Here is a 230,686-nt window from a genome sequence, read left to right as displayed (position 1 = left end):
ACAAAACATGCGCTTTATCGTCCTTCCACAGGCATTTCGCCGCATGCTTCCAGCAATTACAAACCAAGCCATCATCAGCTTGAAGGACACGTCTCTCTTATCAATTATCGGAATTGCCGATATTATGCAGCGGGGACAAGTACAGGCATCGGCAACATTTGATCCTTTGAATGTCTGGCTCATTGTCGGTATCATTTATTTCGTGATCATTTATTTACTTTCTCTACTGGCTAGCTACGCAGAAAGGAGATTTGATATCAAATGAGTATGATTACGGTGAAGAATTTAAAGAAATCCTTTGGCGATCACGAAGTGTTAAAGGATATTAATGCAGTCATCGAAGAAAAGGAAGTAGTGTGTGTGATTGGTCCTTCTGGATCAGGCAAAAGCACGTTTCTAAGATGTCTCAATAAATTAGAAGATATTACGGCTGGTGAAGTCGTTGTCCACGGACATACGATTACAGATCCAAAGGTGAATATTAATAAAGTACGACAAGAAGTGGGGATGGTGTTTCAGCACTTTAATTTATTTCCTCATAAAACCGTTTTAGAAAACATCACGATCGCACCGATGAAGGTAAAAGGTACCGACAAGAAGGCGGCAGTCGATAAAGCGATGGACCTGCTTGAAAAGGTCGGCTTAAAAGACAAAGCCAAAAGCTACCCTAACCAATTATCTGGTGGACAAAAACAGCGTGTCGCCATCGCAAGAGCCTTGGCAATGGACCCGAAAGTGTTATTATTCGATGAACCGACATCTGCTCTTGACCCTGAAGTCGTCGGGGATGTATTAGCAGTTATGAAACAATTAGCCGTCGAAGGCATGACAATGATTGTGGTCACACATGAAATGGGCTTTGCGAGAGAGGTAGGAGACCGCGTGATCTTTATGGATGGCGGATATATTGTCGAGGAAGACAAACCGGAGGCTCTCTTTGGAAATCCGCAGCATGAGCGTACAAAATCATTTCTTAGTAAGGTGTTATAAAAAAAGAGTAAGGGCATATGGATGCTCTTACTCTTTTTCTTTTATGGAGCCTAAAGGGAACTGGCCCTATTTCCTAGGAAATATTAGCGCTGGAAGAATTCGATCCATTCTTGGTCTGGCCCTCTGAAAAAGAAGTAGCAGTATCCATTTGGTAGCGTCGTAATTTCTTCATCAATTAATTCGATTTGCAGCTTTTGAATACGATTGAATTCAGCATGAATATTGTCAGTTGTAAAGGCAAGATGGTGAACCTTTCCTTCAGATGGCAGATCGCTGCTGTACCCTTGGATGAGCTCAATTTCCGTTTCTGCCTCATCTTTAAAGCCGAGAAATGCAAGCTCAATGATTCCGTTTGTATGAGTGATGCGATCCTTTAATTTCATGCCCACGACTTTTTCATAAAAATCAATGGACGTATCAATATTTGAAACCATAATACCTGTATGATCTAATCGTAATGTCGTCAAAAAAAGAGCCTCCTCTATGGTGTGTTGATATTTTTCTCCTCATCTTATCATAATAGAAGTAACGTATACATTCATATGATAGGATAGAGAGAGTCAATTTAGGATAAGGATGACACGAATGAAAAAAATCTCATTAAAACAAACATTTGCAGAACAAGTGAAAAAGGGATATCCGCTCATTTCTAAAGATGCTGTATCGCATGTAAACGGTATGAAAGAAGGCGAGCTGATTGAATGGGTGGATGAGCGAGGCACCTTTTTAGGAAAAGGATATTATGGTGTGCAAAATAAAGGGATCGGCTGGGTACTCACCTTTGATGCCAACGAAAAAATAGACCATGCCTTTTTTGTCTCCAAGCTTGAGCAGGCAGCGAAAAGCAGAACGCATTTATTTCATGATGCACAGACGACTGCTTTCCGTGTGTTCAACGGAGAGGGAGATGGCATTGGCGGGCTCACGATTGATCATTATGACGGCTTCTATCTCATCCAGTGGTATAGCGAAGGAGTTTATACATTCAAGGCGGAAGTATTGGCTGCACTTGAGCATGTATATCCAGACTATAAAGGCATTTATGAAAAGAAACGATTTGATACGTCGGGACAGTATATAGAAGATGATGATTTTGTAAAAGGGGAGAAAGGTCAATTTCCTCTCATCGTGAAAGAAAATGGCATGAACGTAGCGGTTTACTTAAATGATGGTGCGATGACAGGCATTTTTCTTGATCAACGTCATGTGAGAAAAGCAATTCGAGATCGTTATGCAAAAGGAAAGACCGTGCTCAATACATTTTCTTACACAGGTGCTTTCTCCGTGGCAGCAGCGCTTGGCGGAGCGAGCAGGACGACAAGTGTAGATGTCGCAAACCGCAGTTTGAAAAAAACATCTGAACAGTTTGAAGTCAACGATATAGTTGTGGACGGGCAGGATATTAAAGTCATGGACGTCTTTAAGTACTTTCCGTTTGCTGCGAAAAAAGGATGGACCTATGATCTTGTCATCTTAGATCCGCCATCCTTTGCACGCACGAAAAAGCACACATTCAGTGCGGCGAAGGATTATAAGAAGCTATTAAAAGAAGCTATCCAAATCACAGCTGAGAACGGCGTCATTGTGGCATCAACGAATAGCAGTGCATTTGGTATGAAGAAATTCAAAGGATTTATTGCGCAGGCCTTTAAAGAATCAGGACAAACCTATCGTATCCTTGAAGAATATACACTTCCTGAGGATTTCCGTACGACGAAGAATTATCCAGAAGGAAATTATTTAAAGGTTGTCTTCATACAAGCATAAGAAAAAAGCCATTTTCCGATAAAGGAAATGGCTTTTTTTATAAGGCAAACGACATGAGGAGAGGTGCTGCACATAATGTAATGATGGCTGAAAGAATCATCGACACACTTGAGATCGTCCCTGAGACGGAGCTCATTTCAAATGCCTTCGATGTTCCTGCCCCGTGTGCCCCAGTACCAAGCAGGACGCCCATGGCAATGTCATTATCAATACGGAAATAACGAATGATCATTGGACCGATGATTGACCCAAACAGTGCGGTTAAAATGACGAATACTGCCGTAACGGACGGCATCCCGCCAATCATTTCTGACACACTCATCGCCACTGGTGTTGTGACCGACCTTGGAACAAGACTTTCAATAAGGCCTGTATCCAAATGAAACAACTTCGCGATAAATGCCGTAGATAGAATCGCAATGACAGAACCGCAAGCCACATTCAAAATAATTTCCACTGCATGCTTCTTCAGAATGTGAAAATACTTATATAAAGGAATGGCAAAAGCAACAGTCGCAGGCTGAAGCATATTCGTGAGCCATTTCCCGCCTTGATTGTATGCATCGTAAGGAATGTTGACGATTAACAGAAAGACGACAAGGACAAGCGGTGTCACAAGTAATGGTGAGACATAGACCTTCGGATGCCGTTTATACACCGCTTTTGATCCGAGATATAAAAGAACCGTTAAGATCAGAAATAGTGCGCCAACTAACATAGCTTTTTCCGCCCCTTTCTTTTCGCAATCATTTGCGTCATGATACCAGTCGAGAGCATGACGACAAAGGTACTCAGTAAGACGACAAGGACAATACTTGTACCAGATTGAGAAATCAATGTTCCATAATCAATGACACCAACGGCTGATGGGATAAAGAATAGCAGCAGTTCTCCGAGCAGCCATACGGCACCAAGTTCAATCCATTTTAATTGAATGATTTTAAAATGAAGTAATAAGAAAATGACCAGAATGCCTAAAATCGTACCCGGTATTCTTAAATGCAAAAAGGCCGCGAGCACATTCATCAATTTCGCAAAAACAAACAAAGCCATAATCTGAAGGACAGCAATCAGCGGCGTTTTGAGCAATTTCACTTTCTGTTCACTCCTTTTTCTATATAAATTGTTCACTGTTTCACAAAAACATGACAACGTTCCAATTGATTAGCTTACTTTAAAGTGTACAGCACGTTCAGTTATAGGTAAAATACATATATCGAATAATTAGTATTCCTTTTGTCTATAGGAAGGGTGAGTCATGTGGACATTAGACATTTAACATATTTCTTAGAAGTGGCGAGGTTAAAAAGCTTCACAAAAGCATCACAATCTCTTTATGTGTCGCAGCCTACCATTTCCAAGATGGTCAAAAATCTCGAGGATGAGCTGGGGGTGCAGTTGTTTTATCGGAATGGCCGGCAGGTTGAAATGACAGATGCTGGACAAACGATGTATACCCAGGCGAGTGAAATCACACAATCATTTCAAAATTTAACGAGCGAGCTAAATGATCTAATGAATGTCAAAAAAGGGCATATTCGCATCGGGCTGCCGCCGATGATTGGATCGAGTTTTTTCCCGAATGTCATGGGGGAATTTCGTCAGCAGTATCCTGATGTCACATTTCAATTAGTGGAGCACGGCTCTATTAAAGTAGAGGAAGGGGTCGAAGATGGTTCGTTAGATATTGGTGTCATTGTTCTGCCTGCAAATGATAAAATCTTTCATACGTACACCATTATTAAAGAGGACATGAAGCTCGTGACGCATCCATCACATCCGATGGCAGGTCGAGATAAGGTTGATTTAGCTGATTTAAAGGAAGAGTCCTTTATTTTCTTTCGAGAAGACTTTGTTCTGCATAGCCGGATATTGAATGAATGTATGAATGCGGGCTTCCGGCCCAATGTCATTTATGAAACGTCTCAATGGGATTTCATTAGTGAGATGGTAGCCGAGAACTTGGGAATTGGCCTTCTGCCTGAGCGGATCTGCCGTGATCTTGATCCTGAAAAGGTGAAAGTCATTTCCTTAAATACGTCGATCCCATGGCATTTAGGAGTCATTTGGCGAAAGGATCGCTATTTGTCGTTTGCGGCAAGAGAATGGTTAAAGCATACGAAATCCTATGTATGGGGAGCAGAGTAAAAGGGAGGACGATACGGATGAAAACAAGCATCGCATCTCATTTATTGGAAAAGGTTCGAGCGGAAAATCCACTTGTTCATAATATCACCAATCAAGTCGTGACGAACTTTACAGCAAATGGTCTGCTTGCTTTAGGCGCTTCGCCGGTCATGGCAAATGCCAAAGAAGAAGTGGCTGAAATGGCGCAATTAGCCGATGCGCTTGTGCTGAACATTGGCACACTGACCAAGGAGACGGTGGAGGCCATGATTCTGGCTGGACAATCTGCCAATAAAAAGGGGATACCTGTTCTATTAGATCCTGTCGGCGTTGGTGCGACGGCGTTTCGAATGAAAGCGGCAAAACAGCTGTTAGAGCAAGTGAACATGACAGTTGTCAGAGGGAACGCTGCAGAAATTGCTCATTTACTTGAAGTGGATGGCTGGGAGTCAAAAGGCGTGGATGCGAAAGCAGCGAACGGAGATGTATCGGCACTAGTCAAACAAGCAGCGAGGACACTTCAGACAGTTGTGGTGATCACAGGGGAAGTCGATGTAGTTTCAAATGGAGAGGACGTGTTGTCTATTCATAATGGACATGAATGGCTCACCAAGGTGACGGGAACCGGCTGTTTACTGACGTCTGTCATCGGGGCATTTTGTGCAGTAGGTGAAAGGCCGCTTCACGCGTCGGCAGCTGCTCTATTATTTTATGGTGTCGCAGCTGAAAAGGCAGCTCAGTACACCCAGAATAAAGGGCCAGGTACGTTTCAAATGGAATTGCTCAATGCACTCTCACACACAACTGGCGATGATGTGTTGTCGATAGGGAAAATAGGGGGAATGTCACATGACAAAGGCTGATCAACAGCAAATCAAACAGCAATTATCGGTTTATTTTATTATGGGAACAGCGAATACAAGCCGGCAACCGCTTGATGTTTTGAAAGAGGCGATTCAAGGCGGGATCACCATGTTTCAATTTCGAGAAAAGGGCGAGGGGGCCTTGCAAGGAGAAGAGAAAAAACAATTGGCTCGCCAACTTCAAGTACTTTGCCAAGAAGCGAATGTTCCTTTTATTGTAAATGATGATGTGCAGCTAGCGATAGATCTTGATGCAGATGGCGTACATGTTGGCCAGGAAGATACAAATGCAGAAGACGTTAGACAAAAAATCGGGAATAAAATATTAGGCGTGTCTACGCATAACCTAGATGAAGTGAAACAAGCCATGAAGGACGGCGCAGATTATGTCGGCATGGGTCCAGTTTATCCAACAGAAACGAAAAAGGATACACGCAGTGTCCAGGGAGTATCATTGATCACTGAAGTGCGTCATCATGGTCTTCATATTCCGATTGTTGGCATTGGGGGTATCACATATGGCAATGCAGCACCAGTCATACAAGCAGGGGCAGATGGTATTAGCATCATCAGCGCCATTAGCCAGAGCGCTGATCCTAAAAAAGCAGCAGAAGAATTGAAAGCACTTGTTGCATCAGAAAAAGTATCACTTTAATCTGGAGGAGACATGGATTGACTCAATTCATGTCTTTTCTGATTTCGGGGAAAATAGACAGGTGAGAAACAATTGTGTACAATCAAATTGTTCGATTATTGTCGAAATGACAGGTAAATAAAGGAGAATGAACAATGGAAGTGCTCGATACGTATTTTCGCCGCTACGATGAAGCTGGAAAAGGGCAGGAGCAAATGGATGAATTGCTCGCATTGTTTTCTGACGATGTCATGATTGTCTTAAATGGTGCAGAGAAGCCTGGGATCCAAGCGTTTACACAGTTTTTAAACACATTTTTCCACGTGCATGAAGACATCAAGCATATGTGGGATGGATGGAAAAAAAGAGAAGACGGAAAGTATGAAACCAACTGGGCCGTTTGTGGAAAACTTTCGGATGGCCGTGTTTATACAGCAGAAGGAATTGATATTGCAGAACTGGACGACAAAGGAAAAATCGTTTATTTAGAAAACGTTCCGAAAAATCCAGAGTTATTTCAGCGCTATTAAATAAAAAGCCGGCTCATCAGCTGGCTTTTTTATTTGTCTAAAGAATATGCCTCAATGGCTTCTTTCGCCGATGTTTCTTTATCAAAAATAAGGTGGCGGCTGTACACCTCACTTAAATGCAGTGGTTCTTGATCTAAGTCATCTACAAGCTCAAAGACATCTAATATGGCTGCTAATTTTATGGTCGTTTGTCCGCCTTCAGCATTATCAAAGGTTTCTTCTGGAAAGCTTTTTTGGATGATATCCTTTACTTTACAATGGTTTTTTGCTCGCACCAAAATGATTCGTTCTTCAAATATTTTATCGGGCATACTGCTTGGTGATGAGATGGATTCGAATAATAACTTGGCAGCATATATTTGACGCATAAGTAATGTCACTTCTTTCTTGCAGTTTTTTTTGTTCAAATGAGAGTTTCTCAACATGTGAAATGATTTCCAGTATGTGTATAAAATGATAACATATGAATGATGTTGTGTAGGAGGATGTTTGAACACACATAAAAAGGAGGTGATAGGGATGAAAAGTGTGATTGATAATAGAGGGGAAGAGCATGAAATTTTGTTGATCCTCGTCACATGCTGCTCTTTGATCACACGTAGAAGGTTTGCCAGATTAGAGAAGTATAAAAATAAGTTAAAAGGTCAATTTATACCTTACTGAAACTTGTTTTTGAGAAGAACACAAAAAGCCGGCTCATCAGCCGGCTCTTCCTTATGAATCAGTATCCATATGCATCCCTGTATGTGCCTTTACTTGTATTTCCGTAAAGGTGTCTTCATCTGCTTTTTCAGAGGAGAAGATCGTGCCTAAGTAAGCGGCAAGGAATCCAAGCGGGATCGAGATAATTCCAGGGTTCGACAGCGGGATGAGTGGGTCTCCTGTAAAGATGGCTGCTCCCGATGGGTCCCAGACGCTTGGGCTGAGCGAGACGATAATCAGTGCGCTCAGCAGTCCTACTAAGCTCCCTGCAATGGCACCCGTAGAATTAAATCGTTTCCAAAAAACAGTGAAGATAATCAATGGTAAATTTGCACTTGCTGCCACTGCGAAGGCAAGTGACACAAGGAAAGCAACGTTTAACGATTGGGCAAATAATGCGAGAATGATAGAAAGAATGGCCACGCCGATGGAAGCAAAGCGTGCCGCTTTTACCTGTTCACGTTCACTCGCTTTCCCTTTGCGGATGATCTGACTATAAAAGTCATGCGCAAAGGCAGACGCGGCGGATAGGACGAGACCAGTTACGACCGCCAAAATGGTCGCAAAGGCTATAGCGGAAACAAAGGCAAATAGCAAATCTCCTCCAAGGGCTTGGGCGAGCAGTGGAGCGGCCATATTTCCGGCTGCATCTGCTGCTGTGATCGCTTCTGTTCCAACAAAGGCAGCAGCACCGAAGCCAAGGAAAACTGTCATTAGATAAAAAATACCGATGATCCACGTAGCGGATAGAACAGATTTACGCGCAGAAATGGCATCCTTCACCGTATAAAACCGGATCAAAATGTGCGGCAAACCTGCTGTCCCAAGCACTAGAGCAAGGTTCAAAGACAGGGTCTCTAAAGGCACATCATATTTATTTCCCGGGTGAAGAAATGCCCCACCGAGCGGGGTCGCTGTTTTCATCTCCTCAAACATCTTCAGCAGGCTAAAATCAAACTTTGCAAATACAAGCAGTGAAATAATCAGTGTCCCAAGCATGAGAAGCACAGCCTTTGTGATCTGTACCCAACTGGTTGCAATCATGCCACCAAACACGACATAAATGGTCATCAAGACACCTACGATCAGCACCGCAATCCAGTAATCAATGCCAAGAAGCAGCTTGATTAATGCACCTGCCCCAACAAGCTGTGCAATCATATAAAAAGTAGAGACTGTGATTGTGTTAAACGCAGCAACTCCTCGAATGGCAGGACGCTTAAATCGTGCAGCAATCATATCGGCCATCGTATATTTTCCTAGATTTCGAAGCGGTTCGGCCACAACGTAAAGAACGACAAGATACGCCACTAGAAAGCCAATGCTATAGAAAAAGCCGTCAAATCCATTTAAAGCGATCATTCCAGCGATCCCTAAAAATGAAGCGGCAGACATATAGTCCCCGGCGATGGCAAGTCCGTTTTGAAATCCAGTCAGACCTCCACCTGCTGTGTAAAAATCGCTCGCATTGCTCGTTTTTTTCGCAGCAAAATATGTGATGACCAATGTGAGCCCTACGATCGCTATGAATAAAATAAAAGCGGTCATGCTCATTCGTCATCACCTCTCGATTCAATTTTTAAAGCGCTTACATATTTGTCGAACTGAGCTGCTTTCCTCGCATAAAGTCCACATAATACCCAGGTCATCACAAATTGTGTGAGGGCGAATAACCACGCCCATGAAATCGCACCAATTGCCGGCGTGTTCAAAAAGGTGAAGTAGGATGTAGCAACCGGAAGTGAAAAGTAAAAGAGAAAAAAGAAAATCGTCATCGGTACGATAAATCTGCGTTTTTCCTCGAGAAGTTTTCGAAAATCCTCTGAAGCGGCAACCTTCTTATAATGAACTTTTTTGTCTGCCATTGTTTCCTCCTTTGTACGAATTAGGGACAAGGTACTCCAATGCATATGAGACGATCTGGCTGTTTATGACAGTATATCATAAAAAAAGCACCCGAAAAGGGTGCTTTCTATCGATAATTTGCAAGAAATGTTTGTCTCGCTTTTTCATATGCTTCCGCATCAAAATGATCTCCGCATTTGTGGATGCACCAAGGCTCTTCTTGTTTCGCAATGCCAACCTCATAGCCCTGTTGCATGAATTCAAAGGATTGCGAAACATCATAAAAATGAAAGCCATCAAAGAGGTCCTCACGCCACTTCACATCATATTGCGTCGCCATGAAAAGACCATCAATCGCCGAAGCGTTCATATAATCTTGCGTTTCTGCCTGTTGACGACCACTTTCAAACGAAAGCAGCTGATAGGTGTCGTGACGATATTCAATGACTTTCCCCCTGCAATCAGAACTTTCCCACCAGATCCCATTGTCAGGCACGCTTTCTGCACCTATGACCCCAATCATCCCAAGTGATGGATGCTGTAAAAAAAGCGGGATCAACTCAAGCAGCATATGCTGTTTGACAATCAAGGTATCTTGATGAAGATAAATTTTAAACTGAGCTGGATGAGTGATGGCTTCATTATAAGCAGAGGTCATACTGGATGCATGTCTAATCGGCAAAACCTCCACATGATATCCATGGGGAGCAGGAAGTGAAGCGAGCTGCCGAAAGCAAGCCTGAAACATAGACTCATCATTTACACATAAAACAAACAGGATGGTGGGGTTACTCATGAAGCTGAACCGCCTCAACCACATACTGATAGGCGGTAGCGGCCTCATGAAAATCTGAACGAATGCCATGCTTCATGAGTAATTCATGTAAATCATTCATCACGCTCGCGTAGGAAGGATGCTGTACGCGAATGGTTTCGAGTTCGCGAATACGAAAGCCTGCTGAATGAAACAGTGCATGAATTTCATGAAGAGTGAAGAAACGTAAATGAGTTTGATCCATTAATCCTGCATCTGTATAAGTGAATCTGCCGGCTAATAATTCTAAAACGGTTGATATGTGACCGATATTTGGAATGGATGACAGGATGGCTCCTTCTTTTTTAAGGAAAGGTTTGACCTTCTTTAAAACGGCCCACGGGTCCAATAAATGTTCAAGGACATCTCCGAATATAATGCAGTCAAATTGTTCCTGTTCGTAAGGGAGCGTCATCTGTTCAATATTTCCGCATAGCACATGATCTAGCTCTTGCTCAGCCTCTTTTGCTGCATTCTCAAACGATTCAATTCCATAAATGGTCCGGCCCTTTTGTTTCAGGACTTTTCCAAGCTTGCCTGTGCCGCATCCGATATCCAATAAAGACGTCCATTCCTCACGAATACGGCTGACAATGACCGGGTTCACGCCATGATAATACTGATCCTTTTTTTGGTGATAATAGGAAAGGGAATCTGAACTCACGCTCTACCCACCTTTCTGCTTTCTCATTGTTTTCATGCTTAATATATGGGTGGGGAGCTTGGTTTTATAACGAGAGAAGAACAATTTTTATGAATGGTGGCTAAAAAGGGATCATATAAAGAACGGGAAACGGACTGTCCTCCTAATATAGAAAGACAGAACCCCATGAGTGGAAGGGATTGGTATGAAGGGGTGTTCTACTGTAGCGTATCGTCATGAAAGGATTTTTAAAAGGTCAATTGACAAGTCAGAACTTTTAGCCAAAGCAGTCTGAAAGACAAAGGATAACGGCGTTGATTTACGGTTTGTTTATCATCTTCTGATCACCGTTGGATGTTAAAAAAGCTTGTATTTCTTCGATGGCTAGTCCAATTTTTTTCGCTTCCTGAATCAAATAAACCCACTCTTCGTCAACTCTTCTTTTCACTTGCGTATCCATAATATCCTCCAGTTCAATAAGACATATTCATCTGCAACCAATGACTTGAACAAACCGTCTAGTAACTGTACGTGTGGATGAAAACAGCGCAAAATAGATTTTGTCGAAAAATGATGACATTTAACCTATTTTGTAAAATCTATCACCTACCACGTTCCTAAAAAAATGACTAAAAAACCCATAAATATTGATTTCTTACTTCTAATAATAAACAATTGTAAAGTCAGTTAAAAGATTATAAATTAAAATAATGAAAAAGACCTAAAACATTTGGCTTATATAAACCAATTAGGTGACATATGCCATCGAGTAGAACAAATTTCATCTGTGCAGGACGTACATATTGTTCGTTTGGGAAGTTCTTCTCAAGATGGTATTCTAAAAGAAACAGAAACCACCAAGAAGGAATGAAGAAAGACATGTATAGCCTTTTTCAAAAGTATCAAGAAGTTGTCATGTATCTTGTGATGGGTGTGTGTACAACCATCGTCAACATAGTCAGCTTCTACTTATTCGTTGAGATGTTTTCCATGGATTATAAAACAGCTACAGTTGTTTCATGGGTATTTGCTGTTCTCTTTGCTTATATCACCAATAAGAAGTATGTCTTCAAGCAAAAGGCCCGTGATACGAAAAGCCTTATGCGTGAGCTTTCTTCATTTTTTAGTGTTCGTCTCATGTCTCTAGGTGTAGATCTAGGGCTGATGATTTTATTTGTGACCCAAATGGCGCTCAATGAAACTGTCGCAAAAATTCTTGTCAACTTTGTGATTGTGGTCGTGAATTATGTCGCCAGTAAATGGTTCGTCTTCAAGAAAACAAAAGAAGATGCGATTTAACACATGAAAAAAGATAGGTGATATGAAATGAGCAGCAGGCCAGACGAATTATATGATGTCATATATCAGCAAACAGAAAAGCAGCATGAACAAGTGCTGAGGCTAGTCAAAGAAATGACCGCACATCCAGAAGCGTTTTCGGAACAAGAAAAGGAAAAGATCAACCGAATGGACATTGCGCTTCAAACAGCAACGGACATTTTGGAAAACTTAATGACACCTGACACGCAAATGACCATTGTTTTAAGACAAGGGAGAATTCATGTTGACCTGACGAAAGCGTAAAAGAAGCAGCCAATTGTGAAAACGGCTGCTTTTTATTATGCATCGCTTGTTTCCCGCAGTTGCTTTGGAGACATGCCGATTTTCTTTCGAAAGACTTTATTCAAGTAATTCGCATTTCTGTAGCCGCACTGTATGGCGATTTCTTCAATCGAGTATTTTGTTGTTTTCAATAACGTTTCCGCCTTTTCTAACCGAATATTGGTTAGATAGTGAATAGGTGTGAAGCCAGTGGCCTTTTTGAATTCCCTCGTAAAATGACTTTTGGATAAACGTGCCGCAGCTGCCATATCGTCCGGGCCAATTTCCTCGTGAAAATGATGGCTGGCAAACAATGCCGCTTGAACGATAGGCTCGGGCCATTTCTCCATTTGTCCCTCAAGCTTTGGCAAATATGAATACAGTTCCATGACAAATTGATAAGCAAGGCTAGACCCCTCAAATGGATTGGTAATCCGTCTTTCACTGGCTTCATCATAAATGGTCTTGAGCAGGCGGATCGGTCTGGAATTCGGATGAAAACGCATGACCTGCTTTCCTTGGTCAATAAATTGGTCAAAGCAAAGATCGCAGGCTTCCCCGTAAAGCGTTAAATAAAGAAATTCCCAATGCTCACTGTCTTCTGGAAAATAATATTGGTAGGCACTTGGGCTTTTCACGAGAAAGGCCTGACCCGGCAATACTTTGAAACGTTTCTCTCCGATTTCAATCATGCCATGTCCAGACAGTGTGAGCTGAAAGATGCACTTGCCCTGATCCTTCCGCTCCACGCCATTCCAGCTATATAACGAAGAAGATTGAACTTCCCAGCCAACAGACCAGATTTGTGCTGGCAATGTCACATCAGAATGGTGAAAACGAAATGCAAATGCTTCTTTCTTCAAATTGGAAACCCTCCTTCACAGCAAAAAACAACCTTTTTCTATTTAGAATCATGTTACACCTCATATCACATCGTACCATTCACAGCAAAAAAAGGGTATTTTTTAACGATTTTTTTACCATTGAACTGATGCTGCTGGGACAACTAAAATAAAAAGTATCAGAAGAGAAAAGGGGAATGGATATGATCGATACGTTACGCGCGGCATTTCACCAGCAATTTGGAGATAGAGAAGAACTTCGCTACTTTTTTGCCCCAGGAAGAGTGAACTTGATTGGTGAACATACAGATTACAATGGAGGACATGTATTTCCATGCGCGCTTACTCTCGGGACGTATGCTGCTTGTGCGAAGCGGTCAGATGGCCGCGTGAGAATGTATTCCTTGAACTTTGATCGCGATGGTGTGAAAGAATTCAATCTTTTTGAAATCGCTTACGTAGAATCGGACGGCTGGGCAAATTATCCGAAGGGTGTGTTCAAACAGTTTATCGAAGCAGGAATGAAGATAGAAGAAGGCTTTGACATTGTGTACAGTGGCAATATTCCAAATGGTGCAGGCCTGTCTTCCTCTGCCTCCATTGAGCTTGTTACCGCTGTTCTCATCAATGAATGGCATTCATTCAGCGTTTCAAATGTCCAACTTGCCCTCCTTTCACAGCGTGCAGAGAATGAATTTATTGGTGTCAATTGCGGGATCATGGATCAGTTTTCGATTGCCCTTGGAAAAGAAGATCACGCCATTTTGCTCAATTGTGACACCCTTGCCTTTGAATATAGTCCGTTTCGGCAAGAGGGACTTGCGCTTGTCATCGCCAATACAAACAAAAAACGGACACTGGCTGATTCCAAATACAATGAGCGCCGGGCAGAGTGTCAATCCGTTTTAAATGATCTTCAGAAAGAAATCGACATTGCCCACTTATGTGAGCTCACTGCGGATGAATTTGCGAGGGTTGCCCACTTGATTGAAGATGACGTCTGCCGCAAACGAGCAAGACATGTCGTGACGGAAAACGAGCGGACGATGAAAGCAGTAAATTTTCTGAAAGATGATAAAATGGAAGAACTAGGTGGGCTCATGAAGGCTTCTCATCTTTCTTTAAAGAATGATTATGAAGTAACAGGACTTGAACTAGATGCACTGGCTGAAGCAGCTTGGCGGCACCCGGGGACGATTGGCTCCCGTATGACAGGTGCAGGCTTTGGCGGATGTACGATCAGCATCGTGAAAGAAGAGCTGCTAGATTCATTTATAGAAGAAACTGGTGCGATATATCAAGAGAAAACAGGGATTCAAGCCTCTTTTTACACAGCTGGAATTGGAGGCGGCGCAAGAGAACTCACAAAGGGGGAAGTGTGATGACAATTTTAGTTTGTGGAGGAGCAGGGTACATAGGCAGTCATGCGGTGGCGGCTCTTTTAGCGAAAGGCGAACGAGTAGTGGTAGTGGATAATTTGCAGACAGGCCACAAAGAAGCTGTTTTGGAAGGAGCTGTCTTAGAGGAGGGTGATTTACGAGATCACGCCTTTTTAAGACAGGTGTTCAAAAGGCATCAAATAGAAGCGGTCATGCACTTTGCGGCAGATTCACTTGTTGGGGAGAGTGTAACAGACCCGCTTAAGTACTATAACAACAACGTCGGCGGAGCAACTGCTTTACTACAAGTCATGAATGAATTTGATGTGAAACACATCGTCTTTTCTTCCACTGCTGCTGCATACGGTGAACCGAAGCGGGTGCCGATCGATGAAACGGATGAAACGAACCCAACGAATCCTTATGGAGAAACGAAACTAGCCATTGAAAAAATGCTGAAGTGGTCTGAGCAAGCGTATGGAATAGAATACGTAGTACTTCGCTACTTTAATGTAGCTGGTGCCCATACAGAAGGACTTGTCGGAGAGGATCATCAGCCTGAGACGCATCTCATTCCAATTATTCTGCAAGTTGCTTTAGGAAAACGGGATCAAATCATGATTTACGGTGATGATTATGAGACAGAGGATGGCACGTGTATTAGAGATTACATTCATGTGATGGATTTAGTAGAGGCACACATCTTAGCTGTTGACCGGCTGCGTGCTGGAAAAGGCAGTGCGACCTACAATTTAGGGAATGGAACAGGGTTCTCTGTGAAGCAGGTCGTAGAAGCCGTCAGAAAAGTCACCGGGCATGCCATCCCTGCACAAGTGGCAAAAAGGCGCGCGGGAGATCCAGCAAAGCTGATTGCTTCTTCTGAAAAAGCACTGCAAGAATTGGGATGGACACCTCAATATGCTGACCTTCACACGATCATTCAGAGTGCGTGGGATTGGTTTCAGAAGCATCCAGATGGCTACCAAAGTGAATAAAACGTAAAGGCAGGCAAGAGAGGGGACAGAGGGAATGGCGATTGATATTTTTGAAAAGCTGGAACAGCTGATTCAATACGGGATGAATAAAGAGCTGATAACATCACTAGATATCGAATATACGAGAAATCGACTGCTTGAGGTGCTCAGACTCGATGAAGCGGAAGCAAGAACAGTCTCAGGAGAAGAAGACCTTGAAGACATCTTAATGCCGATGCTCGATTGGGCAGTAGAAACAGAACTTATTCCTGAGGGGACGGATACGTATCGTGATTTACTAGATGCGAAAATCATGGGCTGCTTGGTGGCACCTCCAAGTGTCATCTATGCGAAGTTTGAGGAAAAACGTCAGCAGGGAGGACCGAAGGCAGCTACGAGCTGGTTCTATGAGATGCAGCAGCATGCACACTACATTCATACAGGCAGGATCGCCAAAAATGTACAGTGGTTTACACGAACAGAAGATGGTGTGCTAGAGATCACCATTAATCTATCGAAGCCGGAAAAGGACCCCAAAGCCATCGCTGAAGCCAAGAAGCTCAGCCAAAAGCAATATCCTCTTTGTCTCCTTTGTAAAGAAAACGTTGGGTTCGAGGGACGGATTAACCATCCAGCGAGACAGAATCATCGGATTATTCCTGTGTCACTCTCAGGTGAATCGTGGTTTCTGCAATTTTCACCTTATGTGTATTACAACGAGCACTGTATAGTGTTCAAAGGCAAACATGAGCCAATGAGCATCACCAAAAAGACCTTTGAACGACTGCTTTCCTTCATATCTATATACCCGCACTATTTCATCGGGTCGAACGCCGACCTTCCGATTGTCGGAGGCAGTATATTAAGTCATGACCATTTTCAGGGCGGTGCACATGAATTTCCGATGGCAAAAGCAGAGATGGAAGAGGTCTTTTCTCTCAATGCCTTTCCAGGTGTGCGAGCTGGTATTGTGAAATGGCCGATGTCTGTGATCCGCCTTCGAAGCAGTGAGCGGCAGTCGCTCGCAGACGCAGCAGACTTTATCTTACATGAGTGGAAACTGTATTCAGATGAAGAGGTGGGGGTCATCGCTCATACAGGAGAGACACCTCACAACACCATTACACCTATTGCGAGGCGCCACGGGGATGACTATGAATTAGATTTAGTGCTTCGTAATAACCGTACAAACAAGCAGCACCCGGACGGCATTTTCCATCCGCACGAAGAAGTCCACCATATTAAAAAAGAGAATATCGGATTAATTGAAGTCATGGGCCTTGCTGTGCTTCCTGGTAGATTAGCAGAGGAAATAAGCCAATTAAAAGAGGCTTTGCTATCCGAAAATCCACTTGAAGAAATCAAAGCCCGTCCTGCTATCATGAAGCACGAGGCTTGGGCGAAGCGGCTGCTTGAAGAGAATTTCTTTACAGAGAACAATACCGAAACCATTTTACAAAAAGAAATTGGCTTTATTTTTTCTCGAATTCTCTCGCAGGCAGGTGTGTTTAAAAGAACTGAGCAAGGGAAAATAGCTTTTAACCGTTTCATTCAAACACTTCAAACAGGCAGGTGATTAGATGATTGAACAAGTAAGAGAACTAATGGAAGTAAAGCAGCTTGAGGGTGTTTTGATTCAAAAGCGAAATAACTTCTCCTGGCTGACAGGCGGAAGAAGGAATCATATTGTGTTAAATACGCCAGAGGGCGTGTGCCAGCTGCTCGTCTTAAAAGACGACCTCGTTCTCATTGTGAATCAAATGGAAGAAAAGCGGATTATTGAAGAGGAAATGGCGTACGTCGATCATCCGTTTCAAGTGGTCACAATGGATTGGTATGAGGATGAGACCCCATACATTCAAGAACTCACAAAAGGTAAACGAATTGGGACGGACATTCAAATGGATGGATTCGAATGGATCGAACCGGATTTGTCGAATATTCGCTCGATCCTAACTGCCTCACAGCTCAGACAATATGAAACGCTCTGTCATGAAACAGCGGTCATTGTAGAAAGTGTCTGTCAAGAAATCGTTCCAGGGCAGACCGAGCACGAGATTGCTTCGCTTGTTGCTCAAAGAGCCATTGCGCAAGGGATGACGATAGAAGTCCTGCTTGTGGCCACGGATGACCGGATCCATCAATACCGTCACCCGATTCCAACAGATAAAGCTCTTCAAAAGCACGCGCTTGTTGTTCTCTGCGCGGAGCGGCACGGGCTCGTTGCAAATGTTACAAGGTCTGTTTACTTTGGTCAGCTTCCGAAGGAGCTTGAAGAGAACAAAGAGCGGCTAGCAAGAATTGACACGGTCATGAATGCCGCCACACGTCCTGGGGAAACATTAGGAGATGTTCTGAAAGCAGGTATTGCTCAGTACGAAAAAGAGGGCTTCCCTGATAGCTGGAAAAAGCTTCATCAAGGGGGAAAGACGGGATTTGTATCTAGGGAAATCATTGCTGTTCCCTCATCGAAGGAAGAAATTCAGCTTCATCAAGTGTTTACATGGAACCCTTCATTGCCTGGACTGAAATCAGAGGATACGATTGTTGTAGAAAAAGAGGGCAACCGCTTTTTAACGTATACAGGCAAGTGGACGTACATGGACATTGAACATGAAGGGAAGATCTATAGACGACCTGACATCTTAGTGAGAGATGAATAAATGCAGAGTGCCGGCGCTGAGCCGGTTTTTTGTTGGAAGTCTTTAGCGAGATTCCACTAATTCAGCATCATTACCAATTCTTACAGCGTATACACAGAGGATCGATACTTTCTTTTCTTGTGAACTTGCGTTAAAATGAGTAAGGTTTTTGTTAAATGTGGGGATACCTATTTTGAAATTGTTTACCTAGATAAAATTTCATTAAGTTAAATTGAAATTTGACCAAACTTTTTTATTGTGGTAAACCTAAATTTGACAAAGTTCTTGATTGTTTGTCCTTTGCCTTCAACTCTCAACTTTTCAAAATCCTAGAAATTTATTGTGTGTGCAATAATATAAATTTATGTCGAATTTATGACATTTTAATAGAAATCTGTTGAAAAATAAATGAACTTTTGAAAAAAGGGAAGCTAACTCTAACAGATTTTGATAGCATTACAAAGGGAAGAAAAGTTTTCGAAGGCAGATGGCTTTTCACAATTATTCAGCAATATATACATTATCTAAGGAAGGATGGTGATCTTCTTGTTCAGAGCCATTAAACCTATGCTTTTATTAGCGATGCTCGTGAGTGTTTTTTTATTAGGAGGTTGCAGCAATATCGCTGTTTTAGATCCTAAAGGACCTGTCGCAGCACAACAAAAAGACTTAATCCTTTTATCCATCGGATTCATGCTCTTTATCGTTGGTGCGGTATTTGTACTGTTTACCATCATTTTGGTAAAATACCGTGAGCGTAAGGACGTTGGAAACGCCTCTTATAATCCAGAACTACACGGGAATACGCTTCTAGAAGTTATCTGGACAGTGATCCCAATATTAATCGTTGCTGCCCTTTCAGTTCCAACTGTAAAAACAATTTACTCTTTGGAAGAGGCACCTCAAGCAACAAGCCATAAAGATCCTCTTGTCGTTTATGCTACAGCTGTTGATTGGAAATGGATCTTTAGCTATCCAGAGGAAAATATTGAGACAGTGAACTACTTAAACATTCCAAAAGATCAGCCGGTTTTATTCAAAATCACTTCTGCTGATACAATGGCATCACTATGGATTCCTCAGCTAGGCGGGGAGAAGTATGCGATGGCTGGAATGGAGATGGAACAATATCTTCAAGCTGATCAAGTTGGCACATATGAAGGAAGAAACGCCAACTTCACAGGCGAGGGCTTTGCTCAGCAAAAATTCAAAGTCAATGCGATGAAGCAGTCTGACTATGATAAATGGGTAAGCAAAACGAAAAAAGAAGCACCAAAGTTAACGAAGAAAACGTATGACTACTTGATGCTTCCTGATGCTGCAGATGTGCAGACATTCTCATCAACACATTTATCCTTTGCGAAGCATGGAGAGGATTCTGAATACGCACTCCAAGCACGCAAACGTTTAGGTTACCAATCAGTTTCTCCGCATTCCAAAACAGATCCTTTCGAGAATGTGAAGAACTATAAAAGAAAACTAGATAATGAATAAACTGACTAAGGAAAGGAGGAGGCCGTTATGCATTTGAAATGGGATGAGTTTTTTGTAACTGGAGACCCATTAATTCTTGGTGCGCAAATTTCTATCGCTCTTACTTCCATTGCTATCGTGTTTGTTTTAACCTACTTTAAAAAGTGGAAATGGCTTTGGAAAGAATGGCTAACATCAGTTGATCATAAAAAGCTTGGGATCATGTATATCCTTGCTGCTGTGATTATGTTCTTCCGCGGTGGGGTAGACGGACTGATGATGCGCGCACAGCTGGCGCTTCCTAATAATACGTTTTTAGATTCCAACCACTATAATGAAATTTTCACAACGCATGGTACGATCATGATTCTATTCATGGCGATGCCATTTTTAATTGGTTTAATCAACGTCGTTGTACCTCTTCAAATTGGTGCACGTGACGTTGCATTCCCTTATTTGAACAACCTGAGCTTCTGGACATTTATGGTCGGAGCGATGCTGTTCAACATTTCCTTCGTCATTGGAGGATCACCAAGTGCAGGCTGGACGAGTTACATGCCGCTCGCCGGAAATGATTTCTCACCAGGACCTGGACAGAACTATTACTTGCTCGGGCTCCAAATTGCAGGTATTGGTACACTTATGACTGGTATTAACTTCATGGTGACCATTTTAAAAATGCGTACAAAAGGTATGACGCTTATGCGTATGCCAATGTTTACATGGACAACATTGATCACGTCTGTCATCATCGTATTCGCATTCCCTGTACTAACAGTTGCTTTAGCACTTATGACATTTGATCGTTTATTCGGTTCTGCATTCTTTACACTCGAAGCAGGCGGTATGCCAATGCTTTGGGCGAACCTTTTCTGGATTTGGGGACATCCTGAGGTATATATCGTGATCCTGCCGGCTTTCGGTATTTTCTCAGAAATCTTTGCGACGTTCTCAAGAAAACAGTTGTTTGGTTACAAAGCGATGGTTGTATCGATTGTGGCAATCTCTGTGCTTAGTTTCCTTGTGTGGGTTCACCACTTCTTTACAATGGGGAACAGTGCAGCGGTTAACTCATTCTTCTCGATTACAACAATGGCAATTTCTGTACCAACAGGTGTGAAAATCTTTAACTGGCTCTTTACGATGTATCGAGGCCGTATCAGCTTTACTTCACCAATGCTTTGGGCACTTGGTTTCATCCCGAACTTCGTTATCGGTGGTGTCACTGGGGTTATGCTTGCGATGGCAGCTGCGGATTACCAGTACCATAACACGTACTTCCTTGTATCCCACTTCCACTATGTATTAATCGCAGGTACTGTGTTTGCTTGTTTTGCTGGTCTTGTTTTCTGGTATCCAAAAATGTTTGGTTACAAGTTAAACGAAAGAATCGGCAAATGGTTCTTCTGGGTATTCATGATCGGATTTAACATCTGTTTCTTCCCGCAGTACTTCTTAGGACTGCAAGGAATGCCAAGACGTATTTATACGTATGGACCAGAAGATGGCTGGACTGCACTAAACTTTATCTCAACAATTGGTGCATTTATGATGGGTGTCGGATTCATCATCCTTTGCTACAACATTTACTACAGCTGGAGACACGCGAAACGTGAAGTGTCTGGAGACAGCTGGGGAGAGGGACGTACTCTTGACTGGGCGACATCTTCTGCAATTCCGCCGCATTATAACTTTGCAGCACTTCCAGAAGTGACAACACCAGATGCATTCCATCACTGGAAGCAAAACAATGTAGACGTTCATCCTGAAAAAGAATTCAAGAAAATTCACATGCCGCACAATTCAGGCAGACCACTTATCATGTCTGCATTCTTCGGACTTGGTGCATTCGGTCTTGTATTTGAATGGTACTGGATTGGCGTTATTGGCTTAATCGGTGTATTCGCAACAATGATTTTACGCTCATTTGAATATGACGATGGCTACTATATTCCTGTTGAAGAAGTGATTGAAACAGAGAAAAAGAATAAGGAGGCGCAGAAGTAATGGGACATAATGATAGCAGCTATGCAAATGCACCGCTTGAATATCAGTCTGAAACGGGACGTTTAAACATCCTTGGTTTCTGGATATTCCTTGGCGCGGAAATCGTGTTATTCTCAACACTTTTTGCGACCTACTTTGTTCTTCATGGCAGAACAGCTGGCGGCGTTTTACCAGCTGAGCTGTTTGATATGAAGCTTGTATTGATCATGACATTCCTGCTATTGGTTAGTTCATTTACATGTGGGATTGCCGTTCATGAAATGCGCCGTGGAAGTACAAAAGGGGTTGTCATTTGGACGATTCTGACACTGCTTCTAGGTGCAGGCTTCGTTGGCTTTGAGATTTTCGAGTTCTTCCATTATGTACATGAGGGCGCGAGCATTCATACAAGTGCGTATTGGTCTGCATTCTTTGTACTCTTAGGAACTCACGGACTACACGTATCCATCGGTATCTTCTGGATTACCGGGGTCTTGTTCCAAATTAAAAAACGTGGATTAACTCCACAAACAGCATCGAAGATTTTTATCTCAAGTCTATACTGGCATTTCCTTGATGTAGTATGGATTTTCATCTTCACAGCTGTTTACTTGATCGGATTAGGGGGGCTTTTGTGATATGGCTGGAAAAACAAATTCCTCAGCAGAGCACGAACACTTCCCTTGGAAACACGTAGTTGGCTTCATCCTATCCATCGTGCTAACGATCTTAGCATTCTGGATTGCCATTGGAGCTGAAATTGGCAGTTCTGCAAAACTTTGGATTATCTTTGGTTTTGCCTTCATTCAAGCGTTCTTGCAGCTATTCATGTTTATGCACATGACAGAAAGCGAGAACGGAACTGTTCAAGTCGGAAATACATTGTTTGGTCTGTTTTGTGCGATTATCTTCGTTATCGGATCTGTTTGGATCTTTGCGGCTCACTACAGCCACGGAGAGAACAGCAAAGACGGTTATTCACCTTCTGCGCCAAAGCAATCTGAGCATTCAGAGAAATAATAAAAAACCACTCATCTCTCAAAGGTGAGTGGTTTTTATCATGATGTTGATAACGTCTCCAATAAGTGGTGCGTTATTTATCTGGTGCTACTGAATCTTTTGCGAATGAATGGAAGTCCATAAATGAGGAACGCTGCAATATGTGCCAAAATGACGTTAATGGCAAAGAATGCGATCATGAAGGTATGTCCTGCTGGAGATAAACTGCTTGTCATGTAAAGACCGAAGAAAATCCACATAATCATAATGGGTGGAATTGAAGCTAGCGCAATTTTTCTGTTTTCAAGCCATAAAAACAGGGGTGTAGCCGTTGCAATACATAGGTACGCAAAGAACATATCCATCGTATCCAACTCCTTTGTAAGTTGATGTTCAATTCAAATGAGAGGTCAGGATGCAATTGTGTCTGTTTTTAGGAGATATTGTGAACATTTTGTTACAAGTATTATACCACAATTGACTTTGAAGTAAACTCAATAATTGGAAAATGGGCCTTATTCCGTAGAAAGTGGCTTTTTCCTTTTCTCTTCATAAAACTTATGCTGACTTGATAATTGCTTGTCATATCGCCACATAGGTCATTGAATTTTCCCCTTAATATCTGTAAAATAATCTTTTTAAAGGACTCGTGATCGGTTGAATGGAAAGAGTATAGAGGAATTTTTTCCTATTATTAGGATGAAAAGTATTTCATTTTTTGAAAAATGATTGGAACCTTTCGGATGTATCTTCCGTCATATTTAAGGTGAGTTGCTTTTGTGAAAATTTCAATCTAATATAAATAAGGGCTTTTATGTTTTGTAATAAGGGTGGTTAGTTCATGAACAAGCAGAATACATCTCCGTACTATCAAGGGGATTTAATTTTTATATTTTTAGCCTTCTTTGCCATCAGTGTCATTGCGATTTATGCTGCGGGTCAATTTGGGCAGTATGGATCTAATGCATGGACCAGACAGATTATTTATTACATGGTCGGAGTTATATGTATCGTAGCCATAAATTACTTTGATTTGGAGCAATTAGAGAAGCTCAGTCTCTATATTTTTATAGGCGGCATCCTGTTGTTACTCTTTCTGAAAGTCGCTCCTGCACAAATCGGAGGTCATGATTTTGCTCCAATTAAAAATGGTGCAAAAAGCTGGTTTGTGATACCGGGGGTTGGAACACTTCAGCCCTCAGAGTTCATGAAAATTGGTTTGATTATGATGCTCGCATCTGTTATTGGCAAGTCAAGCCCTAGAGGAAAACGGACATTAGAAGATGATATCTTCCTTCTATTAAAAATTGCCGGGGTGGCAGCTGTTCCAGTTGGACTGATTTTCTTACAGGATGCAGGTACGGCAGCTGTCTGTATGTTTATTGTCGTTGTGATGGTGTTTTTATCAGGGGTCAATTGGAAGCTGATTTCTCTCATCGGTTCCGTTGTTGTGCTTTTAGTTGCCGCTGTGTTAGCCGTGATCATCCTTTTCCCTGATGTTGCGAAAACAATTGGTATTCAGCAGTATCAGATTAACCGGATTACCGCTTGGCTACCTGATAGTTCAACGTCAACCAACCAAGCGCAGACTCAGGATGCCTCGGGGTCTGATAAATATCAAGTAGACCAGGCTATCATGGCTATTGGTGCTGGACAGATTTTTGGGAATGGGGTTAAAAACTTAAAGGTCTATGTCCCAGAAGCACAAACAGATATGATTTTCTCCATTATAGGAGAAGCCTTTGGCTTTATCGGCTGTGCGTTTGTTGTGATCATGTTCTTCTTCTTGATCTACCGGCTTGTCGTGCTGATTGACCGTATCCATCCTTATAGCCGATTCGCGTCATTCTTCTGTGTGGGATATACAGCACTTATTGTGATCCATACGTTCCAGAACATTGGGATGAACATAGGTGTGATGCCTGTAACAGGAATTCCGCTCCTATTTATCAGCTTCGGAGGAAGCTCTGTTTTATCTGTTCTCATTGGATTCGGGATTGCTTATAATGCAAGTGTTCAATTAACGAAATACCAAAGTTATTTATTTAAATAAAACGGGTAAGGGCAGTCTAAGCATAGACTGTCTTTTTTCATTCGAGTTTTAATTTTTGAAAAGCCATATGTCTTTGCCTTATGATAGTAGAAGTGAAGGAGGTCTTCGAATTGAACAAAACGATAGAAACGATATTAAATCATCGGTCCATCCGTTCGTTTACAGACGAGCGTTTGTCCGAAGAAGAGGTGCTGACACTTATTAAAAGTGCACAGGCTGCTTCGACATCAAGCTATGTACAGGCGTATAGTATTATTGGGGTGACAGATCAGGAGAAGAAGGCCAAGCTTGCTGAACTGGCTGGGAATCAGCCATACGTTGAGAAGAATGGGCATTTCTTTGTCTTCTGTGCAGACTTGAAACGCCATGATGATATTGCAAAAAAGGCAGGGAAGAATCATCAGGAGGCGCTTGAGAATACAGAAGCCTTTCTCATTAGCGTCATTGATACGGCGCTCGCTGCGCAAAATATGAGTATAGCCGCAGAATCAATGGGACTTGGGATCTGCTATATAGGCGGTCTGCGTAATCAACTGAGAGAAGTCTCTGATTTGCTTGAAACGCCATCATATGTGCTGCCGTTATTTGGTCTGGTTGTCGGACATCCAGCGAATCAATCGTCACAAAAGGAACGACTGCCAGTTGAACTCATTTATCATGAAAATTCATATCAGCAAGATGAAGCGCATGTGGATCGTTATTTAAAAGAATACGATGATCGTATTTCATCATATTATGAAGAACGGACAAACGGAGAGAGAACAGATACTTGGTCTAAGCAGATGCTTCGCGGCTTTAGTCAGCCAAAGCGTGCCTTCCTTGGAGAATTTGTGAAAGAGAAGGGCTTTAATCGAAAATAAATAAGACATCCCCCCTTTCGATTGAGAGAGGGGGATTTCTGTAAGAGGTGCAGTAAGATGAAATTAAGTATACTGGATCAATCTCCTTTGATTGGAGATGCAACACCTGCTGAAGCCTTAAAGCAAACGGTTGAATTGGCAAAGCAGGCAGAGAAGTGGGGCTATCACCGTTTTTGGGTATCAGAGCATCATTTTTCAAACCGGCTTGCAGGATCAAGTCCAGAGGTGCTTCTTGGTCATTTATCAGCCGTTACGTCAAACATACGTATTGGCTCAGGCGGTGTGATGCTGCCCCACTACAGTGCCTATAAAGTAGCAGAGAACTTCAGGGTTCTTGAAGCCCTCGCTCCTGGCAGAATCGATCTTGGGATTGGACGTGCTCCTGGTGGTATGCCCATTTCCTCCATAGCTCTTCATCATGGTGAACGAAAACGTCTAGGTGATCAATATCCTGAGCAGGTAGAAGAGCTGAAGGTCTATTTACACGACCTAGCAGATGAATTTTATTCACTGCCTCATTTAATCGCTTCTCCGAAGGTAGAGACTGCACCAGAGGTATGGATGCTTGGTTCCTCTGGAGGAAGTGCAAGACTTGCGGCGAAAGCAGGTGCAGGCTATACGTTTGCGCTATTTATCAATGGCGAAGGCGGAGAAGATTCTGTGGAGCAATATATCAACCGGTTCGAACCTTCAGCATTCGGTGATGAGCCGCGCGTTAGTCTGGCGGTCTTCGTTTTATGTGCTGAAACAGAGGAACAGGCAGAAAAACTGGCAGTCAGCTTAGATTTATCCTTACTCGCCAATGAACAGGGGCAAAACCTCGGGGGCTTTCCTTCATATGAAGAGGCACAGGCTTATTCCTATAGTCCGTATGAACAAAAACGAGTGGCTGCCAATCGTCAAAGGATGGTGGTTGGGACGCCATCTTCTGTGAAAAAGCAGCTGACGGCACTAACGAAGGCTTATCGTACAAATGAAGTGATCGCCGTGACCATCACTCACCGCATGCAAGACCGGCTCACATCTTATCGTTTATTAAAGGAAGCCTTTGATGCATAACGTATGTATGTCTGTTTACCGTCCACGCAGCCGGTAGATAGGGAAGAGGAGCATCATGATGAAAATAAACGAGGCTGTCACCAGCAAACTAAGCGGGTAAATGAAGGACACATAGACCGTCAGCTCGCATGCTTGATGAAAAGGACGAGGATGGTTCGCATATTAAAGGGTGAAAAAATACACCAAGGTGATCGTTAGAAAAAAAGCAATAAAAAAAGAAACGATCCATAGCAATATCAACATCAATCTCTCTTTCCTCCATATATGATCGAAAAGCCTTGATGAGCGATCCACTCATACAAGGCTTTTCTTGTGATTCACATTTATTCAGGATAAATATCGAAAGGTTCCTTCGTTTGAACCGTGTCGGATTTCCCTTTCAAACTTGCATACGCAAGCATTGTATACTCACCAGGTTCGAGCTTTTGACCTTGATTAATTGTGCCATTCCATTTTACGCGGTGTTCTCCTTTATCAACATGTTGATAAACACCTGCTTCACCTAAATATTCTCCATCTGTCGAGTAGACGAGGAATGCAAGGTTTTCAGCTCCGCCAGGCAGATAGCTGCTAATGACATAGCTTCCAGCACGGTTATCCGGCTCTACAGAAACCGAAGTGACGCGAGGATAATCAGGCTCTTTTACAATCAATAAAGTCGGAATTTCTGTGACCTTTCTGCCATTTTCGCGAAGGGTAATGCTACCTTGGTACGTTCCTTTTTTCGTTTTACCGTATTTCACTTGTACCGCGGAAGTAAAGGACCCAGTGGAATTCCCTTTGACAGTGATTTTTTTCGTTCCATTTGTGCTGATGCCGCTGCCATCGAATTTGTAATCAATGGTATACGTTTTCGGTGCTTTTGAAAGGTTTTCTACCTTGAATTTCTTTGTTTTGATTTGAACGCCTTTTTCTTTCAAGAAAGTGCCGTAAGAATAACTCGCATCAGAAACGATAGATGACGCTTGGAGTGATTCAATGATTCGAACACTGCCTGTCCCTTGTGTGTTGTGAGGGAATGGGCTGCCGTTTGCGTCAAATAGTTTTTCTGCTGTATTCATGAGTAATGCTTTGATTTGTTCTGTTGAGTAAGATGGTTTTGCTTGCTTCATGATCGCTGCAACCCCTGCCACATGCGGTGAAGCCATGCTTGTCCCTTGCTTTGAGCCATATCCGTAAGGCTGAGAAGGATCATGCGTTGGGATTGTACTCACAATGCTGACGCCTGGCGCTGATAAATCAGGTTTAATCATCCACGTATCCACAACTGGTCCACGAGATGAGAAGTCAGCGACTTGCTCACTAAGTTCTTTGACAAATTGAATGGAGAAAGTCGTTGTATTGTTTCCAGCCTCAATGGCTTTGACAAGCGCCGTTCCTTCAGCTTTTGAAAGCTTAATCGTAGGAAGAGCAAGACCTGGTACATCGACTGGAATTTCTCCATCGGTGTTGTTATACATCACAACGCCGATTGCACCAGCAGCTTTTGCATTGTCGACTTTATCAACAAAGGCAATGGCTCCTCGTTCGATCACGGCAACCTTTCCTTTCACATCGATGTCTTCAAATGCTTTTTCGTCACCGATACCTGCATGGACGAGTGTGACTTGTTTTTGGTCAAGTGCTTTTAAATCACTCTCTTGGTAGTAGCCCATCACTTTTGCAGTAGAATAGTTCGGGAATTTCACATTGTAAAGGCTGTACGGAAGCTGAGTTGCTCCGACAGATATTGCATCTCTTGACGTGCCGGGAGATCCGACTGTCCAGCTGTTCGGACCGCTGTTTCCATTTGATGTGACAGCGACAACGCCTTCAGACATGGCCCAATCGAGTGCGATGCTTGTAGCATAATCAGGATTATTCACACTATTTCCGAGAGAGAGGTTCATGACATCTGCTCCATCAGTAACAGCACGGTCGATGCCTGCAAGGACGTTTTCAGTCGTCCCAGAACCGCCTGGTCCAAGTACACGGTACGCAAGAAGTGAGGCATCCTTTGCGACACCTTTAATTTGTCCATTGGCAGCAATTGTTCCTGCGACGTGTGTGCCATGGTCTGTCGATTCACCTCTAGGGTCTCCTTTAGGTGTCTCTTGCGGAGAATAATCATTATCAACAAAATCATAGCCTTTGTATAAACCGAAGTTTCCTTTTAAATCAGGGTGGGTATAGTCTACTCCAGTATCAATGACAGCGACTTTTACCCCTTTTCCAGAGTAGCCGGCATCCCAAGCTTTTGGGGCACCGATAAATGGAGCGCTTTTATCCATAAGGGGGGAGACATCTTCGTTTGGAAGCTGGATGCTTTCTTTTTTCACTTCATCTGTTTGATATGTAACATCCGGATAAACGGCTTTTACTCCGTCAACTGCGAGCAGCTTCGGAATTTCGTTTGCAGGAAGTTTCATCGAGAAACCAGAGAAGACTTTTTCGTATTCTTGACGAACACTCGCTTTATCAATTTCTTTGAGTGCTTCATTTTTTACTTTTGTTCGAGATTTTTTGAGGGAGGCCTTTGTTTGAGCTTTGCCTTCTTGCTTTGCTTCAACTAAGGATTTTTCCTTTAATTCAACAATGACAGTGGTGTGTTTTCTAGAATTGACATTGATTTCACCGAAGATTTCTGCTTTTTCCAGTTCCACCTGTTTGTTTGATGGAGCGGCACTAGCCTGTTGACCTGTAAAGAATGTGGATAAAATAAAAATAGTGGAGAACAATAGAACAGAAGAACGAGAGACGACCTTTTTCATTAATTTTCCCCTTTCTAGCTGTGTTTTTAGGGAGATAGCCTTTCTTTTTGTGAATAAATAGGAAAGATTCACTGCCCGTTATTAAGTATTCAATACGATGAAAACAATTCCTTTACTAAAATGGTCTTATTTTACATAGTTATAAAGAACTATTTTGTTTATAAAGTCTCACTTATACACAAACTTCTGTTGATAACTCAATTATTTAGATATATATATGGAAAACAAAAAAATCTCATACACAAAATCTAGTAATGGGGTGTTGATATGTGGATAAACCCTGTTGATAAGGTGTGCTTATCTTTTGGATATAGTGTGTATAAAATTTTTATTCAAACACCCTCGTACATGATGATTTTCTGCACTTTTCAACAAAACTTCTGAAAACTAGTTTGTTTTTTCACCCAGATTGTGACAAACCTCTCTTTTTTCTCGGGATATGATAGGAGCAGTTGTTTTGCTAGAACTGCTAGATTCTAAGAAAAGCGGAGGGATGTTCGGTGAGGAAATTCAGAAACTGGTTGAGTGTATGGTTTGGTTTCATGATGAATGTGCTTGTGAATCCTGGTGTGATGATGAAGCAGCAACGTTTTCAGGCGGCTGCGGTGGATGATCGTTTCTTTCAAGTCGTGAACGAGAGAGAGCTAGAGAAGCTGGCAGAAGAAAAGAACAAGAAGCGCAGGTCAGAGAAACCGTTTAAGCAAAGTCTGATGATGCTTGATGAGAAGACGACGAGAGAGGCGCGTGCTGGTCCACTCTTACCTTTACATGGGAGATGAAACAGGGTAAAATCCCACATAAGAAACGTTATCTAGTGGGAGAGGATACCCCTTGAAGATATATAAGATATTGAATAACAATGCGGTGATTGTAAAGGAGGGTGATCAGGAGAAAATTGTGATGGGGCCCGGAATTGCTTTTCAGAAGGGGAAAAATGACGTCATTCCCGTTCAAAAAATAGAGAAAATCTTTGTTGTGCGTGAAGAAAATGAGAAATTCAAACAAATTCTTGCGACATTGCCCGAAGCGCATATTGAGGTGGCAGAGCATATCATCAGTTATGCAGAGGGTGAACTGATGATGCCGCTTAGTGATCATATCCACATATCACTGACTGACCATTTATCCTTTGCCATTGAGCGCATTCAAAAGGGCATTGTGCTATATAATAAATTGCTTGGTGAGATCAAAGTCTTATATAAGCAGGAATATGAAATTGGAAAGTATGCCATTCGTTATGTAAAGGATCGGCTTGGGGTTGAACTGCCGGACGATGAGGCAGGGTATGTGGCACTCCATATTCATACGGCCAAAATGAATACGGAGTCTATGAAAAAAACCGTGAAATATACAACGATGATCAAAGAAATGATCGAGCATATAGAAAGCTATTTTCAGCATTCAATTGATGAGGATAGTATTTCCTATCAGCGACTTGTGACACATTTGAGGTATGCATTAGGCAGGTTGGAATCAAATGAGGCATTTCAAATCATGGACGATGACATGCTGAGTTTTATCCAAACAAAGTATGATTTGGCTTACCAGTGTGCACGTGGACTCGCTGAATTGTTAAAAAATGAATATGAACTTCATCTCCCTGAATCGGAGATCGGCTACATCACGCTGCATGTCCAGCGTCTGCAGGATGCCGAATTGGTTTAGTGGTTGTGCCTGCATGCAGGCTTTTTTTTATGCACACTACTTTAAATAGTGTATATGGGTCAATAGATTCGAAAAAAGAGGTTGACGCACGTGACGCTCTTATACTATGATGAAAGCGTAATCAAAACTTGATATCGCGGGATTGTGACTGTCAGGCAGGCAAGACCTAAAATTTGCGTAACGAGGGGACGTGTATGTCCTTTTATCGTTAGTGAATTTTAGGTCTTTTTTGTTTTAAAAAGGAGGAGACAACATGGATTATCAAAAAACAGCCAAAGAATTAACAGAACTATTAGGCGGCAAGAAAAATGTCATCAGTGCCACGCATTGTGCAACAAGACTCAGATTGGTGATGAAAGATGAGGAACTGATTGACAAAGATGCCATTGAGGAACTTGAAGGGGTAAAGGGGGCTTTCTCAAGCTCGGGGCAATTCCAAATCATTTTTGGAACGGGAGCGGTCAACAAAGTATATGAACCATTTGCTCGTGAGACCGGCCTTGAGACAGACGACGAGAAAGAAAAACCTGTCAGCCATGATGAAGCAGTGAAACAAAAAATGAATCCACTTGCACGTTTTGCAAAGACGTTGTCAAATATTTTTGTACCGATCATTCCAGCCATTGTTGCAAGCGGTTTATTAATGGGGCTTTTAGGCATGATGAAAGCCTTCAAATGGGCTGACCCAAGCTCCGCGATCTTCCAAATGCTTGATATGTTCTCAAGTGCAGCCTTTATCATTTTACCGATTTTAATTGGTGTCAGTGCAGCGAAAGAGTTTGGTGGAAATCCGTATTTAGGAGCCGTTATTGGGGGGATTATGATTCACCCGAACCTGCTCAACCCGTGGGGACTGACGGATGCGAAACCAGAGTATATGCATTTATTCAATTTTGATATTGCTCTTCTTGGTTACCAAGGAACAGTCATTCCAGTGTTATTGACTGTGTACATCATGTGCCTTGTTGAAAAGTATTTAAGAAAAGTGGTTCCGAACAGTATTGATTTACTTGTGACCCCATTTGTGACGGTGATTGTGACTGGATTTGTGACGTTTATTGCTGTTGGACCGCTTGGAAGAATGCTCGGTACAGGAATTTCGAATGCACTGACATTTATTTATGATCACGCAGGGTTCTTAGCAGGACTTATTTTCGGAGGAGCCTACTCTCTCATTGTGCTCACAGGGGTTCATCATAGCTTCCATGCGATTGAAGCAGGACTGCTGAATGATATTGGGCGGAACTATTTGCTGCCAATTTGGGCGATGTCCAACGTAGCGCAAGGCGGGGCAGGCTTGGCAGTCTTTTTCTTAGCGAAACGCGCGAAAACAAAAGAAATTGCACTTCCTGCAGCCTTCTCAGCTTTCCTAGGGATTACCGAGCCTGTTATATTCGGTGTCAACCTCCGCTATCGTAAACCGTTTATTGCCGCGATGATCGGAGGCGCATTAGGCGGGGCATTTGTTGTCTTCACAAAGGTAGCCGCCAACGCCTATGGTTTAACGGGGATTCCGATGATTGCGATTGCAGCGCCATTCGGTGTGCAAAATGTGGTGAATTATGTGATTGGTATGTTAATCGCTGTTGCTGTTTCATTTACTCTTACCATCATCTTTAAAGTAAAAGAAGTCGAAAAATAATCAAGGAGTGGTCACAGTCATGACAACAACTGACGCAGTACTTCGTCAAAAGGTAGCAGAACGTATTCGAAACTACGAGCATTTGGTGAAAAAAGATGTGTACCGCCAGCATTTTCATTTAATGCCGCCAGTAGGTCTTTTAAATGACCCGAATGGGTTGATTCAGTGGAAAGGCGTTTACCACGTTTTTTATCAGTGGCAGCCATTCGAAACGGGTCACGGCGCAAAATTTTGGGGCCATTACACATCGACAGATCTAGTAAATTGGCAGCACGAGGAAGCCGCCCTTTCGCCAAGTGATTGGTTTGATCAAAACGGCTGTTATTCTGGCAGTGCAGTCATTGACGATGGACATATTTATGTGATGTACACTGGCAACGTTCGCGATGAACAAGGGAACCGCGAGACGTATCAATGTTTAGCTGTTTCAGAGGATGGCATTCATTTTCAGAAAAAAGGTGTCGTGGCGACGCTGCCAGATGGATTCACCGCCCATTTTCGTGATCCGAAAGTATGGAAGCGAAATGGCCAGTGGTACATGGTTCTAGGTGCACAAAGCCTGAACCTGAAAGGGAATCTCGTCTTGTTTACCTCTGATACTTTAGACAATTGGACGTTTCAAGGCATCATTGCAGGCAGTGGGAAAAATGGATTAGAGGATTTCGGCTATATGTGGGAATGTCCAGATCTATTTGAATTAGATGGCCGGGATGTATTGATTGTGTCGCCGCAGGGGCTCAAGCCGGATGGCTTAAAATATCATAATACACATCAATCAGGCTATTTTGTTGGGAGATTGGATGACCATACTTATCAATATACGCACGGAGCATTTGAGGAGCTAGACCGAGGCTTTGACTTCTATGCGCAGCAAACCTTTCTAGACGAATCAGGCAGACGTCTTTTAATCGGATGGATGGGAGTGCCTGATCAAGGAGAAGAGCATCACCCAACGATTTCGTATCAATGGATACACTGCCTCACCATTCCGAGAGAGCTGCGTTTAGATGATGACGGACATCTGATTCAAAAGCCAGTCACTGAGCTTCAGGCGATGAGAACCAACGAACAAGAGCATATTTTCCATATCAAACGCTCCGTTCAATCGATTCCTGTAGATGATATTACGAGCGCAGAGTTATTCATTGATCAAATTGATACACAAAAAGGGTTTGAATGCTGTATTCGAGCGGCAGCCCGTATCATTTATGATAAAGATGAGGGCAAACTGACACTAGAGCGAGATCGATTTGAAGATCGATCAAAAGAAGTTCGAGAAGTAGCAATAGAGGAATTACAAGATCTTCACATCTTTATCGATGCATCGTCGATTGAGATTTTTGTAAACGGAGGCCGGGAAGTATTGACTGCTCGTTACTTTCCTTCCCCGGGAAATAAATCAATCTCGATCAGTGGTAGAAATGAAACAAATCTTAAACTAAAAACATGGCATTTACAAAGAGAAGCAGGTCGTTGATCTGCTCAACAAGTAGGGAAACGTCTACGTCTTCTACAACGATGATCAGTATGATGTGAAATTGAATTTTCCAGTTGATAAGTACCAAGAAACAGCGCAATGCTATAAATAAGGGAGCTCTTCAGCCGCCTTCACGATTGATAGAAAAGGTGCCGATCAAGGATAAGGAATGTCAAACAAGAAAAAAGAGATGAATCATGAGTTTGTATAGGTAGAAATCTACCTGTATGAAATATCACTACTAAAGCTAAAGAAGAGCGAAAAAGAAGCAGGAAGGGATAGCCTGCTTCTTTTTGTTTTGAGAAGAGACAAAGTAATTATTAAGAATCTCAATCTATAGGCAACATTTGAACCAATTTGAACTACGATAGATGATAGTTGAATACAATTGTTCTTAGTTACCTTGAACCTGACTTACTATAAATATCAAATAAATTGTATTATATCAGTTTGGACTAAGTATCCCCGAACTGTCCCCTAAAAAAGACTGATAACACATATCAGTCTTTTTTTCGCTTTTTATTATGATTTCTTTTTCAACTAAACATCTTTTGGTTTCCGAAAACACATTTTGATTCTTTCAGGTCTAAAATGTTACGTATTTTACTGAAATAAATCTTTTAAGATTAACTTGTGATATAAGGAATCTAGTTCTTTGGGCGTTAATCTCTTAGTTAGTGATTTATTCCAGTTGTCTAAAAAATTGATATTAGACAGAATATATTTACTAAGAAAAGAAGGTTCAAAACTAGTAGGGAGCATTTCTTCGAAATAATACTCCATTTCTATTTCAAGTAATTTTGATAGATATTCAGTTAAAAAAAGGTTGAACGGTTCATCATTTACATGATTACTGATCAGCTTTCTTGCTTTAGAAAATTTATAAAAAGCGTCAGCTGTTTGAAAAGGTTGATGTATTCTATCATGAATATTAATTTCAGTAAATTTGCTCCATAAAATGGAAGCTCCAAATTCTAATAGATTGTATTTATCATGAAAAAGTCTATAGAAAGTTGAACGATGAATCCCTGATTGTTCGCATATTGTATTTATAGGAATTTTAGAAAATGTCCATTCTTCATTTGTAAGGAGTGAATAAAATTGTTCCCATATATATTTCTTTTGATTAACTGCTTTCATCATAATCTCCCAAGAGTCATAATTAAAAAAGTTCTATTTTGAGACAAAATCTATTTTTGTATCTTTTTCTTCTTCACTTAACAGTATAATATAAAATTATGCTTAATAAAAGGAGGAGAATAAAATGACGAGAAAAGTAATACTTTACATTGCTACAAGTATTGATGGATATATCGCAGATTCTGCTGGAGGAATTGAATGGTTATCATTAGATGAAACTTCGGGATTAGAAAAAGATGAAACCTATAATAAATTTTACAAGGAGATAGATACTGTTATCATGGGAAGAACAACTTATGATCAAGTAGTAAATGAACTATCTCCAAACTTTTATCCATACGAGAATAAAGTTAATTACGTGTTAACTAATAGAGATGGTGACGATAGAGCGAACGTAAATTTCTCAAGTGAGAATGTAGTTGATCTTGTAGAGAGAGCGAAAAATGAAAATGGAAAAGCTATCTGGATTGTTGGCGGAAATAGTGTAATAATGCCGTTAGTTGAAAAGAATTTGATTGATGAATATCGTATTGCTACAGTTCCTGTTATACTTGGGAAAGGAATTCCATTATTTAATACATTTAATAAATCAATTTTTTTAAAACTGAAAGAGTCATATAGTATTAATAGTATTTGTTATCACACATTTACAAAGTAGAGAAAACTTAGCAGATGATTCAAGTAAAGGAACGCTGATTGAACTGTCTGGTTTGGCGAAAAACTAAATTCAGAAATTAAACTAAACCATACAAAAAGAATCCGTGTCGGTGGCGAAGCCAAACCGATGCGGATTCCTTTTTTAGTATGTGTTAACCCCATGTTCTAACAGGGGGCTAACAAGTAACAGGAAACTGTCTCAACTATTGACAGATCAACGTTCTTATTGTCACATTCCAGTAGGAAATGGTCAACATAAGAAATTGACAAAATCATTTGATAAAAAAAGTGAAGCAAAGCGTTGGGCTTTAGAAAATGAATTAGAAAAAGGAAATGGGAAACAATTAGCTGAGCGTTCTACCACTTTTGCTGTGTACTTTGAAAATTGGATTTATATTATCAAAAAAAATGATGTCAAAGAAACTACTTTTCAAATTACCAACGTACTTCGTCAAGTATTGTTAAACGACTTTTTGGTGACATTCAGTTAAAAGATTTGAATGACATCGTAGTTCAACGTAAAATCGACGAGTATGCTAAAACACATTCCCGTAAGACAGCACATGAAGTTCTCTTAAAAATCAAAACGGCTCTACGTGATGCGTATGCTAGAGGTTACCTAGTGAGTAATTTTGCTAGTTTGGTAAAAACTCGTGATGAGGAATTACCTAAGCGTAATAAAGCCCTATCAATTACCGATTTTAAAACATTACGCAGATACATTCTAGAAAATACCGATGACGAGTTTAATGTGTTGGTATTGCTTGCTTTAGAAACTGGATTGCGGCGTTGTGAACTTTTAGGTATTCGGCCAGAAGATGTATATGAGTACGGCATATAGGTTAGACGTTCCATATGTCCAACTTCTGATGACACTTCTTTAAAAATTAAAAATTCTAAACGTGATGTGCCCATCAATAAAGAAGTCTATCAAATACTCAAAAAACTCCCCATTAAAGCAGGTGGCTTTTATTTTGATTCTGACGGATTCCATCAATCAGCTAAATTACTCAAAAAGTTAGATATTCTCAAAACGACGTTTCATGGATTACGTGATACCCATGCATCATTTCTATTCTCTCAAGATATCGATATTGCCTATGTACCAAAACGCTAAAGTCATATCAATATTCAGACAACGCAGAACTATTATCTTGAATTGATGCCAGAAAAAAAGCACCAGCAAGATGCTGATGCTTTAAACCTTTTAAATTTTTTGTCAAATTGATATTTTGAACCAACTTGAACCAAAAAACTCTTGTAAACGTTGATACAACAAGGAGTTGATTAACGTTTTGCGCAGTGAGTAAACCTCTATTTTCCTGAAAAGCGCAGAGGAAGTGCTTGTACATGACCAATGAAAGAAATACAATTACAGCGTTCCATTGTTGGGCCGCTAAGACCCCTTTATCAAGGAACGATCTCCTCTAATTTCAATAGAGTGAATAGCTTGTTAAAGTAGGATGTTAGAGCATGTGATGTTTCATTCTTTTTATTTGAATTAACATAAACCTGCTAAGTTGATTTTTTAGCTCAGCTATTTATTGAATTCATTAACTTGAAGAAGTATTCAGGTTGATGAGTCTTATTTAGGTTATACCATGAATGTAATGTATCTGGTGCAAATACATCTAATTTTTTCAATACTTCCATCGCAAATTCCAGAGGGGCTATTCCTGAGGCAGTAACTAAATTCGCATCAGATATTGCAGATCCCGCCTCATAGAACTTTTCCCCTTTATAGTTAGGACATACCATTTTAGTGTATTCTAAATTATTACTTGTATGCTTTCTAGTATCTAAGTATCCCATGTTCGCAAGAGCCTCAGTGGCACCACAAATTGCAGCAACAATAGTGTCATTCTTTAAAGCCTTGCCAACTAATTCTAAGATGGGTTGATGAATTTCTTCATTCCAAGTAGTCCCTCCTGGTAAAATTAAAAGATCTTTACTCTCAAGAATACATTCATCGAGGGAAATATCTGGTTTTATGCTCAGTCCTCCCATAGTAGTAATCATTTCTTTATTAGCTCCTACTGTCATTACTTTTAAAGGTGCTAAACCTTTTTTGAAATATCTTCCTGAGTTTAGTTCAGCAATTAAATATCCATATTCCCAGTCCGACATTGTGTTAAATACATATAGAAATACTTTTTTTGTTTGCATCCAATAACACTCCAATCACAAGTGATATAGCTATTATAAAATAACTTCCCTGACAGTTAACGTCAGGGAAGTTATCATACTTGGTGAAATTTTATTAATTCCGACAGAACTTCAATAAGTCTTTTTTTAAGACTTATTGGCTCAATAACTTTAATAGATTTATTGTACGGTAAAAGTAAATAAGGTACATATGTATGTATCATGTCTTTTTCAAGAAGAAAAACTGCTTGATTTGAAGTCCGTTCTTGTAAATAATGTCCTAAAAACCAATGTTGGCAAATATCAGCCAATACACTTTTATCCCCATTAATAACCAATGAAATAATTTCTTCCTTATCTTCTATAGTTGGAAGGAGGTTTTTTATAAAAAAGTCACGTGCTGAAAAATTTTCTGGTCTGTTAAAATGATTTTCAGTTAGCATAAGACTTTCAATTCGATCTACTCTAAAACTGCGGATATCATTTCTTAGATGACAAAATCCAATCACATACCACTTATTATTCCAATAGATAATTCTGTACGGATCAATCAATCTATAATTTAATTGCTTTTCTCCAATTTTCTGGTAAAGAATTTTTACTGAATGCCTGTGCGCTAAGGCCTGCTCCAACTCTTTCAAAGAAGATTCCATAGAGAAAGAACTTACTCGACTTATTACTTCAAGACTAGTTACATGTTGGTTTATCTTTGATTCCTGCTCTTGATTTGAGTATTTACTTAGTTTTGAAATGGCCCTATTTAAGGCTTCACCTCCGTAATATCCGGCTTCTTCTGCAAAAACAGCAGCGTGAAATAGTGAAGTTTGTTCCTCAGAATCAAAAAAAAGAGGAGCCTCAATGAAATTGTTCATTAAAGTGTATCCACCGTTATGTCCTGGTTCTGAAATTATAGGTACGCCACTTGTTGAAATTGTATCAATATAACGATACACAGTCCTTATATTAATTTCTAACTTTTCTGAAATTTGTTTCGCAGTAATTTTCTCACCTGAATGAAGCATCCATAGAATTGCTAACATATTGTCAATTTTAGGCATGTGATTTCACCTCTATATGAAATTTATTTTCTGTTATACATTTCTGATTTTTTAGTATAACTCATCAACTGTTCCTTTCCGATAGCTTTCTATACAATGATGCCCTAGACATTGTGATTTCACAAATTTGATTTACAGTGTGATCTCACTCTTTATAAAGCTTTACTGCTTAATCCATTCTTACATCATATTTCTCCTTAGGATGGGAGCATATCACTAGGAGAATACCTAATTCTAAAAAATGGTTGCGTTCGATTCTCTAAGACCATTAAACCTTTCTTAACGTTGTTAAAACTGTGGTAATCGTTAATTATACTTTTTCTTACAGTTGATTGTAGAAAAACATGGGTGTCTCTACAATCTGAGCTGATCATTGATCTGCTTTTTCTAGTTAAATCAACCTGTATCTTATAGCCTATAACGTGTATATACAAGGCTGGCTGGAAGCGGTTTGATGACGTTTTACATATAGGATATCAAGTGGCATTATGGTATCATTTTAAAATATATACAGCTGAGGCTGACGTTTATCCAAATGCGGTAGGACAAAAAAGGGGTTGTTTATTTGAATTCAAAACAGCAGCCGACGACTAGAAAACGCTTGGAGACAATGGCAGATCATGTTGAAGATAAACGTGAAGAATATAAAGAATTGCTCATTCAAGTCCAATCTATTCTCGGTGAACCTTCTCTAGAGCAGGAAGAATTAAAAGAGAAGCTGTCAGATACGTATAAACAAATGAAAGAATATGCCTTATTTGTTGAATCCATTGAAGCCTTTATTCGAAAAATGGCGAAAGAATCTGATCAGCAAAAGTAGGTATTCATTTATGGATAAAAGAGTGTACTTGCGTGCGAGTGCACTCTTTTATTTCGGTCAGATGATTCAGAAATTAAAATGAAAGCGTTGACATTTCTATTGTCATGATAAATAATAAATAAAAATTCATCTGAGCATGTACAGGAGGAACGATATGAACCATACAACCAAGAAATGCCTGATCACCTTTATCATTGTCCTATTTTCTATGAGTTTTCTTTTTCCTTCCGTTTCTTCTGCCCGAAATCATACGTCGTATTTTGCATCAACTGCTTCAGTCCCATCTGGTCAATATTATCGTTCACAAGAGGTAGCTCTGCATTCTCACGTTCAAAAAGCTTCTCTTTATTACACAACAGATGGCAGCCAGCCGACAACCCAAAGTCAGTTATACAAAAAGCCCATTCATATAGAAACTGATACGACTTTAAAAGTAAGCGCTTACAAGAAAAACCACCGCCTTTCCACGTCTACGTACAATTATCGCTTTGTCACACGAGAGGACATTGCATCATCTTTTTTATCTTTCGAATACCAAGGAATGCCTTATCGGCTGTATATTCCAAAAAACCGTAAGAGGGGTAAAGCCTATCCTCTAGTCCTGTTCTTACATGGAGGCGGGGAGAGGGGAACAGACAATCAAAAGCAGTTACTTGCGAATGATGGTGCAGTTTTATGGGCTTCCCCTGAAGTCCAAAAGAAACATCCTTCGTACGTACTAGCACCTCAGGCGCGAAATGCTGTCGATGGAGGATTTGCATTAACAAGAAATTTGCAAAATGAAATCGATCTGACAAACGTGTTTCAATTTTCACCAGATTTACACAAAGCTTATGATGTCCTTCAGCATGTGTTAACTTCTTATCAGATTGATCAGAGAAGAATTTATGCGACGGGTTTATCACAAGGTGGATTTGGGACGTACCAGTTGAACATCACATATCCTCGTTTGTTTGCAGCGATGATTCCTATTGCGGGGGGTGCAGATCCAAGCAAGGTAGGAATTTTAGCGCACAAGCCGATATGGGCATTTCATGCAGAAGATGATTCCATTATCCCTATCAGCTATGCGAGAAATACAATTCAAGCTATTCAAAAAGCTGGCGGCCAGCCGCTTTATACGGAGTACGCAAGCAAGTATGGATATGACCATGCATCATGGACGCCTGCTTATGAGACACCAGGCTTAACAGATTGGCTGTTTGCACAGAGACGCAGCTATCGATAAACAAAACCCGATTCACCTTCTAACAAGGCGAATCGGGTTTTTTCTGTTTTATTTGTCAAAACGATGAGCAGAATGCTTTGTTGGTCCGATGTATTCATTTAGCTGGAAAGAGCCTTTGATGGCAGCTGTGATGAATTCTTTTGCTGCATAAATGGCTTCTTTCACGTCTGAGCCGTTTGCCAGTTCAGCTGTGACTGCTGCTGAGAATGTGCAGCCTGCGCCGTGTGTGTATTCTGTGTCGATCTTCTCTGTTTCAAGTCGTTCGAAGGTTTGTCCATCATAAAGCAAATCGATCGCTTTATCTGGGCTTAGCTTACCGCCTCCAGTGATGACCACATACTTGGCACCAAGTTCGTGAATGCGTTTTGCTGCTTCTTCCATTTGTTCGATCGTTTTGATCTCACCGATTCCGCTTAATTGACCTGCTTCGAAAAGGTTAGGCGTGATGACTGTTGCCAGTGGCGTAAGCTTTTCGCGCAGTGCTTCCGCGTGCTCTGGATAAAGGACTTCGTTCGCACCCTTACAAACCATAACAGGATCAATGACGACATTTTTCAGGTCATATGTTTTGATGGTGTCAGCCGCAAGTTCGATCACGTCGACTGTTGGGAGCATACCCGTTTTCAGCGCATCTACCCCAATACCTTCTACAATGGTAGAGAGCTGCGCACGAATCGTCGCCGTATCAATTGGAAACACCTGATGATCCCAATGGTTATGAGGGTCCATTGCAACGACAACGGTTAAAGCTGTCATCCCGTAGACGTTTTTTTCTTGAAACGTTTTTAAATCTGCTTGGATACCTGCACCGCCGCTTGAATCCGAGCCTGCGATGGTGAGTGCTTTATTCATAGACATAGTTGCTGAACCTCCAATGTGATGTGTAACAGTTACTGTTCTATCCTTATTATAATCAGCTTTTCCATTTATCACAATGAAACGACATAAAAAAGCGTTCTACCCTAGGAAGAACGCCTTACCCCTTACCTTTTAAAAATCACTAATTTCCCCTTTTTCAGTTCGTCTAAAAGAGTTAAAGCTAATTCCTGATCGGCGCCAACTGACATCATTTTGGCCATGAGCTCGTCATCCCGGGTGCGGATGACATTGGCAATTTGATCTAAAATCCCTTGATCGACCGCTGTCATGCTTTTGGCATTCGTATGCTCTGTGACGGTATCAGAGCGTTCTGGATCGTATGCAAAAACAAAAATATCATCCTTTGCTGAGCGTATTTGTTCAATGGTCTGCTTCGCTTCTTTGCTATTTTCTACTGTGAAATATTCCATCGTGATCACTCCTTTCCATCGAAAATTCCCATTTTCCCGTCACATCAAACCGCCTTTTATATCATGAGAAGAACGTCATTTTATGTTTTAATGGAAAAAGACGAATCTATTAAAGGAGTTAGCTGAATATGAAGATTTCCTTATTAATTGTGACACATAACCGGCTCAGCGCATTGTGTGAGCTGCTTGAATCTATTACGAGACAAACCGTACAGCCTTTTGAAATTGTGGTTGTGAATGATGCAGGAGAGCGCGTCGAGATCATTCAGGAACTCTACCCCGAACTTCCGATCCGCTTGATCCATTTAGATGAGAACGTCCAGCATGTGAATGCTAGAAACGTGGGGGTGCGGGAGCTGACTGGCGATGTCATCATGCTGAGTGACGACGATGATTACTTTACACCTTGTCATATTGAACGTATGAGTAAGGCGCTGGAGGACGCCGATTTTGTCTTTTCTGATGCAGAAATTGTGTCATTTGAAGAAAAAGGCGCGACCCGCTTCCCGGTGTCAAGACGTCTGTTCGCGTATACAGCTGCTATTGAGGATATGCGTGTCTTTTCTACATATGTTCCTTCCGGCAGTATGTATAAACGCTGTATACACGATGAGATTGGCTATTTTGATCCAGCGATGCATCATTATTGGGACTGGGACTTCTTTTTGCGTGTATCACAGCATGCCCGGATCAAACGAGTGCCAGCTGCCAGCGTGATCTATGCGTTTTTTGACGGCGGAGGGAATCAGTCTAGTGATCTTGGTGAGACAAGGAAGAACTACTTAGATGATCTAAGTGAAAAGCATGGGCTGGGTGACCTTCCGACAGCCAACTTTGCTGTCTTATTAGAAGAACCAGCAATGAAAAAACGAGAATCAGAGAGTGAGATTGTGTGGGATGGAAAACCGATGATCTCAAGACTAACGCAGCAGACACAAGGAGGAGAACCCCAATGAAGCCATTTTTAAATGATAGCTGGTGGGCTGTGATGAAAAGTGAATTTGAACAGCCATATTATCACGAATTACGTGAATGGATGAAGGAAGAATATCGCACGCAGACCGTTTTTCCGAAACCAGATGACGTTTATCGTGCGCTTCATTTGACGTCATATGAAGAGGTCAAAGTGGTGATTTTGGGACAAGACCCTTATCATGGCCCAGGTCAGGCACATGGATTAAGCTTTTCTGTTCAGCCTGGTGTGAAGCATCCGCCATCATTGAGAAATATTTTTCAGGAGCTAAAGGATGATCTTGGCTGTCCTGTTCCAAATCACGGCTCACTTGTGAGCTGGGCAGAGCAAGGTGTGCTGCTCTTAAACACTGTGCTAACCGTGAGAAAGGGCGAGGCGAACTCGCATAAAGGCAAGGGCTGGGAACGTGTGACAGACCGCGTGATTGATGTGCTGAATGAACGTGATCAGCCCGTCGTTTTTGTGCTGTGGGGAAGACATGCTCAAAATAAGAAAGAACGCATTGATCAAAACAAGCATTACATCATTGAGTCACCTCATCCAAGTCCTTTTTCTGCAAGAAACGGCTTTTTTGGCAGTCGTCCGTTTTCAAAGGTAAACGCGTATTTAAAGCAAATGGGGATTGAAGAAATCAACTGGTGTATCCAAGATATTGAGTAAAAAGAGGACGAGGGGAGAGACCCTTCGTCCTGTTTATTTTAAAAATTTACGAACCAAGTCGAGTCCGTTTTTCGCATTTGGATAACGGAAGGAAAAATCGAAGCGATTGGTTTGGCGCAGGACGCTTTTTTCATGCGTAAACGTAAAGAAGCTTTCTTTCCCGTGATATCGTCCCATGCCGCTTTCACCCACGCCTCCGAATGGCAGGTAAGGAGTAGCGACATGCATGAGCGTGTCATTGATACATCCTCCGCCAAATGAGAGATGGTCTAGAATATAGGCTTCTGTTTCTTTACTTGTTGTAAATAAGTAAAGCGCAAGCGGCTTCGGTCTTGTTTTGATCATATGAGCTGCCTCGTGCAGAGAATCGAAGGTCATGACAGGCAGAATCGGTCCGAAAATTTCCTCCTGCATGACAGGATCTTCCCATGTGATGTGGTCTAATATGGTTGGTGCAATTTTGAGCTCGTCTTCGTTGCGCTGTCCACCTGTAACGATCGTTCCATTTGAGAGAAATTGTGAGAGCCTGTCAAAATGACGCTGGCTGACATTTTTCCCAAAGTGCGGATTTGTTTCAGGCTGGTCGCCATAAAAGTCACGGATACAGGCTGTCATTTCCCGTAAAAGATCGTCTTTAATGGATTCATGAACAAGCAAATAGTCTGGTGCAATACACGTTTGGCCAGCATTGGTAAATTTGCCGAACGTGATTCGCTTTGCTGCTAATTTGATATCTGCATCAGGCGTGACGATGCAAGGGCTTTTTCCGCCAAGCTCAAGTGTGACAGGGGTCAAATGCTTTGCGGCGGCTTCCATGACGACTTTGCCAACTGCCACACTTCCTGTAAAGAAGATATAATCAAAGGGCAGTTTCAACAGCTCTGTACTCACATCTACACCGCCTTCTACGATAGCTGCATGGTCTTCTTGAAATACAGGTTCGACCATTGCACTGATTACTTCTGAGACTTGCGGCGTCAGCTCAGACGGTTTTAAAATAACGGCATTACCCGCAGCAATGGCACCAACTAATGGAGAAAGGGCCAATTGGAAAGGATAGTTCCAAGGGGCAATGATGAGCACATTGCCATAAGGTTCCTTCATAATCATGCTTTTCGACCCGATATGAGTGAGGGGCGTTCGCACGCGTGTTGGCTTTGCCCATTTGTGGAGGTGCTTGATGGTATGATTGATTTCCTCATACACCATCCCGATCTCTGTTGTGTAGGCCTCCTGTTCGGATTTATGTAAATCATGGGCCAAGGCTTGTAAAATATCCTTCTCATGCTGTTTGATGGCTGCTTTTAAGTCTTTAAGAAGACGGATGCGTTCTTCCACCGGAGGCTTTTGAAAGACTTTTTGTTTCTGAAAAAGAGTAGTGAGTTTGTCCATTATTCAATCCTTTCATAAACGATGTTGTTTCCTTTATTATGTGTGAAGGGCTATGTCGGGTCAAATAAGAGAGGCGGGAGCAGACTGCTTTGAAAAAATGAACCCATTTCGTTTGTTCATTTGGTAAAATAATGTTGAAAAGAGACTTTTTTAGATTGGAGGGTCTACCCTTGAATATTCATATATCAAGCCTGCTTCAAAAAATGGAGGAAGCGGTTCAAAAGGCGAAACAAAGTGGAAATGATGAAGAGGTGAAACGCCAAGTGGCGGCGATTTCTTCACTATGTGATGTCATTCTCGATGCACCATCACAGGTGCAAATGCCGCAAACGCCGGTTATCTCGCCACCTTCTTCGATACAGACACCGCCCGCGCCGCCCGTATCCTCAGATCAAGCCATGCTTGAGAAACTGATGGGTGCGAGTGGTGCGAAGAAATTTCAGCATCAAGAAGAGGGGCAAAAAGAGAAGGATGGGAACGGCGACTCTATCTTTGATTTTTAATGGTCTTGTCACGACAAAGGGAAGGTGATCGGTTTGAAACTATTTTTGGGCGCCATTCAGTGGATGGCATTTTTTATCGCAGCTTCTATTGCTGTACCAATTGCGATTGCACAAGCATTTGAATTGAACCAAGTGCAGTCAGCGGAGCTGATTCAAAGTACATTCTTTTCACTTGGTCTTGTGGCGATGGTTCAGTGTTTATGCGGCCATATGCTGCCGATCAATGAAAGTCCAGCGGGGCTTTGGTGGGGTGTGTATACCCTTTATGCAGGTATGACAGGAACCATCTTTGCGACGTATCCTGAAACTCTGCAAGCACTACAAGGGGCTTTAATTTTTAGTGCCGCTTTCTTTTTTATTTTTAGTTTATTTAAAATCATTAATTGGCTTGCGTCTTTATTTACGCCAGTCGTCACAGGCATTTACTTGCTATTATTAGTTGTCCAGTTAAGTCAGCCGATCATGAAAGGGCTGATGGGCATCGGCTATCGGGGAAATCAGGTGGATGGGCTTGTTTTTTGCTTATCAATCTTCATTATTATCCTGACCTTCATGATCAGCCGCTCAAAATGGCATTACTTGAGACAGTTTTCTGTGTTGTTTGCCCTTGCAGGAGGCTGGTTGTTATTCGCTCTACTCGGGTTGGCAAAGCCGGTTCGAATTCCAGAAAAAATCATCGAGTTTCCGAAGCTGTTCCCATTCGGCATGCCAGTCTTTGACAGTGGATTGCTTGTCACGTCCTTTTTCATTACGATATTACTCATTGTGAACATGCTGGCCAGTATTCGAATTGTGGAAAGTTCAGTGAAGGCATTTGGTGAACTGCGTGAGCGGAAGAGAGCCCGTCCGGCTGGTTTTGTCGCAGCATTTGGTCACCTACTGAGCGGATTGATCGGTGCAATTGCGCCTGTACCTATTTCCGGGGCAGCAGGGTTTATACAGACAACGAAAATTCCATCGAGAAAGCCATTTTTCATAGGAAGTCTGCTCATTGTACTCATTAGTTTATTCCCGCTGCTCATGAGCTTTTTCTCCGCATTGCCATCACCTGTGGGGCTTGCTGTAAACTTTGTGGTGTTCTCCTCGATGATTGGAATTGCGATGTCTGAGTTTGATCAGTATGAGAAAGAAGAAATTCCGCGGATTCGCTTTGTCCTAGGGATTGCCGTTTTAGCAGGTGTAGGGGCGATGTTTGTACCGCAGGAAGCCTTGAAAGGCATGCATCCTGTGCTCATTTCATTATTAAGCAATGGACTTGTTCTAGGTACACTCATTGCGATCGCGGTCGATCAAGTTCTGTTACGAAAGAAAAAGAAATCCGACAATCTCGTGTCAACGTAAAGGGAAAGTTGAATATCGTCTGTCACCCGCGCTATGATAAATATAATTGACGAGATAAGGAGAATGACGAATGAAACTATTTTTCATTTTAGGTGCGATTAATGCGATGCTAGCTGTTGGACTCGGAGCCTTCGGTGCGCACGGTCTTGAAGGGAAAATCCCTGAAAAGTATATAGAGATTTGGAACAAAGGGGTTCAATATCAGATGTTCCATGCGATTGGACTATTTATTGTCGCCTTTCTTGCAGATAAGCTGTCAGGTGTTTCTCTAGTCCCAACCGCTGGCTGGGTGATGCTTGCAGGTATCCTTTTCTTCTCAGGAAGCCTTTATGTCCTAGCATTGACTCAGGTGAAGATTCTAGGTGCCATTACCCCAATTGGCGGAGTGGCGTTTATTGCTTCTTGGATCATGCTTGTCATTGCAGCAGCAAAAAATTTATAAGCTAAAAAACCGATGCTCTGAGAGGGGCATCGGTTTTTTTCTTAATTCCAGTAAGGGGCGTAGTTTGGCGGTGCTTGATAATAAGGGATGTAGTGAGACGGAGGGACAGGGTTCGTTTGTGCTTCCTCTTCTCTGTGGCAAAATGGTCCGATAAACGCACTTGGCTTCACAGGCTGAGTCGCCTGTTTCCACTGTGTTTCGTTCATGCAATACGTATGTGCCATGATGTGAGCAGGGGTGAGGGTGAGAAGGTCTGAGCCTAGGATCACTTCTGGCGTAGATGCGTTAAAAATGGCTAACAAATGAGTTCTGTCTTGAAGGGCAACTTCATAGTGCCACCAGCCTTGAGGTACGTTTGCTACCTGTCCTGGGGTGATGGTATAGGTGTGAAGTTTTTTTGTAAATGGATTCAGCATCGAGACGGCAGCAGAACCGGCTATACAATAAACAAGCTCTGCGGCATTTTGATGATAATGAGGCTCTACGACTTTGCTTTTACTCAAATATATATCCAGCAGAGATACTTGATCCAACGAATTTAATTGTTTTTTTCCTAAAACGTTAATCAGGTTATGCTGATCGTATTTCACAAGGGGGCTTTGATTCAGATCGTATGAATATTTAACATTTGGGGAAGTATAATCCAGCTCAACAGTCATGAATGTCACCTCTAGGCGTTTGATAAAAACTACTAGGCATCTTATGACGAGCGCCCTAGAGTGTGACAAAAACCTAATCAAAAGAAAAAAGCAAGGGCGCCTGCTCCTTGCTTTTGCGATATGTGGCGTTATCTACCTCGGAGAATACGTGGACATGGAGTATGGATAGTCGTATTGAATTTCCCCATCAAACGTAATGTAATCAAGATAGATCGTTAATAGTAAGTATCGTGTTCCTGTCTTGTTATCACTAATGATAATGTGGTCACGTCCTGCAGCTTCAATGACGCCTCTGAAAATCTTCGAGTTCCATTCCTTACTTGCCTCAAACGTCATATAAATCGTGGCTACCTTGCCGCGGTTCAATCGTAAAATATTTTCAATATAGGACTGCTCGATTGGCAGCTGACCAGTGACATTCTGCTGATAAATCGGTCCAGAAGGAATTTGATAAGGCTGCCCGCCGCTCTGCGTGCCCTGCCCCCCTGGTGAAGAACCAGTAGACGGCATTGGTGAAAATCCCTGCTGCATTTGTCCTTGCATTTGACCCTGCGTTTGGGGAGGGACTGAATAACCCATCTGCTGCGCAGGATACGGATTTGCTCCATATTGTTGCTGGCGAAAATCTTGACCTTCGAAACCCGAACCTTGCCCAAATTGATTTTTCAATTTCATAACGTTCCTCCTCTTTCCTCATGGTGTTCTAAACAGAAGGCGCTTGAGCACCTGTTGTTTCCATAGCATTCTTTCTCTCTTTCACACTATGAGACAGGAGGGGAGAATATGTACATTGAACGAAAAAAAGGAACTGTGGTGCAGTTCCTTAGGCGCGGGCAAACCCTCGCATTCTTTGTCAGGCCTTACATCATCCAATTTACAGCGCGCTGGACACCAAATAAAAGAGTAATGATAAGAAAACATGCCGCAAGCGGTGTGATCACGATGAGGAAGGCTTGCCATAATTTCAGCTTCATCACAGCGACAATGCCTAAAACAGTCATTCCAAATATCCACGTCTTTGCATAAGCATCAATCAGTGTCAAAAGATCGAGATAATACCATACCTCAAAATGCTGATCTAAATAGGGTGAGATTTTGACAAACGTATACGGACCAAGCATTCCAATCGTGCAAATCCAACTGAGTGCAAATAAAGCGGAAGGGAAAAAGGTCGTCAGCGTGAAGGCTTTGAGTACATCTCGATATGCCGTTTGACTGCCGAAAAAAAGACGCCCTAACCACTTTAGGATGAGTACACCGAAAAATAGACCGAGATTGCCTGCGAGAATACCATATCCCGCACCTTGTAACAAAATAAAAGGAAATGGAATATGATTGCCCATATACTCGCTAAAATACCCTTCGTAGACCCAGCCTGTACCAGCGATACTTGCAAGGAGCATCATCAGCCAAATGGGAATATAGGAATGTTGATATGAGCGAATAATCGTTTTTGTTGCGACAAAAATTTTGAAAAATCGAAAAAAACCTTTTACTTCCTCTTGTTGGGAGTGATCATTCTTCATAGCTTCCAATGTTCTTTACTCCTTTAATACACATAAATGATTACTTATATTACCAAAAAGTTCGCGTTTTTCAAAGATAGATCATTAAAAAAATACAATTTTATAAAAAATAGGTCACTCTACAGTCTCTTTAAGAGGAGACACATATGATAAACATAGTTTGAAAGAGACCGAGGTGAAAACTTTGACAAAAGTAACTGTCATTATGACGAGCTACAACAAGGCGGCTTACGTCGGCAGATCGATTGAAGCGGTTTTGCAGCAGACGCTGTCAGACTTTGAACTATTTATCATGGACGATGGTTCAAATGAAAAAACCCTTGACGCGATTGAGCCCTTTCGCAAAGATCCCCGTGTTCATTTTATCCAAAGCGGTGTCAAATCGCTGGAGGAGAGAACAGCGAAAACCCGATACGCCGTCCTCATTAATCAAGCTTTAGAACTAGCAAAGGGCGAGTATATTTCCTATGCCACAGATGACAATGTCTATGCCCCGGACCGTTTAGAAAAGCTCACACATTATCTAGATGCTCGACCATGTGAAGATATTGTCTATTCTGCATCGAAAGTAATCTATTTAAATAGCAATAAAGAGCCAGTAAAGGAAACGATTCGACCTGCGCAAACGGTGCAATGGAATGCACCTTGTGCCATAGATCATTGCTCGGTCGTTCATCGTGCTTCTATTTTAACAAAAATTCATGCTGAATTTGGGTCTTACTGGGACGAGAGTCCGCATTTTTATCGAATAGGGGATGCCCGGTTCTTTTTTCGATTAAATCATTTTTATCCGTTCTATCCCTATGATGAAGTGTTAGATACAAATTACATCACAGAACAGTCGATTCACTATCAATTGGCGGAAGAAGAGAAAAGTGCCTTTATTCAAGCACTTCCTGAGCAGTCTACCTGCTGGGAGCTCCGCCATATATTAAAGCAAAGACATGGGAGGTGACCTGAAGTGTCGCACTATATTCATCATTATTGGCAGGTGTATTTTGAGTATGTGAATCTCATGAAGGATTTGTCCTATCAACAAATTCCTCTTGGGTTGATCAGCAATTTCTATCAATATATCAGTCCTGAAGTAAGGGAACGTATGGAGGATGAAGCATTCGGTCAAGAATTGACAACCGATTGTCCATTGCCGGAAGAGATTCAGCCATTTTTTGATCAACATAAGCAGCAGATCAAGCTTATTGCTTATCGTCCGGCGAATGGAAAGGTCTTGCTTCACTTTGAACATCTGCGTTTTACTGAACAAAATTACACGCGGTTCCATCCGAGTCAAACGGTGGTGCTTGCTCGCTGGAAGAAGGCAGACTATTTCGGTTTACCGGTCATCAGCAAGCCGGAATTAGCGGGAGAGGTTAATAAAGAAGCCCATGCTGAATATATTGAGAAAGCAAATGCTCTCCTTAAACCTTACGCAAAGCACCCCGTCTTTGGCAATGTCTTTTTTAGAGAAAAGCTTCGGAAGGACATTGTGCAATTTATTGATGTGATTGACCAGACAGAAGTGCTATTTCAGATGGAGCCAATTGCAGCCATTATTGTGGGGACAACGGAGGATGCTTACAGCCGCGTACTTGCACTGCAAACTGTGAAACGCCAGCTCACGAGTATCTGTCTTCAGCACGGCGCACTGATGGGAGACGAAGCCTTTTTGCCGATTTTCACGACGTGCCACGGGGTGTTTGGAAAGTATGAAAAAGACTGGTATGTACACAAAGGCTGTCAGCCGGAACAGGTGGAGATCACAGGTCATCCGAGGTTTGATTTGGTGAAGGATCGAACGCCGCTTCAACAGGAAATGGTCTTTCGAAAATTGAACTTCAATCCTGCCAAAAAGACCGTGCTTGTGGCAACGCAGCCGTTTTCAGAAGCCTTCTATGGTGATGTGCTTAAAACGATTGCAAAACGGAAAGACATTCAGTTGATCATGAAGCCGCATCCGTGGGAAATTGCCCGAAACCGATTAAATGAGTATGTGTCCATTGAACGAGCAGGAAATCATGTGAGATTGATTAAAAAAGAAATCGACTTGTATGACCTATTGCCTTATATGGATATGGTCATTACGCTCACATCAACCGTCGGCCTTGAAGCGATGCTCTTTGAAAAGAGTGTGCTGATCGGGAAAATGACAGAAGGCAGAAGATACCCTTATTACGAGTCGCTTGGCAGCTATCATATGGAAAACCCTGTTGAACTGGCTGAGAAAGCCATTCGTATTTTGTCGGATGATCAAGAAATGAAGCTGGCAAAGAGGCAAGGAGCTGAGTTCATTAAACAACATTATCCGCATGCGCGATCGACCGATGTTCTGCTTTCTCTGCTTCAAACAAAAACAGGTGTGGATTTTCAGAGATGAGGATAGGGGTGTGCAAGCGATATGGAAAAAAAGAGAGAACAATTTCTTCCTTATGCCCTGCCGTTGATTGAGCAGGAAGAAATTGACGAAGTCATTGGAACATTAAAATCCGGCTGGCTGTCAACCGGACCAAAAGTCAGACAGTTTGAAGAAGAGTTCCGGCAGCTGACCGGTGCAAAACATGCGATCGCTGTCAATTCATGTACAGCTGCTTTATTTTTAGCCTTAAAAGCAAGAGGGATTGGGAATGGGGATGAGGTGATTACAACGCCTCTGACATTCTGCGCAACAGCCAATACGATCATTCATACAGGGGCAGCACCTGTATTTGTCGATATTGACCCAGCGACACTCAACCTCGATGCAGAGAAACTAGAAGCGGCGATTACACCACACACAAAAGCGATTGTCCCTGTTCATTTTGCTGGTCAATCGTGCGATATGGACCGGATTTTAACCATTGCCAAAAAGTACGATCTATTTGTGCTTGAGGATGCCGCTCATGCTCTTTACACAACGTACCACGGTCAGCCCGTTGGTTCGATTGGTGATGCGACTGCCTTTAGTTTTTATGCGACGAAAAATATAGCGACCGGAGAAGGCGGCATGCTGACGACGAATGATGATGCGCTTGCCACTCGGATCAGAAGACTAGCACTCCATGGGATGAGCAAAGGAGCATGGAATCGTTATGGAGAAAAAGGAACGTGGTACTACGAGGTCGAGGAACCTGGCTATAAAATGAACATGTTTGATGTGCAGGCATCGTTAGGGCTTGTTCAGCTAAGCCGTTTAGATGATATGCAGGCACGGAGAGAACAAATTGCGAAAGCATACAATCAAGCATTTCAAAAGGAAGCAGGGCTGATCCTGCCGCCAGTCCATCATGAGGGAAGACATGCATGGCATTTATATGTACTGCAAGTGGACCCGAAAGAAGCATTCATCACACGCAATGAGCTGATTGATCAGCTGCAAAAGGACTATAAAATCGGCACGAGTGTTCACTTTATCCCTGTTCATTTGCATCCATACTATCAACAAACCTATCACTATTCACCAGAGGATTTCCCTGAGTCACTCGCGTACTACAAGCGGACTCTCTCACTGCCTCTTTATCCAAGTATGACAGATGAAGATGTGCAGGATGTCATCACTGCGGTGCTGTCTATTTTAAAAGAACAGAAGGCATCTTCATGAAGGCCGTTCATGCAATAGACGATCAGGTGCTGTCCGCTTGGATTGAGAAATACGGTCAACAAATTGAACAAATGAAAGGCTTCAAACAGTTTGGTCTTGTCAGTGGCGCCCAGCTGAAAGCAGTGCTGTTATACGACTGGTCAAAATGGGAAAGCGGCATATTTGATCAGCATATTTTTCATGTGAAGTTTGCGGAAGCTGAGTCAGCATCTGCTTTTCAGGAATTGATGGAGCGCTTCATCAATTGGATGAGAACAGAAAAATGCGATTTTTTCTTTTTACGTCTTGAAGCGGCGGATGTTGAAAAAAACCGCATCGTCCAAAGGCTGTCACATGTGTACTATGTGGGCGGTCTCACTCGTCTTGAAGCGCCACCTGTTCACATGGAAATGCCATCAACAGGTGAAGATGTAGTCATCAGTCTGCCGGATGAAAAGGAATACGATGAGGCGGTGTCACTCGCTTATCAGGCTTTTGTCAAAAGCCGGTATGCCCTCGATCCATTTTTAGACCAGAATGTCGTCCAGCATTTCTATCAAGAGTGGATGAGAAATAATGTGCTCGGACGTGCAGATATCAATATCGTAGCAAAGGTGAACGATGAAGTCGTGGGCTTGATACAAGGGATGACCAAGGGCGATGAGCTGGCGCTTGAGCTGTTTGCGATTAGACCGGATGTACAAGGAAAAGGGATCGGGAAAAAGCTGTTTATTGAGATGATGAAGGTCTCTTATGAGAGAGGGCATCGTTTTATTTCTGCCGGAACACAGCTGCATAACACAACCGCCATTCAGCTGTATGAAAAGATGGGATTTAGAACAACAAATGCCTTCTTGTATTACCATGTATGGCCGAAAAAAGGAGAGAGATAAGATGGCGCATTTCTACATTGGAGATCGCAAAGTGGGGGATGGCGCGCCTGTCTTTATCATTGCAGAGGCAGGCATTAACCATGATGGAAAGCTGGATCAGGCGCTTGCTTTAATTGATGTGGCAAAAGAAGCAGGTGCCGATGCAGTGAAGTTTCAAATGTTCCAAGCTGATCGGATGTATCAAAAGGAACCGGGTTTATACGAAACAGCCAAGGGAGAAGAGGTGTCCATTTTTTCCTTAGTCGAACAAATGGAGCTGCCGCCAGAATGGCTGCCGGTGTTATTAACCCGCTGTGAGGAAAAAGGGCTAATATTTTTAAGCACAGTGTGTGACGAAGAATCTGCGGATTTATTAAATCAAACCGATCCACCAGCTTTCAAACTCGCATCCTATGAAATCAATCATTTGCCTCTTTTGCGTCACACAGCTTCTTTTCAAAAGCCCATCATTTTCTCAACTGCCGGAGCCACTATTGCAGATGTTCATGAAGCATATGAGGCGGTTACAAGCGTGCAAAACGATCAGGTCGCCATCATGCATTGCGTCGCAAAGTATCCAGCACCTAGAGCTTATACGAATCTTCGTGTGCTCCAAACCTTAGCCGCCGCTTTTCCTGAGGCAGTCATCGGCTTTTCCGATCATAGTGAGCATCCTACTGAAGCCCCTGTTGCTGCTGTGAAGCTTGGGGCAGCCATGATTGAAAAGCATTTTACGATAGATAAGACGCTGCCTGGCGCCGATCATTCCTTTGCACTCGATCCCGAAGAATTAAAGGAAATGGTTCAGCATATTCGAGCGGCAGAAAAGGACCGAAATCAATCAGAAGCAGACGTTCATTCTGTGTCAGAGGAGCTCCTTGGCAGTTCTTTTAAAACGACAACAGCCATTGAAGGGCAGATTCGTGAATTTGCGTATCGAGGGATTTTTACGACAAAAGGGATTGCAAAGGGCGAGACATTGACCGAAGAAAATCTAGCCGTATTACGTCCAGGACAAAAAAGCCAAGGTCTGCATCCGCGGTACATGGAGATTTTACTTGGCGTCAAGGCTGTCAGAGACATTCCAGCCCATACAGGGGTTTCGTGGAAAGATGTGCTCATGCAGGAGTCTACAAATGATCAATGATGTGCTCTTTGTCATACAGGCTAGAATGGGCTCAACAAGACTGCCAAAAAAGGTGATGAAGCCGATCGGAGATATGGCATTGATCGATTTCATCGTTGAACGGGTAAAGCAATCAGATCATTACAATCACAAAACGCAGAACCTCATGATCGCCACAACAGTCGAAGCAGAAGATGATCTATTGGCTCATTATTGTTTATCAAAGGGCTATAAGGTATTTCGTGGCAGTGAGATGGATGTATTGCAGCGATTCGCAAAGATAGCTCAACATTTTGAACCACAAACCATTGTACGTTTAACGGGAGATAATCCATTTATAGATCCGGCGCTTTTGTCGAAAATGCTTGAAGAACATAGACGGAAGAAGGCTGATTATACGTATACGACTGGAACGCCACTCGGTATTTCCGGGGAAATGATCGACGCATCCATTTTACGTGAAATCGACAATTTTCCCCTTACGCAGCCGGAGCGTGAGCATGTCACGCTGTATATCCGAAAGCATCCTGATCGATTTCAACTGCAATTATTCACACCGCCCAAAGAACTCGCATATCCTGCTTATCGATTCACGATTGATACAGAAGAAGATTATGTATTTGCTACCCGTTTACTTGAGAAAGCCGGTGGATCTATTACTGTGCCTACGGCTGAGCTTATCGTCATTTGTGAACAAGACCCTAATATTGTTCGGTTGAATCAATTTGTGAGACAGAAGGATGCTGAATGAATAAAAAAATCATGATTGTTGTGTACGGTGGTTTTTTAAGAGGGATGGGGCATGTCGTTAGAATGAAACGGCTGGCAAAGGAACTGATTCAAGAAGGAAACGACTTATATTTTTATACAAATGAACAGATTTGTGTAGAAATGCTCTCGCATCCAGCATGGCACGTTCATTTGGTGCAGGAATCAAACGTATTCCTTCAAATGGAGCAGGACATAAAAGAGCTAAATCCTAATCTTCTGCTAATCGATGTCCTTGATTGTGACCTTCAGTTCCTTCGATCGATCAAAGCGTCCTCCAGAAATGCAAAACTGGTCTTATTTGAAGAAGAAAGAACAGAAGCTTGCCAGCTTGCTGATGCTGTCGTAAACGGCATTTATGGTGGACTGGATGAAAAGCACCTGCAAGTAAATGGAACGGACTACTTTTATGGAACACCTTATTTATTGTTAGATCACGAGATCAGCAAATTAAAAGACACATATGAGGTTCGCAAAGAATGTAAGAAGGTGGTGATCAGCCTTGGAGGCAGTGATCCAAGCGGATTATTAACAAAGGCTGTATCAGCACTTCTCGAAGCTTGCCATTTACACATTCTAGCGGTTACAGGAAAAGCCTCTCGCATCGAAGAAGAAATCGAGGCTACACATATTCAATTCATTCGTCATACGGATCAATTACCTGCCCGTCTTGCAGAAGCCGATCTAGCGATTGTTGCTGGCGGGATGACGTTATATGAGGCCGTTTGTATCGGAGTGCCCAGCATTGTCCTTTCGCAAGTAGACCACCAAGCAGTAACAGCGACTCGTTTTGCACAAAAGGGAGCCTGTCACCATCTTGGATTAGGTCGCCTTGTGGATGAAAAGGATATATGGCGTGCTACTCGCAGACTATCCGGCAGCTACTTTCTCCGCAGGAGCATCCATCTCAATGGACGGTCACTCGTTGATGGAAAAGGAACCGAACGAGTGAAAAACATTCTTATAAACCTCATGAATCATCACCAAAAAGAACATAAGGATGTGTAGATGTGAAGGGAGTTATTTTAGCAGGAGGAAAGGGATCACGACTGGCACCTTTAACAAAGATTTTCAATAAGCATTTATTGCCGGTTGGCCCATATCCGATGATTTATTGGTCATTGTTCAAATTGAAAGAAGCGGGAATATTGGATGTAATGGTCATATCACAAGCAGAACAAATCCCGCTGTTTCAAAAGCTACTTGAAGGCGATCAGGAACTAGGGATGAACATTGTGTATCAGGTCCAGCCTGAAGCTTCTGGAATTTCGGACGGCTTATCCTACGCAAAGCCCTTTGTAGAAGGGGAAAAGTTTGTGCTAATGCTTGGTGATAATGTATTTGAGGAATCGCTAACCCCTTTTGTTGAAGCCTTTCAGCAGCAAGAAAGCGGAGCGAAGGTTCTGTTGAAAGAAGTGGCAGATCCAAAGCGGTTTGGTATTGCAGAAATTGATGCCACCCACCACCGAATTTTATCAATTGAGGAAAAACCGGAGCATCCGCGTTCATCCTACTGCGTCACGGGTATCTATTTTTATGATCAAGAAGTCTTTCAATATATTGAGAAAATCTCGCCGTCAGATCGAGGCGAATTAGAGATTACAGATGTAAACAATCTCTATATCTCAAATAGCCAGCTGACCTATGATATGTTAAAAGGGTGGTGGATTGATGCAGGAACACATGAATCTCTCCACCAAGCATCGACGAAAATGTTTGAAACGATGAAGAAAAAAGAGGGATACGAATGACGAAGTCTTATTTAATTACAGGCGGAGCTGGATTTATTGGACTGAATTTTGTGAAGTTGTTGCTTCAGGAAACAGATGTCCGGCTCACTGTTTTTGACAAGTTAACATATGCCAGTCATCCAGAGGAGATGGAGGAATTATTAAAGCTGTCTCATTTTCGTTTTATTCAAGGGGATATCGCTCTTCAACATGAGCTAGATCAAGCGTTTGATGAAGTCTATGATGCCATCATTCATTTTGCAGCGGAATCCCATGTTGATCGCAGTATTGAATCGGCAGAGCCTTTTATTCAAACAAATGTCCTCGGTACCTATCGTATGCTTGAAGCGGTCTTAAAAGGAAAGGCGAAAAAACTTATTCATATTTCAACAGATGAAGTATATGGAGATTTGGAACTGAATGATCCGGCTTTCACAGAACAAACACCACTTTCACCGAATAATCCTTATTCAGCAAGCAAGGCAAGCTCAGACCTGCTTGTAAAATCTTATATCCACACTCACCAATTACCCGCAATGATCACAAGATGTAGCAACAACTATGGGCCGCATCAGCATGAAGAGAAATTAATACCGACGATTATTAGAAAAGCAATCAATGGAGAAAAGATCCCGATTTATGGAGACGGCAAGCAGATTCGCGATTGGCTGTATGTAGAGGATCATGCGAGAGCTGTAAAGCAGGTCCTTGAAAACGGAACAGCTGGGCAAGTGTACAATATTGGCGGCGGCAACGAGAAAACGAATCTCGATTTAACCAAAACCATTCTGACGCAGCTCGGGATCAGTCATGACCGTATTGCGTTTGTTGAAGACCGTAAAGGACATGACAGACGGTATGCGATTGACGCCAGTAAGCTAAAACGGGAGCTTGGCTGGACGCAGGAGACATCATTTGAAGCAGGTATTGAAAAAACGATCAATTGGTATCATGCCAAATATGATCAGAGCGAAGAAGGGTGACGGATGAAAGTTTTAATCACCGGTGCAGGCGGGCAACTAGGGAAAGAATTGAGCAGACAGCTCAAGGAGAAAGACATCACCATCATTGCCTTAACGAGGAGCATGCTCAATATCGCAGACCAGCAAGCAGTCAGACACGCGATGAGACACTTTCGCCCTAATATTGTTGTCAGTGCAGCAGCATATACCTCTGTAGATCAGTGTGAAACAGAAACGGAAAAGGCGTATCTTGTTAATGGCATTGGCGCCTACTATACAGCGCTGGAGGCTAAGAACATAGGGGCTGATGTGCTACATGTCAGTACAGATTATGTGTTTGACGGGCAAGCAGACACGCCTTACCAAGTCGATGCACAGCCAGATCCTCACACCATTTATGGAAAAAGTAAAAAGCTTGGTGAGGAATTGCTTCATCTTGTATCAGACGAAGTGAAAATTATCCGTACATCGTGGCTATACGGACATGAGGGACATAATTTTGTGAATACCATCCTTCGGCTCGCAGAAACAAAGGATCATTTGCGCATCGTGAATGACCAAATAGGCTCACCTACTTATACAAAAGATGTCGCAGAGGCCATCATTCATTTATTTGATCAACAGGCAGGAATTTATCATGTCAGTAACCGAGAAAGCTGTTCCTGGTTTGACTTTGCGTCAGAAATTGTGACAAAAAGCGGCCTGTCTACGACCATTGAGCCAATTTCCACAGAAGAGTACGGCTTCCAAACACCTCGTCCAGCCTATTCTGTGTTAGACCTTCAAGCGATTGAAGCCACAGGCTGGAAGCCGAGACATTGGAAGGATGCGCTTCACGAATTTTTGCAGAAAGAAGGGAGATGGCATCAGCATGATTGATGGTGTACAAACGAAAAAACTCATGAAACATTGTGATGATCGCGGCTTTTTTGCAGAGCTCATTCGAGATGATGAGCCGATGCTGCAACGTTTTGGGCAGGCATCGTGGTCGAAAAGCTTTCCAGGTGTGATCAAAGCCTTTCATTATCATGAAAAGCAAGATGACGTTTGGTTTTTCCCAGCAGGTCATGCTCAGGTCGTTTTATACGATTTGCGTGAGGACTCTCCTACAAAGGGTCAAACCGATGTGTATTATATGGGGGAAGACAATCCAATGCTCCTCCTCATCCCAAAGGGTGTCGCACATGGCTACCGGGTACTAGGCGAGACGCCGCTGCAAATTGTCTATTTCACGACAGAATCCTATGACCCGAAAAACCCAGATGAAAAGAGAATCGCTTGGAATGACGAGACAATCGGATTTGATTGGGAAACGACATTTAAATAAAGAACAAAGGCCTTTCGCAGGAGAAAGGTCTTTTTTTGTTGAAATATATTCTGTAAGTGTCATTTTATGTATTTTTCTAAGTTAAGCAGAAAAGGGATGTGGATGAGTTTGTCTAAAAGAATTGCATTTGTAACAGGGGCAAGTACAGGGATTGGGAAGGCAATCGCCATAAAGCTTGCCGCCCAGGACCATGTAAAGGTCATCATCAATTCTAGAAATCAATCCTTACTAGAAGATGCGCGGCAGCATATTGAGCGTATGGCAGAAACAAAGGAGCCGGTGTCTCTTTTCTGTGGTGATATGTCGCATGAAGGAGTGCGAGCTGAGGCCTTTGCGGCAATAGATCAAGAGTTTGGCAGACTGGATGTGTTGATTAATAACATTCCAGGAGGGAAGCCAGATACTTTTAATTCATGTGAAAGTGAGCAGATGCTGGCAGCATTTTCTCAGAAAGCCCTAGCGTACATTGATATGATGAAACGTGCGGCAGCGATGATGAAAAGACATGAATATGGCCGGATCATTCAAATTGTCGGGAACCTTTGGAAGGAACCTGGTGATCAAATGTTTACGAACAGTATGATGAATGCAGCGATTATCAATGCTAGTAAAAATGCAGCCACACAGCTTGCGCCTTCAGGGATCACAGTGAATTGTTTAAACCCAGGATTTATTGCTACAGATCGATATGAACAGTTTATCGAAAACATGATGCGTGAGCAGTCATTATCACGCGAAGAAGCTGTACAGGCTGTTGCGTCAGGAATCCCGATGCAAAGAGTAGGTTCAGCGAGTGAAATGGCTTCATTGGCGGCATTTATCGCATCAGAGGAAGCCTCCTATGTCACCGGACAGCAAATATCTGTCGATGGTGGTTCGATGAAAAGTATATAAATATGAAAAACCCGCTATATGCGGGTTTTTTGATGAAAACGAATCGGCAGTATATGCAGCCGATCGATAAAAAGGGCAAGCTGTTCAATTGGCGCCACCATTGAGATGCGGACATGATGTCTTCCATGTGTTCCAAACACACCCCCAGGCGTCACGACGACATTTGCATGCTCGAGTAAATAGTCGGCAAATGCATGAGAATCCTCGAAATCATCAGGAATCGGTGCCCACAAATAAAAGGCGCCGGCTGGACGTTCAATGGTCCAGCCAAGCTGCTTCTCCGCTTGACGGATGAAGAAAGCCATTCGTTCAATGTAGACTTCTTTCAATGATTGAATATGACAGTCATCACTTTGTAAAGCGACGGTGGCGGCATGCTGAAATCCACCATACATACTGACAAACACATGATCCTGGAAGGCGTTAATGGCATGAATGATGTCCTCATTGCCTACAGCAAAAGCGACTCTCCATCCTGCCATATTGAATGTTTTGGATAAAGAATATAATTCCACTCCTACGTTTTTCCCAAGAGGAGCCTTTAGAAAGCTCACTGGTTTTTGCTCATAATGAAAGGAACCATAAGCAAAATCATGAATCACATGCAGATCGTGAGCGGACGCAAATTCTGCAGCCTCTTCAAAAAAAGCTTCATTCGCCACAGCACCAGTTGGGTTATTCGGATAATTTAAGAAAAGCACCTTTGCCTTTTTTAACACGTCTGGATCAATTGAAGAGAAATTCGGCAAATAGCCATTTTTCTTTTCAAGCTGGATGCAATGTGGCTTTGCGTCCGCCATCAAGATACCTGAATGATATTCTGGGTATCCCGGATCGGGGACGAGGGCAATATTCCCTGGATCAAGCAGGCACTGACTCATCACATAAAGCCCTGTTTTTCCTCCATTGAAAAGGGCAATTTCCTTCTTCGGGTCAACCTCAATGCCGAATTCCTTTCTGTAGAAATCTGCAATGGCTTGCTTGAAAAAGTCAAAGCCTCTAAAAGGTGCATATTGCTGAAATTGCAAAGAGCCTGCTGCCTCTTGAAGGGCATTCACAATGTGCGCCGGAGTAGGAAGATCAGGATTTCCCTGACCAAGGTTCACAATGTTCGCTCCGTGTTGTGTTTTATGCGCAATTTTCTCAAATACGGTTCCAAATTTTTGTTCTGGCAGCCGTTCAATCATGTTAGATGGTAAGATCTTCACCACGACATCCTCTCTTTCTTATCCCTTCACTAATTCATCCATTAACTGAATGGCTGCCTGCTTTTGAATGTTACGGATGGAGGCGGCAACATCCTGAGAAGACGACCCTTTTAATTCAAGAGACACGATGCCATTAAATGCTTCAAATAAAGATAGATCTACAAAGGTTCCTTTAGGTGGGACAGATTCGCTGATGATGACAGTATCTCCAACTAAAGTGTCCTGCGGAATATGCACATGATCAATGGTGATGTGTGTGGCCTCAGGCGGAATGTGTCCGCTCTCTTTGAAATGCTGAGGGTATAAATGACAGTCTGCTACATAATGCGTATGTCCAGAAAGTAGTTCTTTTGGCAAATTAGCTTTTTTTCCATCGACTAATACATCAATCAGCAACTTAGCCATATCCACCCCAAAGACCTTTTTGATATTCGGAATCATATTCCAGCCAGCAAATCTAGCTGCTGATTCGATCAGTCCGGTTTCTCGATGTTTCATAAGCTTGATTTCTGTATGAGTGGCACAGTTTTCAAGACCTAATCCTTCATTTGCTTTCCTCGCTGCCTCAATGATGATTTGCTGGGCTTCATTGTCTAGGATCGACGGAGTGATATGAGCCGTTTCAGTAAAGCCGATTTGAGGGGTCTTATCATGAATGACAAAAGGGATATATTCACCCTCAACAACTAATCCTTCTACACTGACATAATCAGAATAGCCGTCGTCTTGATACCAATCCTCGTAAGCCCCCTCTAAGTACGTTTCAGCGACAAACGGTGCTTCATACGTCACAGCGTTTGGAACGGGAATGGTTTGCAAATAGGATTGTACGTTTAAAAAGAGATCATCACTGCCGGATCGGTCATGAAAAAGGGTCACGCCAATGGAGCTTGCTAAATATGTAGGCTTTAAAATAAGCGGTGTACCAATATGTTCAATGGCTTGCTGAAAATCAGCTAAAGTCGTGACAGGCTGAGTTTTTACTGCTTTGACCCCAGCTGCGTTGAATGCAGCCCTCATTTGGCTTTTATCACGCGCTAATTCAGCTGCCTTTACCCCAGCGCCGCGCAGCCCAAGTCGCTCAGCGGCTTTTGCCATTGGTGCAATGAATAATTCATTATTGGTGGTGATCGCATCCGCTTTGAAAAAGGAAGCGACGCGAACTAGGTCGTCCACCACCTCTTCCTCGGATTTTAGATAATCATCATGTGCCCAGTAAATCGAATCTGGGTGTTCAAAAGAAGGGTTTTTGTCAAAATAATCTCGATCTTTGATGACCGCAATAGAGTATTTTTCGATTAGCTCAGCGTGTCCCTTTGTAATAGCAAAAGGTCTCGGGATATAAGAAACGATATGATACGATGCAGCCACGCTTTCGTAAAACATATGGGGCGGGCATCCTCCTAGATCAGCAATGACAAGTACGGTTTTTTTACTCAATGAAAGCACTCCTTTTTATCTAGCGGTGTAACCGCCATCTGCTGTGACAACACTTCCAGTCATATAGCTGGATAGATCAGAGGCGAGAAACAGCATGACGCCCGCAATTTCTTCGGGTTTTCCGAGACGAAGTAATGGGTTCACCTTTGCTTTTTCCTTTTTAACAACCTCAAGGCTTTCTGAATGATTGTCTGAAAAGGATTTTTCATTTAATGGTGTATCAATAATGCCTGGGGCGATACAGTTCACTCTGATTTGATGGGCGGCATAGTCGACCGCCATCGATTTGGTCAGCTGGATGACACCGCCCTTTGTTGCGTTATAGGCAGGGATGTCAGGCCAGCCGACAAGACCCCCGACAGATCCGGTATTGATAATACTTCCGCTTTTTTTTTCAAGCATATGCGGCAAAGCATGCTTACTCATGAGAAATACACCCGTCAGGTTGACCTGTACAATGTGATTCCAATCCTCCAGTGTCATCTCGTGAATGGGAGAGACAATTTCAATGCCTGCATTGTTAATCAGCACATCGATTGTCCCAAACTGGGTCAGCACAGACTGAACGGTTTTTTGACAGTCAGACTCATTCGTAATATCTGTTTTGAAAAACGCAACATGCTCGTGCGCCAATGATTCGACGAGCTGTTTGCCGCTTTTTTCATTGATGTCAGCCACTGCGACTTTTGCTCCGTGCTCAAGGAAAAGCTTGACTGCAGCAAGCCCAATTCCCGATGCACCTCCTGTAATCAGGACGACTTTTCCATCGAGGTTCATTTCTTCACCTTAGACGCTTTTGGCTTCAACCGATTATAGCGGGGAGGGAAGAAGAGATTAATAGACTTTGATGCTTCCAGCTTTGGATTTATCGCACCGTGGTCTTCCCTAGGGTCACAAAAGTAGGTAGTACCAAATTCCATTTTCTCTGTAAAGCCTTCAATCGTCATATCATAACCTCCGCTAATGCAAATGCCGATTTGTTCATTCCGGTGTTTGTGAAAAGGCATTTCTCCGCCATTTCCAGGAATGTTGGCTATCATGAGCTCCATCCAATCCTCAACAAAAAAGGTCACTTCCATGCCAGGAAGTAAATCTCGTGTTTTGAAAATGTCTAAGAAATAAGTAGGAGGCGCCGTGTATTCCTCGCCATCTTTTAATCTCTTAATATCAATAGCAATCACTTCTTCATCTGTCAGGTTAGAAGCGCCGTGAGGGACAAAAGGTGGTGCGATATACGCTGATTCTAAAGGGGTAAGCAATTGGGTCGATGGGCCGACTGTCATTTGAAGCTCGCCTTTTAATACGATGCCGATTTGTGCTTCGGGATGCTCGTGAGGTTTAATGATCGTGTGAGGAGGGATGTATGAGATGAGCACTTCCGTATCACCTCTGACCGTGGAATATTGTGTGACACCATTCTCCCATTCTATTTTTTTGGCTTGTGGAAAATATCGTTCTTGCGTTTTTTGTTCAGTTTGCATATTATATCTCTCCTTTTCCGAATATGGACCAGCTCATAGGAATACTTTTAAACGTTCGAACGAAGGTGAGGCCATATGTGGCTCTGGCTACCTCATTGGTTAAAGCGAAATCAAATTCGCCGTCTCTTACTTTTTGTGCGGCAGTACTTGTCGAATTGACTAGCTCAAATTCAGCATTTTGGTGAATGAAATATTGAATCAAATTGACAGGTGCAGGGTGAGAGACAATTTTTAAATGGTGGAGCATTTGTTCTTGAAATGGAAAATCTGGTCTGACAGCCAAGCCATACATGGGTGTGTCACATCTGAAAATTTGTAAGAGCTGCAGGTCAGGTCTCATGTAGAAGTGTTTGATTCCTTCGTATGCGTGTGGAACGAGAGTGTATTGGAGTGCGTGAGAGAGAGTATGTTCAATGCAAGTTTCGAATGTGTCATAAAGGGATAGTTTCGTATGAGTGCCGAGAGTAGTGGTGGAATGAGAGATGAAGTGTTTTGCTGCGTATTCACTGCTTGTCCCCTTAGGGCCTAGTGTATTGACTGTAAACATCTTAGGTGAAACGATGGGCTCTTCTTTGAAATGAAAAACATCATTCTTTAAGATCATGTTTACCATCCAATCTTTTTCAAATTTTTACTAGATTATAAAAAATAAAATTGGCAATTGTCAACAAAATTTATAAAAAATGTATTTTATGATGATATTAAAAATTGATCTAAAAAACTGCACATACCTAGATGTGCAGTGAATTGAACTTACGTTTCAAATGTGTTTTTATGTTTCTGCTGTAAGGTTCGTTCACGTTTATAGCTGACGAAGCTAATAAGAAAACCAACAAGCGTAACGAGAGCACATACAAGCCCTACCGTATGATAGCCGAAATGGACATAGACAGGTCCCATAAGAGCGGAACCAAGCATAACGGCAAGATTGGACGCAAGGCTGTAAAAAGCCATCACTTTGCCTCGGTGGGTTTGGGAGCAGTCACTTAGAACAGTGCTCAAAAGCGTGACAGATAAACTTTGCATGGCACCCCAAATAAATAGGGCAAAAATCAGCAATGTCCATGAGAAAGGAGCATAAGGAAGTAAGGCGAGAACGAGCGTAATGCCGCCCAGCACAAAGAAAAGAGAACGAGTTTTGCCAAACCAGTCTGCTAATTTCCCTGTAAATACACTCATAGAAAAACCGACACCGTAAGCCATGATCAGAAGTCCTGCCGTCGATTGCCCTCCAGAAAACAAACTTTGCAGATACGCTCCTAAAAACGAGTACATGCCATAAAATCCAAGCATATTACAAAATGTCACGGTCAAATAGGCGGGGACACGATCAATTTTCAAAGCTCCCCATAAAGAGCCAGCTTTCTCCCTAGCTTGAGGTGTTCCTGTATTCGCTGTGGCGGTTTGTTTACGAGATTCAAGGATGACGAGCAGCAGGACAATGAGACTCATGATGGCGAAAATCCAAAAGGTCCATCGCCAGTTTAAACTCTGCCCGATGAAGGCGCCAATTGGTACACCAAGGACAAGAGAAAGAGACCAACTCGACACAATGAGCCCCATCACTTTGCCTCGATATTCATAAGGAACCCGGTCACCCACAAGCGCATAGGCTGTTGGCACAAATACACCGGTCGCCAGCCCAGAAATAGCACGGCCTGCAAAAAATACGGCCAGATTCGGGGCAGCCGCACACATTACGGTGCCAATCAAAAAGAAAGAAAGCCCGATAATCAGGCATAGCTCCCTTGAATACCGGTCCCCTAAAGGAACAAGCAGCGGGGCTCCAACCAGCACAGCTAACCCATAAATGCTGATGGAAAGGGCGAGAATATCAAGAGAGTGCTGAAAGGAGTTTGATAAATCAGGCAGCAGTGGTGAAATCACCAGTTCTTCCGATCCCGCCGCAAAGACGCCAAGTGTGAGCGCAATGGCAAGTGTGATGGGAAATGTTTTAGAAGCCTGGCTGTCTAAAGATTCTTTCATCAGGTGATCCCTCCAAACTTGCTTTTTCATTCAATTCCGTTAAAATAAATTCTACCATTATTTAGTTTTATTTTACATTTCGCATCATAAGTATTATCATAAAATACTTTTCAAATGGAACGATTTTTGGATAGGAGAGGTACGAATGAAAATCACCGATGTTGATGTGCATATTTTAAATGAATTGAAAGAAGATGCCCGCTTATCTATGAGGGAATTGTCCAAGCGGGTCAATTTATCCGCACCTGCGGTAGCAGAAAGAGTGCGTAAATTAGAGGATGCAGGGATTATCGAAGGGTATTCGGTTCAGGTTAACTATAAAAAATTAGGGCTTATGATTGACTGCCTGCTGGAAGTCACAGTGCTAAACGGGGAGTATCAACGTTTTGTGGCTTTTATGAATCAGCACCCACGCGCTTTTTTTGCTTATCGAGTGGCAGGGCAGTCATGCTTTTTCATTAAGCTGTCAGTCGTTTCCCTTGAAGAAATTGAAGCCTTTATTCAGGCAGTGTCTGGGTTTACAAAAACAGTATCTCATATCGTCTTATCAGGGCACTCTTTTTCTCATCCCATTCAGGAACGTGTGAAACCAATAGAAGAGCCAGAAATGACCGTGGTGAAGTAAAAAAGGACCTGACTCAGGCCCTTTTTGTTCGTTTATCTGACTGATAGCTCATGATCGTAATGATAAGTCCAATGAAGGTTACAGCTGCAGCAAATAACGGAACAAGCTGTAAATGTGTGATTTCGATGGCAAGACCGCCAAGCGCTGCACCGCCGGCATTCCCGATATTAAAGGCAGAATGACTAAGCGTTGATGCGAGTGTCGGTGCTTCATGTGCCATGTTCATCGTGCGGTATTGCAAGGTAGGAACAAGAATAAATGAAATGATTCCCCACACAAAAATGGTCAGCACAGCAGGCACTTTGAATTCGGAAGTGATTGTAAACAATAACAGGACAGCCATTAGCAGGATCAGGGACACGATAATACTCGGCATCAGCTTCCAGTCGGCAAGCTTTCCACCAACTAAATTTCCAATAGTGACCCCAAGTCCGAAGAGAACAAGGATAAGCGTCACTCCATTTTCCTGAAAACCAGTCACTTGGAGCAGGATTGGGCTGATATACGTAAAGGCTGTAAACACACCTGCAAAACCAAAGATCGTCATTGCAAAAGAGACGAGCACTTGTGGTTTTTTCAATACAGACACTTCATTTCGAATATCCAGTACTTCTTCCTTCGATTGATTGGGTACTAAGCTGATGATACCGATTAAGGAAATGAGCCCAATAACGGCAATGACGAGAAACGACATACGCCAGCCGAATTGATTTCCGATGAATGTACCGAACGGCACACCCAGCACATTGGCGACCGTCAGTCCTGTAAACATGAAGCTGATCGCACTTGCACTTTTCTCCTTAGGTACAAGCCGTGCAGCCATGATCGCCCCGACGCCAAAGAAGGTCCCGTGAGCAAATGATGTCAAAATACGTGCGGCCATTAATAGACCATAAGAGGTTGATACAGCAGCAACAGCATTTCCCGCCACGAACAGGATCATTAATAAAATGAGAAGACGTTTCCTCGACATTTTCCCAGTCGATAAAGTTAAAATAGGTCCGCCAACTGCCACACCAAGTGCATATCCAGTAATCAGCTGCCCTGAAGCAGAGATAGATACATGAAGGTCGTTTGCGACGTTTGGCAAAAGTCCCATAATGACAAATTCAGTCATGCCAATTGAAAACGCACCGAGCGTTAATGCAAAAATAGCGATGGGGAAGTTTTTCATGATGTGATCACCCTTCTAAAAAAATACATAAAAAGGCTTCGGAAAGATCCGAAGCCTTAAGAGTTTATCATACATGAAAATAAGATGCCAGCTGCTCGTTTGCTAATCGGTTTCCGACAAAGAAGGAACCAAATTCGCCGTAGCGTGCACTGACTTCATCAAAGCGCATTTCATAAACCAATTTTTTGAATTGAAGCACATCGTCAGAGAAAAGAGTGACGCCCCACTCATAATCATCAAAACCGACGGAGCCTGTAATGATCTGCTTTACTTTACCAGCATAGCTGCGGCCGATTAAGCCATGGCTTCTCATGAGTGATTTACGCTCATCCATAGAGAGCATGTACCAGTTGTCATTGCCGGAACGTCTTTTATCCATTGGATAGAAGCACACGTATTGAGAAGAAGGGAGCTCTGGGTATAGACGTGCACGTACATGCGGGTTTTCGTAAGGATCTCCGCCATCTCCGCCTCCTGCTAAGTAGTTGCTAAGTTCAACAACTGAAACGTACGAATAAGCTGGGATCGTAAACTCTGCTAGTCGTGTTTTGTTGAATTCAAGTTCAATTTCACCCAGTTCTTCCATGGTTGGACGCAAAATCATGAGCATAATATCTGCTTTTTGGCCGACAATACTATAGATTGTTTGGCTTCCAGCCTTATCGTGCTCAGCTGTTTTCCATTTTTCTAATAGACCTGTGAACTCATGAAGAATCGCTTGGCGCTCATCACTTGTCAGCAGCTTCCAAGCTGTCCAGTCAAAGGTTCTAAAATCATGCAGTGCATACCAGCCGTCTAGTGTCTGAGCTGCTTCATTGGTTGTATGTTGTTCGCTCATTTATTTCACTCCTATTTACAGTTTTCCATCTGTTCCAACTATAACATAGTTTGTCCAAATGGAGATGTGATCAAAACTTGAACGACGAAGTCAGCTTTTATGGAAATTGATTAAATTAGTTTGAAAAATAAGAATTTAATTTGTAAGCGCTATAATGTAAGTTGGTAGTTTGAATTTATGTAGAAGAAGAGTATGCTTGAAAGAGAACGCTTTTTTTGTAAAATCAAGGAGGGTATATAAGTGGCAGATATTTTTTCAACAGTTCAGGAAAAGGTTGCAGGTAAAGGAGTAAAGATCGTTTTTCCTGAGGGAATGGACGAACGCATTCTAACAGCCGTTCAAAAACTAGCAGATGGCAAAGTCTTGCAGCCAATTGTTGTAGGTAAAACACAAGAAGTTGAAGCAAAAGCAAAAGAATTAGGTCTTACACTTGATGGTGTTGACGTGTATGATCCTCATACATATGAAGGTTTTGAAGAGCTTGTACAAGCTTTCGTAGAAAGACGTAAAGGCAAAGCAACAGAAGAGCAAGCAAGAAAAGCATTACTAGATGAAAACTACTTCGGTACGATGCTTGTGTACAAAGGTCTTGCAGACGGACTTGTGAGCGGTGCAGCACACTCAACTGCTGACACAGTACGCCCAGCACTTCAAATCATTAAAACAAAAGAAGGCGTAAAGAAAACATCTGGCGTCTTCATCATGGCTCGTGGTGAAGAGCAATATGTGTTTGCTGATTGTGCAATCAACATTGCACCAGATAGCCAAGATCTAGCTGAAATTGCGATCGAAAGTGCAAACACAGCCAAAATGTTCGACATCGAACCACGTGTGGCAATGCTTAGCTTCTCTACTAAAGGCTCAGCAAAATCAGACGAAACAGAAAAAGTTTCTGAAGCAGTTCGCATTGCAAAAGAAAAGGCACCTGAGCTTGTACTTGATGGAGAATTCCAATTCGATGCAGCTTTCGTTCCTTCAGTAGCAGCGAAAAAAGCACCAGATTCCGTCATTAAAGGCGATGCTAGCGTATTTGTTTTCCCTAGTCTAGAAGCTGGAAACATCGGCTACAAAATTGCACAGCGCTTAGGTAACTTTGAAGCTGTAGGTCCAATCTTGCAAGGCTTAAACCAACCAGTAAACGACCTTTCAAGAGGCTGTAATGCTGAAGACGTTTACAATCTTGCACTTATCACAGCAGCTCAAGCACTATAAAATAGCATCTCGGCTAAAGCAGTCAGCGCGATAGATTCGTGCTGGCTGTTTTTTTATTTTGGACAAATGTGTACAATATAGAAAGAAAACAATCTGATCGTAGATAAAGCCGATAGGATGGGCAGGTGCTAAAATGGAGGATTTAATACATAAGCTTCAGCATAAGGTCGCTTTTTTAACCGATGCACAGAGGAGAATTGCAGATTATATCGTACAACATCCAATGGAGGTCGCTTTTTTAACTGTCGATAAATTGGCGTCAAAAGTCGGGACGAGTACAGCAACCATCATGCGCTTCTCTGCTGCTGTGGGGTATTCTGGTTTTTCTGAGTTTCAAAAAGAGCTCCAATCAGCGATGAAGCATAAAGCCGACCCTCAAACAAGACTTGAGGCGAATCTCAAGCATTCAAATAAGAGTAAGCTCCTGCATAACCATGTAGAATTGCAATTTCAAAATATCCAGTACGCATTGGACAATATCACGGAAGAAACCTTTCAGCAAATTGTTGGGAAAATAGCCAATGCGCGCCACGTTTTGTGTACAAGTGTCCGAAGTGGAAGACCTGTTGGCGAATACATGTCGTTAGGAATCAATCGGCTATTGGGGAATTGCCAGTATATTGATGCAGATCAAAGTGACTGGGTGGATGATTTGGTTCATTTCAACTCGAGTGATTTCATTATAGCGGTGAGCTATCCGCGTTATGCAAAGCGTATGAAGGATTTGATGGAAGCAGCAAAGTCTTATGGGGTGGAAGTCCTTTTAATTACAGACAGCTACAGCTCTCCACTAACTAAATATGCACAATATGTATTACCGTGTTCCTCAGCAAGTGTAGGCTCTCATAACTCTGTCGTATCTGCTATCTTTATCGTCGATTTCATCTTAAGTGCATTAGCGATGAATGATCCAGAAAGAACAAAACCACGTTTAGATCAAATCAATCATATGTTAACGAAAATGAGTTATCACACAACACAATAGTCGTGTGATAACTCATTTTTTATTTTTTTGAAAGCGCTTTACTAATTAAAAATGAGATGGTATGATCATATCACGAAAGTAATATATATTACTTTAAATGAATTAAATGTAATGAATATAACTCGAAGGGGATGATGGAAACAATGAGTACTGTTCATTTCGTGTCAAATGATCTTATAGCTAGGGCAAGAAAGCTTAACTCAACCTTGTTGTCAGACGTGATGGGATGCACCGGCGCGATGGATCATCAAATCAAACCAGTTGCGAGAGGCATGAATGTAGTCGGCACAGCTTTTACCGTGAGCTTACGGCCAGGAGATAATCTGTTTCTTCACCAAGCGATTTATTCTGCACAAGTAGGCGATGTACTCATCGTTGATGGGAAAGATCATAGGGGTCACGCATATTTAGGAGAATTGATGGCCGGTTCAGCAAAAGCTGTTGGAATAGAAGGAATCGTGATCGACGGTCTTGTCCGCGATAAAGTCGCTTTAGAGGAATTAGCTTTTCCAATCTATAGTAAGGGATTCACGCCGAATGGACCTTTTAAGGATGGGCCTGGTGAATTGAATGGAATCATCTCGTGTGGAGGGGTCAAAGTATCACCAGGTGACTTAGTCGTTGCAGATGATGATGGAGTGGTGATTGTTCCGAAGGAGAAAGCAGAAGAGATGCTGTCGTTGGCTGAAGAGAAACAAGCATATGAACATCAAAGATTAAAAACCATTCAACATTATATGAGCGAAGGAAAGCAGGATATCAGTCTCTTAGCGCCTGCATGGCTAGAGGGCAGAATGAAAAAATTCCAGAGATAGGGGAATCTGTGATGAAGATAGGCTTTATCGGTTATGGAGAAGCTGCATATGAGCTGTCAACGGGATTGAAAACAGAAGGATTAGATCATTTTTATGCGTATGATGTACTATTACAGAATGAGAAACTTGCTGGACCAATGAAAGAAAAAGCAGCCCGCACAGGCGTCGAATTAACAAGTAATGTGAGTGAAGTCATTGCAAAATCTGACATTGTCATTGCGGCTGTGCCAGCGAATAAAACCCTAGAAGTGGCTCAATCCGTATTAGGAAGTTTGAAAAAAAATCAAGTATATGTGGATGTGTCGGCATCAACTCCAGATATTAAAAAACAAGTGGCAGACGAAATTAAAAAGCAAGAAGCTCTATTTGTAGATGCCGCCATGCTAGGATCTCTTCCGGTTAACAAACACAAGGTTCCAATCACTGCTAGCGGAAGTGGAACAGATCGATTCATTGAATTAACGAAAGAATACGGTATGAATATTACAAAAATCAGTGATCAGCCTGGAGATGCTTCAGCCTTAAAGCTAATAAGAAGCATTTATATGAAAGGGATCGTCGGTTTACTTGTTGAATTTTTGGAAATTTCTAAAAAATATAATGTCGAAGATCAAGTGATTTCTTCACTAAGCGAAACGCTGGACAGCAAAAGTTTTGAAGAGACGATGAATCGTCTTGTGACAGGGAGTGCATTACATGCAAAAAGACGAGCGGTCGAATTACTTGGCTCTATTGAAATGCTGGATTCAGCTCATATTGATGCGAGCATGTCCCGGGCAGCACAACAGAAGCTAGAGAGATTAGCAGACTTTCAATTCGTTGAACGGTTTAATGGGAAAAAGCCGGTCAGCTGGAAAGAGGTCATTGACGTGATGCAGCAAGGGTGATTTTTGTAAGCGTTTTATTTAAGAAAGGGGAGGCGAAGAAACGACATGGGTTTTATTGCATTGATTGTATTCATAGCCGTCATCATTATATGGAATGTCGTCGTGAAACGAAATATGGGAGAAGCCATGCTGTTAGGCTTTATTGCAACCACTTTGTTTGGCGGAATGGATGCGCTTAGACTGTTCTGGGATGGTTTAAAATTTGCATCCACATATGAGGTGCTTTATGCAGCCGTTGCGTTTGTGTTCATGGCCTATTTAATCGAAAAGCTGGAATTAATTCACGCACTCTTGCGCATCCTGAATTCGGTTGTCGGCAAGCTTCCTGGGGGAGCGGCTTATATGAGTACGTTAGGTTCAGCAGTCTTAGGTGCTCTTTCAGGTTCAAATTCTGCAAACACAGCTGCCACTGGCTCTATTACGGCTTCTTGGATGATTAAATCAGGATGGAGCCGAACCCATACGGCCACGATTCTAGCTGGGAATGGCGGACTTGGAGCCGCGCTACCGCCAAACTCTTCCATGTTTATCATGCTGGGCTTTGCACCAGTTGCAGCCCTTGTCTCTGAAGGTGATTTATATATTGCTCTTTTAATAGGAGGACTGTATCAAGTCGTATACCGGTTTATTTTGGTGTATATTCTGGTGAAAAAGAATAAAATCCAAGCGATGCCGCCAGATGATATTGTTCCCTTTAGAGAAGCTGTGAAACAAGGGTGGAAATCGATTTTTATTTTTTTCGGTGCCTTGATCCCTATCATCATCACAATTGGTCCGCTAGCAAACTACTTAAAAAGTAATCCAAACATTGGACCAGAGGCAATGGATCAAATTTCTTTAATTACGTGGATTCCGATTCTCATGATGCTGATTAGCTTAACAATTGGAAGAAAAAAAGCGTCTGCGTTAGATTGGTCTCAGTTTTTCAAGTCGGCCATTCCTAAGTTTACAACGATCGGTGCCTTGATGCTGTTTGCTGTTGCTGCTAGTCAGGTGCTTGCTGAATTAGGACTCGCAGAAGATTTGACGCAAATCACGTCAGTACTTGCCATTCCGAAGTGGCTCATGGTGCTCATTGTTGGTGTTCTTGTCACGCTGGTGGCTGGACCATTATCTTCAACTGCCACATTAACAGCTGTTGGGCTTGTCTCATTTTCAGCTTTAATCTCAGTCGGAGTAGATCCTGTTGTCGCTGTTGTCGCCATTCTTGCTTTTTCATCAACAGAAGGCGCTTCCCCGCCGGCATCTGGGTCAATTTTCATCGCTTCTGGTCTTGCAGGAGCCCGGCCGGAGAAAACATTTATACCGCTCATTCTTTACTATATGCTGCCGATTGTAGGAATTGGCTGGCTCATCGGAATGGGCATACTTCCAGTATAGAAAGGAGAAACACATGAGAGCATTGATGGAATTTTTATTTAAAGTGCTGCTTGTCCTTTTCTTAACGTCAGGTACCCTGTTGGTATTCGGTCAAATACTAGGGATTCTCTTGCAGAATGGAGATTTGATCATAGCAAGTACGAACCTATTCAAAAATCCCACACTAGTGTTAAGCGCTTTTTTTAGTCTTGTTGGTTTCTCTCTTCATTATATTTCTGAAAAGAAAGACACGTCATTTAGCGATCAACCATCAGCATCAGCTGGTGATTCGATCAAATAAGCGTCAAAAGCTGGATTCAGTTGGTGAATTCAGCTTTTTTTGCGCGTGAGAAATAGGTATAAAAACCCAATACGTACGATTCATTTTTCGTTGAATTCGTTTTCAATCATATGCCTCTTGTGCTAGGAAATGGTAACATAACGGAGGACTATTTAAGGAATAGAGGTGTTTGACGATGTCTGGAGCTATCATCGGTTATACAACAGCCTTGTATTCGTTAAAGGCAGACATATCCATAAAAAAAGAACAAATCATAGAACTGAGCATGTGTCGAAAAGAAATAAAAGAAGCAAAATCGACTCTGGCAGATGCTGGTAAAAAAATCACTCATCCAGATCTGACATCACATACATGGTTTGGCCATCTTGCAGATACGTTTGATGACATTCGAGACGAGATGGCATCCGCCAGTCAAGAGATTAAAGGTGTACAGCTGACCAATCTAGTGAATCGAATTGATGAGAAAATCAGTGACCTAAAATCGGAAATCCATTCGTTAGAACATGAGATCCATTCCGTTGAAAGAAAAATAGAGAGAGAAAAGCAGAAACAATTGGAAGAAAAAAGAGGGAAGTCACATGAGTAGAGAAATCAAAATAGATGCCAGTGAAATCAAACGAGTTTTACAACATACCAAACAATCAGGCGCTCAAATGAATACAAAACTTCCAACAACCATCAAAGGGAGAAACCAGCTCCTAGCAGCAGATACATTAGAAAGAATCAATCAACAGTTGAACGAATTAAGTACATCCTACATAGGCATTCTTCAGAAACAGCTTGTACAAACAGAACAAGCGGTGAACACCATGATCGAAACGGACAAGGCGCTTGCCTCCAGCAATAAAAGAAAATAAAGGAGAACGCAATGAAAACCCTTGACGCCTTTGCGCTAATAAACGGAATTGACCAAACGCTGAATACATTAAAGCAGCAATCACAACAAATCAGCTCCATAGAAAAACAAATCCATCACATCATTTCACTTGATGGCGCACTAAAGGGAGAGGCGGGACAAGCCATCCGCTCCTTTTATACAGAATGTCATATTCCCTTCCTGCAATTCTTTCAGGTCGTCATTGAGGAATACAGCACTGCGCTGAAAAGCACAAAACAGGCGCTTCATGCACTTGAATCAAACGGGCATAGCTTTATATCACAAGCATTTATTGAACACGAACTTGATCAAGGTTTAAAAAAAGCTGAACGAATGATTTCTGAAATCGTATCAGAGGTGAACCAAGCCATTGGCAGAGTTGGTCATATTGTTAAATTACCAAATGTAGACGAATCAGCTTTTCAGCAGAACTATCAAAAGGCATGGCTTGAGACATCAAGAACCATTGGTCTGCTTCATGCATTTGACAGAGAGCAGACAAGCGCTTTACATGAAACCACAAGCTCCCTTCAAACAATGAAGCAATACATAAATACCTTAAGTACCATGTTCACCGGCCCAAAAATCGACATCACGAGCTATCAAAAGGGATCTATTTTCAAAGATGGAAAAGAAGAAAAAGTGAGCAGCACCATCAGTGGATTGAATGACAAAATAGACAACCCGAAAGACAACCCGATGATGATCATGCTGAAGAAGCTGAGAGAGAAAGAACAGACGAATGTGGAGACGGTTGTTCTGGATGACACACATAAACACATCAACAAACAAGTCACAGTCAACGACCCATCCCTTACGACATTGCAAAGGGAAGCCGTGAACGGGAAAAACAAGATTCATAGAGACATCAGGGTCATAAATGGTAAACTATACAACGTCAAAGGCATTAAAAAATTAAAAGAATTCGATATCGCAGATGAAGTCGTCACCGATTCATCCGATATTGATTTTATTGGCGGCCGATACACCGTTTACGCCAATAAACAAATCATCCGAACGTATATCGCGAACGGTGAAGTAAGAATAGAAGAAGTAGACAAAATCCCAGAAAGCCGCAGCCGAGGAAACGCGAAACGCATATTAGACGGTGAAGTCGTCTCAACAGCCGAAAACATCATCCTAGAATACAGCGGCATCTACGACGGATATCGAGCCGTTACTGGCAAAGACCCAGAAACCAGCCAAAACATCAGCAGAACAGACCAAGTTCTGTCCGTAGCTTCAATTATCCCAATCGCTAAAATAGTGAAGGTAGGGAAATATGTTTTTAAGATGGATCAAGGGAAGAATGCGGTGAAAAGGGTTACTATTAGTACAGGGAGCAAGATAGATTCTAACACAATAAGAAAATATGTTAGGGATATAGAAGGACGAACAGGAAGAGAGCTACCTAAAAACCAAATAGATAATTTGAAAGCAGCATTAAGAAATAAAGAGTATAACAAAATGTCACCCATAGAAACGGCTAAGCATCGGGCGAAATTTGACAGTTTGAAAAATAAAGTAATCAAAGATTGGGAAAGAAATACTGGACAAAAGTGGCCAGTGTATAATGAAAATATTATTTCGGAAAAAACCGGTAAAGTAATTAGAAAAAAAGGAGATAAGTATGATGCTCACCATATAATTGAAAATACTTTTGGAGGGGAGCATGAATGGTGGAATATGCATCCTGCAAAATTTCCAAATGAGCATCAAGCTGGTATACATGGTGCAGGTTCACCAGCAAATACATTATTTAAAGGAGTTAAAAAATAATGAGATATGAGTTTATTAAGAAAAACGAAGAAAATAGTTTTTTTTTAGTAACTGAAAAAGAAATAATAGATGTTGAAAAGGAACTTGATTTAAAGTTTCCCAAGGAGTTAATTAATTTTTATATAGAGGTAGGTTACGGTTTTATTAATGGGTCTGAGTTTAACATTAATCGTATTATGGACCCTTATTCTGTAAGAGACTTTCGATTAAGGGCTAATGATTTTGAATTCTATCCAGACATTGAAATCTATGATGAATTTGAGAATAACAAATTAATATTTTTTGAAGCAAATGAGACAGCTTTAATGTCAATTGAATTGAATGAAAAGGATAGAAGCGCAATATACTATTATGATATCCAAATCGCTAATTCTTTAGAGGAGTTTTTAACCAATATCCAAGAGGATGATAAATATTATCTAGATTTACTAGTAGACTATTAAAAGCCTTTCAAGATTTACTTTGCCATTGATCAATTAATATATGAGAATTGGACAAGGGGAAATTCATAAATTGGAATATAATTGTGGATTGAGTGACCTGTTAAGTAAATCTAAAGATAAAGCAAAACTTCATAAACATAGCACTTATCTAGGAGGATCCAAATGGTCGATTTATCCCAAATCCCAGGCCTAATCATCAACAATCCAGAAACTGATATAAACATCAAAAAGGCAGAATCCCAACTAAACATGGTGCTACCCGATGCTTATAAAAACTTGCTGAAACAGACAAATGGATGTTCCATTGGTGGCGATGTCCTACTATACGGCACTGAGGACATTACGGAACGAAATGCAACATGGGAGGTTCAGCAATATGCAAGCGGCTATGTGGCGATTGGCGACGATGGCGGCGGGCGAGTATTTCTCATGCGTCAGGCCGAAGAGGAGAAAAAGGTGTGGATTGTGGATGCTGGTGTAATGGACCCTCAGCATGCAGAGTTGATGACTGAAAACTTGCTGAAATGGGTGAGTGAGGGATGTATCGTTGAATGATTATATTGCCTAGAATGCATGAATCACTGAAAAGTAAAAACAAATCATCCAACTGAAACGCTCTGTGACGCAAATGTCATGGAGCTTTTTTGATAATATCACTCCGGATTCTCCCTCCATTCATCCCATGTTATAATAAACACAGTTTATGAACGAGAGGATATGCAGGACATGAAAAATGAACCTATTGAGTTACTGACACAGCCGAAATGGCGAATCATAGATCAATCGAGCCTAGGTCTCTATGTGGACCCGAAGCAATCCTTTGCGATGGATGATACGCTTTGTGCGTCGGTCGGGAAGGGGCTCTCACCAGCGACTGCGCGTTCTTGGGTGCATCACAATACGATTGTTCTTGGGATTCAAGATACAAGACTGCCATTTCTGCAAGATGGCGTGAAACTGCTTGAGGAAGAGGGGTATCGCGTTATTGTACGCAATTCAGGCGGCCTTGCTGTGGTGCTGGATGAAGGTGTCTTGAATGTATCGTTAATTTTTGCGGAACAAAAGAAGGGCATTGATATTGACCGCGGGTATGATGCGATGGTGGAATTGGTCTGCCGGATGCTGTCTAAGTATGAGGTGGACATTGAAGCCTATGAGATTGTCGGCTCTTATTGTCCGGGCAGCTATGATCTAAGCATCAATGGAAAGAAATTTGCAGGCATTTCTCAGCGTAGATTACGCGGTGGAGTTGCTGTGCAAATTTATTTGTGTGCAGATGGAAGCGGGCGGGAACGTGCCGACTTAATCCGCCGTTTTTATGATGCCGCTTTAAAGGACAAACGAGAAGAAGTGAAGGCTGTGTTTCCTGATATACAGCCAAATACGATGGCTTCTTTATCAGAATTAACTGGAGAACCAATTGATTGTGCACTTCTTATGCGTCTTTTACTAGAAGAGCTTCAAACGCTCAGTGATCAGCTGACAGCGTCAGGACTGAACGCAGAAGAACAGCTGGAGTTTGAAAAAAACATGACGCGGATGATTGAGCGGAATGAAAAGGTGTTTTCGTGAAGGGGAAGTAAATTTTTAAAATTATATTTTAGATCGACAAAACAATCAAGTCATTTTGTCGATCTATCTCTATTATTTTAATTCAGCTTTATAGCCAATATAAATGTTAGGATCAAAAGTGTATATTCCAGGTTGATTAAATGTTAATGCAGAGATTTGGAAAGCATACTTCTGTTTAACAGGATTCCATGATCCATTTGGATAATAAGCTGGGTAAACTTTGAAATTAGGGTACGTTGTGTTAATCCAGGTCATACTAGAATTTGGACGTATACTTCGTTTCAATGTATATAGGCTTAATGAATTTCGACCGCTGTCGGGACCATCAGTTCTAACTTCTGTTATGTAGCTATTATTCGGAATTGAACTGTCATTTGATAGGTCAAAGTATTGTAGCGAGCTAGTTTTATTAAATGACGTAATCGAAGTTTGATTAAGCGTAATCCTTTTTTCCATAACCGAGGAGATCGGAATAGGGTATAAAACAGGCACACCTACAGCAACATTTAATTCATAGGGAAATTGATTTTTTTTATCATCAGAAGGTTCAATGTAAATTAAATAATCTCCTACTGTATCCGTTGGGAATTCAACTTGAGCTGTTCCTTCTTCATTAATCGTGCTTCTTCCTATTCCTTTACTTTGTGAAATGATTTCACTATTAGGATTAGTAATTTTGACATCAAATGTTTTAGAAGAGCGAAGGGTTAGTTTTTCTGTCTTATTCATGCCAAGGGAGACTTTATACAGTCGTCGATCATCTGCATGTGTAATAGTTGTCTTAGCTTCATCTGGTGGATAAAAAGCATTATTTCTTTTTAATTCAATTGAATTACTTGGCTCATCTGCTGCTTGTGCGTTAAAGGAGATAGTGCTTAATAAAATAATGGTCACTAACCCAAATAATATTTTCCTCAATATTTAACAACTCCCTTTTATTTATTAATATATATCGGTATTTTTTATAATAAATTAACATTATATCAAATAAATTCCTTTTTAGTTTAATAATTATAGATAATTAAAAAGGAGAAGTTGTGATGAAATCCAAAACGGCAGTTACCTCTATTTACTATGACTCCCTGTCATCAAGGGAGCCGGCTAGGGCAAGTGCCATTTCTTCATCCTGACCTGACACTTGGCATCACGGTCTTTATATTTTTATGTCGTGTTTTTGGTCAATGTCCTTTTTAGTGTGATGCTATTTATGGACACATTCACCTGCAAATTTAAAGCTGTTTTCGAAAAAATTATCCGATATAATAGAAACACGTCTTAAAAAAAGAGGGACGAAACGATGGATAATCCTAAAATTTGAAATTATCTAAGGAAAAGGTATTTAAAGATCCAGTGCGCCGTTATGTTCATTTGCGAGACACATAAATATTGAGTTTAATAGGGTTTTAGCTTCTTCGACAAATTAAACAGAAGGAACCACTTTAGAAGAACTGGAAAAACGCTTTACTAGGATTAGGAAGTACATACAGAACCTTATGAGAATATGAAAAGTCCAAGCAGATATTCCTAAAAGGGATAGAAGCTTACCCGGATAACAAAGCCATTCAAACGTTCTATGCCATGACTTTGTATAATTTGAAGGAACATAAGAAAGCGATGGAAATATGACTGAATTGTTTAACTGAAACGACAACAGATCCTACTATTTTGAATTATCGAAAGTCTATTGATTTTTATTCAAATCAGTTAGATAAATTGTGGAAATAAACCATTTACGATAGTCAAATAGAAATGGAAGGGGCACTGTAATGAAAGAATCCCCTCCTTCGTTATGTAGTTTTATATGCGATAGTCATTTATGACATAAGAAAGAAGGAAAATGTATTGTCATTATTCACCACGTATTACCCGCTGTTTATGCTTTGTGTTTTATCTGTGCTGTATGTAATGTATCGTATTCAGCCGGTGGCCACTACTGTTAAAAAAATCATCATTGTGCTTTGTGTGTTAACAAATGCCGCCTATATTTGCTGGCGTCTTTTCTTTACACTGCCGCATGAAGGTATTTTTAATATTGTGATGGGTATTTTGCTTGTTGCCTGTGAATGCATTGGGTTTTTACAGCTGCTTGTGTTTTATACACTTGTTTGGAAGCCTTCCAATCGGAAACAAGTCATGATCAGTGATCTTGACAGGCTGCCAACAGTTGATATTTTCATAGCTACATATAATGAACCAATTGAAGTGCTGAAACGCACTGTTGCAGGTTGTGTGAATCTCTCTTATCCAAAGGACAAAGTCCACATTTATTTATGTGATGATGGCAAGCGGGCGTCTGTAGAGCAGCTTGCTTCTGAGTTTGGTGTTCATTATCTGACAAGAACAGATAACAAGTATGCGAAGGCGGGTAACTTAAACCATGCGATGTCTCAAACGAATGGGGAGCTGATTCTCACACTTGATGCGGATATGGTCCCCCTTCCTTCGTTTTTAGAAAAAACAGTGCCTTACTTTCATGATGGAGCGACGGCGTTTGTTCAAGTTCCACAGGCGTTTTATAACGAAGATCCTTTCCAATATAATATGTTCTCGAAGGATCGAATTCCAAATGAGCAGGACTTCTTCATGCAAACCCTCCAAGCTGGGAAGGATCGGTTTAATGCTGTGATGTATGTCGGTAGTAATACTGTCTTTAGAAGAATCGCCTTAGATGAAATTGGCGGATTTGCTACTGGGGTGATTACAGAAGACATGGCGACAGGAATGCTACTCCAAGGAAAGTTCAAATCTGTGTCTGTCGGAGAAGTATTAGCCGTCGGTCTGGCACCTGAAAGCTGGCTGGATCTGTTAAAGCAGAGAGATCGGTGGTCGAGAGGGAACATTCAGTGTGCCCGTAAGTTTAATCCTTTGAAGGTTCGTGGCTTAACGCTGATGCAGCGAGTTCTTTATTTAGATGGTATTGTGTATTGGTTTAACGGTTTGTTTAAAATGATTTACATTCTCACGCCGATTTTGTTTTTATTGTTTGGTATTCAAAGTTTCTGGGCAGATTTCCAGTCCATTTTCATGTTCTGGCTACCGGCGTTCTTTAGTTCCTATTTAGCATTTAAACTAGTGTCGAATCAAAAAAGAAGCATGTTTTGGAGTCATATTTATGAAAGCTCTATGGCATTCCACCTGGCTGGTGTGGCTTTAAGTGAGCTGTTTTTCAAAAAGAGAGTGGAATTTCTTGTCACACCAAAGGGAATTCAAACGGACAAAAGACACTTTCATTTGAAAACGATGATTCCCCATTTGATCTTTTTGCTGCTCTCATTGCTTGTCCTAGTGAAAATAGGATACGATGTGAAGGTAAATGGGACGATGAATGCTGATCTCATGTTGATTAATATATTTTGGGTGATGTATAACGGTGCAGGTCTATTCATGGCACTGCTTGTGGCGTTTGACCGTCCGCGTTATCGAAAATCAGAGCGGTTTGTCATTGAAAAAGAGGGACAGCTTCATTCTGATCATCAAGATGAGTCGATTGCTTGTTTTCTACTAGATATGAGTGATTCAGGTGCGCGTCTATCCATTCCATTGGATCAAGCTTCTTCTCTTTATCAAGGACAAACGCAATTGTTCTTTTCAGAGGATGAAAGTGTGGCGTGTGATGTGGTTTGGAGCCATCCAGAGGGAGACAAGCTGATGGTTGGTGTTGCTTTTACTGACACACAAAAATCAGAGTATCTATCACTGATCCGCTTCCTATTCACACGAGAGCATGTATCGATAACGGATCGTGAGAAAAAATCCTATGCTGTTCGGACATTTCTCCGCTTTGTAAGAGAAACGAGGAAGGTACCAAAGGCCTTGCAGCGCAAATGGATGAGAAGGCCTTTGCAAGGTGTGGCAGGCACGCTGTCCTATGAGGGCCGGTTAGAAGAGAAGGTGCCGGTGAACATACATGATATTAGTTTATCTGGATGCAAAATCGAGTCTGAAGCTTCAATTGAATTAAATGAGAAAGTGCTGATCACCATTGACGCAGAATCTCTGACAGATCAGCCGGCAATTGCCGTTTGGACTTCAAAAAGGCGCGGCCGCACAATTGTCGGACTCAAGTTTATTCAACCTGAAATCAAGCAGATAGAAGAAAGAGAGGGAGTGGTTTCTTGAAATCAAAAAACGGCGGTTACCTCTATTTACTATGGCTTCCTGTCCTCATGGGAGCCGGCTACGGCATTTCGCTTTTAGTGCCGTTTCTTCAGCCTGTACTGACACTTGGCATCGCAGGTCTTTATCTTTTTATGTTTGGTGATTTTCAGGTGAGACAAGTCAGGTATATTTTTATGTTCGTCTTTTTGATTAATGTTCTTTTTAGTGTGATGCTATTTTTAGGCATTTAAAAAAGTGCTTCCCGCAGATGGGGAGCACTTTTTGTTATTCTGCCATTTTTTCGAGGTTGCCGTTTCGGTCCATTTTAAAGGTTGGAGCGGCAGTGTCGTCCTCTTCAAACAAAACTAGTTTTCTTGCACGGTTCATGATTTTGACGAGTGTTTCATAATCTTCTTGAATCGTGAGCTGATCCTTTTCAAGCTTTTTCACTTCTGCTTCTAGCTGTGTGACTTTATGTGAAAGTTCGTTATTTTCTCGTTTTAACCGGCTGTTTTCCATGCGTAAGGCAGAGGATTGCTGTCCATCGCCTTCATAGCGGCGCAAGAAATCAATGACATCTTCGATGGTTAAATCCTGTTGCTGCCTAAAAGGATTGGCTTCTGGCTTTTTCTCTGCGACATGAGAAGCCTGTGACAATAAATGTGATAAACTAGCTAACTCTTCATTGTAGCTTTGGTCTACAAACTGGAGCTGCTCGGCTGTTTCAGATGCTGGTGCAAACGTTTCTTCCTGCGCTGGTTCCAGCTCCTGTGAGAATTCCTCTTGCATGACCGTTTCTTCTACTTGCGGCTGATAGAGTAATCGTTTCTTTGCAGGCTGACCATTGCCGAGTGCGCGCATCCGTTGTTTCCGCTGCTTTTTGGCAAGGGCTAAAGCTTTTTCATATTGATGCCTCACAACAGCATTCCATCTAAAACCGCATGCCGCTGAGGTGCGATTTAGCTTGTCTCCTACTTCTTCAAACGCATTCAGCTGTGTGCTGCCCTCTCTGACGTGACGTAAGACGGTTTCTGCCAAAAGGAGATCGTCTTCCTCTGACCAAGCATCTTGTCTTTGTTTTGACATGTTTAAACCCCCATATGATTTGATGGTATTAGATTAGCCAAGTTCAAGAAGGTTTATACAAGTTTGCTAAAAGGATAGTGGAAAATACTAGCTTTTTAATGAGCGCGTCTCAGCGTTTACAATGCGTCTTGCAAGTCCAGCCGCTTCGATGTACAATGTTGGGTGGTATATTATGACTCTTGGTTGTCCAACTGTTTCATATAAAATGAAGTTCATCATTGAAAGGAAGCGTAAGACCATGGCTAATGAGTTTCGCGTATGTGACGATTGCGATGCGACGAACCTAAAGACGTTGCTGCCTCGACTCAAATCGGTTGACCCTGATGCAAAAATTGAAATTGGCTGTCAATCCTATTGTGGTCCAGGACGAAAAAAGGCTTTTGCATTTGTGAACAATCGCCCATTATCCGCACCAACAGAAGATGAGTTACTCGAAAAGGTTCAAAAAAAAGTCAAATAAATGTCACTGAATGTGTTCAGTCGACCTAAAAAGAGGTCCGTCCCTGTCAGGTCGGGCTTTTTACGTCCATGCAATCGTTGAGAACACATTCACGAGCAAATTCAAGGATGTTTTCGGGAAAAGTTACCCGATATAATAGAAACACGTCTTAAAAAAAGAGGGACGAAACGATGGCGTATCCAAAAGGGAAATTATCTGAGGAAAAGGTATTTAAAGATCCTGTGCACCGTTATGTTCATGTACGGGACGCATTAATATGGGATTTAATAGGAACAAGAGAATTTCAGCGCCTGCGCCGAATTAAACAGCTAGGAACCACTTATTTGACGTTTCATGGTGCAGAACACAGCCGTTTCAATCATTCACTCGGTGTATATGAGATTGTGAGACGGATTGTGGATGATGTATTCAAAGGACGGCCGGAATGGGATGAGGGAGAACGCGAGCTTGTCCTGAGTGCGGCCTTGCTTCATGACCTCGGACATGGACCATTTTCTCATTCCTTTGAAAAGGTCTTCCACTTAGATCATGAATCGTTTACAAGAGATATTATTTTAGGGCAAACCGAAGTCAATGAAGTGCTTCGCCGGGTGAGTGATGATTTCCCGAAGCATGTGGCTGAAGTCATTGCCAAAACGTATCAAAACAAACAGGTGGTCAGTTTGATCTCAAGTCAAATTGATGCCGACCGTATGGACTATTTGCAGCGTGATGCCTACTATACAGGCGTCAGCTATGGCCATTTTGATATGGAGCGTATTTTGCGCGTGATGCGTCCGAGAGAAGATCAGATTGTGATGAAGCAGAGCGGGATGCATGCGGTCGAGGATTATATTATGAGCCGCTATCAAATGTATTGGCAAGTCTATTTCCACCCAGTGACACGCAGTGCAGAAGTCATCTTAACGAAAATTCTCCATCGTGCAAAAGAGCTGCATGAAACGGGCTATATTTTCACACATGCCCCTGTTCATTTTTATTCGATTTTTGAAGGGAATGTCACCACAGAGGACTATATTAAACTGGATGAATCCATTGTCTTATTTTATTTTCAGGCGTGGGAAGATGAAGAAGATCACGTGCTGGCTGATTTGTGCCGCCGTTTTATGAACCGCCGATTGTTCCAATATACAGAGTTTAATCCGAATGAAGAAATGACGAAATATTTCAAGCTGACCGCCTTGTTCAAGGAGGCAGGCATTGATCCTGACTATTATTTAGTCGTCGACTCTTCCTCTGACTTGCCATACGACTTCTACAGACCAGGGGAGGAAGAAGAGAGGCTGCCGATCCACCTTTTGACGCAAAGCGGTCATATTAAAGAGCTGTCGAGACAGTCAGATATTGTTGATGCCATTTCCGGTAAACGAAGAACCGATCATAAACTTTATTTCCCGATGGACTTAATTGTAGATATGTCGGAAAAAGCTGAAGAAAAGAAGGCGATCATGAAGCTGCTTGGATTGGGATAAGGAAGTACTGAAAAAGGAGATGTCGGGAATTTGTTGAAAGAGCATGCAAAGTTGATGAAGGTATTCTCTGAATCCGGGGAAATCGTTGGACGGAAGAAGCTGCAAAAGATGATTTACATAGCAAAAAAGCTAGATTTGCCTTTTTACGAGAAATACGATTTTCACTTTTATGGCCCCTATTCAGAGGAGTTGACGCTCAGAATTGAAGAGCTGTGCAACCTTGGATTCTTGGATGAAATGAAGGAAAAAAAAGGTGGATACTATCAATATCGCTATTCGCTGACGGACAATGGGAAAGAGTTTCTCGATCAGTGTGAAGTGGACATGCCTGACCTCAAAGTGCTGACGCAGCAGATGAACGAGCAGTCGTCTCGTTTCCTAGAGCTCGTCTCTACGATTTTATACTTTGATGATCTGCCACAAGATGAGGTAAAGGAAAAGGTCTTCACCATTAAAAGCAAGCAGCGCTATACGGACGAAGAATTTGAGGATGCTCTTGCTTATATTGATCAGTTGAAGGAATTGAACTAACGAGAAGAACCAGTGTGTGATGGCTAATGGCTAGAACAGACTGGTTTTTATTTTGCGCAGAAACAAGTCGACCGCATGGATCGACTTGTATTTTATGAATGGTGATAAGAGAATCTCGCTAAAAATTGTTTTGTACGTTCTTCTTTCGTCTGTTCAAAGACTGCTTCCGGCGTACCTGATTCGACGATGACCCCATCTTCCATGAAAATCACCTTGTCGGCAATATCATAGGCAAAGCTCATCTCGTGCGTGACGATGATCATGGTGACCCCGGTTTGCGCTACCTGTTTAATGACATCAAGCGTTTCTCCTACAAGCTCGGGATCTAATGCAGAGGTCGGTTCGTCGAACAAAATGACTTCTGGATTTAAAGCCAGTGCCCGTGCAATGCCAACTCGCTGCTGCTGTCCGCCAGATAATTGATGCGGATAAGCATCCTTTTTCTCTAGCAATCCAACCTTTGTAAGCAATTGAAGAGCTGTGTCATAGGCTTGATCTTTCGGATGTTTACGGGCAATGACTAAACCTTCCATGACGTTTTCAAGTGCTGTTTTATGAAGAAATAGATCGTATTGCTGAAAGACCATGGCGGTTTTTCTTCGAAGTGCGAGAATGGCTTTAGGCTTGGCTTGATTGAACTTGACAGTCGTGTCATCAATGCTAATTTCTCCTTGATCCGCACGCTCAAGAAAATTCAAGCAACGCAGAAAGGTTGATTTCCCAGAACCGCTCGGACCTAATATGACAACCACTTCGCCTTTTTCCACTGATAAATCAATTCCTTTTAGAATCTCGTTCTTGCCGAACGCTTTATGCACCTGTTTTATGTTAATCATGCCAATCGTCTCCTTTTGTTTTTGTGTCCATATTTCTCATATCCGGCTGTGATGGCTTCAATAGAGGCGCACAGTGCCCAGTAAATCAGGGCAATGGCGATGTATGCTTCAAGATAACGATAGTTCACATTGGCTTTGATTAAAGCGCCGTTTAAAATATCGACCACAGACACCATAGAGACGAGAGAAGAGGCTTTGATTAAACTGATCAGCATGTTGTTCAGAAGTGGAAGGGAGATGGGAAAGACTTGTGGAATGATGACCCTTCTTAAGACCTGTTTGCTGGTGAAACCAACGGATAATGCGGCATCGAATTGACCCTTTGGAATAGATGCAAGAGAGCTTCGAAATATTTCGGATAACCCGCTTACGGCATATAAAGTAAGGGCGAAAATGGCAATCCATCGTCTGTCCAAATCACTGAAACGAATCTGAAGAGAAAGAGATGCAGCCAAATGATCTAGCGAGTCTGAAAAAAGAAGATAAGATACGAGCAAAATTAGAACAACAGGAATTGCTTTAAAAATAGCCACAAACCATTTGAACAATTGAGATAATACAGGCACCTGATAAAAACGAATAAGGGCAATACCAAATCCAAAGACAGAGCCAAATATTAGCGGTAGAAAGCCTAACAGCAGAGTTGTTGGCAAATAATGAAGTGCAGCTAGAAAGGCCTGCAGCATAAAAGCAACATCAAAATCCACTCAGATCGCTCCTTTCTTATGATGTAGTAAAGTCTCCGCCCAATATTTTTTTAGACAATTCAGCGAGCTTGCCGTTATCGATCAGCTTTTGTAATGCTTGATCAATGTCTTTTTGAAGTTTTGTATTGTTTTTTTGATAAAGATAGTACGTTTTAGATACATTTACAGGCTTTCCAGATGTCACAAGATTGGCATTGAACTGTTTGTTTAGCTTATTGACGTCATACTTTGTGAGCAAGGCTGCATCGACTGTGCCATTCTGAAGGTTTTTGACTAGAATTTCATTCCCGCCATCTCCGTAGACAATGTCAATTTTCCGATCGTGCTTTTCGTTATATTGTTCTAGCAGATAAGCGAAATTACTCCCTGTAGAAGTATGTACCTTGTGTCCTGCCAAATCGTCCAGGCTTTGAAAATCATGACCGGATGCTTTATCAACAACCACATAGCTTGTATAGTCTGTGTAGCCAACTTTTCCAAATAGATATTTCTTCTGGCGCTCATCATTGATTTCATATTGATGGGCAGCGAGATCTACTTTACCAGCATCTAAAGCGGGCAGAATATTTTTAAATTCAAAGGATTCATATTTAAACTGATATTGTGGAAGCAGCTGATCGACTTCGTCTAATACAGCCTTCTCATAGCCTGTTAATTTGCCGTTTTCATCTAAGTAAACGAAAGGCTGGTAAGCGTTCCCTGTGCCAACGATGATTTCTTTCGCATCTGGATCATTATTCGTTGCTTCTGCTTTGACTTCATTCGATTGTTCCGTATTTCCGCAGGCAGCAAGCAGCAATGAGCCAAGTGTAAGCAGACCGATGATGGAATGTTTTTTGAATTGTTTGTTATTTTTCATGTGAAATCCTCCTCGTTTTACTTCGCACGCTTTTCGACTGTAAAGGCCGTTTCCGCTCTTTTTAAGGAAACGAACGTTGCTTGACGCTGTTTTCTTGTTTTCGGTGTATTGATCCACTTTTCCAATAGGTCAAACGCTTTTTCTAGCAGCAGACTTAACATTATAAAAATGACGGCAGCAATAAAGTATCCTTCTAATACGCGGTAGTATAATGCCCCTAATGTTTGAACCTTTCCGATAATATCCATTACGCCCAGTGTAAAGGCGAGAGAGGTATTTTGTAATAAGTTGACGATGGCCACACCAATATTCGGTAGTGCGATTTTTCCTGCTTGAGGAATGAGTGTCCTTCTATAAATCTGCCATTTTGTCAGCCCAATCGAGGCAGCCGCTTCATATTGAGATGCTGGGACACTTGATAAGGCTGATCGGAATATTTCTGAAAAGTAGGCAGCAGTATTGAGTCCATATGTAATATAAAGAAAGATCAATTTGTTCCACATGGAGATATCAAGGCCAATTGTTGCGAGCACACCTGGCAGGCCATAAAAGACAATAAACATTTGAACAAGGATAGGTGTTCCGCGAATAAATGAGACATAGATTGCACTGAGCTGATGCAGGACAGGAATGCGCTCAATTCGGAAATAAGCAAGGATGAATCCAAGAAAGCTGCCAATCAAAGTGGCAAATAAAACGATCAGCAAGGTGGTCGGAAGGGCTGATAATACTTTAGGGAAGAGTGTGACCACATACTCCCATTTGAAAAACTCACCCATGTTGAATCACCTCCTATGTAGAAGTCGTTTCGACTTTTTCTTCTGCGGGTGGCGCGCCTAATATGGCAGCATCGAACCGTTCTGGGATAAGTACTTTATACATCAAGATACCTAAGTCACCATTTTCGGCTTCACGTTCAATATATTTTGTGTATCCTTTTCGTTCGTACATGTCTAAAAGCCAAGGGTGTTTCCGGCCAGAAGTGCCCAGTGTATACGCAGGCGCTTTATATGTTTGCCGGAGCAAGGTGTTTTCCACATAATCGAGCAGCTTGTTTCCAATCCCTTGCCCTGCTAAATCAGGAGCTGTCGCAAACCACCAAACAAATGGATATCCTGAGACCGGTTGCGTACTCTCCCAAGGAAAACGGATGGTGATGGTTGATATGAGCCGCCCGTCTCGTTCTAAAACAACGGCAGCGGACTGTGTAATGTTTTCTATGACCATTTCAAGTGTGGCGTTCGTGGATGGCCAATCAATGCCCATTTCCCCAAGTGGTTTAAATGCACTGGACAGCAATTCTAAAAAGGCTGGCGCATCTTCTTCGGTAGCGATACGAAAAATATCTCGACTCATGACAAACCTCCATTCAAAATGTAATGTCAGATTATTGCTTTTCTTAAAGTCTCGATATCTGGATTCAACAATGCTTGATACACGTGGGGGTCATGACTGATCTCAACTACAGGCACATAGCGGATGCCGTATTTTTCCTCTAAAATGTTTCTGTAATCATCATGTTCAGTGACATCAATCGTTGAATAAGGGATCTGCTGTTCGTTGAAATAGGATTGAATGTCCTTGCAATAACTGCATCCATTTTTGCTCCATAAAATGATTTTTTGACTGTTTGACATTAGACGTTCACCTCGTGATTTATTTTTTTAGCTGCTGTTTGTTCATGGTTAAACGCTTCTTTTAACAATGTGACAGACGCAATTCTTGCCTCAATGTCTACGATCGGAGTTAGTACGATGAATTCATTGATATCGTATGTCTCGGCCAGCTCAGTCAGCCGGTGATGAACAGTTTCTTTTGTGCCAGCGGTATAGCCGGTTTTTTGTACGTGAATGCTGTAGTGTTCTTTTTTCGTTCCTTTCACTAGCTTTTCTGCATCCTCTATTGATGTGACATTGAGCTTTCTTCCATCGGAAAAGGAGACCTTTACTGTTTCCTTTTGTTTGATGTGCAAGAGTGCTTGTTCATGATCTTCGGCTGCGGAAACGGTGATGGCGAGAAGGAACTGCTGGCGAGTGCCCGCTTTTTGATATGTTTGGAAGGTCTCCCTTGCTTCTTTTAATAATGCTTCATCTCCATTAATAAAGAAGGCAAATACAAAGGAGATTCCGAGTTTTGCTGCGAATTTAGCGCTCTCCGTACTTCCCCCTAAAAGGAAGATGTCGGGTGACAAACGTGGGATGGGCTGAGCATTCAATTCATTTGATTGTTCCGTAAGGTAGGTTTTGAGATCTACTAATTTTTGAGAAAAATCTTTCCGTGACGCTTGATAATCCTCCTGAAGTGCTTGTGTCGAGAGGTTCAGCCCTCCTGGTGCTTTCCCAACGCCTAAATCGACTCTGCCAGGCGCTAGTGATGCCAGTACATGAAATGTTTCAGCTACTTTAAATGGGCTATAATGCTGTAGCATGACACCTCCAGAACCAATTCGCAAATTGCTCGTTTTTGCTAATAGATAGCCGGCAAGGGCTTCAGGGGATGAACCTGCTACTTGAGGGTTATTGTGATGTTCAGACACCCAAAACCTGTGATAGCCAAGCTGATCCGCTGCTTCAGCTAATCTGACAGTATGCTGAATGCCCGCCTCTGCGTTCTCGTTTTCACCGACAAGGCTTTGATCAAGAATACTAAGGGTGATCGACATTGGCTGTTCCTCCTATCAGACTTTGATATTGAGATAATGCGAGGTTTAACCTGTTTATGGCATCTGAATCAATTAAATAATTATCTGAACCCTGCTTTTTGACCTGTTGATCCACGACATACACACCAGATTGAACAACTGTTGCACCAAGTTGGTGAATAATCGGTTTAAGAGCATATTCAATGACGAGCAGATGACCATAGGTTCCTCCTAAAACGAACGGAAGGACGGGTTTTCCTTGTAATGCTTTTTGGGGAAGTAAATCTAAAAACGTTTTTAAAATACCGGAAAATGACGCTTTGTAGACAGGCGTTAACACAATGACACCGTCACTCTCATTCACGAGTTCAATGGCCTTGACAATCTCTTCGTTTGAAAAGTCTGCTCCTATTAGTGCGCTGCTAGGCAGCTGGTGAACTTGAATGGTATGTACATCTATTCCATTGAATGTTAACTGCTGCTGAATATGCTGCAGGACACCCGTTAATCGAGATTGGACGGAATGACCTCCTGCTATAATCGTTACTTTCGTCAATTCGTCTCCTCCATTTCTTATAATTCCGTCTAAACAACTTGGAATAGTTGATAATATAAATTATAATAAGGCAAACCAATAGAAAAGTATAATTAGTAATCATAAATACACGATTCAGATATTTAAAATACAGGGAGAAGAGGGGTTTTCATGGAGATTCGAGCAATACGCACTTTTGCCACCATCGTGAAATACGGAAATTTTTTAAAAGCAGCAGCAGCGCTGAATTATTCTCAGCCAACCATTACTTTGCACATCAAACATTTAGAAGAGGAAATTGGAGAGAAGCTTCTAGAAAGAGGGAAGACCTTAAAGTTAACAGCATCAGGACAACTTTTTTATGAAAGAGCCAATTCTTTACTCAATGAATATGAGAAACTGACGAAAACGCTCCAAGATTTAGAGGTAGGCATTGCGGGGTTCATTCGCATCGGTGTTTCTGAGCCCACAGCCAGCTTAGAGTTCCCATCGCTTCTTGCAGAATTCAAGGAAAGGTTTCCGAATGTAGAATTTTCTGTGCAAGTAGCAGATGCAAATACACTGAGTTCCTTGCTTTCCCATGATGAGATTGATTTTGCGATTTGCGGCGCACCAGAAGCTTCGATGGAAAATAGCTATAAGCCGCTTTTTCAAGATGATATTGTTTTGTTGGTTCCGTCTTCCCATCGATTGGCGGAAAAAGATGCAGCGGAGGTAACAGATTTAGAAAATGAAACCATATTATTCACACCTCACAATTGCCCCATCCGCATCCAAATTGAACAACAAATCGTTAACGTCATTGGGAGCAATTACAATAAGTTAGAGATTACGAGCAGCATGTCCCATAAACACTATGTTCAGGCTGGATTAGGAGTGTCTCTTTTTACTCGAACCGCCCATTCTTTTACACTCCCCGGTACAAAGGTATTAGAAATAAAGGGCATTCAAGTGTCCCCGCCAGTTGGTCTATTGAGGAAAACAAATGATGCGCCTGGAAGAGCTGTACTCCAGTTTATTGATCTCATTGAAAATCGATTGCATCGAACAACATGAAAAAGGGGTTAGCCTTTGTGCTGACCCCTCTTTCATGTTTATTTTACGGTTTGTTTAAGAAACTGATTCTTCTTAATAGGCAGACCCAAATTTTCGCGAAGGGTATGAGCTTGATAATTTGGATCATAATATCCTCTTTCTATCAAAATCGGGATCACATGCTCTGTCCATTCGGATAAACCACTAGCTAAAATCGGAGCGCCAAAAATAAATCCATCTGCGGCATCTTCTTCGATCCATTGAATCAATTTGTCAGCCACTTGTTCGTAAGTGCCGAAAAAGGCACTTTTTGGAGTGGTCACTTGTAAAGCGACTTCTCTTAAGGTCAAATTTTGTTCTTTGGCCATTTTTTTAATGGATTCTGTTGTAGATTGAAAGCTGTTTGAACCAGCGTCACCTATATCAGGAAAAGGTTCATCAAGCGGGAATTGACTAAAGTCCAAATGATCAAAGAATCTGCCGAGGTAATGCAGGGCTTCTTCAATAGAGACTAGATGTTTAATGGCTTCATATTTTTCTTCTGCTTCTTCGACTGTTTTCCCTGTAATCGGGTGGATGCCAGGGAATATTTTGATATCGGATGGTTTTCGACCAAGCGCTTCGGCTCTATTTTTCACGTCACGGTAATAGGCTTTTGCCTTTTCAAGTGAATCGGCATTTGTAAATACAGCGTCTGCTTCTTTTGCGGCTAGATCTTTTCCTGCCTCTGAAGCACCTGCTTGGAAAATCACGGGCTGCCCTTGTTCAGATCGTTCAATATTTAAAGGACCTTTGACAGAAAAGTGTTTCCCATGATGGTTTAATGTGTGCAGTTTATCTCGATCGAAGAAGACACCTGTTGAACGATCTCTTATAAAAGCATCTTCTTCCCATGAACTCCAAAGCCCATTCACTACATGTAAATACTCTTCTGCAATTTCGTATCGAAGGGAGTGGCTAGGATGAGAACGGATGATGTGATTTTCAGCAGAACCTTCTAACGGTGAAGTCACAACATTCCATCCTGCCCGGCCTCTGCTTAACTTATCCAAGGAGGCAAATTGTCTGGCAATGGTAAAGGGCTCACTGTAGGAAGTGGATACGGTCCCCACAAGTCCAATTTGTTTGGTGACTGCAGCAAGAGCGGATAAGATGGTTAATGGTTCAAATCGGTTCAAGAAATGAGGAATCGAATGTTCATGAATATATAAGCCATCTGCGACAAAGACAAAACGGAAACCCGCTGCTTCTGCCTTTTTTGTCATCGCTTGATAGTAATCAATATTAACACTTGCATCTGCTGGAACTGATTCATCCTTCCACGCATTCATGTGACCTCCCGGACCATGTAACATTAATCCAAATTGTATGTGCTTTTTTTCAGACATGCGGATCGTCCCTTCTGTTTTGAAATAGCCATGTTTTATGTTTTTCATCATAAGGTAGAATCGTAAAGAAGTATAATTGGTATCAGTAAAGTATGACTTTATCTTTTCTAATATCATTTTTTGTTTCTTTCAGATGTGTCATTGAGTCCATGACATCATTTCTTAAAACCATGGGAGTTTATTAAGTAAATGACCCAGACCAAAAGCGCTATTTTTCGATGAAATCTGTGTCGGAATATCCGAAAAATTAGTGAATATGACGTATTTCGACTTTCTTCCTGTGTATCTAATTCCCTGTTTTTGACTGAATAGAAGGAAAGTGGTGAATTTTCAGTGAATATATAACTTTGTGAAAATCAAAGGAGGGATAGGAATGAAAAAGCGTTCAGTCTTTTTGTCATTTTTATTGGTAGGTAGTTTGTTACCGGGAGTAAGTTCAGCTTCAGCACCAGTCGCGAGTGCTGGTCATGGGCATGATCATGGTCATGCGCCGTTCGAAACACATATTAGTGAGGGGTTGCCAAAGGCAAACGATTTTAAAGATTTGACGAAAGCACCTCCAATTGAACGAGATGTGACAACAAAGGTATTAGATGAGTCTGGTAAGCAGGTGGGCTCTAGAACCTTTAAGGCGAATACAGGAGATTCTATTTCAACAAAGGCAAGTACAGGCAGTCAGAAGGTCACTGTCTATGCGGTTGCTGATGCGCAGTATCGTGCGAAATATAGTGACTGGCAAACACGGATTGTCAGCATCATCGAGCAAGCAGATGTCACGTTTAACCGTGATCATGATGTCGACTTTGTCGTACAAGCAGTAGGATCTTGGACGTCTTCGGGATCAAATGCAGAGCAAATTTTGTCTAACCTTGCGCGCAGCTTTGATGGCAGAGGATACGATTTTGTCACTGGATTTACAGCAAATCCAAACTTTGATGCTGGCGGAATCGCTTATGTCTACAATAGTGCACCAAGCGGAAGTGCATTCGCCGTTAACCTTGACCAAGGAACAGCGAATACAGCAAAAGCGGCTACGCATGAATACGGCCATAACTTTGGCTTACCGCACGACCCTCAAGGAAGCGGCATTGTCTGCTTAATGAATTATGATTATTCCTACACAGTCGATTTCTTCGATGCGGCTCATAAAAATCAGGTGAACCGTAACAAAGCGTGGTACAGATAAAATAAGAGAAAAAAGGACAAACATCTATGTGCTTGTCCTTTTTTTATGCTTACAGGTCGCTGATGCGTTTTCCTGCTACGGCATAGTGTTCTTTTTTCATTTCTTCAATAATGACAGAGACTTTTTCTACACCTGCGCCTGTTGTTTCAACAACAGCATCAGTGACTTTCTCCACAAGCGCTCGTTTCTGCTCGTCTGTTCTTCCTTCAAGCATTTGTACGGTGACAATCGGCAATGCGAAAACCTCCTTTTTCCTTTCATGCTACGCTTCCCTTTAGTTTAAGGGACTTCTTATAGTATACTGAATGAAGTAAATCATTGTATAGAAAGAAAGAGGGATTCATGCCTTTGAACCAATTTCTTGTGTATCCATTAGAACTGATTCCATATGTCGCCATTACGCTTGTTGTTGCATTTACGATGCACGAGCTGGCGCATGCATATGTTGCGTATCGTTTCGGCGACCCGACAGCTAAAAACCAAGGGAGACTCACATTAAATCCACTGAAGCATCTCGATGTATTTGGGACGATTTTGATCTTTGTCGCCGGGTTTGGCTGGGCGAGACCTGTACCGGTCAATCGTTACCATTTTAAAAACCCGCGCTTAGCAGGAATCTGCGTCTCGATTGCTGGCCCTTTAAGTAACTTAGTGTTGGCGTTTCTAGGCTTTTTCGTGTACGTGCTTCTTCAGAAGTTTGGCGGGGAGTCGCTCATGCGCTTTGAGCCGGGAGTTGATCATTTCTTCCGGATATTTATTAACTTGAACGTCATTTTGTTCCTATTTAACTTATTGCCACTTCCGCCGCTGGATGGGTATCGTATTATTGAGGACGTCGTCAGCCCCCGTATCCGTGCGAAAATGACGCAAATCGAACAATATGGGATCATTATTTTTCTCATATTCGTGATCACGCCGCTAGGACAGTTTGTTTTTGGTCCATTGATCGGAATGCGGGATCAAATCATTCAATGGTTTAATCTTATTTTGAAGCCGCTGCTTTAGGAGGTTTAATGAATGGAAGGTAAAAAGAAGAAACCAATTGGTTTTAACATCATTAAAAAAACAGATGCAACCGACGGACACGGAGGCTTTGGAGCTGGTGCGCTCAGCCTAGATAACATTTCGCCGGTGATCATTGACGTAGAGGAAAAGGAAGCTGTCATTGATATTGGTGCGATGCATGCAAGAAGTGCCGTGGAAAAAGGAATTAAATTCTTGAAAAGCAAAGAAGAGGTACCGAACGGAAAGCCGTATTGGCTCGTATGGGTGACCATTGACCGCAGAGAAGAAGGCCCTTATTATGCGGGTGTGACGGCTTGCGAAATGACCGTCGACCGTTCAATCCGCCGCGGGTATAAGTCGCTTCCAGAGCATGTGAATTTCATGGATAAATCAATGAAGCGAAATATCGTCGTCAGTCATATGGATGATGTATCGAAAAAGGTGCTGGCTGATTTCTTGAAGAGTCATAATGAAGCACTATGGGAAGCATCTACAGATGAATTAAAAGAAGGATTGGCTGTCCCTGAATAATTGTGAAATTTTTGTGAAGAATGGCGAATTGCTACCAATTCCAGCTGGTTTTTGAGTAAACTGGTGTTAAAGCTAGGACATGGAGAATCCCGAGATGTAAATCTCGGGGTTTTTCATGTCTTTTTTTAACGTTTCAACCACTTTTCCCACCATTTCTTTGGCTTTTGATCTTGAACTGGATCTTGCTCAGATGATTTATCCTCAGCACCGTAGCACACACCTGTCGGCTCCGTTCCTTCTATAAAATAGGTGAATACCTTTGATTCACATCCTGGGCCTGCGAGATCGCCGGTTTTTGGATTGATATACACACCTTTTACGCCGTCTGGCGGCATGAAGGAGGAGGCTGGCTGTTTGGAGAGGGCTGATTCCATAAAAGATGCCCATATCTTTTTTGCATAGGCTGTTTCTTCGACCGAGTCAATGGTACGCCCTTTATCATAGCCTGTCCACACACCTGTGACGAGCTGGGGAGAGAAGCCGATCATCCAGCTGTCGGCTCCTGTCGTTCCCGATTTTCCTCCGTATGTTCGCGTGAGATCCTTCATAATGGTGCGGCCTGTGACACTCGTATAGCCGTTTAACTGATCATTGAACATTCCTGACATCATGTCGGTGGTGACAAAGGCTGCCTTTTCATCTAGGACTTGCTCTCGTTTTTGTTTTTCTTCAAAAAGCACGTTGCCTTTAGCATCCGTTACTTTTGTAATAAAGGTGGGTTTGACTCGTTTTCCGCCATTGACAAGCATTGCGTAAGCATTGGTCATTTCAATTGGTTTGACAGGAGACGTGCCTAGGGCAAGTGATGGCACCTGATCTAGTTTTTCGTTGATGCCAAATGTTTTGCCCGCACGTACAAGCTGTTCCATTCCTAAAAATAGATGGGTTTTCACGGCATAAATATTATCAGACAGCGCCAAGGCTTGAAGCATCGTAATGCCATCATTTGCGTAATAGCCATGGTAATTGCTTGGTGAATAAGCAGCACCGCTTCCTTGATCATCGAGCTCAAAAACCGTTTCTTCACTGCGCATGACGGTTGCTGGTGTAAACCCATTTTGCAAGGCAATGTAATAAAGAAGAGGCTTCATTGTTGAACCGGGCTGTCTTTTCGCTTGTGTCACTCGGTTGAATGGACTTTTCTCATAATCTCTTCCCCCGATGAGGGCGAGTACATGACCTGTTTGGGGATGGATAGCAGTAAAGCCGATTTGGATATCTGATTTCGAATAGATTGTGCTTTTTAACGTCTTCTCAGCCATTTTCTGTAATTCTGGATTTAAAGTCGTTTGGATATGAAGGCCATAAGTTTCGATCTGTTCCTCAGTTAACCCCAAGCTTTGTTTCAACTCACGAATCACATCATCATAAAAATACGGAGCTTGCTTTGCTTGCAGCTGCTTCTTTTGCAAAGGGCGATAGGACAGTTTTTCTTTCGCGGCTTCAGCGGCTGCCTTTTTCGTAATCATGCCGTCCTCTTGCATGTGCCTCAGAATCATATTCTTTCTTGCGCCGGCTTTCTCTTCATTCACATAAGGGGAGTAGAGAGAAGGGCCCTTTGGGATACCGGCAAGTAAGGCAGATTCAGCGAGAGTTAAATTCTTCGCTTTTTTCCCGAAATACAGACAGGACGCCGCTTCCACGCCATAAGCTCCATGACCATAATAAATGGTGTTCAAGTATCCTTCTAAAATCTCATCTTTTGTATAGTTTTGCTCTAAGCGAATCGTGTAAAAGGCTTCATTCCATTTTCGCTTCCACGTTTTATCATGATCTAAATACAGATTTCGTGCATATTGCTGGGTGATCGTGCTTGCGCCTTGTACCTTAGCCATGGCACGAATATCAGCCACTGCAGCACCCGCCATCCGTTTCACATCAAAGCCATGATGCTCATAAAAGGTTTTATCCTCAACAGCTACAGCTGCCTGCCTGATATGAGGGGACATGTCCTTTAAGGGCACCCAATATCTCTTTTCTCCAAAGCTGGATTCTCCAAGCTTTGAACCATCGGCTGCATAAATCGTCGTAGATTGGGGAACTTGAACAGAAGGGGCGCCTTGCCATTTGGCTATTAAAAGAATCGTCAAAAAGACAGTGCCTGCAAATAGAAAAGCGAGCAAGCCAATAAAAAAACAGGCTCGAATCGTTTTCACGGTCATGCGGATTTTTTTATTACTCATGATTGTGTCCATGCAAAGCCCCCATTTTGACGGTTTTTTATCAGTATGGAACAAAGAAAACCGTTTTAAACAAATGATTGCAAGAGCGTGCATTAAAATTGAAGAGAACTCATGCGGTTCTTTACAATTTGATATGAATCCACTATACTTTTTTCTTGGACAATCGATATAGTCATAGCCGTTAAAGGCGCTAACAATAGATGTTTGTTTATTATTGGATGAGAGGAAGATGGACAATGAGCGAACTTTGGTATACAGAGAAGCAAACGAAGAATTTTGGTATTACTTTGAAGGTGAACAAAACCCTTCACACAGAACAAACAGATTTTCAGCATTTAGAAATGGTGGAAACAGAAGAGTTTGGCAATATGCTGTTTTTAGACGGTATGGTGATGACGTCTGAGAAAGATGAGTTTGTATACCACGAAATGGTGGCACATGTTCCTCTTTTCACTCATCCAAACCCGGAAAATGTTCTTGTCGTAGGTGGAGGAGACGGCGGTGTCATTCGTGAAATCCTGAAGCATCCAAGTGTGAAAAAAGCGACACTTGTTGATATTGATGGCAAAGTCATCGAATACTCGAAAAAATTCCTTCCTTCGATTGCTGGGAAACTAGACGATCCTCGTGTAGATGTCAAAGTTGGAGACGGCTTTATGCATATTGCTGAAGCTGACAATGAGTACGATGTTATCATGGTGGACTCAACTGAACCAGTTGGACCAGCTGTGAACCTGTTCTCTAAAGGATTTTACGCAGGAATTTCAAAAGCACTCAAAGAAGACGGTATTTTCGTGGCACAAACGGACAACCCTTGGTTCACACCTGAGCTGATTACAAATGTACAGCGTGATGTGAAAGAGATTTTCCCAATCACGAAGCTTTATACAGCGAATATTCCAACGTATCCAAGTGGTCTTTGGACATTTACCATCGGTTCAAAAAAATATGATCCACTTGCTGTAGAAGACAGCCGTTTCTTTGATATTGACACTAAATATTACACAAAAGAATTGCACAAAGCAGCATTCGTTCTGCCGAAATTTGTGAGCGACTTAATCAAATAAATGAAGCGAAGAGGAAATGCGCAAATAACAGTTTGCGCATTTTTTGAAGCGTAAAAGGAGGAATCTTGCATGAGATTCGACGAGGCTTATTCAGGAAAAGTGTTTATTGGAAGTCATCCGACATGGGAAGATGCAAAAGTCATTTTATACGGTATGCCGATGGATTGGACCGTCAGTTATAGACCAGGCTCACGTTTTGGTCCAAACCGTATTCGTGAAGTTTCGATTGGATTAGAAGAATACAGTCCTTATTTAGATCGTGAGCTGCACGAAGTACCATTCTTTGATGCCGGTGACATTCCGCTTCCTTTTGGAAATGCTCAGAAAAGCTTGGACTTAATTGAAGAGTATGTCGACAGCATTTTAGAAAAAGGGAAGTTTCCATTAGGAATGGGCGGCGAGCATCTTGTGTCTTGGCCGGTTTTCCGCGCGATGCATAAGAAATATCCTGATTTGGCGATTATCCATATGGACGCACATACGGATCTTCGTGAGGAATACGAGGGTGAGCCTCTGTCTCATTCTACCCCGATTCGTAAAGTAGCAGGACTCATTGGACCTGAGAATGTGTTCTCTTTTGGGATTCGTTCTGGGATGAAGGAAGAATTTGAATGGGCAAAAGAAGCGGGCATGCACATTTCTAAATTTGAAGTGCTGGAGCCGTTGAAGCAAGTATTGCCAAAGCTGAAGGGGCGTCCAGTTTATGTGACGATCGACATTGATGTACTCGACCCAGCTCATGCACCTGGTACAGGCACGGTGGATGCTGGCGGTATTACATCAAAAGAGTTGCTTGCATCCATTCATGCCATTGCAGGATCTGAGGTTCAAGTAGTCGGTGCAGACCTTGTAGAGGTAGCACCTGTATACGATCATTCCGACCAAACAGCGAATACAGCGAGCAAGCTTTTACGCGAAATGCTGCTTGGATTTGTGAAATAACACCTTGATAGAGGAGCTTGTCATCTCATGTGGACAAGCTCTTTTTTTACATGGATCAAAAAATAAAGGAGGCAGTTCATGTTTTCTTCTATATTGATGGTGATTCTCGCCTTTTGTGTGTTAGCGGCGGGTTTTCTCACGCTGAAACGAGAGCTCGCAGCTGCGCCGCCCGTTTTTGCTTCGAAAAAGGAAGCAAAGGAAGAGATCTTGGGACTGTTTCAAGATCGAGGCTTTTTCTATCTGACGGCCATTGCGTTATTCATGCAGGTGATATTTAAGCGAGCACAGATCGTGCCATTTGATTTTTTTCAGGCATTTTTGGCAAGTTCAGGCGTACAAGCTCTTTTTTATTTAATCAAAAGAAAAGACTTGGGCGTAAAGGCTGGATTGGTGGTATTAGTGAGTTTCCTGTTTCTTTTTTTCTAAAGGGATGGTGTAAGATCAAAAACGAAGTTTAATCGCAGTGAAGAAGAGAAATGATGGTATGATAGGCGATCATGAATATGGTATACTATTTTAGTTAAACGGGTCTTAGCAAAGGAAGTGCAAAATGACACAAAACCAAATTTCAATTCATGTAAAGTCAGTGATGAAACCAGAGACGGAGCCGGCTGAAACGATCGAATTCCGCACGACTGGAACGTATCAAGAAAAGAATGACAAAACGTATCTCACTTACCATGAAGAACATGAAATGGGTCAAGTAAAAACCGTTGTGAAAATGAGTGAAAAAGAAATTTTTGTCATGAGATCAGGGTCCATTCAAATGAAGCAGCGCTTTCTCATTGGAGAAACGACCGTCACACATTACACGATGCCATTCGGTACACTACAGCTTGATGTACACACACATGGCATTGATCTCGATGTGGACAAGGGACTGCTGCACATTACGTACGATATGCTGACTGGGGAAGATCAAAAGCATTTACATACATTATCGATTTCGTATAAGGAGGATTTACGTTCATGAATATCGCAGAACAGGTCAAAGATGCGTTAAAGGAAGAAATTATTGCGGCAGTCGTCAAAGCAGGACTTGCTGATGAAAGCCAGGTACCAGATGTCCTTTTAGAAGTGCCGAAAGATAAAACTCACGGTGATTACTCCACCAACATGGCGATGCAGCTTGCCCGCATTGCAAAAAAAGCACCTCGTCAAATCGCAGAGGACATTGTCAAAGCGTTTGATAAAGGGAAAGCTTCTATTGAAAAACTGGATATCGCAGGTCCAGGGTTCATTAATATTTATATGAACAATCAGTATTTAACAAAGCTGATCCCAGCTGTCCTTGAAGCAAAAGAGGCATATGGTGAAACGAATACAGGCGGCGGCCAAAAGGTGCAAGTTGAATTCGTCTCAGCCAACCCAACAGGTGACCTTCACCTTGGACATGCCCGCGGAGCAGCTGTAGGTGATTCTCTTTGCAACATCCTTGATAAAGCAGGGTTCGAGGTGAGCCGTGAATACTATATCAACGATGCAGGCAATCAGATCAATAACCTCGCTTTATCTGTAGAGGTACGTTACTTTGAGGCGCTCGGTCTTGAAAAAGAGATGCCTGAAGACGGCTATAGAGGAGAAGACATCAAAGGCATCGGGCAAAAGCTGGCAGATGAATTTGGTGACCGTTTCGTGCATGAGCCAGAAGAAGAGCGTATGATGTTCTTCCGTGAATACGGCTTAAAATATGAGTTAGAGAAATTACGTGTAGACCTTGAGAATTTCCGTGTCCCATTTGATGTATGGTATTCAGAAACCTCTTTATATGAAAACGGAAAAATCGAACCAGCGCTGGAAACTCTTCGCGCTAAAGGCTATGTCTTTGAAGAAGACGGCGCAACGTGGCTGCGTTCAACTGATTTTGGCGATGACAAGGACCGCGTGCTCATTAAAAAAGACGGCAGCTTCACTTACTTGCTTCCAGATATCGCATATCATAAAGACAAATTAGACAGAGGCTTTGATCAGCTCATTAACATTTGGGGAGCGGACCATCATGGCTATATCCCTCGAATGAAAGCGGCGATTCAAGCACTTGGATATCCTGCTGGCAAGCTTGAAGTAGAAATCATTCAGCTCGTTCACCTATACAAAAACGGTGAAAAGATGAAGATGAGTAAACGTACAGGAAAAGCCGTCACCATGCGTGATCTGATTGAAGAAGTAGGCCTAGATGCCACTCGTTATTTCTTCGCGATGAGAAGTGCGGCGACACATATGGACTTTGACCTAGACTTAGCGATTTCTACGTCTAACGAAAACCCTGTGTACTACGCACAATATGCCCATGCGAGAATTTGCAGCATGCTGCGTCAAGGGGAAGAAAAAGGCTACGAGCCAAACCTTGAAAAAGCAGATTTCTCTCACATTCAATCGGAAAAAGAATACGATCTTCTCAAAATCATTGGTAGCTTCCCAGAAGTTGTAGCAGAAGCAGCTGAAAAGCGTATTCCGCACCGTGTGACAAACTATATTTATGACCTTGCATCAGCCCTTCACAGCTTCTACAATGCCGAGAAGGTCATTGATGTAGAAAACGAAACAAAAACAACAGCACGTCTTTCACTCATGAAAGCAACACAAATTACGCTTGCGAATGCATTAAAACTCATTGGCGTATCGGCACCGGAAAAGATGTAGTGGAATGAAGGAAAGCCTCGCTCTATTTTATGAGCGGGGCTTCTTTATATAAAAAAACCGCTATTCTCGAGAGATAGCGGGTTTTGAAAATTAACCAAGCGTATTAATAATGTTAGAAATAGAATCGAATAATTGACTAAGTACATCAGAGAACATGAGCGTATCCTCCTTTCAAAAAGCATGTAGTATGTGCGTGTCATAGGAATTACCCAAGTGTGTTAATGATGTTAGAAATAGAATCGAATAATTGGCTAAGTACATCAGAGAACATGTTTTTGCCTCCTCTCTTTTCTTTTTACATCTACTTAACGAAGGGGATGAAGGGTTGGATCACTTTTTCTAAAAAAACTTATCTTGCATCCTATTTTAAAACTTTAGCTCAATCATTTTTACTAGAATATTTTTTTGATGTGACGGCAAATTGGCTATTCTTTCTTTTAGTTTTATTTCAAATTCTTGATTATAACTTATATCATCTAGGCTCAGAGCTGTGGCTACCGAATTGTTTGGATAGGTAATTTTATAAGATAATTTATCTTTTAAATAATTAAACAATACATTATCATTTAAAGTTAGAACCTTGTCGAAGATCACTTGGTAATCTGAATTTTGATCTAAATATGATTGATATTTTTTATAGAAAAGAAAGCAACTCCTCGGTTTTCTTTCAGTAAGTATATTGAAATCATTATTCATAGTAAAGATGGAATTCTCAAAAATAATCTTAACTAATTTTATTTGTTCTATTGATTGTTCATCTGAACGTGCAGGTATAAAATTAGGTATGATTTCCAATTTTTCAGAAGCATCCAACTCATCTAGAGGTAAAATACTATTTGTGAAAATTTCAGTTTCTTTTCTATTATGATTATTTTTTAGGGCATTTAAACAATTATATATAATAGTATCTGATATAGATATTTTTAAAAAAGCTGTGTCTTGCTCCAAATTGCGCATCTTAAAAGCTATTATATTTCTCAGTAAGGATAATATTTTAGTTTCTGGAGTATTACTTGTGTAACTAAGGTAATGATTCCTTAAAAAATCGTTGAAATCCTCCATCTGACCCTTTGAATGTATTTCAATCAATTTATCTATATTGCTATCTAAATTTATAAATACATCCTCAACTACTTCAATATTCAATGTTGTTATACTCGATATATTTTCAATTTGGTAATATCCGAAGTTTTTTTCGTTTTTTATACTAGGGAAGTTGAATTTATCATGCTCACCATTAATAAATATAGAATATAAGAATTCATATAAATTGGGTGAATTATTCTCTCCTATGTCTTTTTCAATTGCATCTTTTAAGATAAGTTGACTTTTTTCTGTACTGGCAAAATCTTTGTGTGGAATAACCTTTTTTTGGTATAAAAAATTTAAATTTTCAACTATCCACTCGTAAATTTTATAATGAAATTGATAAAAATAGCACAAAGCAAGCTGTTCGCTGATATTAACATTTATTGTAGTTGATTTTGGTGATTTTTTATAGAAAATATTCAGTAAGAGCTTTGCCTCGCGAAATGTCCTTTGTTCATCTACAAAAAAATTTCTGAGTTTCTGAATTAATAATCTATCTGAGTCTGTTAAATCCATGATTTTTATATTGTCACTATTGAATTGTTCTTCGATTACTTTGCTCCAAATTTGAGAAGCCTTATTATTCAATGGCATACTCTCTAAATTTGAAAGGATCTTTTGAATGAATAAAGAGTCGTCTTCATCTTGCACAATTTTGTTGTAATCGCCTACAACTATTAGGATACTCTTTTCAAAAGAATTTAATTTTGACAAGTATGCATAGAGTTGTTTTCTATTTTCTGATTCTAATCTATCAAAATCATCGCAGATAAAAATAACCTTCTTGTTGTATCTATTACTCTTTAACTTTTTTTTTACAAGCCATTCAAATATACTTTCTGTAGAGAATTTATCTAATAATAAATTGAGAAAGCTTATTATAAGGATTAAAGCGCCCCATATGAAAAAATCCATTCTTGAAATATTATCTGTTGACTTGCTGATAATATTATAAGAAAACTGTATAAGTGCTAACAACACTACTAATAAAATCGGTGAAGTTTTCACGATCCAATAGAAAAGAGGATTTAGTTTTTTTGCGAATAATTCAAATGGTTTAAGTATCCAAGGGTCAGTCCAAAAATTGATATCAATAAATTTTGTTCTTTTGGAATCGGATTTTTCCTTAATTAAATTCAAGTAACTTGTTTTGCCAATTCCCCACTTTCCATTTAATAATATTGAGCCTGTGAAATTAGAATTAATGTACTGTTCTATGAATTTATCTATGTTATCTGAGATACCTAAATTATCATCTTCTAATGACTTGATTTCTAAATCTTTCTGCAAAAAAACACCTCTAATAATAAATTGTTTTTTTAATTTCTATATTTTGTTACTCTGTTTTTAAAAAAATAGAGATTTAACATCGATATTATTTGAATAGATAGACATCTTAGTGTTGAAAAATTCGAAACTTCACTTCTTCACCATTACACGTTAGCTCGGCACTTCCGCCAATCGGTAAGGTGAAAACCGGTTGCGTATGTCCGATATCGACATCGTAGATCACGGGAATGTGTTTAAGCATCGGGTGTTTATCTAAAATGAACCCCAAATGTTCCTCTGTCATCTTGGATTTCTTCTGAAAGCGTCCGATGATCAGCCCTTTAATGGATTCTGCATGCTGTAAGAGGGATGTGAGGTCTCTGGCGAACATTTCAGGGAAAACCAAATCATCATCCTCCACAAATAAGATGGCATCCTTAATATGAGGCATAAACGACGTCCCTTGCAGTAAGTTCAGTGTACAAAGGTTACCGCCATACAAGGTACCTTCGGCTGTTCCTTCCTGATATATTCCCCATTTCGTCGGATGAAACTGCCTGTTCGCTTGATCAAGATACCACGCATCATCACTCCACTTTGTTGAAGGATTCACATTAAAAGACTCACCGTCATTCATCAAGCAGGCTTGAAATATAGCGGTCTGCTCCTCTTGTCCCTGTTCCATTTGAAAGCTGGAGAAATGAGGGCCTGAGTATGTCACCATCTCACATTTGGCGGTAATGGCGCTTGCGAGTGCGGTAATGTCACTGTAGCCGCAAAGGACTTTAGGGTGCTGTCGAATCAAGTCGTAATCAATATAAGGCAAGAGCTCATTGCAATTGAAGCCTCCGATTGCTGTCAAAATACCGTCAACTTCATCATCCATGAACGCCTCATGCAGATCAGACAAGCGGTGTTCAATAGATGAAGAGGAATGAAGATCACATTCAAACGCGTGCTGTCCAAAGGAGACAGTGAAGCCTAACATCTCTAAACGCTTTTTTGCTTGAGCGATTCCTTCTTTTGATAAAATGCTGGCACTTCGGCTTGGGGCAATGACACGAAGATGACTGCCTTTTTTTAAAGGAGGTGGTGTATGCATAAACAAATCTTCCTTTCCATCACATATTTATCCATTATATCGGATCAAATGGTCCAAGTCTGTAAAAGCTAGAAGAAAGAAGTGGACCGTGCGTTTCATACAAGCTGTGCAAAGGGTATGGAAGAGAAAAGACAGAAACGAATGAGGGCGAAGAATGTGAAAAAGAGGAGACTGGAATTTTTATTTTTATATTTTATGATATTCGGGGCATATGTGGTGTATTGGTGGCCGGTTCCAGCGTGGAGTGTTCAGCTGTACGCAGCAGTTTATCTCGCCATTATTTTATTTAGTATCATCTCGCTTATGCTAGAGAACCGTACATCACAGCACACACTCTTATGGATGTATGTGCTAATCTTTTTCCCAATCATTGGCTATATGTTTTATTTGTTCTCGGGACAGCTCTATGTGAAAGGTCATTTATTCAAATCAAAGAGAATGTACAACCGTGAAAAACTACGCAGAATATCTGAGCTTGAGAGCAAGCCGGATGAATCAAGTCTAACCGAAAATCAGCGGACTTTTTTTCATTACACAGAAAAAGCAACAGGCATGCATGTGAACACAAATAGTGATATGGACATTTTAAAAAATGGGGAGGAGACGTTTCCCCGTATTTTTGAAGAATTAAAAAAGGCAAAATCGTTCATCCATATAGAATACTACATGTTCAAATCGGATTTCCTCGGGCACCGGATGATGGAGATTTTGATAGAAAAAGTGAAAGAAGGGGTAGAGGTTCGCTTCATCTATGATGCGGCTGGCAGCATTCGCTTCTCCCGAAAAGATATTAAACGCTTGAAGCAGGCAGGAGTCAAGGTCGCTCCTTTTCTGCCTTTAAAATATGGTTTTTTTAATCAAAAAATCAATTTCCGCAATCACCGAAAAATCGTGATCATTGATGGGAAGACAGGATTTGTCGGCGGGTTAAATGTCGGAAAAGAATATGTCGGACGTGATGAAAATATCGGTTTTTGGCGTGATACGCATACGATGTTAAAGGGTGAGGCTGTCCAAACCCTTCACTCTGTGTTTATGCTCGACTGGGAGTATGTTTCAGATGAAGTATTAATTGATGATCCGAAATATCATACTCCGCATCCTGTGACGGGAGAGGATGTCATTCAGGTTGTACCAACTGGACCCGATATGAAAGAAAGTATGAGTGATTTATATGATGCACTCATCTCAAATGCGAAACAATTTGTCTGGATTGCGACACCTTATTTTGTCCCAAATGAATCCCTTCGTACGGCATTGAAAATTGCTGCGACAAGAGGGGTGGATGTCCGGGTGATGGTTCCGGAGATCAATGATGGCTTTCTCACACAATACGCCACACGGTCCTATTTTTCTGAGCTCCTAAAAGAGGGCATCAAGGTGTATCACTATCAAAAGGGCTTCATGCATCAAAAAGTGATGATTGCAGATGGAGAACTTGCCTCTGTCGGTACCGCAAATGTGGATATGAGAAGCTTTCAGCTCAATTTTGAGGTCAATGTCTTTACGGCCGCGAAAAAGCCTATTGAGCAGCTGATGGCACATTATGAAGAAGATATGAAAGAATGTGAGCAAATGGGACCTGTTCATTTTTATAAAAGAGGCTTAAAAGAGCGATTAAAGGAATCGTTTGCTCGGTTGTTTTCTGGCGTTCTATGAGGATTTCTAGTCAAAGAAATCATTTCCTAATCTAGTATTTTGAAGAGGATTCCTCTATAATTGAAAATGATTATCAATTATAGAGGAAATGAGGTTCTTTTACATATGTTAAAACGCTTTTTCGCCTATTACAGGCCCTATCGAGGTCTGTTCTTTTTAGATTTCTTTTGCGCTGTCGCCGTTGGATTGATGGAACTGGGTTTCCCGCTTATCGTGAACTACTTCATTGATACATTGTTGCCAACAGGGAACTGGACAGTCATTGTCTGGACGGCACTTGCGCTGTTTGTCATTTATGCCCTCAGCTCGGTTATGCAATTTATTGTGTCGTATTGGGGGCATATGCTTGGCATCAATATTGAAACAGATATGAGGAAAAAGCTGTTTGATCACTTTCAGCGACTATCCTTTAAATTCTTTGACAACAACAAAACGGGGAAGCTCATGTCACGGATGACAAACGACCTCATGTACATTGGAGAAGTGGCGCATCACGGTCCTGAAGATTTGTTTATAGCGATTATGACAATTCTCGGTGCCTTTGCAGTCATGCTGATGATTAACTGGCAGCTGGCCATTTTAACCTTCCTCATCATGCCTGTCATCATTTGGCTCGCCCTACATTTTAATAAAAAGATGACGAAGGCGATTACACAGCTCAACAATGACATTGGAGACTTTCATGCGAGGGTTGAAAACAATATCGGGGGTATTCGTCTTGTTCAAGCCTTTGCCAATGAACATTTCGAGAAAAAGCGTTTTGCGGAAAACAACAACCGTTTTCGTAAGGCGAAGCTTCTTTCTTATAAAATTATGTCGGTCAATGGATCGATTAGCTATATTCTCACACGTCTTGTGACACTGTTTGTCCTTCTCGCAGGTACATGGTTTGTCCTGCAAGGTCAATTAACGGCAGGTGGCTTTATCGCATTTGTTCTGATCACAAATGTTTTATTTAGACCGATTGATAAAATCAACACGGTCATTGAAATGTATCCGAAAGGCATTGCGGGCTTTAAAAGCTATGTCGATTTGCTAGACACAGAGCCGGATGTGAAGGATACAGAGGAAGCACGTGATGTACACGGATTGAAAGGTGAAATTGAATATCGAAACGTAACATTTGGCTACGATGAACACAGTCATGTGTTAAAGAATATCGATTTAAAGATCAAACAAGGAGAGACGGTTGCGTTTGTCGGCCCTTCAGGAGCGGGGAAATCAACAATTTGCAGTCTGCTGCCTCGTTTTTATGATGTGGATGAAGGGGAGATCACGATTGATGGTATAAGCACAAAGTCGATGACATTGTCTTCTTTAAGGCAGCAGATCGGTATTGTGCAGCAGGATGTCTTTTTATTCTCAGGCACCATTCGTGAAAACATTGCGTACGGGAACTTAGAAGCCAGCGATGCAGAGATTTGGGAGGCTGTAAGAAGTGCGCATTTAGAGGAACTCGTTCAGCGTTTCCCAGAAGGGTTAAATACCGTGATAGGTGAGCGCGGCGTCAAACTGTCAGGCGGTCAAAAGCAGCGTCTATCAATTGCACGGATGTTCCTGAAAAACCCGTCCATTCTCATTCTAGATGAAGCCACATCAGCACTTGATACAGAAACAGAAAAAGCCATACAGGATGCACTGAGCGAACTAGCTGTCGGCAGGACGACACTCGTCATTGCCCACCGCCTTGCAACAATTAAACACGCCGATCGTATCATTGTCGTGACAGAGGAAGGTATTGAAGAACAAGGTCGCCACCAAGATTTAATTCAAATGGGCGGCGTATATAGCAGACTGCACGAAGCGCAGTTTGGTCATTAAAAAGAATATAAAGCCCTTTTGATAAGGGTCTTTTTTTGTTAGGATAGAAAAAACTCGTGTAGGAAGGATCTGATGGAATGAAGGGGCTTCGGCGATTACAAAAAGGCGATAAGATCGGTATTTTTTCACCTTCAAGTCCTGCATCAGCGACCTCGCCTCTTAGGTATGAGCGGGCGAAGAAGTAGCTTGAGCAAAAAGAATTCATTGTGGTACCAGGATCATTAACAGGGAAAGAGGATCACTACCGTTCAGGTACAATTCAAGAACGAGCCAATGAGTTGAATGAGCTAATGGCTCGAGAGGACTTGGCGTGCGTCATGTCAATGATTGGCGGGACAAATTCAAATAGTATGCTGCCTTATCTTGATTTTGAGCTGCTGAAACAACATCCGAAAATCATGATCGGTTATTCAGATGCGACAGCGATTCTTTTAGCCGCTTACGAAAAAACGGGATTGCCTGTATTCTACGGACCGGCGCTTGTTCCATCTTTTGGGGAGTTTGAACCGTTCGTTGCTTATACATATCAGTCGTTCGAAGACATCCTGATGCAGCCTCAATCCATTCCTTATCAGATCAAAAAACCACCCTTTTGGACGGATGAACGAATCAATTGGGAAGAAAAGACACGTGATAAAGGGCAGCGTCCGAACGATTGGCTGTGCGTCATAGAAGGACAGGTAGAAGGCAGGTTGATCGGCGGAAACCTGAATGCAATGTACGGCATATGGGGCAGTGAATTCATGCCAGCGATCCAAACAGGAGACATTCTCCTCATTGAAGATTGCATGAAAACCGCTTCAGTTGTAGAAAAAAACTTCTCTTTATTGAAAGTAAATGGAGTGTTTGAGCGGGTATCAGGGATTCTTTTGGGGAAACATGAGCTGTTTGATGATGAGGGAACGGGCAAAGAACCTTACGAGATTTTACTTGAGGTGCTTGGAGAGACAAAGAAACCGCTCATCGCAGATTTTGACTGTGCCCATACACACCCGATGCTTACGATGCCAATTGGGGCACAAGTGAAAATGGATGCAGCTTCAAAACAAGTGTGGTTAACGAAAGAGTGGATATAACAAAAGAGCGGCCTGATGGCTGCTCTTTTTTATGAAACCTTCTCTTTTTCAAATGGCTGCAAGAGATCTTGCGCTTTTTTTCCCTCTACGACAATTAAGTAGTCAGATTCTAAGTGAGTGAGCCTGAAGGTTTCAAGCTCTACGATGTTCTTGATGTTACACATTGTTTTTTTAGAATACACATATAGACGATGTTGAGCCTGGTGGCATTTTTCATAAAGAGAAATAAGCTTATGTAAATTCAATGCTTTCGCAGCGATTTGGATTGAATAGATCTGAGACATCTTCATATCCTCCTGTTGATTACTTTCTCACAATAGCTTTGTTACCCCTGTTTACACAGAGATAAACCTTTCTCTATGATTTCCACTCAATGGTTCCTCCGCCGGTTCGCTTGTTGCCTCTTATCGCAGACAGTTCTTCGACGAGTCTAAGAAGGGCCTGATCCTTTGACTTCGCCTCAATCATAAAATCTACATCACGCCCATACGGTTTTAATGCATGAAAAAGCGGTAAGACAAAGGACATATCTACACCATCTGCATGACTGCGTATGGCTTTTTCTGATTTCGGTGAGGATAAATGAATTTTAGGCGGAATACCAGTGCTCGTCCAAGTGCCGAACATTCTTGGCAGGATGTCTTCAAGCGCGGCATCGTCATCTTTATTGGCCACGTGATGATGGTAATCAAAAACAAAGGGAATACCGTGCTTTTCACATACACCAAGCGTTTCTAACGACGTATACGTTTTGTCATCATTCTCAAGCGTCATCCTCGCCTTGATATGCGCTGGTAGCTGTTTGATATTTTCATCAAAACGTTGAAGCGCCGAATCTTTATCACCGTACGCACCGCCCACATGAATGTTCATATAGCCTTCCTTTTCAAGCTTCATCGCCTCAAGCATTTGATAATGGTACGCCATGTCGATCACGGCATTTTCTGTGATTGAAGGCTTGGGGCTAGTAAACAAGGTGAACTGATTGGGGTGAAAGCTCACACGAAGCCCATGCCGTTTCACCAACTCGCCAATTTCAAGAAACTCCTTTTGAAAAGGTGTCACAAAGTCCCATCGTACCTCGGGATGGGTCGCAAGCGGGACGATCGAACTCGAAAAACGGTAAAGCGGGATATCATGAGCAATGGCAAAGTAAAGCGTTCTTAATGTATTCACGAGATTGGCCTTTGTTGTTCGTAATAAAGCCTCTTTTCTCTCTTCCTTTGAGAGCTTGCTGTATCTTGCAAAGGTCAGCGACTTGGCAGGAGAAGCCTCCCACAAGGTGACGGCATTGGATACATAACCGAATCGATAACGCATAGGTCATCTCCTTTATAAAAAATAAGAGAACATGGCGGCAACCCATTCCAGCGGATGTGACAGAAGCGGACGCTGTGCCAATTTCTCTTCTGTCATAAGCTCAGACACTTCTATGTGCTCGCGAATCCTTTCCTCTACGTGGGCAGTAAAGTCGGTATCATCAATGGCGACGTCTACTTCCTCGTTTAAAAACAAGCTGCGTTTATCAAAATTTGCCGTACTGATCATACAGCGTCTCTGGTCAATTAGAATGGCTTTCGCATGATAAAATCCTTTATAAAAACGATAAACAAGGCAGCCGGAGGCAATGAGGTCCTTCAAATAATGAAATCCAGCCTCTTTGACGAGTGGATGATCTGCTTTCATTGGGATGATGATTTCAACCGTAACGCCTCGCTTGCGTGCATCAAGCAGTGCACTCAGAAGAGGAGCAGATGGAATAAAGTAAGGCGTACAGATGATGATCTGTTTCCTCGCCTGCTGAATATCTTTGAGGAACAAAGCTTCTAAAGAAAAACCAGCAGTCGCGCGTGTTGTGCATTGTAGTGTTCCCGGTTCCAAAGCAGGAAAAACCTCATATTGCAGCTGATGAATACCAGATGTCCGATATAAATCATTCAAAAACACATGCTGGAGATCTGCGACAACTTGCCCCGTCATGCGCAAATGATAATCCTTCCAAATGCCAAACCGACCCTTTTTCCCAACATATTCATCGCCAATATTAAACCCGCCAATATAGCCAATCTTTCCATCAATCACCGTGATTTTACGATGATTTCTCATGTTTAACCGATAAATCAAAAAAGGGAAACGAGGCTTATTTAAAAAGTAAAATTGGATGCCACTTTTCTCTAGCATGTCGATGGACTTTTGATCAAACGGATAGGACCCTAGTCGATCGGTCAGCAAAAAGACTGAAACCCCTTGTTTCGCTTTTGTTTTCAAAGCTTGTAACACCCTTTGACCAATCTTGTCGTTCTTTACAATAAAGAACATCATATGAATAGAAGAAGAGGCGTGCTGAATATCGGTGAGCAGCTGATCAAAGAGTGGTTCGCCATCATGATAAAATGCGGCATCACCGCTTGTTTGATCAAAAGATCGTTCAAAAGCGCGGGTAGAAAAATATTTCTTTCCCATATAAAGGTCTAACAATATGAGGCAAACGATGACAATGAGTACGAGTAGGATGATCAATGCGATCATGTTGCTTCCTCCTTTTTTGCATATTTCAATAGTGTACCCAAACGTGTAAAAAATATTGACTGAATACTCATTCATTATTTATGATAGAGGTACAACATAGAAACGGAACAAAGTGGGTTTTGGGGAATGAAAGGGGGAGCAAGATGAATAGCCTTTTAATCATGAACATGATCGCATTTGCGGCGGTGACCGCTTACGCTGTGTATTTGTTTATTTATCTCATTCGAACACGAGCAGCGTACATTCGTCTTGGCAAAAAAGAAGAGTTCCAACAAGACATGAAAAAACGCTTAGAGCGTGTTTGGGTCAATGTATTTGGGCAAAAGAAGCTGTTAAAGGACAAGAAGAGCGGCATCATTCATGTGCTGTTTTTCTACGGATTTATCCTTGTACAGTTCGGAGCCCTTGATTTTATTATGAAGGGACTCGTTCCAGATAGCGGACTCCCTTTAGGTCCGCTTTACGGTGTCTTTACCTTTTTCCAAGAGGTAGTCACACTTCTCATTTTAGTAGCTGTTGTTTGGGCGTTCCATAGAAGGTATGTGGAGAAGCTTGTCCGTTTAAAGCGTGGCTTTAAATCCGGTCTAGTGCTTTTATTTATTGGCGGCTTGATGCTGACCGTTTTACTTGGGAACGGGATGAATATCATCTGGCATGGACACCCTTTATCACCAACTGAGCCAATCGCATCCAGTGTTGCTTTCTTGCTGGGCGGTATTTCACCTCTTGCGGCAACGGTCGTTTTTTATGTCGCATGGTGGGTGCATCTCCTGATTTTGCTGACATTCTTAGTGTATGTCCCGCAGTCAAAGCATGCTCACCTCATTGCAGGACCGGTGAATGTATTTGCCAGTAGATTAGACCCGCCAGGCAAGCTGCAAAAAATTGATTTTGAAGATGAGACACAAGAGACCTTCGGTGTGGGAAAAATTGAAGACTTCCGTCAGTCACAGCTGATCGACCTTTACGCCTGTGTGGAATGCGGGCGCTGCACAAATATGTGCCCAGCAACAGGTACAGGGAAAATGCTGTCTCCTATGGATTTGATTTTAAGGCTAAGAGATCATTTAACCAATAAAGGGGCCGCCATTACATCGAAGACGCCTTGGGTTCCGCAGCTTGCCTTCAGGCAGACAACAGGAAATCAGCTGGCGCTGCAGGCGAGAGGAGCAGGTGCAGAGGAATCGGCTGCCAGCTCGATGTATCATCCTTCTCTTATTGGTGAAGTCATTACAGAGGAAGAAATTTGGGCATGTACGACGTGCCGAAACTGTGAAGACCAATGCCCTGTCATGAATGAACACGTCGACAAGATTATTGATATGCGCAGATATCTTGTGCTGACCGAAGGGAAAATGGATGCAGATGCACAGCGTGCCATGACAAGTATAGAGCGCCAAGGGAACCCGTGGGGATTGAACCGGAAAGAAAGAGAAAATTGGCGTGAACTGAGAGAAGATGTGCATGTGCCGACAGTAAAAGAGCTGAATAAAGCAGATCAAACCTTCGATTATTTATTCTGGGTTGGTTCAATGGGGGCATATGACAATCGAAGCCAAAAGATTGCGCTTGCCTTTGCAAAGCTTCTCAACGAAGCAGGAGTCTCCTTTGCCATCCTAGGAAATAAGGAGAAAAACTCTGGCGATACACCAAGAAGGCTTGGAAACGAATTTTTATTCCAAGAGCTTGCTGCGAAAAACATTGAAGAATTCCAGAAAAACGGTGTCACAAAGATCGTTACGATTGATCCGCACGCGTACAATTTATTTAAAAATGAGTATCCAGACTTCGGACTTGAGGCAGAAGTGTACCATCATACAGAATTACTGGCAGAGCTAGTGCAAGAAGGGAAGCTAACGCCTGTACATCAAGTGAATGAGGTCATCACCTTCCACGACTCTTGCTACCTAGGCAGATATAACGAAGTGTATGATCCTCCGAGAGATATTTTAAAAGCCATCCCTGGTGTGACGCTGAGAGAAATGGAACGTCATCGTGAAACTGGTATGTGCTGCGGTGCAGGCGGGGGCTTAATGTGGATGGAAGAAGAGACAGGTACCCGAATTAACACTGCCCGAACGGAGCAGGCGTTACAGGTGCAGCCGTCCATCATTAGCTCAGGGTGTCCTTATTGCTTAACGATGCTGGGAGATGGTACGAAGGCAAAGGAAGTAGAGGATCAGGTAGGTACATTTGATGTCGCAGAGCTTCTTGAAAAATCAGTGTTTGGCGAGGCTGGAAAGCAGGTTTCGTAAACAAAACAGGCCGATGAATAGAATGTTCATCGGCTTATACATGGCGCTGTACATCTGCTGTTTAGACAATATGTAAGCGGTAACAAACTGGAGGGGACATACATGAGTAAGACGGTCATTGTATCTGGAGCAAGAACACCATTTGGAAAACTAGGCGGTGCTTTCATTGGGTTGAGTGCCGCAAAACTAGGCGGAATGGCCATCAAGGCTGCGCTGGAAAGAGTGCAGGGATCACATCATGTGGATGAGGTCATCATGGGAAGTGTTTTGCAGGGAGGACAAGGTCAGATTCCTTCAAGGCAAGCAGCAAGATATGCTGATCTTCCGTGGTCCGTTCCGACGCAAACCATCAATAAAGTCTGTGCATCAGGAATGCGCAGTGTGAGCACAGCAGATCAAATCATCCGAGCTGGAGATGCGGAGGTCATCGTAGCGGGCGGTATGGAATCCATGTCAGACGCCCCTTATTTGCTAAAAAAAGCGCGATGGGGTTACAAAATGGGAGATGGTGCGGTACAAGATGCGATGATTTTAGATGGATTAACCTGTTCGTTTACAGGCGTTCATATGGGTGAGTATGGGAGCACGGCTGCGAAGGAGCTCGGTATCACGCGGGAAGAGCAAGATCTTTGGGCATTAAGAAGTCATGAACGGGCGATCGAAGCGCAGAGAAACGGCTTTTTCCAGCATGAAATCACCCCCGTCACCGTCAAGACGAAAACGGGAGAGTGGCTGATCACAGAAGATGAATCCCCGCGGCGTGATACGTCATATGAACGGCTGTCAAAGCTCATGCCTGTTTTTGATCAAACGGGTACCATTACCGCTGGAAATGCACCAGGTGTCAATGATGGAGCAAGTGCGCTTCTTTTAATGAAAGACACATATGCAAAGCAGCATGACGTCAAGCCAATGGCAGTCGTGCTTGGTCATACGCAGGTAGCTGTAGAGGCAAAGGATTTTCCGAAAACACCAGCCTTTGCTATCGAGAAAATTTTACAGAAAACAGGCAAGCGTCTAGAGGATATTGATCTATTTGAAATCAATGAGGCCTTCTCAGCTGTGGCGCTGGCATGTGAAAAAATAATTGGGCTGGACCGGCGGAAAATGAATATCAACGGTGGTGCAGTTGCGCTTGGTCATCCCATTGGAGCAAGCGGAACACGGATCATATTGACCTTGATTCATGCATTAAAACAAAGAGGCGGCGGTATTGGCATTGCGGCGATTTGCAGTGGAGGCGGTCAAGGAGATGCCATCATGATAAAGGTAGATTAAAAGGGAGGCGTTCATCGTCATGAGTACAGAAGAAACCGTCATGGTCGTTGGAGCTGGTCAAATGGGATCAGGCATTGCCCAAGTTTTTGCTCAGTCTGGCTACACAGTCCTGCTGCATGATGCATCTGAAAAGCAGATTCATCGAGCCATTTTCTCCATGACCAAACAACTGACGAAACGAGCAGAAAAAGGAAAGCTAGCCCATCAGGCAGTCCGAGATATTACGCAGCGGCTTGCCGTATCTACAGATTTAAAGGACGTGCAGCAGGCACGTTTAGTGATTGAAGCTGCATCTGAACAAATGAGTGTGAAAAAACAAATCTTTGAGACACTCGATCAATTTGCAGAGGCGAAGACGATATTTGCAACAAACACATCCTCCTTGTCGATCACAGAATTAGCAGCTGTTACGAGTAGACCGGAGCAAGTGATTGGCATGCATTTTATGAATCCGGTGCCTGTCATGAAACTCGTTGAGGTCATTCGAGCGCTGCAAACGAGTGACGACACGTATCAACTCGTTTGTGAAACAGCAAAGACATTAAACAAAACCCCAATTGAAGTGGAAGACTTCCCAGGGTTTGTATCAAACCGCATATTGATGCCAATGATCAATGAAGCCATTTACACCCTTTATGAAGGCGTGGCAGATGCAGAAAGCATTGACGGTGTCATGACGCTTGGAATGAATCACCCAATGGGGCCACTTCGTCTCGCTGATTTCATCGGACTAGATACATGTTTATTTATTATGAATACCCTTCATGAGGGACTTGGGGATAGCAAATATCGACCTTGTCCTCTTTTGAAAAAATACGTGAATGCAGGCTGGCTGGGCAAAAAGACAAAGAGAGGTTTTTACACATACCACGACCACTCATAGGGGGAGTCAAAATGGATGTTTTGCTTACGGATCAACAGCGACTCTGGAGAGAACAGGCAGCAGAATTTGCAAGACAGCGTATATTCCCTGAAGTGGAAGCCATGGAACAAGGTCAGTTCCCAAGAACACTTTTAGCAGAAATGGGACGACAAGGCTTTCTGGGGATTCCAATACCAGCTTCGTATCAAGGCTTAGGAGCAGATTTTACAACGTATATCATCGCCATTCATGAATTATCCAAAGTGAGTGCGACCATCGGTGTCATTGTGTCCGTTCATACATCTGTTGTGACGATGCCTATTTTAGCTTTTGGAACGAATGAGCAAAAAGAATCCTATGTTCCGCTGCTTGCATCCGGGCAGAAACTGGGAGCATTTTGCCTGACTGAACCGAAGGCAGGCTCAGATGCCTCCAGTATTCAGCTAAGGGCAAAGCGGGCAGACGACCATTATGTGTTAAATGGTACAAAAATGTTTATCACAAGCGGCGGGGAAGCAGAACTGTATCTTGTCTTTGCCGTGACAGATCCTGCTTCTGCGAAAAAAAATATATCGGCATTCATTGTTGAGAAAGATACACCAGGATTTACGATCGGAAAAGATGAGAAAAAGATGGGACTGCACGGGTCAAAAACCGTTACGCTTCATTTTGATGCTGTGCGGATTCCAAAACAGCAGTTGCTCGGTGCAGAAGGAGAGGGCTTTCACATAGCCATGTCTAGTTTAAATGCGGGGAGAATCGGTATCGCGGCTCAAAGCCTCGGCATTGCAGAAGCCGCATTAACTGAGACAGTGACTTATTTAAAGCAGCACCCGGCAGGTCTAGAAACGACCATTCGGCTGGGTGATTTGGCAGCGAAGCTTGAAGCAGCCAAACTATTAGTCTATCAAGCGGCTTCTTATAAAGAGGCGAATCGTCCGGTCACAAAGGAAGCATCCATGGCAAAGCTATTTGCCTCAAGAACGGCAGTTGAGATCAGTACAGAAGTGATCCATTTGCTCGGCATGGATGGTTATACGAATCGCTATCAAGCACAACGTTACTTTCGTGATGCGAAAGTTTGTGAAATCTATGAAGGAACAAGTGAAATTCAAAGGCTGGTCATTTGTAAACAGCTAATATGAAACGAGGTGGCTCATGATGCAGTTTCAATTAAGTGATGAACATGAAATGATTCAAAAAATGGTGAGGGATTTTGCGAAAAATGAAGTAGAGCCAACAGCAGCAGAGCGGGATGAGACAGAAACGTATGATCCAACTATTTTTCGCCAAATGGCGGAGCTCGGTTTAACGGGCATTCCTTGGCCGGAAGAGGTAGGCGGGATCGGTAGTGATTATTTAGCCTACGTCATCGCAGTGGAGGAGCTTTCAAGAGTGTGCGCCTCTACAGGCGTCACCCTCTCCGCCCACACCTCTCTCGCCTCGTGGCCTATCTATACTTTCGGAACAGATGAACAAAAAGAGACCTATTTAAAGCCGCTTGCAGAAGGACAGAAGGTAGGGGCATATGCACTCACTGAGAGCGGTTCGGGTTCAGATGCCGGCGGAATGAAGACAACGGCAGTAAAGGCAGGCAATGAATACGTCCTGAACGGTGCGAAAATCTTTATTACAAATGGAGGCATTGCGGATTATTATATTGTGTTTGCTGTGACTGACCAAGAAGCTACATCTCGAAATACGACCGCCTTTATTGTAGAAAAAGAGACACCGGGCTTCTCTGTTGGCAAAAAGGAAAGCAAACTGGGCATTCGCTCATCGCCAACGACCGAAATTCGATTTGAAGATTGCCGGATTCATGAAAGGAACCGGCTCGGACAAGAGGGAGAAGGCTTTAAAATAGCGATGATGACCCTCGATGGCGGCAGAAACGGTATTGCTGCACAGGCAGTTGGGATTGCACAAGGCGCTCTTGATGCGGCAGTCGATTATGCGAAGGAGCGCAAGCAATTCGGCAAACCAATCATTCAGCAGCAAGGAATTGCTTTTAAACTAGCAGATATGGCAACCGCAATTGAAGCCTCCAGGCTGCTCACTTATCAGGCAGCATGGCTCGAAACGAAAGGGCTCCCGTATGGAAAGGAATCAGCTATGTCCAAGCTCTTTGCTGGAGATACAGCCATGAAGGTAACAACAGAAGCCGTCCAAATCTTCGGCGGCTACGGCTATACAAAGGATTACCCAGTCGAACGATACATGCGTGATGCGAAAATCACCCAAATTTATGAAGGCACACAGGAAATCCAGCGCCTAGTCATCTCGCGCAAACTGCTAGATATGTAGAAACAAAGCAAAGACCACCTGATGTGAGGTGGTCTGTTTTGGTGCGAAAATTAGTCCTCAAATGTTAAATTATTTCCAAAATTGTCCCATGCCACCTTATCATTATGATAAAATTGGCAAAAGTATCAATATGGAGGTTTTCATGATGAACACAACATTTATGGGTATTTTAGGATTAGTCACAATGATCATTTGGATTATGGTCTCCACAGAGCTTTCAAAGTCTCCAAAAAAGAAGGAAGAAAAAGAAAACAGCCGCAGAAAACTATTTGTCCTCATGCCTGCGGGAATGGTATGTACGATTGCTATCGTGATCTTATTCATTCAGAGAATCCCGTTTTAAAATAGAGATGAACAAACTAAAAGACAAAAAGCATACCATACACAAAAGCCAGACCCATTTCATGCAGATGATGAGCCCCTTGAGAAAAAATCAAAAATTAACATGATTAAAGGTGGCATAAACTCCCCTAATTTGTTTATAATGAGAGGTATGGTTTGTCGTAAAAATAAGGGATAAACACTTATTATTTCACTGATAAATGGATACATACATGTAATAGAAAGGGAGTGTCTGACCTTGAGTTTGAAAGAATACTCACAGGAGCAGCTCAAGCACATGTCTTTAGTTGAACTTGCTTATGAAATTTTCAGAGACAGCAAAACACCGATTACGTTTTCCGAGTTAATAGATGAAATGGTCCGTTTACAAGGAATACAAAAATCTGATCTTGATGATCGCCTTGCTCAATTTTATACAGACTTAAATATAGATGGCCGCTTTATTTCGTTAGGTGATCAGAGATGGGGACTTCGCAGCTGGTATCCAGTTGATCAAATCGAAGAAGAAGTTCAGCCAGCTGTGAAAACAAAAGCGAAAAAGAAAAAGACAAAAGCAGCTGTCGTTGAAGAAGACTTCGATGAAATTGAAGAGGAAGAGGAAATCGAAGAGCTTGAAGAAGACCTTGATCTTGTTGAAGACGACGATGATCTCGACCTAGACGATGATGAGGAAATTGAGGAAGATATAGAAGAATTCGACGAAGATGATGACGAAGATGATGACGGCTTAACAGAAATTGACGAAGACGATTTAGACGATAAAGAGGAAGAGAAATAACCCTCATAAACCGGTCCTCAAAACAGGACAAAACCGTCTTGACTTTCGAGAGCGAACTATGTAGTATGTATTTTGGGCTCTCTAAAAAGAGTACGTAAAGATACGTTCATTTACGCTCCCTTTCATTTATTTGAAAGGGAGCTTTCTTATTTTTCAAGAGATTTAGGGATACACTCTAAAAAGGATGAAGCTGTGCATGTCTAGTCATGCAAGGGTAAAAAAGAGAGGAGCATACGAAATGACAAAGTATATTTTTGTAACAGGAGGAGTTGTTTCCTCACTTGGAAAAGGGATCACGGCTGCCTCGTTAGGCCGCCTTCTGAAAAATAGAGGGATGGATGTCACCATTCAAAAATTCGATCCATATATCAACGTAGACCCAGGGACGATGAGTCCATATCAGCACGGTGAGGTTTTCGTCACAGATGACGGTGCTGAAACAGACCTTGATTTAGGTCACTATGAGCGCTTCATTGATATTAACTTAAATAAGTACAGCAACGTCACAACAGGTAAAATCTACTCTACTGTTCTGAAGAAAGAGCGCCGCGGTGACTATTTAGGCGGAACTGTACAGGTTATTCCCCATATTACAAATGAAATTAAAGATCGCGTGTACCGTGCCGGAAAAGAAACAGGTGCAGATGTGGTCATCACAGAAATCGGCGGAACAGTAGGAGACATCGAATCCCTTCCATTCCTAGAAGCGATTCGTCAAATGAAGAGTGACATTGGCCGTGAAAACGTCATGTACATTCATTGTACCCTTGTTCCTTACATTCGGGCAGCAGGTGAACTGAAAACAAAACCGACACAGCATAGTGTAAAAGAACTTCGCAGCCTTGGTATTCAGCCAAACGTTATTGTGGTCAGAACTGAAATGCCAATGACCCAGGACATGAAGGACAAAATTGCGTTATTCTGTGATATTGATACAAAAGCTGTTATCGAATGTCAGGATGCAGACACGTTGTACTCTATTCCGCTTGATTTACAAAAACAAGGACTAGACAAGCTTGTATGTGAACATATGAAACTTGATTGCCAAGATGCAGACATGACGGAGTGGACAGCGCTAGTCGATAAAGTGCAAAACCTCTCAAAACAAGTCACAATTGGTCTAGTAGGAAAATATGTTGAATTGCAAGATGCATACATTTCTGTCGTTGAATCACTTCGCCATGCTGGTTATGCATTTGATGCAGACGTTCAAATCAAATGGATCAATGCAGAAGAAGTGACAGCAGAAAATATGGCTGATTTCGCACAAGATGTCGATGGCATCATCGTTCCTGGAGGCTTCGGAGACCGCGGAGTGGAAGGGAAAATTATTGCTACACAATATGCCCGTGAAAACAAAGTGCCATTCTTCGGAATTTGCTTAGGAATGCAAGTTGCGTCAATCGAATATGCACGAAACGTACTAGGCCTTGAAGGAGCTCATTCAGCGGAAATTGATCCTGAAACAGCATTCCCAATTATTGACCTTCTTCCAGAACAGAAGGATGTAGATGATTTAGGCGGAACACTTCGTCTTGGTCTGTATCCATGTAAATTAAATGAAGACTCCAAAGCATTTGCTGCATACAACGATGAAGTGGTCTACGAACGCCACCGCCATCGCTATGAGTTTAATAATGAATTCAGACAGCAAATGGAAGCTGCAGGATTTGTCTTCTCTGGTACAAGCCCAGACGGACGTCTTGTTGAAATTATCGAGCTGAAGGATCATCCTTGGTTCCTTGCTTCTCAATTCCACCCAGAATTCGTCTCAAGACCGACAAGACCTCAGCCATTATTTAGAGATTTCGTTGGTGCTTCACTGCAAGCATCTGAATCAAAATAAAACAAAAAAACTGCCGAGAATATCATCTTCTCGGCAGTTTTTTTATTCATATTCCTCAACGATTTCTTTCACAGTAAACGATAGAGCGTGGTAGACGTATAAGCATGTCATTAAAGCAGGATAACCGAACCTTGTTCCGTCATCAGCGGGCACAAGCGGTTTCTTGAGCTGAAAATCAATATGGACATCACAAAGCTCTTCAATCATGGACGGCTCCTTTTGTGCCGGCCCGACACCAACAACGGGCGTCCCTTGCGCGTGCAGTTCTTTTACAAGAGATTGAATCTCCTCGTCTTCTGGGTCTGAATAAAATAGCAGCACTCTATCGCTTGGATGAAGCAAGCTGCGCTCCATTTGATCAAGCGGCAGCACTTTCGCACCTGGAAATGGCTCCTTGCTTTCAGTTGCCTCTAGGGCTACAGCAGCCAGTTCATTCTTCCCGTGAAAATAAACAGCATGTCCACTGACAATGGCTTGTGCAAGAAGGCGTGCACCATCCTCGATCGCTTCAGCCTGCTTTTCTCCAATACGTGAAAAAATACCTGATAACTGGGTCGTGAAAATTTTTAACAAGACTGATTTCCTCCTTCGGTCAGATCATTTTATAATAGAATATAAAGAGAATATTAGGAAAAATGCTCAGAAAATGTCGTAAAGTAAACTATTATAAATAAAGGAAATGTGAAAATCAAACAGAATTATTTAACAACAGCTCTTTTTATGGCGAAAAATGAAAGCAATGGGGTGTAACTGATGAATGAGAAAATTTTAATTGTCGATGATCAATATGGTATTAGAATATTATTGAATGAAGTGTTTCATAAAGAAGGCTATCAAACCTTCCAAGCAGCGAATGGACTTCAGGCGTTAGATATTGTGAAAAATCATAGACCAAACCTTGTGCTGCTTGATATGAAGATTCCCGGAATGGATGGAATTGAAATTTTAAAACGCATGAAATTAATTGATGAAGACATCCGTGTCATCATTATGACAGCCTATGGCGAATTAGACATGATCCAAGAATCCAAAGAACTCGGTGCTTTGACGCACTTTGCGAAACCTTTTGATATTGATGAGATCCGAGATGCTGTCAAAGAATACTTGCCGCTCGAAACAAATGGGTAGTTGGAAATGATTGAATCGAGTCATTCTGTTGCCGATTTGTCGAATAATTGGTATCCTAGATAAGAAGAAGAAAGCGATCTGACTTTGAAAGTTTACATATGGCGAGAAATTCTGGTCATGCTAGGGTGGAGAGCTTTTTTTAGTAAGCAAATTAGCTACATAGGGAGGATTTTTCATCATGCCTTTAGTTTCAATGACAGAAATGTTGAAAGACGCAAAGGAAAAAGGTTACGCTGTTGGACAGTTTAACTTAAATAATTTAGAATTCACGCAAGCGATTTTACAAGCTGCTGAAGAAGAGAAATCTCCAGTTATCTTAGGAGTATCTGAAGGAGCAGGACGCTACATGGGCGGCTTCAAAACAGTTGTCGCAATGGTTAAAGCGTTAATCGAAGAATATAATGTAACAGTTCCTGTTGCGATTCATTTAGATCACGGTTCAAGCTTTGAATCTTGTGCAAAAGCAATCCATGCAGGATTTACTTCTGTCATGATCGACGCTTCTCACCATCCATTCGATGAGAACGTAGCAACAACTGCGAAAGTAGTTGAGCTTGCTCATTTCCACGGTGTATCTGTAGAAGCTGAGCTTGGAACTGTTGGCGGACAAGAAGACGACGTCATCGCTGAGGGCGTTATTTATGCTGATCCAAAAGAGTGCCAAGAGCTTGTAGAACGCACTGGCATTGACTGCCTTGCACCTGCATTAGGTTCAGTACATGGTCCATACAAAGGTGAACCAAACCTTGGTTTCACTGAAATGGAAGAAATTGGTAAAATGACAGGTCTTCCACTTGTTCTTCATGGCGGAACAGGTATCCCAACTGCTGACATCAAGCGCTCAATTTCACTTGGTACAGCTAAAATCAATGTAAACACTGAAAACCAAATTGCTTCTGCGAAAGCAGTACGCGAAACACTTGCTGCAAAAACAGAAGAGTATGATCCACGTAAATATCTTGGACCAGCTCGTGACGCAATTAAAGCGACTGTTATCGGCAAAATGCGTGAATTTGGTTCTTCTAACCAAGCATAATTTGATGAGAACCGAAAGCCGCCTGAGTCACAGGCGGTTTTCTCCATATCTTGAGAAAGCGCAATCAAAATTTACATTTCAGACAATTTATTGATAGGAGAGTGGCACGGTTATGTTATTTTTCGTAGATACAGCGAATATCGCAGACATCAAAGAGGCGCACGAGCTTGGCATTTTAGCAGGCGTCACAACAAACCCTAGTTTAGTAGCGAAAGAAAAGGACGTATCATTCCACGACCGTCTTCGCGAAATCACTGACGTGGTATCAGGTTCTGTCAGTGCGGAAGTCATTTCCCTCAAAGCAGAAGAAATGATTGAAGAAGGAAAAGAGCTTGCTGCCATCGCACCAAATATCACGGTTAAAATTCCAATGACAACAGATGGTCTTAAAGCTGTCAAAGCGTTAACAGACCTTGGAATCAAAACAAACGTTACTTTGATTTTTAGTGCAAACCAGGCACTTCTTGCAGCTAGAGCTGGTGCGACGTATGTCTCTCCATTCCTCGGCCGCTTAGATGACATTGGCCAAAATGGTCTCGATCTCATCAGCGAAGTGAAAACCATTTTTGATGTTCATGGCTTAGATACACAAATCATTGCTGCATCCATTCGTCATCCGCAGCACGTGACAGAAGCTGCACTTAGAGGTGCTCATATCGGCACAATGCCGCTGAAAGTCATCAAGCAGCTGACGAAACACCCATTAACGGATGCGGGCATTGAGCAATTTTTAGCAGATTGGAATAAATAAGTGATTGTGGCAGGCGGGATTGTCTCCTGTTTGCCGCAGTTTTCCTTAAAAACGCTAAGAAATGTTTTGTGCAAAGAAGAGAACATCACAGCCTCGCAAAGCTTCGATTATTTTTCTTCCGACAAATTTCGTTTAACCTGTATTCTTTCTCTTGATATTGGCTAAATTTTGGACAAGACCTTTTAAAGCGCGACATCCACAAACAGTATAACTCCAACAGTGATCTTCTTTAAGAAGGGAGACAAATATGGAAAAGTTAAACATTGCCGGCGGTGACCCCTTACGCGGGACCGTACATATTAGTGGTGCGAAAAATAGTGCAGTGGCACTGATTCCTGCCACGATTCTCGCTGATTCTCCAGTAACGATTGAGGGCCTTCCGCATATTTCAGATATTGACACATTACGAGATCTGTTAGAAGAGATTGGCGGAAAGGTCACGTTTGAAAAAGGTGAAATGGTTGTCAATCCTGCTTCCATGATCAGTATGCCTCTTCCTAATGGGAAAGTGAAGAAACTGCGTGCGTCTTATTATTTAATGGGCGCTATGCTGGGAAGATTCAAGCAGGCTGTCATTGGGCTGCCAGGAGGGTGCCACTTAGGACCTAGGCCGATCGATCAGCATATCAAAGGCTTTGAAGCACTCGGAGCCGAGGTGACAAACGAGCAGGGTGCCATTTATTTGCGCGCTGAAAAATTAGTCGGAGCCCGTATTTACCTTGATGTGGTCAGTGTAGGTGCGACCATCAATATCATGCTGGCAGCCGTACTGGCTGAAGGAAAAACGGTCATTGAAAATGCCGCAAAAGAACCCGAAATTATTGATGTAGCGACACTGCTTGCAAGCATGGGAGCCAAAATCAAAGGTGCGGGTACTGATGTGATTCGAATCGAAGGTGTAGAATCTCTTCATGGCTGTAAGCATTCCATCATCCCTGACCGTATAGAAGCAGGCACATTTTTAATTGCTGGTGCTGCGATGGGAGATGAAGTTGTACTTGATAATGTGATCCCAACTCATTTAGAATCAATTACGGCGAAACTTAGAGAGATGGGGTTCACCATTGAAACGAGCAACGATCAAATGCTGATCGTTGGCAGAAACGAAGGACTCAAGCCTGTCGATATCAAAACCCTTGTGTATCCGGGCTTTCCGACGGACCTTCAGCAGCCGATGACGGCGCTGTTAACAAAGGCGAAAGGCACGAGTGTGGTCACAGATACGATCTACTCAGCCCGCTTTAAGCACATTGACGAATTGCGCCGAATGGGTGCAAACATGAAGGTCGAAGGAAGATCTGCCATTATCACTGGACAAACGCAGCTTCAAGGAGCAAAGGTGAAAGCAAGTGACCTGCGTGCAGGTGCTTGTCTCGTTGTTGCAGGGCTAATGGCAGACGGTGTGACCGAAATCACAGGGCTTGAACATATAGACAGAGGATATAGTTTGCTTGAGAAGAAGCTTGAAGGCTTGGGTGCAACCATCTGGCGTGAAAAGCTGAGTGACCAAGAAATAGAAGAACTTCAAAATTCATAAGGCTTTGACTGTGAGAGGAGATTTGGACAAAAATGGAAAGAAGTTTATCGATGGAACTAGTACGGGTGACAGAAGCAGCCGCATTAAAATCTGCTCGTTGGATGGGAAGAGGATTAAAAGACGAAGCGGATGATGCTGCAACAAGTGCAATGCGTGATGTATTTGATACCATTCCGATGAAAGGAACAGTGGTCATTGGCGAAGGGGAAATGGACGAAGCACCAATGCTTTATATTGGGGAAAAGCTTGGGAACGGATACGGACCTCGCGTGGATGTAGCTGTTGATCCATTAGAAGGAACAAATATTGTGGCAAGTGGCGGCTGGAATGCCTTAGCTGTTATTGCAGTTGCAGATCATGGCAACTTGCTGAATGCACCTGATATGTACATGGATAAGATCGCAGTAGGTCCAGAAGCGGTAGGCTGCATCGACATTGAAGCGCCTGTCATTGACAATCTTCGCGCTGTAGCAAAAGCAAAAAACAAAGATATTGAAGATGTGGTTGCAACGATTTTAAACAGAGATCGACATGAGAAAATCATTGCTGAACTGAGAGAAGCAGGAGCAAGAATCAAACTGATCGATGATGGTGACGTTGCAGGAGCCATTAATACAGCATTTGATCATACAGGTGTTGATATTCTATTTGGTTCAGGCGGAGCGCCCGAAGGTGTTCTTTCTGCTGTTGCGTTAAAGGCACTTGGTGGTGAAATCCACGGAAGGCTTCTTCCTCAAAGTGAAGAAGAACTAAGACGCTGTGAGAAAATGGGGCTAGATGTTGGCAAAGTCCTAAGAATGGAAGACCTCGTGAAAGGCGACGACGCCATTTTTGCAGCGACTGGTGTAACAGACGGTGAGCTATTAAAAGGTGTTCAATTCAAAGGCTCTGTTGGAACAACACATAGCGTTGTTATGCGTGCGAAATCAGGTACAGTTCGTTTCGTAGACGGCAGACATAGCTTAAAGAAAAAACCGAATCTTGTCATTCGTCCGTAATCTGAAAGCGGGTATTCATTACCCGCTTTTCATATAGGTGTCAAATGTATATCATTTTCTTTTTAAAGTTGAATATTCTCTGCAAATGAGGTAAAACTAAAGAGTGCTGCGAAATTTTCTGCGAATTTACTTCTTTTAAGCTTCAACAAGTTTAAATACTGCCGCATCATGACGATATACTCATTATCCTTCTCTATGTTGACAAAGCTCGAGTTCACATTGTTCCTATCTTTACGATAAAACGAGTGGGAGCGTTACCATGAGAGCGAGGTCATTCCAACAAAAACGGAATTAAAAGCTAATCAAATACAATGGTCATGCATTTGTAATGAAATACATTGACTAGAAAAGTGTGGTGTCCATATTGAAAGATGTTTCGATTTCATCTTTGGAAAATATGAAATTAAAAGAGCTGTATGAGCTAGCAAAAAAGTACAAAATCTCTTATTACAGCAAACTAACAAAAAAAGAATTAATTTTTGCCATTTTAAAGGCGAACGCTGAGCAAGAGGATCTCTTATTTATGGAAGGGGTTCTTGAAATTATTCAGTCTGAGGGATTTGGTTTCTTAAGACCAATTAACTACTCCCCAAGTTCTGAAGACATTTATATTTCAGCTTCACAAATCAGACGCTTTGATTTGCGAAACGGAGATAAGGTGTCTGGAAAGGTACGACCTCCAAAAGAGAATGAACGCTACTATGGCCTCCTTCATGTCGAAGCGGTAAATGGGGACGACCCAGAATCAGCTAAGGAACGTGTTCACTTTCCTGCACTCACGCCGCTATTCCCTGATCGTCAAATGATTCTTGAAACACAGCCTAATCACCTGTCTACTAGAATTATGGATATGATGGCGCCAGTTGGGTTTGGGCAGCGTGGTTTAATTGTTGCACCGCCTAAGGCTGGGAAAACCATTTTGCTCAAAGAAATTGCCAACAGCATTTCTGAAAATCACCCAGAGTCAGAGCTGATTGTCCTTTTAATTGACGAACGCCCAGAGGAAGTAACAGATATCGAACGTTCTGTTGCAGGGGATGTTGTTAGTTCAACCTTTGACGAAGTACCGGAAAACCACATTAAAGTAGCAGAGCTTGTATTAGAGCGTGCCATGCGTCTTGTCGAACATAAGAAAGATGTTATCATCTTAATGGACAGCATCACAAGGCTTGCTCGTGCGTACAACCTTGTCATCCCGCCAAGCGGCCGAACGCTTTCCGGCGGTATTGATCCAGCGGCTTTCCACCGTCCAAAACGCTTCTTTGGTGCTGCGCGTAACATTGAAGAAGGCGGAAGCTTGACGATTTTAGCCACTGCGCTCGTTGATACGGGATCACGTATGGATGATGTGATTTATGAGGAATTTAAGGGAACGGGGAACATGGAGCTTCATTTGGACCGCTCTCTTGCAGAAAGAAGAATTTTCCCAGCAATCGACATTCGTCGTTCTGGTACGAGAAAAGAAGAACTGCTTGTACCAAAAGAGCATCTTGATCGTTTATGGGCGATGAGAAAATCGATGTCAGATACACCTGACTTTGCTGAGAAGTTCATGCGCAAAATGAGAAAAACAAAGACAAACCAAGAATTTTTCGATATTTTAACGCAAGAATGGAAACAAGCGAACATGTCTGCATCAAGAAGATAGCTTGTTGAAAAAATACATTTGCAATCATAGACTCACACTGTTATAATTTCATCATGTGCGTTTCAGAATTTATTCTGAGATATTAACTCTGTTTCCGAATTGGATTCAGGGCGGAAGGAGATGACAGTAGATGAAAACAGGAATTCATCCTAACTACAAAAAAGCTACAGTCAAATGCGCTTGTGGAAATGAGTTTGAAACTGGATCAGTAAAAGAAGAGGTACGCATCGAGATTTGCTCTGAGTGCCATCCTTTCTATACAGGCCGTCAAAAATTCGCTTCTGCTGATGGACGTGTTGACCGCTTTAACAAAAAATACGGTCTTAAGTAATAATAGATACAATAAACAGGCAGGAATCCGTTCTTGCCTGTTTTTTTACGTGGATTGATGGAACTTTAAAACGGGGGAGAAGACCTTATGTATGTGATGAAACAAAGCGGTTGGCTTGAAGTCATCTGCGGAAGTATGTTTTCTGGAAAGTCGGAAGAATTGATTCGGAGAGCCAAAAGGGCCACCTTTGCCAAACAAGAAGTAAAAATATTCAAACCAGCGATTGATAACCGATATAGTACAAGCTCAGTTGTTTCACATAACGGTTCATCGGTCGATGGGATTGCAGTAGCCTCACCAAAAGACATAATAACGCACATATCAGAAAGAACCGATGTCATTGGCATAGATGAGGTGCAATTTTTTGATGAGACAATCATTGACATTGTCACTCAATTGGCTGATAAAGGTTACCGAGTCATTGTTGCAGGCCTTGATCAAGACTTCAGAGGAGAGCCATTTGGTGTTGTTCCGCATTTAATGGCATGTGCAGAGCTTGTAACAAAACTTCAAGCAGTTTGTTCGGTATGCGGCTCCCCAGCGAGTAGAACACAACGCTTGATCGACGGTAAACCCGCATCCTATGATGATCCCATTATTTTAGTAGGTGCGCAGGAATCATACGAAGCACGATGCAGACATCACCATGAAGTACCAAGACTTGACGTTGGTACAACACTTGACAATTAAAAAATAGCAAATGCCGCTGTGTTTCGTTTTTTGAGATTTTGGCTGAACACCCATCATTTGTACTTAAATAAATTAAATAACGCTACGAAAAAATTATCTAATTTTCAACGCTTGCGTTTTAGTATAAGCAGGCATAAAATGACTAACTGTAGTGTAAAGCATTTTAACGAAAAGTTCGATTTCTTGTCATAATTTTTTTGATTAAGGATTATTCTCCTTAATCGTTCTTTAAATTAATAGTTCACTTTATTTATATTTTAGAAAGAGGGTAGTTTTTGATGAACAACGTGAAGAAAACAAAAGAAGGGTACCTCGAAACCACTTTGACAGGTAAAGATGTATTATCGATTCCAACGTTGAACAAAGGCGTTGCTTTTTCTGAAGAAGAAAGACAAGAGCTTGGACTAGAAGGCTTACTTCCTCCAACTGTTCTCACTTTAGAACAACAAGCGGAGAGAGCGTACAAGCAATTCCTAGCACAGCCAGATCGTCTTCGTCAAAACGTATACTTAAGTGATTTGCAAAACCGTAACGAAGTATTGTTCTATAAGCTTATATCAGACAAGCTTCGTGAAATGCTTCCTGTTGTGTACACACCAACTGTTGGTGAAGCGATTCAAGAATACAGCCATGAATACAGAAGACCTCATGGTGTCTATCTTTCAATCGAGAACATTGACGGCATTGAGAAAGCATTTGAAAACTTACATGCAACAGCAGGAGATATCGACCTTATCGTAGCAACTGACTCTGAGAGCATTCTTGGAATTGGTGACTGGGGTGTTGGTGGTATCAACATCGCAATTGGTAAATTAGCTGTTTACACGGCTGCTGCAGGTATTGATCCAAGCCGCGTGATTCCAGTCGTATTAGATGTTGGAACAAACAATGAAAAATTATTGAATGATCCATTATACATTGGAAACCATCACAAACGTGTACAAGGTGAAAAATACGAAGAATTCATTGATGCATATGTAAAAGCAGCGCTTAAATTCTTCCCGAAAGCATTGCTTCACTGGGAAGACCTTGGAAACAAAAACGCGCGTAATATCATGAAAAAATACAATGATAACATCTTAACATTCAATGATGATATTCAAGGTACTGGTGCCATTACTTTAGCGGGTGTTCTTGCAGCTGTCAAGAAAACTGGTACTCAATTGAAAGATCACCGTGTGATGATCTTCGGAGCTGGATCAGCTGGAATCGGAATCGCAGATCAAATGCGTGACACAATGGTTCTTGAAGGTCTAAGTGAAGAAGAAGCAAACAATGCTTTCTGGACTTTAGACTACAGAGGATTACTGACAGATCAATTCGAAGATGAAGTGTTTGATTTCCAAAAACCATACCTTCGTTCTTCTGATGAAGTAGAAGGCTGGGCACGTGATGAAAAAGGGCAAATCTCATTTGCTGAAACTGTTCGCAGGGTGAAGCCAACGATTCTAATTGGTACATCAGGTCAAGGCGGTGCATTCACTGAAGAAATCATTAAAGAAATCGCAGCACATACAGAGCGTCCAGTGATCATGCCAATGTCTAACCCAACACCACTTGCGGAAGCTGTTCCAGAAGATTTATTCAAATGGACAGACGGCCGTGCACTTGTTGCAACAGGAAGCCCATTCGAAAACGTTGAGTATAACGGAATTGAACATGAAATTGGACAATCAAACAATGCGTTCGTTTTCCCTGGACTTGGTCTTGGCTCAATCGTAACGGAATCAAAAATCATCACAAAAGGCATGTTCGTTGCTTCTGCAGATGCGATTGCTGAAATGGTTGATCATGATAAACCAGGTGCTGGTCTTCTTCCAAGCATTGATAAATTGCAAGAAGTTTCTATCAAAGTGGCCATTGAAGTGGCAAAAGCAGCAATTAAAGATGGTGTCGCAAGAAGAACGCCTGACGACATCGAACAAGCTGTGAAAGATGCAATGTGGATTCCTGAATATAAAAAAATTGTAAGAGCATAATAAATTGTGTAACGCGGCATTGTTTAGGGTAATTTAAACAATGCCGCAATAAATAGAAACTTGTAAGGATTTAAGGAGGAAGAGTAAGGTGGACTTTTTAAATATTTTGATCCTCCTAGCACCGATTTTTTTCGTTATCGCGCTGGGTTGGTTCGCAGGACACTTCGGTAGCTATGACGCTAAATCTGCAAAAGGTGTAAGTACACTTGTGACAAAGTATGCTTTGCCAGCGCACTTTATCGCCAGCATTCTGTCAACACCAAAAGATAAATTCTATAGTCAAATTCCATTTTTCGTTGCATTGATTTTAGGAATCGTAGGTTTTTATATCATTATCCTTCTTGTTACGAAATTTGCTTTTAAATACGATTTAACAAATTCATCTATTTTCTCGTTAAACTCAGCTCAACCGACCTTTGCATTTATGGGGATTCCAGTCCTAGGCAGTTTATTTGGGGCTCAAGAAGTTGCAATTCCGATTGCAATTACCGGAATAGTTGTAAATGCAATGCTTGATCCAATTGCGATTATTGTGTCAACTGTCGGTGAAAAAACAAAAGGAAAAGCCAAAGACGGCGAAAGTTTCCTTAAAATGACGACGAAAGCTATTTTGCACGGTTTATCAGAGCCGCTTGCACTTGCACCACTAGCAAGTATCATTCTTGTTCTTTTAGGATTTAAACTGCCTGAAATTGGACATGAAATGCTAGAGGAAATTGGAAGTGTTACGTCAGGGGTTGCGCTATTTGCAGTCGGTGTCACTGTTGGTATCCGTAAAATTAAATTAAGCCTACCAGCATTCAGTATCGCATTGCTAAAAGTAGCTGTACAACCATTGCTTATGTATTTTATCGCCATTTTCATGGGTCTTTCGGCTGATGAAATTACAAAAGCTGTATTACTTGTTGCCTTCCCAGGCTCAGCTGTTGCAGCCATGATCGCAACCCGATTTGAAAAACAAGAAGCAGAAACTGCATCCGCATTTGTGATCAGTGCAATCATGTCATTAATTTCATTACCGATCATTATTGCACTTACCTCATAATAAAGTAGAAAGGCTGCCTCATGAGGCAGCCTTTCTTAGCGAAATGAATGAAACAGAGGGAAGAGCGCACGCTTTTTTTTGATGTCAGTGTGCGTGATTTCCTTTTTTTCTTCTATTTGAGAGGGTTGTTTCAAGCTCGCAGCAAGACGCTCAAGTTTAGTGGTGAGATCTTCAATTTCTCTACGGTGCTGGAGCAGCTGATAGGATACACCTTCATCTGCTTTTTTAGCCAGTTTCCGTTCGAGTTCTTGCAGTCGTTTTTCTACATCAGTGCTGTGCAATTGCTGCTGAACGAGCTGATTCACCTGCTTTTCCAATGCTTCGATCCGTTTTGTGGAGGCATCAGTTTCTGCAGCAGGCGATAACTGTTGAACGGTTTCCGTGTGGATTGGCAGTCGAATGTCTTGAAGGATCACACCTTCACTCATTTGGTGTTTGACTTCTTTGAGAAGCTGTACAATATCTTCATGAAATTCATAATGTCCAAGTTCATTCCGGGCGACAGGGATGTTGAGCTGTTTAACCCAACGCTGAATCGTTTTTGAAGAAACGCCAATTTCTTTTGCAACCTCATTTGTATTCAAACCAAATGCCCTCCCTTTTTTCAATTATAAGTACCATTCTCTTCAAGAAGGAACTGTTCCTTCACGTTAGACAAAACAAGTAACCAATCGCCAAAGATCGTGTTTTCTAGCGGAAAATTGCAGAAAATCAATTGTTTTGGAAATTTTTTTGACTGTCATACCCCGCTATACTATAATTAGACTGTTACGCACAAAACAGAGGTGAAGACCATGTTAGACCGTTTAAAATCAATTGAAGAACGCTATGAAAAGCTAAATGAATATTTAAGTGACCCTGAAGTGGTGAACGACCCTAAGAAGCTTCGTGAATATTCGAAGGAACAATCTGATATTCAAGAAACTGTTGAGGTATATAGACAATATCGTGCGGCATACGACCAGTTGAGCGAAGCGAAAGCAATGCTGGAAGAAAAGCTGGATGCCGAGATGCGCGACATGGTCAAAGAAGAAATTTCAGAGCTCACAGAGGAAACGGAACGTTTAGAAGACGAGCTGAAAATCTTGCTGATCCCGAAAGATCCGAATGACAACAAAAACGTTATTGTGGAGGTTCGTGGTGCAGCAGGGGGAGAAGAGGCCGCGCTTTTTGCTGGAAACCTTTACCGTATGTACAGCCGTTATGCTGAAATGCAGGGCTGGAAAACAGAAGTAATGGAAGCGAATGTGACTGGAACTGGCGGTTATAAAGAGATTATCTTTATGATTAGCGGGAAAGGCGCATATTCCAAACTAAAGTTTGAAAACGGTGCACACCGCGTGCAGCGTGTTCCGGAAACGGAATCAGGCGGACGGATTCATACATCAACAGCGACAGTTGCTGTCTTGCCCGAGGCTGAAGAAGTTGAAATCGATATCCACGAAAAAGACATCCGTGTAGATACTTTCACATCAAGCGGGCCTGGCGGACAAAGTGTTAACACAACCATGTCTGCTGTTCGATTAACTCACCTTCCAACAGGCGTGGTTGTTTCCTGTCAGGATGAGAAATCACAAATCAAAAACAAAGAAAAAGCCATGAAAGTATTACGTGCGAGAATTTATGATAAATTCCAGCGTGAAGCACAGGCTGAATATGATCAAACGCGTAAATCTGCTGTTGGAACAGGGGATCGTTCAGAGCGTATCCGTACGTACAACTTCCCACAAAACCGTGTAACAGACCACCGCATCGGATTAACGATTCAAAAGCTTGATCAAATTTTAGAAGGAAAACTTGACGAGGTCATAGATGCATTAATTATGGAAGACCAAGCAAGAAAGCTTCAAAATGCAAAATAATCAGCGTACCAACTTTGAAGCCCTTAAATGGGCTTCTTCTTTGTTAACGGAAGCCAGTAGAGACCAAAACGCAGCAGAGCTCCTTTTGATGCATGTACTGGACTTAAGCAGAAGTGAACTTCTTGCACGTTTTCATGATCAGCTGCCAGAGGAGCAAGATCGGTTATTCAGCGAGTTTGTCACGCAGCACAAGAAAGGCGTGCCTGTTCAGCATCTAACAGGTATTGAATTTTTTTACGGCCGTCCCTTCGAGGTGAACAAACATGTTCTCATTCCTCGCCCTGAAACGGAAGAGGTCGTTTTGGCGGCACTGAATTTGATGAGTGACATCTTCCCGCACGATCAGCCGCTTCAAGCAGTAGACGTTGGCACCGGAAGCGGGGCAATTGCGATTACGCTCGCTCTTGAAAAAGAAACACTATCTGTCACAGCAACGGATATTTCACATGAAGCACTTGCGGTAGCAAAGCGGAATCAGCAAGCGCTAGGTGCAGACGTCCATTTTTTACAAGGGGACTTACTCGAACCTATCAAGGATCAGGGCATCAAAGTGGATCTGTTTATTTCCAATCCACCTTATATTGCGGCAGAAGAAATGGACAGCTTGTCAGAGGTGGTTACGAAGCATGAGCCAGTAAATGCGCTGACAGATGGACGTGATGGTCTGTGGTTTTATAAGCGTCTCATTCATGATCTTCACCATGTACTTCATAAGCAGGCGGTCGTTGTCTTTGAAATTGGACATACGCAAGGGCAAGATGTAAAAGCACTTCTCTTGCAGTCATTTCCCGCGGCAGATGTCCGCATCGTCAAGGATATTAACGAGAAAGACCGAGCTGTTTGCGCACACATTCAAAACGGAAAGTCCGGCTGAATAAAGTCGGACTATTTTATTATGTAAAGATGAAACTTATGGTAAAAGAGAAACGTATATATAGAAGAATGAACATTCTGATCATGATTTTTTTACATAAATTTGTTTTGAAGGAGCGAATGGTGTGAACAGAAGGTATGCGATGGTGTTGGTCATCGTCAGTGTACTATTGATTGTGAGTGCTTGTGGCAAACCGAGCTTTAAAAAAGAAGCAGCAGCATTTGGAGAAAGCTATAAAAAAGCACAATACACAGTGAATCGAACAGATGACCTAACTGACATGAAGGAGAAGCTGAAGTCTTATTTAACCGAGCATGAATATCAAGAATATACACAAGACAGCATGTTCCCGAGCGTGTTAGAAGCAGCAAAGGATCAAGATTGTCAAATTAAGCTGAAGAAAATTACGTTTACGCCTTCAGATGAAAGCGATGACAGAATTGAATTTAACTATGAAATGATGATTCAATTTATTAATCAGAACGGAAAAGTCAAAAAAGAAATCAAGAAAAAAGGAGCAATGACTGTCATCAAAACAGATGCAGGGTTAAAAATCAGCCGAGATTGGGATGGAAGACTGTACCCTTCCGATTACCAATCCTCACTCCAAAGCCGTTCTTAATGGAACGGTTTTTTTCATTTGACTCATAATCTATTAAAAAAATCATTTTTCCTGTTTATGAGATGGGTTTCCTGGACACAATGTTTGTAGCGAAGAGAAAAAGTGGGGGGAACACATCATGTTTAAAAGTAAAATGATGATTTGTCTTTATATGTTTCTATTATTATGCGGTGCTTTTGCAAACCTTGGCAGAGAGGAGACAGCGGCTGCTTCTGCAAATCAGCCTGTTGTGATACCAGAGGAAGCCATTCGATTACGCATTTTAGCAAATAGTGATCGTTCAGCAGATCAGGATGTGAAAAGAAGCATTCGAGACGAAGTCAATGCCAATATGACAGAATGGGTCAAAGACCTTACATCCATTGAAGAAGCAAGACGTGTGATTCGGTCCAAGCTGCCAGAAATCAATCGCATTGCCAAAGCGAAATTGAAGGAGCAGCACATTGATCAATCCGTATCAGTCAGTTTTCAAAAAGCCTCATTTCCAACAAAGCTCTATGGAAATTTCGTCTATCCTGCAGGGAAATATGAAGCCATTTTAATTACGCTTGGAGAAGGGGATGGAGCCAATTGGTGGTGTGTGTTATTCCCGCCGCTCTGCTTTATCGATTTTTCAAATGGAGAAGCCATCGCGTCGCCAGAGGGGGATGAGGATAACGAAGTGGCAGCACAGCAAACAGATGAGTCTGTGAATGAAGTGGTCAAAGAAGAGAAAGAAGAGACGGGTGAAGTGAAATTCTTTTTATTCGAATGGGTTTCTAGTCTTTTCTCCTAAAAAAGGTATAAATCTGTTTTTGCCTCATAGAGTTGAAGTAAGAGATCAAAAAGAGGTGAAAGCATGTTTTATCAATTAAGAATAGCCACAGAAGAAGATGCCCCAGCGATCAATGCTTTTCTTGAAAAAGGACAAGCGAAAGGCGGCGTCACGCTTGCAGAGCGTACGACATTTGTTGTCATGGAAGATGCAGAAGGTCAGCTGGCAGGGTGTTTAGGTCTTGAACAGCTTAGTGAACAAGAGGGCCTGCTGCGGTCTCTTGTCATATCAGATAAACTAGGTCAGGGACACATCGTATCTTTGTTCCAAAGTGTTCAAACGCTCGGAGGGAAAATAGGTGTGGATACGTTTTATGTCGTCACCAACCACTCCTCCTCACATGACTTTTTGGCATTGATGGGCTTCACGGCTTTAGAGGATATTCCAGAAAGTATGTGGGTATCTGCACATGCAAAAGAGATCTTAGCGAAAGAACAGGCAGTGGTTCTTCAAAAAAAAGCCAGTTAATCACAATATATTGAACTTATACACATACTTATCCACCGTTAAACAAGCGTTATCCACAAATTGTGGACAACGCTTGTTTTATTGGTCATCATCTTTTATACTTTCAAAAGGATAATTGAGATATATCAACAGTTTTATCTTTTTTAAAAGGAGTTTGTATGATGTTAAATACAAGAAGGTGGTCTGTGGATTTAGAAAAGAATTTATCCACATACTATCCACAAATTGAACAGGCAGCGTTGTTATTGCAGCAAAACGAAGTGGTCGCTTTTCCGACAGAGACGGTGTATGGACTAGGGGCTAATGCGAAAGAGACAGAAGCTGTCATGAAAATATATGAAGCGAAAGGGCGTCCAAGTGATAATCCATTGATTGTCCACATTGCGGAAATTGAGCAGCTTCATGAATTTGCGCAAATAGAAAGCGAAAAAGCAAAGGCATTGATGGATGCCTTTTGGCCGGGTGCATTAACCATTGTTCTTCCGTGTAAGCCGGGCACTTTATCAAAGCAGGTCACGGCAGGTTTATCCACGGTCGGTGTGAGAATGCCTGACCATCCGATTGCGCTTGAGCTCATCCGAACGGCTGGCCTGCCGATTGCCGCACCAAGTGCCAACCGTTCAGGCAAACCATCACCAACACAAGCTGACCATGTAGCGAGTGATCTCGATGGAAAAATCGCTGGAATTGTCGATGGTGGTTCAACTGGTATTGGCGTTGAGTCAACGGTTGTATCCTGTGTCGACGAGATTCCAGTCATCCTAAGGCCGGGCGGGATTACAAAAGAAGCTTTAGAAGAGGTAGTAGGAACGGTTAGTATTGACCCAGGGCTGACAAAAAAGGACGAAGCGCCTGTATCGCCAGGGATGAAATACACACACTACGCCCCTGAAGCTAAGATGTATCTCTTTTTTGGAAGTGATGAAGAGATGCAGCGTCACATTCAAACATACCAGGCAGAAGGTTTAATAGTTGGTGTGCTGACAACAGAAGAAAAGAAATCGTTGTTTGCGGCAGATGTTGTTTTCAGCTGTGGGTGGAGAGAAAAACCTGAAACGATAGCGGCAAACTTATATCGTGTGCTGAGACAATTTGATGAGACAGATGTAGATGTCATTATTTCAGAAGCCTTTTCAGAGCAGGGAGTGGGTTCAGCAATTATGAACCGTCTGCAAAAAGCGGCAGGAGGGCGCACTCTCTCTTCATTCAAATAGTTCTAACCCTTCTTGGACAAACATAGGTTAAAGGAGAATGCGTGTCCAAGGGGGATTTACATGTACGAACTAGCTGGCGAATTGCTGACGCTCAGTATCATGGCTTTTGCACTGGGGATGGATGCTTTTTCGGTTGGACTTGGCATGGGAATGATTCAGCTGAGGTTCCGCCAGATCATTTATATTGGACTTGTCATTGGGATATTCCATATGTTTATGCCGCTTTTTGGCATGCTAACAGGTCAGCTCCTATCAGGCTGGCTCGGCCTCCTTGCCACCTATATCGGCGGGGCGCTGCTTTTGGTGCTCGGGCTGCAAATGATCATTGCGTCTATTCGCAAAGAAGATAAACCATTTATCGCACCTGTTGGCGCTGGTCTTGTTCTTTTTGCAACAAGTGTCAGCTTAGATAGTTTTTCCGTTGGTTTAAGCCTCGGAATTTACGGTTCTCGCGTATGGATGACCATTTTATTGTTTGGTTTTTTTAGTATGATCCTCACATGGCTTGGATTATTACTCGGTAAACAGGTCCGTTCATGGGTGGGATCATATAGCGGAGCGCTTGGCGGAATCATTTTACTAGCCTTTGGTATCAAATTATTATTTCCGCTCTAGTCAGTCTCCTTACATAACATGTAGAATGAAATGCTATATAATAGAAGAAAAGGAGGGCGAAAGATGAAAATCTTATTTGTTTGTACGGGAAATACATGCAGAAGTCCGATGGCTCAAGCCCTTTTTGCTTCAATTGCACAAGAGAAAGGTTTAGAGGTCACTGTTAAATCAGCGGGCATTTTTGCCTCAGATGCTGGGAAGGCTTCTCCTCAAGCGGTCGAAGCACTATTTGAGAAAAGCATTCCACTGAATCACTCTTCAGCAAAACTGACAGAGGATCTTCTGCGAGCAGCTGATTACGTCTTCACCATGACCATGCAGCATAAACAGTTGATTGTGGAGCAATATGCACATGCAAAAGACAAGATTTTCACTCTAAAGGAATTCGCGACAGGGACAGAAGGCGATGTATCCGATCCATTTGGAGGAAGCCTGTCTGTTTATCAGGAAACACGTGATGAACTTGAAGCATTGCTCCAGCAGCTGGCTGAGAAATTGAAAAAGGATCAGACGTCCTCATAATGGACAACCTGTAAAACCGTTGCATCAACGGTTTTTCTGCTTTTGTTTGCAAATGACTAAGCAGAGGTTAAAATATAACTGTAAATAAAGAATAAATGTAAGGCATAACAGATCAACTCAACCTTAGGAGGAATTGCCCGATGAAAGTAGCTATTGCATCCGATCACGGCGGAACGAATATTCGTGAAGAAATCAAACAACTGATGGATGAATTGAAGATTGAATACATTGATATGGGTTGTGAATGTGGATCAGGTTCTGTAGACTACCCAGATTATGCTTTTCCTGTAGCTAACATGGTGGCAAACGGAGAAGTGGACCGCGGCATTTTAATTTGCGGGACAGGCATCGGTATGAGTATCTCAGCAAACAAAGTAAAAGGAATTCGCTGCGCGCTGGCACATGATACATTTAGTGCGAAAGCGACTAGAGAACATAATGATACAAACGTCCTTGCAATGGGAGAACGAGTCATTGGACCTGGATTAGCACGTGAGATTGCACACATTTGGCTGACAACAGAATTTACGGCAGGACGACATGCTGTACGGATTGGTAAGATCGCTGATTACGAAGAAAAGCACCTATAAGGAGCGCTTAACATGAACATTGGTCAAGATTGGCTTGAAATGTTAAAAGAGTTTCATCAAATGGTCGAACTGCGTGCTGGGCAAATCTTAGTGATCGGCTGCAGTACATCAGAAGTGGCTGGTGAGCATATTGGGACAGCAGGAAGTGAGCAAATAGCTGCGTCCATTTATCAAGAATTGGATCAGCTAAGACGAGAGACCGGCATTGAGGTCGCTTTCCAGTGCTGTGAGCATTTGAATCGTGCTCTTGTTGTGGAGGAAGAAGTGGCTTTCCGGCTTAATCTAGAGATTGTGGCGGCAGTACCTGTCCGAAAGGCGGGTGGTTCGATGGCGGCTCATGCGTATCAGCACATGGAACATCCTGTGTTAGTTGAATCCATCGAGGCGCATGCTGGGATCGATATCGGTGATACATTCATTGGGATGCATCTAAAGAGAGTCGCTGTACCTGTTCGCCTTAGTCGTCATCAATTAGGACATGCACATGTGACGTTTGCGAAAACGCGTCCGAAGCTGATTGGCGGAGAACGAGCGGTTTATACAAAATCTTAGCTAAGATATATTTCTAATATAATGTTGAATGATGAAGGCGCTTCACCACTTGAATATTCGGTTTTTCGCAAAAAAGAAGTCAATTTTCCAAAAAAACTTTTACATTTCACTCAAAAACCGTGTACAATGAGATGGTGAAAACATCGAATGGAAATAGATTGGAGAGGATTTCGCTGATGAAACATTTACCTGAGCAAGACGCACAAGTATTCAAGGCAATTCAACTAGAGCGGAAACGCCAGCAAGACAAAATTGAATTAATTGCATCAGAAAACTTTGTAAGCGAAGCAGTCATGGAAGCGCAGGGCTCTGTATTAACAAACAAATATGCAGAGGGTTACCCTGGTAAACGCTACTATGGCGGTTGTGAACATGTAGACGTTGTAGAAGATATCGCACGTGACCGCGCAAAAGAAATTTTTGGCGCTGAGTATGTGAACGTACAGCCTCACTCAGGTGCTCAAGCGAACATGGCCGTATACTTTACCATTCTTGAGCATGGCGATACAGTGCTAGGTATGAACTTATCACATGGCGGGCATTTAACGCACGGAAGCCCTGTTAACTTTAGTGGTGTACAGTACAACTTTGTAGAATATGGTGTTGATAAAGAAACGCAGCATATCGACTATCAAGATGTACTTGAAAAAGCACGTGAACATAAGCCAAAGCTAATTGTTGCGGGTGCAAGTGCATACCCACGTCAAATTGATTTCAAAAAGTTCCGTGAGATTGCGGATGAAGTCGGTGCTTACTTTATGGTCGACATGGCTCACATTGCAGGTCTTGTTGCAGTAGGTCTTCATCCAAATCCAGTTCCTTATGCAGATTTTGTGACAACGACGACTCACAAAACATTGCGTGGACCTCGCGGCGGAATGATTCTATGCCGTGAAGAGTTTGGTAAAAAGATCGACAAATCGATCTTCCCTGGTATTCAAGGTGGACCACTGATGCATGTCATCTCTGCAAAAGCTGTTTCTTTCGGTGAAGTATTGAACGGAGATTTCAAAACATATGCACAAAACGTCATTGACAATGCAAAGCAGCTAGCTGAAACCCTTTTATCTGAAGATATTCAGCTTGTATCCGGTGGAACGGATAACCATCTTGTTCTCATCGACTTGCGTTCTCTTGGTATCACAGGAAAAATTGCAGAAAATGTTCTTGATGAAATCGGTATTACAGTGAACAAAAATGCGATTCCTTATGATCCAGAAAAACCTTTTGTCACAAGTGGTGTACGTGTTGGCACAGCAGCAGTGACAAGCCGCGGTTTCGATCAAGAGGCAATGAAAGAAGTCGGTTCCATTATTGCGCTTGCTCTAAAACATCATGAAGATGAAGCGAAATTAGAAGAAGCGAAAAAGCGTGTATCTGATCTGACTGCCCGCTTCCCTTTATATAACGAATTAGATTATTAAAAAGCAGACCCATTTGCCTATTTTTGGCATGTGGGTTTTTTTTTGTAGGATTTGCGAATCATATTGAAAGATGATGTCTTTTTATGTAGAATTGTAGGAAGTGTGCAAAGTTCACCGGAAGATGACAGAAAAGGAGTTGTAGCAAGCAATGGCAAAGGTTTATGTATTTGATCACCCGCTTATTCAACACAAACTTACATATATTCGTGACGTTCATACAGGAACAAAAGAATTTAGAGAGCTAGTGGATGAAGTCGCAACATTAATGGCATTTGAAATCACAAGAGACTTACCGCTTGAAGAGGTAGATGTAGAAACACCTGTACAAGTAGCGAAATCAAACGTGATCTCAGGGAAGAAACTCGGTGTTGTGCCAATTTTAAGAGCAGGTCTTGGTATGGTGGACGGGATTTTGAAACTCATTCCAGCTGCTAAAGTGGGACATGTCGGTTTATACCGTGATCCGAAAACATTAAAGCCTATTGAATATTATGTGAAGCTTCCATCTGATGTGGAAGAGCGTGAATTTATCGTAGTAGATCCAATGCTTGCAACTGGCGGTTCAGCAGTCGAAGCATTGAACAGCTTGAAAAAACGCGGAGCGAAAAACATTCGCTTCATGTGTCTGATTGCTGCTCCTGAAGGTGTAGAAGAAATGCAAAAGCACCATCCTGACGTTGATATCTACATTGCAGCATTAGATGAGAAATTGAACGAAAAAGGCTACATTATCCCAGGTCTTGGTGATGCTGGTGACCGTATGTATGGAACGAAATAACATGTTTTAATAAAAGCCCACATGCAAACGTGCATGTGGGCTTTTTGAAATATATGACAAACGGTTGATATCGTTCTTAGAAAAATCAATGTATACTGAACATTAGCTGTTTTTTTCAATGAATGTCACGTGTCTCCTAAAGTTTGATGAAATTGTGAACATTTTGTGTGCTCTATCATTATAGAAAAGTTTTTTAACTTTCAACGGATTGACACATCATAGACGCTATTGTATGCTAAACGAGGGTATTATGGTAAGGTTTTCATAGCCTATAGCACTCTACTAATCCTCATTGTGAACCCTTTAATTATCAGGGTTTGTATCAGCGAATGAAGCAACATCCCATAGATCTTTAGATTTCAAGTCTGATTGTGCAATTAGACCGATGGGTGATTGATTTTTTTCGAACAGGACTGCTTATCATAAGCGTCTTCTACGCAGTTTTCATCACCATTTATTACCTTTTTTACAATATTTTTCATCGGGAGTCAGATGAATGAACGATCCAAACGCGATTTTCCGCAGACAGAGTAAATACATGTTCTATCTATTGGCAATTTTTGTGTTTGGCTATGCCATGCCTGGTTTTAAACCACTGTTTCTTGGTTTGATTATCGGCACAATTTTTGCTTTCTTTAATTTATTCCTACTTATACGGAGAATGCACGCTTTTGATCGAGCGGTTAAAAAAGGAAAATCCATTCGTTCAATGGGAAGTACAGCCAGGTGGGCCAACGCAATTCTCGCAGTAGCGATTGCTTGGCGTTACCCTAATGAAGTTCATCTGGCAGGTGTTGTTATAGGATTAATGACAATATATCCTGTCATTATGATAGATTCCTTCATTCAACTTAAACGTTCTACTATGGAAGAGAGGTGAATACTCTTTGGGTCACAGTTCAAAAACGACAGAATTTTTAGGGTTAACGTTCAACTTATCCAATGTTCTCATGATTACGATTGCTAGTATCATCGTTCTTCTCATAGCGGTGCTGACTACTCGTGTTCTGTCTATTCGTCCGACAAAGGCGCAGAACTTCATGGAATGGATTGTTGATTTTGTTCGAAATATCATAGGTAGTTCGATGGACATGAAAACAGGAGCCCCATTTCTAGCGCTTGGCGTTACATTACTCATGTACATATTTGTTTCAAACATGCTTGGACTGCCATTTTCGATTACGGTCGATCACAACTTGTGGTGGAAATCACCAACAGCAGACCCTGCAATTACAATGACACTAGCGATTATGGTCATGGGATTGACACATTACTACGGTGTCAAGGCAAAAGGAGTCAAGGAATATACGAAAGACTACTTTAGACCAATTCCGCTTTTAGTACCATTGAAACTTATTGAAGAATTTGCAAACACGCTAACACTTGGTTTGCGTCTTTATGGAAACATTTTTGCTGGAGAGATTCTTCTTGGTTTGCTTGCAGGACTTGCGACCAATTTCTACACGCAAAACATTGCGCTTGGTATTGTTGGTACATTAGGTGCCATCGTGCCGATGATTGTATGGCAGGCATTTAGTTTGTTTGTCGGAACAATCCAAGCATTTATCTTCACCATGCTGACAATGGTGTACATTTCTCATAAAGTCAGCGACGAACACTAAAAAATTGAGAGTCCAAAAAGGACGTTATTTTAAAGGAGGAGCTTTTTAATGAATTTAATAGCAGCAGCAATTGCAATCGGTTTGGGAGCACTAGGAGCAGGTATTGGTAACGGTCTAATCGTATCTAAAACAGTTGAAGGAATCGCTCGTCAGCCAGAAGCTGGTAGAGAACTAAGAACTCTTATGTTCATCGGGGTAGCTTTAGTTGAGGCACTTCCAATTATCGCTGTCGTTATCGCATTCTTGGCATTCTTTGGTTAATATGTGAGAAGCGTTCTAATATGAATTTTAATGGCGAAGATCAGATTAGTTCGAAACTTCGCCATTCCTTTATGTTTTGTTTCTTAACATATTATTTAAAGAAGGGAGTTGCCGTACTAAATGTCTCAGTTACCAGTGGTTTTAGGAGCAGGTGGCTTAAGTTTCAACGCCGGGGATATGATATTCCAGCTGATCGCTATGCTCATCTTGCTTGCACTTTTAAAGAAATTTGCGCTTAAGCCTTTATTAGGGATTATGAAACAGCGTGAAGATTATATAGGAAATGAAATTTCAAGTGCTGAACAAAAGCACGTTCAAGCTGAAAAGCTTCTTGAAGAACAACGTGTCTTATTGAAAGAAGCACGCGAAGAATCACATACACTCATCGAAAATGCGAAAAAGATTGGTGAGAAACAAAAAGAAGAGATCATTCAAGCAGCACGTCAAGAGTCAGAGCGCTTGAAAGAGTCTGCTAGAACTGAAATCGTGAAAGAAAAAGAACAAGCTGTGGCTGCACTGCGCGAGCAGGTTGCATCACTATCTGTACTTATTGCATCTAAAGTGATTGAAAGAGAACTTGATGAGCAAGCACAAGAGAAATTGATTCAAGAGTATCTTAAAGAGGCAGGCGAAAGCCGATGAGCGTGACTATTGTCTCTAAGCGTTACGCTTCTGCTCTTTTTGACATCGTTCTTGCTTCTTCGGCAGTAGACGAAACTGAAAAAGAGCTGAATGAGATCAAAAAAGTTCTAAAGGCTGACCAAGAATTGAATGACTTTCTTGTTCATCCAAAGATTACGGCAGACAAAAAGAAACATTTGATTGCAGAAGCTTTCAAAGGTGTTTCGACACATGTATTGCACACAATGTATTTATTAATTGACCGCGGACGCACAAATATTTTCTCTGAAATGACGTCTGAGTTTGTGAAACTGGCAAACCGCACGAAACAAATAGACGATGCGATCGTGTATTCAGTGAAACCGCTGAGCGGTGCTGAAATTCAATCTTTATCTGAAGTATTTGCCAAAAAAGCCGGAGTCACATCACTGCGTGTTGAAAATGTGATTGACAAGGATCTAATAGGCGGAGTGAAAATCCGTATCGGAAACCGCATTTATGACGGCAGTGTCAGCGGAAAGCTTTCCCGCATTGAACGTCAGCTTGCAGGCGAAAATCGTTAGAAGGGGTGAAACCTTAGTGAGTATCAAAGCTGAAGAGATTAGCGCGCTGATAAAGCAGCAAATCCAAAACTATCAATCTGAAATTGAAGTAAAAGATGTCGGTACAGTCATCCAAGTAGGGGACGGTATCGCGCGTGTACATGGCCTTGACAACATTATGGCAGGAGAGCTGGTTGAGTTCTCTAACGGTGTAATGGGTATGGCTCAAAACCTTGAGGAGTCTAACGTAGGTATCGTTATTTTAGGACCTTACAAAGATATCCGCGAAGGTGACGATGTAAAACGTACAGGTCGTATCATGGAGGTTCCAGTTGGTGAAGAGTTAATCGGACGTATTGTGAACCCACTTGGTCAGCCTGTTGATGGACTAGGTCCAATTTTAACAAGCAAAACTCGTCCAATCGAAAGTGAAGCACCAGGCGTTATGGATCGTAAATCTGTTCATGAGCCGCTTCAAACAGGGATTAAAGCAATTGATGCCTTGATTCCAATCGGACGCGGACAGCGTGAATTGATCATTGGTGACCGTCAAACAGGTAAAACATCTGTTGCAATTGATACGATCCTAAACCAAAAAGATCAAGACATGATCTGTATTTATGTAGCAATCGGACAAAAAGAATCAACGGTTCGTGGTGTTGTTGAAACACTTCGTAAGCATGGTGCGCTTGATTACACAATTGTAGTCACAGCTTCTGCATCACAGCCAGCCCCACTTCTTTACCTTGCTCCTTATGCAGGTGTAACGATGGGTGAGGAATTCATGTATAACGGCAAGCACGTACTTGTTGTGTATGATGACCTTTCTAAACAAGCGGCAGCTTACCGTGAGCTTTCATTATTGCTTCGTCGTCCTCCAGGTCGTGAGGCATTCCCTGGTGATGTTTTCTATCTTCACTCTCGTTTATTAGAGCGTGCAGCGAAGCTTAGTGACGAAAAGGGTGGCGGTTCTATCACAGCATTGCCTTTCGTAGAAACGCAAGCTGGCGATATCTCTGCATATATCCCAACAAACGTTATTTCAATCACAGATGGACAGATTTTCTTACAATCTGACCTCTTCTTCTCAGGCGTACGTCCAGCAGTAAACGCAGGATTGTCTGTATCCCGTGTAGGTGGTTCTGCACAAATCAAAGCGATGAAAAAGGTAGCAGGTACACTTCGTCTGGATCTTGCTTCTTATCGTGAGCTTGAAGCATTCGCTCAATTTGGATCTGATCTAGACCAAGCGACTCAAGCAAAATTAAACCGTGGTGCTAGAACAGTTGAAGTCTTAAAACAAGACTTGAACAAACCGCTTAAAGTTGAAAAACAAGTAGCGATTCTTTATGCACTTACAAGAGGATACTTAGACGATGTCGCGATTGCTGATGTCAAACGTTTCGAAGCTGAGTTATTCATGTACATTGAAGAAAACCATAAAGGCTTGTTTGACACGATCTCTCAAACAGGAAACATGCCTGCTGATGAAGAGTGGAATACAGCAATCGAAGGCTTTAAACGTACGTTTGCACCAAGCAACTAATTAGTAATCTTTCCGAGAGAAAAAGATTCTCTTTTTCTCTCTTTTCACGTAAATGAACACGGATTCCTGAAAAAAGGTGGTGAAATCTTTGGCCTCATTACGCGATATAAAGTCAAGGATCACGTCAACGAAAAAATCGAGTCAGATCACAAAAGCGATGCAAATGGTATCAGCTGCGAAACTGAATCGTGCTGAAAACAATGCGAAGTCTTTTGTTCCCTACATGGAAAAAATCCAGGAAGTCGTTGCTGCAATCGCAACTGGAACAAGTGCTAAGCACCCAATGCTTCTTTCAAGACCTGTCAAGAAAACAGGGTATCTCGTCATTACATCTGATCGAGGACTTGCAGGACCTTTTAACAGCTCGATTTTGCGTGCCGCTTACCAAACCATTCAATCTCGTCATCAATCTGCTGATGAATATGCGGTGATTGTGATTGGTAAAATCGGACGCGACTTCTTCAAAAAGCGCGGTATTCCTGTTATTTCTGAAGTCACAGGGCTTGGAGACGAAGTAGCGTTTGCTGATATTAAAGAATTAGCAAGCAGTACAGTTCAAATGTTCTCTGATGAAGCGTTTGACGAACTTTACATGTTCTACAACCACTTTGTCAGTGCCATTTCACAAGAAGTAACAGAGAAGAAATTATTGCCGCTAACGGACATTTCGGCCGCAGCGACACCCAATAAACGTTCCGCATCTTATGAGTTTGAGCCTTCTGAAGAAGAAATTCTTGAAGTTCTCCTTCCTCAATATGCAGAGAGTTTGATTTTCGGTGCGCTTCTTGACAGCAAAGCAAGTGAACATGCTGCAAGAATGACAGCAATGAAGAGTGCAACAGACAACGCAAAGGAATTGATCGACGGCCTGACACTCTCTTACAACCGTGCTCGTCAAGCAGCGATTACACAAGAGATTACAGAAATTGTCGGCGGAGCAGCTGCCTTAGAATAGAAATAATTGTCAGGAGGGAATGCAATGAAAACAGGACGCATCAGTCAGATCATGGGACCAGTCGTAGACGTTCATTTTGAAGACGGTCACTTGCCTGAGATTTATAATGCGATCAGAGTTTCGCATAAAGCGGAAAGTGAAAGTGAAGTTACGATCGACTTAACTTTAGAAGTAGCACTACATTTAGGTGATAATACAGTCAGAACCATCGCAATGGCATCAACAGATGGTGTGAAGCGCGGTATGGAAGCTGTAGACCTTGGAAAACCAATTTCAGTACCAGTTGGTAACGTAACACTTGGACGCGTATTCAACGTACTGGGAGATAATATTGACTTAGATGAGCCACTTGGTGTGGAAGCTCAAAGAGATCCAATCCACAGACAAGCGCCTTCTTTTGATCAACTTTCTACAGAAGTTGAAATTCTTGAAACGGGTATTAAAGTTGTTGACCTTCTTGCTCCTTACATCAAGGGCGGAAAGATCGGTCTATTCGGTGGAGCCGGTGTAGGTAAAACCGTTCTGATTCAAGAATTGATCAACAACATCGCACAAGAACACGGCGGTATTTCTGTATTCGCTGGTGTTGGAGAGCGTACACGTGAAGGAAACGACCTTTACTACGAAATGAAAGATTCTGGCGTTATCGAAAAAACAGCCATGGTCTTCGGTCAAATGAACGAGCCACCAGGTGCACGTATGCGTGTTGCCCTAACTGGTTTGACAATGGCAGAGCATTTCCGTGATGAACTAGGTCAAGACGTATTGTTCTTCATCGATAACATCTATCGCTTTACACAAGCAGGTTCTGAAGTATCAGCCCTTCTTGGACGTATGCCTTCAGCGGTAGGTTATCAGCCGACACTTGCAACAGAAATGGGTCAGCTGCAAGAGCGTATCACGTCTACAAACGTAGGATCGGTTACATCGATTCAAGCGATCTATGTACCTGCGGATGACTACACGGATCCAGCTCCAGCAACAACGTTCGCTCACCTTGATGCAACGACAAACCTTGAGCGTAAGCTGACTGAAATGGGTATTTACCCAGCGGTTGATCCTCTTGCTTCAACATCTCGTGCACTTGCACCTGAGATCGTTGGCGAAGAGCACTATGCCATTGCGCGTGAAGTGCAGCAAACATTGCAGCGTTATAAAGAACTACAAGATATCATTGCCATTTTAGGTATGGATGAATTATCAGAGGACGATAAGCTTGTGGTACACAGAGCGCGTCGTGTTCAATTCTTCCTATCTCAAAACTTCCACGTAGCAGAGCAGTTCACTGGCCAAAAAGGTTCTTACGTGCCATTGAAAGAAACTGTTAAAGGCTTCAAGGAAATCTTATCTGGTAAATACGATCACCTTCCAGAAGATGCATTCCGCTTAGTTGGACGCATTGAAGAAGTGGTTGAAAAAGCCAAAGAGATGGGTGTAGAGGCCTAATCTGGTCCTTAGGAGGGTAAAAGCATGAAGACCGTTCAAGTCAATATCGTTACTCCCGACGGCCCAGTGTATCAAGCGGATGTGGAAATGGTCAGTGTCAGAGCAGAAAGCGGTGAGCTTGGTATTTTAGCTGGCCACGTTCCAATGGTTGCTCCGCTAAAAATCGGTGCAGTTCGCTTAAAACATAGTGGATCAACTGAATTGGTTGCAGTCAGTGGCGGATTTGTTGAAGTCCGCCCTGAACAAGTAACCATTCTTGCTCAGGCCGCTGAAACATCAGATAAAGTTGATGTCGATCGTGCGAAATCAGCGAAACAGCGTGCTGAAGAGCATTTGAACCACCCGAATGAAAGTGATGTACGCCGGGCGGAACTCGCATTAAAACGGGCGTTAAACCGTTTAAATGTAGCAGGGAAATAAAACAGAAAATCCTTCTTATCACAATGATAAGAAGGATTTTTTTTAGAATGACATGAGGGATTGGTACATTGACACATACGGGTGAGAATCCTGTTTTTCAAGATATAAGTGCTCGCAAAACTGCGTACTATGCCACGTTTTATTGTGCCGGCGCAAACCCAGCGTATATTGATGCGGAGAGTCCATATAAGGACGTACCACCCAGTCAGCATCAGAATGATGACGGAGGACAACCTCTCCCATATATACACTCATCATCGCTTCTAATGCATCTATTGGCATTTTCCACTCAGCAAACAACTGCTTGGTAAATGCATCAAAGTAAAGTGTTTCTAACTGATACAGGCTCTCCTCAGAATAATCCAAAGAAATGTTATGAAAATGACACAATTGCGCCAATTCTTCTAGCTGTGTCTGTCTATAATCAAAGTAGAAAGCAATGGCCTCCCATTCATGATCAAATGAGGGAACCAGTTCTCCGTACAAATCAACAAAGTCAGGAAAAGAATCTTTCAATATGTTCAGCTCCTTCCACACGCAGTATATCATCTCCTTGGCACCAGGATAAGAGGGGATTTACTCTAAATGTAGCTCTTTTTTCCAAATGATTCATCTTTCCGATTTTCGAGGATATAATGAAAGGGAGTTTTCCTTTACAGAAATAAATATAAGGAGGATTCAACTGTATGGAAGACGTAGGACAACAAGCAATTGTTAGTATTGTGATCCACCTGTTTTTTATTGCGATTACATGGTGGACATTGCTTGCCGTTAATATTGACCCACTGATTAAAAAAGGGAAAATCATTCAGGCAAGATTGCTGATGATGCTCATTACCATTGCTATTGCATCTGCAGTCAGCAATTTCTTCCTTGATTACTTAAATTTCTCCAAACAAATACCTTATATGTTCTAACATAAAAGGTTTGGTCACTGCCTTATGCGGGAACGTAAAAAGAAGTGTCAAAAGTATGGCCTTTGATGACTTTTCCACGTATGCATAGACCTCCTTGCGGCAACACTTGTAGCAAGGGGGAATGACAAGTGAGAAAGTATGTAAAAGGTTGGCCATTATTTGCGTTTATTCTTTTTTTTGTTCTGATGATTCAAGGTGTTCGTGCGGAAGAATCTTCTCCGCTCGTCCAAATAGCAGAAGGTTTGAAAAGCCAGCAAATTGAAGTAGATGGATGGACTCTTCACGCCAAAACAAATGTAGACATTTCATCCGAACAATTTTCAAAAAAAGTGAAACGTTTGAGAGACGAACTACGACAGTATGAGTGGACCGAAAAAGAAGAAGAACATGTCACCAAAGTCACAGGAATTTACAAAGATGAAAAAAATGATACATTATCGAAAATTTTACTCGTGAAGACCGACACAAAATCCAATCAAAAGTCGTATTTATTATATGAGCAAAAAGGTGCTCGCCCACTGAATACCTGGAAGCATACATATGATCAGTTCGTACGTCATGCAAAAAGCATATTACAAGAGAAATTTGTAATTTTTACTTGTCTCGATGGTCATGTAAATGGTATGATGGATGTTGTTTTGCAAAAAAAGGCTGAAATGTTAGCAAATGAATTTCAAGCAAAACCAGTTGAGTATCTCGTTGAGTCTAATTTTGTGTCGCTTTCCGCTTACACAGATAAGTGGGAACAGTTCATTATGACTTCAAATGATAAAATGAATGTTCAAATTGCCATCAGAAGTTCGGAAATGAACGAAAATCATACGATTACGGTTGGCACACCAATCGTAACGACTGAATATTAATATAGAGAATTTGGGACGCGGAGGGGAAGACCTTGGAAAAAATCATCGTCCGCGGCGGTCAAAAGTTAAACGGCACAGTTAAAGTAGAAGGAGCAAAAAATGCCGTTTTACCAGTTATCGCTGCATCTTTGTTAGCAAGTACAGAAAAAAGCGTAATTTGTGATGTACCTACGCTCTCCGATGTATATACAATCAATGAAGTGTTACGTCATTTAGGAGCAGAAGTACATTTTGAAAATAACGAAGTATCAGTGGATGCATCTCATGCACTAGAAACTGAGGCTCCGTTTGAGTATGTCCGTAAAATGCGAGCGTCTGTGCTCGTCATGGGACCACTTTTAGCAAGAACAGGTCATGCAAGAGTTGCATTACCTGGAGGCTGTGCGATTGGTTCAAGACCAATTGACCAGCATTTAAAAGGCTTTGAAGCAATGGGAGCTAAAATTCAAGTAGGAAATGGTTTCATCGAGGCTGAAGTTCAAGGCCGTTTAAAAGGTGCGAAAATCTATTTGGATTTCCCAAGTGTTGGCGCAACTGAAAACATCATTATGGCAGCAGCATTAGCTGAAGGAACAACGATTTTAGAAAACGTAGCAAAAGAACCTGAAATTGTTGATTTGGCAAACTACATCAATGCCATGGGTGGTAAGGTTCGCGGAGCTGGTACTGGTACAATCAAAATCGAAGGTGTGGAAACACTTCACGGTGCAAAACACAACATCATCCCTGACAGAATTGAAGCAGGTACTTTCATGGTGGCAGCAGCCATTACAGAAGGAAATGTTCTTGTGAAAGGCGCAGTGCCGGAGCACATGACATCACTTGTAGCAAAAATGGAAGAAATGGGTATTCAGATCATTGAAGAAGAAGAAGGTTTAAGAGTCATTGGACCATCTGAGCTCAAGCCAATCGATCTAAAAACAATGCCACATCCTGGTTTCCCAACGGATATGCAATCTCAGATGATGGCGCTATTGCTTCGTGCGAACGGAACAAGCATGATCACAGAAACGGTATTTGAAAACCGCTTTATGCATGCAGAAGAATTCCGCCGTATGAATGGTGATATTAAAATTGAGGGTCGCTCTGTCATTATCAACGGGCCGGTTCAACTTCAAGGTGCTGAAGTGTCAGCGACTGATTTAAGAGCAGGAGCAGCACTTGTACTTGCTGGATTAGTAGCAGAAGGTCATACACGTGTCACTGAGTTGAAGCATATCGATCGTGGTTATGTGAACTTCCACCAGAAGCTTGCAGCAATCGGTGCAGATATTGAAAGAGTAAATGATGAAACAGCAGATGTGACACAAGAACAAGTTGTATCAGATCTGAACGCGTAATCATAAAGAAATCAGTGTGTCCATTGGGGCATGCTGATTTTTTTTAAGAATCATAGAATGCTTTATTTTAAAAGCTTATCACTAGTGTATCCAACCATCTTAAATTTTATTCATAAAGACGAACAGTAAAATCAGTTGATAAAGAGCCTCTTATCTTCATCAAAAGACTTGTCCACTGAATGAAAGAAGCTGTCATATTAGCTTGTCCCCGACCATAGGATAAAAGAGATTCAATGACAAATGGGGGCAGCCAAATATGAAACCAATGATATGGACAATCGCAGGAATATGCATCATTATTTTAATGATTCCAACTTTACTTGTGTTGCCGACGTTTCAAGGGAAACCGGAGGCAAGCCAGCATGTATCAGCGGAGCCATCAGTTAAAAAAGAAGTAAAGGGTACAGTCAAATTGAAGCAATCACCCGTCGCTATCCCCGTCTATCGTTCAGCTCATCAGCAGGTAGAAAACATCCCCTTAGAAGAGTATGTGATTGGTGTCGTAGCATCTGAAATGCCAGCTGATTTTGAGATGGAAGCACTTAAGGCACAGGCACTCGCCGCAAGAACGTATATCGTCAGACAAATGATCATCGATAAGACCGTCAAATCACCAAAGGGCTCTCTTGTAGATGATACCCAAATGTTCCAAGTGTATAAAAACAAGCAGGAACTCAAGAAAATTTGGGGAAAAGCGTACAATTGGAAGTTAAAAAAAGTCACAGAAGCTGTCGCCAGCACACAAGGAAAAGTGCTTACTTATGACGAGAAACCAATTGATGCCTCATTCTTTTCAACAAGTAACGGGAAAACAGAAAATGCTGAAGCTTATTGGAAAAACGAAATCCCATATTTGAAAAGTGTCTCAAGTAAATGGGACGAAAAATCGCCAAAATTTCAAAACAAGAAAACCATCCCAGTTAGTGAATTTCAGCAAAAATTAGGTGTGACGCTCACTCAACAGGCTCAGGTAGGACAGATAGTAGAGCGGACACCAGGAAATCAAGTAGCAAAAGCCGTAATAAACGGTAAAACATTGACAGGCAGAGACATTCGAGAGTCATTAGGACTTCATTCAGCAGACTTTACATGGGAACGACAGGGCCAGCAAATTATCATTACGACAAAAGGGTATGGCCATGGTGTTGGAATGAGTCAGTACGGTGCGCATTATATGGCACAGTCAGGCAAAAAAGTAGATGCTATCGTGAAACATTATTATAAAGGGATTCAAATTGAATCAGCAGATCGTTTTCTTAACACGTATATGGCTAAAAAATAAAGCAAAGGTGCCTCCAGAATAGGGGCATCTTTTTTGTGTGTTCCAAGAGTTTTGAACAGAATGTGTCAATTTGCGACTTAAGACGCACCTCAGGAAATCCTAAACATTTACGTCCCGACAAGAACCGATGGCCGATACAAAGCCCCTCGAAAGAAGGAGAAAACAAGAGAAAAAATGATGTGTTGGGTGAATGTATCTAGACAACTGACAGATTTTTAGTGATTTTGATGAAAGAGAAAAAGGGACCGAGTCCTATACCATTCCAAGACAGAATATTTTACGATTAAGATGTTTCAATTTAATACATAGGGAGGAAGGAAAAAATGATGTTGAAAAAAGTATTTACACTCGTAACCTTAGCTGTATTGACATTATCTATGTCGATCTCTTCACCTGTATTTGCAAAAGCATCTACAGTCAAAAAACATAACAAAGATGTAAGAATCACCATCTTACTTGATGCAAGTGGAAGCATGGCAAGAAAAGTAGAGGGAGAACGCAAATTTGACCTCGCAAAACAAGAGGTATTTAAATTTGCTCAGTCACTTCCAAAAGACGCTAAAATTCGTATGAGCTTGTTTGGCTCTGAAGGAAACAACAAAAATTCAGGTAAAGCTCAATCATGTGAAGTCATTAGAGGCGTTTATGGCGTACAGCCTTACGAAAAAGAAAGCTTTGAAAACTCTTTAAACGGACTTGGACCAAATGGCTGGACACCGATTGCTCGTGCTCTTGAACATGCAAAGCAAGCGGATGAGCAGCTTAATAATGGAACAAAACATATTGTGTACCTCATCACTGATGGCGAAGAAACTTGTGGCGGAGATCCAGTAAAAGTAGCAAAAGAATTGCATAACTCAAAAGGTTCGACTGTTGTTAATGTCATTGGATTAGACTTTAATGATGGCTATGAAGGTCAATTAAAGCAAGTAGCCAAAGCTGGTAAAGGCCATTACTACCAAGCAAGCACTGGTAAAGAAATGGGTTCTATCCTGTCAGCAGAATCATTAAAACTACACGAATAACTTGCTGAACAAAAGGGAAACGATTGATGTATGCTTTCGTTTCTCTTTTTCTGTACAAATGTAAAAAGGGAGGTTTTTATGAATGAAACGCAATATCGTATTAACCATTTTGGCTAGTCTTGTCCTGTTTCTTTCTTCACCAGCTCATGCTGTGACAAAAAAACAGGGGCCGGCTCATGTGGTGATATTACTCGATCTAAGCGGCAGCATGGCGCAATCAGTTGAAGGCGAAAAGAAAATCGATATCGCCAAACGTTCTATTCAAAGCTTCGCAAGTATTTTATCAGATGATACACAAGTTCTTCTTCGTGTGTTTGGTCATGAAGGAACCAATAAAAATGCTGGAAAAGCAATTTCTTGTGAAAGCTCTGAAGCCGTTTATGGATTTGGTTCATATGAGTCATCAACATTTCAGCAAGCGCTGAATGTGTATAAGCCAACCGGATGGACACCACTTGCAAAAGCATTAACAGATACGAAGCAAGATTTTGAAGATCACCAGGCTGAAGGGAAAAATATTGTCTACGTCGTCAGCGATGGTAAAGAAACTTGTGGAGGAAGCCCTTCACAAGCAGCAAAGGAATTACATGAAGGTGGAATTGACACCATTGTTAATATCATCGGCTTTGACGTGAATGAAAAAGAAGCCAAAAGTCTAAAGTCTGTTGCAAAAGCAGGCGGTGGACAATATCAACTGGCTGCAAATGCCGAAGAATTGAATTACATTCTACAAAATGCAGCGAGCACTTTTAGTCAGTAGGATATGAATGGGAGCTGGGGATTGTTTTCCCCAGCTGTTTTTTAGTTGAAGATCAATTCAAGGTGGTTTCTAATTCATCAATTCGTTTCTCCACGTAGTGCTGGTCTTTTCTTGCATGAAAGGTTTCGGCTTTTTCTAATATGGCCGCCGTATTATATTCGGGAATCTGTGAGTAGCTCTCATACACACCCTTTGGAATTAAAACGTTCCCTTCAGGCCAGTAAACAGCGATATTGCCACGTTTCAACTCCCCAAATTGAGCGACTCCTTGGTAGGATCCATACTGATTAAACAAAACAACTGGATCACCTTCTTTGACATAAAGCTCTTTAGCATCTTCTTCATTCATCAAGATGGAATGACGTTTCCCACCATTAAAGGCATCCTTTTCACTATAGATCATGGAGTTGAATTGCTTTCCTCTTCTTGTCGTGATATTAAAATGTCCCTCGGTTTTTCGGTATTGAGGCAGCTGGGCAGGAAGAAGCTGTCCTTTGCCATCCGGTGTTGGACACTCTCCGTCTTCACATAGCCAGGCACCTCCCCATTGGAAAACGTCTCCTTTATGACGTAAATGCTGGATGCCATCATAGTTTCGATTTGCGATCGCAATCTCACGGCGAATGTCTTCAGCCGTTTCGAAATGAATCAGCTCAGCATCTTGTGGACGTACTCTTTTTGCAAGATCCATATAAATATCCCATTCTGCTCTGGCTTCCTCAATCCGAGGTCCTTCAATTTCTGGACTGAAATATACCATGCGTTCCGTACTAGTGGAAGTACCGCCTCCTGGCTGCTCATATCTTGTCATAGCAGGGAGAATAATTACCGTCTCTTCTGCCTCTACAAGTGTAGAGGTATTCAAAATGATATCTTGATGGACACGAAGTTCAAGCCCAGATAAAGCTTTTTCAATCGCATCTGGATTTGGCATCGTTTCTAAAAAGTTCCCGCCACTCGTAAACAGCATTTTGAGTTTTTGCGGATGTTCTTTAGGGAGAGCCATTTTCTCAAATGATTGCCCAATGGTGTCACCATGCCATTTCGGAATGTCAAACCCCCAAATCTTTTCGATTCTTTCAATATTCTCTTCATCAAAATCACTGCCCGGCAAAACAAACGGGTCAGCACCCATTTCACCAGAACCTTGAACACCGCTATGCCCGCGAATTGGCATGACACCACAATGTTTCCTGCCAATAAACCCACGTAACATAGCAAGGTTGGCAACCTGTGATATATTATCAGTTGCAAAGCGGTGCTGAGTAAGACCCATGCTCCAAATGAAAACGCCTGAATTGGCATTGGCAAGAAGGATCGCAAATTCCTTCATTCTTTCTTTTGATAAGCCTGATGATGCTTCAAGGTCTTCCCATTTCAACTGTGCGACATGCTGCTGTAAATCCTGTATGCCGGTAGTATGGGCTTGAATAAATTCATGATCAAGAGCGGAATGGGGCGCGTGCTGCTCCATGTCAAACCAATGTTTGATGACACCATTCATAAACGCAATATCGCCGCCTATATTGACTTGATAGAAATCATCAGCGATCTTTGTGCCGAATAAAGCACTTTCTGGAATAGAGGGAACCCAGTACTTTTCCATGGCAGGCTCTTTGTAAGGATTGATGACAATAATTTTGGTTCCTTTCTTTTTCGCCGCATACATATATTTAGTGGAAACGGGCTGATTGTTTGCTGCGACAGATCCCCAAAAAATTAAGACATCTGTTCCGATCCAATCGTTGTAATTACAGCTGGAGGCTCCTATCCCAAGGGATCGCTTAAGAGCGGTTTTGCTCGGTGAATGACAAATGCGAGACGCATTATCAATATGATTTGTCCCGATAAAGCGAGCTGCCTTCGCAGCGGTATAGTAGACTTCATTTGTAATTCCTCTAGCTGTTAAATAGAAAGCGAGCTGCCGTTTATCAATTGATTTGATTTTAGCTGTGATTTGATCTAATGCATCATCCCAGGAAATACGTGTAAAGGCATTGTCACCTTTTTTTCGAATCAGTGGATAAGGGATACGGCCAAGTTTGCGGAGAGTAGTGCTGTCCATTTGTTTGAGCTGTTGAATGTCTTCAAACCATTTTGGATCAATAGCTGGCATTGTATTAAGACGAAGTACATTTAGTCTTGTGGTGCATATATGAGGTCCTGCGAGCGTTTGGTCATATAGCCCTGAAACACCAAGGGCACAGCCGTCACACACGCCTTGCGTTAAAATGCGATATGCATAGGGGAGATTATCCTTGTTCTCCCAAGCCACTTTCATCGTATCTCGAATGTGTTTCGGCTTTACTTTTCCAAGTCCCATAGGCGCAAAAGAGGCCCATAGCTTTGGTGAGGGTTTTTTATTAAGCTTAATAGGCCCCTTATGTTTTGTTTTCCCCATGATATCATCACCCTCCTATTACTTTATAAAGCGTTCTCATATCTAAAAATTACCTTTAGATTGTGATTCTGTCAAATTCAAATTAAGGTCGGGATGAGACAGAAGCATCAGCAGTAAGGTTTGTTTCTCTAAGCTGCTGAATATCCTTCCGTATGAGAAGAGATATGATAAAAGCGATGAAAAATAAGCCAGAGAACACCATCAGACTCTGCGTGTAGTTACCTGTTATATCCCGGATAAAGGATGAAAATAAAGGTCCTGCTAAACCAGCAGCTGCCCAGGCTGTCAAAATATAACCGTGTATGGCACCAAGTTGTTTCGTGCCAAATAAATCCCCAATATAGGCTGGAATTGAGGCAAACCCTCCTCCATAGCACGTATAAATGATCGCCATCACGATTGAAAAGACGAGCGGTTCTTTTAAGTAGGGAAGTAAAGGAAAGGCAATGAGCTGGATACTAAAGAAGATTGTATATGTATTCGGCCTTCCGATATAATCTGAGAAGGAAGCCCAGCCAATCCGTCCTAAACCATTAAAAGCACCTAAAATGCCAACAAGGGTAGCTGCAGCACCAGCAGTGAATCCAACACTTTCTTGAGCAAGAGGCGATGCTACTGAAATAATGGCAATTCCGCATGTGATATTAATAAAGAGCATGAGCCACAAATAATAAAAACGTCGTGTTTTGATCGCTTCATTTGCTGTAAGCTGTGATAAATCCTGAGGGATTTTTCTTTGATTTGTTTTTAACACATCAAATTGTTTGACGTCATCAGGTGTTGGTGGTGATAAATAAAGAGATGAAATCACCATGATCATAAAATAGGAAATTCCAAGAATGTAAAAGGTATTTGCGATATCTACTTTTTCAATGAGATATTGGATAATTGGGCTGCAAATAAGAGACGCAAATCCAAAACCCATAATAGCTAAGCCGGTTGCAAGTCCTCTTCGGTCCGGAAACCATTTCACTAAAGTTGATACAGGTGCAATGTAGCCTACCCCTAATCCTATCCCAGCGAGTACACCATAAAATAAATAGAGGAGAGGGAGTGAGGATATGTGTACAGCGAATCCTGACCCTGTCATCCCGATACCGAAGAAAATGGCTGAGAAGAGCCCTGATGCCCTTGGGCCATATCTTTCAACGAAATGCCCCATGAAAGCAGCAGATAATCCTAAAAATAAAATAGCAATACTGAAGGTCAGGCTTATTTCTGTCAATGACCACTGAAAGGCCTGATGTAAAGGATTCGTAAAAACACTCCAAGCATAAACAGACCCAATAGATAAATGAATTCCTACAGCACTTGTTGCGATGAGCCAGCGATTTTTCGATTTATTCATTTTGTTCCCCCCCATATAAAGCAATCAAAAAGTTTGATAAGATAGAAATATGTTACATTTTTATGACTTTTTAAAATAATATCACAATTCGATTGGTTCATATAACTAAATTTGTGCTGAAAGGAAGATCATACAATGAATCCTTCTGTTAAAAAGAAACGAGTTATACACCAATACCGTGAAGGTCAATTTACTTGCAAAACAGATGAAGTTGTAGAAGAATTTCCTTTAACTGTGATCGTGAATGGAGAGGAATTTGTAACACTTGTTTGTTCACCAGATCATTTGAAAGAATTGGTGATCGGTTTTTTAGCTTCAGAAGGAGTCATTCGATTTGAAAATGAGATTAAAAGGTTTACAATAGATGAAAGTATGGGCTTTGCCTATGTTGATTTAGTTCACTCAAGCGGATTTCAGTCATCAGATTTTACTAAGCGGGTGATTGGTTCTTGCTGCGGGAAAGGGAGACACTTTTATTTTCTCCAAGATGTGAAAACAGCAAAAACAGCCATTGATCGAATCAACATTTCTGCTGAAACTTGTATGTGTCTAATGAAATGTTTACAAGAAGAAAGTCAATTGTTTCAACATACTGGTGGTGTGCATAATGCTGGATTGTGTGACACAGAAAAACTATTCATCACTAGAACTGATATTGGAAGACATAATGCTTTAGATAAAATCTATGGATACTGTTTACTTCATCGAATTCCGCTTAGAGATAAAATCCTTGTGTTTAGCGGCCGGATATCGTCAGAAGTTCTATTGAAGGCAGCAAAACTAGGAGTGTCGATCGTCATCTCAAAATCAGCACCAACTGAGCTGGCGCTTAATATGGCAGAAGAATTAAATATCACGACAGTTGGATTTGTCAGAGGAGAATCTTTTAATATATACACTCACCATCAGCGTATAACAGAATAGGAGGCAAAGTATGGACAGTATATTGGATAAGAGACATCGACCATTGCGCGATTTAAGAATCTCAGTAACAGATCGCTGTAACTTTAGATGTACGTACTGTATGCCTGCTGAAATTTTTGGACCAGATTATCCTTTTTTGAATAAAGAAGAACTGCTTAGTTTCGAAGAAATTGAACAGCTTGCTACCCTTTTTGCAAAGGACCTAGGTGTGGTGAAAATACGCATCACGGGTGGTGAACCCTTAATGCGAAAAGATTTGCCTATCTTAATAGAAAAGCTCTCAAAAATTCCAGGAATCGAAGATATTGCTATGACAACCAATGGAACGCTTTTACCTGTATATGCTGAAAAGTTAAAGAAAGCAGGTCTTCAAAGAGTCACCATTAGTTTGGATTCATTAAACCCTGACCGTTTTAAGCAAATGAACGGAAGGAATATTTCTATCCAAAAAGTGTTTGATGGGATTGAGGCTGCAAAAAAAGCTGGACTTGCTATTAAGATCAATATGGTTGTTCAAAAAGGTGTGAATGATCAGGATGTCTTACCAATGGCAGCTTACTTTAAAAAAGAAGGACATGTTCTCAGATTTATCGAGTTTATGGATGTCGGAAATACGAACAAATGGAATCTAGAGCATGTCATGACAAAGAAAGAGATTATTGGTCTAATTGATTCAACATTTCCCATCAAACCAGAACCTCCTCAATATCCAGGTGAAGTAGCCAACCGATTCTATTACCAAGATGGTTCAGGAGAGATAGGCATTATTTCTTCTGTTTCAGATGCCTTTTGTGGAACATGTAATAGAGCGAGACTTTCTGCTCGCGGTGAATTGTTTACATGTCTTTTTGCATCATCGGGTTTTGATCTGAAGCGGGTGATTCGCTCAACAAAAGATAATGAAGATATAAAGAACATATTGAAGGAACTATGGTCGAATAGAGATGATCAATATTCAGCTGAGAGAGAGCAGAAGAAAGATCAGAAAAAAGTTGAAATGTCATACATCGGTGGGTAGTGACAACAAAGTATCATGATCATGATTTTTTGAAAAGTAGAGAAAATGTCATAATCATTGTTGAAAATCCTTTTATAGAAATAGGTCTATTCATCTTAGAATCCTGTCATGATCAAAAACCAGCAGAAACTCTGCTGGTTTTTAAAATGTTATTTTGTGGCTCAAAAAGGTTGAGATATGCTTAGAAAATAGATTTTTCAACATTTTTTACTGCTTTACTTTTATGGGAGCTGTGATAAGATCAACTCAATCTTTACCAACTCGATTTTTTCACTCCTGGAATTTGGCCCTTATAGGCAAGCTCACGAAAAGCAATTCTAGACATTTTAAATTTTCGTAAGTAACCTCTAGGACGACCGGTTAACTCACAGCGGTTCTTTAAGCGAGTAGGGGAAGAGTCTCTAGGTAATTTCCTTAAAGCTTCATATTCACCTTTTTCTTTCAACTCTTTTCTTAATTCTGCATATTTCAATACAAGCTGCTGCCGCTTTTTTTCTTTAGCAATTTTAGATTTCTTTGCCACTTAAAACCCTCCTGGCTTAATGTTGGATTTTCCATTGAAAGGGGTCTTCAAACGTAGTCCATTCTTGATCAAATTCCTCAGGTGTGAGTAAGCATTGATCAAGTGTGCGAATGATATCTGCTTTAGGTAAATCTACGCCAATAAACACAAGTTTTGTATGCCTGTCACCAAATTCTGCGTCCCACTCATCAAGAAGCTCTGGTTCTTGCTTTAATATCTGTGCTTTTTCTTGCTCAGGCAAGGCAGCAATCCAGTAGGCAATTGGTTCAATCGCAACAGATTTTCCAGCCTGTGAAATTAAAATGGTTAAATCATGATGTGTGGCAAGCCATGTAAATCCTTTAGCGCGAACTATTTGCTCTGGCATCTGATCTAACCAATTATTTAACCTGCCAGTATGGAAGGGAAGTCTTCTTTCATAAACAAAGGATGAGATTTGGTATTCTTCTGTTTCTGGCGTATGCTGAGAATGCCCAGCGTTGATTTCTTTAATCCAGCCAGCAGAAGCACTGGACTTTTCAAAATCGAATAAACCAGTATTTAAAATGTCACTTGGCTTTACTTGCCCTTTTGAGGTTCTGATGATAGATGCTTCTGGTTGAAGTGTGGTCAGCACGTGCTCAAGTCGGTCTAATTCTGAGTTTGATACTAGATCACACTTATTGATAATCAACACATCGCAAAATTCAATTTGATCAATCAGTAAATCGGAAATTTCTCGTTCGTCATCATCGGAAACGGCTTGTTTACGGTCTAATAGACTTTCTCCTGACTGGAAGTCGGTCCAGAAACGGTTCGCATCTACAACAGTGACCATCGTGTCTAGCCGGCAAAAGCGCGTCAAATCTATCCCCATTTCTTCATCAATATAAGAGAAAGTTTGCGCGACTGGAATAGGTTCACTAATACCTGTTGACTCAATGACAATATAATCAATATGACCAGTCTTACATAGGCGCTCTACTTCTATTAACAAATCTTCTCTTAATGTGCAGCAAATACAACCATTAGATAATTCAACTAGCTTCTCATCTGATCGAGAGAGCTCACCGCCTTGTTTGATTAGTTCTGCATCAATATTAATTTCGCTCATGTCATTAACAATAACAGCTACTTTTAACCCTTTACGATTTTGTAGTACATGATTTAATATCGTTGTTTTTCCAGCTCCTAAAAAACCACTTAATACTGTAACGGGTATTCGCTTATTCATTTCCTTCTGTCCCTTTGCCAATGCTCATGTTCATTTCCGCCTCTCTTAAAAAGTAATGATTACGATTTGAAACCTAAAAAATTATTTTGTTTCTCTATGAAGGGTATATTTCTTTAACCGAGGAGAATATTTTTTTAACTCCAGTCGGTCCGGATTCGTTCTTTTATTCTTTGTTGTGATATAGTTTCTGTCACCAGTTTCAGTACAGGCTAAGGTAATTTTTACACGCATCGGTAATAGGAACCTCCTTTAATTCGTAATGGTTACGATTTGTATTTTAAAATGATCAAGATAGAATGTCAAGCTTAGAAGGGTAAAACGATGCCAAATATCAAACAAAAGGGGTATCAAATGTTCATTGATACCCCCTCTCCATTAATAAAAGTCACCAAGCTCTTCTTCGTATTCACCTTCGTAGTGCTGAATGTCACTAGGAATTTCTTGAAGAAATGCTAGACCGCCTAATACCAGCATCAGGATAATGGCGATGAATGATAGAATGGCTGCGACAATACTTGATATGGCAAATAGTGTCTGCATTTTCATCATCTTAGCATATTGTTCTAATAACTCTTCATAAGAAGTATCAGGAGCTTGAATTAATTGTTCCGCTGCGTTTACAGATTTTTGTACATGGATTCCCATCATAATGAGGAAGACGCCAAGGGCAGCAGGAAGAACAAGCCAAAAACCAATAAGAATAGCTAAGCCACCTGAAATATAGAGAAATATACTACCAACTTTTCCCCACTTTGTGATCGAATGAAGAGATTGAATGATTTTCTCAGTTTGTTGCAATGGTGTTCACTCCTTTATGTATTCACTCTTTATCATACTTGAGCAGGTAGTACTTTAGGAAGAGTGAATGTAGAACAATTTTAAAAATTTCTATCTTCACTTTACTATTTATGGATAAATAAATTATCTTCGAATAAGAAAAAAGTAACATTTACTATGAATTTTAACGACAATTTATGTCATAAATAAGATTAGTAGTTAAAAATAATTAGTAAAATTATCAAAATATGTTGTTAGTTGTCTTTTAATTGGTTATTATTGTGTTGTATTACCATAAAAATTGGAAGGTGGAATTCATATGTTAGATCGTTTCTTAAACAAAATGACCAATGTTCAACCTGCAGCTTCAAGATGTATTTTGCAAAAATTAGTCACTTCATGCAAATCAGCGCCAACTTGTTTCCTTCAAGGTGTTGGAACTTTCCGTTACTACGTGGATCGTGATACAGGTGAGATTTGTACTAGCCAAGAACGCATTAGATGTGGCTGCTAAATTCAAGGATTTTATTTAATAGGATGTGAACGCATGAGCATATCTTCAATTTCATTCTTAACAAATGCTATGCAGACGTCAAACAGTCGTCAAGCGAGTCAAACATCCAATTCTTTTTTAAACGAAGCAGCGAAAATTGTTCAAGGCGACCATTCTCCAGAAGAGAGAAAGGCATTATTTCAACAACTGACTCTAGTTCAGCAAGGAAAAGATTTAGAGCTTCATGTGTCTAAATTAAAGGAACTAGAGAAAGAGGTTCAAAAAGAATCGTCTTCTTCGTCCGTTACTGTGAATCAGCATGGTGACCAAGTAGATATTTCAAATGAGGCTCGCAGTGAGTTTGAACAAGCTGAGGAACAAGCCGCAGCTTCAAGTGAAGCGAGTGAAATCGCCGCAAGGGAAAAGGATCAGGATGTTCTGGCAGATCCAAACCAATAAAAAAATGAGGCGTGTGTTTGTTATCTTCACATGCCTCATTTATGTTTATTTTGCAGAAAACCTTGAATAAAGACCATCCGGAAAAGGGGCTGCATATGAGATTGTTTCATCTTCTTCTACCATGATGTAATATGGAAACTCTTCAATATGAAAGGCGCCTATCATTTGTTCGTCCACTGAGATAATTCGCATGCTGGTTTGGTTATCACGATATAATTCTTGATCCTCTTCTTTCCCATTCTTTAGCAAAATACTAAAAGAAATGTCTAATTGACGCTGCTTTTTCGTTTCTAGGAATTGTTCCAGTGATGGGATGCAATGCGGACATGCTGTGTCAGTGAATACAAGCAGCTGCTGCTTGTGATTGGTTTGCAGTAGATCATTTATTTGAATAGGTGATGGTTTTTCGAGTAGCGGATGAACAAATTTTTGTCCAACATGCTGGATCGGTAAGATGATTAATTCCATCTGGTGTTTTAAATAGATAATGATTCCGATCGTCAATAAAAGGCTACAAAGAATAAGAGTTAGCTGTAAAAGTAAGATTGAAGTCATCGTATATCGTCCTCTCAGAATGAAGTTACGCAGAGCTATCATAATATAAATATCAAAAATATGTCAATTATACTAAATGGTGTAAGGTGGAGCGTTTGATGAGTACAGTGAACCATTGTTTATATGCAATCTCCTATACTTGGAAAAGAAGTCGATCATATCTTCTGTTAACTCTATTCATCCAAGTGATCGTTGGTTTTATGCCTTTGGCTAGTGTCTGGATTATTCAAACATTGATTAATGAAATTATTTTATTTATGACTTCTTCAGGGGATATTCAAAAGGTTTTAAGGTTATTTGGGTTGCAAATGGTCATTGTGGTTTTAGGATATGGGCTTCAATTCATTCTTCAGCTTAGTCAGCAGAAAGCGACAAATTTGATTGGTTTGCATTTGAAGGGTGAATTGCTTCAAAAGGCGATCAGGCTTCCATATATTACATTTGAACACCCGTCTTTTTATAATGAAAGTCAACGTGTGATGAACAGTCATCAGCATGTTCTGAGTATGGTTAGAAGTATTTTTACAATTATGAGCGCATTGATTACTGTTGTATCACTTCTCATTTATATGATTGGTATCCATTGGGGCTTGGCGGTCATTCTGATCTTATGTACTCTGCCTGTCTTGTGGATTGAGCTTTTCTTTGGAGGCGCACGGTATCAATTAAACCGCATGTTAACGGCAAATGATCGAAGAGAAATGTATGTGTCTGATCTTGTTGCGCAGCGAGATTCATTGAAGGAAATCCGTTTATATGGAATAGGAAATTACCTTCTTCAAAAATGGAAAGGCCATTATGTAAAAAGTGCAGATGAAAAATATAAATTACTAAAACGTCAGGTTCGCTGGGAGATGGCAGGTGGATTGCTTATGACATTTGCCTATGTGTGCTGCGGTCTTTTTATTGTCTTTCTTATCTTTCAAAAGAAATTAGCTGCGGGTACGTTTGTCGCTGTGCTCCAAGCTGTGCAAAATATTCAAAGTGGTTTTCAGGATTTGACGAGGGAATGTTCTAGTTTATATGAAACGAGTCTCTATATTGATGAAATGAGAGCTTTTCAAAAGAGAGAAGAAGAAATTGATGAGCAGACAGAGGAAGCGGCATCGCTTCGGAGGATTGAATGTATTCAGTCCATTACGCTAGAAAATCTCTCTTTTACCTATCCGAATATGAAAACGCCTGCTATTGAACATATACATTTTCATATCGATAAAGGTGAACGCATTGCATTGGTGGGGGATAACGGATCAGGTAAGACGACCTTGATTAAATGCTTGACTGGTTTATATGATCCAGATAAGCCGAATATGCAAAAGGTCAATGGTGAATCGATTTCGACCATTTATAAAAAATCATATCATGCGAGAATGGCCGTCCTTTTTCAAGATTTTATGAAGTACGAATTCACTGTGAAAGAAAACATTGGATTTGGCCGTATTGACGAAATAGATGATAAAGAGCGCATGATCTCAGCTGCACGGCAAGCAGGAATAGAGAAAAGAATTCATCAAATGGAAGAAACATACGATGCGCAGCTTGGTCGGTTTTTTGAAGAAGGTCATGAACTATCTGGGGGACAATGGCAAAAGCTTGCAATGGCGAGAACCTTTTTTAGAGAAAGTGATTTTATCATTTTAGATGAACCGACTTCTGCTCTCGATCCGCTATCGGAGATTTCACTCATTCGAAAGCTATTCGATCATACGCAGGATCAAGGGGTCTTGTTTATCACACATCGTATGGGAGCGGCCCGCTTAGCAGACCGGATTATCGTGATGAAAGATGGTGCTTTCGTTGAAGAGGGGAACCATGAAGAGCTAATGGCGTTAGATGGAGAGTACAAAAGGCTTTACGAGGCACAATCTCAACTATTTCAACAAAAGGAGATGGCGTAAGGTGAGTGTCTTTTATTTTATAGGTGTCTATTTATTAGGAATCATCTTTGCAGGTGCATGGCTTGATAAAGTGAGAAAACAACCGGCGCATATTCAGCAGATGAATGCTTATCGCCTGCTGCCTCCTGCGCTCACGGCGCCCATGTTTTATTTGTTTTTGACTGTTGAATTGGCTTGTACGGTTTTATTATTCGTGTGGAACATGTCTCTTGTACCTGCGATTGGTCTTACAGCACTTTTATGTATCTATACTGGAGCGGTCACCTTCAATTTATTGAGAGGACATCGTAACATTTCATGCGGCTGTGGAGGTTTGCTTGAAAATGACCATCTTCACTGGGGAATTGTGATTCGTAATGTGTCGATGCTGGCTCTTGTGATTGGGTTGTTTTATGTCCATCCCTATGTAGAAACAATTCCGTGGCCACTTCATATTATTTGTTTTCTGATTGCAGTGGCTGTCTGTCTGATTATAGCGGTTGGGAAAACAATCATGATGTTCAAAAGAAAATGGATGAATCAATTTGAATCGTTTATAGAAGGAGACCAAGTGAAATGACTGATATTCTACTAATTATTGTGTTATTCATTGTCATAGCTCAGCTGGCTGTCGTGTTTTTGCTTGCCCGCTTTATCGGAAAATTTATGAGTAAAATTAAATCCCTTGATGGGATTGAATTAAAGGAAGCGGATGTTGGTGATGGTGCGCCGTTATTTCGAAGCTATACACATTTAGGAGATAAGGTTATTTTAAAGGAGTATTTACAGAACGGAAGAGCCGTGATGCTGTTATTTGTAAATACCACTTGTATGACATGCAAAAGCATTTTGTCTGATATGCGTCAGCACATTTCTAGCGATGATACTCAATTCATGTTCATCAATGGAGATGAACAAGGAGATGATGCATTGCTCCTTCAATTGCTGCCTGATCAAGCTGTGTATATGCGCTCTTCGCAAATCATGGAGCTGTATGGGGTAACTGTTGTTCCGCAAGCGATTCTGATAGATGAACATGGCATCATCCTCCAAAGAAAATCTGTTCAAAATGCGAAACAGTTTGAACAGCTGTTACACGCATCATAAAAAAGCGTCTCTTTGTTGGAGAGACGCTCCAGCATGTAGACAAACCCTCGCATTCGTTGTCAGTCCTGCGTGCTGGTGCTCACGAATGTCAAATTCGCTCCGCTCCAGTACTCGTCCTTCCTTGACTGCAAAGGTTTTCTATCACGCTGAAAAGAAGACAAAGGGCTAAAATCAAGATCATTTTAGCCCTTTGTCAACAATCTGAAGCGTCTCTTTGTTGGAGAGACGCTCATTTTATAATTCTTTTCCTAGAATGTCTAAATCGTACCTGCTGCCGTCCATTTCTGCGATGCGTGGCAGGTGACCCCATGTTTCAAAGCCGTGCTTTATAAATAATCGAATGCTGGCTTCGTTGTGCCCGAAAATAAAGGCGAGTAATGTTCGAATGCCTAGTGAAGGTGCCAACTCAATGGCCTCTTGTAAAAAAAGTGACCCTAAGCCTTTCCCTCGATCGTCTTGGTTTAAGTAAATACTCATTTCAACGGTCCCGTTGTATGCAGGTCTTCCATAAAACGTTTCAAAGCTGAGCCAGCCGTAAATATGTCCATCCTCATCTGTTTTCACATAGAGAGGTCTTTTCTCTGAATGATTCAAAAACCATTGCCGGCGGTCTTCAACTGAAACTGGTTCTGTATCGGCGGTTACTTCTCTTGAAGCAATAGTCGAATTGTAAATATCAACGATTGCTTTGAGGTCATCTTCTGTTGCTATACGGTTGAAAGTTTTCACATTAAAGTCCCCCATCTTTTTTTCATTCATCATACATATTATTGATGCGATTGCGCAAAATAAAAAGAAAAATGATTTCGTGTGTATATATTTTTTGAAAAGTGTTCAGAATGTTGCTGAGGTGATGAAAAATGAGAGAGGAAGAAAAGAAACGTACTTCCAAAATCACAAAAGTTCAGCAATTTTTCCGTAAGCGCTGGGTATTCCCTGCAATTTACTTGGTCAGCGCAGCGGTCGTGTTAACAGCCGTTCTTTGGTATCAAGCTGTATCAAAAGATGTGAAAGACCAACTATCTGATGGAAATCAAACAGGGCAAGAACAGCGTGATGATGCCGTTGAAGTTGGAAAGCCAATTGAAAATGTTGCCATGCCAGTCCAGAATTCTGATAATGTTTCTGTCGTGAAAAAGTTCTATGAAGCAGATGCTGATCAAAAAGAAAAAGAAGCAGCACTTGTAAACTATAATAACACCTATACCTTGAGCAAAGGTATTGATCTTGCAGATAAAGATGGCAAAGTGTTTGATGTCACAGCTGCTCTTAGTGGAACAGTGGTTCAAGCGAAAAAAGATCCAGTTCTCGGTCACGTCGTTGAAATTGAACATGAAGATGGATTATCGACTGTTTATCAATCGTTGTCACAGGTGAGTGTTAAAGAAGGCGATGAAGTGAAGCAGAATGATGTCATCGGTGCTTCTGGTAAAAATCTTTATGGTGCTGAAAGCGGCAACCATGTGCATTTTGAAATTCGTATGGAAGGTTTAGCGCTTAATCCACTTAGCTTCATTGACAAGCCTGTTTCAACTATTGAAAAGGCCGCGCAAGAAGTGACGGAAGAAGCAAAAGAACCTGCTCAGCCAAAAGCTGATGAAAAAACGAAGGAACCTGCTGCTGAAGATAAGGCCAAAGAGCCTGCTGGAGAAAAATCTGAAGAAAAGTCTGATGAGAAGGGCAAATCCTCTGATCAAGAAAAGTCTTCTGATTCCTCTAAAGACAGCAGTCAATCTGAAGAAACAAAACAATCTTAAGTCTTGAAACCTCTGTATATGAATCATGCAGAGGTTTTTTTCTGTCTTTAAAAAATCCCCCGCACTCGGCGGAGGATGGTTTAAAGAGCGGCAGGTCCTTCTTCACCTGTCCGAATGTTGATTGTATTTTCTATCTCATATATAAAAATTTTCCCATCCCCTGGTTCGCCTGTACGAAGTACCTTTTGAGCTGTTTCAACGACCTGTTCGACAGGTACTTCGCTTAGGACGATTTCAATCTTTAATCGTTCGTACACATTACTTTCCTTTTTGACGCCACGGTATAGCTCTGTATGTCCCTTTTGTAAACCGCAGCCGTGTACATTCGAAAAGGTAATGGAAGTGACGCCAATCTTTCCAAGCTCCACCTTTAATGTTTCAAAATTGGCTGGACGTGTGACAATCTCCACTTTATACATTTTGCTCATAGAGACACCCCTTTTTCTTTAATCTTGATAAGCTTTTTCCCCATGCATGGTTAAATCAAGACCCACTGATTCTTCTTCTTCGGTTGCGCGAATCTTAAAGAAGAGATTGACCACTTTGATGATTACGTATGTCACAACAGCTACAAAGGCATAAGTGGCCACAATAGCGACGACTTGCTTCCAAAGTAAGCTGGGATCTCCGTAGAATAATCCATTGGCTCCACCGTCATTGACAGAGGTTGTTGCGAAAAGCCCGGTTGCAATTCCTCCCCAAGTCCCGCCAATTCCGTGAAGACCGAATGCATCTAGTGCATCATCATAGCCAAATTTGGCTTTGAGTGAGAAGACTCCCCAGAAACACACAATCCCGCCAATAATTCCGATGATGATAGAAGCAAAAGGTGTGACAAAACCGGCGGCAGGTGTAATTGCCACAAGACCTGCGATGGCTCCAGAAATCGCGCCGAGCATGGTCGGTTTTTTGTTGATCATCCACTCGACTAACAGCCAGCCGATGATTCCCGCAGCAGCAGCTGTATTGGTGTTAATAAAGGCATACATTGCGACACTGTCTAAGGTAAGGGCACTTCCAACGTTAAAGCCAAACCATCCAAACCAAATGACAGCTCCGCCAAGAAGAGTATAAATCAAATTGTGAGGAGAAGAGCTTGCTGCTTCTTTACGCTTCCCAAGCACAATCGCTACGACTAGACCTGCAACACCTGATGAAATGTGAACCACGTTTCCTCCAGCGAAGTCGAGCGCACCCATTTCGCCAATCCAACCGCCGCCCCATACCCAGTGTGCGACTGGCGCGTATACAAATGTGACCCAAAGGAGTGTAAACACAACGACCGCTGAGTAACGAATTCGTTCAGCAAAGGCACCTGAGATGATGGCTGTTGTTAAGACGGCAAAGGTCATTTGGAACATCATGAACAATGAATGTGGGATGGTCTCACTGTAGGGACCGGGTTCAAAGCCAACGCCTTTTAATCCAATCCAGTCTAAGCCTCCAATCCATGCATTGCCTGGCGCAAAAGCCAAGGAATAGCCAAACATGATCCATACGATAGAGACGATCGCTAGTGAAGTTAAGCTGTGCATGGTTGTACTTAAGACGTTTTTACTTCTCACGAGTCCTCCGTAGAATAAGGCTAAACCCGGTGTCATTAACCACACGAGTAGTGCGCAGAAGAACATAAATACTGTATCACCCATTTGCATGCTGCATTCCCCCTGAATCATTCAGAATTAATTGATTTCTTAATTCTTCATTATAGAGAGAAAAGTCATATATGACATATTCATGTAAGGTAATCTTACATGGTTTTTGGTTATATTCAATATAAATGGATGAAAAGTTCGTGAATTATGAGAAAAAACGTGCATTGAGCACGAAAAATAAAGGGCGTTTGACCTATAAAATGGAGCTGAGAAACAGCTTGGTTCGTTCCTCTTGAGGGGAATCGAACAATTTTGATGGCGTGCCTTCTTCGACGATACGGCCTTCGTGCATATAGACGACACGATCGGCGACTTCTTTTGCAAAGCCCATTTCATGTGTGACGATAACCATCGTCATGCCTTCTTTTGCGAGACTTTTCATTGTTTGTAGTACCTCGCCTACAAGCTCTGGATCGAGGGCAGACGTAGGTTCGTCAAATAACATGACATCTGGTTTCATGGCGAGAGCTCTTGCAATAGCCACACGCTGCTTTTGACCGCCTGATAGCTTAGAAGGATATACGTTGGCTTTATCTGCAAGTCCGACCTTTTCTAACAGGACATTGGCTTCTGATACAGCTTGAGCCTTTTTTGTTTTTTTCACCATAACAGGCGCTTCGATGATGTTTTCAAGCACAGTTTTATGCGGAAAGAGGTTAAAATGCTGAAACACCATGCCTATTTTTTGCCGCATCTCGTTTAATTGATCGCGTTTTGGGTGAACAGGGCTGCCATCAATGACGATTTCTCCATCATTTTTGATTTCTAAAAAGTTCATACAGCGGAGCAAGGTGCTTTTTCCAGAGCCACTGGCTCCAATTAAGACGACCACATCATTTTCATAAACAGTGAGGTCGATATCCTTTAAAACATGCAGTTCTCCGAAGTGTTTATTGAGTTTTTCAACACGAATGAGTTCCTTTGATTCTGTCATGTTTCTCCTCCTAATGGTCACTGACTGATAGTTTCTTCTCAAAGGTTTGGACAGCGAATGTTAACAGCAGGACAAGAACTAAGTAATAGACGGCTACAACAAGTAAATAGGTCATATTGTCAAAGCTGTTTGAGCCTTGGGTGGTGGCGACGTTAAATAGTTCATTGACGCTAATAAAGGCGGCGAGTGATGAATCTTTTAAGCCAATAATGAACTGGTTGCCAAGAGGGGGGAGGGCACGCCGCATCGCTTGCGGGAGAATAATACGTCTCATTGTTAGAAAACGCCCCATGCCAAGAGAGCGTCCAGCCTCTTTTTGCCCTTGATCGATTGATTGGATGGCACCTCTGAATATTTCTGCTATATACGCTCCATTATGAAAGGCGAGCGCAATGGAAGCGGCCCAGAAGTCGGGAATATTTAATTCTGTCAGTCCAAAATATAGGATGAAAATTTGAACAATCAGTGGTGTGCCGCGTACAAGGAAGATATAGGCGTTGGCGATATAACCAAAGACAGCCACGCGTGATATTTTCAATAAAGCAAAGAAAAGCCCGATGAACATGCCGATGAAGATGCTGATCACAGTGAGCTGTAAGGTGAGCAGCATTCCTTCTAAAAAAATACCACTTGAATCAATCAGCGTCTGAAAAAAATGTGATAGGGTAGGCAAAACAATCATCTCCATTTGAAGAAAGTGCGCCTAAAAAAGGCGCACAATCGTGGTTTTAATTTTGTTTGACTGTGATGTCTTCATCAAAGTATTTCTCGCTAATTTGTTTTAATGTTCCATCCTTTTTTAATGCGTCAATCGCATCGTTGATCTCTTTTATGAGCTGTTCATTTTCTTTAGATACAGCAATTGCCTGCTCACTTTGTCCGAGTCTTTCCTGCGCTTCGATCTTTAATTTTTTCTTCATGGCTTCTGCACCTGTCGCAAAATCCGTCACGACTGCATCGTGTTTTCCGTTGGCTAGTGCTTCTAAAGCGACTACATCACTGTCGTAATATTTTGGTTCCTGCCCGCTATGTTCCTTTGCAATATCAGCGTAGGACGAGCCTTTTGATACAGCAATTTCTTTGCCTTTTAAATCATCAGCATGTTGAATGTCTGCACCAGGTCTTGTGAAAATTTGCGGACCAGAGTAGTAGTAGGGCTTAGAAAGAAGGACGTGTTTTTTTCGTTCCTCATTGATGGTATGACTTGCAACTGCCGCATCAAATTTTCCTGATTTCACACCTTCAACGATGCCTGCGAATTTATATTTTTTCTGTATAGGCTCGAGGCCTAGTTTGTCACTAATCGCATTGCCTACATCGATATCAAAGCCTGACATCTGATTTCCATCCATGTAACTGAACGGGTGAAATTCACCTGATGCTGCAAATATAAATTTTCCATCCTCCAAAATTGGCGACCCTTTCGCTGTAGAATTACGTTTATCTCCGTTCCCATTTGTTTCATTTGAACCACACGAAGACAGAAGTAATACTGCAACCGAGAAAAGGGCTGGGACCCAAAACCGTCTTTTCTTAATAATAAGCTTCTCCTCCTTTTCAGCCTTTCTCCATATAAGGAGAAAGTAGGCTTTTAAATATGTGTAGCATCTTACCATTTGTTCCTCATATTCTCAATTTTATATGTGTTTTTCCAACACTCGCCCTTTTTAAAATGTATGTCTTGCTTTTCCAAGAGAGAACTTGAATTGATCAGGGTAAAAAAGGGAAATGAATCTCATAATAACGGAAGGAAACATGTCAGAACACAAAGAGGGGGTCGGTGTATGAAGAAGTGGAGGGACAACCGAAAAGTCTTTTTAACTGCGATTGCCTTTGGGACAATGTTAAATCCGTTAAATTCCTCAATGATTTCTTTGGCCTTGCATCAAATCCAGCATGAATTTGGTTTGTCATTTACGACTGTATCTTGGCTTATTTCGTCTTTTTATTTAGCTAGTGCGGTGACGCAGCCGGTGAGCGGCCGGATTGGGGATCATGTGATGAGCCGGAGAACATTATTTTTATTCGGACTGGGTCTTGTCGCGGTCTCAGCCATCTGTGCGCCGTTTGCCCCGACGTTTGCGGTGCTGATTGTGATCCGGCTATTGCAGGCAATTGGGAGCAGTGCCATTTATCCTTCTGGTGTCGGACTCATTCGGGATCATATTCAAGACAAGCAGGCATCGGCGTTAGCGGTATTGTCCATTTTTGCTTCAGCGATGACGGCGCTTGGACCGACACTTGGCGGCTTTTTAATGACAATCGGCGGCTGGCCGGCTATCTTTTTAGTGAATCTGCCTTTTATTTTAATCAGCTTCTTTCTTGGACTATCTTTGTTTCCAAAGGAGCAGAAAAAGAGAAAGCTGCGTATAGGTGAAACGGTACGGAAGCTCGATCTGCCAGGGATGCTGCTTTTTACAGTTTGTATTGTCCTTCTGCTTTCGTTTTTATTATCACTAGGTCATGGCATTCAATATGTACAGGGGATTCTTTGTCTCTTGAGTGCAGGCGCTTTTATTTGGTGGGAGTATCAGGTGGATGAACCGTTTATTCAAATTCGTATGTTCAGACAGGAGCAGCGACTTTCACTCGTGTATGTGCAATTTATCATTTTAAATATCTTTTTCTATTGTCTTTTCTTTGGTTTGCCGAGCTATTTCCAAGATGAATTAGGCTGGCGTGTGGAAATGACGGGTCTTTTTATGCTTTGCATGTCTGGGGTGAGCATCATTGTCTCTCCGCTGACGGGTAAGTGGGTGGACCGCGGGGATGAACGCCATCCGGTATTAGCCAGTGCGGTATTGATGCTGGCTGGGGCGTCTGCGATGACCTTCTTTTTTATTCCGGCACCATTATGGGGAAAAGGGCTTGTTCTAGCGCTGCTTGGACTTAGTTACGGGATTGGAAATGTTGCGCTGCAAGCTGCGATGCTCAAGGCAAGCCCTCAGCATATGATTGGCACGTCCTCTGGGCTTTTTCAAACATGTCGCTACCTTGGTTCCATTCTGTCATCTGCTGTTCTCGGTATGCTGTTTGGAGATGAAATTGCTGGTCCTCATTTTGAGCAGTTAGGCTGGACGCTGATCATGATTTCCCTTATCGGCATCGGTGTCAGTCTTTATTTTTCGAACAAGGTCAGAGGAGGACAGTCAATAAAAAAAGCGGCGCGATAAGTGGAAGAAGATTCTTCATCACGTTATCGCAAGCCGCTTAAGAGTTAGACAGGTCAGAGCCCTGATCCTTTTGCTTCCTTCTAAATATTTTCCCTACAATTGTCTCATAGAAAGTAACGATGCGATCAATTGGAGAGTCAAAGAATTTCCATAATTTATTCATGATAAAGACGACCACAATCGATACGACCAAGCTGCCTAAAACATCTAATGGATAATGGTGACCGACCCAGATGCGGGAGAATCCTGTGAGTAATCCAAAGACGAGCAAGATGTTGCCGAGCTTTTTATTACGAGATCGAATGGCAAGTGAAAGAGCCAGTGCACCTGTTGTATGGTCACTTGGGAAGGAAGCATCTGCTGAGTGCGGAATGAGTGTGTCGACTTTATGCGCCACAAACGGCCGCTCCTCATAATGAAACAGTGTAATCGCAAAATTGACGATAAGTGCCGCGATGCCCGTTACACCGGAAAAGAAGACATGCTTCTTAAATTTGTGATTACCTAAAAACCAGCAAATCAATAAGACAAGGGCGTACACAAGAATGGCCTTTTTCGTAATGAAAATCATGGCCTGATCTAAAAACTCAGAATGATGAGCCATCCCGTGTATCACTTTAAACAATTCGTAATTCAAAACATCACCTATACCTTCGCTTAATGCCAACTATTTTTCAAATAATCGTTTATTTGAAACATCCTATATTTTAGCATGTTTCCGTTGAAGTTTAAAATAGAATCCTATTCTGATAGGGAGACCTTCTGTGCTTTTGCTTCTTGGGGCTTTCGTTCACTCCAATAAAAAACAAACATACTGAGCAAGACAACAATACCTGCAATGAGATATACGTTTGAAAAGTCTGTGAAGCTGACAAGAAGACCAAATACAAATGAGCCAGCAGCAATACCCGTATCATATAGGGTAAAGAAAGTAGCCGTCGCATAGCCTGTACGGTGAGCTGGTGAGTGCTGAATGGCAAGTGTTTGTAAACATGGTACTAGCGATCCATAGCCAAGTCCAATGACACCACCTGATAGAAGAAGCATTGTAGCTGAATGTGTAGCTGTCAGCATCCATAAACCAATCGCAAAAAGAGCAATCGAAGGATAGATCACAATGTGAGGTCCTACTCGGTCAAAAAGTCTGCCTGTAAATGGACGTGATCCAAGCATCGCTGCCGCAAACACAATAAAGAAATAACTGCTTGCCCCCATCAAGTCAAGGGAATTGGCATAGACTGAAATAAATGAAATGATCGGCGAATAACAGAAGGAAATTATGATGCCGACTGCCGCTGTTTTTAATGCACCTTTTTCGAACAGATGAGAAAAAGTAAATCGGAAGACGACACTACCCCCATCTTCAAGCTCTGGCTGTCTGATCAGCATCGTAAAAGCGGCACCAATGGTAACGATAATGGAAAAAAGAAGGAATAAGGAATGGAATCCTACTTTTCCTACTTGATTCAGTGCGATAAATGGACCGATAACCACAGCGAGGTTCATGGACATGACAAAGTAGCCGAGTCCTTCCCCGCGTTTATGTTTTGGAATCATATCTGCCGCAATGGCACTGGTTACTGTCGTCAAAATGCTAAAAAAGATGCCCTGCACGAAACGCAGCATGAGAAGCGTTTGGAATTGATCAATTGGGATGTATAAGTAAGTGAGTAAGGCAAAAGCCGTTGATGAGAAAATCGCCATCTGTTTTTTACCGAATTTCTCAATAATCGCTCCTGAAAACGGTCTTGTCACAATGGCAGACAATAAGAAGACCGTCACAAGGAGACCGCCCTGTGATTCTGTTCCATTTAGTTCATCCATTGTGTAAATGGGCAGTAATGTCAAAAGGGCATAAAAAGAGGTGAACGTAAATAAATTCACCAGGACAATCATGATAAAGTCTCTCGTCCAAATGCGTTCGTTCATGATGTATGTCACTTCCTATTCAGTTGATAATTTGTGTAAAAGTGTATGGAGGAGTTGTTTTTCTTCGTGGGTGAAATTTGAAAGACATTCTTCTTCAAATTGTTCCATCGTACGTTTGATTTCTTCAAATCGGGCCTTAGCATCATCTGTCATCACGATCAGATTTTCACGTTTGTCTTTTCCTTGTACACGTTTCACCCAGCCATTTGCTTCTAGACGGGTTACGGTTCGGGTAATGGTTGGGGCTTCGACGTTCAAATATGTCCAAATGTCTTTTTGGGTTTTCGGGCCGAATGTATCCAAACAAAAAAGTACAGTCCATTGGGACATGTACAAGTCATAAGCAGCAAGCGCTTCGTTCGCCTTTTTAGACAGCAACCTGGCGCTTTGGTGTATTTGATGTAAACACTCTCTATTTAACGTATCCATATGATCACCTTTATTCAATATTTAGCTAGGTAAATAAAATCACCTTTTCTATTTTACGTGCTCGACCCATTCTTGTAAAGTGAAAATTTTCGCCACTCGAAATGATTGCATTTTCTGATAAATCCCTTGTCCCATCTTCATTTTTAGCATATTCCCTATGCAATGCTAATACACTGTTACAAACCTGACAAAGAGAGTGTTTGAGGTGAGGGATCGTGTTTGGCATTTACTACCTAATGGATGAGGAATTAAGACGAACAAGCGCCGCTGAAAATGGACAATATTGATACGGATCTCATTTCACACTTCTCACATCCATTTTAGGGAGGTCGAGTGGTGTGCACGATTACATCAAAGAGCGAACAATCAAGATAGGAAAGTATATCGTGGAGACAAAGAAAACCGTTCGTGTAATTGCGAAAGAATTTGGAGTCTCTAAAAGTACTGTACACAAGGATTTAACAGAAAGACTGCCAGAAATTAATCCAGATCTGGCTAATGAAGTGAAGGAGATACTGGATTATCATAAATCAATCCGCCACTTGCGAGGGGGAGAAGCCACTAAATTAAAGTATAAAAAAGAAGAAATTTTAGAAGGCGAGCCTGTGAAACAATAAGATTAGTTCTTTGTTCTTAAACATGATATATATATCTTCCTCATATCGGTAGTTTCTAACCACAAATTTTGTAAAGACTTTTGTAAAGAAATATCTTTTTTTCTGCAAATTATGATAGAATATATAATTAGGGCAGAATGTGGTATTTGCTATGGAAACAGATTTTCAAGGAGGATATATATAGATGTTTGCTAGGGATATTGGAATTGATCTTGGTACTGCCAATGTACTGATTCATGTCAAAGGAAAAGGAATTGTGTTAAATGAACCATCTGTTGTAGCTCTTGACAAAAACAGCGGGAAAGTTTTGGCTGTTGGAGAAGAGGCTAGACGTATGGTTGGACGTACGCCTGGGAATATTGTTGCGATTCGTCCATTAAAAGATGGCGTAATTGCTGATTTTGAAGTAACTGAAGCGATGCTCAAGCATTTTATTAACTCATTAAATGTGAAAGGGCTATTCTCAAAGCCGCGTATGCTCATCTGCTGCCCAACAAACATTACATCTGTTGAGCAGAAGGCGATCAAAGAAGCTGCTGAAAAAAGCGGCGGTAAGCATGTATTTCTTGAAGAAGAGCCAAAAGTAGCAGCTATTGGTGCTGGTATGGATATTTTTCAGCCAAGTGGAAACATGGTCGTAGATATTGGAGGCGGAACGACAGATATCGCTGTCATCTCAATGGGTGACATTGTAACCGCCTCTTCTATTAAAATGGCTGGAGATAAATTTGATCTGGAAATTCTCAACTACATTAAAAAAGAGTACAAGCTGTTGATTGGTGAACGCACGGCTGAGGATATTAAGATCCAAGTTGCAACGGTATTCCCAGACGCACGTCATGAAGAGATTTCAATTCGTGGACGAGACATGGTGACAGGATTACCAAGAACGATTACCGTCACAAGCAAAGAAGTAGAAGAAGCATTGCGTGAATCTGTATCTGCGATTGTTCAGGCTGCGAAGCAAGTTCTTGAGAGAACACCGCCTGAATTATCAGCTGATATTATTGATCGCGGCGTCATCATTACAGGTGGCGGAGCTCTTCTAAACGGGCTTGATCAATTGCTTGCAGAAGAGCTGAAAGTACCAGTTTTCGTGGCTGAAAATCCGATGGATTGTGTAGCTGTTGGTACTGGCGTCATGCTTGATAATATGGACAAGCTGCCAAAGCGTAAACTCAGCTAATGATGTCCCTCATTCTTTTTCGAAAGAATGGGGGATTTTTATTAAAGAACCCTGCAAATATGCCGATATATTTCATAGAAGATTGTGTTTAGGTCATGTGAAAGAATTTTAATGAGGTGAGCACGTGTTAAAAGGACTATATACCGCAACATCTGCCATGATCGCTCAAGAGCGGCGGACAGAAATGCTTTCAAATAATATCGCAAATGCGAATACGCCAGGATATAAAGCGGATGAGGGGACCATGCGGGCATTTCCAGAAATGCTGCTAAGCCGAATGGAGTCAGGACGTTTCCAAACTTCCTCAGGCAAAGGTTTTAGTGTTCCACAGCAAACGCCGATTGGCGGCATTAATACGGGGACATATATGCAGGAACTGATTCCTCAATTTACACAAGGAACTTTAAAAACAACAGATCAAACAACGGATGTCGCACTAGTCGAAAATAATGTGCCGATCAACCCGGAGACCAATCAGAAATCAGCGCTTTTTTATGCGGTCAATACACCAGAAGGCGTTCGTTATACGAAAAGCAGCTCAATTACAATGAACGCACAAAATCAGTTGACTATCAATGGACGTGCCCTTCTTTCTGTCACAGGTCAGCCAATTACGGTTCAGAGTGAGAATTTCAAAGTGAATGCAGATGGAACTGTGAGTGAAAATGGACAAAATCTCGGGCAAATTGATGTGCGTGTTGCGATGGATACAAGGAACTTAGCGAGAGAAGGAAATGATTTATACCGTACAGCTGATAACCAGCCCCTGCCAAGCGCAGTCAATAACGGTCAAATGTCCTATACGCTAAGTCAAGGTGTATCGGAGCTGTCGAACGTGGATGTGACGAAATCATATACAGAAATGACAACCGCCTATCGAGCATTTGAAACAAACCAAAAAGTGGTTCAGGCGTATGATAAAAGCTTAGAAAAAGCAGTGAATGAAATTGGCAGAGTGTACTAATCAAGAAATGAAAAAGAAAGGAGGATTCTCATGCTTAGAACGATGATCAATGCAGCTGTATCAATGAACGAAGTACAAAAGCAGCTTGATATTATCAGTAATAACATCGCGAACAGTGAAACAACAGGGTACCGTGCGAAAAATACCCGTTTCTCAGAGCTTATCAGACAACAGTTCAACCAGGTGGATGAAAAAAATGCGCAGGTGGCAAACAGTCGTCTGACACCTGATGGGCTAAGGCTTGGTACGGGTACGATGGTCAATGCGTCCATTAACTCGCTGCAAGGCTCGATTAAAGAAACAGGTCGTGATCTTGATGTTGCATTTGGAGCGCCGTCTCAGTATATGCAGGTCAATGTCGGCGGTAATATTCGTTATACAAGAGACGGTTCTCTTTACTTACAGCCAGGCAATAATCGTAATCAAGTGCAGCTTGTCACTAGCGAAGGCCATCCGATTCTTGATGAAAACGGAAATGAAATCGTCTTAAATGCGAATTTCCGTGATATTTCAATTGATAAAAATGGACGTCTAACAGCCATTTCAAGAGATAATCAACCGAATCAGCAAGTGAATCTAGGTGTTGTGCAAGTCAATAACTCTTCAGCACTTGTCTCTGAAGGAGATAATTTATTCTCAGTTGACGGTACTTATCAAGGTGCATTAACGGCACTAAATGGAGCAAACCGCCAAGCGATTCAGCTTCAGCAAGGTGCACTTGAAACGTCGAATGTGGACATGTCTAAAGAATTAACAGATCTCATGACAACACAGCGCTCCTATCAGATGAACTCAAGAACGATTACGATGGGTGATCAAATGCTTGGATTAGTGAATACAATTCGATAATGAGTAGGCTGACATCAGCCTCTCATGATAAAAAAGGCGGCTCGCTCAAAGTCGCCCTTTTTTTTATAAAAATCTGAGACATCGGCAAGCAGATCCTCAAGATCAATCCAAGCCTCTTTTCGTTCAAGGCATGTGACGAGCCTTGCGATCTGCTCATCTGCCTTTGGCGTTTGGCTGTAGAGAAGAAATAAGATTTGGAACTTGATTCTTAATATATCAAATTGAGAAGCAACGGCTTCTTTCAATCCTTTTTGAATATACTTCATTCCTTCATCGGTTAAATTTTCTTTATAACAGGAACGCACAGTTTCGTAGAGGCACGATACATAGGAGTGTGCGGACTTCCGGTATGCTGGGAGACGAAGTGCTTTTTTAAAGTATTCCAGCGCTTTCTTGTGACGGTTTTGTCTCGACTGAATAAAGCCAGCGTCATAATAAACGATACCGAGCAGTTCTTGATCATCAATGATTTTCACGTATTCGATGATCTCAATAAAAAGAGCTTCTGCTTCTTCATATTTTTTTTGATCGCTATAGTTAAGACCAAGCACAATTTTACAACGATAGAGGCTGTGGTCATCCCCATGCTTTGCAAAGATATCCATGGCTTTTTGAACATGACGAATCGATAGCAACGAATAGCGGTTGTTGTAATAAACACCACTTGTACGGAAATGGAACTCTGCTTCCTCCAGCTCATCGTTAAGGAACGACAGTCGTTCTTCCGCCTTTTCGAGATAGTAGATCGCATCATTTTGATCGCTGTTTAAAGCTTCGTAAAGTCCGAGAAAGAAGTAAAAGTAATAGGCCAGTTCTTCGTTCATATCATCTTTGTGCTGCATCAATTCATGTTTCATTTTTTCTAAGTCCTCTGTCTGATTCATCCAGAGCTGCTGGCGAAAAAGCATCAGCTGATAATGTAAATAGAGTTCCTGTTTTTTTGATATTTTACGTTGATGTTTTAATAGAGTTGTTTTGATTTCTTCAGCCTTCGAAAAATGTCGATGCTTTAGCATTGTATACCACGAATGGAGAAGTTTTTTAATGGATTTATCACTTATAAAATTCATTTTTACCCTCTTATTCAATCAATGATGTAATTTATATTACCATATTTGTGAAAAAACAATGAGTGTAGTGTGGATTATATTTGATGGCAATAGGTAATAGTATATTCTATTTTTTACCATATATGTGGAGCGGACGTTGAAAAATACGAGCATTCATAATATACTTCTATAGGAATCAAATGAAGATCATCGATATAGAAAAAAGGAGAGATCAAGATATGCTTGATGCTCAGCAAATTCAAGACATTATTCCACACCGTTATCCATTCTTATTGGTCGACCGTATTTTAGAGGTTGAGGGAGAGAAAAGAGCGGTTGGGATTAAAAATGTCACAGTGAACGAAGAATTTTTTAATGGTCATTTCCCAGGATACCCAGTCATGCCGGGTGTGCTAATTGTAGAAGCACTTGCGCAGGTGTTTGGAGTCATTATGTTAGGCAAAGAAGAAAACAAAGGGAAAATTGGTTTATTTGCAGGAATTGATGGCTGCCGTTTCAAAAGACAGGTGAAGCCTGGCGATCAGCTTCGTTTAGAGGTAGAAGTGACGCGCCTCAAGGGTCCGGTTGCAAAAGGAAAAGCAGTAGCCACAGTAGATGGCGAAGTGGCATGTGAAGCAGAACTTACATTTTCTATCGGTCCTAAAGTATCATGATTTGCCTGGCGGTTCATCAAGGATGAATCGCTTTTTATATGGAAACAACTAGTCTGAACGGATCAGGACTTGCATTTTTGACAAAAAAACGTCATATTAGACAAAAAAGATGAAGGTGATAAAAGATGCTGAAAGAATTTAGAGAATTTGCAGTCAAGGGAAATGTCATTGACTTGGCTGTAGGTGTCATCATTGGGGGAGCATTTGGCAAAATTGTCACTTCTCTTGTGAATGATTTGATCATGCCGCTCGTCGGTATTATTATTGGCGGACATGATTTTAGCGGTCTATCTATTAAGATCGGATCTGCGCAAATTTTATATGGAAGCTTCATACAAACAGTGATTGATTTCTTGATTATCTCGTTTTCAATTTTTATCTTTATTCGTTATTTGAATAAATTAAAACGGAAAAAGGTAGAGGAAGAAGAGGTTGTAGAAACGCCGGATCAAACGGAAGTTTTACTAACTGAAATTAGAGATCTCTTGAAACATCAAAGCCAATCGAAAGATGTGCAATAGAAAAAGAGCGGCTAACCCCGCTCTCAGCGTGTAGGCAAATCCTCGCATTCGTTGTCAGGTCTGTGCTCCGGTGCTCGCCCTTTCTAGACTGCAAAGGTTTTCTATCACGCTGAAAGGAAGACAAAGGGCTAAAATAAGATTCATTTTAGCCCTTTGTCAACTATCTAAGAGCGGCTAATCCCGCTCTTTTTATGTGTTTTGTTTAAATGCATCCAGCAGTTTTTCTCCGGAAAGCCCCTCTTTGACGAGGTCTTTAAGTACTTCTTCGGTTTCTGTTCTGTAACGATTTGTAATCATCTTACCATCGAGCAGCACAGAAATGTTTTCTTCTAAAGCAACAATGTTTTTGACTTGGACAGATAGATGAACAGGGCGGTTGTTTTCTTTTGTGATCGTTACTAGAATCTTCACTTCAGTGTGCTGCTGAAAGAGCACCTCAAACACCTGTCTATGTTTCTTTGGAATGAGTGCCTCGATCATCCAGTGATTTTCACCATCTTCTTTATTAATGATTAAACCGTCACGAAGGGGAATGCTGGACATTTTATCTTGCTTTGGATCAAGTTCGATTTTTAAATCAATCAGCCTAAAGGTTTTCATTTTTTGCACCTCACAAGCGTTCATTATTCGTAAGTAACATTATAGCATACAACATCTGTATAAATGAAACCGCTGCCTGCTTAAAGCGAGTTGCATATGAGTGAAAGGAGATGTTTTATGGAGTCTTATCAATTGCGAAACATACATATTGGCGAGGAGAAGGCAAAGAGCACAATGCGCGTTTATTCGTGGGGAGACATTCTTTCATTTTGTGATGTGTACATGGAAGAAGGCGAGTCACTCACGTTTCAATACGTCACCGAGGATCAAATGGACTACTTTGAATTTCAATTGTCGATTCATGACGGGCAGCTTTGTTTTTATTGGTTTGCGTGGGACGGATCTGATTATATTCACATGCCTTCTAGTAATTGGATTCATTCAGATGTTTTTTATCAATTTATGAAAAATAAGTTTTTCATCAAACAAAACAAGATGATGTTTTATACTCAAGCGGTAAAAAGCAGAAATTAAAGAGGAAATAGAGAATTTGAGGGGGAATTTTGTCATTTTCATGTTTTGTCATATACAACCTTTCTCGGTAGACTAAGGGCAGTTGAAAGGAAAGGAGGTACGGTCTGAATCAAAAGGTAACGTCTAGCATCTGACAGCCCCCTCTAGCTAAAGCTGATAGACGCTGCCTTGAGCATAAGAACACTGCGTAATAGAACCATCGCTTCTTTGTATAGGTCATGTGTCCCCTTAAATCCCCTTGTGTGTATCCGGTCATGTAGCGTGGCCGGGTACCCTTTTATTCAATGATAAACCGATCACCTCTTGATGATGGATTTTATCAGCGGTATGATAGCCAAAATGGAGACAAAAAGGAGAGAACGATGACAAACATTCAATTGATTGCAACGGATTTAGACGGAACGTTATTGAATAGTGAACACAAAGTGAGTCAGGAAAATGAGCAGGCATTAAAGGAAGCAGCGGCGAATGGATTGGAAGTTGTCGTTTCTACAGGAAGAGCGTATTTTGATGTGAGGTCTATTTTTGATGAGCTTGGGATGAATACATGGGTGATTAGTGCCAATGGAGCTGTGATTCATGATCCGGCTGGACAAGTATATCATTCAGCTGCTTTACAAGAAGAAAAGGCCAAACGCATATTGTCGTGGCTTGAAGAACGTGATTATTATTATGAAGTTTTTACAAACGAAGCCATTTTCACACCGAATCGTGGTAGAGAGCTTCTTGCGATTGAAATGGATCGCTTAAAAAGTGCAAATCCAGAAGCGGACCTGAGTGTTTTAAAACAAGCGGCAGAAGTGCAATACAGTCAGTCGGGTTTTTCTTATATTGATACATATAAAGAGTTGTTTCGTGAGGATCGAAAGCTTTCATTCTACAACATCTTAGGTTTCTCTTTCTTTGAAGACAGATTGAAGGCAGGATGGGATATGTTTGGTGATGATTCAGATGTCACAATGGTCAGTTCAGCCGATCATAACTTTGAAATTGGTTCAAAGGATGCATCTAAAGGCCAGGCATTAACAAGGCTGGCAGAACGACTTGGTGTTCCTTTAAGCCAGACAGCGGCTGTAGGAGACAGTTTAAATGACGAATCGATGCTTCGAGCAGCTGGTGTTGGGGTTGCGATGGGCAATGCGAGACAGGATATGAAAGAAATCGCTGATCATGTCACGTTAACAAATGATGAACATGGTGTGGCGTATATGATTCGACACCTGTTGAAATAGATGCATCGGATATCGTTGTATAAATCACATAGGATAAAGCGCATTCTACAAAAGAGTAATTCAGAACTACTTCTATTTACACATGATGTGGAACATCATATAATTTAATTATGAACATAACCCGCTTGTAAGGAAATTAAGGAGAGTAAACGAATGGCGCTGGAATCTTATAAGTCCGAAAATCTGCATTTAATCAAGGAAGCCTTAGACTATACTCAGGTTGGCCTGACGGTGACGGACCCGTCTTTACCTGATAATCCTTTAATATATGTGAACAAGGGCTTTTTAGATATGACAGGCTATCAAGAACCCGAAGTATTGGGGAAGAATTGTCGTTTCCTTCAAGGAAATGAAACAGAGCAAATTGCTCTCCAACAAATTAGAACAGCTATTGAGAACAAAGAGGCTGTCACTGTTCAGCTGAAAAATTATAAAAAATCTGGACAGATGTTTTGGAATGAGTTAAGTGTAGCTCCTCTTTGGATTGACGAAAATGAAGGGAAACGTCTTTATTTCGTTGGTCTGCAAAAGGATGTCACGAAAGAGAAGGAACAGCAGGAGCTTCTTGAGCAATCAATTGATGAAGTGCTGAACATTTCCGTTCCCATTGTACCTGTGAAAGATGGTATTTCTGTGTTACCGATCATTGGTACGTTAACAGCGCCAAGATTTGATAAGATTATCTCCACAGTCTCCAGCTATATCTCTCAATCCAAGGACGATTATTTTATTGTCGATCTGTCTGGTTTATTAGAAGTTGATTCATTTGTGGCAGATGCGATCTTTAAGCTGAACGATTTGATTTTAATGACAGGTACGGAACTCATCGTGACAGGAATTAAACCGAACCTTGCGATGAAAATGGGAGAAATGAGAGAAGACTTCCGTGAATTGAATACGTATATGAACGTGAAATCTGCATTGAAAAAACTGCACATTTAACCTATGTTCATATGAAATGAAAAAAGAGGACTTTTCATCATGTTTGAGAAAAGTCCTCTTTTTGCTTGGATTAAGATGATTGAGCGGCGGCACTTAATGTGAATAAATCTTCTAGTTCGTTTGTCGATAGCTCTGTAATCCAGCTTTCACTTTGGATAATTTGATCATTTAACGTTTGCTTTGTTTCGAGCATTTGATCGATTTTTTCTTCAATCGTGCCCGTTGTGATCATTTTATGGACGTGAACAAATCGTTTTTGTCCGATCCGATAAGCACGGTCGGTCGCTTGGTTTTCCACAGCAGGATTCCACCATCTGTCGTAGTGAATGACATGGTTTGCGGCGGTTAGGTTAAGTCCTGTTCCTCCTGCTTTTAAAGAGAGAATTAAGATGTTGAATTCTTTCTTCTGGAAGCGGTCCACCATTTTATCCCGTTCCTGTTTGGACAGACTGCCATTTAAAAATTGAACTGGTTCTCCAAACATTTTTTCCGCCAGTTGCTTGATCATGTTCCCCATTCCAATATACTGCGTAAAAATGAGGCAGCTTTCTCCTTGCTCATGTATTGCTTTTAACAGCTCTGCGAGTTTATCCATTTTTAATGAACGTTTCAGCAGTTTCACATCGGTTCCACTCTCTTTTAAATAGAGAGCCGGGTGATCGCAAATCTGTTTGAGTCTGCCGAGCATACTTAAAATAATGGCTTTCCGCTGCATTCCTGTTAACGAAGCCATGTGTTCGAATGTATCTTTCACGAGCTGTTCATATAAAGAAGCCTGCTCAGCAGATAGCGGGATGAATTCTTTTTCTTCGAGTTTCTCAGGCAGGTTCAGGGCGACCTCTTCATCTTGCTTTGTTCGTCTTAATAGGAAAGGCTTAATCAGCTGCTGCAGCTGTTCAATTCTTTTTTCATCACGATCTTTTTCAATCGGCAGAACGAATTTCTTATGAAAGCTCGTCAGGCTGCCGAGATATCCTTTGTTGACGAAGTCAAAAATGGACCAAAGCTCTGTTAAACGGTTTTCCATAGGTGTCCCGCTAAGGGCAATGTGATGCTGCCCTTTGAGCTGTCTGATCGCTCTCGATTGTTTCGTATGGGCATTCTTAATGTTTTGGGCTTCGTCTAAACAAATCGTATCCCACTTTGCTGACGTTAATTCATCACGATCAGAATGTGAGAGTCCATAAGACGTCAGGACAATATCTGTTGACTCGTATGCCTTTGTAAAGTGTTCCCCTTGAGGGCGTGATGGCCCGTAATGCAAGGCAACATTCAAATGTGGTGCGAAGGTTTCAAGCTCCCGCTGCCAGTTTCCTAAAACAGAGGTCGGCGCAATGATGAGAGATGGAGCGGCATTTTGCTCCTGCTCCTTTAAATATGTGAAATACGCAATCATTTGAATCGTTTTTCCAAGACCCATATCGTCTGCTAAACAAGCCCCAAATCCATGAGATCTTAAGAATAACAGCCAGTTGACACCATGCTGCTGATACGGCCTGAGTGTGCCTTTGAAGGACTCACTCATTTCGTAGGAAGGCAGCTCATGCGTATCATTTAACTGATGAACAAGCCCTCTTAATTGAGACGAAAGTTCAAATTGAATATGTGCAAATGCTGAGCTGTCTAGCAGCTCTGGAATCGATTCAGAGGATGCTTCTTGATCTGCCAGTTCACGTGACAAAATATCAGACATGTGCAGCCCTTCATTTTCGGCACGCTCCATCCATTTTTTCATTTGCTGGATGAAGGTTGGATCGATTTTGATCCATTGTCCACGAATATTGACAAGGCGCCGTTTACTTTGGACAAGCTCGTTGAACTCATCTTCTGTCAGCTCGATGCCGTTTGTAGCGAAGCGCCAATTAAAGTCCATCAAGGCATCCATTCCGACATGCGACTCGCCTCTAGGGGTAGAGGAAATCCTTGCTTTTAGCATCATGGTGCTTTCTTTGACAATTTGCCACCACGATGGGAGCAGGATCTCAATGCCCATATTCACAAGTGTTTCACTTGCTTCAGATAGGAAGAGCCATGCTTCGTCTTCTGACATGAGCGTGGTGCCAGATGTGAAAGAAAGCCAAGGGACAATTTGACCGAATCGTTCCAGCTCTCTTGAGATTTTATCTTGATACGGATGCCAAGACCTTTTCAATGAACGGATGCCTTCAAAAAAGTGAAGGTCGCTGTTTTTCTTATCACGCAAAAACAATTCGATTTTCCAATCATCTCCGTCGAAATCCGGTTCATTTAAACGCAAGCCGACAGTGAAAGGTGTGTCGTCATCAATCCAGCCAATCGTTTCCAAGAAATCCTGCTCATCTAAAAAATGTCCTTGGAAGGATGAGAGCGCAGGCGATTGTTCTGTCATCCGGTTCCATTTGTGCTGTAAGGCATCATCATATTGAATATAATCCTGTACGGCAAAGGAGAACCACTCAGCCGTATAGCCATCTAATAGTCCTTCTTTGTCTTTAAAACGAAGCACACCTTTTGTCCATGCCTCGTAATCGGGAATGAAATCTTCATCCTCAATGAATTCATAAATGGTGGAGGCGGTCTTCATCAGTGGTTCCGTTTCATCGGTTAGTGTCACATGACTAAAGGTATTAAACGAATTTTTTCCTAGCAGTTCGACGGTCATCCAAGGGCTTAGCAGGAAGGCAGGTGTGCCAATAAAGCTCACATCTTCTAAAAATGTTCCGTAAAAAGACGATTCGTGCCATTGGAAAAGCTGCCTCTTCATTTCATTAAGCGGAACAGGGTGTCCGTCCTCTGCTTGCGCTGAAATGGTGAAAGAGAAATCTTCTGTTTGTTCTGCATGAATGACAATTTGTTTATGGCGTGTCATTAATTAATTTTCCTTTCTTCATTTCCTCTTGGAACGCACGCAGCCGTTTCGTTGAATCCTGTAGCTGCTTTACATATCTTTCCCAAATCGCAGTTTTTTTCGTTTTATGATAAAGCGTGCGCAGTTTTTTTAGCATTTTCACAGATTCCCGGTAAGCACTTCGATTCTTTTGATCGAGAAGCTGTGAGATTTCACGGTGATATGATGGAATGAGCGCTTCAGGCTCCTCTTTTGCAATTTGTTTGATCAGATCCTTCTCCAGTTCACTGATGGAGAAACCAACAAGGCTGTGAATCTCAATCCATTCTGCATAACGCTGTTGTGCATATAATAGCTGACTATATTCAGTAAACGCATAGGGCATGCAAATCTGGAGGTAGCGTTCATATAAATGATGATCCTTCGTCTGCTTAAAATATGCGTCTAAATAAAAGAAGAAATCACTGACGGCTCCTCGCAGTTCTCTGTAGGAAAGGTCGAGCTGGCAATATTCTTCTAAAATATAGGTGATCTCATGATACCAGAGCTTGAGCCGCTTCCAGTCCTTGCGGTTTGTCAGATCCTTCAGCCAATTGAGCACATTTGGCAGCATATCTGCATTGAGCAGCTTTAATTGCTGAAAGAGGCTATCGTCTTCTTTCATTAAATAATCCATGTGCATCAATCCGATGGTACATTCAACCGTTTGTTCTTGCTGCTGAGCGTTTCTTAGTAATTCTGTTTCTTTTTTAACCCATTTCCCTCTATTTAATATGGTGCCCCAAATCTCCATAAAGACCGCTACTCGTTCATGCTGGAAAGGTCCGTTTATTTGAAGAAGTGTCCGAACGGCAGTTGGTGTGTTTTCAAGAAACGGATCGAGGGAAAAGGAAAGGGCGTATGTCTTCAAGTGATCCACTGAATCGAAAATGGTGTTCATAAGCTGTTCGACATATGGATTCATGGAATAAAAGTCCTTCTCGGCATCAAGCTGGCCAAGGTCGATTAATTCATGAATCCTTAACCACACATCGATTGACGTATGAATCGCATACAAACTCTTGAATTCAGGAGAATGAGGTGCGTGTTTTTTTAGGATCGATAAATAGCCGTAATACAAATGCTGCGGTGTTTGCTGATGCTTTGGTGTCCGTTTCAGCCAGAGGTTAAATTCCTCTTGGAAAAAATTCAGCCAGCTTTGGAGTGATTGTTCGTCTGGGCGCTTCACTTGGAAGTGCTGGCGAATCAATTCTTTGCTGCGCTGTAATTCATCCTTTTCTGACCAATTTTCTGTAAATCCAGTCACACTCTCCACTTGAGCGTATAGCGAAAAGAAGACAGCGAGAATGTGTTTACAAAGTCCATCTGCCGGACATGAGCAGCTGCTTCTCACAGGAAACAGCACATGAAGATGGACTCTTGCTGCCACAACATCATGTACATAAGCTGACCATTCCGTATCAGATTCTTGCTTGAGACGATATACACTGTCCTGTCTATAAGTAATCAATGCTTTTTTGATGAGTTGTTTGTTTTCATCTGTTGCAGGAAGAAGTTCTTTGATCTGTTCGGCTGTTTGTTTGATTTCTTCCTCGTTGATGTTGTGCTGAAGCATTTGATCCGCTCCTAACCAAGTAAAAGATTCCAATTCTTTTATTATAGCTCAATGGTGATTTATAAAAAAGTTTTTCATGAAAATGGTCATAAATTTCAAAAGCTGTCGAATGATGTATTAGAGTATTGCATAAACCAACCTTACAGCATATAATAATGAAATTAGTGGAATCGAAAGGATACAGACATGGATAATAAGGGTTTGAATCAAGAAGAGTTTTTAAAAATTTTGATGTACGCTCATGATATTGGTGAGAATTCAAATGACGTCACCACAAAAGAAATGCTTGAAAATCTGATTGCTCATATTCGAAATGGTCTTGTTTCATAAAAGTGACCCCCTGCTGGTGATGGCAGGGGGTTTTTGTATGCTTTTATGAATGGAACGAAAGCTCCCAGCATACGATGTCATTACAAGCATAAGGCGTATGGGGAGCTGATGGTGTCATGAATATTGCAATTGCAGGCTGTGGATATGTGGGACTGGTCACAGGTGTGTGTTTAGCGGAGGCAGGGCACAATGTGGCGTGTATTGATATTGACCGGAGAAAGGTCATGCAGCTGAAACAGGGACATCCACCAATGTATGAGCCAGGATTAAAAGAACTGCTGAAACGCAATCTTGAGCAAGGACGAATTCAATTTCACATAAATGGAGCGGCAGCCTACCCGCGGGCAGATGTGTTAATGATTGCGGTTGGCACCCCGCAGCAGGCAGATGGCCAAGCTGATTTACAATATGTGTTTCAAGCCGCAAAGGAGATGGGTACAAAAGCGAAATCAGGTGCGGTTCTTGTGGTGAAAAGTACGGTGCCTGTTGGAACGGGTGATCAAATCGAACAGATGATCCATCAAGAATTAGGACGGAATGAGCCATTATCGATTGCATCTAACCCAGAGTTTTTACGAGAAGGCTCTGCCATTTCAGATACATTGAGGGCAGATCGGCTTGTCATTGGGGCTGAAACAAAAGCTGTATTAGACCGGCTCGAGGAGATGTATGCTCATTTCCACCTGCCAGTGGTCAAGACAGACCGAAAAAGTGCAGAAATGATCAAGTATGCATCAAATGCTTTCCTTGCGACCAAAATCAGTTTTATGAATGAGATTGCCTCCATTTGTGAAAAAACAGGTGCTGATGTTGAATGGGTGGCGCAGGGAATGGGGCTCGATCAGCGGATTGGTTCTTCATTTCTCAAGGCGGGGATTGGCTACGGAGGTTCTTGTTTTCCAAAGGATACAAATGCACTTGTCCAAATCGCAGGGCATGTGTCGCATGATTTTGAGCTGCTAAAGGCTGTTATCAAAGTAAACAATGAGCAGCGAGCCGGTTTTATCCGAAGTATTCAGGAGAGACTGGGATCAAATCTTGAAGGAAAGCGAATTGCACTTCTTGGCCTTGCTTTTAAACCGAATACAGACGATATGAGGGAGGCGCCGTCGGTTCCAATTGCTCATGAACTCCATCAATTAGGCGCGGAGCTTGTGGCGTATGATCCTGTTGCCGCACGCCATGCCGCTCGTGAGCTACCTGAAAAAGTCGTGTTTGCTCATACGATTGAAGAAGCGATAAAGGATGTCCATGCAGCTTGTATATTAACAGAGTGGACAGAAATTCAGACGTTCCCGCTTACGTCCTATAAGGAATGGATGAGACAGCCGCTTATTTTCGATGGACGCAACTGCCATACGCTTGAAGCGGCAGAACAAGCAGGAGTCGAGTATCATTCGATTGGGCGCAGACCAGTTTCTCCAATATATATGTAAAAGAAAACCGATAACAGGTCATGTTATCGGTTTTAGCGTGTAGACAAACCCTCGCATTCGTTGTCAGACCTGCGCGCTGGTGCTCACGAATGTCAAATTCGCTCTGCTCCAGTGCTCGCTCTTTCTAGACTTCAAAGGTTTTCTATCACGCTGAAAGGAAGACAAATGGCTAAAATAAAATTCATTTTAGCCATTTGTCAACAATTTGTAACCGATAACAGGTCATGTTATCGGTTTTTTTAATGCGGCAGAATGAATCCGCCATATAAAAAGGCAGCCACAATGAGAAAGGCGGGGTGCATTTTGAATTTAGTCATAAAGAAAAAGGAGATCGCAGCAATGGCGAGCGACTGCGTCCAGCCAATGGCTTTCACTGCATCTCCGCCAATTTCCCATGTTAATAAAAGCATCATCATCGCAATGACAGGCTGGACGGATAAGGTCATGCCTTTGACGACAGGGGATTGGCGAAAACGGTCAATCAGCTTGAGCAATAAAATCAATCCAATGGCTGATGGCAGTACAGTTGCAAGCAGTGCCACAATAAAGCCTGGCCAGCCCATGACGTCATAGCCGACATATGCCGCGATTTTCGTCGCAATTGGTCCTGGCAGTGCATTGGCTAAAGCAAGCATATTGGAAAATCCTTCGTTCGTCATCCAATGAAAATGGTTGACGATTTCTTCATAATTCAGCGGGATGGATGCAGGTCCTCCGCCATATCCTAATAGATTGGACAAGAAGAATGCCCAGAATAAAAAGAAAATCAGCATCATGAAGACACTCCTTTCTCTTTATTTGATCGATTCCAGCGTTGTTTCAGTTTGAAATGAAAAGCGCCATAGCATAAAAAGATGATAACAATGATTCCTGGATGAATGGACAGTACCTGTAGCCCGATAAAGGCAAGAAGGAACAGAGTGATCCCGAAGATCATTCCGAAGCCTTTCAGCGTTTTTTGTCCAAACTCGTATGCCATGATCCCGAGCAGGACGGCAATAACTGGTGTCACGGCGCCAATCATATTTTGAATGATTTTTGAGGAGCTTAAGACGCTGACAAGTGTGACGAGTGCCACCATGGCGAGGCATGTCGGTAAAATATGGGCAGCTGTTGCGACAATTGCGCCGGATACGCCCTTCAATCGATAGCCGAGATATGCTGACATTTTGGTCGCGATCGGACCTGGTAATGCGTTGGCGATGGCGAGTGTTTCTCCAAACTCGTCATCATTGACCCATTGATATTTCACCACCGCTTCATGGCGAATGAGTGGTATGACGGAAGGACCTCCGCCAAAACCGAGAATACCGGTTCGCACCATAGCGATGATGAGTTCGATATATGATTGCAAGTGCTTCAACTCCTGTCTACAATTTCATGCCCATTCGGCTTTTGTATCGTTTAATGAGCATTTGGCAGTCCACACTCACGACGCCTTCTAGCGGGTACAGTTTTTTTGTCAGGAATGTCTCCATTTCCTGTTCATTTTGAAAAATGCCATGCATATGCAGCTTGCTTGGCCCTGTCATGTGATAAAGACTTGTGACAGCTGTTTCCTGCTCAAGCTGAAGGGCGACTGCTTCTAAAAATTTCGGCTCCACTTCTACATTAAAGAAGACAGAAACATGAATGCCGATCTTAGCAGGATTGATGACCGTTGTGAATCGTTCAATGACGCCTGCTTCAATGAGCTGCTGTATACGGGCTTGTACAGCAACACGTGAAAGACCGACTTGTTTCCCGAGATCTGTATAGGACATACGCCCGTCCTCGTGTAATATGGATAAAATTTGTTTATCTCTTTCATCTAATGTTAAGTTCGGAATGCTATAGTCGTTTGACACCGTATGACCACCTTTCTTCTGTTGATATTTTAGCATATTTCATTACGAATAGAATGAGTGAATTTAAATTTACTAACGAAATGAAATGTAATGAAGTGATAAGTATTCTTTTTGCATAAAAAAACACCCCGGAATCACCGGGATGTCTTTATTTTATTGATCTGGACTGCTTTCTGCACTGGCAATTTGTTGTGCGAGGTCAGCTCGATCAATGTCTGCTTGGAAGAATTCCTGCGTATTTGGCAAGTGTAAATTCATATGACGTTTTTGAGAAATTCGGATGGTCACTTGATCAACAGTGTAATCAAAAACGTGTCCGCCGACACTTCGATCGTCATCAATGAAATGAAGATGATATCCACTCACTGCAATACCATGTGCGTACTGCGGTGTACGGAAACCGGCGATCGTTCCTTGAATATCCTCGAAATCGAAGATGGGCTGTGACTTGACTGCTTCCACCATCGGAACGTAAGGTTTTTCCTGTTTTTCGACCGTACGTGTTTGCACCTTTTTGAATGATCCATCAATGCGGATTGCATAAAACACATTCTTACTTGGTAAAATGCGGTCAATTTCTTCTTCTAGCTCTTTGCTCGTCATGGCTGCATCAATTCGATGAACGATATCTGTTTCAAAGAATGCTAAAGAGCAGAAGGGTGAATAGTCTTGATTGGTAACCGGTGTCGCTGTTCCATCCGAGCGCAGTCGGTAGAATGCGCCATCAAAGCCGATCAGCTCTCCATCTAATTGATTGAATGTACCAATACCGAAATCACCGTGCTCAGGAATTTGTGAAAGGGAGAAATCTCCATCATATACGGCTTCCAGCAAAGAGGTCATCGTCGATACTTGATAGACCTCTTGCTGTTTGTCATGTTGTCTTGTGTCGCTGTGTTGATTCATTGGGTGCATCATACCCATATCCGCTCACTCCTTTGGTGTAATGTATGGACATCTTATCAGACGTTCAATGTGTGTTTTTCACGAAAGACTTCTGGCCATTTTTGACTGGCTAGGTCTGGGTTGTCTTGATAGTCAATCGGAATATCAATAATAACGGGTCCTTCTATGTTTATACCCTTTTGAAGGACAGTTGAAAGCTCTTCAGGTGAGTTAACCCGTAATCCAGTCGCTCCAAAGCTTTCCGCATACTTCACTAAGTCGATCTGTCCGAATTCAACGCAGGATGTGCGATCATATTTCATTTCCTGCTGAAATGCCACCATGTCGTATGTGCTGTCATTCCAAACAAGGTGAACGAGGTTTGTTTTCATGCGGACGGCTGTTTCTAGCTCCATTGCAGAGAAGAGAAAACCGCCATCACCAGAGACCGAAATGATCTTTTCATCTGGATTCAATATGGAAGCCGCAATGGCCCATGGTAAGGCGACGCCTAATGTTTGCATTCCGTTGCTCACAAGGAATGTGTTCGGCTCATAGACGCGGAAGTGACGCGACATCCAAATCGCGTGAGACCCGATATCACAGGTGACCTTCGTGTTATCAGGAATCAGGCGTCTTAATGTATGAATGACATCCAGCGGGTGAGATTGATGACTTTCTCTTTCTGGTGCTTTTTCAATGTCGCTTAACAGCTCCTGTAATTCAGTGACGAATTCAATTTGTTCTTTGCATAGAGAAAGTGGAACACTGTCATGGGCTAGATGTTTAACGGTTTTAGCTATATTGCCGACAAGCTCAAGCGCTGGCTCATAAAAATGATCAATATCTGCCTGCATGTCATCGACATGGATGATCTGTCGCTGCTTCGGCTGAATATTCCAATGCTTCGGATCATATTCAATTGGATCAAAGCCGATGGTTAAAAGGACATCTGCTTGTTCAATGAGAAGATCCCCCGGCTGATTTCTGAATAAACCGATTCTGCCTACATATTGAGACTCGAGCTCTCTTGAGAGAACGCCGGCTCCTTGGTACGTTTCGACAAATGGAATTCCAAGTGTTTTCAATAATGTTCTTGTAGCCTTTGCAGCAGCTGGACGACTTGCTTTCATTCCCACAATGGCAACAGGTAAGTGTGCGTTTTGAATTTTGGCGATAGCCGAGCTGATGAGAGCATCCGGTGCAGGACCTAGTTCTGGAGAAGGGTGAGCAGACACTGGTGTTTGTGTGGTGTGTTCTGTCACGACATCTTGTGGAAAGCTGATAAATGCTGCTCCAGCCTGCCCCTTTTGTGCCGCGCGAAAAGCATTTGTTAAGGCTTCGGGTATATTATGAACGTCTTGTACTTCAACACTGTATTTTGTGACTGGTTTGAATAATGCCGCATTGTCGAGTGATTGATGTGTTCGTTTTAGCCGATCTGCACGAATGACGTTTCCCGCGATTGCGACAACAGGATCACCTTCTGTATTGGCTGTTAATAGACCTGTTGCTAAATTAGATGCGCCAGGACCTGATGTGACGAGACAAACACCTGGTTTGCCGGTTAAGCGGCCGACAGCAGCTGCCATAAAGGCGGCGTTTTGTTCGTGTCTGCATAGGACAAGCTCTGGACCTCTGTCTTTTAATACATCAAATACGGCGTCAATTTTGGCACCTGGAATTGCAAAAACATGGGTCACACCTTGAGCAATCAGCGTATCAACAATCAATTCTGCTCCTCGTCTTGTTAGGGGTTGTGCTTGAGAATTCATTTACCCCGCACTCCTTTCGGCAAGTAAAATTTTTTATGAAAATATATTTTCATGATATGATTTACTATACATTTCAAAATGGAAAATTTCCAATATCTGTTTAACGTGGTTTTAATATGTTTCACGAATAAGTGTGCGAGGAGTGAAAGGATGGAACTGAGACATTTGCAGTACTTTGTCACAGTAGCGGAGGAGCTGCATTTTGGCAGAGCAGCCGCACGGTTGAATATGACACAGCCGCCACTTAGTCAGCAAATTAAGCAGTTTGAAGAAGAATTGGGGTTTCCTTTGTTTCACCGGTCGAAGCGAGTGGTGGAGCTAACAGCTGCTGGAAAGGTCTTTTTACATGAGGTGCGTGGTGTGCTGCATCAGCTTGATAAAGCCGTTGATCATGCCCGGCATACAGCAAGAGGAGAGCTGGGAAAAATCATCATAGGGTTTGTTGGAACAGCGACGTATGATATTCTGCCGCCAGTTGTACGCGAATTCAGAGAGCTGTATCCCTCTGTCAGTATTGAGCTGGAGCAGCTTTCTGTTCCGCAGCAGCTAGGAGCGCTTTTAAATGGGGAGATTGATATCGGTTTTTTACATCCTACATCTCCTCATGAAGAACTGGTCAGCCGTTTGATGAAGCAAAGTGAATGTATTTTTGCGATTCCAAAAAATCATCCGCTGGCGAAAAAAGAGGCGGTCACGATCGAAGATATTCGTCATGAGCCGATTATTTCTTTATCACAGGAATCATGGCCGTCCCTTTATCAACACTTTGTCCTGCTATGTGAAAAGTACGGGTTTTCTCCGAATATTGTGCAGGAAGCGGCTGAATATCAAATGGTGATTGGCCTTGTCACAGCTGGTATCGGCATTGCGGTCATTCCGAAATCAGCCCGGCGTTTATTTAATCTAGATGTTGTGTATCGGTCCATTGAAGGTGAACAGCTTCTGGCAGAATGGACGATTTCCTATAGACGAGAAAATCATAATCCTGCTTTATTTCATCTTGTCCACCATATCCTGCATCGCACCGAGCCTGAATCAGAGGCATAGAAAAAGAGGTATGGTATGATGTCGATACACCAAAAGGAGGCGTGTCTGAATTGATTACGTTGCAAATGGATCAGCTATCAAGAAAAGAAGCATATAAATTATTATCGGGCTCTATTGTTCCACGACCGATTGCGTTTATTACAAGTCTGTCTAAAGACGATGTTGTCAATGCCGCACCATTTAGTTTCTTTAATGTCATCAGCGGACACCCGCCACTTATTGCGGTTTCTATTGGACGACGAGAAGGTCAGATGAAAGATACAGCGCAGCATATCATCGACAGGGAAGAGTTTGTTGTCCATGTAAGCGATGAAGGCATGATAGAAGATATTAATGAAACAGCTGCTACGTTGCCGCAGGAGGAGAGTGAGCTGGATCGAACCGGTCTTCATCAAGTAAAAAGCCATGTCGTTTCAGTTCCGGGGATCAAGGAAGCGCGCATTCGTTTCGAATGTCAGCTGGAAAAGCATCTCACCTTTCAAAATGATGAAGGAGAAATCACGGTCGATCATATCATTGGCCGGGTTGTATGTGCACATTTAGATGAGGCTGTGTATGATGCGGAAAAAGGATATGTTTCTACTTCTGAATTGAAGCCAGTCGCACGTTTAGCGGGTAATGATTATGCCCATTTAGGGACGTCATATGTGCTGAAAAGACCAGAATAATAGGAAAAACCCCCGAGAGCTATCGGGGGTTTTGTGTTTATTTTTTCTGTTCTAGTTTCAGTGGAGCTGCGATGTTCTTTTCTACCTTTTTCCCTTTTAAGACGTCGCTTGCAGCACCGACTGCCAGTTTTCCGATCAGCTCTGGCTGCTGGGCGACTGTGGCAGATAGTTTTCCTGCTTTGATCGAGTTGAGTGCATCTTCGTTTCCGTCAAAGCCAACGACGAGAATGTCTTTTCCAGAGCTTTGAATCGCCTCTAGTGCGCCAAGCGCCATTTCATCATTGTGGGCAAAAACGGCTTTGATGTCAGGGTTTCCTTGAAGGAGGTTTTCCATGACGTTCAACCCTTTTGTTCGGTCGAAGTCAGCTGCTTGTTTTGCTGTCACTTTTAGATCTTTATCTGCTATTTGATGGAATCCTTTTCCGCGTTCACGTGTAGCGGAAGCGCCTGGTACACCTTCTAATTCAGCGACTTTAGCGCCTTTTCCAACCTTGTCGATAATAAATTTGGCTGCCATTTCGCCGCCTTTGACGTTATCTGAAGCAACCAGTGCTTCTACTTTACCGCTTTCAGCTGAACGGTCTAATGTGATGACAGGAATATCTGAAGCATTCGCTGATTCAACAGCAGTTGAGATGGCAGACGAGTCCGCTGGGTTGATAAGCAATGCGTCGACCCCTTGCTGAATTAAATCTTCTACGTCACTTGTTTGTTTTGCTGAATCATTTTGAGCATCTGCAATGACGACTTCGATGCCAAGCTTTTTCGCTTCTTTCGTCACCCCGTTTTTAAGAGAAACGAAGAATGGATTGTTTAAGGTCGAGATCGAGAGACCGATTTTGATGTCTTTTTTCTTCCCATCTTTTGTTGATTTGGCCCACTCTGGCGGTTCAAGTGAGCAGGCAGAAAGCATGAACAATGAGAGAGTCAGGATGAGAATAAGATATTTTTTCATAGCAGCTGCCTCCTTAAGCAGATTTCTTTCTGTCTAATAGGACTGCAATCAAGATGACAATCCCTTTTACAACAGATTGATAGAATGATGATACACCAAGTAAATTCATACCGTTGTTCAGGACACCGATGATAAGCACCCCGATCAGTGTGCCGACAATTCGTCCTCTTCCGCCAGACAAGCTTGTCCCGCCAAGTACAACAGCAGCAATCGCATCAAGCTCATAGGACGTACCAGCTGTTGGCTGAGCTGAGTTTAGGCGAGAGGTTAAAATGGCACCTGCTAAAGCAGACATGAAACCTGCCAATGAATAGATCATAATTTTTACGCGTGGTACTTTGATTCCTGAAATAAGCGCAGCTTTTTCATTTCCGCCGATGGCATATGTTCTTCTGCCGAAAGGTGTTTTATGAAGCAGCACCCAAAGCACGATAAAGGTGAGAAGCATCGTGATCGCTGGAACAGGAATGCCTAAGAAATACCCGCGTCCGAATAACTGAAAGGCATAGTTAGAACCGAGTCCGGTAATCGGGTTTCCGTCTGTATAAACAAGTGTTAATCCTCTGAAAATCGTCATCGTGGCAAGTGTTGCGATAAAAGGAGCCATTTTTCCTTTTGTGATTAAAAGACCGTTGACCATCCCAAGAATAGCGCCGATGATACAGCCAACGATAATAGCTAAAATCGGGTCCATACCAGACACGATAAATCCGGCAGTCAGCGCACTAGAAAGTGCTAAAATGGCACCGACAGACAAATCAATTCCTCCGGTTAAAATAACAAATGTCATTCCAAAGGCAATGAGGGCATTAATGGAGATTTGTCTCAGTAAGTTTAAGATGTTTAATGGCTCTAAAAAGGCCGGGTTTAAAATAGAAACAATGGCGACAAGGATGATGAGTCCTAAGAATGGCCCAAGCTTTTGCATGATGTTGTCAAATCGTCCATTTGAAGTAAGTGGTTTCATGTTACTTCCCTCCTGTAGCTAGTGTCATAATTCGTTCTTGTGTTGCGTCTGCTTTATTTAATTCTCCGCTGATGGTTCCTTCATGAATGACAAGCACTCGATCGCTCATCCCTAGAATTTCTGGGAGCTCAGAGGAGACCATTAAAATGGCAACACCTCGATCAGTCAGTTCATTCATTAACTGGTAGATTTCTCGTTTCGCTCCGACGTCGACACCTCTTGTCGGTTCATCTAAAATCAAGACCTTCGGCTGGATGCCGATCCATTTGGCGATGACGACTTTTTGCTGATTTCCACCAGAGAGACTTCGAGCCGAGATTTCAGAGGAAGCCGTTTTAATCGTCAATCTTTTGATGAGCAGGTCAACAAAATCCTGTTCGTTTTTCTTATCGATCAGTCCCTTTGGAGAGAAGCTTTCTAAGTTTGGCAGACCAATGTTTTCTCGAATGGATGCATCCAGCATGAGTCCTTCATCTTTGCGATCCTCTGTGATAAAGCCGATGCCGAGCTTGACGGCATCACTTGGTTTTTTAATGATAGCCTTTTTCCCATGAACCCAAATTTCCCCTTGATCAAGAGGATCAAGACCAAACAGTGACCGCATCATTTCGGTCCTGCCAGCGCCCATTAAGCCTGCAACACCGACGATTTCTCCAGCTTTAACGGAGAAATTGATATCTTGAAATTGTCCTTTTCTTGTCGCTTGCTTCACCTCAAGGATAGTATCTCCTAAAGAAGGCGTTCTCTCAGGGTATCGATCTGTTAATTCGCGGCCGACCATTTTTTTGACGACCTCATGGAAATTTGTTTCAGGTATGGCTTTCGTATCGACCGTTTTCCCATCGCGCATGATGGTAATCCGGTCACAGATCGCAAAAATTTCCTCCATACGGTGAGAAATATAGACGATGGATACGCCTTCCTTTTTGAGAGATTCAATGACCTGAAAGAGCTTTTCAATCTCACGGTCTGTAAGAGCTGCTGTTGGCTCATCCATGATGATGACCTTCGCTTCCGTCATTAATGCCTTTGCAATCTCAATCATCTGTTTTTGTCCAACAGAGCAGCTGCCTGCCTCTTGATCAAGCGAGAGGTTCACAGACAATCGGTCCAGCTGGCTTTGGGCAAGAACCTTCATTTTCTTTGTGTCTAGCAATCCAAATTTCGTATAGATTTCTTTCCCGATGAATAGGTTTTCCAAGACGGTCATATCTGGCCATATGTTGAGCTCTTGATGAATAAAGGCGATACCGTGTTGTTCCGCTTCCTTCGGATTTTTGAAAGCGGTTTCTTTCCCGTCGATTTGAATCGTTCCCTGGTCTAATGAATAAAGACCTGTGAGCAGGTTCATTAAAGTTGATTTTCCTGCGCCATTTTCACCCATGAGCGCGTGAACTTCACCTGTGACGAGGTCAAAGGAGACCCCGGAAAGAACGGTGTTTTTTCCAAAGGCCTTATGGATGTTATGCATCTCAATGTTCATATCTGGCTCCTCCTTTTAAAAGATGACACCGGCATGAAGAATGCAGTTTGCGTATGGGGTGGCTTCACCCGTGCGAATGACTGCTTTTGCCTGTTTGGTCATATCTTTAAACGTCTCGTGGTCTACATCATGTAATGGCTGTGAGAACGCTTTCTTTAGAAATAGATGATCTCGCTCATTGGCTTCTTTGATTTCACTAGCTACAGTAATGTGTTCAACCGCCATTTCTTGAAGAAGGAGGGAGGTGACCTCCTGAAAGGACGGTGTGCCGATTGATAGTGCCAGGTCGATTTTGACTGGACCTTCTGGAATCGGCAGGCCGCAGTCTGCGATGACGATTGTATCTGTATGACCAAGGTCAGCAAGTACCTTGGCGATATGACTGTTTAAGATGCCGTTTTTTTTCATTTTTTTCTCTCCAGTTCTTCTCTTGTTGGCATGCCGCCTTGTGCACCGAACTTTTTAACAGAGATAGATGCGGCTAAGTTGGCAAAGGCAAGTGCGTCGTATAGGGATTTTCCCTCTGCTAGTGCTACAGCTAGAGCACCGTTAAAAGTATCACCAGCGCCTGTAGTGTCAACGGCTTTCACAGGGGAGCCTGGCACCAACACTTCTTTTATTCCGTCAAAGTAACGAACACCATTTTTTCCTTCTGTAATGAGTAATTTGTTTGGATATTGGCGCAAAGCTTCTGCTATGGTGAGTCCATCAAACATAAGAGCTGCTTCGTGTTCGTTTGGAGTAATATAGGCAGCTTGATCTAATATTTGCTGAGAAACTTGACGAGCTGGTGCGGGATTTAAGATGACCGGAATCCCTTTCTCACTGCAAATGGTGCAGACGGCTTCGACTGTTTCTTCAGGAATTTCTTGCTGAATGAGGACCATTCCAATGTCTTCAATAGAAGAAAGAGCATCTGTTACATAGTGAGGTGTCACCTCATTGTTTGCCCCTTTGACCACGACAATGCTGTTATCACCTTCCGCTAATATGATATGAGCCGTGCCGCTTTCCATTTCGGTAACCGGTTTCATATATGATGTGTGAACTCCTTGATCTTGTAGATTGATGAGAATATCTTGACCATAAGCGTCATCACCGACCCGGCCGATCATGTAAACATCAGCACCGAGTCTGGCACTGGCGACTGCTTGATTGGCGCCTTTTCCGCCTGGGACGGTTTTAAATGATTCGCCTAACACTGTTTCACCGGCATTTGGCCGTTTATCCGAAGTGACGACTAAATCCATTGAACAGCTTCCTACTACGACAATATGACTCATTGTGAATCCACCTTTCTTGTGGTCTCTCGTTCAATAAAAGAGACGGGCATTTGAATAACTGGTTGATCTATAGGTTGTTTCTGAATCGCTTTAATTAACAGCTGCGCCGCTTCTTTTCCCATCTCATAGGCAGGCTGCCTAATTGTCGATAGGGAAGGGAAGAGCAGCTCGCTTTGCGGAATATCGTCAAACCCAATGATTTGAACATCCTCTGGAACAGCTTTTCCGATCCGAAGTGCTTCGTGTATGACCGCTGTTGCGACAATGTCATTACTGGCAATGATGCCATCTGTTTCAGGGTACAGCTGGAAAAGAGCCTTGGCACTCTTACGGGCTTCTTGAAAAGAAAATGAAGCATTAGACATCACATGGAAGTCGACACCCTTTTCGGTCAGTACATCGAGTGCACCCTTGAATCTCTGCCTCGCTGTTTGAAGGTGGGCAGGTCCTTTCAGCAGTGTGATCTGCCGGCTGCCGCGCCTGATTAATTCCATTGCAGCCATTTTCCCGCCAGCTGCAGTATCTGCAGATACAGAAGGTGCATGCGAGACGGTTCGATCTAAGAACACAACCGGCAATTCATCATCATTGTATATATCTGATTCAGGTTCGTTTGTGACAGCGATGACACCGACTACTTGATTTTGTTTAAAGGTTTGTAAATAAGCCAATTCCTTTTCTCGATCTTCATCACTGTTTCCGAATAATAACCGAAAACCTTGCGCATGAATCTCATCCTCTACGCCTCTAGCAAGCTGAGGAAAGAAGGGGTTTGTGATATCAGGCAAGATCAAACCGATTAAGCGGGATTCTCTTTTGAAAAGGGATCTAGCCACTTCATTGGGAAAGTAGTTCAGCTCCTGCATCGCTTGTGTCACGCGGGTTTTCGTATCTGAATGGACATATCCAGTATCGTTCAGTACGCGCGAAACAGTGGCAACAGATACTTGTGCAGCTTTTGCAACATCTTTAATGGTAGCCAATGGAGTGCCTCCCTTCGTGAATGTGTAACCGTTTACACAAATAGATTATCATGAAAGCTTTTAAATGACAATCTTAAAAAAATAAAAAAAGAAAAGAAAGATGAACTCTTCCTTTTCTTAACTAATAATCCCTGTTTCTGTAATATTCACTTTGATTTTTGGGATGATTTTTACATTTGGATAATCCGTAACCCAGTTCATCTTCATGAATTCATCATAGTGTCTTACCCGATATTTTCTGCCTAGGCTAAGGACGTCAGAGTTTGCTTCTTGCAGGGAGGCCACGACTTTTTCTGCTTCTTTTGTCAAAATCGCGGAAAGCCTTTTGTTGAGCATTTTAATTTTTTTATCTGTGTCTAGATTATCTTTCGGGTATTCAAGGACAGAGGTCGTGAATTCATACTCAAGAGAAAAGGTTAAGTTTCGATGGTCAGGATTGATAATGTTGATGTCTCTCTTTGAATCTGTCACTTGAATGGTGATGTAATTGTTCTCCTTTGATTTCATATCACTTCTTACTTTTTTAGTGAAGTTCGCATATTTGCCCATATTCTCGTCCATGACAGTGAGAAGAATGGCATCTTGTCCGTACAGCTCACCTTTCTTTTTCTCATTATCAAATAGGGCGACGCCTTTTACACTCGTTAGTTTTTTCTCTTGATCATAGTAGAGTAACGGCAGTGTGAAATCCTCTCCGGTTTGCAGCATTTTGGAACGAATGCTTTGCATGTTTTTAGGTGCTACTTGGGAGGATTGAGATGCAGTGGTGATGAGGTTATTTAAATAATCGCTCACAATGACCTTTTCCTTGAGGAGCTGGTCGATTAATTCCACACAGGTTCCCCCCTGTACCACTGCAAGATTGGCGAGCAAAGGACTTTTTGGATCTCGATAGAACATATCTAAATAGGGGAGAAGGCTATTTTGAGCAAATTCATCACCGATTAGCATGACTCGCATTTTTGATATATCAATTTTTTGATCGACAATTCGGCTGAAGTTGGTTCTTGCTTTTCTTAATGTAGGAGCTTCAGTTGTAAGAACAGTGGTTAAATAGCTGCCTGTATTTCCTTGCGCCATGCTTTGAGACTGCTGCACTTTACGATAGGTGATGGAGAACTTCGCATTGTCGTCTTCTCCTTGATCAACCGTAGACGTTAACACAAGAGAGATATTTTTTAATAAGTTTTGATCCCAGCAGCCAGGCATGAAGATAAGCGATATACACATGAGGAGCGTCAGCGAAAACTTATGACGCATGCGATTTCACCTTCCCTTTAAGATGTTTGATAAAAATGATGATGGCCATAATGATCGGCAGTGTGTAAATAACTGAAATTTGAGCAATGGTCGTAAAGTCGTTAAAGCGCTGTATTCTAAAGTTATCGTTTGCGAGAAAACAGCAAGCCGCGTAGATGAAAATGGCAAAATAATAGACATATTTTTTATGCTCTTTTTTATTAAGTAGGCTCGCTAGGCCATTGGCACAGAAGTGAAGGTAATTGCTGAGTGTGGCAAGAATGACGAACACCCAGAAACTTAGAAAAATTAAATCTGTTCGTTCAATGATTCCGAATGTAATGGTCTTTAATAGATAAAGCACAGGATTTGGTATGATATCAAGCTCAATCGGGCTGAAGAACATAAAACAAATCAATGTAATAAATAGGTAGAAAAGCGTCGTGCATATATTTGAAATCGTCATGACCTTATACCGTTCTTTGATGGAACCTTTCATGAATGGAGAGATGATGAGAATCATTTCAAAGCCGTTCATCGAGAGCACCACATCTTTCAATCCAAGCTGGAACTGAGACAAATCCGTCTGGAAGAAAGGCATGAGGTAGTCAATATTGGTTCCTTTTAACGAATAGAACATGAGTAAAGACAACATGAGCAAAAAGGGGGTCAAGATAAAGTTAAACCTGACGATCGCTGTGATTTTTTCTTTTGCGATGTAGATGATGGAGATCGTCAGCAATAAATTAATGACCCAGTTTGGCGTAAGCGGCAGTACCCATATACCAAGTATTCTGGTGAAAATGGAGAGAACAACAATGCAGATCGAGGCAAAATAAACTGTATAAAGCCCGATTAAAATATGCCCTATCCATTTCCCATAGACTTTGATTAATGCTTGGAAGAACGATATGTCAGGATATTTTTGAATGATATAAATGAAAATGGTATTGATGATTTGAATAAATACGCCGGCTAAGATAATCGCCATCCAGCCATCGTGCCCCATGTCTTTCATCAGCAAATGGGGAAGCGCTAAAATCCCAACACCAATTTGAGATTGGATGAGAAAAAAGATCGCTTGAGATGGAGATATTTTATTTTTCATTTTTCTTTTCCCACCCTCTCAAATTTTCAATTTGTTTTTTCCTTTGCGGATTTAAATAAACAGGACGCTGTTTGTACATCCACATAGGTAGTCGAATGACGGTGTCCTTTAAATCCTGCCAGTTAAAAGGTGTAACAGGTGATAAGTACGGTACACCTAATGATTCTAGGCGGCATAAATTCATGAGGACGATGGCAAGGCCAAATGAAATGCCGATAAAGCCAAACATTGACGCCATGAACATGAGCGGAAAACGCAGCATCCTGATGGTAGACGTCATTTCAAATGAAGGAAGGACAAAGGAAGCAACGGCAGTCACGGCAACGACAACGATAAGGACATTCGAGATGAGTCCTGCTTGTACTACCGCATCCCCAATGACCAAACCGCCTACGATCCCAATGGTCTGCCCGATTGGTTTTGGCAGACGCACCCCGGCTTCCCGTATGAGTTCAATAGTAATTTCCATCAGCATGGCTTCGATTAAAGGAGGGAAGGGAATCCCAATAATAGAATTCTTCATGGTTACGGCGAGTTCATCAGGGACCACCTCATAATGAAATCCAATCACCGCAATATAAAAAGATGGCAGTATGACTGCGATGATGCAGGCGAGATAACGCAAAATACGGATAAATGTAGCTGGAATCCAGCGGCTATTATAATCATCTGGTGATTGAAAGAAACTAAAAAAGGTGACAGGAAGAATAATTGCCATAGGGCTCCCGTCCATCAGCACTACAATACGACCTTCAAGAATGGCAGATCTCACCTTATCAGGACGTTCTGTATCAATCAGCTGCGGAAAAATAGAAAATGAATCATCTTCGATCGCCTCAACAATAGAACCAGGACTAATCAGCGTGTCTACTTTAATAGAAGAGATCCGTCTGTTTACCTCTTCTACCTTTTCCTGATTCGCTACATCAGAAATATAAACAATCGCAAGCTTTGTTTCTGATTTTGTACCGACCTTATGGTACTGAATGGCGAGCTTCCGATCATTTAAGTGAGAACGCAGTAAATATATATTCGTATCCAAACTTTCCACAAATCCATCATGAGCACCCGCAATGATGCTTTCTGATGAAGGCTCAGAAATAGAGCGAAGCGGCGGCTGCCCGACAGCAAATAATTTGATCTGCGAGGAATTTTCATCAAGAAAGGCAATGCTTCCTGCAATAATACTGTCAGTGATCAGAGTCAAGTCGCCTGTTTCAAGCGTACTAAGAGACTTTGTATAATCTTGTTTTCCAGGAGGACCTAACAAGTTACCGATAATAAAGTTGTTCAGTTTGCCTTCATCAATTCTTGTTTTAATAAAAAACAGGACAGATTTCGTTTCATTCACCATTAACTCTCGGTATTCAAAATCGCCGCTTTGCTGAAATGTTTTTTTCAGAATCCGGATTTTTTCCTCGAAGCTGCCTGATAAAAAATGCAACCGTGTTTGCTCATTGCTGTTTGGCATCTTTAGCCTCCTCTCACAGATTTTTTAACCTTAGTGTAAGCGGGGAAGCTGATTTTATTCGTCGCCTTTGGGGAAAGCATGACATGAATTGACAACTTTCAACTAAAATCATATTAAAAATGTTAAGAAATGATGAATCTTGATAAAAACAAATGAATAATATTTCATTATGTGGGTCATAAGGAGCGAATATCGTAAAGAGAAGGCATTTCGAAATGATCAATAGTTTACATCTTATCCCAATTTTTTGTGACCCTAAAATAAGCATATGACTTGATTTTTTATGAGGTGACCTTTGTCATAGGTCAACGTGTAGCGTTCTGACCGATGAGGATGACTTTCTAACCTGTTCCTTCAAAAATCGAAAACATTCCAAAACACGCACTATTCATTTAAAGCGCTGATACGACTGAGGTTATAGAGTTTAAAGGGCTTTAAAACATTGATTCAAAATACATCTTAACAATTGTCAAAAAATTTAGGGAGAAAAGGACAAAAGATTTTTCGATGCTTGATGGTAACGCTTACTCTTGATTGAAGCCGAAATTCAGGCTGATTTTTGTCCGTCTTTTGGCCTTTTCATTTAAAGAGGAGCTAGGTCAATCCACCTTCTGATTAGAGGAATTTGGCATACGAGGAAGTGAAAGATTATGTTACATAATACCGATTGTGATTTTATGCTGAACCTATATACTGTTGATTGAATTTACATATCACACTCATAAAAAAAGGAGATGTAGATAAGCGATGTGGTTAATCGTTATAGCCTGTGTCATCATGTTAGGGATTGGCTTTATTGAAAAGAAGCGTCACCAGAAAAATATCGATGCCCTACCGGTGCGCGTCAATATTAATGGTATTCGCGGAAAGTCTACCGTTACAAGATTGACAACCGGTATCTTAATGGAGGCAGGTTATAAAACTGTCGGCAAAACAACGGGAACAGATGCAAGAATGATTTATTGGGATACGCCAGAGGAGAAACCGATTAAAAGGAAACCGCAAGGACCGAATATCGGTGAGCAGAAGGAAGTTATGAGAGAAACCGTTGAAAGAGGAGCAAATGCCATCGTCAGTGAATGTATGGCGGTAAATCCAGATTACCAAATCATCTTTCAGGAAGAGCTGCTTCAAGCGAATATTGGCGTGATCGTAAACGTTCTTGAAGATCATATGGACGTCATGGGGCCGACACTTGATGAAATAGCAGAAGCCTTTACAGCGACAATTCCTTACAATGGACACTTGGTTATTACGGATAGTGAATATACGGATTTCTTTAAAGAGATTGCGAAAAAACGCAATACAGAAGTCATTGTTGCAGATAATTCCAAGATTTCTGATGAGTATTTACGGAAATTTGAGTACATGGTCTTCCCAGATAATGCCTCACTTGCACTTGGTGTTGCACAGGCATTGGGAATTGATGAAGATACGGCATTCCGAGGAATGTTAAATGCGCCGCCTGATCCAGGAGCGATGAGAATTCTTCCATTAATGGATGCGAAAACGCCTGGACACTTTGTAAATGGTTTTGCGGCAAATGACGCATCATCTACATTGAACATTTGGAAGCGTGTGAAAGAAATTGGATATCCAACAGATGAACCGATTATTATCATGAACTGCCGTGCGGATCGTGTAGATCGAACGATCCAGTTTGCGGAGGATGTACTTCCTTATATTGAAGCAAGTGATCTCGTCTTAATTGGTGAAACAACAGATCCAATTGTAAAGGCATATGAGGATGGAAAAATTCCGGCTGACCACTTACACAACCTTGAATATCAATCTACAGAAGAAATTATGAACATGCTTGAGAAAAAGCTTCATAATCGAGTGGTTTATGGAGTCGGCAATATTCATGGTGCCGCTGAACCGTTAATCGAAAAAATTCAAGAATACAAAATTAAGCAGCTTGTCAGCTAGGAGGAAATATAGAAAATGTTCGGATCAGATCTTTATATCTCGTTAATTTTAGGTGTTCTACTTAGTTTAATCTTTGCAGAAAAAACAGGAATCGTACCAGCTGGACTTGTTGTCCCAGGTTATCTGGCGCTTGTATTTAACCAGCCAGTCTTCATTTTAGTTGTCTTATCTGTCAGCTTGCTTACGTATGTCATCGTTCGCTTTGGTCTATCGAAATTTATGATTTTATACGGACGCAGAAAGTTTGCTGCAATGCTGATTACAGGGATTGCCTTAAAGCTAGTCTTTGATTTCTTCTACCCAGTGGTCCCATTTGAAATAGCAGAATTCCGCGGAATCGGTATTATCGTTCCTGGATTGATTGCAAATACGATTCAAAAACAAGGTCTTACGATGACCCTTGGAAGCACGTTACTTCTAAGTGGTGCAACATTTGCCATCATGTATGTTTACTATCTATTTTAAGATAAGGTGTGTCCAATGATGAATAAAAAATTGAGCTTTCAGGAAAAGCTGCTGAAAATCACAAAGAACCAAAAGAAAAAAACGAATAAACACGTGCTGATTGCTTTACCGATCGTCATTGCTTGTACATTTCTATTTACGTTTATCGGGCAAGCAAAAGTGCCAACTGTACAAAAGAATCCAGAAAACATCCTGACCGCTTCGTTTGTCGGTGACATTATGTTTGGAAGAAACGTAGAGAAAGTAACAGACCGTTATGGAAAACAGCATCTCTTTCGCTATGCTAAACCATACTTTGATGTGTCAGATTATGTGACTGGTAACTTTGAGCATCCAGTCGCATCAGACCGGGAACAAGCGGCGCAAAAGAATATTCATTTAAAAACAGATGAGGATTCTGTCAAAGCGTTGAAGGATTTGAATTTCTCTGTATTAAACTTTGCGAATAACCATGCGGCAGACTATGGTGAAAAAGGGCTAAACAAAACGATTGATGCCTTTAAACAAGCTGACATGGATTATACAGGCGCAGGCCATAACCTTCAGGATGCGAAGCAGAACATTTCGTATAAAGAAGTAAATGGTGTCAAAATCGCTACACTTGGTTTTACAGATGTGTATGGGAAAGATTTTAAAGCAACGAATCGCCAGGCCGGTATCTTGCCAGCCGACCCATCTATCTTTATTCCGATGATTTCGCAGGCTGCTGAAAAGGCAGATGTCGTCGTTGTTCATGCTCACTGGGGACAGGAGTACAACAATGAGGTAAACGATAGACAAAGAGAATTGGCAAGAGCGATGTCTAAGGCTGGTGCTGATATCATTATCGGTGCTCATCCGCACGTTCTTGAGCCAATGGAAGTCTATAACGGCACGGCGATCTTCTATAGCTTAGGAAACTTTATTTTTGACCAAGGCTGGTCAAGAACACGTGATTCTGCACTTGTTCAGTATCATCTGAATGAAGATGGAAAAGCGACATTTGAAGTGGTCCCAATGTACATCAAAGAAGCAACACCTGCTCCGGTTAAAGCAGGATCATTTGAATCAAAATCCATTATCCGTATGCTGACAAATGGTACGAATGCGGATTGGAAAGAAAAAGACGGACACATTTTCTTTGAAGTAGATCACGCTGATAAAGTTAAACACTTAAAAGAAAACGGAGGGAAAGAGAAGAAATGAAATTTCTAAAAGCAAGCTGGCCGTTTGTTGCGTTAATTTTAGTCTTTGTCTTTATGTCTGCTTTTAAATTTAGTGACAGCCTCACAGATCATGAAAAACAAAAGATCTCGGTTGAAATGCAGAAAATCGAACAACAAAAACAGTCAAAAACGGAAGCAAGTAAATAACTCTAACGAGCATAGAGGGCACGCATTGCGTGCTCTTTTTTGTCGAAAAAAGGTGTAAAAGGTTAGGTGTCATGCCGAAACTATAGAAGAAAGGAGGGGAAAGGTCATGAAGTGGAAAGGAATAGTGATTGGTGGGTGCGCGCTCGTAGGGCTCATGTTCATGAATCAATCAGAAGCAGTTGCTCAAACAGCGTCTCCTTTGCAGCAAGCGGAAAAGCTGATTGGAACACCTTATCATAAAGGAGGAACCGATCCAAAAACGGGCTTTGACGCATCAGGGTTTACGCAATATGTGTACAAGACATCAGGCGCTTTTGATTTGCCGCGGAAGGTAATCGATCAGTATCAGATTGGAAAAAAGGTATCATGGGACAAAGCCCAGCCAGGTGACCTTGTATATTTTCGAAGCCTTGAAGAAACAAAGGATATCCCGACACATGTAGGATTTTACGCTGGTAACGATCAGGTCATTCACATCACGCTTAGTCAAGGTGTGGTGAAAACAGACGTCAGCAAAAGCAAATACTGGACGAACCGATTTTATGCAGTCAAACGACTTCCCGGCACACCGTCAATCTCGGATAATCGTCTTGTGAAAGATACGATGAAATATGTAGGTATTCCTTATGTATTTGGTGCAGCAGACCCTAAGATTGGCTTTGATTGTTCAGGCTTTTTACAATATGTATTTGAAAAATCACTAGGGATTTATTTGCCTCGAAGTGCTGAACAGCAGTGGATGGTTGGAGAAAAAGTGGCATTAGATGATATACGTCCTGGGGATTTTGTCTTTTTTAGCAACACATATAAGCCAGGCATTTCTCATGTAGGGATGTATATTGGGGGCGACCGTTTTATTCATGCGAGCCGTTCGGAAAGTGTCACGATTTCTTATTTGTCTGAATCGTATTGGCGCGAAAAATGGACAGGTGCGAAACGATTAACGGAGCTGAAATTAGCAAAAGAAGACCCGATTGTCTCAAAAGCCGCTACGTATATTGGTGAAGTTCCTTATGTCAAAGGTGGGACGAATCCAAAGCAAGGCTTTGACACAGCAGGGTTCACACAATATGTGTATCGTGAAGTGCTTGGTATTGAGCTGCCTCGTTATGCGTCAGGTCAAGTCAAGGCAGGTACGCCTGTGAAACGGTCGGAGCTGAAGCCGGGAGATCTCGTTTTCTTTAGTGGAACGTCATTGATACCGGCCATTTATGCAGGATCAAATCAAGTGATTCATATGACCGTCTCAAATGGTGTCGTGCTTACGAATATGAAAACAAGTACGTACTGGAAGGATAAGTATGAGACGGCTGTTAGAATCAAAAAATAAAGAAAAAGCCCGATCCACACTCGTATCGGACTTTTAGACTTCTCTTTAGGCGCTGATCAGACAAGCGTCTTTTTTTCGTGGAATTGATTTTGTAAAAGGAGATCAATAAAGTAAGCAACACCGTCTTCATGATTGCCTTTTGTAATGTAGGTGCTCTTGTCTTTAATGACATCAACGGCATTCCCCATTGCAATGCGGTGGCCTGCTTCCTCAAACATGGATAGATCGTTGGGGCTGTCGCCAATCGCATAAATATGTGAGCGGTCTACGCCGTAATGAGCTGCGAGCTTTTTGAGGGCATGTCCTTTTCCAGACTCTTTTGGAAGAACCTCAATGATATGTTTTCCAGAAGAGGTCAATGAAAGCTCAGGCATTTCCGCGAGAAGATCTCGAGCTTCCTGTAGTTTGTTCATATCAAACGAGAAGCAGAGTAATTTATAGGTCGCTTCATTCGACCCAAAAATCTGACGAATATCATCCACTGGTTTGATGCCGAATTGTTTGAATTGAGTCATTGCCCCTTCCCATAAATCAGCTATATCTTCATTTGGATTCGCGCTTTTGATCACATCAAATTCTGCTTTCAGCTTCTCTTTTCCATCAAAAGGAGAGAGGAGCGCATCGTCCGTGTAAACCTCAAAGTAAATGTTTCGTTCTACTAAAGCCTGAGCCGCTCGTTTTCCTGCTTCTTGGTCAAGTGTGATACGGCTGAAAAGTTCGTAACCTTCTGTATGAACGGTTCCGCCGTTTGCTGCAATAATAGGGATGTCCAAATCGCCAAGCAGTTCCTTCACGTCAAAAGTCGCCCGCCCTGTACAGATGGTGACAATATATCCCGCTTCCTTCGCGCGGATCAATGCCTCCCTGTTTTGAGCAGATATTTCACTTTTTGTATTTAAAAGTGTACCGTCTAAATCAATCGCAATCATTTTTTTCATCGCTGTCAAATCCTCCTTCATGCATGCAATAGCCTCTTCAAAGTATGTACGATTTCCTTCATTCTCATGAGCAATACGATGCTTGTCCTCTCTATCAAGGCTAAACAAAAATGATCGAATGATCAAGGAAATAAGCCAAAGGGGTAAAATCTGCATCATCGTCAGCAAGTAAAAAAGCGCCCCTTAGTGACGCTTTCAGCGTGTAGACAAACCTTCGCATTCGGTGTCAGTCCTGTGCGCCGATGCTCACGAATATTAAATTCGCTCCGCTTCTGTGCTCGTTCTTCCTAGAGTGCAAAGGTTTTCTATCACGCTGAAAAGAAGACAAAGGGCTAAAATAAAAACCAATTTAGCCCTTTGTCAACAATCAAAAAGCGCCCCTTAGTGACGCTTTCAGCGTGTAGACAAACCCTCGCATTCGTTGTCAGGTCTGCGCTCTGGTGCTCACGAATGTCAAATTCGCTCCGCTCCGATGCTCGTCCTTCCTAGACTTCAAAGGTTTTCTATCACGCTGAAAAGAAGACAAAGGGCTAAAATAAAAACCAATTTAGCCCTTTGTCAACAATCAAAAAGCGCCCCTTAGGGACGCTTTCTGTTTATGATAATTCAAGCTGCTTCTTCAATTCAGTCTTCACTTCGTTTAGCTGGTTTTGATCCAATTGGTAATAATAAACTCCGTTTGGCTGGTAATCAGAGCCTTTCAGCTGAATGGTATCAACCGATTTCAATGACGTCAGAAGCGGGAAAAGCCCGACTAGCTCTTTCATTGAAAGGTTGGTCGCGACATTATCACCAAGTGTATCAATGATATTGTCATATGACGGAATAGATGTTAACGATTTTGATTTATCAAAAATGGCTTTTAATACTTCCATTTGACGCTGCCCGCGCATTAAATCACTATCTGCTTTTCTTGTTCTCACATATGCAAGAGCTTGATCACCGTCTAGCGTATGAGTTCCTGTTTGAAGCTGTACCTTGCCCTTTGTATCTTTTAGAACCTGTTTGACCACATATTCATCCTTGACGTTAATAGAGACCCCGTTTAGTTCATTGACGATCTCTTTAAATGCTTTGAAATTACTTTGGATCACAAAATCAACCGGAATATCTAGTAAATCTTCGACTGTACTTAAGGTTAAATCTGCACCGCCAAATGCGTGTGCATGTGTAATTTTGTCATAGCCATGCCCTGGAATATTCACGTATGAGTCCCTTGGAATGCTTAATAATTTCACGGTTTTATTTGTACGATTGACGGTTGCTAAGACCATCGCATCGCTTCGTGCTTGTTTCACTGTTTCGCCCGGTCTGCTGTCAATACCAAGCAGCAAGACAGAAAAGCTGTCTTTCCCAGGATCGAATGCTTCAATCCGTTTGACAGATTGAGCGCCGCGATCTAAAGATACTTGTGCTTTTTTTGCAGCGCTTGTCACTTTATAGTAGGCATAGCCTGTGACAGAAGCGGTTGTCAGTAAAAGGATACCGACTATAAATAGAGTGACTTTCACCCATGGTTTTAAACGCTTTTTTCCTTTGCGTTTGCTTCTTGATTGATCCATATATTTTAAACCCTCGCTATGATTTTTATAGTAAAGATGTCCTTCTTTTTGTCTTACAAACTAAAACAAATATACCTTAAAACGGGATATAGTGCGACGTTTTTTTCACTAACGCTTAATTGACGTTTCCTTATCGTAAAAAGTTTCAATGATACGCAAATGAAATATATTTGTCATAAAACATCGAAATGTTTGAAGTGACAGAAAGTGAGGAAAATGATTTTCCATAGAGAAACACCCAGTACATACAGAACAAAAGAGGGGTTATGAACATGAAAAATCGGAATGGATGGCTTTATTTTTTCGGCGCACTTGGCGGCGCCTTATATGGCTATGATACAGGTGTCATTTCTGGCGCCATCTTATTTATGAAAGAGGATTTAGGGTTAAACGCATTTACAGAGGGACTTGTTGTCAGCTCGATTTTAATCGGAGCGATGCTCGGTTCCTCTCTATCTGGAAAGCTGACAGATCAATTTGGGCGGAAAAAAGCCATCATCGCCGCAGCGATTTTATTTATTATCGGCGGATTTGGTACAGCCCTTGCTCCGAATACGGAAGTGATGGTCTTATTCCGAATTGTGCTAGGACTTGCTGTCGGGTGCTCGACCACGATTGTTCCATTATATTTATCTGAACTTGCTCCAAAGGAATCGAGAGGTGCACTGTCCTCATTAAACCAGCTCATGATCACATTTGGTATTCTTCTCGCCTATATTGTGAATTACTCTTTAGCGGATGCAGAGGCATGGCGCCTGATGCTTGGAATTGCGGTCGTGCCTTCTGTGCTTTTATTATGTGGGATTATGTTTATGCCAGAAAGCCCCCGCTGGCTGTTTGTCCATGGACAGGCAGACCGTGCGAAAGAGATATTATCTAAACTCAGAAAAAGTAAGCAAGAAGTGGAAGAAGAAATTTCAGACATTCAACAGGCGGAAAGTGAAGAAAAAGGCGGTTTTAAGGAATTATTTGAGCCATGGGTACGCCCAGCATTAATCGCTGGTGTCGGTCTTGCCTTTCTGCAGCAGTTTATCGGTACCAATACAATTATTTACTATGCACCAAAAACATTCACAAGCGTTGGTTTTGGTAATTCAGCGGCCATTTTAGGAACCGTCGGAATTGGGGCAGTGAATGTTGTCATGACGTTTGTGGCGATTAAAATTATTGACCGTGTAGGGCGTAAAGCGTTGCTCTTATTTGGGAATGCTGGCATGGTCCTTAGTTTAATAGTCCTGTCAGTGGTCAATCGATTTTTCGAGGGGTCAACAGCTGCGGGATGGACGACTATTATTTGTTTAGGGCTCTTTATCGTCATCTTTGCTGTCAGCTGGGGTCCTGTCGTTTGGGTCATGCTTCCTGAGCTGTTTCCGGTACATGTCCGAGGAATTGGTACAGGTGTCTCTACCTTCCTCCTTCATACAGGGAATTTAATCATCTCGCTTACATTCCCAACTTTACTAAGCGCGATGGGTATCAGTAATCTTTTCCTTATTTACGCGGTCATCGGCGTAGGCGCCTTCTTGTTTGTGAAATATATGGTGACTGAAACGAAAGGGAAAAGTCTTGAAGAAATTGAAGAAGATTTAAAAAAGAGGAACCGTTCCGTTACAGGTGACGAAGGAAAAACGGTGTGAACAATGACCGGCTGCCCGCATGCAGCTGGTTTTTCTTTGTTAAACAAACGTTTAATCAAGAAAGGACAATCTCTCATCTTCTGAACGTGCTGCATATGACATACATATGGAATAGGCGGGCGAAAGGTGGAAATGAGATGAAAGGGAAAACGAGCATTGTCATCCTGACATATAATGAACTGCATTTAACGAAAAAATGTATCGACAGCATCAAGCAGCATACCCGAAGTGACCAATATGAACTCATCATCGTTGATAATGCGTCAACCGACGGGACGAAGGAATATGTGAGAGAGCTGAAAGATGTGATTTTCATAGAAAATGCAGAAAATCGAGGCTTTGCAAAGGGCTGTAATCAAGGAGCAAAAAAAGCGACAGGGGATAGCATTCTCTTTTTAAATAACGACACGATCGTCACGGAAAACTGGCTTTCTCCATTAAAAGAGGCGTTATTTGCATCAGAACGTATCGGGATGGTAGGGCCAGTCTCCAATTATGTGAGCGGTCCTCAAATGGTCGAGCCAACGTATACAGATGTAAAGGAGCTTCCAGCCTTTGCGAAGAATTATACGGCTGCAAAAAAAGGTCAGAGAACTTATGTACATCGGCTTGTGGGATTTTGTCTGCTTGTGAAAAGAGAGCTCATTGAAGAGGTGGGTTTATTTGATGAGAGGTTCGTGTATGGATCTTTTGAGGATGACGACCTTTGTTTGAGATCCTTGCTGAAGGGATATCAGCTTCAAATCGTTCACGATTCATTTGTGCATCATCACGGTCATGCAACCTTTCGAGCGAATCAAGAAACGAACATCTCTACATTGTTTGCAGAGAACAGGCTTCGGTTTTTAGATAAATGGGGCATTGATCTTAATTTGATGACCCCTCATCCGTACTTTGCGGCTCTGCTGCCTGAAGATGCTGTTTGTGTACTGGATGCGGGATGCGGCGCAGGAGCAACAGGGCTTGAACTAATGAATCGGCAGTCTGTTGACATGTACGGAGTAGAGGCTGATCCATTAAAAGCAGCCATCGCAAAGGCATATTACAAAGAAGTCATCGAGGCAAAAGCGGATGAGTACCCATGGTTAGAGAAAGAGGCTTTTTTTGATGCGGTCATTTTTTCGGATGTTTTAGAGCATGTGTCAGATCCTTGGCACATCATTGAACAAGCGCACGCATCTTTAAAGCCAGGCGGCGTGATCATTTGCTGCCTGCCCAACATGATGCATGCGGAGGTGCTTTTTCCGTTAATGACAGGGGATTTTACGTATCAAGATGTAGGAATTTTAGACCGAGGTCACCTGAGGTTCTTCACACCAAATACCATGCGTGCGCTTTTCCCAGATCATTTGTTTGAACGGGTGATTGAGCAGAGGATCAATGTTCCGATTGATCAAAACGTCCAATTGTTTTTTGACGAGGTGGCAAGAGTAGGAGCGTCACTTGGCTTTCAAACAAAAGCGTTGACTGATCAAGTGACCTTGTATCAGCTTCTCATCGTCGTGCGTAAAAAAGGCGGCTCCCCTTCGGGATAACCGCCTTTTTGCTTTACCATTTAAAGCTTTTTGTTGCACCTTCTGCACCAAAGTTCAAGATGCTGACTTTGACATCGTAATCAATAGCTGCTTCTTGGAAGAGCCTATCCCACTCGGTACCATGCTGATCCCAATAGTCAGGATATTTCATACGGAACTGCTGGTTAAAAAATATGGGATCAACGCCCACTTCTTTTTGCACATGATGGACCGCTTTTTGAATGCGTTCTTTAATTTTATGAGCAAAAATCCGCTCAAATCGTTCGATATACTGCTCATCGAATGAGTTTTCAGGAGGATATTGATCCTCAGACAATTTTCCATTTGTTTGTACGCTAATTTTAAAGGATACCTTTCCATTTTTCAGATAGGGCTCGACCTTCGTTTTTGCTTTTTTGATTTCATACGTTATCGGATAACCTTTGTAGGTGGCAGGTACAACGCCGCCTGAAATTCGGTCCATCACCCAGTTTAAAGATTGGACATCCTTCGCAGGGATGAAACCGATCAGCTTACGTGTTTTTCCGTGAATGATGCCTGCTCCATCATAAATAAGTTCACCGTCTATCGCATCTACACTTTGCACAAGGAAGCTAACGCCCATCTGAAAGTAATCGGACGCTCTGCCAATACGTGTTGGCGGTACGATCTTTCCGTTAAAGCTTCGATTTTTGGATGTTTCGAAGATATGCTCAACTGGGACCTTTTGCTGTGATTTCAATTTTTGGTTGACGACTTTTGACGCATCTCCTCGTGTCACGAGGAGATAGCTGCTGCGCCGAACCTCATCATCTCGAATAAAATGATTGAGTGTTCCTTGAATATCGTGATGCTCCGCCTGGGTTTTACCAAACAAAAAGATTTTCAGGTGATCACTATAGATCGGCGGGTCCTTCAAGGCGACATTACTGACAGCCTCCAGCACATTTTTTCCCTTCGAGACAACATTCACATAGCTGGGAGAATCGGCTTCTTGTGTTCCGCCTGTTTTCGGTACAAGGTTTTGGTAGGTCAGCTTAACGCCATCCTCGTCTTCCTCATCAATACCAACACCGCGTACAAACGATAGTTTTTCAATATCCTTTAAATCCCAGCATCCTACTGATAGAAGAAAAAGGCAGCAGGAAAAAAAGAATAACAGTACACGCCTTCCTCTCATGCAGAACGACCTCCCCATTTTTTGCGTATCATCAGCAGAACAGCTGTAATAAAAGGAATGGCTAAAACCGCGAACAATGCGTAGCCGAGTAAAGTAGAGTAGTAAAAGACTTCATTGATATTTTTCGGAAATAAAGAGAGGGCAGAGGTAATCAAAAACAGCAGCCAAAGCAGTCTCGTTACATTGGTCGTCTTAAATACTGTGTGGCATCCTTTAATGGCAAATTGGAAAAAGCCAAGCATGCAAATAAACTGCTGGCACGTCCAGATCGTCAGTAAAAAAATATCAAATCTTTCAATGAAGACCCCTTCAAGTTCTAGTGCTTGAATGAGTGAGACAGTGGGCCAGGTGAGGGATTTTGTTTCTCCCACTGTCATGGAGCCAATCACAATAAAAAGTGTGAGCGAGTACACGAGGGTTGTAATTCCAACTCCAATGGCAGCGGCCCATTTCGCCTTCGACCATTTGTCTTTATAAATGAGTGGTACAACAAACAAAATGACCTCAAAGCCTGTAAATTGAATAAATGTTTGAGAGAACAAATTACTGAAATCTTTAAACCCGTGCGCCATGACAGGACGTAAATAATCAAAATCAAATATTTTCAGACAAAACAGCATGAGCCCAATGTAAATGATCAAGGCGATGGGATAAATGTACGTGACCATTTTGACGACTGGAAAGATACCACTTTTCAAATGATAGATCGCCACGAGAAGAAAAATCATCACAATCACTGCCATGGGAGTCGATTCCAGCAGGAAAAATTGGACAACTTCCCCGAGTACACGCGCTTCAAAACCGACAATGCCTAGTAAATAGGCAATCAGCATTAAATTAAAGAACGTGCCAATGATGGCACCGGCTCCTTTTCTATTTGACTCAAAAATAGTATCCGGCGCATTTTTTTCAGCAATCCATCCTAACAAAAAAGCAACGAAAGCAAAGATGACTCCCTGTATTAATACAATGATCCAGCCATCAGGGAATCCTGAATTGGCAGAACTGCGAGGAATGGTTAAAATTCCAGCGCCTATCATTGTAGAGCTGCACAGAATGGTGACTTGTAACAATGATAGCTTCTCAGCTCTGTACATCGTTTAATCTCCTTGTCTTTTGAGATTTTTTATTTTTGCTGTTTTCGGTCTCGATTTAAATAGCCCAATTGGTAAACGTACGTACGTATCCTTTAAATCTGAAAACGGTGAAGACAAAACAGGTGTGAAATAGTCAAAACCAAAGGTCTTTAATTGCATCAGGTGACAAAGCACAAATAAATAACACATGATTAAGCCATATAACCCAAACATCGCTGAACTGAAAATAGCCATAAACCGCAAGATGCGTAGCGGGAAACTAAAGTCATAGGATGGTGCCGTAAAGTCAGCAAGTGCAGTCAGCGACACAATAATCACCATTAAGGCACTGACAATATTGGCTTGGACAGCCGCCTGACCAATGATGACGCCGCCAATGAGCCCAATTGTCTGCCCGATGGCTCTAGGAAGCCGAAGTCCAGCTTCCCGCAGCAGCTCTATCGTAAAAGACATAAGAATCGCCTCAACAACAGGAGGGAACGGAACATTCTGCCGGCTGCCTGCGATGGTGAGTGCCATCCGTGTGGGTAATAAGCCTGGATGATAAGAGACAAGTGCAATGTAAAGCCCAGGTAAAAAAATCGTGAGCAGCACGGCGATATAACGGAGTAAACGTAAAAGAGTCGCGCTAGTCCATCTCTGATAATAATCTTCAGGTGATTGCATCAAGGCTGTAAAGGTCATCGGTAAAATGAGCGCAAAAGGAGTGCCATCGAGTAAAATTGACACTTTTCCTTCAAGCACAGATGCAATCACCCGGTCAGGACGTTCTGTATTTTGAATCTGCGGAAAAATGGAGATGTGGCTGTCCTCAATTAGCTGTTCAATATAGCCGGTTTCAGGGATGTCATCCATTTTGATTTCGGTCATACGTGATAAAACATCTTCTACTAATTTAGGGTCAACAATATCACGAACGTACACAAGGGCTGCGGACTTCTTATTGCGAGTACCTACATTTACCTTTTGAATGACAAGGTTTGGGTCGTTTGCCCGCTCACGAATCAAAGCCGTGTTTTTTTCAAGATTTTCAATAAAACCGATCCGAGGCCCTCTTACAAGGACTTCCGATTGTGGCTCTTCTACTTCTCTAAATTGAAAAAGGTTCGTTTGGAGCGCAAGTGCTTGAGCCGCGCCATCTACAAATAAAATAGCCCTGCCGTTATATAACTGCTCGATGGCAAGGTTCATATCCTCCAGCACGTCATTTTGGATGCCAAAGAACGTTTTAGACAGGGCTGGAAGCGTACTAGAATCAACCTCGGTGATAGCCAGTTCCTTTTGCATGGGTGAAATGATTTGTTTGGAAATCATCTCAAATTCTGTGAGTCCTTCAACGTACATGAGACATGCAGAGATAGCAGAAGGGCCAAATGAAAATGAGTGGAACACGATATCATCACTTTTCCCAGCAAAGCTTTTGACGCGCTTGATGACGGACGCTATATCTTGTTCAATACGACTTTTCATAATACCTCACCCTCATGTCATGTTTTTTATAGAGTGACTCGGATGGTGGAGAATTATGCAAATAGAAAAAAGAGAATCCCTGCAAATAGGAATTCTCTCGTCTGTTTATCTCGCAAGCCAGCCGCCATCAACCGCTAAAATATGACCGTTCATATAATCGGAGGCTGGTGAGCTAAGGAAAACAGCCGCACCGGCTAGATCCTCAGGCTTTCCCCAGCGCCCGGCAGGGATTCGTTTGAGAATCTCTTCATTTCGATTTTCATCGTCCCGAATGGCTTGCGTGTTATTGGTCGAAATGTAACCAGGAGCGATCGCATTCACTTGTATATGCTGGTTCGCCCATTCGTTTGCAAAAGCCTTCGTCAGCCCTGCGACTGCGTGTTTACTTGCTGTATAAGCGGGGACAAAGACGCCGCCTTGAAACGATAGAAGGGAGGCGATATTGACGATTTTCCCTTGCCCATTTTTCAGCATCTGCCGCCCAACCCTTTGGGTGAGGAAAAAGAGACTATTGATATTCACATCCATGACCGTATGCCAATCTTCCTCTGAATAATGAGCGGCCTGCTCTCTTTTAATGGTGCCAGCATTATTGATTAAAATATCGATCGTATGCTTTTGTAACATGGCATCGACAGCCTGCTTTGCAGTTTGAGGGTCGGAAAAGTCAACCTGAACCGCATGAAACGAGCGGCCCGCCTGTTCGACTAGCGCTTTCGTTTCCTCAAGCGGTGTGTGGTGGTATGTGCCAATAATATCTGCGCCTGACCTGGCAAGCGCCACAGCAATGCCCTGCCCAATGCCGGTTCCAGGGCCTGTCACAAGGGCTGTTTTGCCTTCAAGAGAAAAGAGGGACGCTACATAGGATGCTGTCGTCATCACATTACCTCAGCTGGTCCATTGGGACAAAGTCCATATCTTTAAACGTATAGTTCTCGCCCGCCATCGCCCAAATAAATGAATAATTCGCTGTACCCGAGCCTGAATGAATAGACCAGGCAGGAGAAATGACCGCTTCCTCATTGGCCACAACGAGGTGTCTTGTTTCAGATGGCTCCCCCATAAAATGAAAGACACGAGCATCTTCTTCGATATCAAGATATAAGTACACTTCCATACGCCGATCATGAATATGAGCGGGCATCGTATTCCACGTGTTATTGGTTTCCAGCTGAGTGATTCCCATCATGAGCTGACAGCTTTGGATGCCGTTTGCGTGGATGACTTGATACAGGTTTCGTACGTTTGAAGCAGACGCTTCCCCTAAGTGATTCGGTGTTAATTCAGCGATGGCTGCTTTTTGCGTAGGGTACGCTTGATGAGCCGTGGCGGATACAAGATAGAACTTGGCTCCCTCGCCGGATGAACTAGCAAACTGTACATCTTCGTGTCCAAGCCCAATATATAAGAAATCTTTGTGCTCCAGTACAAAGGCTTCACCATCGACAGTGACTGTTCCTTGACCGCCGACATTTACAATGCCGATTTCTCGTCTTTCAAGGAAATATTCTGTACGTAGAAAGTCGCCGGCATCTAATTTGAGCGGCTCTGCAGATGGCATGACTCCGCCAATCACCACGCGGTCCTCATGTGAATAGTAGAGCTTTAATTCACCGCTGACGAATAGTGTAGGAATATGAAAATGACGACGAAGTTCCTCTGTTGTAAAACGTTTGACCTGCTCAGGATGTACAGCATAACGATTTTCCATTTGAAATAAGCCTCCCTTTCCATCTGAAACAAAGTATGGGTATT

239 protein-coding genes and 3 pseudogenes (1 of these 242 only partly in view) are annotated in these 230,686 nt (G+C 41.9%); 150 read left to right on the top strand and 92 right to left on the bottom strand.

From position 1 onward, the window contains the following. Positions 1 to 265, top strand: partial view of an amino acid ABC transporter permease gene (locus QRN39_RS14425; RefSeq protein ID WP_003215015.1) — the 3' end only. The gene continues 380 nt to the left of window position 1, outside the view; the window shows 265 of its 645 coding nt (coding positions 381-645); its start codon lies off the left edge, out of view; the stop codon is at positions 263 to 265. Next, complete coding sequence (locus QRN39_RS14420; RefSeq protein WP_003215369.1) at positions 262 to 990, top strand: amino acid ABC transporter ATP-binding protein; 729 nt, start codon at positions 262 to 264, stop codon at positions 988 to 990. The genes QRN39_RS14425 and QRN39_RS14420 overlap by 4 nt, the downstream gene beginning before the upstream one ends. An 83-nt stretch (positions 991 to 1,073) precedes the next feature. Here QRN39_RS14420 and QRN39_RS14415 read toward each other — a convergent pair whose 3' ends face one another. Beyond that, entirely contained in the window at positions 1,074 to 1,457 is a 384-nt protein-coding gene (locus QRN39_RS14415; RefSeq protein WP_003214664.1) for a VOC family protein, read from the bottom strand. 118 nt (positions 1,458 to 1,575) lie between these two features. Here QRN39_RS14415 and QRN39_RS14410 point away from each other — a divergent pair, with 118 nt between their 5' ends. Beyond that, entirely contained in the window at positions 1,576 to 2,757 is a 1,182-nt protein-coding gene (locus tag QRN39_RS14410) for a class I SAM-dependent rRNA methyltransferase (protein WP_003214788.1), read from the top strand. A gap of 37 nt (positions 2,758 to 2,794) precedes the next feature. Here the strand turns inward: QRN39_RS14410 and QRN39_RS14405 are convergent, their stop codons facing one another. Both QRN39_RS14405 and QRN39_RS14400 read right to left on the bottom strand, forming a co-directional pair. Then, positions 2,795 to 3,475 (bottom strand): CidB/LrgB family autolysis modulator, encoded by a 681-nt coding sequence (locus QRN39_RS14405; protein ID WP_050944523.1) that lies wholly within the window; start codon positions 3,473 to 3,475, stop codon positions 2,795 to 2,797. Then, positions 3,469 to 3,852 (bottom strand): CidA/LrgA family holin-like protein, encoded by a 384-nt coding sequence (locus QRN39_RS14400; RefSeq protein ID WP_284907485.1) that lies wholly within the window; start codon positions 3,850 to 3,852, stop codon positions 3,469 to 3,471. The genes QRN39_RS14405 and QRN39_RS14400 overlap by 7 nt, the downstream gene beginning before the upstream one ends. Positions 3,853 to 4,017: 165 nt before the next feature. Here QRN39_RS14400 and cidR point away from each other — a divergent pair, with 165 nt between their 5' ends. From cidR to QRN39_RS14380, 4 genes are all read left to right on the top strand, one after another. Beyond that, on the top strand, positions 4,018 to 4,905 hold the full coding sequence (gene cidR / locus QRN39_RS14395; protein ID WP_003214744.1) for a cidABC operon transcriptional activator CidR: 888 nt from the start codon (positions 4,018 to 4,020) through the stop codon (positions 4,903 to 4,905). Between the two features lie 17 nt (positions 4,906 to 4,922). Then, complete coding sequence (gene thiM, locus QRN39_RS14390; RefSeq protein WP_284907484.1) at positions 4,923 to 5,747, top strand: hydroxyethylthiazole kinase; 825 nt, start codon at positions 4,923 to 4,925, stop codon at positions 5,745 to 5,747. Continuing rightward, complete coding sequence (gene thiE, locus QRN39_RS14385) at positions 5,734 to 6,402, top strand: thiamine phosphate synthase (protein ID WP_106066009.1); 669 nt, start codon at positions 5,734 to 5,736, stop codon at positions 6,400 to 6,402. Before thiM ends, thiE begins: the two co-directional genes overlap by 14 nt. Positions 6,403 to 6,536: 134 nt before the next feature. After that, entirely contained in the window at positions 6,537 to 6,911 is a 375-nt protein-coding gene (locus QRN39_RS14380) for a nuclear transport factor 2 family protein (protein ID WP_060597556.1), read from the top strand. Positions 6,912 to 6,940: 29 nt separating this feature from the next. Here QRN39_RS14380 and QRN39_RS14375 read toward each other — a convergent pair whose 3' ends face one another. From QRN39_RS14375 to QRN39_RS14350, 6 genes are all read right to left on the bottom strand, one after another. Beyond that, the gene (locus tag QRN39_RS14375) at positions 6,941 to 7,279 is read right to left on the bottom strand and encodes a DUF4288 domain-containing protein (protein WP_251190642.1); all 339 of its coding nucleotides are present in this window, start codon (positions 7,277 to 7,279) and stop codon (positions 6,941 to 6,943) included. A 346-nt stretch (positions 7,280 to 7,625) separates the two neighbouring features. Continuing rightward, positions 7,626 to 9,167 (bottom strand): solute symporter family protein, encoded by a 1,542-nt coding sequence (locus tag QRN39_RS14370; RefSeq protein ID WP_003214799.1) that lies wholly within the window; start codon positions 9,165 to 9,167, stop codon positions 7,626 to 7,628. After that, complete coding sequence (locus tag QRN39_RS14365) at positions 9,164 to 9,478, bottom strand: DUF485 domain-containing protein (RefSeq protein ID WP_003215154.1); 315 nt, start codon at positions 9,476 to 9,478, stop codon at positions 9,164 to 9,166. Before QRN39_RS14365 ends, QRN39_RS14370 begins: the two co-directional genes overlap by 4 nt. Positions 9,479 to 9,585: 107 nt before the next feature. Next, entirely contained in the window at positions 9,586 to 10,254 is a 669-nt protein-coding gene (locus QRN39_RS14360) for a glycosyltransferase family protein (protein WP_106029470.1), read from the bottom strand. Continuing rightward, positions 10,247 to 10,936, bottom strand: coding sequence for a class I SAM-dependent methyltransferase (locus QRN39_RS14355; protein WP_137054212.1), 690 nt, complete (start codon positions 10,934 to 10,936; stop codon positions 10,247 to 10,249). The genes QRN39_RS14360 and QRN39_RS14355 overlap by 8 nt, the downstream gene beginning before the upstream one ends. A gap of 298 nt (positions 10,937 to 11,234) precedes the next feature. Further along, positions 11,235 to 11,375, bottom strand: a complete 141-nt coding sequence (locus tag QRN39_RS14350) for an anti-repressor SinI family protein (RefSeq protein ID WP_003215413.1) — start codon at positions 11,373 to 11,375, stop codon at positions 11,235 to 11,237. A 455-nt stretch (positions 11,376 to 11,830) separates the two neighbouring features. Here QRN39_RS14350 and QRN39_RS14345 point away from each other — a divergent pair, with 455 nt between their 5' ends. Further along, on the top strand, positions 11,831 to 12,214 hold the full coding sequence (locus QRN39_RS14345) for a GtrA family protein (RefSeq protein ID WP_034620336.1): 384 nt from the start codon (positions 11,831 to 11,833) through the stop codon (positions 12,212 to 12,214). Positions 12,215 to 12,241: 27 nt separating this feature from the next. Further along, positions 12,242 to 12,499 carry a hypothetical protein gene (locus tag QRN39_RS14340; RefSeq protein WP_003215318.1) on the top strand — a complete coding sequence of 86 codons (258 nt, stop codon included), beginning with the start codon at positions 12,242 to 12,244 and terminating at the stop codon, positions 12,497 to 12,499. Between the two features lie 35 nt (positions 12,500 to 12,534). On the opposite strand, the gene QRN39_RS14335 is transcribed toward QRN39_RS14340, so the two are convergent. Continuing rightward, on the bottom strand, positions 12,535 to 13,380 hold the full coding sequence (locus QRN39_RS14335) for an AraC family transcriptional regulator (RefSeq protein ID WP_003214606.1): 846 nt from the start codon (positions 13,378 to 13,380) through the stop codon (positions 12,535 to 12,537). Positions 13,381 to 13,562: 182 nt separating this feature from the next. Here QRN39_RS14335 and QRN39_RS14330 point away from each other — a divergent pair, with 182 nt between their 5' ends. The 8 genes from QRN39_RS14330 (at position 13,563) to qoxD (ending at position 22,833) form a co-directional block, all read left to right on the top strand. Beyond that, positions 13,563 to 14,741 carry a galactokinase gene (locus QRN39_RS14330; protein ID WP_417894898.1) on the top strand — a complete coding sequence of 393 codons (1,179 nt, stop codon included), beginning with the start codon at positions 13,563 to 13,565 and terminating at the stop codon, positions 14,739 to 14,741. Beyond that, entirely contained in the window at positions 14,741 to 15,733 is a 993-nt protein-coding gene (gene galE, locus QRN39_RS14325) for a UDP-glucose 4-epimerase GalE (protein WP_106032070.1), read from the top strand. Before QRN39_RS14330 ends, galE begins: the two co-directional genes overlap by 1 nt. Positions 15,734 to 15,767: 34 nt before the next feature. Then, the gene (gene galT / locus QRN39_RS14320) at positions 15,768 to 17,288 is read left to right on the top strand and encodes a UDP-glucose--hexose-1-phosphate uridylyltransferase (RefSeq protein ID WP_284907482.1); all 1,521 of its coding nucleotides are present in this window, start codon (positions 15,768 to 15,770) and stop codon (positions 17,286 to 17,288) included. A 4-nt stretch (positions 17,289 to 17,292) separates the two neighbouring features. Further along, on the top strand, positions 17,293 to 18,375 hold the full coding sequence (locus QRN39_RS14315; protein ID WP_212045688.1) for a M24 family metallopeptidase: 1,083 nt from the start codon (positions 17,293 to 17,295) through the stop codon (positions 18,373 to 18,375). Between the two features lie 516 nt (positions 18,376 to 18,891). Further along, entirely contained in the window at positions 18,892 to 19,848 is a 957-nt protein-coding gene (gene qoxA / locus QRN39_RS14310) for a cytochrome aa3 quinol oxidase subunit II (protein ID WP_095117964.1), read from the top strand. A gap of 27 nt (positions 19,849 to 19,875) precedes the next feature. Further along, complete coding sequence (gene qoxB / locus QRN39_RS14305) at positions 19,876 to 21,834, top strand: cytochrome aa3 quinol oxidase subunit I (protein WP_003215069.1); 1,959 nt, start codon at positions 19,876 to 19,878, stop codon at positions 21,832 to 21,834. Next, positions 21,834 to 22,451, top strand: coding sequence for a cytochrome aa3 quinol oxidase subunit III (qoxC, locus tag QRN39_RS14300; protein WP_003214975.1), 618 nt, complete (start codon positions 21,834 to 21,836; stop codon positions 22,449 to 22,451). Before qoxB ends, qoxC begins: the two co-directional genes overlap by 1 nt. Position 22,452: 1 nt before the next feature. After that, positions 22,453 to 22,833: a cytochrome aa3 quinol oxidase subunit IV gene (gene qoxD / locus QRN39_RS14295; protein WP_003215204.1), complete on the top strand. Its 381-nt coding sequence runs from the start codon at positions 22,453 to 22,455 to the stop codon at positions 22,831 to 22,833. A gap of 77 nt (positions 22,834 to 22,910) precedes the next feature. On the opposite strand, the gene QRN39_RS14290 is transcribed toward qoxD, so the two are convergent. Next, positions 22,911 to 23,177 carry a spore morphogenesis/germination protein YwcE gene (locus QRN39_RS14290; protein WP_003215279.1) on the bottom strand — a complete coding sequence of 89 codons (267 nt, stop codon included), beginning with the start codon at positions 23,175 to 23,177 and terminating at the stop codon, positions 22,911 to 22,913. 476 nt (positions 23,178 to 23,653) lie between these two features. Here QRN39_RS14290 and QRN39_RS14285 point away from each other — a divergent pair, with 476 nt between their 5' ends. The 3 genes from QRN39_RS14285 to QRN39_RS14275 all read left to right on the top strand — a co-directional run bounded on the left by QRN39_RS14285 (position 23,654) and on the right by QRN39_RS14275 (position 26,784). Further along, entirely contained in the window at positions 23,654 to 24,865 is a 1,212-nt protein-coding gene (locus QRN39_RS14285; protein WP_003214578.1) for an FtsW/RodA/SpoVE family cell cycle protein, read from the top strand. Positions 24,866 to 24,975: 110 nt separating this feature from the next. Continuing rightward, positions 24,976 to 25,725 (top strand): oxygen-insensitive NADPH nitroreductase, encoded by a 750-nt coding sequence (nfsA, locus tag QRN39_RS14280; RefSeq protein ID WP_226804398.1) that lies wholly within the window; start codon positions 24,976 to 24,978, stop codon positions 25,723 to 25,725. 57 nt (positions 25,726 to 25,782) lie between these two features. Continuing rightward, positions 25,783 to 26,784, top strand: coding sequence for an LLM class flavin-dependent oxidoreductase (locus QRN39_RS14275; RefSeq protein ID WP_284907479.1), 1,002 nt, complete (start codon positions 25,783 to 25,785; stop codon positions 26,782 to 26,784). A 323-nt stretch (positions 26,785 to 27,107) separates the two neighbouring features. Here the strand turns inward: QRN39_RS14275 and QRN39_RS14270 are convergent, their stop codons facing one another. Then, positions 27,108 to 29,534, bottom strand: a complete 2,427-nt coding sequence (locus tag QRN39_RS14270) for a S8 family peptidase (protein ID WP_284907478.1) — start codon at positions 29,532 to 29,534, stop codon at positions 27,108 to 27,110. 500 nt (positions 29,535 to 30,034) lie between these two features. Between QRN39_RS14270 and QRN39_RS14265 the strand changes: the two genes are divergently transcribed. From QRN39_RS14265 to QRN39_RS14250, 4 genes are all read left to right on the top strand, one after another. Further along, the gene (locus QRN39_RS14265; protein WP_050944509.1) at positions 30,035 to 30,313 is read left to right on the top strand and encodes a hypothetical protein; all 279 of its coding nucleotides are present in this window, start codon (positions 30,035 to 30,037) and stop codon (positions 30,311 to 30,313) included. A gap of 52 nt (positions 30,314 to 30,365) precedes the next feature. Then, positions 30,366 to 31,199 carry a PRD domain-containing protein gene (locus QRN39_RS14260; protein WP_050944508.1) on the top strand — a complete coding sequence of 278 codons (834 nt, stop codon included), beginning with the start codon at positions 30,366 to 30,368 and terminating at the stop codon, positions 31,197 to 31,199. Between the two features lie 253 nt (positions 31,200 to 31,452). Beyond that, positions 31,453 to 32,841, top strand: coding sequence for a sucrose-specific PTS transporter subunit IIBC (locus QRN39_RS14255; protein ID WP_212045684.1), 1,389 nt, complete (start codon positions 31,453 to 31,455; stop codon positions 32,839 to 32,841). Between the two features lie 19 nt (positions 32,842 to 32,860). Beyond that, positions 32,861 to 34,318, top strand: coding sequence for a sucrose-6-phosphate hydrolase (locus QRN39_RS14250; RefSeq protein ID WP_284907476.1), 1,458 nt, complete (start codon positions 32,861 to 32,863; stop codon positions 34,316 to 34,318). A gap of 603 nt (positions 34,319 to 34,921) precedes the next feature. Here QRN39_RS14250 and QRN39_RS14245 read toward each other — a convergent pair. Then, a complete protein-coding gene (locus tag QRN39_RS14245) occupies positions 34,922 to 35,458 on the bottom strand; it encodes a helix-turn-helix domain-containing protein (RefSeq protein ID WP_284907475.1) in 537 nt (178 codons plus the stop codon). Between the two features lie 124 nt (positions 35,459 to 35,582). Between QRN39_RS14245 and QRN39_RS14240 the strand changes: the two genes are divergently transcribed. The 3 genes from QRN39_RS14240 (at position 35,583) to QRN39_RS14230 (ending at position 36,956) form a co-directional block, all read left to right on the top strand. Beyond that, the gene (locus QRN39_RS14240; protein ID WP_212045682.1) at positions 35,583 to 36,116 is read left to right on the top strand and encodes a dihydrofolate reductase family protein; all 534 of its coding nucleotides are present in this window, start codon (positions 35,583 to 35,585) and stop codon (positions 36,114 to 36,116) included. Positions 36,117 to 36,321: 205 nt separating this feature from the next. Continuing rightward, a complete protein-coding gene (locus QRN39_RS14235) occupies positions 36,322 to 36,606 on the top strand; it encodes a hypothetical protein (RefSeq protein ID WP_249118181.1) in 285 nt (94 codons plus the stop codon). Between the two features lie 131 nt (positions 36,607 to 36,737). Next, positions 36,738 to 36,956: a site-specific integrase gene (locus tag QRN39_RS14230; protein ID WP_284907473.1), complete on the top strand. Its 219-nt coding sequence runs from the start codon at positions 36,738 to 36,740 to the stop codon at positions 36,954 to 36,956. 692 nt (positions 36,957 to 37,648) lie between these two features. On the opposite strand, the gene QRN39_RS14225 is transcribed toward QRN39_RS14230, so the two are convergent. From QRN39_RS14225 to QRN39_RS18440, 3 genes and pseudogenes are all read right to left on the bottom strand, one after another. Further along, the gene (locus tag QRN39_RS14225) at positions 37,649 to 38,281 is read right to left on the bottom strand and encodes a type 1 glutamine amidotransferase family protein (RefSeq protein WP_251190655.1); all 633 of its coding nucleotides are present in this window, start codon (positions 38,279 to 38,281) and stop codon (positions 37,649 to 37,651) included. Between the two features lie 74 nt (positions 38,282 to 38,355). Continuing rightward, positions 38,356 to 39,318 (bottom strand): helix-turn-helix transcriptional regulator, encoded by a 963-nt coding sequence (locus QRN39_RS14220; protein ID WP_212045680.1) that lies wholly within the window; start codon positions 39,316 to 39,318, stop codon positions 38,356 to 38,358. Between the two features lie 64 nt (positions 39,319 to 39,382). Then, positions 39,383 to 39,487, bottom strand: a pseudogene (locus tag QRN39_RS18440) (recombinase family protein); the annotation flags it as partial. A gap of 396 nt (positions 39,488 to 39,883) precedes the next feature. Between QRN39_RS18440 and QRN39_RS14215 the strand changes: the two are divergent. Both QRN39_RS14215 and QRN39_RS14210 read left to right on the top strand, forming a co-directional pair. Beyond that, complete coding sequence (locus tag QRN39_RS14215) at positions 39,884 to 40,138, top strand: hypothetical protein (protein ID WP_008359596.1); 255 nt, start codon at positions 39,884 to 39,886, stop codon at positions 40,136 to 40,138. A 154-nt stretch (positions 40,139 to 40,292) separates the two neighbouring features. After that, entirely contained in the window at positions 40,293 to 41,366 is a 1,074-nt protein-coding gene (locus QRN39_RS14210; RefSeq protein WP_284907470.1) for a chitobiase/beta-hexosaminidase C-terminal domain-containing protein, read from the top strand. A 48-nt stretch (positions 41,367 to 41,414) separates the two neighbouring features. Here the strand turns inward: QRN39_RS14210 and QRN39_RS14205 are convergent, their stop codons facing one another. After that, a complete protein-coding gene (locus QRN39_RS14205) occupies positions 41,415 to 42,224 on the bottom strand; it encodes a bifunctional hydroxymethylpyrimidine kinase/phosphomethylpyrimidine kinase (protein WP_044140232.1) in 810 nt (269 codons plus the stop codon). A 125-nt stretch (positions 42,225 to 42,349) separates the two neighbouring features. Beyond that, the gene (locus QRN39_RS14200; protein WP_137054226.1) at positions 42,350 to 42,655 is read right to left on the bottom strand and encodes a YflT domain-containing protein; all 306 of its coding nucleotides are present in this window, start codon (positions 42,653 to 42,655) and stop codon (positions 42,350 to 42,352) included. A gap of 128 nt (positions 42,656 to 42,783) precedes the next feature. Between QRN39_RS14200 and QRN39_RS14195 the strand changes: the two genes are divergently transcribed. Continuing rightward, a complete protein-coding gene (locus QRN39_RS14195; RefSeq protein WP_003214726.1) occupies positions 42,784 to 43,611 on the top strand; it encodes a glycosyltransferase family 2 protein in 828 nt (275 codons plus the stop codon). Then, positions 43,608 to 44,288: a uracil-DNA glycosylase gene (locus tag QRN39_RS14190; protein WP_284907468.1), complete on the top strand. Its 681-nt coding sequence runs from the start codon at positions 43,608 to 43,610 to the stop codon at positions 44,286 to 44,288. The genes QRN39_RS14195 and QRN39_RS14190 overlap by 4 nt, the downstream gene beginning before the upstream one ends. 33 nt (positions 44,289 to 44,321) lie before the next feature. Here QRN39_RS14190 and QRN39_RS14185 read toward each other — a convergent pair whose 3' ends face one another. Further along, positions 44,322 to 45,680, bottom strand: a complete 1,359-nt coding sequence (locus QRN39_RS14185) for an aldehyde dehydrogenase (protein WP_284907467.1) — start codon at positions 45,678 to 45,680, stop codon at positions 44,322 to 44,324. Positions 45,681 to 45,850: 170 nt separating this feature from the next. On the opposite strand from QRN39_RS14185, the gene QRN39_RS14180 reads away from it, so the two are divergent. From QRN39_RS14180 to QRN39_RS14170, 3 genes are all read left to right on the top strand, one after another. Then, complete coding sequence (locus tag QRN39_RS14180) at positions 45,851 to 46,183, top strand: YwdI family protein (RefSeq protein ID WP_284907466.1); 333 nt, start codon at positions 45,851 to 45,853, stop codon at positions 46,181 to 46,183. A 33-nt stretch (positions 46,184 to 46,216) separates the two neighbouring features. Beyond that, positions 46,217 to 47,524 (top strand): purine/pyrimidine permease, encoded by a 1,308-nt coding sequence (locus tag QRN39_RS14175; RefSeq protein ID WP_003214905.1) that lies wholly within the window; start codon positions 46,217 to 46,219, stop codon positions 47,522 to 47,524. A 70-nt stretch (positions 47,525 to 47,594) separates the two neighbouring features. Continuing rightward, positions 47,595 to 47,966, top strand: coding sequence for a DUF423 domain-containing protein (locus QRN39_RS14170; RefSeq protein ID WP_003215282.1), 372 nt, complete (start codon positions 47,595 to 47,597; stop codon positions 47,964 to 47,966). Between the two features lie 41 nt (positions 47,967 to 48,007). On the opposite strand, the gene QRN39_RS14165 is transcribed toward QRN39_RS14170, so the two are convergent. From QRN39_RS14165 to QRN39_RS14155, 3 genes are all read right to left on the bottom strand, one after another. Beyond that, complete coding sequence (locus QRN39_RS14165) at positions 48,008 to 48,625, bottom strand: cupin domain-containing protein (protein ID WP_044140224.1); 618 nt, start codon at positions 48,623 to 48,625, stop codon at positions 48,008 to 48,010. A gap of 132 nt (positions 48,626 to 48,757) precedes the next feature. Further along, the gene (gene gerQ, locus QRN39_RS14160) at positions 48,758 to 49,300 is read right to left on the bottom strand and encodes a spore coat protein GerQ (protein ID WP_003215192.1); all 543 of its coding nucleotides are present in this window, start codon (positions 49,298 to 49,300) and stop codon (positions 48,758 to 48,760) included. A 185-nt stretch (positions 49,301 to 49,485) separates the two neighbouring features. Then, positions 49,486 to 50,151, bottom strand: coding sequence for a YIP1 family protein (locus tag QRN39_RS14155; RefSeq protein WP_223251281.1), 666 nt, complete (start codon positions 50,149 to 50,151; stop codon positions 49,486 to 49,488). Between the two features lie 184 nt (positions 50,152 to 50,335). Between QRN39_RS14155 and QRN39_RS14150 the strand changes: the two genes are divergently transcribed. The 12 genes from QRN39_RS14150 (at position 50,336) to QRN39_RS14095 (ending at position 61,383) form a co-directional block, all read left to right on the top strand. Beyond that, on the top strand, positions 50,336 to 51,106 hold the full coding sequence (locus QRN39_RS14150; RefSeq protein ID WP_284907464.1) for a glycosyltransferase family 2 protein: 771 nt from the start codon (positions 50,336 to 50,338) through the stop codon (positions 51,104 to 51,106). 6 nt (positions 51,107 to 51,112) lie between these two features. Beyond that, positions 51,113 to 52,525 (top strand): capsular polysaccharide export protein, LipB/KpsS family, encoded by a 1,413-nt coding sequence (locus tag QRN39_RS14145; RefSeq protein ID WP_284907463.1) that lies wholly within the window; start codon positions 51,113 to 51,115, stop codon positions 52,523 to 52,525. A 21-nt stretch (positions 52,526 to 52,546) separates the two neighbouring features. After that, positions 52,547 to 53,725, top strand: coding sequence for a DegT/DnrJ/EryC1/StrS family aminotransferase (locus tag QRN39_RS14140; RefSeq protein ID WP_284907462.1), 1,179 nt, complete (start codon positions 52,547 to 52,549; stop codon positions 53,723 to 53,725). Further along, positions 53,722 to 54,597 carry a GNAT family N-acetyltransferase gene (locus QRN39_RS14135; RefSeq protein WP_050944493.1) on the top strand — a complete coding sequence of 292 codons (876 nt, stop codon included), beginning with the start codon at positions 53,722 to 53,724 and terminating at the stop codon, positions 54,595 to 54,597. The genes QRN39_RS14140 and QRN39_RS14135 overlap by 4 nt, the downstream gene beginning before the upstream one ends. 1 nt (position 54,598) lies before the next feature. Continuing rightward, complete coding sequence (locus QRN39_RS14130; protein WP_050944492.1) at positions 54,599 to 55,723, top strand: N-acetylneuraminate synthase family protein; 1,125 nt, start codon at positions 54,599 to 54,601, stop codon at positions 55,721 to 55,723. Next, positions 55,713 to 56,453: a cytidylyltransferase domain-containing protein gene (locus QRN39_RS14125; RefSeq protein ID WP_284907461.1), complete on the top strand. Its 741-nt coding sequence runs from the start codon at positions 55,713 to 55,715 to the stop codon at positions 56,451 to 56,453. Before QRN39_RS14130 ends, QRN39_RS14125 begins: the two co-directional genes overlap by 11 nt. After that, positions 56,450 to 57,478 (top strand): PseG/SpsG family protein, encoded by a 1,029-nt coding sequence (locus QRN39_RS14120; RefSeq protein ID WP_284907459.1) that lies wholly within the window; start codon positions 56,450 to 56,452, stop codon positions 57,476 to 57,478. Before QRN39_RS14125 ends, QRN39_RS14120 begins: the two co-directional genes overlap by 4 nt. Positions 57,479 to 57,480: 2 nt before the next feature. Further along, entirely contained in the window at positions 57,481 to 58,221 is a 741-nt protein-coding gene (locus QRN39_RS14115; protein ID WP_212045672.1) for a sugar phosphate nucleotidyltransferase, read from the top strand. Continuing rightward, positions 58,218 to 59,183: a dTDP-glucose 4,6-dehydratase gene (rfbB, locus tag QRN39_RS14110; protein ID WP_284907457.1), complete on the top strand. Its 966-nt coding sequence runs from the start codon at positions 58,218 to 58,220 to the stop codon at positions 59,181 to 59,183. Before QRN39_RS14115 ends, rfbB begins: the two co-directional genes overlap by 4 nt. 3 nt (positions 59,184 to 59,186) lie before the next feature. After that, positions 59,187 to 60,041 carry a dTDP-4-dehydrorhamnose reductase gene (gene rfbD, locus QRN39_RS14105; RefSeq protein WP_050944487.1) on the top strand — a complete coding sequence of 285 codons (855 nt, stop codon included), beginning with the start codon at positions 59,187 to 59,189 and terminating at the stop codon, positions 60,039 to 60,041. Then, positions 60,034 to 60,489 carry a dTDP-4-dehydrorhamnose 3,5-epimerase family protein gene (locus tag QRN39_RS14100; RefSeq protein WP_003215275.1) on the top strand — a complete coding sequence of 152 codons (456 nt, stop codon included), beginning with the start codon at positions 60,034 to 60,036 and terminating at the stop codon, positions 60,487 to 60,489. The genes rfbD and QRN39_RS14100 overlap by 8 nt, the downstream gene beginning before the upstream one ends. Before the next feature lie 102 nt (positions 60,490 to 60,591). Further along, positions 60,592 to 61,383, top strand: coding sequence for an SDR family oxidoreductase (locus QRN39_RS14095; RefSeq protein ID WP_269199666.1), 792 nt, complete (start codon positions 60,592 to 60,594; stop codon positions 61,381 to 61,383). Positions 61,384 to 61,397: 14 nt separating this feature from the next. On the opposite strand, the gene QRN39_RS14090 is transcribed toward QRN39_RS14095, so the two are convergent. From QRN39_RS14090 to QRN39_RS14065, 6 genes are all read right to left on the bottom strand, one after another. Next, positions 61,398 to 62,591: an aminotransferase class I/II-fold pyridoxal phosphate-dependent enzyme gene (locus tag QRN39_RS14090; RefSeq protein WP_284907453.1), complete on the bottom strand. Its 1,194-nt coding sequence runs from the start codon at positions 62,589 to 62,591 to the stop codon at positions 61,398 to 61,400. Between the two features lie 18 nt (positions 62,592 to 62,609). Continuing rightward, complete coding sequence (gene bacD, locus QRN39_RS14085) at positions 62,610 to 64,031, bottom strand: alanine--anticapsin ligase (protein ID WP_137054237.1); 1,422 nt, start codon at positions 64,029 to 64,031, stop codon at positions 62,610 to 62,612. 15 nt (positions 64,032 to 64,046) lie between these two features. Then, positions 64,047 to 64,808 (bottom strand): glucose 1-dehydrogenase, encoded by a 762-nt coding sequence (locus QRN39_RS14080; protein ID WP_251190668.1) that lies wholly within the window; start codon positions 64,806 to 64,808, stop codon positions 64,047 to 64,049. Then, a complete protein-coding gene (bacB, locus tag QRN39_RS14075; protein WP_284907452.1) occupies positions 64,805 to 65,512 on the bottom strand; it encodes a 3-((4R)-4-hydroxycyclohexa-1,5-dien-1-yl)-2-oxopropanoate isomerase in 708 nt (235 codons plus the stop codon). The genes QRN39_RS14080 and bacB overlap by 4 nt, the downstream gene beginning before the upstream one ends. 1 nt (position 65,513) lies before the next feature. Then, complete coding sequence (locus QRN39_RS14070; RefSeq protein WP_003215386.1) at positions 65,514 to 66,116, bottom strand: hypothetical protein; 603 nt, start codon at positions 66,114 to 66,116, stop codon at positions 65,514 to 65,516. Positions 66,117 to 66,265: 149 nt separating this feature from the next. Next, positions 66,266 to 67,498 (bottom strand): MFS transporter, encoded by a 1,233-nt coding sequence (locus tag QRN39_RS14065; RefSeq protein ID WP_050944482.1) that lies wholly within the window; start codon positions 67,496 to 67,498, stop codon positions 66,266 to 66,268. 145 nt (positions 67,499 to 67,643) lie between these two features. Between QRN39_RS14065 and QRN39_RS14060 the strand changes: the two genes are divergently transcribed. Beyond that, complete coding sequence (locus QRN39_RS14060; protein WP_003214594.1) at positions 67,644 to 68,123, top strand: Lrp/AsnC family transcriptional regulator; 480 nt, start codon at positions 67,644 to 67,646, stop codon at positions 68,121 to 68,123. A 13-nt stretch (positions 68,124 to 68,136) separates the two neighbouring features. Here QRN39_RS14060 and QRN39_RS14055 read toward each other — a convergent pair whose 3' ends face one another. Further along, positions 68,137 to 69,297, bottom strand: a complete 1,161-nt coding sequence (locus QRN39_RS14055) for an MFS transporter (protein ID WP_268492339.1) — start codon at positions 69,295 to 69,297, stop codon at positions 68,137 to 68,139. A gap of 67 nt (positions 69,298 to 69,364) precedes the next feature. Further along, entirely contained in the window at positions 69,365 to 70,135 is a 771-nt protein-coding gene (hemQ, locus tag QRN39_RS14050; RefSeq protein ID WP_003215092.1) for a hydrogen peroxide-dependent heme synthase, read from the bottom strand. Positions 70,136 to 70,375: 240 nt separating this feature from the next. Here hemQ and pta point away from each other — a divergent pair, with 240 nt between their 5' ends. The 12 genes from pta (at position 70,376) to lipL (ending at position 80,365) form a co-directional block, all read left to right on the top strand. Further along, positions 70,376 to 71,347 (top strand): phosphate acetyltransferase, encoded by a 972-nt coding sequence (gene pta / locus QRN39_RS14045; protein WP_003215086.1) that lies wholly within the window; start codon positions 70,376 to 70,378, stop codon positions 71,345 to 71,347. 133 nt (positions 71,348 to 71,480) lie between these two features. Then, entirely contained in the window at positions 71,481 to 72,332 is an 852-nt protein-coding gene (locus QRN39_RS14040; RefSeq protein ID WP_113767832.1) for a MurR/RpiR family transcriptional regulator, read from the top strand. A gap of 143 nt (positions 72,333 to 72,475) precedes the next feature. After that, positions 72,476 to 73,147, top strand: a complete 672-nt coding sequence (locus tag QRN39_RS14035; RefSeq protein ID WP_137054240.1) for an RraA family protein — start codon at positions 72,476 to 72,478, stop codon at positions 73,145 to 73,147. An 11-nt stretch (positions 73,148 to 73,158) separates the two neighbouring features. Then, on the top strand, positions 73,159 to 74,034 hold the full coding sequence (locus QRN39_RS14030; RefSeq protein ID WP_050944478.1) for a prephenate dehydrogenase/arogenate dehydrogenase family protein: 876 nt from the start codon (positions 73,159 to 73,161) through the stop codon (positions 74,032 to 74,034). 45 nt (positions 74,035 to 74,079) lie between these two features. After that, a complete protein-coding gene (locus QRN39_RS14025; RefSeq protein ID WP_003214816.1) occupies positions 74,080 to 75,414 on the top strand; it encodes a TRAP transporter large permease subunit in 1,335 nt (444 codons plus the stop codon). A 13-nt stretch (positions 75,415 to 75,427) separates the two neighbouring features. After that, positions 75,428 to 75,694: a hypothetical protein gene (locus QRN39_RS14020; RefSeq protein ID WP_003215032.1), complete on the top strand. Its 267-nt coding sequence runs from the start codon at positions 75,428 to 75,430 to the stop codon at positions 75,692 to 75,694. 175 nt (positions 75,695 to 75,869) lie between these two features. Continuing rightward, a complete protein-coding gene (locus tag QRN39_RS14015) occupies positions 75,870 to 76,280 on the top strand; it encodes a YwqH-like family protein (RefSeq protein ID WP_251190673.1) in 411 nt (136 codons plus the stop codon). Continuing rightward, the gene (locus QRN39_RS14010; RefSeq protein ID WP_050944476.1) at positions 76,273 to 76,551 is read left to right on the top strand and encodes a YwqI/YxiC family protein; all 279 of its coding nucleotides are present in this window, start codon (positions 76,273 to 76,275) and stop codon (positions 76,549 to 76,551) included. The genes QRN39_RS14015 and QRN39_RS14010 overlap by 8 nt, the downstream gene beginning before the upstream one ends. Positions 76,552 to 76,562: 11 nt before the next feature. Then, entirely contained in the window at positions 76,563 to 78,350 is a 1,788-nt protein-coding gene (locus QRN39_RS14005) for a T7SS effector LXG polymorphic toxin (protein ID WP_284907451.1), read from the top strand. Next, positions 78,350 to 78,793, top strand: coding sequence for an SMI1/KNR4 family protein (locus tag QRN39_RS14000; protein WP_050944474.1), 444 nt, complete (start codon positions 78,350 to 78,352; stop codon positions 78,791 to 78,793). The genes QRN39_RS14005 and QRN39_RS14000 overlap by 1 nt, the downstream gene beginning before the upstream one ends. A gap of 162 nt (positions 78,794 to 78,955) precedes the next feature. Next, positions 78,956 to 79,348, top strand: a complete 393-nt coding sequence (locus tag QRN39_RS13995) for an SMI1/KNR4 family protein (RefSeq protein WP_284907450.1) — start codon at positions 78,956 to 78,958, stop codon at positions 79,346 to 79,348. Positions 79,349 to 79,519: 171 nt separating this feature from the next. Further along, positions 79,520 to 80,365 (top strand): octanoyl-[GcvH]:protein N-octanoyltransferase, encoded by an 846-nt coding sequence (gene lipL, locus QRN39_RS13990; RefSeq protein ID WP_253622057.1) that lies wholly within the window; start codon positions 79,520 to 79,522, stop codon positions 80,363 to 80,365. A gap of 72 nt (positions 80,366 to 80,437) precedes the next feature. Here lipL and QRN39_RS13985 read toward each other — a convergent pair whose 3' ends face one another. After that, the gene (locus QRN39_RS13985) at positions 80,438 to 81,283 is read right to left on the bottom strand and encodes a hypothetical protein (protein ID WP_253622058.1); all 846 of its coding nucleotides are present in this window, start codon (positions 81,281 to 81,283) and stop codon (positions 80,438 to 80,440) included. A gap of 534 nt (positions 81,284 to 81,817) precedes the next feature. On the opposite strand from QRN39_RS13985, the pseudogene QRN39_RS13980 reads away from it, so the two are divergent. The 3 genes and pseudogenes from QRN39_RS13980 to QRN39_RS13970 form a co-directional block, all read left to right on the top strand. Next, positions 81,818 to 82,090 (top strand): annotated as a pseudogene (locus QRN39_RS13980) (tetratricopeptide repeat protein); the annotation flags it as partial. Between the two features lie 117 nt (positions 82,091 to 82,207). After that, a complete protein-coding gene (locus QRN39_RS13975; RefSeq protein ID WP_284907449.1) occupies positions 82,208 to 84,484 on the top strand; it encodes a glycosyltransferase in 2,277 nt (758 codons plus the stop codon). Beyond that, positions 84,481 to 84,714, top strand: a complete 234-nt coding sequence (locus QRN39_RS13970) for a DUF5970 family protein (protein ID WP_284907448.1) — start codon at positions 84,481 to 84,483, stop codon at positions 84,712 to 84,714. Before QRN39_RS13975 ends, QRN39_RS13970 begins: the two co-directional genes overlap by 4 nt. Before the next feature lie 34 nt (positions 84,715 to 84,748). Here QRN39_RS13970 and QRN39_RS13965 read toward each other — a convergent pair whose 3' ends face one another. Further along, positions 84,749 to 85,549 (bottom strand): RsfA family transcriptional regulator, encoded by an 801-nt coding sequence (locus QRN39_RS13965; protein ID WP_044140194.1) that lies wholly within the window; start codon positions 85,547 to 85,549, stop codon positions 84,749 to 84,751. A gap of 238 nt (positions 85,550 to 85,787) precedes the next feature. Here QRN39_RS13965 and QRN39_RS13960 point away from each other — a divergent pair, with 238 nt between their 5' ends. The 3 genes from QRN39_RS13960 (at position 85,788) to QRN39_RS13950 (ending at position 88,012) form a co-directional block, all read left to right on the top strand. Beyond that, complete coding sequence (locus tag QRN39_RS13960) at positions 85,788 to 86,009, top strand: YuzB family protein (protein WP_003215259.1); 222 nt, start codon at positions 85,788 to 85,790, stop codon at positions 86,007 to 86,009. Positions 86,010 to 86,179: 170 nt separating this feature from the next. Next, positions 86,180 to 87,481, top strand: coding sequence for an HD domain-containing protein (locus QRN39_RS13955; protein WP_007497716.1), 1,302 nt, complete (start codon positions 86,180 to 86,182; stop codon positions 87,479 to 87,481). 30 nt (positions 87,482 to 87,511) lie between these two features. After that, complete coding sequence (locus QRN39_RS13950) at positions 87,512 to 88,012, top strand: YwgA family protein (protein WP_050944468.1); 501 nt, start codon at positions 87,512 to 87,514, stop codon at positions 88,010 to 88,012. A gap of 92 nt (positions 88,013 to 88,104) precedes the next feature. On the opposite strand, the gene QRN39_RS13945 is transcribed toward QRN39_RS13950, so the two are convergent. Genes QRN39_RS13945 through ssuE form a run of 8 tightly spaced genes read right to left on the bottom strand, consistent with a single transcriptional unit; the run spans position 88,105 to position 93,611 of the window. Further along, positions 88,105 to 88,848, bottom strand: a complete 744-nt coding sequence (locus QRN39_RS13945) for an amino acid ABC transporter ATP-binding protein (protein WP_106032096.1) — start codon at positions 88,846 to 88,848, stop codon at positions 88,105 to 88,107. Continuing rightward, a complete protein-coding gene (locus QRN39_RS13940; protein ID WP_284907447.1) occupies positions 88,845 to 89,555 on the bottom strand; it encodes an amino acid ABC transporter permease in 711 nt (236 codons plus the stop codon). The genes QRN39_RS13945 and QRN39_RS13940 overlap by 4 nt, the downstream gene beginning before the upstream one ends. A 16-nt stretch (positions 89,556 to 89,571) precedes the next feature. After that, a complete protein-coding gene (locus QRN39_RS13935) occupies positions 89,572 to 90,414 on the bottom strand; it encodes a transporter substrate-binding domain-containing protein (RefSeq protein ID WP_003215163.1) in 843 nt (280 codons plus the stop codon). Positions 90,415 to 90,431: 17 nt separating this feature from the next. Further along, positions 90,432 to 91,193: an amino acid ABC transporter permease gene (locus tag QRN39_RS13930; protein WP_003215084.1), complete on the bottom strand. Its 762-nt coding sequence runs from the start codon at positions 91,191 to 91,193 to the stop codon at positions 90,432 to 90,434. Positions 91,194 to 91,206: 13 nt separating this feature from the next. Next, entirely contained in the window at positions 91,207 to 91,770 is a 564-nt protein-coding gene (locus QRN39_RS13925) for a GNAT family N-acetyltransferase (RefSeq protein WP_003215102.1), read from the bottom strand. A gap of 26 nt (positions 91,771 to 91,796) precedes the next feature. Further along, positions 91,797 to 92,051 (bottom strand): glutaredoxin family protein, encoded by a 255-nt coding sequence (locus QRN39_RS13920; RefSeq protein ID WP_284907446.1) that lies wholly within the window; start codon positions 92,049 to 92,051, stop codon positions 91,797 to 91,799. After that, on the bottom strand, positions 92,051 to 93,076 hold the full coding sequence (locus QRN39_RS13915; protein WP_212045653.1) for an LLM class flavin-dependent oxidoreductase: 1,026 nt from the start codon (positions 93,074 to 93,076) through the stop codon (positions 92,051 to 92,053). The genes QRN39_RS13920 and QRN39_RS13915 overlap by 1 nt, the downstream gene beginning before the upstream one ends. After that, positions 93,060 to 93,611 (bottom strand): NADPH-dependent FMN reductase, encoded by a 552-nt coding sequence (gene ssuE, locus QRN39_RS13910; protein WP_050944466.1) that lies wholly within the window; start codon positions 93,609 to 93,611, stop codon positions 93,060 to 93,062. The genes QRN39_RS13915 and ssuE overlap by 17 nt, the downstream gene beginning before the upstream one ends. Positions 93,612 to 93,761: 150 nt before the next feature. Here ssuE and QRN39_RS13905 point away from each other — a divergent pair, with 150 nt between their 5' ends. Then, positions 93,762 to 94,646, top strand: a complete 885-nt coding sequence (locus QRN39_RS13905) for a LysR family transcriptional regulator (RefSeq protein WP_003214906.1) — start codon at positions 93,762 to 93,764, stop codon at positions 94,644 to 94,646. A 38-nt stretch (positions 94,647 to 94,684) separates the two neighbouring features. Here QRN39_RS13905 and QRN39_RS13900 read toward each other — a convergent pair whose 3' ends face one another. Beyond that, on the bottom strand, positions 94,685 to 96,013 hold the full coding sequence (locus QRN39_RS13900) for an LLM class flavin-dependent oxidoreductase (RefSeq protein ID WP_251190679.1): 1,329 nt from the start codon (positions 96,011 to 96,013) through the stop codon (positions 94,685 to 94,687). Between the two features lie 373 nt (positions 96,014 to 96,386). On the opposite strand from QRN39_RS13900, the gene QRN39_RS13895 reads away from it, so the two are divergent. After that, positions 96,387 to 97,199, top strand: a complete 813-nt coding sequence (locus QRN39_RS13895) for a zinc-dependent metalloprotease (protein ID WP_050944464.1) — start codon at positions 96,387 to 96,389, stop codon at positions 97,197 to 97,199. A gap of 49 nt (positions 97,200 to 97,248) precedes the next feature. Here QRN39_RS13895 and QRN39_RS13890 read toward each other — a convergent pair whose 3' ends face one another. Next, positions 97,249 to 97,434, bottom strand: coding sequence for a 2-hydroxymuconate tautomerase (locus QRN39_RS13890; protein ID WP_050944463.1), 186 nt, complete (start codon positions 97,432 to 97,434; stop codon positions 97,249 to 97,251). Positions 97,435 to 97,547: 113 nt separating this feature from the next. Here QRN39_RS13890 and QRN39_RS13885 point away from each other — a divergent pair, with 113 nt between their 5' ends. Both QRN39_RS13885 and QRN39_RS13880 read left to right on the top strand, forming a co-directional pair. Beyond that, positions 97,548 to 98,204, top strand: a complete 657-nt coding sequence (locus QRN39_RS13885; RefSeq protein ID WP_284907583.1) for a site-2 protease family protein — start codon at positions 97,548 to 97,550, stop codon at positions 98,202 to 98,204. Between the two features lie 12 nt (positions 98,205 to 98,216). After that, positions 98,217 to 98,735 (top strand): YwhD family protein, encoded by a 519-nt coding sequence (locus QRN39_RS13880; RefSeq protein ID WP_137054257.1) that lies wholly within the window; start codon positions 98,217 to 98,219, stop codon positions 98,733 to 98,735. A gap of 125 nt (positions 98,736 to 98,860) precedes the next feature. Here QRN39_RS13880 and QRN39_RS13875 read toward each other — a convergent pair whose 3' ends face one another. Continuing rightward, the gene (locus QRN39_RS13875) at positions 98,861 to 100,930 is read right to left on the bottom strand and encodes a transglycosylase domain-containing protein (protein ID WP_284907445.1); all 2,070 of its coding nucleotides are present in this window, start codon (positions 100,928 to 100,930) and stop codon (positions 98,861 to 98,863) included. A 224-nt stretch (positions 100,931 to 101,154) separates the two neighbouring features. Here QRN39_RS13875 and speE point away from each other — a divergent pair, with 224 nt between their 5' ends. The 5 genes from speE (at position 101,155) to argS (ending at position 105,570) form a co-directional block, all read left to right on the top strand. Continuing rightward, entirely contained in the window at positions 101,155 to 101,985 is an 831-nt protein-coding gene (gene speE, locus QRN39_RS13870; RefSeq protein ID WP_003214614.1) for a spermidine synthase, read from the top strand. Between the two features lie 69 nt (positions 101,986 to 102,054). After that, positions 102,055 to 102,927: an agmatinase gene (gene speB / locus QRN39_RS13865; protein ID WP_003214818.1), complete on the top strand. Its 873-nt coding sequence runs from the start codon at positions 102,055 to 102,057 to the stop codon at positions 102,925 to 102,927. Positions 102,928 to 103,005: 78 nt separating this feature from the next. Further along, positions 103,006 to 103,353, top strand: coding sequence for a hypothetical protein (locus QRN39_RS13860; RefSeq protein WP_284907444.1), 348 nt, complete (start codon positions 103,006 to 103,008; stop codon positions 103,351 to 103,353). Positions 103,354 to 103,477: 124 nt separating this feature from the next. After that, a complete protein-coding gene (locus tag QRN39_RS13855) occupies positions 103,478 to 103,900 on the top strand; it encodes a YwiB family protein (RefSeq protein WP_284907443.1) in 423 nt (140 codons plus the stop codon). Continuing rightward, positions 103,897 to 105,570: an arginine--tRNA ligase gene (gene argS, locus QRN39_RS13850; protein WP_050944459.1), complete on the top strand. Its 1,674-nt coding sequence runs from the start codon at positions 103,897 to 103,899 to the stop codon at positions 105,568 to 105,570. Before QRN39_RS13855 ends, argS begins: the two co-directional genes overlap by 4 nt. A 366-nt stretch (positions 105,571 to 105,936) precedes the next feature. On the opposite strand, the gene QRN39_RS13845 is transcribed toward argS, so the two are convergent. After that, positions 105,937 to 107,949 carry a P-loop NTPase fold protein gene (locus QRN39_RS13845; protein ID WP_284907442.1) on the bottom strand — a complete coding sequence of 671 codons (2,013 nt, stop codon included), beginning with the start codon at positions 107,947 to 107,949 and terminating at the stop codon, positions 105,937 to 105,939. A gap of 106 nt (positions 107,950 to 108,055) precedes the next feature. Then, positions 108,056 to 109,030: a S66 family peptidase gene (locus tag QRN39_RS13840; protein WP_284907441.1), complete on the bottom strand. Its 975-nt coding sequence runs from the start codon at positions 109,028 to 109,030 to the stop codon at positions 108,056 to 108,058. A gap of 156 nt (positions 109,031 to 109,186) precedes the next feature. Here QRN39_RS13840 and cls (QRN39_RS13835) point away from each other — a divergent pair, with 156 nt between their 5' ends. From cls (QRN39_RS13835) to QRN39_RS13825, 3 genes and pseudogenes are all read left to right on the top strand, one after another. Continuing rightward, complete coding sequence (gene cls / locus QRN39_RS13835) at positions 109,187 to 110,689, top strand: cardiolipin synthase (protein WP_284907440.1); 1,503 nt, start codon at positions 109,187 to 109,189, stop codon at positions 110,687 to 110,689. A 105-nt stretch (positions 110,690 to 110,794) separates the two neighbouring features. Beyond that, positions 110,795 to 112,510 (top strand): ABC transporter ATP-binding protein, encoded by a 1,716-nt coding sequence (locus QRN39_RS13830; RefSeq protein WP_284907439.1) that lies wholly within the window; start codon positions 110,795 to 110,797, stop codon positions 112,508 to 112,510. A gap of 77 nt (positions 112,511 to 112,587) precedes the next feature. Further along, positions 112,588 to 113,586 (top strand): annotated as a pseudogene (locus tag QRN39_RS13825) (S66 family peptidase). 29 nt (positions 113,587 to 113,615) lie between these two features. Here the strand turns inward: QRN39_RS13825 and QRN39_RS13820 are convergent. From QRN39_RS13820 to cls (QRN39_RS13810), 3 genes are all read right to left on the bottom strand, one after another. Further along, positions 113,616 to 113,870 (bottom strand): hypothetical protein, encoded by a 255-nt coding sequence (locus QRN39_RS13820; protein WP_003215306.1) that lies wholly within the window; start codon positions 113,868 to 113,870, stop codon positions 113,616 to 113,618. 73 nt (positions 113,871 to 113,943) lie between these two features. Next, the gene (gene uvsE / locus QRN39_RS13815) at positions 113,944 to 114,906 is read right to left on the bottom strand and encodes a UV DNA damage repair endonuclease UvsE (RefSeq protein ID WP_284907438.1); all 963 of its coding nucleotides are present in this window, start codon (positions 114,904 to 114,906) and stop codon (positions 113,944 to 113,946) included. 12 nt (positions 114,907 to 114,918) lie between these two features. Continuing rightward, the gene (gene cls / locus QRN39_RS13810; RefSeq protein ID WP_284907437.1) at positions 114,919 to 116,115 is read right to left on the bottom strand and encodes a cardiolipin synthase; all 1,197 of its coding nucleotides are present in this window, start codon (positions 116,113 to 116,115) and stop codon (positions 114,919 to 114,921) included. Positions 116,116 to 116,258: 143 nt separating this feature from the next. On the opposite strand from cls (QRN39_RS13810), the gene QRN39_RS13805 reads away from it, so the two are divergent. The 8 genes from QRN39_RS13805 to pyrG all read left to right on the top strand — a co-directional run bounded on the left by QRN39_RS13805 (position 116,259) and on the right by pyrG (position 125,780). After that, the gene (locus QRN39_RS13805; RefSeq protein WP_284907436.1) at positions 116,259 to 118,370 is read left to right on the top strand and encodes a (Fe-S)-binding protein; all 2,112 of its coding nucleotides are present in this window, start codon (positions 116,259 to 116,261) and stop codon (positions 118,368 to 118,370) included. Positions 118,371 to 118,472: 102 nt separating this feature from the next. Next, positions 118,473 to 119,648, top strand: coding sequence for an acetyl-CoA C-acetyltransferase (locus QRN39_RS13800; protein ID WP_284907435.1), 1,176 nt, complete (start codon positions 118,473 to 118,475; stop codon positions 119,646 to 119,648). 19 nt (positions 119,649 to 119,667) lie between these two features. Beyond that, positions 119,668 to 120,531: a 3-hydroxybutyryl-CoA dehydrogenase gene (locus tag QRN39_RS13795; RefSeq protein WP_284907434.1), complete on the top strand. Its 864-nt coding sequence runs from the start codon at positions 119,668 to 119,670 to the stop codon at positions 120,529 to 120,531. 11 nt (positions 120,532 to 120,542) lie between these two features. Beyond that, a complete protein-coding gene (locus QRN39_RS13790) occupies positions 120,543 to 121,655 on the top strand; it encodes an acyl-CoA dehydrogenase family protein (RefSeq protein ID WP_284907433.1) in 1,113 nt (370 codons plus the stop codon). A 16-nt stretch (positions 121,656 to 121,671) separates the two neighbouring features. Continuing rightward, entirely contained in the window at positions 121,672 to 122,814 is a 1,143-nt protein-coding gene (locus QRN39_RS13785; protein ID WP_050944449.1) for an acyl-CoA dehydrogenase, read from the top strand. 145 nt (positions 122,815 to 122,959) lie between these two features. Continuing rightward, the gene (locus QRN39_RS13780; RefSeq protein WP_050944448.1) at positions 122,960 to 123,157 is read left to right on the top strand and encodes a hypothetical protein; all 198 of its coding nucleotides are present in this window, start codon (positions 122,960 to 122,962) and stop codon (positions 123,155 to 123,157) included. A 237-nt stretch (positions 123,158 to 123,394) separates the two neighbouring features. Then, entirely contained in the window at positions 123,395 to 123,934 is a 540-nt protein-coding gene (gene rpoE, locus QRN39_RS13775) for a DNA-directed RNA polymerase subunit delta (RefSeq protein ID WP_003214586.1), read from the top strand. 238 nt (positions 123,935 to 124,172) lie between these two features. Continuing rightward, on the top strand, positions 124,173 to 125,780 hold the full coding sequence (pyrG, locus tag QRN39_RS13770) for a glutamine hydrolyzing CTP synthase (RefSeq protein ID WP_003215143.1): 1,608 nt from the start codon (positions 124,173 to 124,175) through the stop codon (positions 125,778 to 125,780). 42 nt (positions 125,781 to 125,822) lie between these two features. Here pyrG and QRN39_RS13765 read toward each other — a convergent pair whose 3' ends face one another. Further along, entirely contained in the window at positions 125,823 to 126,353 is a 531-nt protein-coding gene (locus QRN39_RS13765) for a DUF2529 domain-containing protein (RefSeq protein WP_050944447.1), read from the bottom strand. 177 nt (positions 126,354 to 126,530) lie between these two features. Between QRN39_RS13765 and QRN39_RS13760 the strand changes: the two genes are divergently transcribed. The 10 genes from QRN39_RS13760 to QRN39_RS13715 all read left to right on the top strand — a co-directional run bounded on the left by QRN39_RS13760 (position 126,531) and on the right by QRN39_RS13715 (position 136,923). Continuing rightward, entirely contained in the window at positions 126,531 to 126,908 is a 378-nt protein-coding gene (locus QRN39_RS13760) for a response regulator (protein ID WP_284907582.1), read from the top strand. A gap of 178 nt (positions 126,909 to 127,086) precedes the next feature. Then, complete coding sequence (locus QRN39_RS13755) at positions 127,087 to 127,944, top strand: class II fructose-bisphosphate aldolase (protein ID WP_003214879.1); 858 nt, start codon at positions 127,087 to 127,089, stop codon at positions 127,942 to 127,944. A 112-nt stretch (positions 127,945 to 128,056) separates the two neighbouring features. Next, positions 128,057 to 128,695, top strand: coding sequence for a fructose-6-phosphate aldolase (gene fsa / locus QRN39_RS13750; protein ID WP_003215343.1), 639 nt, complete (start codon positions 128,057 to 128,059; stop codon positions 128,693 to 128,695). A gap of 247 nt (positions 128,696 to 128,942) precedes the next feature. Then, positions 128,943 to 130,232 (top strand): UDP-N-acetylglucosamine 1-carboxyvinyltransferase, encoded by a 1,290-nt coding sequence (locus QRN39_RS13745; protein WP_003214820.1) that lies wholly within the window; start codon positions 128,943 to 128,945, stop codon positions 130,230 to 130,232. 32 nt (positions 130,233 to 130,264) lie between these two features. Further along, complete coding sequence (gene glpX / locus QRN39_RS13740; RefSeq protein ID WP_003214904.1) at positions 130,265 to 131,230, top strand: class II fructose-bisphosphatase; 966 nt, start codon at positions 130,265 to 130,267, stop codon at positions 131,228 to 131,230. Positions 131,231 to 131,594: 364 nt separating this feature from the next. Then, on the top strand, positions 131,595 to 132,878 hold the full coding sequence (rho, locus tag QRN39_RS13735; protein WP_003215202.1) for a transcription termination factor Rho: 1,284 nt from the start codon (positions 131,595 to 131,597) through the stop codon (positions 132,876 to 132,878). A gap of 130 nt (positions 132,879 to 133,008) precedes the next feature. Beyond that, positions 133,009 to 133,209, top strand: a complete 201-nt coding sequence (gene rpmE, locus QRN39_RS13730) for a 50S ribosomal protein L31 (RefSeq protein WP_003215407.1) — start codon at positions 133,009 to 133,011, stop codon at positions 133,207 to 133,209. A gap of 87 nt (positions 133,210 to 133,296) precedes the next feature. Continuing rightward, a complete protein-coding gene (locus tag QRN39_RS13725) occupies positions 133,297 to 133,899 on the top strand; it encodes a thymidine kinase (RefSeq protein WP_003214626.1) in 603 nt (200 codons plus the stop codon). Between the two features lie 278 nt (positions 133,900 to 134,177). Further along, complete coding sequence (malS, locus tag QRN39_RS13720) at positions 134,178 to 135,878, top strand: oxaloacetate-decarboxylating malate dehydrogenase (protein ID WP_003215037.1); 1,701 nt, start codon at positions 134,178 to 134,180, stop codon at positions 135,876 to 135,878. 88 nt (positions 135,879 to 135,966) lie between these two features. Then, positions 135,967 to 136,923: an AEC family transporter gene (locus QRN39_RS13715; RefSeq protein WP_003214757.1), complete on the top strand. Its 957-nt coding sequence runs from the start codon at positions 135,967 to 135,969 to the stop codon at positions 136,921 to 136,923. 35 nt (positions 136,924 to 136,958) lie between these two features. On the opposite strand, the gene racA is transcribed toward QRN39_RS13715, so the two are convergent. Beyond that, the gene (gene racA / locus QRN39_RS13710; protein WP_284907431.1) at positions 136,959 to 137,507 is read right to left on the bottom strand and encodes a chromosome-anchoring protein RacA; all 549 of its coding nucleotides are present in this window, start codon (positions 137,505 to 137,507) and stop codon (positions 136,959 to 136,961) included. Positions 137,508 to 137,717: 210 nt separating this feature from the next. Between racA and prfA the strand changes: the two genes are divergently transcribed. The 21 genes from prfA (at position 137,718) to QRN39_RS13605 (ending at position 154,671) form a co-directional block, all read left to right on the top strand. Next, positions 137,718 to 138,785, top strand: a complete 1,068-nt coding sequence (gene prfA, locus QRN39_RS13705; protein ID WP_050944445.1) for a peptide chain release factor 1 — start codon at positions 137,718 to 137,720, stop codon at positions 138,783 to 138,785. Further along, positions 138,775 to 139,659, top strand: a complete 885-nt coding sequence (gene prmC, locus QRN39_RS13700; protein WP_284907430.1) for a peptide chain release factor N(5)-glutamine methyltransferase — start codon at positions 138,775 to 138,777, stop codon at positions 139,657 to 139,659. The genes prfA and prmC overlap by 11 nt, the downstream gene beginning before the upstream one ends. Before the next feature lie 142 nt (positions 139,660 to 139,801). Continuing rightward, positions 139,802 to 140,281, top strand: coding sequence for a hypothetical protein (locus tag QRN39_RS13695; protein WP_003214608.1), 480 nt, complete (start codon positions 139,802 to 139,804; stop codon positions 140,279 to 140,281). A gap of 118 nt (positions 140,282 to 140,399) precedes the next feature. Further along, on the top strand, positions 140,400 to 141,056 hold the full coding sequence (spoIIR, locus tag QRN39_RS13690; protein WP_251190692.1) for a stage II sporulation protein R: 657 nt from the start codon (positions 140,400 to 140,402) through the stop codon (positions 141,054 to 141,056). Positions 141,057 to 141,119: 63 nt separating this feature from the next. Continuing rightward, a complete protein-coding gene (locus tag QRN39_RS13685) occupies positions 141,120 to 141,563 on the top strand; it encodes a GNAT family N-acetyltransferase (RefSeq protein WP_284907429.1) in 444 nt (147 codons plus the stop codon). A gap of 161 nt (positions 141,564 to 141,724) precedes the next feature. Further along, positions 141,725 to 142,777 carry an L-threonylcarbamoyladenylate synthase gene (locus QRN39_RS13680; protein ID WP_284907428.1) on the top strand — a complete coding sequence of 351 codons (1,053 nt, stop codon included), beginning with the start codon at positions 141,725 to 141,727 and terminating at the stop codon, positions 142,775 to 142,777. A gap of 60 nt (positions 142,778 to 142,837) precedes the next feature. Beyond that, complete coding sequence (locus QRN39_RS13675; protein ID WP_050944441.1) at positions 142,838 to 143,392, top strand: manganese efflux pump MntP; 555 nt, start codon at positions 142,838 to 142,840, stop codon at positions 143,390 to 143,392. Positions 143,393 to 143,455: 63 nt separating this feature from the next. After that, the gene (locus tag QRN39_RS13670; protein WP_284907427.1) at positions 143,456 to 143,914 is read left to right on the top strand and encodes a low molecular weight protein arginine phosphatase; all 459 of its coding nucleotides are present in this window, start codon (positions 143,456 to 143,458) and stop codon (positions 143,912 to 143,914) included. Between the two features lie 140 nt (positions 143,915 to 144,054). After that, complete coding sequence (rpiB, locus tag QRN39_RS13665; RefSeq protein ID WP_003214714.1) at positions 144,055 to 144,504, top strand: ribose 5-phosphate isomerase B; 450 nt, start codon at positions 144,055 to 144,057, stop codon at positions 144,502 to 144,504. Positions 144,505 to 144,516: 12 nt separating this feature from the next. After that, positions 144,517 to 145,056: a TIGR01440 family protein gene (locus tag QRN39_RS13660; RefSeq protein WP_003214786.1), complete on the top strand. Its 540-nt coding sequence runs from the start codon at positions 144,517 to 144,519 to the stop codon at positions 145,054 to 145,056. A gap of 176 nt (positions 145,057 to 145,232) precedes the next feature. Further along, entirely contained in the window at positions 145,233 to 146,480 is a 1,248-nt protein-coding gene (gene glyA / locus QRN39_RS13655; RefSeq protein ID WP_012011552.1) for a serine hydroxymethyltransferase, read from the top strand. 148 nt (positions 146,481 to 146,628) lie between these two features. Beyond that, positions 146,629 to 147,258: a uracil phosphoribosyltransferase gene (gene upp, locus QRN39_RS13650; RefSeq protein ID WP_284907426.1), complete on the top strand. Its 630-nt coding sequence runs from the start codon at positions 146,629 to 146,631 to the stop codon at positions 147,256 to 147,258. A 496-nt stretch (positions 147,259 to 147,754) separates the two neighbouring features. After that, positions 147,755 to 148,138 carry an ATP synthase subunit I gene (locus tag QRN39_RS13645; RefSeq protein WP_003215321.1) on the top strand — a complete coding sequence of 128 codons (384 nt, stop codon included), beginning with the start codon at positions 147,755 to 147,757 and terminating at the stop codon, positions 148,136 to 148,138. Between the two features lie 7 nt (positions 148,139 to 148,145). Further along, on the top strand, positions 148,146 to 148,880 hold the full coding sequence (gene atpB, locus QRN39_RS13640; RefSeq protein ID WP_003215198.1) for a F0F1 ATP synthase subunit A: 735 nt from the start codon (positions 148,146 to 148,148) through the stop codon (positions 148,878 to 148,880). A 48-nt stretch (positions 148,881 to 148,928) separates the two neighbouring features. Further along, the gene (atpE, locus tag QRN39_RS13635; protein WP_003214968.1) at positions 148,929 to 149,141 is read left to right on the top strand and encodes a F0F1 ATP synthase subunit C; all 213 of its coding nucleotides are present in this window, start codon (positions 148,929 to 148,931) and stop codon (positions 149,139 to 149,141) included. Between the two features lie 120 nt (positions 149,142 to 149,261). Beyond that, complete coding sequence (atpF, locus tag QRN39_RS13630; RefSeq protein ID WP_003214532.1) at positions 149,262 to 149,783, top strand: F0F1 ATP synthase subunit B; 522 nt, start codon at positions 149,262 to 149,264, stop codon at positions 149,781 to 149,783. Then, the gene (locus tag QRN39_RS13625; protein WP_012011549.1) at positions 149,780 to 150,325 is read left to right on the top strand and encodes a F0F1 ATP synthase subunit delta; all 546 of its coding nucleotides are present in this window, start codon (positions 149,780 to 149,782) and stop codon (positions 150,323 to 150,325) included. Before atpF ends, QRN39_RS13625 begins: the two co-directional genes overlap by 4 nt. A 16-nt stretch (positions 150,326 to 150,341) precedes the next feature. Then, positions 150,342 to 151,850 (top strand): F0F1 ATP synthase subunit alpha, encoded by a 1,509-nt coding sequence (gene atpA, locus QRN39_RS13620; protein ID WP_003214775.1) that lies wholly within the window; start codon positions 150,342 to 150,344, stop codon positions 151,848 to 151,850. 88 nt (positions 151,851 to 151,938) lie between these two features. After that, complete coding sequence (locus QRN39_RS13615; RefSeq protein ID WP_003214656.1) at positions 151,939 to 152,805, top strand: F0F1 ATP synthase subunit gamma; 867 nt, start codon at positions 151,939 to 151,941, stop codon at positions 152,803 to 152,805. A gap of 24 nt (positions 152,806 to 152,829) precedes the next feature. Beyond that, positions 152,830 to 154,251: a F0F1 ATP synthase subunit beta gene (gene atpD / locus QRN39_RS13610; protein ID WP_034660283.1), complete on the top strand. Its 1,422-nt coding sequence runs from the start codon at positions 152,830 to 152,832 to the stop codon at positions 154,249 to 154,251. Between the two features lie 24 nt (positions 154,252 to 154,275). Continuing rightward, positions 154,276 to 154,671: a F0F1 ATP synthase subunit epsilon gene (locus QRN39_RS13605; RefSeq protein ID WP_003214592.1), complete on the top strand. Its 396-nt coding sequence runs from the start codon at positions 154,276 to 154,278 to the stop codon at positions 154,669 to 154,671. Between the two features lie 42 nt (positions 154,672 to 154,713). Here QRN39_RS13605 and QRN39_RS13600 read toward each other — a convergent pair whose 3' ends face one another. Next, positions 154,714 to 155,220 carry a hypothetical protein gene (locus QRN39_RS13600; RefSeq protein WP_372706098.1) on the bottom strand — a complete coding sequence of 169 codons (507 nt, stop codon included), beginning with the start codon at positions 155,218 to 155,220 and terminating at the stop codon, positions 154,714 to 154,716. Positions 155,221 to 155,357: 137 nt separating this feature from the next. On the opposite strand from QRN39_RS13600, the gene QRN39_RS13595 reads away from it, so the two are divergent. The 6 genes from QRN39_RS13595 to QRN39_RS13570 all read left to right on the top strand — a co-directional run bounded on the left by QRN39_RS13595 (position 155,358) and on the right by QRN39_RS13570 (position 160,858). Next, positions 155,358 to 155,588, top strand: a complete 231-nt coding sequence (locus QRN39_RS13595; protein ID WP_284907423.1) for a DUF1146 family protein — start codon at positions 155,358 to 155,360, stop codon at positions 155,586 to 155,588. 128 nt (positions 155,589 to 155,716) lie between these two features. Beyond that, positions 155,717 to 156,451, top strand: coding sequence for a YwmB family TATA-box binding protein (locus QRN39_RS13590; protein ID WP_212045629.1), 735 nt, complete (start codon positions 155,717 to 155,719; stop codon positions 156,449 to 156,451). Positions 156,452 to 156,483: 32 nt separating this feature from the next. After that, entirely contained in the window at positions 156,484 to 157,791 is a 1,308-nt protein-coding gene (gene murA / locus QRN39_RS13585; protein ID WP_003214862.1) for a UDP-N-acetylglucosamine 1-carboxyvinyltransferase, read from the top strand. Between the two features lie 256 nt (positions 157,792 to 158,047). Continuing rightward, the gene (spoIID, locus tag QRN39_RS13580) at positions 158,048 to 159,073 is read left to right on the top strand and encodes a stage II sporulation protein D (protein ID WP_044140138.1); all 1,026 of its coding nucleotides are present in this window, start codon (positions 158,048 to 158,050) and stop codon (positions 159,071 to 159,073) included. A gap of 326 nt (positions 159,074 to 159,399) precedes the next feature. Then, on the top strand, positions 159,400 to 160,098 hold the full coding sequence (locus QRN39_RS13575; RefSeq protein WP_284907581.1) for a VWA domain-containing protein: 699 nt from the start codon (positions 159,400 to 159,402) through the stop codon (positions 160,096 to 160,098). Positions 160,099 to 160,180: 82 nt separating this feature from the next. After that, complete coding sequence (locus tag QRN39_RS13570; protein ID WP_284907421.1) at positions 160,181 to 160,858, top strand: VWA domain-containing protein; 678 nt, start codon at positions 160,181 to 160,183, stop codon at positions 160,856 to 160,858. Positions 160,859 to 160,910: 52 nt separating this feature from the next. Here QRN39_RS13570 and QRN39_RS13565 read toward each other — a convergent pair whose 3' ends face one another. After that, positions 160,911 to 163,259: an FdhF/YdeP family oxidoreductase gene (locus QRN39_RS13565; protein WP_284907420.1), complete on the bottom strand. Its 2,349-nt coding sequence runs from the start codon at positions 163,257 to 163,259 to the stop codon at positions 160,911 to 160,913. Positions 163,260 to 163,341: 82 nt separating this feature from the next. After that, complete coding sequence (locus QRN39_RS13560; RefSeq protein WP_251190699.1) at positions 163,342 to 164,607, bottom strand: L-lactate MFS transporter; 1,266 nt, start codon at positions 164,605 to 164,607, stop codon at positions 163,342 to 163,344. A gap of 135 nt (positions 164,608 to 164,742) precedes the next feature. On the opposite strand from QRN39_RS13560, the gene fdhD reads away from it, so the two are divergent. Together fdhD and moaA are read left to right on the top strand one after the other, a co-directional pair. Further along, positions 164,743 to 165,531, top strand: a complete 789-nt coding sequence (gene fdhD, locus QRN39_RS13555; protein ID WP_251190700.1) for a formate dehydrogenase accessory sulfurtransferase FdhD — start codon at positions 164,743 to 164,745, stop codon at positions 165,529 to 165,531. A gap of 10 nt (positions 165,532 to 165,541) precedes the next feature. Beyond that, a complete protein-coding gene (gene moaA, locus QRN39_RS13550) occupies positions 165,542 to 166,549 on the top strand; it encodes a GTP 3',8-cyclase MoaA (protein WP_050944432.1) in 1,008 nt (335 codons plus the stop codon). Between the two features lie 253 nt (positions 166,550 to 166,802). Here the strand turns inward: moaA and rpsN are convergent, their stop codons facing one another. The 4 genes from rpsN to QRN39_RS13530 form a co-directional block, all read right to left on the bottom strand. Beyond that, entirely contained in the window at positions 166,803 to 167,072 is a 270-nt protein-coding gene (gene rpsN / locus QRN39_RS13545; RefSeq protein ID WP_003215208.1) for a 30S ribosomal protein S14, read from the bottom strand. 16 nt (positions 167,073 to 167,088) lie between these two features. Then, positions 167,089 to 168,285: a GTP-binding protein gene (locus tag QRN39_RS13540; RefSeq protein WP_050944430.1), complete on the bottom strand. Its 1,197-nt coding sequence runs from the start codon at positions 168,283 to 168,285 to the stop codon at positions 167,089 to 167,091. A gap of 81 nt (positions 168,286 to 168,366) precedes the next feature. Then, positions 168,367 to 168,516 (bottom strand): 50S ribosomal protein L33, encoded by a 150-nt coding sequence (gene rpmG, locus QRN39_RS13535; protein WP_003214771.1) that lies wholly within the window; start codon positions 168,514 to 168,516, stop codon positions 168,367 to 168,369. Positions 168,517 to 168,660: 144 nt separating this feature from the next. Beyond that, the gene (locus QRN39_RS13530) at positions 168,661 to 169,083 is read right to left on the bottom strand and encodes a DUF5362 family protein (RefSeq protein ID WP_050944429.1); all 423 of its coding nucleotides are present in this window, start codon (positions 169,081 to 169,083) and stop codon (positions 168,661 to 168,663) included. A gap of 526 nt (positions 169,084 to 169,609) precedes the next feature. Here QRN39_RS13530 and QRN39_RS13525 point away from each other — a divergent pair. Continuing rightward, positions 169,610 to 170,014: a hypothetical protein gene (locus QRN39_RS13525; protein WP_003214610.1), complete on the top strand. Its 405-nt coding sequence runs from the start codon at positions 169,610 to 169,612 to the stop codon at positions 170,012 to 170,014. Between the two features lie 45 nt (positions 170,015 to 170,059). Here the strand turns inward: QRN39_RS13525 and QRN39_RS13520 are convergent, their stop codons facing one another. Then, entirely contained in the window at positions 170,060 to 170,569 is a 510-nt protein-coding gene (locus QRN39_RS13520; RefSeq protein ID WP_284907419.1) for a hypothetical protein, read from the bottom strand. 98 nt (positions 170,570 to 170,667) lie between these two features. Here QRN39_RS13520 and QRN39_RS13515 point away from each other — a divergent pair, with 98 nt between their 5' ends. From QRN39_RS13515 to QRN39_RS13505, 3 genes are read left to right on the top strand one after another with little or no spacing between them, the layout of a single operon-like run. Beyond that, a complete protein-coding gene (locus QRN39_RS13515; RefSeq protein WP_284907418.1) occupies positions 170,668 to 172,467 on the top strand; it encodes an ABC transporter ATP-binding protein in 1,800 nt (599 codons plus the stop codon). A 1-nt stretch (position 172,468) separates the two neighbouring features. Then, complete coding sequence (locus QRN39_RS13510; RefSeq protein ID WP_284907417.1) at positions 172,469 to 173,026, top strand: MauE/DoxX family redox-associated membrane protein; 558 nt, start codon at positions 172,469 to 172,471, stop codon at positions 173,024 to 173,026. After that, positions 173,023 to 173,553, top strand: a complete 531-nt coding sequence (locus tag QRN39_RS13505; RefSeq protein WP_106029548.1) for a TlpA family protein disulfide reductase — start codon at positions 173,023 to 173,025, stop codon at positions 173,551 to 173,553. The genes QRN39_RS13510 and QRN39_RS13505 overlap by 4 nt, the downstream gene beginning before the upstream one ends. Positions 173,554 to 173,787: 234 nt before the next feature. Here the strand turns inward: QRN39_RS13505 and QRN39_RS13500 are convergent, their stop codons facing one another. Further along, positions 173,788 to 174,297: a GNAT family N-acetyltransferase gene (locus QRN39_RS13500; RefSeq protein ID WP_284907415.1), complete on the bottom strand. Its 510-nt coding sequence runs from the start codon at positions 174,295 to 174,297 to the stop codon at positions 173,788 to 173,790. A gap of 116 nt (positions 174,298 to 174,413) precedes the next feature. On the opposite strand from QRN39_RS13500, the gene spoIIQ reads away from it, so the two are divergent. After that, positions 174,414 to 175,310, top strand: a complete 897-nt coding sequence (gene spoIIQ / locus QRN39_RS13495; protein WP_003214850.1) for a stage II sporulation protein SpoIIQ — start codon at positions 174,414 to 174,416, stop codon at positions 175,308 to 175,310. Positions 175,311 to 175,390: 80 nt separating this feature from the next. On the opposite strand, the gene QRN39_RS13490 is transcribed toward spoIIQ, so the two are convergent. The 5 genes from QRN39_RS13490 to QRN39_RS13470 all read right to left on the bottom strand — a co-directional run bounded on the left by QRN39_RS13490 (position 175,391) and on the right by QRN39_RS13470 (position 179,515). Then, complete coding sequence (locus QRN39_RS13490) at positions 175,391 to 175,738, bottom strand: P-II family nitrogen regulator (protein ID WP_003214763.1); 348 nt, start codon at positions 175,736 to 175,738, stop codon at positions 175,391 to 175,393. A gap of 18 nt (positions 175,739 to 175,756) precedes the next feature. Beyond that, a complete protein-coding gene (locus QRN39_RS13485; RefSeq protein ID WP_003215412.1) occupies positions 175,757 to 176,965 on the bottom strand; it encodes an ammonium transporter in 1,209 nt (402 codons plus the stop codon). Between the two features lie 193 nt (positions 176,966 to 177,158). Then, entirely contained in the window at positions 177,159 to 177,899 is a 741-nt protein-coding gene (locus QRN39_RS13480) for an amino acid ABC transporter ATP-binding protein (protein ID WP_050944422.1), read from the bottom strand. 10 nt (positions 177,900 to 177,909) lie between these two features. After that, positions 177,910 to 178,587: an amino acid ABC transporter permease gene (locus QRN39_RS13475; RefSeq protein WP_284907414.1), complete on the bottom strand. Its 678-nt coding sequence runs from the start codon at positions 178,585 to 178,587 to the stop codon at positions 177,910 to 177,912. Positions 178,588 to 178,627: 40 nt separating this feature from the next. After that, complete coding sequence (locus QRN39_RS13470; RefSeq protein WP_284907413.1) at positions 178,628 to 179,515, bottom strand: transporter substrate-binding domain-containing protein; 888 nt, start codon at positions 179,513 to 179,515, stop codon at positions 178,628 to 178,630. A 168-nt stretch (positions 179,516 to 179,683) separates the two neighbouring features. Here QRN39_RS13470 and QRN39_RS13465 point away from each other — a divergent pair, with 168 nt between their 5' ends. Continuing rightward, the gene (locus QRN39_RS13465; RefSeq protein ID WP_284907412.1) at positions 179,684 to 181,072 is read left to right on the top strand and encodes an MFS transporter; all 1,389 of its coding nucleotides are present in this window, start codon (positions 179,684 to 179,686) and stop codon (positions 181,070 to 181,072) included. A gap of 37 nt (positions 181,073 to 181,109) precedes the next feature. Here QRN39_RS13465 and QRN39_RS13460 read toward each other — a convergent pair whose 3' ends face one another. From QRN39_RS13460 to QRN39_RS13450, 3 genes are all read right to left on the bottom strand, one after another. Further along, the gene (locus QRN39_RS13460; RefSeq protein ID WP_034660243.1) at positions 181,110 to 181,709 is read right to left on the bottom strand and encodes an undecaprenyl-diphosphatase; all 600 of its coding nucleotides are present in this window, start codon (positions 181,707 to 181,709) and stop codon (positions 181,110 to 181,112) included. 104 nt (positions 181,710 to 181,813) lie between these two features. After that, on the bottom strand, positions 181,814 to 183,001 hold the full coding sequence (locus QRN39_RS13455) for an MFS transporter (protein WP_253622083.1): 1,188 nt from the start codon (positions 182,999 to 183,001) through the stop codon (positions 181,814 to 181,816). Positions 183,002 to 183,016: 15 nt separating this feature from the next. Continuing rightward, positions 183,017 to 183,430: a MarR family winged helix-turn-helix transcriptional regulator gene (locus QRN39_RS13450; RefSeq protein WP_003214738.1), complete on the bottom strand. Its 414-nt coding sequence runs from the start codon at positions 183,428 to 183,430 to the stop codon at positions 183,017 to 183,019. Positions 183,431 to 183,768: 338 nt separating this feature from the next. Here QRN39_RS13450 and spoIIID point away from each other — a divergent pair, with 338 nt between their 5' ends. The 4 genes from spoIIID to QRN39_RS13430 all read left to right on the top strand — a co-directional run bounded on the left by spoIIID (position 183,769) and on the right by QRN39_RS13430 (position 187,046). Beyond that, positions 183,769 to 184,047, top strand: a complete 279-nt coding sequence (gene spoIIID / locus QRN39_RS13445) for a sporulation transcriptional regulator SpoIIID (RefSeq protein WP_008343327.1) — start codon at positions 183,769 to 183,771, stop codon at positions 184,045 to 184,047. 184 nt (positions 184,048 to 184,231) lie between these two features. Then, entirely contained in the window at positions 184,232 to 185,233 is a 1,002-nt protein-coding gene (gene mbl, locus QRN39_RS13440; protein WP_012011515.1) for a cell shape-determining protein Mbl, read from the top strand. A gap of 124 nt (positions 185,234 to 185,357) precedes the next feature. Continuing rightward, positions 185,358 to 186,197: a flagellar hook-basal body protein gene (locus QRN39_RS13435; RefSeq protein ID WP_003215293.1), complete on the top strand. Its 840-nt coding sequence runs from the start codon at positions 185,358 to 185,360 to the stop codon at positions 186,195 to 186,197. Between the two features lie 30 nt (positions 186,198 to 186,227). Further along, positions 186,228 to 187,046 (top strand): flagellar hook-basal body protein, encoded by an 819-nt coding sequence (locus QRN39_RS13430; RefSeq protein WP_003215031.1) that lies wholly within the window; start codon positions 186,228 to 186,230, stop codon positions 187,044 to 187,046. Between the two features lie 14 nt (positions 187,047 to 187,060). On the opposite strand, the gene QRN39_RS13425 is transcribed toward QRN39_RS13430, so the two are convergent. Then, positions 187,061 to 188,116: a tetratricopeptide repeat protein gene (locus QRN39_RS13425; protein ID WP_050944418.1), complete on the bottom strand. Its 1,056-nt coding sequence runs from the start codon at positions 188,114 to 188,116 to the stop codon at positions 187,061 to 187,063. A 218-nt stretch (positions 188,117 to 188,334) separates the two neighbouring features. Here QRN39_RS13425 and fabZ point away from each other — a divergent pair, with 218 nt between their 5' ends. Both fabZ and mscL read left to right on the top strand, forming a co-directional pair. Next, positions 188,335 to 188,769 carry a 3-hydroxyacyl-ACP dehydratase FabZ gene (gene fabZ / locus QRN39_RS13420; RefSeq protein ID WP_034620258.1) on the top strand — a complete coding sequence of 145 codons (435 nt, stop codon included), beginning with the start codon at positions 188,335 to 188,337 and terminating at the stop codon, positions 188,767 to 188,769. Between the two features lie 125 nt (positions 188,770 to 188,894). Then, the gene (gene mscL, locus QRN39_RS13415; protein ID WP_003215139.1) at positions 188,895 to 189,290 is read left to right on the top strand and encodes a large conductance mechanosensitive channel protein MscL; all 396 of its coding nucleotides are present in this window, start codon (positions 188,895 to 188,897) and stop codon (positions 189,288 to 189,290) included. Positions 189,291 to 189,479: 189 nt separating this feature from the next. Here mscL and QRN39_RS13410 read toward each other — a convergent pair whose 3' ends face one another. Continuing rightward, entirely contained in the window at positions 189,480 to 189,890 is a 411-nt protein-coding gene (locus QRN39_RS13410; RefSeq protein WP_003215215.1) for a YwpF-like family protein, read from the bottom strand. A 117-nt stretch (positions 189,891 to 190,007) separates the two neighbouring features. On the opposite strand from QRN39_RS13410, the gene QRN39_RS13405 reads away from it, so the two are divergent. The 3 genes from QRN39_RS13405 (at position 190,008) to ytvA (ending at position 192,538) form a co-directional block, all read left to right on the top strand. Then, positions 190,008 to 190,364 carry a hypothetical protein gene (locus tag QRN39_RS13405; protein WP_003214951.1) on the top strand — a complete coding sequence of 119 codons (357 nt, stop codon included), beginning with the start codon at positions 190,008 to 190,010 and terminating at the stop codon, positions 190,362 to 190,364. A 371-nt stretch (positions 190,365 to 190,735) separates the two neighbouring features. After that, a complete protein-coding gene (locus tag QRN39_RS13400; protein WP_284907580.1) occupies positions 190,736 to 191,596 on the top strand; it encodes a Cof-type HAD-IIB family hydrolase in 861 nt (286 codons plus the stop codon). A gap of 153 nt (positions 191,597 to 191,749) precedes the next feature. Next, the gene (gene ytvA / locus QRN39_RS13395; protein ID WP_284907411.1) at positions 191,750 to 192,538 is read left to right on the top strand and encodes a YtvA family blue-light photoreceptor; all 789 of its coding nucleotides are present in this window, start codon (positions 191,750 to 191,752) and stop codon (positions 192,536 to 192,538) included. 70 nt (positions 192,539 to 192,608) lie between these two features. Here the strand turns inward: ytvA and QRN39_RS13390 are convergent, their stop codons facing one another. After that, complete coding sequence (locus QRN39_RS13390) at positions 192,609 to 195,386, bottom strand: DEAD/DEAH box helicase (RefSeq protein WP_253622084.1); 2,778 nt, start codon at positions 195,384 to 195,386, stop codon at positions 192,609 to 192,611. Continuing rightward, positions 195,373 to 196,980 (bottom strand): SWIM zinc finger family protein, encoded by a 1,608-nt coding sequence (locus QRN39_RS13385; RefSeq protein WP_284907410.1) that lies wholly within the window; start codon positions 196,978 to 196,980, stop codon positions 195,373 to 195,375. Before QRN39_RS13385 ends, QRN39_RS13390 begins: the two co-directional genes overlap by 14 nt. A gap of 186 nt (positions 196,981 to 197,166) precedes the next feature. Here QRN39_RS13385 and QRN39_RS13380 point away from each other — a divergent pair, with 186 nt between their 5' ends. Together QRN39_RS13380 and QRN39_RS13375 are read left to right on the top strand one after the other, a co-directional pair. Beyond that, positions 197,167 to 197,310: a YwzD family small protein gene (locus tag QRN39_RS13380; RefSeq protein WP_003214884.1), complete on the top strand. Its 144-nt coding sequence runs from the start codon at positions 197,167 to 197,169 to the stop codon at positions 197,308 to 197,310. A 116-nt stretch (positions 197,311 to 197,426) separates the two neighbouring features. Next, complete coding sequence (locus tag QRN39_RS13375) at positions 197,427 to 198,746, top strand: UDP-glucose dehydrogenase family protein (RefSeq protein WP_268459189.1); 1,320 nt, start codon at positions 197,427 to 197,429, stop codon at positions 198,744 to 198,746. A gap of 239 nt (positions 198,747 to 198,985) precedes the next feature. On the opposite strand, the gene chrA is transcribed toward QRN39_RS13375, so the two are convergent. The 5 genes from chrA to alsS form a co-directional block, all read right to left on the bottom strand. Beyond that, positions 198,986 to 199,519: a chromate efflux transporter ChrA gene (gene chrA / locus QRN39_RS13370; RefSeq protein ID WP_034620321.1), complete on the bottom strand. Its 534-nt coding sequence runs from the start codon at positions 199,517 to 199,519 to the stop codon at positions 198,986 to 198,988. After that, positions 199,519 to 200,100: a chromate efflux transporter ChrB gene (gene chrB / locus QRN39_RS13365; RefSeq protein ID WP_417894892.1), complete on the bottom strand. Its 582-nt coding sequence runs from the start codon at positions 200,098 to 200,100 to the stop codon at positions 199,519 to 199,521. Before chrB ends, chrA begins: the two co-directional genes overlap by 1 nt. Positions 200,101 to 200,116: 16 nt before the next feature. Continuing rightward, entirely contained in the window at positions 200,117 to 200,593 is a 477-nt protein-coding gene (gene chrS, locus QRN39_RS13360; protein ID WP_003214832.1) for a chromate efflux transcriptional regulator ChrS, read from the bottom strand. 153 nt (positions 200,594 to 200,746) lie between these two features. Continuing rightward, positions 200,747 to 201,517, bottom strand: coding sequence for an acetolactate decarboxylase (gene budA / locus QRN39_RS13355; protein WP_106030112.1), 771 nt, complete (start codon positions 201,515 to 201,517; stop codon positions 200,747 to 200,749). 38 nt (positions 201,518 to 201,555) lie between these two features. Then, positions 201,556 to 203,253, bottom strand: coding sequence for an acetolactate synthase AlsS (gene alsS, locus QRN39_RS13350; protein ID WP_284907406.1), 1,698 nt, complete (start codon positions 203,251 to 203,253; stop codon positions 201,556 to 201,558). 150 nt (positions 203,254 to 203,403) lie between these two features. Here alsS and alsR point away from each other — a divergent pair, with 150 nt between their 5' ends. Together alsR and QRN39_RS13340 are read left to right on the top strand one after the other, a co-directional pair. After that, positions 203,404 to 204,300 (top strand): acetoin biosynthesis transcriptional regulator AlsR, encoded by an 897-nt coding sequence (alsR, locus tag QRN39_RS13345; RefSeq protein ID WP_065097893.1) that lies wholly within the window; start codon positions 203,404 to 203,406, stop codon positions 204,298 to 204,300. A gap of 50 nt (positions 204,301 to 204,350) precedes the next feature. Continuing rightward, the gene (locus QRN39_RS13340; RefSeq protein ID WP_253622926.1) at positions 204,351 to 204,968 is read left to right on the top strand and encodes a flavin reductase family protein; all 618 of its coding nucleotides are present in this window, start codon (positions 204,351 to 204,353) and stop codon (positions 204,966 to 204,968) included. 37 nt (positions 204,969 to 205,005) lie between these two features. Here QRN39_RS13340 and rbsB read toward each other — a convergent pair whose 3' ends face one another. The 9 genes from rbsB to QRN39_RS13295 form a co-directional block, all read right to left on the bottom strand. Next, positions 205,006 to 205,923, bottom strand: coding sequence for a ribose ABC transporter substrate-binding protein RbsB (gene rbsB, locus QRN39_RS13335; protein ID WP_217016045.1), 918 nt, complete (start codon positions 205,921 to 205,923; stop codon positions 205,006 to 205,008). 13 nt (positions 205,924 to 205,936) lie between these two features. Next, on the bottom strand, positions 205,937 to 206,890 hold the full coding sequence (rbsC, locus tag QRN39_RS13330) for a ribose ABC transporter permease RbsC (RefSeq protein WP_003215300.1): 954 nt from the start codon (positions 206,888 to 206,890) through the stop codon (positions 205,937 to 205,939). 1 nt (position 206,891) lies between these two features. Beyond that, positions 206,892 to 208,373, bottom strand: coding sequence for a sugar ABC transporter ATP-binding protein (locus tag QRN39_RS13325; protein WP_050944406.1), 1,482 nt, complete (start codon positions 208,371 to 208,373; stop codon positions 206,892 to 206,894). Between the two features lie 15 nt (positions 208,374 to 208,388). Then, the gene (gene rbsD, locus QRN39_RS13320) at positions 208,389 to 208,781 is read right to left on the bottom strand and encodes a D-ribose pyranase (RefSeq protein WP_251190719.1); all 393 of its coding nucleotides are present in this window, start codon (positions 208,779 to 208,781) and stop codon (positions 208,389 to 208,391) included. Further along, positions 208,778 to 209,656 (bottom strand): ribokinase, encoded by an 879-nt coding sequence (rbsK, locus tag QRN39_RS13315; protein WP_284907404.1) that lies wholly within the window; start codon positions 209,654 to 209,656, stop codon positions 208,778 to 208,780. Before rbsK ends, rbsD begins: the two co-directional genes overlap by 4 nt. Next, the gene (locus QRN39_RS13310; RefSeq protein ID WP_284907403.1) at positions 209,653 to 210,639 is read right to left on the bottom strand and encodes a LacI family DNA-binding transcriptional regulator; all 987 of its coding nucleotides are present in this window, start codon (positions 210,637 to 210,639) and stop codon (positions 209,653 to 209,655) included. The genes rbsK and QRN39_RS13310 overlap by 4 nt, the downstream gene beginning before the upstream one ends. 117 nt (positions 210,640 to 210,756) lie before the next feature. Continuing rightward, positions 210,757 to 211,899 (bottom strand): Ger(x)C family spore germination protein, encoded by a 1,143-nt coding sequence (locus tag QRN39_RS13305; RefSeq protein ID WP_284907402.1) that lies wholly within the window; start codon positions 211,897 to 211,899, stop codon positions 210,757 to 210,759. Next, positions 211,889 to 212,986, bottom strand: a complete 1,098-nt coding sequence (locus QRN39_RS13300; RefSeq protein ID WP_284907401.1) for a GerAB/ArcD/ProY family transporter — start codon at positions 212,984 to 212,986, stop codon at positions 211,889 to 211,891. The genes QRN39_RS13305 and QRN39_RS13300 overlap by 11 nt, the downstream gene beginning before the upstream one ends. Beyond that, positions 212,976 to 214,457 carry a spore germination protein gene (locus QRN39_RS13295; protein WP_284907400.1) on the bottom strand — a complete coding sequence of 494 codons (1,482 nt, stop codon included), beginning with the start codon at positions 214,455 to 214,457 and terminating at the stop codon, positions 212,976 to 212,978. Before QRN39_RS13295 ends, QRN39_RS13300 begins: the two co-directional genes overlap by 11 nt. Before the next feature lie 747 nt (positions 214,458 to 215,204). Between QRN39_RS13295 and pgsB the strand changes: the two genes are divergently transcribed. The 5 genes from pgsB to QRN39_RS13270 all read left to right on the top strand — a co-directional run bounded on the left by pgsB (position 215,205) and on the right by QRN39_RS13270 (position 219,533). After that, positions 215,205 to 216,386: a poly-gamma-glutamate synthase PgsB gene (gene pgsB, locus QRN39_RS13290; protein ID WP_012011489.1), complete on the top strand. Its 1,182-nt coding sequence runs from the start codon at positions 215,205 to 215,207 to the stop codon at positions 216,384 to 216,386. Between the two features lie 15 nt (positions 216,387 to 216,401). Continuing rightward, on the top strand, positions 216,402 to 216,851 hold the full coding sequence (pgsC, locus tag QRN39_RS13285; RefSeq protein ID WP_003213696.1) for a poly-gamma-glutamate biosynthesis protein PgsC: 450 nt from the start codon (positions 216,402 to 216,404) through the stop codon (positions 216,849 to 216,851). Between the two features lie 18 nt (positions 216,852 to 216,869). After that, the gene (locus QRN39_RS13280) at positions 216,870 to 218,036 is read left to right on the top strand and encodes a CapA family protein (RefSeq protein WP_137054309.1); all 1,167 of its coding nucleotides are present in this window, start codon (positions 216,870 to 216,872) and stop codon (positions 218,034 to 218,036) included. Then, positions 218,033 to 218,203, top strand: a complete 171-nt coding sequence (gene edmS, locus QRN39_RS13275; RefSeq protein ID WP_003213661.1) for an extrachromosomal elements maintenance protein EdmS — start codon at positions 218,033 to 218,035, stop codon at positions 218,201 to 218,203. The genes QRN39_RS13280 and edmS overlap by 4 nt, the downstream gene beginning before the upstream one ends. A 106-nt stretch (positions 218,204 to 218,309) precedes the next feature. Then, positions 218,310 to 219,533 (top strand): C40 family peptidase, encoded by a 1,224-nt coding sequence (locus QRN39_RS13270; RefSeq protein WP_284907399.1) that lies wholly within the window; start codon positions 218,310 to 218,312, stop codon positions 219,531 to 219,533. Between the two features lie 56 nt (positions 219,534 to 219,589). Here QRN39_RS13270 and QRN39_RS13265 read toward each other — a convergent pair whose 3' ends face one another. Continuing rightward, a complete protein-coding gene (locus QRN39_RS13265) occupies positions 219,590 to 220,471 on the bottom strand; it encodes a Cof-type HAD-IIB family hydrolase (protein ID WP_253622095.1) in 882 nt (293 codons plus the stop codon). Positions 220,472 to 221,067: 596 nt separating this feature from the next. Beyond that, positions 221,068 to 222,033: an LCP family protein gene (locus QRN39_RS13260; RefSeq protein WP_003212964.1), complete on the bottom strand. Its 966-nt coding sequence runs from the start codon at positions 222,031 to 222,033 to the stop codon at positions 221,068 to 221,070. Between the two features lie 272 nt (positions 222,034 to 222,305). Between QRN39_RS13260 and QRN39_RS13255 the strand changes: the two genes are divergently transcribed. Both QRN39_RS13255 and QRN39_RS13250 read left to right on the top strand, forming a co-directional pair. Further along, the gene (locus QRN39_RS13255) at positions 222,306 to 223,670 is read left to right on the top strand and encodes a sugar porter family MFS transporter (protein WP_106035676.1); all 1,365 of its coding nucleotides are present in this window, start codon (positions 222,306 to 222,308) and stop codon (positions 223,668 to 223,670) included. A 137-nt stretch (positions 223,671 to 223,807) separates the two neighbouring features. Further along, positions 223,808 to 225,205 carry a bifunctional glycosyltransferase family 2 protein/class I SAM-dependent methyltransferase gene (locus QRN39_RS13250; protein WP_050944392.1) on the top strand — a complete coding sequence of 466 codons (1,398 nt, stop codon included), beginning with the start codon at positions 223,808 to 223,810 and terminating at the stop codon, positions 225,203 to 225,205. A 13-nt stretch (positions 225,206 to 225,218) separates the two neighbouring features. Here the strand turns inward: QRN39_RS13250 and QRN39_RS13245 are convergent, their stop codons facing one another. The 5 genes from QRN39_RS13245 to kduI form a co-directional block, all read right to left on the bottom strand. Then, positions 225,219 to 226,364 (bottom strand): Ger(x)C family spore germination protein, encoded by a 1,146-nt coding sequence (locus QRN39_RS13245; RefSeq protein ID WP_284907398.1) that lies wholly within the window; start codon positions 226,362 to 226,364, stop codon positions 225,219 to 225,221. Continuing rightward, the gene (locus tag QRN39_RS13240) at positions 226,361 to 227,461 is read right to left on the bottom strand and encodes a GerAB/ArcD/ProY family transporter (RefSeq protein ID WP_050944387.1); all 1,101 of its coding nucleotides are present in this window, start codon (positions 227,459 to 227,461) and stop codon (positions 226,361 to 226,363) included. Before QRN39_RS13240 ends, QRN39_RS13245 begins: the two co-directional genes overlap by 4 nt. A gap of 3 nt (positions 227,462 to 227,464) precedes the next feature. Further along, positions 227,465 to 228,931: a spore germination protein gene (locus QRN39_RS13235; RefSeq protein WP_050944386.1), complete on the bottom strand. Its 1,467-nt coding sequence runs from the start codon at positions 228,929 to 228,931 to the stop codon at positions 227,465 to 227,467. A 105-nt stretch (positions 228,932 to 229,036) separates the two neighbouring features. Next, a complete protein-coding gene (kduD, locus tag QRN39_RS13230; protein WP_137054315.1) occupies positions 229,037 to 229,810 on the bottom strand; it encodes a 2-dehydro-3-deoxy-D-gluconate 5-dehydrogenase KduD in 774 nt (257 codons plus the stop codon). 4 nt (positions 229,811 to 229,814) lie between these two features. Beyond that, positions 229,815 to 230,642: a 5-dehydro-4-deoxy-D-glucuronate isomerase gene (gene kduI, locus QRN39_RS13225; protein WP_003212793.1), complete on the bottom strand. Its 828-nt coding sequence runs from the start codon at positions 230,640 to 230,642 to the stop codon at positions 229,815 to 229,817. Between the last annotated feature and the right edge of the window lie 44 nt (positions 230,643 to 230,686).

The organism is Bacillus sp. lyk4-R2A-2, assembly GCF_030209735.1.
Classification (GTDB): Bacteria; Bacillota; Bacilli; order Bacillales; family Bacillaceae; genus Bacillus; species Bacillus pumilus.
Note: the sequence above shows the minus strand (reverse complement) of the source record. Positions and strands in the feature narration are given on the sequence as shown.

Bases quoted from the DNA above. Each gene is read 5' to 3' on its own strand.
- QRN39_RS13280 (WP_137054309.1), top strand. From the start codon at position 216,870: ATGAATAAAAAATTGAGCTTTCAGGAAAAGCTGCTGAAAATCACAAAG.
- rpmG (WP_003214771.1), bottom strand. From the start codon at position 168,516: ATGCGTGTAAAAATTACCTTAGCCTGTACTGAAACTGGTGACAGAAAC.
- QRN39_RS14380 (WP_060597556.1), top strand. From the start codon at position 6,537: ATGGAAGTGCTCGATACGTATTTTCGCCGCTACGATGAAGCTGGAAAA.
- QRN39_RS13605 (WP_003214592.1), top strand. From the start codon at position 154,276: ATGAAGACCGTTCAAGTCAATATCGTTACTCCCGACGGCCCAGTGTAT.
- malS (WP_003215037.1), top strand. From the start codon at position 134,178: ATGAACAACGTGAAGAAAACAAAAGAAGGGTACCTCGAAACCACTTTG.
- QRN39_RS13755 (WP_003214879.1), top strand. From the start codon at position 127,087: ATGCCTTTAGTTTCAATGACAGAAATGTTGAAAGACGCAAAGGAAAAA.
- thiM (WP_284907484.1), top strand. From the start codon at position 4,923: ATGAAAACAAGCATCGCATCTCATTTATTGGAAAAGGTTCGAGCGGAA.
- QRN39_RS13695 (WP_003214608.1), top strand. From the start codon at position 139,802: ATGGTGTTGGTCATCGTCAGTGTACTATTGATTGTGAGTGCTTGTGGC.
- QRN39_RS14010 (WP_050944476.1), top strand. From the start codon at position 76,273: ATGAGTAGAGAAATCAAAATAGATGCCAGTGAAATCAAACGAGTTTTA.
- QRN39_RS13680 (WP_284907428.1), top strand. From the start codon at position 141,725: ATGTTAAATACAAGAAGGTGGTCTGTGGATTTAGAAAAGAATTTATCC.
- QRN39_RS14275 (WP_284907479.1), top strand. From the start codon at position 25,783: ATGAAATTAAGTATACTGGATCAATCTCCTTTGATTGGAGATGCAACA.
- galE (WP_106032070.1), top strand. From the start codon at position 14,741: ATGACAATTTTAGTTTGTGGAGGAGCAGGGTACATAGGCAGTCATGCG.
- rpiB (WP_003214714.1), top strand. From the start codon at position 144,055: ATGAAAGTAGCTATTGCATCCGATCACGGCGGAACGAATATTCGTGAA.
- QRN39_RS13515 (WP_284907418.1), top strand. From the start codon at position 170,668: ATGAGTACAGTGAACCATTGTTTATATGCAATCTCCTATACTTGGAAA.
- QRN39_RS13300 (WP_284907401.1), bottom strand. From the start codon at position 212,986: ATGAAAAATAAAATATCTCCATCTCAAGCGATCTTTTTTCTCATCCAA.
- QRN39_RS13410 (WP_003215215.1), bottom strand. From the start codon at position 189,890: ATGAAAACCTTTAGGCTGATTGATTTAAAAATCGAACTTGATCCAAAG.
- rbsC (WP_003215300.1), bottom strand. From the start codon at position 206,890: ATGAAACCACTTACTTCAAATGGACGATTTGACAACATCATGCAAAAG.
- QRN39_RS13385 (WP_284907410.1), bottom strand. From the start codon at position 196,980: ATGCTTCAGCACAACATCAACGAGGAAGAAATCAAACAAACAGCCGAA.
- QRN39_RS14070 (WP_003215386.1), bottom strand. From the start codon at position 66,116: ATGATCTTAAAGAATGATGTTTTTCATTTCAAAGAAGAGCCCATCGTT.
- QRN39_RS13455 (WP_253622083.1), bottom strand. From the start codon at position 183,001: ATGAACGAACGCATTTGGACGAGAGACTTTATCATGATTGTCCTGGTG.
- chrA (WP_034620321.1), bottom strand. From the start codon at position 199,519: ATGCTGATTTTCTTTTTATTCTGGGCATTCTTCTTGTCCAATCTATTA.
- QRN39_RS13675 (WP_050944441.1), top strand. From the start codon at position 142,838: ATGTACGAACTAGCTGGCGAATTGCTGACGCTCAGTATCATGGCTTTT.
- QRN39_RS13260 (WP_003212964.1), bottom strand. From the start codon at position 222,033: ATGGATCAATCAAGAAGCAAACGCAAAGGAAAAAAGCGTTTAAAACCA.
- QRN39_RS13595 (WP_284907423.1), top strand. From the start codon at position 155,358: ATGGAAGACGTAGGACAACAAGCAATTGTTAGTATTGTGATCCACCTG.
- QRN39_RS13785 (WP_050944449.1), top strand. From the start codon at position 121,672: ATGCAGTTTCAATTAAGTGATGAACATGAAATGATTCAAAAAATGGTG.
- atpF (WP_003214532.1), top strand. From the start codon at position 149,262: ATGTCTCAGTTACCAGTGGTTTTAGGAGCAGGTGGCTTAAGTTTCAAC.
- QRN39_RS14375 (WP_251190642.1), bottom strand. From the start codon at position 7,279: ATGCGTCAAATATATGCTGCCAAGTTATTATTCGAATCCATCTCATCA.
- QRN39_RS14165 (WP_044140224.1), bottom strand. From the start codon at position 48,625: ATGACTGTTGAGCTGGATTATACTTCCCCAAATGTTAAATATTCATAC.
- QRN39_RS13565 (WP_284907420.1), bottom strand. From the start codon at position 163,259: ATGGGGAAAACAAAACATAAGGGGCCTATTAAGCTTAATAAAAAACCC.
- QRN39_RS13430 (WP_003215031.1), top strand. From the start codon at position 186,228: ATGCTTAGAACGATGATCAATGCAGCTGTATCAATGAACGAAGTACAA.
- QRN39_RS13380 (WP_003214884.1), top strand. From the start codon at position 197,167: ATGGATAATAAGGGTTTGAATCAAGAAGAGTTTTTAAAAATTTTGATG.
- QRN39_RS14005 (WP_284907451.1), top strand. From the start codon at position 76,563: ATGAAAACCCTTGACGCCTTTGCGCTAATAAACGGAATTGACCAAACG.
- QRN39_RS13450 (WP_003214738.1), bottom strand. From the start codon at position 183,430: ATGGATACGTTAAATAGAGAGTGTTTACATCAAATACACCAAAGCGCC.
- QRN39_RS14285 (WP_003214578.1), top strand. From the start codon at position 23,654: ATGAACAAGCAGAATACATCTCCGTACTATCAAGGGGATTTAATTTTT.
- edmS (WP_003213661.1), top strand. From the start codon at position 218,033: ATGAAATTTCTAAAAGCAAGCTGGCCGTTTGTTGCGTTAATTTTAGTC.
- QRN39_RS14040 (WP_113767832.1), top strand. From the start codon at position 71,481: ATGGAGGATTTAATACATAAGCTTCAGCATAAGGTCGCTTTTTTAACC.
- QRN39_RS13685 (WP_284907429.1), top strand. From the start codon at position 141,120: ATGTTTTATCAATTAAGAATAGCCACAGAAGAAGATGCCCCAGCGATC.
- hemQ (WP_003215092.1), bottom strand. From the start codon at position 70,135: ATGAGCGAACAACATACAACCAATGAAGCAGCTCAGACACTAGACGGC.
- QRN39_RS13915 (WP_212045653.1), bottom strand. From the start codon at position 93,076: ATGTCGATCACCCTTAGTATTCTTGATCAAAGCCTTGTCGGTGAAAAC.
- QRN39_RS14345 (WP_034620336.1), top strand. From the start codon at position 11,831: ATGTATCTTGTGATGGGTGTGTGTACAACCATCGTCAACATAGTCAGC.
- QRN39_RS14410 (WP_003214788.1), top strand. From the start codon at position 1,576: ATGAAAAAAATCTCATTAAAACAAACATTTGCAGAACAAGTGAAAAAG.
- QRN39_RS14220 (WP_212045680.1), bottom strand. From the start codon at position 39,318: ATGCCTAAAATTGACAATATGTTAGCAATTCTATGGATGCTTCATTCA.
- QRN39_RS14135 (WP_050944493.1), top strand. From the start codon at position 53,722: ATGAAGGCCGTTCATGCAATAGACGATCAGGTGCTGTCCGCTTGGATT.
- atpD (WP_034660283.1), top strand. From the start codon at position 152,830: ATGAAAACAGGACGCATCAGTCAGATCATGGGACCAGTCGTAGACGTT.
- QRN39_RS14420 (WP_003215369.1), top strand. From the start codon at position 262: ATGAGTATGATTACGGTGAAGAATTTAAAGAAATCCTTTGGCGATCAC.
- pgsB (WP_012011489.1), top strand. From the start codon at position 215,205: ATGTGGTTAATCGTTATAGCCTGTGTCATCATGTTAGGGATTGGCTTT.
- QRN39_RS13570 (WP_284907421.1), top strand. From the start codon at position 160,181: ATGAAACGCAATATCGTATTAACCATTTTGGCTAGTCTTGTCCTGTTT.
- QRN39_RS14055 (WP_268492339.1), bottom strand. From the start codon at position 69,297: ATGAAAAACTTCCCCATCGCTATTTTTGCATTAACGCTCGGTGCGTTT.
- QRN39_RS13250 (WP_050944392.1), top strand. From the start codon at position 223,808: ATGAAAGGGAAAACGAGCATTGTCATCCTGACATATAATGAACTGCAT.
- QRN39_RS14120 (WP_284907459.1), top strand. From the start codon at position 56,450: ATGAATAAAAAAATCATGATTGTTGTGTACGGTGGTTTTTTAAGAGGG.
- qoxD (WP_003215204.1), top strand. From the start codon at position 22,453: ATGGCTGGAAAAACAAATTCCTCAGCAGAGCACGAACACTTCCCTTGG.
- QRN39_RS13855 (WP_284907443.1), top strand. From the start codon at position 103,478: ATGACACAAAACCAAATTTCAATTCATGTAAAGTCAGTGATGAAACCA.
- mbl (WP_012011515.1), top strand. From the start codon at position 184,232: ATGTTTGCTAGGGATATTGGAATTGATCTTGGTACTGCCAATGTACTG.
- QRN39_RS13480 (WP_050944422.1), bottom strand. From the start codon at position 177,899: ATGACAGAATCAAAGGAACTCATTCGTGTTGAAAAACTCAATAAACAC.
- speE (WP_003214614.1), top strand. From the start codon at position 101,155: ATGAGCGAACTTTGGTATACAGAGAAGCAAACGAAGAATTTTGGTATT.
- QRN39_RS13955 (WP_007497716.1), top strand. From the start codon at position 86,180: ATGGCGTATCCAAAAGGGAAATTATCTGAGGAAAAGGTATTTAAAGAT.
- QRN39_RS13305 (WP_284907402.1), bottom strand. From the start codon at position 211,899: ATGCGTCATAAGTTTTCGCTGACGCTCCTCATGTGTATATCGCTTATC.
- QRN39_RS14270 (WP_284907478.1), bottom strand. From the start codon at position 29,534: ATGAAAAAGGTCGTCTCTCGTTCTTCTGTTCTATTGTTCTCCACTATT.
- prmC (WP_284907430.1), top strand. From the start codon at position 138,775: ATGCAAAATAATCAGCGTACCAACTTTGAAGCCCTTAAATGGGCTTCT.
- prfA (WP_050944445.1), top strand. From the start codon at position 137,718: ATGTTAGACCGTTTAAAATCAATTGAAGAACGCTATGAAAAGCTAAAT.
- QRN39_RS13960 (WP_003215259.1), top strand. From the start codon at position 85,788: ATGGCTAATGAGTTTCGCGTATGTGACGATTGCGATGCGACGAACCTA.
- QRN39_RS14360 (WP_106029470.1), bottom strand. From the start codon at position 10,254: ATGAGTAACCCCACCATCCTGTTTGTTTTATGTGTAAATGATGAGTCT.
- QRN39_RS13670 (WP_284907427.1), top strand. From the start codon at position 143,456: ATGAAAATCTTATTTGTTTGTACGGGAAATACATGCAGAAGTCCGATG.
- spoIID (WP_044140138.1), top strand. From the start codon at position 158,048: ATGAAACCAATGATATGGACAATCGCAGGAATATGCATCATTATTTTA.
- speB (WP_003214818.1), top strand. From the start codon at position 102,055: ATGAGATTCGACGAGGCTTATTCAGGAAAAGTGTTTATTGGAAGTCAT.
- lipL (WP_253622057.1), top strand. From the start codon at position 79,520: ATGAAAAATGAACCTATTGAGTTACTGACACAGCCGAAATGGCGAATC.
- rbsB (WP_217016045.1), bottom strand. From the start codon at position 205,923: ATGAAAAAATATCTTATTCTCATCCTGACTCTCTCATTGTTCATGCTT.
- QRN39_RS14140 (WP_284907462.1), top strand. From the start codon at position 52,547: ATGGAAAAAAAGAGAGAACAATTTCTTCCTTATGCCCTGCCGTTGATT.
- QRN39_RS13600 (WP_372706098.1), bottom strand. From the start codon at position 155,220: ATGATATACTGCGTGTGGAAGGAGCTGAACATATTGAAAGATTCTTTT.
- QRN39_RS14205 (WP_044140232.1), bottom strand. From the start codon at position 42,224: ATGTCTATGAATAAAGCACTCACCATCGCAGGCTCGGATTCAAGCGGC.
- rbsD (WP_251190719.1), bottom strand. From the start codon at position 208,781: ATGAAAAAAAACGGCATCTTAAACAGTCATATCGCCAAGGTACTTGCT.
- mscL (WP_003215139.1), top strand. From the start codon at position 188,895: ATGCTGAAAGAATTTAGAGAATTTGCAGTCAAGGGAAATGTCATTGAC.
- argS (WP_050944459.1), top strand. From the start codon at position 103,897: ATGAATATCGCAGAACAGGTCAAAGATGCGTTAAAGGAAGAAATTATT.
- spoIIR (WP_251190692.1), top strand. From the start codon at position 140,400: ATGTTTAAAAGTAAAATGATGATTTGTCTTTATATGTTTCTATTATTA.
- gerQ (WP_003215192.1), bottom strand. From the start codon at position 49,300: ATGAAATTGAAAAATCAATTTGGGCAAGGTTCGGGTTTCGAAGGTCAA.
- QRN39_RS14030 (WP_050944478.1), top strand. From the start codon at position 73,159: ATGAAGATAGGCTTTATCGGTTATGGAGAAGCTGCATATGAGCTGTCA.
- QRN39_RS14000 (WP_050944474.1), top strand. From the start codon at position 78,350: ATGAGATATGAGTTTATTAAGAAAAACGAAGAAAATAGTTTTTTTTTA.
- QRN39_RS13645 (WP_003215321.1), top strand. From the start codon at position 147,755: ATGAACGATCCAAACGCGATTTTCCGCAGACAGAGTAAATACATGTTC.
- QRN39_RS13625 (WP_012011549.1), top strand. From the start codon at position 149,780: ATGAGCGTGACTATTGTCTCTAAGCGTTACGCTTCTGCTCTTTTTGAC.
- QRN39_RS14080 (WP_251190668.1), bottom strand. From the start codon at position 64,808: ATGAACCTCGATGGAAAAGTCGTCCTGATTACAGGAGGTGCATCGGGA.
- QRN39_RS14290 (WP_003215279.1), bottom strand. From the start codon at position 23,177: ATGGATATGTTCTTTGCGTACCTATGTATTGCAACGGCTACACCCCTG.
- qoxB (WP_003215069.1), top strand. From the start codon at position 19,876: ATGCATTTGAAATGGGATGAGTTTTTTGTAACTGGAGACCCATTAATT.
- QRN39_RS13895 (WP_050944464.1), top strand. From the start codon at position 96,387: ATGAAAAAGCGTTCAGTCTTTTTGTCATTTTTATTGGTAGGTAGTTTG.
- QRN39_RS13265 (WP_253622095.1), bottom strand. From the start codon at position 220,471: ATGAAAAAAATGATTGCGATTGATTTAGACGGTACACTTTTAAATACA.
- thiE (WP_106066009.1), top strand. From the start codon at position 5,734: ATGACAAAGGCTGATCAACAGCAAATCAAACAGCAATTATCGGTTTAT.
- QRN39_RS14190 (WP_284907468.1), top strand. From the start codon at position 43,608: ATGAAGCCATTTTTAAATGATAGCTGGTGGGCTGTGATGAAAAGTGAA.
- galT (WP_284907482.1), top strand. From the start codon at position 15,768: ATGGCGATTGATATTTTTGAAAAGCTGGAACAGCTGATTCAATACGGG.
- kduI (WP_003212793.1), bottom strand. From the start codon at position 230,642: ATGGAAAATCGTTATGCTGTACATCCTGAGCAGGTCAAACGTTTTACA.
- pyrG (WP_003215143.1), top strand. From the start codon at position 124,173: ATGACAAAGTATATTTTTGTAACAGGAGGAGTTGTTTCCTCACTTGGA.
- QRN39_RS14405 (WP_050944523.1), bottom strand. From the start codon at position 3,475: ATGTTAGTTGGCGCACTATTTCTGATCTTAACGGTTCTTTTATATCTC.
- QRN39_RS13295 (WP_284907400.1), bottom strand. From the start codon at position 214,457: ATGCCAAACAGCAATGAGCAAACACGGTTGCATTTTTTATCAGGCAGC.
- QRN39_RS13325 (WP_050944406.1), bottom strand. From the start codon at position 208,373: ATGAACATTGAGATGCATAACATCCATAAGGCCTTTGGAAAAAACACC.
- QRN39_RS14350 (WP_003215413.1), bottom strand. From the start codon at position 11,375: ATGGATACGCAAGTGAAAAGAAGAGTTGACGAAGAGTGGGTTTATTTG.
- QRN39_RS14130 (WP_050944492.1), top strand. From the start codon at position 54,599: ATGGCGCATTTCTACATTGGAGATCGCAAAGTGGGGGATGGCGCGCCT.
- QRN39_RS14125 (WP_284907461.1), top strand. From the start codon at position 55,713: ATGATCAATGATGTGCTCTTTGTCATACAGGCTAGAATGGGCTCAACA.
- QRN39_RS13725 (WP_003214626.1), top strand. From the start codon at position 133,297: ATGTATGTGATGAAACAAAGCGGTTGGCTTGAAGTCATCTGCGGAAGT.
- QRN39_RS13575 (WP_284907581.1), top strand. From the start codon at position 159,400: ATGTTGAAAAAAGTATTTACACTCGTAACCTTAGCTGTATTGACATTA.
- QRN39_RS13235 (WP_050944386.1), bottom strand. From the start codon at position 228,931: ATGAAAAGTCGTATTGAACAAGATATAGCGTCCGTCATCAAGCGCGTC.
- QRN39_RS13820 (WP_003215306.1), bottom strand. From the start codon at position 113,870: ATGTCTCAGATCTATTCAATCCAAATCGCTGCGAAAGCATTGAATTTA.
- QRN39_RS14330 (WP_417894898.1), top strand. From the start codon at position 13,563: ATGATCGATACGTTACGCGCGGCATTTCACCAGCAATTTGGAGATAGA.
- QRN39_RS13405 (WP_003214951.1), top strand. From the start codon at position 190,008: ATGGAGTCTTATCAATTGCGAAACATACATATTGGCGAGGAGAAGGCA.
- QRN39_RS13540 (WP_050944430.1), bottom strand. From the start codon at position 168,285: ATGAATAAGCGAATACCCGTTACAGTATTAAGTGGTTTTTTAGGAGCT.
- QRN39_RS13965 (WP_044140194.1), bottom strand. From the start codon at position 85,549: ATGTCAAAACAAAGACAAGATGCTTGGTCAGAGGAAGACGATCTCCTT.
- QRN39_RS14200 (WP_137054226.1), bottom strand. From the start codon at position 42,655: ATGGAATATTTCACAGTAGAAAATAGCAAAGAAGCGAAGCAGACCATT.
- QRN39_RS14065 (WP_050944482.1), bottom strand. From the start codon at position 67,498: ATGAAAGAATCTTTAGACAGCCAGGCTTCTAAAACATTTCCCATCACA.
- alsS (WP_284907406.1), bottom strand. From the start codon at position 203,253: ATGAATTCTCAAGCACAACCCCTAACAAGACGAGGAGCAGAATTGATT.
- atpE (WP_003214968.1), top strand. From the start codon at position 148,929: ATGAATTTAATAGCAGCAGCAATTGCAATCGGTTTGGGAGCACTAGGA.
- QRN39_RS14095 (WP_269199666.1), top strand. From the start codon at position 60,592: ATGAGTTTGTCTAAAAGAATTGCATTTGTAACAGGGGCAAGTACAGGG.
- bacB (WP_284907452.1), bottom strand. From the start codon at position 65,512: ATGCAAACTGAACAAAAAACGCAAGAACGATATTTTCCACAAGCCAAA.
- QRN39_RS13900 (WP_251190679.1), bottom strand. From the start codon at position 96,013: ATGTCTGAAAAAAAGCACATACAATTTGGATTAATGTTACATGGTCCG.
- QRN39_RS13520 (WP_284907419.1), bottom strand. From the start codon at position 170,569: ATGACTTCAATCTTACTTTTACAGCTAACTCTTATTCTTTGTAGCCTT.
- QRN39_RS13780 (WP_050944448.1), top strand. From the start codon at position 122,960: ATGAACACAACATTTATGGGTATTTTAGGATTAGTCACAATGATCATT.
- QRN39_RS13840 (WP_284907441.1), bottom strand. From the start codon at position 109,030: ATGCATACACCACCTCCTTTAAAAAAAGGCAGTCATCTTCGTGTCATT.
- QRN39_RS13945 (WP_106032096.1), bottom strand. From the start codon at position 88,848: ATGATTAACATAAAACAGGTGCATAAAGCGTTCGGCAAGAACGAGATT.
- rbsK (WP_284907404.1), bottom strand. From the start codon at position 209,656: ATGAGTCATATTGTCGTAGTAGGAAGCTGTTCAATGGATTTAGTCGTC.
- QRN39_RS13830 (WP_284907439.1), top strand. From the start codon at position 110,795: ATGTTAAAACGCTTTTTCGCCTATTACAGGCCCTATCGAGGTCTGTTC.
- QRN39_RS14100 (WP_003215275.1), top strand. From the start codon at position 60,034: ATGATTGATGGTGTACAAACGAAAAAACTCATGAAACATTGTGATGAT.
- QRN39_RS13905 (WP_003214906.1), top strand. From the start codon at position 93,762: ATGGAGATTCGAGCAATACGCACTTTTGCCACCATCGTGAAATACGGA.
- QRN39_RS14060 (WP_003214594.1), top strand. From the start codon at position 67,644: ATGAAAATCACCGATGTTGATGTGCATATTTTAAATGAATTGAAAGAA.
- QRN39_RS13560 (WP_251190699.1), bottom strand. From the start codon at position 164,607: ATGAATAAATCGAAAAATCGCTGGCTCATCGCAACAAGTGCTGTAGGA.
- QRN39_RS13470 (WP_284907413.1), bottom strand. From the start codon at position 179,515: ATGGTAAGATGCTACACATATTTAAAAGCCTACTTTCTCCTTATATGG.
- QRN39_RS14155 (WP_223251281.1), bottom strand. From the start codon at position 50,151: ATGAAGAATGATCACTCCCAACAAGAGGAAGTAAAAGGTTTTTTTCGA.
- QRN39_RS13375 (WP_268459189.1), top strand. From the start codon at position 197,427: ATGAATATTGCAATTGCAGGCTGTGGATATGTGGGACTGGTCACAGGT.
- QRN39_RS14370 (WP_003214799.1), bottom strand. From the start codon at position 9,167: ATGAGCATGACCGCTTTTATTTTATTCATAGCGATCGTAGGGCTCACA.
- rfbB (WP_284907457.1), top strand. From the start codon at position 58,218: ATGACGAAGTCTTATTTAATTACAGGCGGAGCTGGATTTATTGGACTG.
- QRN39_RS14340 (WP_003215318.1), top strand. From the start codon at position 12,242: ATGAGCAGCAGGCCAGACGAATTATATGATGTCATATATCAGCAAACA.
- QRN39_RS13935 (WP_003215163.1), bottom strand. From the start codon at position 90,414: ATGAAAAATAACAAACAATTCAAAAAACATTCCATCATCGGTCTGCTT.
- QRN39_RS14025 (WP_003214816.1), top strand. From the start codon at position 74,080: ATGGGTTTTATTGCATTGATTGTATTCATAGCCGTCATCATTATATGG.
- QRN39_RS13425 (WP_050944418.1), bottom strand. From the start codon at position 188,116: ATGAATTTTATAAGTGATAAATCCATTAAAAAACTTCTCCATTCGTGG.
- rpmE (WP_003215407.1), top strand. From the start codon at position 133,009: ATGAAAACAGGAATTCATCCTAACTACAAAAAAGCTACAGTCAAATGC.
- QRN39_RS13505 (WP_106029548.1), top strand. From the start codon at position 173,023: ATGACTGATATTCTACTAATTATTGTGTTATTCATTGTCATAGCTCAG.
- QRN39_RS14365 (WP_003215154.1), bottom strand. From the start codon at position 9,478: ATGGCAGACAAAAAAGTTCATTATAAGAAGGTTGCCGCTTCAGAGGAT.
- cls (WP_284907437.1), bottom strand. From the start codon at position 116,115: ATGATCGCATTGATCATCCTACTCGTACTCATTGTCATCGTTTGCCTC.
- QRN39_RS13500 (WP_284907415.1), bottom strand. From the start codon at position 174,297: ATGGGGGACTTTAATGTGAAAACTTTCAACCGTATAGCAACAGAAGAT.
- QRN39_RS13790 (WP_284907433.1), top strand. From the start codon at position 120,543: ATGGATGTTTTGCTTACGGATCAACAGCGACTCTGGAGAGAACAGGCA.
- QRN39_RS13270 (WP_284907399.1), top strand. From the start codon at position 218,310: ATGAAGTGGAAAGGAATAGTGATTGGTGGGTGCGCGCTCGTAGGGCTC.
- QRN39_RS13930 (WP_003215084.1), bottom strand. From the start codon at position 91,193: ATGGGTGAGTTTTTCAAATGGGAGTATGTGGTCACACTCTTCCCTAAA.
- QRN39_RS13795 (WP_284907434.1), top strand. From the start codon at position 119,668: ATGAGTACAGAAGAAACCGTCATGGTCGTTGGAGCTGGTCAAATGGGA.
- QRN39_RS13485 (WP_003215412.1), bottom strand. From the start codon at position 176,965: ATGCAAATGGGTGATACAGTATTTATGTTCTTCTGCGCACTACTCGTG.
- QRN39_RS13805 (WP_284907436.1), top strand. From the start codon at position 116,259: ATGAATAGCCTTTTAATCATGAACATGATCGCATTTGCGGCGGTGACC.
- QRN39_RS14210 (WP_284907470.1), top strand. From the start codon at position 40,293: ATGAACCATACAACCAAGAAATGCCTGATCACCTTTATCATTGTCCTA.
- QRN39_RS13525 (WP_003214610.1), top strand. From the start codon at position 169,610: ATGAGCATATCTTCAATTTCATTCTTAACAAATGCTATGCAGACGTCA.
- ytvA (WP_284907411.1), top strand. From the start codon at position 191,750: ATGGCGCTGGAATCTTATAAGTCCGAAAATCTGCATTTAATCAAGGAA.
- QRN39_RS14245 (WP_284907475.1), bottom strand. From the start codon at position 35,458: ATGAAAGCAGTTAATCAAAAGAAATATATATGGGAACAATTTTATTCA.
- QRN39_RS13490 (WP_003214763.1), bottom strand. From the start codon at position 175,738: ATGAGCAAAATGTATAAAGTGGAGATTGTCACACGTCCAGCCAATTTT.
- QRN39_RS13880 (WP_137054257.1), top strand. From the start codon at position 98,217: ATGGAAGGTAAAAAGAAGAAACCAATTGGTTTTAACATCATTAAAAAA.
- rfbD (WP_050944487.1), top strand. From the start codon at position 59,187: ATGAAAGTTTTAATCACCGGTGCAGGCGGGCAACTAGGGAAAGAATTG.
- fsa (WP_003215343.1), top strand. From the start codon at position 128,057: ATGTTATTTTTCGTAGATACAGCGAATATCGCAGACATCAAAGAGGCG.
- QRN39_RS14185 (WP_284907467.1), bottom strand. From the start codon at position 45,680: ATGGACAAACTCACTACTCTTTTTCAGAAACAAAAAGTCTTTCAAAAG.
- QRN39_RS14240 (WP_212045682.1), top strand. From the start codon at position 35,583: ATGACGAGAAAAGTAATACTTTACATTGCTACAAGTATTGATGGATAT.
- QRN39_RS13925 (WP_003215102.1), bottom strand. From the start codon at position 91,770: ATGAGTCGAGATATTTTTCGTATCGCTACCGAAGAAGATGCGCCAGCC.
- QRN39_RS13860 (WP_284907444.1), top strand. From the start codon at position 103,006: ATGTTTTCTTCTATATTGATGGTGATTCTCGCCTTTTGTGTGTTAGCG.
- QRN39_RS14195 (WP_003214726.1), top strand. From the start codon at position 42,784: ATGAAGATTTCCTTATTAATTGTGACACATAACCGGCTCAGCGCATTG.
- QRN39_RS14170 (WP_003215282.1), top strand. From the start codon at position 47,595: ATGAAACTATTTTTCATTTTAGGTGCGATTAATGCGATGCTAGCTGTT.
- QRN39_RS13660 (WP_003214786.1), top strand. From the start codon at position 144,517: ATGAACATTGGTCAAGATTGGCTTGAAATGTTAAAAGAGTTTCATCAA.
- fdhD (WP_251190700.1), top strand. From the start codon at position 164,743: ATGAATCCTTCTGTTAAAAAGAAACGAGTTATACACCAATACCGTGAA.
- upp (WP_284907426.1), top strand. From the start codon at position 146,629: ATGGCAAAGGTTTATGTATTTGATCACCCGCTTATTCAACACAAACTT.
- QRN39_RS13920 (WP_284907446.1), bottom strand. From the start codon at position 92,051: ATGTCAAACAGTCAAAAAATCATTTTATGGAGCAAAAATGGATGCAGT.
- QRN39_RS14255 (WP_212045684.1), top strand. From the start codon at position 31,453: ATGGATTATCAAAAAACAGCCAAAGAATTAACAGAACTATTAGGCGGC.
- uvsE (WP_284907438.1), bottom strand. From the start codon at position 114,906: ATGCGTTATCGATTCGGTTATGTATCCAATGCCGTCACCTTGTGGGAG.
- pgsC (WP_003213696.1), top strand. From the start codon at position 216,402: ATGTTCGGATCAGATCTTTATATCTCGTTAATTTTAGGTGTTCTACTT.
- QRN39_RS14020 (WP_003215032.1), top strand. From the start codon at position 75,428: ATGAGAGCATTGATGGAATTTTTATTTAAAGTGCTGCTTGTCCTTTTC.
- QRN39_RS13800 (WP_284907435.1), top strand. From the start codon at position 118,473: ATGAGTAAGACGGTCATTGTATCTGGAGCAAGAACACCATTTGGAAAA.
- moaA (WP_050944432.1), top strand. From the start codon at position 165,542: ATGGACAGTATATTGGATAAGAGACATCGACCATTGCGCGATTTAAGA.
- QRN39_RS13245 (WP_284907398.1), bottom strand. From the start codon at position 226,364: ATGAGAGGAAGGCGTGTACTGTTATTCTTTTTTTCCTGCTGCCTTTTT.
- glyA (WP_012011552.1), top strand. From the start codon at position 145,233: ATGAAACATTTACCTGAGCAAGACGCACAAGTATTCAAGGCAATTCAA.
- QRN39_RS13465 (WP_284907412.1), top strand. From the start codon at position 179,684: ATGAAGAAGTGGAGGGACAACCGAAAAGTCTTTTTAACTGCGATTGCC.
- fabZ (WP_034620258.1), top strand. From the start codon at position 188,335: ATGCTTGATGCTCAGCAAATTCAAGACATTATTCCACACCGTTATCCA.
- budA (WP_106030112.1), bottom strand. From the start codon at position 201,517: ATGGGTATGATGCACCCAATGAATCAACACAGCGACACAAGACAACAT.
- QRN39_RS14250 (WP_284907476.1), top strand. From the start codon at position 32,861: ATGACAACAACTGACGCAGTACTTCGTCAAAAGGTAGCAGAACGTATT.
- spoIIQ (WP_003214850.1), top strand. From the start codon at position 174,414: ATGAGAGAGGAAGAAAAGAAACGTACTTCCAAAATCACAAAAGTTCAG.
- alsR (WP_065097893.1), top strand. From the start codon at position 203,404: ATGGAACTGAGACATTTGCAGTACTTTGTCACAGTAGCGGAGGAGCTG.
- QRN39_RS14035 (WP_137054240.1), top strand. From the start codon at position 72,476: ATGAGTACTGTTCATTTCGTGTCAAATGATCTTATAGCTAGGGCAAGA.
- glpX (WP_003214904.1), top strand. From the start codon at position 130,265: ATGGAAAGAAGTTTATCGATGGAACTAGTACGGGTGACAGAAGCAGCC.
- QRN39_RS14225 (WP_251190655.1), bottom strand. From the start codon at position 38,281: ATGCAAACAAAAAAAGTATTTCTATATGTATTTAACACAATGTCGGAC.
- QRN39_RS13475 (WP_284907414.1), bottom strand. From the start codon at position 178,587: ATGGAGATGATTGTTTTGCCTACCCTATCACATTTTTTTCAGACGCTG.
- QRN39_RS13875 (WP_284907445.1), bottom strand. From the start codon at position 100,930: ATGGACACAATCATGAGTAATAAAAAAATCCGCATGACCGTGAAAACG.
- QRN39_RS13255 (WP_106035676.1), top strand. From the start codon at position 222,306: ATGAAAAATCGGAATGGATGGCTTTATTTTTTCGGCGCACTTGGCGGC.
- QRN39_RS14315 (WP_212045688.1), top strand. From the start codon at position 17,293: ATGATTGAACAAGTAAGAGAACTAATGGAAGTAAAGCAGCTTGAGGGT.
- QRN39_RS13240 (WP_050944387.1), bottom strand. From the start codon at position 227,461: ATGTACAGAGCTGAGAAGCTATCATTGTTACAAGTCACCATTCTGTGC.
- QRN39_RS13995 (WP_284907450.1), top strand. From the start codon at position 78,956: ATGGTCGATTTATCCCAAATCCCAGGCCTAATCATCAACAATCCAGAA.
- QRN39_RS13390 (WP_253622084.1), bottom strand. From the start codon at position 195,386: ATGACACGCCATAAACAAATTGTCATTCATGCAGAACAAACAGAAGAT.
- qoxC (WP_003214975.1), top strand. From the start codon at position 21,834: ATGGGACATAATGATAGCAGCTATGCAAATGCACCGCTTGAATATCAG.
- QRN39_RS14015 (WP_251190673.1), top strand. From the start codon at position 75,870: ATGTCTGGAGCTATCATCGGTTATACAACAGCCTTGTATTCGTTAAAG.
- QRN39_RS13745 (WP_003214820.1), top strand. From the start codon at position 128,943: ATGGAAAAGTTAAACATTGCCGGCGGTGACCCCTTACGCGGGACCGTA.
- kduD (WP_137054315.1), bottom strand. From the start codon at position 229,810: ATGACGACAGCATCCTATGTAGCGTCCCTCTTTTCTCTTGAAGGCAAA.